General features: G+C 47.8%; 179 protein-coding genes, 3 pseudogenes and 3 riboswitches (1 of these 185 only partly in view). Of the genes and pseudogenes, 68 read left to right on the forward strand and 114 right to left on the reverse strand.

Annotated features, from left to right (window positions below; genetic code table 11):
* Together H1230_RS30435 and H1230_RS30440 are read left to right on the forward strand one after the other, a co-directional pair.
* A protein-coding gene (locus H1230_RS30435; RefSeq protein ID WP_239713494.1) for a ribonucleoside-diphosphate reductase subunit alpha crosses the window boundary here: on the forward strand, window positions 1-1,009 show its 3' end. Its footprint begins 1,325 nt before the window's first position; 1,009 of the gene's 2,334 nt are visible here — the last part of the coding sequence; its start codon lies beyond the left edge, outside the window; it ends in the stop codon at window positions 1,007-1,009.
* A 233-nt stretch (window positions 1,010-1,242) separates the two neighbouring features.
* Window positions 1,243-2,274, forward strand: coding sequence for a ribonucleotide-diphosphate reductase subunit beta (locus H1230_RS30440; RefSeq protein WP_239713495.1), 1,032 nt, complete (start codon window positions 1,243-1,245; stop codon window positions 2,272-2,274).
* A 244-nt stretch (window positions 2,275-2,518) separates the two neighbouring features.
* On the opposite strand, the gene ssuE is transcribed toward H1230_RS30440, so the two are convergent.
* Window positions 2,519-3,082: an NADPH-dependent FMN reductase gene (ssuE, locus tag H1230_RS30445; RefSeq protein WP_239713496.1), complete on the reverse strand. Its 564-nt coding sequence runs from the start codon at window positions 3,080-3,082 to the stop codon at window positions 2,519-2,521.
* 431 nt (window positions 3,083-3,513) lie between these two features.
* Between ssuE and serS the strand changes: the two genes are divergently transcribed.
* The 4 genes and pseudogenes from serS to H1230_RS30465 all read left to right on the forward strand — a co-directional run bounded on the left by serS (window position 3,514) and on the right by H1230_RS30465 (window position 7,687).
* Entirely contained in the window at window positions 3,514-4,797 is a 1,284-nt protein-coding gene (gene serS, locus H1230_RS30450) for a serine--tRNA ligase (RefSeq protein WP_239713497.1), read from the forward strand.
* Window positions 4,798-4,983: 186 nt separating this feature from the next.
* Window positions 4,984-5,199, forward strand: a pseudogene (locus tag H1230_RS30455) (zinc-binding alcohol dehydrogenase family protein); the annotation flags it as partial.
* 293 nt (window positions 5,200-5,492) lie between these two features.
* Entirely contained in the window at window positions 5,493-6,398 is a 906-nt protein-coding gene (locus H1230_RS30460; RefSeq protein ID WP_239713498.1) for an ArsR/SmtB family transcription factor, read from the forward strand.
* 17 nt (window positions 6,399-6,415) lie between these two features.
* Window positions 6,416-7,687, forward strand: a complete 1,272-nt coding sequence (locus H1230_RS30465; RefSeq protein ID WP_239713499.1) for an MFS transporter — start codon at window positions 6,416-6,418, stop codon at window positions 7,685-7,687.
* A gap of 38 nt (window positions 7,688-7,725) precedes the next feature.
* On the opposite strand, the gene H1230_RS30470 is transcribed toward H1230_RS30465, so the two are convergent.
* The 11 genes from H1230_RS30470 to H1230_RS30520 form a co-directional block, all read right to left on the reverse strand.
* Window positions 7,726-8,763, reverse strand: a complete 1,038-nt coding sequence (locus H1230_RS30470) for a DUF1835 domain-containing protein (RefSeq protein WP_239713500.1) — start codon at window positions 8,761-8,763, stop codon at window positions 7,726-7,728.
* Between the two features lie 518 nt (window positions 8,764-9,281).
* Window positions 9,282-10,085, reverse strand: a complete 804-nt coding sequence (locus H1230_RS30475; RefSeq protein WP_239713501.1) for an AAC(3) family N-acetyltransferase — start codon at window positions 10,083-10,085, stop codon at window positions 9,282-9,284.
* Window positions 10,086-10,190: 105 nt separating this feature from the next.
* Complete coding sequence (locus H1230_RS30480) at window positions 10,191-11,768, reverse strand: response regulator (protein ID WP_239713502.1); 1,578 nt, start codon at window positions 11,766-11,768, stop codon at window positions 10,191-10,193.
* A complete protein-coding gene (locus H1230_RS30485) occupies window positions 11,765-13,663 on the reverse strand; it encodes a cache domain-containing sensor histidine kinase (RefSeq protein ID WP_239713504.1) in 1,899 nt (632 codons plus the stop codon). Before H1230_RS30485 ends, H1230_RS30480 begins: the two co-directional genes overlap by 4 nt.
* Before the next feature lie 100 nt (window positions 13,664-13,763).
* Window positions 13,764-15,446 (reverse strand): type 2 periplasmic-binding domain-containing protein, encoded by a 1,683-nt coding sequence (locus H1230_RS30490; RefSeq protein WP_239713505.1) that lies wholly within the window; start codon window positions 15,444-15,446, stop codon window positions 13,764-13,766.
* 105 nt (window positions 15,447-15,551) lie between these two features.
* Window positions 15,552-16,442 carry a carbohydrate ABC transporter permease gene (locus H1230_RS30495; protein WP_239713506.1) on the reverse strand — a complete coding sequence of 297 codons (891 nt, stop codon included), beginning with the start codon at window positions 16,440-16,442 and terminating at the stop codon, window positions 15,552-15,554.
* Window positions 16,443-16,460: 18 nt separating this feature from the next.
* Window positions 16,461-17,417: an ABC transporter permease gene (locus H1230_RS30500; RefSeq protein ID WP_239717651.1), complete on the reverse strand. Its 957-nt coding sequence runs from the start codon at window positions 17,415-17,417 to the stop codon at window positions 16,461-16,463.
* A gap of 216 nt (window positions 17,418-17,633) precedes the next feature.
* Complete coding sequence (locus H1230_RS30505; RefSeq protein WP_239713508.1) at window positions 17,634-20,876, reverse strand: cellobiose phosphorylase; 3,243 nt, start codon at window positions 20,874-20,876, stop codon at window positions 17,634-17,636.
* A gap of 22 nt (window positions 20,877-20,898) precedes the next feature.
* On the reverse strand, window positions 20,899-22,239 hold the full coding sequence (locus H1230_RS30510; protein ID WP_239713509.1) for a glycoside hydrolase family 30 protein: 1,341 nt from the start codon (window positions 22,237-22,239) through the stop codon (window positions 20,899-20,901).
* 427 nt (window positions 22,240-22,666) lie between these two features.
* Complete coding sequence (locus H1230_RS30515) at window positions 22,667-23,686, reverse strand: LacI family DNA-binding transcriptional regulator (protein WP_239713510.1); 1,020 nt, start codon at window positions 23,684-23,686, stop codon at window positions 22,667-22,669.
* A 48-nt stretch (window positions 23,687-23,734) separates the two neighbouring features.
* A complete protein-coding gene (locus H1230_RS30520; RefSeq protein ID WP_239713511.1) occupies window positions 23,735-24,217 on the reverse strand; it encodes a hypothetical protein in 483 nt (160 codons plus the stop codon).
* 363 nt (window positions 24,218-24,580) lie between these two features.
* Here H1230_RS30520 and H1230_RS30525 point away from each other — a divergent pair, with 363 nt between their 5' ends.
* Window positions 24,581-25,372: an HNH endonuclease gene (locus tag H1230_RS30525; RefSeq protein WP_239713512.1), complete on the forward strand. Its 792-nt coding sequence runs from the start codon at window positions 24,581-24,583 to the stop codon at window positions 25,370-25,372.
* 168 nt (window positions 25,373-25,540) lie between these two features.
* Here the strand turns inward: H1230_RS30525 and H1230_RS30530 are convergent, their stop codons facing one another.
* The gene (locus H1230_RS30530) at window positions 25,541-25,735 is read right to left on the reverse strand and encodes a YwbE family protein (RefSeq protein WP_154120900.1); all 195 of its coding nucleotides are present in this window, start codon (window positions 25,733-25,735) and stop codon (window positions 25,541-25,543) included.
* 96 nt (window positions 25,736-25,831) lie between these two features.
* Between H1230_RS30530 and H1230_RS30535 the strand changes: the two genes are divergently transcribed.
* A complete protein-coding gene (locus H1230_RS30535) occupies window positions 25,832-26,134 on the forward strand; it encodes a hypothetical protein (protein WP_154120899.1) in 303 nt (100 codons plus the stop codon).
* A gap of 5 nt (window positions 26,135-26,139) precedes the next feature.
* Here H1230_RS30535 and sdaAA read toward each other — a convergent pair whose 3' ends face one another.
* From sdaAA to H1230_RS30560, 5 genes are all read right to left on the reverse strand, one after another.
* Complete coding sequence (gene sdaAA, locus H1230_RS30540; RefSeq protein WP_239713513.1) at window positions 26,140-27,018, reverse strand: L-serine ammonia-lyase, iron-sulfur-dependent, subunit alpha; 879 nt, start codon at window positions 27,016-27,018, stop codon at window positions 26,140-26,142.
* Entirely contained in the window at window positions 27,015-27,725 is a 711-nt protein-coding gene (sdaAB, locus tag H1230_RS30545; protein ID WP_239713514.1) for an L-serine ammonia-lyase, iron-sulfur-dependent subunit beta, read from the reverse strand. Before sdaAB ends, sdaAA begins: the two co-directional genes overlap by 4 nt.
* Before the next feature lie 158 nt (window positions 27,726-27,883).
* Window positions 27,884-28,306, reverse strand: coding sequence for a GNAT family N-acetyltransferase (locus H1230_RS30550; RefSeq protein ID WP_239713515.1), 423 nt, complete (start codon window positions 28,304-28,306; stop codon window positions 27,884-27,886).
* Between the two features lie 16 nt (window positions 28,307-28,322).
* Window positions 28,323-28,907: a DUF4269 domain-containing protein gene (locus H1230_RS30555; protein ID WP_239713516.1), complete on the reverse strand. Its 585-nt coding sequence runs from the start codon at window positions 28,905-28,907 to the stop codon at window positions 28,323-28,325.
* A gap of 219 nt (window positions 28,908-29,126) precedes the next feature.
* Window positions 29,127-29,330, reverse strand: coding sequence for a hypothetical protein (locus H1230_RS30560; protein WP_239713517.1), 204 nt, complete (start codon window positions 29,328-29,330; stop codon window positions 29,127-29,129).
* 356 nt (window positions 29,331-29,686) lie between these two features.
* Between H1230_RS30560 and H1230_RS30565 the strand changes: the two genes are divergently transcribed.
* Window positions 29,687-30,142, forward strand: coding sequence for a hypothetical protein (locus tag H1230_RS30565; RefSeq protein WP_239713518.1), 456 nt, complete (start codon window positions 29,687-29,689; stop codon window positions 30,140-30,142).
* Window positions 30,143-30,150: 8 nt separating this feature from the next.
* On the opposite strand, the gene H1230_RS30570 is transcribed toward H1230_RS30565, so the two are convergent.
* The 3 genes from H1230_RS30570 to H1230_RS30580 all read right to left on the reverse strand — a co-directional run bounded on the left by H1230_RS30570 (window position 30,151) and on the right by H1230_RS30580 (window position 33,376).
* Window positions 30,151-31,908 (reverse strand): NAD(P)H-hydrate dehydratase, encoded by a 1,758-nt coding sequence (locus H1230_RS30570; RefSeq protein WP_239713519.1) that lies wholly within the window; start codon window positions 31,906-31,908, stop codon window positions 30,151-30,153.
* Between the two features lie 289 nt (window positions 31,909-32,197).
* Window positions 32,198-32,830: an NAD(P)-dependent oxidoreductase gene (locus H1230_RS30575; RefSeq protein ID WP_239713520.1), complete on the reverse strand. Its 633-nt coding sequence runs from the start codon at window positions 32,828-32,830 to the stop codon at window positions 32,198-32,200.
* A gap of 141 nt (window positions 32,831-32,971) precedes the next feature.
* Window positions 32,972-33,376 carry a GNAT family N-acetyltransferase gene (locus H1230_RS30580; protein ID WP_239713522.1) on the reverse strand — a complete coding sequence of 135 codons (405 nt, stop codon included), beginning with the start codon at window positions 33,374-33,376 and terminating at the stop codon, window positions 32,972-32,974.
* Window positions 33,377-33,587: 211 nt separating this feature from the next.
* Here H1230_RS30580 and H1230_RS30585 point away from each other — a divergent pair, with 211 nt between their 5' ends.
* Window positions 33,588-33,896 carry a hypothetical protein gene (locus H1230_RS30585; protein WP_239713523.1) on the forward strand — a complete coding sequence of 103 codons (309 nt, stop codon included), beginning with the start codon at window positions 33,588-33,590 and terminating at the stop codon, window positions 33,894-33,896.
* 101 nt (window positions 33,897-33,997) lie between these two features.
* On the opposite strand, the gene H1230_RS30590 is transcribed toward H1230_RS30585, so the two are convergent.
* The 4 genes from H1230_RS30590 to H1230_RS30605 all read right to left on the reverse strand — a co-directional run bounded on the left by H1230_RS30590 (window position 33,998) and on the right by H1230_RS30605 (window position 37,298).
* Window positions 33,998-34,237 carry a YezD family protein gene (locus H1230_RS30590; RefSeq protein WP_154120888.1) on the reverse strand — a complete coding sequence of 80 codons (240 nt, stop codon included), beginning with the start codon at window positions 34,235-34,237 and terminating at the stop codon, window positions 33,998-34,000.
* Between the two features lie 107 nt (window positions 34,238-34,344).
* Complete coding sequence (gene cysW / locus H1230_RS30595; protein WP_239713524.1) at window positions 34,345-35,208, reverse strand: sulfate ABC transporter permease subunit CysW; 864 nt, start codon at window positions 35,206-35,208, stop codon at window positions 34,345-34,347.
* Between the two features lie 98 nt (window positions 35,209-35,306).
* Window positions 35,307-36,146: a sulfate ABC transporter permease subunit CysT gene (cysT, locus tag H1230_RS30600; RefSeq protein WP_239713525.1), complete on the reverse strand. Its 840-nt coding sequence runs from the start codon at window positions 36,144-36,146 to the stop codon at window positions 35,307-35,309.
* Window positions 36,147-36,185: 39 nt separating this feature from the next.
* Window positions 36,186-37,298, reverse strand: coding sequence for a sulfate ABC transporter substrate-binding protein (locus H1230_RS30605; RefSeq protein WP_239713526.1), 1,113 nt, complete (start codon window positions 37,296-37,298; stop codon window positions 36,186-36,188).
* A gap of 406 nt (window positions 37,299-37,704) precedes the next feature.
* Here H1230_RS30605 and H1230_RS30610 point away from each other — a divergent pair, with 406 nt between their 5' ends.
* On the forward strand, window positions 37,705-39,999 hold the full coding sequence (locus tag H1230_RS30610; protein WP_239713527.1) for an alpha/beta hydrolase family protein: 2,295 nt from the start codon (window positions 37,705-37,707) through the stop codon (window positions 39,997-39,999).
* A 96-nt stretch (window positions 40,000-40,095) separates the two neighbouring features.
* Here H1230_RS30610 and H1230_RS30615 read toward each other — a convergent pair whose 3' ends face one another.
* The gene (locus H1230_RS30615; protein WP_239713528.1) at window positions 40,096-41,145 is read right to left on the reverse strand and encodes a lactonase family protein; all 1,050 of its coding nucleotides are present in this window, start codon (window positions 41,143-41,145) and stop codon (window positions 40,096-40,098) included.
* 266 nt (window positions 41,146-41,411) lie between these two features.
* Between H1230_RS30615 and H1230_RS30620 the strand changes: the two genes are divergently transcribed.
* The 3 genes from H1230_RS30620 to H1230_RS30630 all read left to right on the forward strand — a co-directional run bounded on the left by H1230_RS30620 (window position 41,412) and on the right by H1230_RS30630 (window position 43,649).
* Complete coding sequence (locus H1230_RS30620) at window positions 41,412-41,672, forward strand: GlsB/YeaQ/YmgE family stress response membrane protein (RefSeq protein WP_239713529.1); 261 nt, start codon at window positions 41,412-41,414, stop codon at window positions 41,670-41,672.
* A gap of 183 nt (window positions 41,673-41,855) precedes the next feature.
* Window positions 41,856-42,362, forward strand: coding sequence for a CcdC family protein (locus tag H1230_RS30625; RefSeq protein ID WP_239713530.1), 507 nt, complete (start codon window positions 41,856-41,858; stop codon window positions 42,360-42,362).
* Between the two features lie 330 nt (window positions 42,363-42,692).
* Window positions 42,693-43,649, forward strand: coding sequence for an L-lactate dehydrogenase (locus tag H1230_RS30630; RefSeq protein WP_239713531.1), 957 nt, complete (start codon window positions 42,693-42,695; stop codon window positions 43,647-43,649).
* 185 nt (window positions 43,650-43,834) lie between these two features.
* Here the strand turns inward: H1230_RS30630 and H1230_RS30635 are convergent, their stop codons facing one another.
* Window positions 43,835-45,862, reverse strand: a complete 2,028-nt coding sequence (locus H1230_RS30635; protein ID WP_239713532.1) for a methyl-accepting chemotaxis protein — start codon at window positions 45,860-45,862, stop codon at window positions 43,835-43,837.
* 195 nt (window positions 45,863-46,057) lie between these two features.
* Complete coding sequence (locus H1230_RS30640; RefSeq protein ID WP_239717653.1) at window positions 46,058-48,295, reverse strand: heavy metal translocating P-type ATPase; 2,238 nt, start codon at window positions 48,293-48,295, stop codon at window positions 46,058-46,060.
* Between the two features lie 362 nt (window positions 48,296-48,657).
* Here H1230_RS30640 and H1230_RS30645 point away from each other — a divergent pair, with 362 nt between their 5' ends.
* The 4 genes and pseudogenes from H1230_RS30645 to H1230_RS30660 all read left to right on the forward strand — a co-directional run bounded on the left by H1230_RS30645 (window position 48,658) and on the right by H1230_RS30660 (window position 51,072).
* Window positions 48,658-49,635, forward strand: coding sequence for a cation diffusion facilitator family transporter (locus tag H1230_RS30645; RefSeq protein WP_239713533.1), 978 nt, complete (start codon window positions 48,658-48,660; stop codon window positions 49,633-49,635).
* 82 nt (window positions 49,636-49,717) lie between these two features.
* Window positions 49,718-50,479, forward strand: a complete 762-nt coding sequence (locus tag H1230_RS30650) for a CPBP family intramembrane glutamic endopeptidase (protein ID WP_239713534.1) — start codon at window positions 49,718-49,720, stop codon at window positions 50,477-50,479.
* A gap of 156 nt (window positions 50,480-50,635) precedes the next feature.
* Window positions 50,636-50,695: pseudogene (locus tag H1230_RS31565) on the forward strand (MerR family transcriptional regulator); the annotation flags it as partial.
* Window positions 50,696-50,871: 176 nt separating this feature from the next.
* Entirely contained in the window at window positions 50,872-51,072 is a 201-nt protein-coding gene (locus tag H1230_RS30660) for a TipAS antibiotic-recognition domain-containing protein (RefSeq protein WP_275591273.1), read from the forward strand.
* 62 nt (window positions 51,073-51,134) lie between these two features.
* On the opposite strand, the gene H1230_RS30665 is transcribed toward H1230_RS30660, so the two are convergent.
* From H1230_RS30665 to H1230_RS30705, 9 genes are all read right to left on the reverse strand, one after another.
* Window positions 51,135-51,590, reverse strand: coding sequence for an AraC family transcriptional regulator (locus H1230_RS30665; RefSeq protein WP_239713537.1), 456 nt, complete (start codon window positions 51,588-51,590; stop codon window positions 51,135-51,137).
* Between the two features lie 731 nt (window positions 51,591-52,321).
* The gene (locus H1230_RS30670) at window positions 52,322-52,687 is read right to left on the reverse strand and encodes an ArsR/SmtB family transcription factor (RefSeq protein WP_239713538.1); all 366 of its coding nucleotides are present in this window, start codon (window positions 52,685-52,687) and stop codon (window positions 52,322-52,324) included.
* A gap of 131 nt (window positions 52,688-52,818) precedes the next feature.
* Window positions 52,819-53,553, reverse strand: coding sequence for an ABC transporter permease (locus H1230_RS30675; RefSeq protein ID WP_239713539.1), 735 nt, complete (start codon window positions 53,551-53,553; stop codon window positions 52,819-52,821).
* 2 nt (window positions 53,554-53,555) lie between these two features.
* Window positions 53,556-54,272 (reverse strand): ABC transporter permease, encoded by a 717-nt coding sequence (locus H1230_RS30680; RefSeq protein ID WP_239717656.1) that lies wholly within the window; start codon window positions 54,270-54,272, stop codon window positions 53,556-53,558.
* Window positions 54,272-55,183, reverse strand: coding sequence for an ABC transporter ATP-binding protein (locus tag H1230_RS30685; protein WP_239713540.1), 912 nt, complete (start codon window positions 55,181-55,183; stop codon window positions 54,272-54,274). Before H1230_RS30685 ends, H1230_RS30680 begins: the two co-directional genes overlap by 1 nt.
* Window positions 55,184-55,253: 70 nt before the next feature.
* Complete coding sequence (locus H1230_RS30690; protein WP_239713542.1) at window positions 55,254-56,678, reverse strand: sensor histidine kinase; 1,425 nt, start codon at window positions 56,676-56,678, stop codon at window positions 55,254-55,256.
* Window positions 56,675-57,349: a response regulator transcription factor gene (locus H1230_RS30695; RefSeq protein ID WP_239713544.1), complete on the reverse strand. Its 675-nt coding sequence runs from the start codon at window positions 57,347-57,349 to the stop codon at window positions 56,675-56,677. The genes H1230_RS30690 and H1230_RS30695 overlap by 4 nt, the downstream gene beginning before the upstream one ends.
* A gap of 96 nt (window positions 57,350-57,445) precedes the next feature.
* Entirely contained in the window at window positions 57,446-58,483 is a 1,038-nt protein-coding gene (locus H1230_RS30700; protein ID WP_239713545.1) for an EAL domain-containing protein, read from the reverse strand.
* Window positions 58,484-58,673: 190 nt separating this feature from the next.
* Window positions 58,674-59,114: a pyridoxamine 5'-phosphate oxidase family protein gene (locus H1230_RS30705; RefSeq protein ID WP_239713547.1), complete on the reverse strand. Its 441-nt coding sequence runs from the start codon at window positions 59,112-59,114 to the stop codon at window positions 58,674-58,676.
* A gap of 158 nt (window positions 59,115-59,272) precedes the next feature.
* Here H1230_RS30705 and H1230_RS30710 point away from each other — a divergent pair, with 158 nt between their 5' ends.
* On the forward strand, window positions 59,273-60,460 hold the full coding sequence (locus H1230_RS30710; protein ID WP_239713548.1) for an MFS transporter: 1,188 nt from the start codon (window positions 59,273-59,275) through the stop codon (window positions 60,458-60,460).
* A gap of 40 nt (window positions 60,461-60,500) precedes the next feature.
* Entirely contained in the window at window positions 60,501-61,955 is a 1,455-nt protein-coding gene (locus H1230_RS30715; protein WP_239713549.1) for a hypothetical protein, read from the forward strand.
* An 18-nt stretch (window positions 61,956-61,973) separates the two neighbouring features.
* Here the strand turns inward: H1230_RS30715 and H1230_RS30720 are convergent, their stop codons facing one another.
* On the reverse strand, window positions 61,974-62,333 hold the full coding sequence (locus tag H1230_RS30720) for an Hpt domain-containing protein (RefSeq protein ID WP_239713550.1): 360 nt from the start codon (window positions 62,331-62,333) through the stop codon (window positions 61,974-61,976).
* Between the two features lie 162 nt (window positions 62,334-62,495).
* Window positions 62,496-62,607, forward strand: a riboswitch (TPP riboswitch).
* Window positions 62,608-62,733: 126 nt separating this feature from the next.
* On the opposite strand from H1230_RS30720, the gene H1230_RS30725 reads away from it, so the two are divergent.
* From H1230_RS30725 to H1230_RS30745, 5 genes are all read left to right on the forward strand, one after another.
* Window positions 62,734-63,801: an ABC transporter substrate-binding protein gene (locus tag H1230_RS30725; RefSeq protein WP_239713552.1), complete on the forward strand. Its 1,068-nt coding sequence runs from the start codon at window positions 62,734-62,736 to the stop codon at window positions 63,799-63,801.
* Window positions 63,802-63,838: 37 nt separating this feature from the next.
* Window positions 63,839-64,132, forward strand: coding sequence for a thiamine-binding protein (locus tag H1230_RS30730; protein ID WP_239713553.1), 294 nt, complete (start codon window positions 63,839-63,841; stop codon window positions 64,130-64,132).
* Complete coding sequence (locus tag H1230_RS30735) at window positions 64,129-64,890, forward strand: ABC transporter permease (RefSeq protein WP_239713554.1); 762 nt, start codon at window positions 64,129-64,131, stop codon at window positions 64,888-64,890. The genes H1230_RS30730 and H1230_RS30735 overlap by 4 nt, the downstream gene beginning before the upstream one ends.
* A 17-nt stretch (window positions 64,891-64,907) precedes the next feature.
* Window positions 64,908-65,699, forward strand: coding sequence for an ABC transporter ATP-binding protein (locus tag H1230_RS30740; protein ID WP_239713555.1), 792 nt, complete (start codon window positions 64,908-64,910; stop codon window positions 65,697-65,699).
* A gap of 159 nt (window positions 65,700-65,858) precedes the next feature.
* Window positions 65,859-66,668, forward strand: a complete 810-nt coding sequence (locus H1230_RS30745) for a hypothetical protein (RefSeq protein ID WP_239713556.1) — start codon at window positions 65,859-65,861, stop codon at window positions 66,666-66,668.
* On the opposite strand, the gene H1230_RS30750 is transcribed toward H1230_RS30745, so the two are convergent.
* On the reverse strand, window positions 66,651-68,009 hold the full coding sequence (locus H1230_RS30750) for an IS4 family transposase (protein WP_239711655.1): 1,359 nt from the start codon (window positions 68,007-68,009) through the stop codon (window positions 66,651-66,653). The genes H1230_RS30745 and H1230_RS30750 overlap by 18 nt on opposite strands.
* A gap of 316 nt (window positions 68,010-68,325) precedes the next feature.
* On the opposite strand from H1230_RS30750, the gene H1230_RS30755 reads away from it, so the two are divergent.
* The 3 genes from H1230_RS30755 (at window position 68,326) to H1230_RS30765 (ending at window position 72,468) form a co-directional block, all read left to right on the forward strand.
* Complete coding sequence (locus H1230_RS30755) at window positions 68,326-70,764, forward strand: S-layer homology domain-containing protein (RefSeq protein WP_275591274.1); 2,439 nt, start codon at window positions 68,326-68,328, stop codon at window positions 70,762-70,764.
* Between the two features lie 229 nt (window positions 70,765-70,993).
* Window positions 70,994-71,488: an RNA polymerase sigma factor gene (locus tag H1230_RS30760; RefSeq protein ID WP_239713559.1), complete on the forward strand. Its 495-nt coding sequence runs from the start codon at window positions 70,994-70,996 to the stop codon at window positions 71,486-71,488.
* Window positions 71,485-72,468: a hypothetical protein gene (locus H1230_RS30765; protein WP_239713560.1), complete on the forward strand. Its 984-nt coding sequence runs from the start codon at window positions 71,485-71,487 to the stop codon at window positions 72,466-72,468. Before H1230_RS30760 ends, H1230_RS30765 begins: the two co-directional genes overlap by 4 nt.
* Window positions 72,469-72,533: 65 nt before the next feature.
* Here H1230_RS30765 and H1230_RS30770 read toward each other — a convergent pair whose 3' ends face one another.
* The 6 genes from H1230_RS30770 to H1230_RS30795 all read right to left on the reverse strand — a co-directional run bounded on the left by H1230_RS30770 (window position 72,534) and on the right by H1230_RS30795 (window position 78,330).
* A complete protein-coding gene (locus H1230_RS30770) occupies window positions 72,534-74,519 on the reverse strand; it encodes a GTP-binding protein (RefSeq protein WP_239713561.1) in 1,986 nt (661 codons plus the stop codon).
* 33 nt (window positions 74,520-74,552) lie between these two features.
* Window positions 74,553-74,819, reverse strand: coding sequence for a ChbG/HpnK family deacetylase (locus H1230_RS30775; RefSeq protein ID WP_239713562.1), 267 nt, complete (start codon window positions 74,817-74,819; stop codon window positions 74,553-74,555).
* A gap of 99 nt (window positions 74,820-74,918) precedes the next feature.
* Window positions 74,919-75,521: a response regulator transcription factor gene (locus tag H1230_RS30780; RefSeq protein ID WP_239713563.1), complete on the reverse strand. Its 603-nt coding sequence runs from the start codon at window positions 75,519-75,521 to the stop codon at window positions 74,919-74,921.
* Window positions 75,518-76,675, reverse strand: coding sequence for a sensor histidine kinase (locus H1230_RS30785; protein WP_239713564.1), 1,158 nt, complete (start codon window positions 76,673-76,675; stop codon window positions 75,518-75,520). The genes H1230_RS30780 and H1230_RS30785 overlap by 4 nt, the downstream gene beginning before the upstream one ends.
* A gap of 6 nt (window positions 76,676-76,681) precedes the next feature.
* Window positions 76,682-77,419, reverse strand: coding sequence for an ABC transporter permease (locus H1230_RS30790; RefSeq protein ID WP_239713565.1), 738 nt, complete (start codon window positions 77,417-77,419; stop codon window positions 76,682-76,684).
* A complete protein-coding gene (locus H1230_RS30795; protein WP_239713566.1) occupies window positions 77,416-78,330 on the reverse strand; it encodes an ABC transporter ATP-binding protein in 915 nt (304 codons plus the stop codon). The genes H1230_RS30790 and H1230_RS30795 overlap by 4 nt, the downstream gene beginning before the upstream one ends.
* A gap of 210 nt (window positions 78,331-78,540) precedes the next feature.
* Here H1230_RS30795 and H1230_RS30800 point away from each other — a divergent pair, with 210 nt between their 5' ends.
* Window positions 78,541-79,554: a LacI family DNA-binding transcriptional regulator gene (locus tag H1230_RS30800; protein ID WP_239713567.1), complete on the forward strand. Its 1,014-nt coding sequence runs from the start codon at window positions 78,541-78,543 to the stop codon at window positions 79,552-79,554.
* A 194-nt stretch (window positions 79,555-79,748) separates the two neighbouring features.
* On the forward strand, window positions 79,749-81,245 hold the full coding sequence (locus tag H1230_RS30805) for a glycoside hydrolase family 30 protein (RefSeq protein ID WP_239713568.1): 1,497 nt from the start codon (window positions 79,749-79,751) through the stop codon (window positions 81,243-81,245).
* Between the two features lie 112 nt (window positions 81,246-81,357).
* Here H1230_RS30805 and nfsA read toward each other — a convergent pair whose 3' ends face one another.
* The 4 genes from nfsA to H1230_RS30825 form a co-directional block, all read right to left on the reverse strand.
* Window positions 81,358-82,104, reverse strand: a complete 747-nt coding sequence (gene nfsA, locus H1230_RS30810) for an oxygen-insensitive NADPH nitroreductase (RefSeq protein ID WP_275591049.1) — start codon at window positions 82,102-82,104, stop codon at window positions 81,358-81,360.
* A gap of 22 nt (window positions 82,105-82,126) precedes the next feature.
* Complete coding sequence (locus H1230_RS30815) at window positions 82,127-84,583, reverse strand: heavy metal translocating P-type ATPase (protein ID WP_239713569.1); 2,457 nt, start codon at window positions 84,581-84,583, stop codon at window positions 82,127-82,129.
* Between the two features lie 116 nt (window positions 84,584-84,699).
* On the reverse strand, window positions 84,700-84,900 hold the full coding sequence (locus H1230_RS30820) for a copper ion binding protein (RefSeq protein ID WP_154120951.1): 201 nt from the start codon (window positions 84,898-84,900) through the stop codon (window positions 84,700-84,702).
* A gap of 10 nt (window positions 84,901-84,910) precedes the next feature.
* Entirely contained in the window at window positions 84,911-85,246 is a 336-nt protein-coding gene (locus tag H1230_RS30825) for a metal-sensitive transcriptional regulator (RefSeq protein WP_239713570.1), read from the reverse strand.
* 178 nt (window positions 85,247-85,424) lie between these two features.
* Between H1230_RS30825 and H1230_RS30830 the strand changes: the two genes are divergently transcribed.
* From H1230_RS30830 to H1230_RS30875, 10 genes are all read left to right on the forward strand, one after another.
* On the forward strand, window positions 85,425-86,012 hold the full coding sequence (locus H1230_RS30830) for a DUF5317 domain-containing protein (protein ID WP_239713572.1): 588 nt from the start codon (window positions 85,425-85,427) through the stop codon (window positions 86,010-86,012).
* Window positions 86,013-86,270: 258 nt separating this feature from the next.
* Complete coding sequence (locus H1230_RS30835; protein WP_239713574.1) at window positions 86,271-88,109, forward strand: bifunctional diguanylate cyclase/phosphohydrolase; 1,839 nt, start codon at window positions 86,271-86,273, stop codon at window positions 88,107-88,109.
* A gap of 306 nt (window positions 88,110-88,415) precedes the next feature.
* Window positions 88,416-89,936, forward strand: a complete 1,521-nt coding sequence (locus H1230_RS30840; RefSeq protein WP_275591050.1) for an MDR family MFS transporter — start codon at window positions 88,416-88,418, stop codon at window positions 89,934-89,936.
* A 6-nt stretch (window positions 89,937-89,942) separates the two neighbouring features.
* On the forward strand, window positions 89,943-90,509 hold the full coding sequence (locus tag H1230_RS30845; RefSeq protein ID WP_239713575.1) for a PadR family transcriptional regulator: 567 nt from the start codon (window positions 89,943-89,945) through the stop codon (window positions 90,507-90,509).
* A gap of 120 nt (window positions 90,510-90,629) precedes the next feature.
* Entirely contained in the window at window positions 90,630-91,607 is a 978-nt protein-coding gene (locus H1230_RS30850; protein ID WP_275591051.1) for an aldo/keto reductase, read from the forward strand.
* A 402-nt stretch (window positions 91,608-92,009) separates the two neighbouring features.
* Window positions 92,010-93,206 carry a hypothetical protein gene (locus tag H1230_RS30855; RefSeq protein WP_239713577.1) on the forward strand — a complete coding sequence of 399 codons (1,197 nt, stop codon included), beginning with the start codon at window positions 92,010-92,012 and terminating at the stop codon, window positions 93,204-93,206.
* 3 nt (window positions 93,207-93,209) lie between these two features.
* Window positions 93,210-93,797: a signal peptidase I SipW gene (gene sipW, locus H1230_RS30860; protein ID WP_239713579.1), complete on the forward strand. Its 588-nt coding sequence runs from the start codon at window positions 93,210-93,212 to the stop codon at window positions 93,795-93,797.
* A gap of 93 nt (window positions 93,798-93,890) precedes the next feature.
* Window positions 93,891-94,487 carry a TasA family protein gene (locus tag H1230_RS30865; RefSeq protein ID WP_239713580.1) on the forward strand — a complete coding sequence of 199 codons (597 nt, stop codon included), beginning with the start codon at window positions 93,891-93,893 and terminating at the stop codon, window positions 94,485-94,487.
* Between the two features lie 58 nt (window positions 94,488-94,545).
* Window positions 94,546-95,139: a TasA family protein gene (locus H1230_RS30870; protein WP_239713582.1), complete on the forward strand. Its 594-nt coding sequence runs from the start codon at window positions 94,546-94,548 to the stop codon at window positions 95,137-95,139.
* Between the two features lie 177 nt (window positions 95,140-95,316).
* Complete coding sequence (locus H1230_RS30875; RefSeq protein WP_239717664.1) at window positions 95,317-95,646, forward strand: helix-turn-helix domain-containing protein; 330 nt, start codon at window positions 95,317-95,319, stop codon at window positions 95,644-95,646.
* Between the two features lie 110 nt (window positions 95,647-95,756).
* Here the strand turns inward: H1230_RS30875 and H1230_RS30880 are convergent, their stop codons facing one another.
* Window positions 95,757-95,912 (reverse strand): anti-repressor SinI family protein, encoded by a 156-nt coding sequence (locus H1230_RS30880; RefSeq protein WP_239713583.1) that lies wholly within the window; start codon window positions 95,910-95,912, stop codon window positions 95,757-95,759.
* A gap of 27 nt (window positions 95,913-95,939) precedes the next feature.
* Window positions 95,940-96,024, reverse strand: a riboswitch (cyclic di-GMP riboswitch).
* A 396-nt stretch (window positions 96,025-96,420) separates the two neighbouring features.
* Between H1230_RS30880 and H1230_RS30885 the strand changes: the two genes are divergently transcribed.
* The 5 genes from H1230_RS30885 (at window position 96,421) to H1230_RS30905 (ending at window position 103,401) form a co-directional block, all read left to right on the forward strand.
* Complete coding sequence (locus tag H1230_RS30885) at window positions 96,421-99,294, forward strand: 2-oxoglutarate dehydrogenase E1 component (protein WP_239713584.1); 2,874 nt, start codon at window positions 96,421-96,423, stop codon at window positions 99,292-99,294.
* Window positions 99,295-99,347: 53 nt separating this feature from the next.
* Window positions 99,348-100,643: a 2-oxoglutarate dehydrogenase complex dihydrolipoyllysine-residue succinyltransferase gene (gene odhB / locus H1230_RS30890; RefSeq protein WP_239713586.1), complete on the forward strand. Its 1,296-nt coding sequence runs from the start codon at window positions 99,348-99,350 to the stop codon at window positions 100,641-100,643.
* A 424-nt stretch (window positions 100,644-101,067) separates the two neighbouring features.
* A complete protein-coding gene (locus tag H1230_RS30895) occupies window positions 101,068-101,796 on the forward strand; it encodes an SDR family oxidoreductase (protein WP_239713587.1) in 729 nt (242 codons plus the stop codon).
* Between the two features lie 26 nt (window positions 101,797-101,822).
* Window positions 101,823-102,251 (forward strand): MerR family transcriptional regulator, encoded by a 429-nt coding sequence (locus H1230_RS30900; RefSeq protein ID WP_239713588.1) that lies wholly within the window; start codon window positions 101,823-101,825, stop codon window positions 102,249-102,251.
* Window positions 102,252-102,423: 172 nt separating this feature from the next.
* Window positions 102,424-103,401: an aldo/keto reductase gene (locus tag H1230_RS30905; RefSeq protein WP_239713589.1), complete on the forward strand. Its 978-nt coding sequence runs from the start codon at window positions 102,424-102,426 to the stop codon at window positions 103,399-103,401.
* 364 nt (window positions 103,402-103,765) lie between these two features.
* Here the strand turns inward: H1230_RS30905 and H1230_RS30910 are convergent.
* The 3 genes and pseudogenes from H1230_RS30910 to H1230_RS30920 form a co-directional block, all read right to left on the reverse strand.
* Window positions 103,766-105,015, reverse strand: a pseudogene (locus tag H1230_RS30910) (L-lactate MFS transporter).
* A 150-nt stretch (window positions 105,016-105,165) separates the two neighbouring features.
* Window positions 105,166-105,894, reverse strand: a complete 729-nt coding sequence (locus H1230_RS30915; RefSeq protein ID WP_239713590.1) for a LytR/AlgR family response regulator transcription factor — start codon at window positions 105,892-105,894, stop codon at window positions 105,166-105,168.
* Window positions 105,891-107,552, reverse strand: coding sequence for a sensor histidine kinase (locus H1230_RS30920; protein WP_239713591.1), 1,662 nt, complete (start codon window positions 107,550-107,552; stop codon window positions 105,891-105,893). Before H1230_RS30920 ends, H1230_RS30915 begins: the two co-directional genes overlap by 4 nt.
* A 333-nt stretch (window positions 107,553-107,885) precedes the next feature.
* Here H1230_RS30920 and H1230_RS30925 point away from each other — a divergent pair, with 333 nt between their 5' ends.
* Window positions 107,886-108,464, forward strand: coding sequence for a nucleotidyltransferase family protein (locus H1230_RS30925; RefSeq protein ID WP_239713593.1), 579 nt, complete (start codon window positions 107,886-107,888; stop codon window positions 108,462-108,464).
* A gap of 110 nt (window positions 108,465-108,574) precedes the next feature.
* On the opposite strand, the gene H1230_RS30930 is transcribed toward H1230_RS30925, so the two are convergent.
* Together H1230_RS30930 and H1230_RS30935 are read right to left on the reverse strand one after the other, a co-directional pair.
* A complete protein-coding gene (locus H1230_RS30930) occupies window positions 108,575-110,092 on the reverse strand; it encodes a methyl-accepting chemotaxis protein (protein ID WP_239713594.1) in 1,518 nt (505 codons plus the stop codon).
* A 74-nt stretch (window positions 110,093-110,166) separates the two neighbouring features.
* Window positions 110,167-111,600 (reverse strand): NAD(P)/FAD-dependent oxidoreductase, encoded by a 1,434-nt coding sequence (locus H1230_RS30935; RefSeq protein WP_239717666.1) that lies wholly within the window; start codon window positions 111,598-111,600, stop codon window positions 110,167-110,169.
* 70 nt (window positions 111,601-111,670) lie between these two features.
* A riboswitch (purine riboswitch) is annotated at window positions 111,671-111,770 on the reverse strand.
* Window positions 111,771-111,980: 210 nt separating this feature from the next.
* On the opposite strand from H1230_RS30935, the gene H1230_RS30940 reads away from it, so the two are divergent.
* A complete protein-coding gene (locus H1230_RS30940) occupies window positions 111,981-113,075 on the forward strand; it encodes a GGDEF domain-containing protein (RefSeq protein WP_239713596.1) in 1,095 nt (364 codons plus the stop codon).
* 174 nt (window positions 113,076-113,249) lie between these two features.
* Here the strand turns inward: H1230_RS30940 and H1230_RS30945 are convergent, their stop codons facing one another.
* Entirely contained in the window at window positions 113,250-116,378 is a 3,129-nt protein-coding gene (locus H1230_RS30945) for an EAL domain-containing protein (RefSeq protein WP_239713598.1), read from the reverse strand.
* A 271-nt stretch (window positions 116,379-116,649) separates the two neighbouring features.
* Between H1230_RS30945 and H1230_RS30950 the strand changes: the two genes are divergently transcribed.
* Window positions 116,650-116,793, forward strand: coding sequence for a hypothetical protein (locus tag H1230_RS30950; protein ID WP_239713600.1), 144 nt, complete (start codon window positions 116,650-116,652; stop codon window positions 116,791-116,793).
* A 169-nt stretch (window positions 116,794-116,962) separates the two neighbouring features.
* The gene (locus H1230_RS30955) at window positions 116,963-119,311 is read left to right on the forward strand and encodes a TPM domain-containing protein (RefSeq protein WP_239713602.1); all 2,349 of its coding nucleotides are present in this window, start codon (window positions 116,963-116,965) and stop codon (window positions 119,309-119,311) included.
* A gap of 4 nt (window positions 119,312-119,315) precedes the next feature.
* Here H1230_RS30955 and H1230_RS30960 read toward each other — a convergent pair whose 3' ends face one another.
* Window positions 119,316-120,188 carry a LysR family transcriptional regulator gene (locus H1230_RS30960; protein ID WP_239713603.1) on the reverse strand — a complete coding sequence of 291 codons (873 nt, stop codon included), beginning with the start codon at window positions 120,186-120,188 and terminating at the stop codon, window positions 119,316-119,318.
* Window positions 120,189-120,309: 121 nt separating this feature from the next.
* On the opposite strand from H1230_RS30960, the gene H1230_RS30965 reads away from it, so the two are divergent.
* Window positions 120,310-120,759, forward strand: a complete 450-nt coding sequence (locus H1230_RS30965; protein ID WP_239713604.1) for a rhodanese-like domain-containing protein — start codon at window positions 120,310-120,312, stop codon at window positions 120,757-120,759.
* 125 nt (window positions 120,760-120,884) lie between these two features.
* Here H1230_RS30965 and H1230_RS30970 read toward each other — a convergent pair whose 3' ends face one another.
* The 26 genes from H1230_RS30970 to H1230_RS31095 form a co-directional block, all read right to left on the reverse strand.
* A complete protein-coding gene (locus H1230_RS30970; RefSeq protein WP_239713605.1) occupies window positions 120,885-121,673 on the reverse strand; it encodes a formate/nitrite transporter family protein in 789 nt (262 codons plus the stop codon).
* Window positions 121,674-121,985: 312 nt separating this feature from the next.
* Window positions 121,986-124,439, reverse strand: a complete 2,454-nt coding sequence (locus tag H1230_RS30975) for an S-layer homology domain-containing protein (RefSeq protein WP_239713606.1) — start codon at window positions 124,437-124,439, stop codon at window positions 121,986-121,988.
* 188 nt (window positions 124,440-124,627) lie between these two features.
* Window positions 124,628-125,728 (reverse strand): toxic anion resistance protein, encoded by a 1,101-nt coding sequence (locus H1230_RS30980; protein ID WP_239713607.1) that lies wholly within the window; start codon window positions 125,726-125,728, stop codon window positions 124,628-124,630.
* Window positions 125,729-125,740: 12 nt separating this feature from the next.
* Window positions 125,741-126,427, reverse strand: coding sequence for a hypothetical protein (locus tag H1230_RS30985; protein WP_239713608.1), 687 nt, complete (start codon window positions 126,425-126,427; stop codon window positions 125,741-125,743).
* Between the two features lie 55 nt (window positions 126,428-126,482).
* Window positions 126,483-127,538 (reverse strand): ATP-grasp domain-containing protein, encoded by a 1,056-nt coding sequence (locus tag H1230_RS30990; RefSeq protein WP_239713609.1) that lies wholly within the window; start codon window positions 127,536-127,538, stop codon window positions 126,483-126,485.
* Window positions 127,535-128,368, reverse strand: coding sequence for an HAD family hydrolase (locus H1230_RS30995; RefSeq protein WP_239713610.1), 834 nt, complete (start codon window positions 128,366-128,368; stop codon window positions 127,535-127,537). The genes H1230_RS30990 and H1230_RS30995 overlap by 4 nt, the downstream gene beginning before the upstream one ends.
* A complete protein-coding gene (locus H1230_RS31000) occupies window positions 128,365-129,516 on the reverse strand; it encodes a cysteine protease StiP family protein (protein ID WP_239713612.1) in 1,152 nt (383 codons plus the stop codon). The genes H1230_RS30995 and H1230_RS31000 overlap by 4 nt, the downstream gene beginning before the upstream one ends.
* Window positions 129,513-130,808, reverse strand: a complete 1,296-nt coding sequence (locus H1230_RS31005) for a phosphoribosyltransferase family protein (RefSeq protein ID WP_239717668.1) — start codon at window positions 130,806-130,808, stop codon at window positions 129,513-129,515. Before H1230_RS31005 ends, H1230_RS31000 begins: the two co-directional genes overlap by 4 nt.
* 76 nt (window positions 130,809-130,884) lie before the next feature.
* On the reverse strand, window positions 130,885-132,096 hold the full coding sequence (locus H1230_RS31010) for an HpcH/HpaI aldolase/citrate lyase family protein (RefSeq protein WP_239713614.1): 1,212 nt from the start codon (window positions 132,094-132,096) through the stop codon (window positions 130,885-130,887).
* A gap of 181 nt (window positions 132,097-132,277) precedes the next feature.
* Window positions 132,278-133,018 (reverse strand): TerC family protein, encoded by a 741-nt coding sequence (locus H1230_RS31015; protein WP_239713615.1) that lies wholly within the window; start codon window positions 133,016-133,018, stop codon window positions 132,278-132,280.
* A 28-nt stretch (window positions 133,019-133,046) separates the two neighbouring features.
* Window positions 133,047-134,342, reverse strand: a complete 1,296-nt coding sequence (locus tag H1230_RS31020) for a TerD family protein (protein ID WP_239713617.1) — start codon at window positions 134,340-134,342, stop codon at window positions 133,047-133,049.
* 131 nt (window positions 134,343-134,473) lie between these two features.
* Window positions 134,474-135,055 carry a TerD family protein gene (locus H1230_RS31025; protein ID WP_239713619.1) on the reverse strand — a complete coding sequence of 194 codons (582 nt, stop codon included), beginning with the start codon at window positions 135,053-135,055 and terminating at the stop codon, window positions 134,474-134,476.
* A gap of 51 nt (window positions 135,056-135,106) precedes the next feature.
* Window positions 135,107-135,682, reverse strand: coding sequence for a TerD family protein (locus tag H1230_RS31030; RefSeq protein ID WP_239713620.1), 576 nt, complete (start codon window positions 135,680-135,682; stop codon window positions 135,107-135,109).
* A gap of 29 nt (window positions 135,683-135,711) precedes the next feature.
* Window positions 135,712-136,308, reverse strand: a complete 597-nt coding sequence (locus H1230_RS31035) for a TerD family protein (RefSeq protein ID WP_239713622.1) — start codon at window positions 136,306-136,308, stop codon at window positions 135,712-135,714.
* A gap of 121 nt (window positions 136,309-136,429) precedes the next feature.
* Window positions 136,430-136,876 carry a tellurite resistance TerB family protein gene (locus H1230_RS31040; RefSeq protein WP_239713624.1) on the reverse strand — a complete coding sequence of 149 codons (447 nt, stop codon included), beginning with the start codon at window positions 136,874-136,876 and terminating at the stop codon, window positions 136,430-136,432.
* Window positions 136,877-137,029: 153 nt separating this feature from the next.
* On the reverse strand, window positions 137,030-137,752 hold the full coding sequence (locus tag H1230_RS31045; RefSeq protein ID WP_239717670.1) for an amino acid ABC transporter ATP-binding protein: 723 nt from the start codon (window positions 137,750-137,752) through the stop codon (window positions 137,030-137,032).
* 16 nt (window positions 137,753-137,768) lie between these two features.
* Window positions 137,769-138,416, reverse strand: a complete 648-nt coding sequence (locus H1230_RS31050) for an amino acid ABC transporter permease (protein WP_239713625.1) — start codon at window positions 138,414-138,416, stop codon at window positions 137,769-137,771.
* Window positions 138,417-138,533: 117 nt separating this feature from the next.
* Complete coding sequence (locus H1230_RS31055; protein ID WP_239713626.1) at window positions 138,534-139,352, reverse strand: transporter substrate-binding domain-containing protein; 819 nt, start codon at window positions 139,350-139,352, stop codon at window positions 138,534-138,536.
* Window positions 139,353-139,476: 124 nt separating this feature from the next.
* Window positions 139,477-140,241, reverse strand: coding sequence for an SDR family NAD(P)-dependent oxidoreductase (locus tag H1230_RS31060; protein ID WP_239713627.1), 765 nt, complete (start codon window positions 140,239-140,241; stop codon window positions 139,477-139,479).
* Between the two features lie 125 nt (window positions 140,242-140,366).
* Window positions 140,367-141,242: an N-carbamoylputrescine amidase gene (aguB, locus tag H1230_RS31065; protein ID WP_239713628.1), complete on the reverse strand. Its 876-nt coding sequence runs from the start codon at window positions 141,240-141,242 to the stop codon at window positions 140,367-140,369.
* 61 nt (window positions 141,243-141,303) lie between these two features.
* Window positions 141,304-142,332: an agmatine deiminase family protein gene (locus H1230_RS31070; RefSeq protein ID WP_239713629.1), complete on the reverse strand. Its 1,029-nt coding sequence runs from the start codon at window positions 142,330-142,332 to the stop codon at window positions 141,304-141,306.
* A 105-nt stretch (window positions 142,333-142,437) separates the two neighbouring features.
* Window positions 142,438-142,989 (reverse strand): phosphodiesterase, encoded by a 552-nt coding sequence (yfcE, locus tag H1230_RS31075; RefSeq protein ID WP_239713630.1) that lies wholly within the window; start codon window positions 142,987-142,989, stop codon window positions 142,438-142,440.
* 111 nt (window positions 142,990-143,100) lie between these two features.
* Complete coding sequence (locus H1230_RS31080; RefSeq protein WP_239713631.1) at window positions 143,101-144,585, reverse strand: glutamate synthase subunit beta; 1,485 nt, start codon at window positions 144,583-144,585, stop codon at window positions 143,101-143,103.
* 750 nt (window positions 144,586-145,335) lie between these two features.
* A complete protein-coding gene (gene pulA / locus H1230_RS31085) occupies window positions 145,336-147,288 on the reverse strand; it encodes a type I pullulanase (RefSeq protein ID WP_239713632.1) in 1,953 nt (650 codons plus the stop codon).
* Between the two features lie 75 nt (window positions 147,289-147,363).
* Window positions 147,364-147,993 (reverse strand): C39 family peptidase, encoded by a 630-nt coding sequence (locus H1230_RS31090; protein ID WP_239713633.1) that lies wholly within the window; start codon window positions 147,991-147,993, stop codon window positions 147,364-147,366.
* Window positions 147,990-151,088 carry a PAS domain-containing hybrid sensor histidine kinase/response regulator gene (locus H1230_RS31095; protein ID WP_239713634.1) on the reverse strand — a complete coding sequence of 1,033 codons (3,099 nt, stop codon included), beginning with the start codon at window positions 151,086-151,088 and terminating at the stop codon, window positions 147,990-147,992. Before H1230_RS31095 ends, H1230_RS31090 begins: the two co-directional genes overlap by 4 nt.
* Window positions 151,089-151,382: 294 nt before the next feature.
* Here H1230_RS31095 and H1230_RS31100 point away from each other — a divergent pair, with 294 nt between their 5' ends.
* On the forward strand, window positions 151,383-152,204 hold the full coding sequence (locus H1230_RS31100) for a hypothetical protein (protein WP_239713635.1): 822 nt from the start codon (window positions 151,383-151,385) through the stop codon (window positions 152,202-152,204).
* Window positions 152,205-152,206: 2 nt separating this feature from the next.
* On the opposite strand, the gene H1230_RS31105 is transcribed toward H1230_RS31100, so the two are convergent.
* The gene (locus H1230_RS31105; protein WP_481857104.1) at window positions 152,207-152,980 is read right to left on the reverse strand and encodes a YheC/YheD family protein; all 774 of its coding nucleotides are present in this window, start codon (window positions 152,978-152,980) and stop codon (window positions 152,207-152,209) included.
* A 175-nt stretch (window positions 152,981-153,155) separates the two neighbouring features.
* Here H1230_RS31105 and H1230_RS31110 point away from each other — a divergent pair, with 175 nt between their 5' ends.
* Window positions 153,156-154,271, forward strand: coding sequence for a glycosyltransferase family 4 protein (locus tag H1230_RS31110; RefSeq protein ID WP_239713637.1), 1,116 nt, complete (start codon window positions 153,156-153,158; stop codon window positions 154,269-154,271).
* A gap of 189 nt (window positions 154,272-154,460) precedes the next feature.
* Complete coding sequence (locus tag H1230_RS31115) at window positions 154,461-154,787, forward strand: P-II family nitrogen regulator (RefSeq protein WP_154120807.1); 327 nt, start codon at window positions 154,461-154,463, stop codon at window positions 154,785-154,787.
* A 124-nt stretch (window positions 154,788-154,911) separates the two neighbouring features.
* Here the strand turns inward: H1230_RS31115 and H1230_RS31120 are convergent, their stop codons facing one another.
* Entirely contained in the window at window positions 154,912-156,153 is a 1,242-nt protein-coding gene (locus tag H1230_RS31120) for a DUF445 domain-containing protein (protein WP_239713638.1), read from the reverse strand.
* Between the two features lie 154 nt (window positions 156,154-156,307).
* On the opposite strand from H1230_RS31120, the gene H1230_RS31125 reads away from it, so the two are divergent.
* A complete protein-coding gene (locus H1230_RS31125; RefSeq protein ID WP_239713639.1) occupies window positions 156,308-157,171 on the forward strand; it encodes a Cof-type HAD-IIB family hydrolase in 864 nt (287 codons plus the stop codon).
* A 95-nt stretch (window positions 157,172-157,266) separates the two neighbouring features.
* Here the strand turns inward: H1230_RS31125 and hxlB are convergent, their stop codons facing one another.
* From hxlB to H1230_RS31165, 8 genes are all read right to left on the reverse strand, one after another.
* Entirely contained in the window at window positions 157,267-157,815 is a 549-nt protein-coding gene (hxlB, locus tag H1230_RS31130) for a 6-phospho-3-hexuloisomerase (RefSeq protein ID WP_239713640.1), read from the reverse strand.
* A complete protein-coding gene (hxlA, locus tag H1230_RS31135; RefSeq protein WP_239713641.1) occupies window positions 157,808-158,473 on the reverse strand; it encodes a 3-hexulose-6-phosphate synthase in 666 nt (221 codons plus the stop codon). Before hxlA ends, hxlB begins: the two co-directional genes overlap by 8 nt.
* Entirely contained in the window at window positions 158,470-159,771 is a 1,302-nt protein-coding gene (locus H1230_RS31140) for an MFS transporter (RefSeq protein ID WP_239713642.1), read from the reverse strand. Before H1230_RS31140 ends, hxlA begins: the two co-directional genes overlap by 4 nt.
* Before the next feature lie 2 nt (window positions 159,772-159,773).
* Window positions 159,774-160,733, reverse strand: a complete 960-nt coding sequence (locus tag H1230_RS31145; protein WP_239713643.1) for a sugar kinase — start codon at window positions 160,731-160,733, stop codon at window positions 159,774-159,776.
* The gene (locus H1230_RS31150; RefSeq protein WP_239713644.1) at window positions 160,724-161,500 is read right to left on the reverse strand and encodes a sugar phosphate isomerase/epimerase family protein; all 777 of its coding nucleotides are present in this window, start codon (window positions 161,498-161,500) and stop codon (window positions 160,724-160,726) included. The genes H1230_RS31145 and H1230_RS31150 overlap by 10 nt, the downstream gene beginning before the upstream one ends.
* Window positions 161,501-161,767: 267 nt before the next feature.
* On the reverse strand, window positions 161,768-162,793 hold the full coding sequence (locus H1230_RS31155; protein WP_239713645.1) for a LacI family DNA-binding transcriptional regulator: 1,026 nt from the start codon (window positions 162,791-162,793) through the stop codon (window positions 161,768-161,770).
* Between the two features lie 113 nt (window positions 162,794-162,906).
* Window positions 162,907-164,262, reverse strand: a complete 1,356-nt coding sequence (locus tag H1230_RS31160) for a sugar phosphate nucleotidyltransferase (RefSeq protein WP_239713646.1) — start codon at window positions 164,260-164,262, stop codon at window positions 162,907-162,909.
* Between the two features lie 85 nt (window positions 164,263-164,347).
* The gene (locus H1230_RS31165) at window positions 164,348-165,133 is read right to left on the reverse strand and encodes a DUF6492 family protein (protein ID WP_239713647.1); all 786 of its coding nucleotides are present in this window, start codon (window positions 165,131-165,133) and stop codon (window positions 164,348-164,350) included.
* 244 nt (window positions 165,134-165,377) lie between these two features.
* On the opposite strand from H1230_RS31165, the gene H1230_RS31170 reads away from it, so the two are divergent.
* The 4 genes from H1230_RS31170 to H1230_RS31185 all read left to right on the forward strand — a co-directional run bounded on the left by H1230_RS31170 (window position 165,378) and on the right by H1230_RS31185 (window position 169,216).
* Window positions 165,378-165,824, forward strand: coding sequence for a hypothetical protein (locus H1230_RS31170; protein ID WP_239713648.1), 447 nt, complete (start codon window positions 165,378-165,380; stop codon window positions 165,822-165,824).
* A gap of 34 nt (window positions 165,825-165,858) precedes the next feature.
* Entirely contained in the window at window positions 165,859-166,290 is a 432-nt protein-coding gene (locus H1230_RS31175) for an exosporium protein C (RefSeq protein ID WP_239713649.1), read from the forward strand.
* A gap of 21 nt (window positions 166,291-166,311) precedes the next feature.
* Entirely contained in the window at window positions 166,312-166,770 is a 459-nt protein-coding gene (locus H1230_RS31180) for an exosporium protein C (RefSeq protein WP_239713650.1), read from the forward strand.
* 148 nt (window positions 166,771-166,918) lie between these two features.
* Window positions 166,919-169,216, forward strand: coding sequence for a UvrD-helicase domain-containing protein (locus H1230_RS31185; protein ID WP_239713651.1), 2,298 nt, complete (start codon window positions 166,919-166,921; stop codon window positions 169,214-169,216).
* Between the two features lie 100 nt (window positions 169,217-169,316).
* On the opposite strand, the gene H1230_RS31190 is transcribed toward H1230_RS31185, so the two are convergent.
* From H1230_RS31190 to H1230_RS31200, 3 genes are all read right to left on the reverse strand, one after another.
* Window positions 169,317-169,922 (reverse strand): 50S ribosomal protein L25, encoded by a 606-nt coding sequence (locus H1230_RS31190; protein ID WP_239713652.1) that lies wholly within the window; start codon window positions 169,920-169,922, stop codon window positions 169,317-169,319.
* A gap of 84 nt (window positions 169,923-170,006) precedes the next feature.
* A complete protein-coding gene (locus H1230_RS31195; RefSeq protein ID WP_239713653.1) occupies window positions 170,007-170,951 on the reverse strand; it encodes a DUF1861 family protein in 945 nt (314 codons plus the stop codon).
* Window positions 170,917-171,216, reverse strand: coding sequence for a helix-turn-helix domain-containing protein (locus H1230_RS31200; protein ID WP_239713654.1), 300 nt, complete (start codon window positions 171,214-171,216; stop codon window positions 170,917-170,919). Before H1230_RS31200 ends, H1230_RS31195 begins: the two co-directional genes overlap by 35 nt.
* Window positions 171,217-171,420: 204 nt before the next feature.
* On the opposite strand from H1230_RS31200, the gene H1230_RS31205 reads away from it, so the two are divergent.
* Genes H1230_RS31205 through H1230_RS31215 form a run of 3 tightly spaced genes read left to right on the forward strand, consistent with a single transcriptional unit; the run spans window position 171,421 to window position 174,783 of the window.
* Complete coding sequence (locus H1230_RS31205; protein WP_239713655.1) at window positions 171,421-172,605, forward strand: glycosyltransferase family 4 protein; 1,185 nt, start codon at window positions 171,421-171,423, stop codon at window positions 172,603-172,605.
* On the forward strand, window positions 172,605-173,711 hold the full coding sequence (locus H1230_RS31210) for a glycosyltransferase (RefSeq protein WP_239713656.1): 1,107 nt from the start codon (window positions 172,605-172,607) through the stop codon (window positions 173,709-173,711). Before H1230_RS31205 ends, H1230_RS31210 begins: the two co-directional genes overlap by 1 nt.
* Entirely contained in the window at window positions 173,704-174,783 is a 1,080-nt protein-coding gene (locus H1230_RS31215; protein ID WP_239713657.1) for a mannose-1-phosphate guanylyltransferase, read from the forward strand. Before H1230_RS31210 ends, H1230_RS31215 begins: the two co-directional genes overlap by 8 nt.
* A 55-nt stretch (window positions 174,784-174,838) precedes the next feature.
* Here H1230_RS31215 and H1230_RS31220 read toward each other — a convergent pair whose 3' ends face one another.
* From H1230_RS31220 to H1230_RS31290, 15 genes are all read right to left on the reverse strand, one after another.
* Window positions 174,839-175,075, reverse strand: coding sequence for a DUF6953 family protein (locus H1230_RS31220; RefSeq protein ID WP_154120796.1), 237 nt, complete (start codon window positions 175,073-175,075; stop codon window positions 174,839-174,841).
* A gap of 121 nt (window positions 175,076-175,196) precedes the next feature.
* A complete protein-coding gene (locus H1230_RS31225; RefSeq protein ID WP_239713658.1) occupies window positions 175,197-175,514 on the reverse strand; it encodes a hypothetical protein in 318 nt (105 codons plus the stop codon).
* A gap of 118 nt (window positions 175,515-175,632) precedes the next feature.
* Window positions 175,633-176,505 carry an alkaline phosphatase family protein gene (locus H1230_RS31230; RefSeq protein ID WP_239713659.1) on the reverse strand — a complete coding sequence of 291 codons (873 nt, stop codon included), beginning with the start codon at window positions 176,503-176,505 and terminating at the stop codon, window positions 175,633-175,635.
* A gap of 34 nt (window positions 176,506-176,539) precedes the next feature.
* Window positions 176,540-177,583 carry an ABC transporter ATP-binding protein gene (locus H1230_RS31235; protein ID WP_239713660.1) on the reverse strand — a complete coding sequence of 348 codons (1,044 nt, stop codon included), beginning with the start codon at window positions 177,581-177,583 and terminating at the stop codon, window positions 176,540-176,542.
* On the reverse strand, window positions 177,580-178,383 hold the full coding sequence (locus H1230_RS31240) for an ABC transporter permease (protein WP_239713661.1): 804 nt from the start codon (window positions 178,381-178,383) through the stop codon (window positions 177,580-177,582). The genes H1230_RS31235 and H1230_RS31240 overlap by 4 nt, the downstream gene beginning before the upstream one ends.
* Before the next feature lie 2 nt (window positions 178,384-178,385).
* Window positions 178,386-179,306, reverse strand: a complete 921-nt coding sequence (locus H1230_RS31245; RefSeq protein ID WP_239713662.1) for an ABC transporter permease — start codon at window positions 179,304-179,306, stop codon at window positions 178,386-178,388.
* Window positions 179,307-179,404: 98 nt separating this feature from the next.
* The gene (locus tag H1230_RS31250) at window positions 179,405-180,517 is read right to left on the reverse strand and encodes an ABC transporter substrate-binding protein (protein WP_239713663.1); all 1,113 of its coding nucleotides are present in this window, start codon (window positions 180,515-180,517) and stop codon (window positions 179,405-179,407) included.
* Between the two features lie 202 nt (window positions 180,518-180,719).
* A complete protein-coding gene (locus H1230_RS31255; RefSeq protein WP_239717672.1) occupies window positions 180,720-181,496 on the reverse strand; it encodes an ABC transporter permease in 777 nt (258 codons plus the stop codon).
* Between the two features lie 12 nt (window positions 181,497-181,508).
* Window positions 181,509-182,291: an ABC transporter ATP-binding protein gene (locus tag H1230_RS31260; RefSeq protein WP_239713664.1), complete on the reverse strand. Its 783-nt coding sequence runs from the start codon at window positions 182,289-182,291 to the stop codon at window positions 181,509-181,511.
* 62 nt (window positions 182,292-182,353) lie between these two features.
* A complete protein-coding gene (locus tag H1230_RS31265) occupies window positions 182,354-183,382 on the reverse strand; it encodes an ABC transporter substrate-binding protein (protein WP_239713665.1) in 1,029 nt (342 codons plus the stop codon).
* Window positions 183,383-183,411: 29 nt separating this feature from the next.
* Entirely contained in the window at window positions 183,412-184,866 is a 1,455-nt protein-coding gene (locus tag H1230_RS31270) for an aryl-sulfate sulfotransferase (RefSeq protein ID WP_239713666.1), read from the reverse strand.
* Between the two features lie 22 nt (window positions 184,867-184,888).
* Entirely contained in the window at window positions 184,889-185,434 is a 546-nt protein-coding gene (locus tag H1230_RS31275; RefSeq protein WP_239713667.1) for a MarR family winged helix-turn-helix transcriptional regulator, read from the reverse strand.
* Between the two features lie 241 nt (window positions 185,435-185,675).
* Complete coding sequence (locus H1230_RS31280; RefSeq protein ID WP_239713668.1) at window positions 185,676-186,791, reverse strand: hypothetical protein; 1,116 nt, start codon at window positions 186,789-186,791, stop codon at window positions 185,676-185,678.
* A gap of 155 nt (window positions 186,792-186,946) precedes the next feature.
* Complete coding sequence (locus tag H1230_RS31285; RefSeq protein WP_239713669.1) at window positions 186,947-188,413, reverse strand: sensor histidine kinase; 1,467 nt, start codon at window positions 188,411-188,413, stop codon at window positions 186,947-186,949.
* The gene (locus H1230_RS31290) at window positions 188,410-189,108 is read right to left on the reverse strand and encodes a response regulator transcription factor (RefSeq protein ID WP_239713670.1); all 699 of its coding nucleotides are present in this window, start codon (window positions 189,106-189,108) and stop codon (window positions 188,410-188,412) included. Before H1230_RS31290 ends, H1230_RS31285 begins: the two co-directional genes overlap by 4 nt.
* A gap of 209 nt (window positions 189,109-189,317) precedes the next feature.
* Here H1230_RS31290 and H1230_RS31295 point away from each other — a divergent pair, with 209 nt between their 5' ends.
* Entirely contained in the window at window positions 189,318-189,707 is a 390-nt protein-coding gene (locus H1230_RS31295; RefSeq protein WP_239713671.1) for a hypothetical protein, read from the forward strand.
* Window positions 189,708-189,812: 105 nt separating this feature from the next.
* Here H1230_RS31295 and H1230_RS31300 read toward each other — a convergent pair whose 3' ends face one another.
* Entirely contained in the window at window positions 189,813-190,835 is a 1,023-nt protein-coding gene (locus tag H1230_RS31300; protein WP_239713672.1) for an AI-2E family transporter, read from the reverse strand.
* Between the two features lie 207 nt (window positions 190,836-191,042).
* Here H1230_RS31300 and H1230_RS31305 point away from each other — a divergent pair, with 207 nt between their 5' ends.
* Together H1230_RS31305 and H1230_RS31310 are read left to right on the forward strand one after the other, a co-directional pair.
* Window positions 191,043-191,888: an SDR family oxidoreductase gene (locus H1230_RS31305; RefSeq protein WP_239713673.1), complete on the forward strand. Its 846-nt coding sequence runs from the start codon at window positions 191,043-191,045 to the stop codon at window positions 191,886-191,888.
* Window positions 191,889-192,050: 162 nt separating this feature from the next.
* Window positions 192,051-192,827 (forward strand): hypothetical protein, encoded by a 777-nt coding sequence (locus H1230_RS31310; RefSeq protein WP_239713674.1) that lies wholly within the window; start codon window positions 192,051-192,053, stop codon window positions 192,825-192,827.
* A gap of 14 nt (window positions 192,828-192,841) precedes the next feature.
* On the opposite strand, the gene H1230_RS31315 is transcribed toward H1230_RS31310, so the two are convergent.
* Window positions 192,842-193,663: an MBL fold metallo-hydrolase gene (locus tag H1230_RS31315; protein WP_239713675.1), complete on the reverse strand. Its 822-nt coding sequence runs from the start codon at window positions 193,661-193,663 to the stop codon at window positions 192,842-192,844.
* Window positions 193,664-193,686: 23 nt separating this feature from the next.
* Entirely contained in the window at window positions 193,687-194,280 is a 594-nt protein-coding gene (locus tag H1230_RS31320; RefSeq protein ID WP_239713676.1) for a GbsR/MarR family transcriptional regulator, read from the reverse strand.
* Window positions 194,281-194,483: 203 nt separating this feature from the next.
* On the opposite strand from H1230_RS31320, the gene H1230_RS31325 reads away from it, so the two are divergent.
* From H1230_RS31325 to H1230_RS31340, 4 genes are all read left to right on the forward strand, one after another.
* Window positions 194,484-195,365: a carbohydrate ABC transporter permease gene (locus H1230_RS31325; protein ID WP_239713677.1), complete on the forward strand. Its 882-nt coding sequence runs from the start codon at window positions 194,484-194,486 to the stop codon at window positions 195,363-195,365.
* A 24-nt stretch (window positions 195,366-195,389) separates the two neighbouring features.
* Window positions 195,390-196,232 carry a carbohydrate ABC transporter permease gene (locus tag H1230_RS31330; protein WP_239713678.1) on the forward strand — a complete coding sequence of 281 codons (843 nt, stop codon included), beginning with the start codon at window positions 195,390-195,392 and terminating at the stop codon, window positions 196,230-196,232.
* A 49-nt stretch (window positions 196,233-196,281) separates the two neighbouring features.
* A complete protein-coding gene (locus H1230_RS31335; protein WP_239717674.1) occupies window positions 196,282-197,625 on the forward strand; it encodes an ABC transporter substrate-binding protein in 1,344 nt (447 codons plus the stop codon).
* A 12-nt stretch (window positions 197,626-197,637) separates the two neighbouring features.
* Window positions 197,638-198,406, forward strand: a 769-nt coding sequence (locus H1230_RS31340; RefSeq protein WP_239713679.1) for an HAD family hydrolase, incomplete at its 3' end; no start/stop codon positions are given.

The following is a 198,406-nucleotide window of genomic DNA, read 5'->3' on the forward strand; positions in this document are numbered from 1 at the left end:
CAACCGTGCCAATCCGAACCGCAATCAGGGTATGGTCTTCTCCTCCAACCTGTGTACAGAAATTATGCAGAATCAGTCAGCTACAGTCATCGAAAGTGAAGAGCTTGTCACCAAAGACGGCCAGACCCGGATCGTCATCTCCAAGATCCCTGGTGACTTTGTCGTCTGCAACCTGAATTCCATCCATTTGGCCCGGGCGATTCCGGCTGGAGTGCTGGAAAGACTGGTGCCGATTCAAGTCCGCATGCTCGACAACGTCATCGACATTAACAATATTGAAGTGCTGCAGGCGCAATATACGAACAGTCAATACCGTGCTGTCGGTCTCGGCACCTTTGGCCTGCATCATCTGCTGGCCCTGAAGGGTATACGCTGGGAATCTGAAGAAGCCGTCGAATATAACAATCATCTGTATGAGCATATCAACTATCTGCTGGTCCGTTCGAGCATGGAGCTGGCCCGTGAGAAGGGCCGTTATGCGAAGTTCGCTGGTTCCGATTGGGAAACGGGGGCCTACTTCACTTCACGTGGCTACATTAGCGGCGAACAGGAAGGCAAGTATGTAACTACTGAACAATGGCGGGAGCTGCAGCAGGAAGTAGCCACAGACGGCGTTCGCAACGCTTGGCTGTTCGCCATTGCTCCCAATGGCTCCACTTCAATCATTGCTGGCTCCACCGCCAGCATCGATCCGCTGTATGAGCTGCTCTCCTACGAGGAGAAAACAACCTACAAGATCGCCAACCCTGCACCGGATCTGTCTGAGAAGACGATCTGGTACTACAAAACAGCGTTTATGATTGACCAGAACTGGTCGATCCGCATGGCCTCGGCGCGTCAGCGCCACGTCGATCAAGGACAAAGTTTCAACATTTATGTGCGTCCCGACATTAAGGCTACCGAGTTCTTGGAGCTGCATCTGAATGCTTGGAAGGGCGGCTTGAAATCCACTTATTATGTGCGGAGTCGGGCTTTGACGATAGAAGAGTGTGATTCTTGCGCTAGCTAAACTGTTCCAACTTTAAAATCCGGCGCTTTGGCCGTCACTGCGAGGAATGTTTGGGCTTTCGGTCGCTGTTGTCTCCAGATTTTCTGATTTAAGCCGCTATTAGCGGTAAAAATCCGGAGACAAAGGCGATCGCTACGCTCCTACAGCTCCAAACTTCCCCTCCGTGACTCCAGCTCTATATTTTAAAGAAAATACACAAATCAACCGCGCAAGAATATAAGGAGTGAGCAGAAATGCAACTGCAAAAAATATTTAATACCGAAGCACCCAACCAAAGTACACGCATCATCGACGGCGAATGCTCAGGGATATTGAACTGGAATGATATCCGCATGCCGCATATGTATAAGCTGTACAAGGTGCTGCTGCTGAACCACTGGATCGCGGATGAGATTCCGATGTCCAAGGATGCCCAGCAGTTTCCGCTGCTGGATGCGGAAGAGCAACGCGTGTTCAAGATTAATATCTCACTGTTAGCTGTACTGGATTCGATGCAGACGATGTTCGTCGGCGATGTGAAGCGTTATTTTACCGACTCTTCCCTGGAAGCTATCTCAGCCATCATTGGGCAGCAGGAAGTGGTGCATAACCAATCCTATTCCTATGTCCTGTCCTCGATCGTATCGGATAGCGAGCAGAAGGAGATTTTTGAATATTGGAAAAAAGATCCGGTGCTCTTGGAGCGCAATCAGTTCATCTCCGATATTTATCAGGAGTTCCGTGACAATCCGACCCGACAGACCTTTTTCCATGCGCTGGTGGCTGATCTTATTCTGGAGGGAATCTTTTTCTACAGCACCTTTGCCTTCTTCTATAATCTGGCCCGTGACCAAAAAATGATGTCCACCAGCCAGATGATCTCTTATATTCAGCGTGACGAGAACCAGCATTGCTACTTTTTTGCCGAGGTATTCAAGCAGTTGCTTGTCGATTGCCCGGAACTGAACACTAAAGAGAACATGGATTATGTCTACCGGACTATCGACCGTGCGGTCGAACTGGAAACCAACTGGGGCCACTATACGCTCACCAATGTGCGCGGCATTGATATGAACGAGCTCAGCGACTACATCAAATATACGGCGAACAAACGCCTGACGCTGATGGGTATGGAAAAAGCTTATACCGGTGTGGACGTCAATTGCATGCCGTGGATCAAGCCTTTCTCGGACGATGCGCTGAACTCCACCAAAACCGACTTCTTCGAAGCCAAGTCCCGCAACTACGGTAAGGTGGGCGAAGATAACGGGTTCGACGATTTGTAAGAGCTGGACTAATCTCATAACCTGTTCAAAAAAAGAGGCCATTCTCTACGCTTAGCGTGGGAATGACCTCTTTTTGCTGTCGTGCTGTCGGATGAGAAAGCGTGGATTAACAATTTGACTGCAAAAAGTACAATAGAATAGTTCTATTTTCTCGCAAAAAGACATAACGCTGAATTCTGTTGTACAAAATACATTAGAATGGTTTGAGAACCCCACACTCTATCCATTATCGCAGATTACGGATTCAGAGTTGCTTAGCCTGCACCTTACGCGCCACCTTATGGTTGGTTTCTTCAGCAAGCTCTTCCAGCACCTCGTTCAGACGCAGCTTCAATTCTTCCACTAGCTCGACTTCACCTTGATCGTTCCGGACAGCCTGTGAATCCACTGCATATACGCCGCTCAAAATATGACGCGCGCCCAGCACGGACAACACCGGCTTCAGCGCGTAATCAATGGAGAGAAGATGAGCTAAGCTGCCGCCCATGAAGAGAGGAAGCACGATTTTGCCGGCCAGTCCTTTTTGCGGCACCAGATCGAGGAAGGTCTTCAGCACACCTGTATAGGACGCTTTATAAACGGGGCTGACCACGATTACCGCATCTGCTTCGGCCACAAGACCATTTGCTTTGACGATCGACTCGCTCTCAAACTTGGTATGAATTAAATCCTCTGCTGGCAGCTCTGCGACATTAATGCGCTCTACCTCAAAGCCGCGCTGTCTTAAGCTGGCCTCCGCATATTCGATGACTGCATTGATGCGTGACACCAGGGATGGCGTTCCGTTAATGACTACAATTTTGGCCACTTCTACACCTCTTCCGTCCGGTTAACAGTCAACGCTGTTAATTCCGACTAAAATACTTTAAATTAGTTATAATCCTAACAAAAGAAGCTCATTATTGTCAAACTAACCTTTGCTGATAAAGGTTAGTGGGTGCTTATGATTATCGTGCGCCTGCCCCTTGCACTTGCCACTTTCTTGCGCTATACTAAGCAACAATATTACATCCCGATCAAGCCAATGAACGGCATCCAACCGTGAGGCGTCTGCGACCGGAGCAGCTGCTCCCTAAGTTTACCGGGTTTCGCCCGTTATAGCGATGACCAAAGAGGATCGATTTCATGCGTAGTTTATGCGAAATCGGTCAACCTGGGTGGCACCGCGAGCTGACGCTCCTCGTCCCATGGATGAGGGCGTTTTTTGCATTTTTTTAAGACAAAAGGAGCGAAACGCGGATGCTGGACATGAACTGGATCAGGGACAATGAGGAAATCGTTAGAAAGACGGCGAAGTGGAAACAGGTGGATTTCCCGCTGGATGAGCTGCTGGAATGGGATGACAAACGGCGGAAGCTGCGCCAGGAAACGGAAGAACACAGAGCTGCGCGGAATGGGCTGACCAAAGAGGTTGAATTGTACCTGCGGCAGGGTGAGGCTACAGCGGGCGAGGCCGCGAAAGAACAGGTGCGGGAGATTAACCGCCGTTTAGACATACTGGAGGTTCATCTGGCCGCGGCGGACAGCCGAGTTGCCGAGCTGCTGCTGCTGGCGCCTAATCCGATATCGCCGGATACCCCCATCGGCCGCGATGATAGCGAGAATGTGGAGCTGCGGCAGCAAGGAGCAGTCCCGGAATTTGGCTTCGCGCCGCGCGACCATGTAACCTTGGGCGAGCTGCACGATATCATCGATATTCCGCGCGGCGTCAAGGCAGGTGGCCCCCGCAGCTATGTCCTCAAGGGAGCCGGCCTTTACCTGCACCTCGCCGTGCAGCGGCTGGCGTTGGATGTACTGGCAGCACGCGGTTTCAGCGTGATGGATGTACCGGTGATCGTCCGCCCAGAATCGCTGGTGCGGACAGGTTTTTTCCCTGGAGGGATGGACCAGACCTATGAGCTGAATGGGGAGAACCGCTGGCTGGCCGGAACGTCGGAGGTTTCGCTGGTCTCGCTGTATAGCGATGAGATCGTCGAACTCGAAGAACCACTGCGGCTGGCCGGGATGTCGGCTTGCTTCCGCCGTGAAGTTGGCTCAGCGGGACGGGATGTCCGCGGATTGTACCGTGTACATCAGTTCTCGAAGATCGAGCAGGTGGTCTTATGCCGAAATGATACGTCAGTGTCGGAGAATATCCTGCAGGAAATTCTGGCCAACGCCGAGCATATTTTGCAACTGCTGGAGCTACCTTACCGAGTCGTGGCCGTCTGTAGTGGAGACATGTCGCTAAAGACACATAAGCAATACGATATCGAAACCTGGATGCCGAGCAGAGGGGCGTACGGGGAGACTCATTCGGCCTCGAACCTGCTGGACTTTCAAGCCCGCCGTTCGAACATTCGTTACCGCGATGCCGACGGGCGGCTGCAATACTGCCACACCCTGAATAATACCGCAGTGGCTACACCAAGGATTCTGATCCCGCTGCTGGAGAATCATCAGTTGGAGGATGGCACCCTCTATATTCCCCAGGCTTTGCGCAAATATATGGATGGCAAAGAACGGCTAGAGCTTCCGAAATAACAACTGAAACCACCTCTACTCACCCCAAATCATTCTAATATACGCGTGGCTAGGACGGCTAATTAGCCGTCTTTTTTCTTGTTAATCATCCTTCAATGTTCTATGAACCTATAAGCTAAAAGTACGGCAATTCGCTAGATTAGCGTCGTATTTTGACTAATTCAAGGCATTTTTCAGGAAAAATTCACACTGGACTTTGCACGCGCAGCAGCGTTACCGCTAACCGCTATAACCGCTTGGGAGGCGCTGTTTGAACGTCTGGGGATTTCTCTGAACATCTCGGAGAACGCCAATAAAGAAATTTTGATTATCGGTGCTGCCAGAGGTGTAGGTTCAATTGCCATCCAATTGGCTAAATATGCCGGGCTAACGGTTATCGGTACGGCTTCACGTCCGGAATCAACGCAGTTACCCTGCGTAAGGCGCATGCTCTGCTTGAATCCGGCCGTACGGTAGGCAAGGTTGTTGTGGAAAAATTCTGATCTTTTCAGAAATAGATATATCCATTGGAGTGGAATATAACCGGTATTCGTTACGGAAGCCTAGAGCCTCCGCATCGATGCCGGTTATTTCTTTTACAGCCTTCAGAATGATTTATGTTGATTAATGAGAATTGTTCTATTATAATCGAATTATAAATAAGTTCTATAAGTATAGAACAAATTGTACCACTGAAAAAGAAAGGTGACCCCAAGATGAATTATAAAGTGGAAGTAGATTTCGCCCCCATTTATGAATGTGTGACCAGCCTGACCTTATTTCTAAGCAAACAGAACCATAATGCCATGGATGCGGGCAAGCTCTGGGTCCGGGAGGTTCAGGATAAATTCCCACCTGCTGGACTTCAAAAACTGCGGGAAGCCGGGAAGATACTCGATGACTTCAACCTATTCCCATATATCTGGATCTGCACAGAGGAGCGTTCCGTTAGCGGATTTCTAGATTGGCTAGACACTTTATCCTCCGGTCAGTTGTATGAGATCGCCGCCCGTTTTGTACAATCCGTTCCAACAAATCTTACTGATCTGCGAAACCTGGCATCGGAAGTCCTGCGGGAATGGGACGCGCGCTATTTCAAAGATATTAATTCCGCAATTCTCACAGGCCTTCATCGGGAAGCCGAGTTCAGACGGTCTGTACTGAATGATACCAATGATATGGAAGTCTACGAGCAGGCGACCGAGGGCATGCGGCTTTACCCTACTGACCACCTAAAGCAAGTCATTATTATCCCTCAATATCATGCCCGTCCCTTGGTTACGACTTCACAATATGATGAATTTGTGTTTACCAGCTACTCCTGCGATGTCCTCCCACCAGAAGCGGGACGTCCCGCTCCTAGTCTGCTGCGGCTTACACGGGCTCTTTCAGATGAGACGCGTCTGTACATTCTTCGTTTGCTCACGGGAAAGCAAATGAACTTTACGGAGATCGTAAGAAACGTGGGGATATCCAAAAGCACGATTCATTACCATCTTATCGCGCTGCGTGCAGCTGGGCTTGTGATCGTGCATTCTAAAGGCAAAAGTACAGAATACAGCCTGCGGCTAGAGGCGCTGGATGGACTTCCTCATCGGATTGGATCTTATCTGAAGAGTTAAATAAGGAGAGGAATTTTGTGCTGAAACGGGGATATTATAGTCTGCTGGTTACGATTTCTCTGAGCTCCTTCGGGGATGCTTTTGGCCTGCTTGCCATGGAATGGCTGGTTTATGATCTAACCGGCTCCAAGCTCGCAATGGGGACACTAGCTCTCAGCTCTGGTATCCCCGAGCTACTCCTGCGCCTGCTCGGTTCACCGCTGTCCGACCGGTTAAACCGCGGTCGCCTTATGGCCTGCCTGGCCGCAGTACGCCTGCTGGCCTTGGCGCTTCCACTGATCATGGGTCTCACTGGGCACTTGCAGCTGTGGCATTTATTCCTCGCCGCAGCACTAAGTGGAGCCTGTTCGGCCTTGTTCATGCCAACGGCAATGGCCGTAATTCCCGGTGTTGCTGACGGTCAGAAGCTGATCCGTGCTTTTGCCATCATCGACGGCTGCAAGAATGCTGCCGCCCTGCTGGGTCCCGCTTTAGCTGGCGCTATGACAGCTGCTAGCGGAGCACTGCCTGCGCTCGGCATCAATGCTGTCTGTTACACAATTGCCATCGCCACCCTGCTGCGCTTACCGAAAACTCAGAAGCCTTCCAATGTTCAGGCCACCTTCTCTATAGCTGCTTACGTGCGGGAAATCGGCGAAGGCTTCTCCTTCTATAAGCAATTCCCGGCGATGTTAGCTATTATGGGAATGGTGTCCATTAGTAATATGAGCTCTGTTGCGATGTGGACGATGATGGTTCCTTATGTCCGAGAGGTGTTGCACCGGGATGCCGTGGCTATGGGAACTTTAACGACAGCCTCTGCATTTGGCGCTTTAGTTGGACTCGGCGTTATTTCTTGGGTGGGCGAAATCAAGCGGAGACGGACCGCTATGTTATGCAGTCTTGCGGCAATCGGTCTCTTCAATGCACTGCTGGGACTGATCCCGAGCTTCCCGCTTGTGCTAATTGCACTATTTGCTGCCGGAGTCGCCTCACCCTTCTTCGGTTCACTAAGCTCTTCATTGCATGGAAGGCTCGTTCCCGGAAATCTGCAGGGACGTGTCAACTCGATCCGTTTTCTGATCGGTGGTGGTCTACAGCCTATCGGTGCTTTTGTAGGCGGAGCGATAGCCCAGCTCTACAGTGTACCGGTTCTGTTTGTGGTCATGGGCCTCCTGCCCGTTGTTTGCTCAGGAGTAGCCCTGTTTCTTCCCAGTCTGAGAGAGTTGAATGGCGATCTTTCCTCCTTGGAAGCCAGGAATCGGCTAAACAGCGGTATGCCTGCACGAATAGGTGATGTCTCCGTTTAAGCCATCACTTATTTGTTTCTCTTAGGAGAAATTTGATATCACAGAATCCGAACTGAATACTGATTCATTGTGCTTGGCAGCCCTTTGAATGTCAGAATACCATCACTGATTAAAGTCCAAATCCTGTACTCAATAAATGGGTACCCGACAAGTTGATGTGAGTTCTCAATTACAGCGCTCACTACACTCCCTGCCTTGATAAACCCATCTTGGGCCTCTTCCTCTTGGAGTTTAGTTACCGCTGCTAAGATGATACCGTCCAGTTCATTCTCTTCTCGGCCCTTGATCTCTTCATCCTGCCATAAACGCAGCATATGCCCCTGACTTGATATCTCTAACCATTCCGATTCATAACACTGCCTCTGATCAGCATCCAAAGGCATAACATCATGGCATCTTTTTACAATCTCTCTATAAATGTCTTTTTCAATCATACTCTGCGCATAAGCCGTTAATTTCTCTTGCGTGTACGTCGGGATTTCCAAACAGACCTTCGATACATTCACAACACTAACCGGCTGCTTCCGTTCCTTCAGAAGATACAGTACAAAACGCAGGCCCATCTGGTCATGGGCGTTATCACCGCACCAGATGGTAACGGACTTTCGTTCCGAAATCTTCGCAATCGTTTCTATCATGCTCCCGATTTGATGCTGCTGGTTAATAAAGCTATCGAATTTATGATCAGAAAACCGTTCCATCAGCCATTGCAATCTGCGTTGCTGTCCTTCCGCCTTCTCCAAATGCATAATGGGCCCGATTGAAAATAGGTCGTTAAACGCCAGAACTTTATTCTCTTGTCGCATGCCGATCTCACTAAGTGTTACTTTCAAGGAACCTGCATTGGACAGACTGAACACAATATGGATACCACTTTGAAGTTCTTCGGCTTCAATCCGACGTTTGCGTGCTACTTCCAAATAGTTGTCATACAACTTCATAATTCCATCTGCAAGTATACTCTCTGTGTCGTTTTCTTTGGAAATAGTATGTTCAGTCATATTCAAAATTTCATTAAGAAGCACCTTGATTTCCCATTCCTGAAACTCCTTCAGTTGCTCTTGGAACTCCCCCAATATTCCCCACCTCCATTAAGATCCATACATTGTAGAAACTTCTAACCTCGAGTTAGGAGTGTGCTTCCAACTGCTGTCTGTCTTATGCTTAGGATGTAATATTTTCAGGGAAAGATTACAAAAGTCGTTATCGCTGTGTATCGATCCCTATTTCGCTGTGGTACCGTTCCCCTTTAACTAAACAAGTACCATTTGAAAGTAGGAATAGACTTAACTGCACTCTGTACACTTATTCTGGGGAAATACCAATAAGGTGAGTTTAGCTGTATTTCGTGCAACTAAATCCTGACAAAATTCCGTTTCAGGCCTTCGCCAATAAATATAAGTGTAGAGAATGCAGTTAAAGCGTCCGTTCTCGACAAAAGCGATATTTTAAGTGTACATAGTACAATTATTTTTGTGGGACAGTCTTATGACCAAACAAGACTGTGCTTAACAGGCACGTAAGCAACAGTCCCCCTGATGTTTATCCATTCCGGCCTTATCATTTAGGAATTCCATCCTGACTTAGTTGAGATCTATTCTCTGTTCCGCTCCATCCAGCCTACCGCATAGTCCACAATCTCCCGCTGCGGTATCAACTGGGTCGGGGCAGCAGCTATATGTCCGTATGTAATTAATCCTGTCTCCCCTTGAAACTGCTCTGCAAGCTGCACGAAATCATCGGAATCCCACTCCTGCTCCTTGAACTCTACCCACTGTCTGCTCCCTTCGAGCATCATCGGCGCTCCGGCAACCCCTTCCTTCTTCCCTGCAAAAGAAGCCCGGCATTCCGCCAGATGCAGCGAAGTATTGTTAAGATTACCTACCCCGAGCAGCAGAATCCTTCCATCCAGCTCATAGATACGAGCCAGCGGTGAGTCTTCACCGAGGGAGTGATCAAGTCCATGACCATTGATAATCTCATCCCTATATTTGCCCCAAGCCGCAAAGGAACTGAGCGGATGGCTGCTGCGTTGCACGCCTTTTTGCTTACGAAAACAGTCCGGAATAACGCCCATTCCTCTCAAAAGTGTCAAGTCCGGATCATAGACAGGCATCTGCTCACGAATACTCTGCCACCACTCTTGGGGTACCGGAGGATTACTCCAGCCTGCCGGATCAGACAGATCCCCGGAGTGGGTCGGCATAACTAATGTCCCCTCTTCACCCAATACCTCTTCAAGGGCAAGAATAACAGCGACAGGTCCGCCTGCCACCCATTCACCCAATGATTTGAAGGAAGAATGCACCAAAAGCGTCATCCCCGCTTGTACTCCAAGTCGCCGGAAATCTTCTGCTAATGTTTGCACTGTGATTAATTTCCCTTGAACCTCTTCCATCCTTACATTCCTCCAGCCTATTTTTCTGTAAATCCTAGTGCTATTATATAACATGGAGAGATTGGACTCATTACTAGAGAAGCGGGATCTAGGAGTACAGAATACTCATTTATCCTCTTGGAGAGAATATCTACCCAGCAAGGCCTTCGCTCTATATTCACCGGGGGATATACCCTCTAGCTCCTTAAATACACGGGCAAAGTGCTTACTGCTCTCAAAGCCGACTGCCGCAGAGACCTCCTCCAGCTTGCTGAGGCTTTCAGACAATAGCGTTTTGGCATGGCTGATGCGGACCTTTTTTAGATACAAGACAAAGTTCTCCCCCGTATAAGCCTTGAATGCTTCACTGAAATAGGAATAATTCAGAGAGACATGATTACTGACCATAGCCATATTAATCGAACGGGAAAAGTTCGCTTCTATATATTTTAGCGCTTCATTCATATCAGCATGCTCCGTGTGAGCAGATCTGAGACGTATGATATAGTCGTTCACACTGGTAAGTAAATGCTCTAGTGAACGATAATAGTCGTGAAAATGGCGGAAATTGTACATGTTGCCAACCATCCGATACAGCTTCAGTACCTCTACAGACGCTTCTCCATGAACGCGGAACACTTCATCAAGCACCCGCTCATTGATTTTCCGGCCCACCATCTCCAGGTAGGACAAATCCAATTGCTTGAGCTGCTCAGTCTGAAAAATAACCATCAGCAGTCCTTTCATTTCCTTCTCCCGGTCCGTGCCCAGCATATTAAGCAGTTTACGCAATTCCTCCTCCGGAGCCAAGGGATTCACTCGTCCTTCGCTGATATTCGAGAAATCTATAACATTCGCTTGCGGATATAGAAAGGTATATTGCAGCGCCCGGCAGGCTTCTTTGTAGCAGAGACGAATGTCAGAATACGACCGGCCTTCCCTGCTGATTCCTATTAACAGTCCCTTTAGCTCCCGGGTTTCCGCCTGCTTCGACAGATCCTCAAAGCACTGTTTGCCACTCCCGATCAGTACCAACTTCCCTTCCCAGTCGGTTAAGATCTCGGTGAATGTCTTTTCAAGCGGCCCTATCAACCGTTCAACCACTCCCTGCACTTCACCCGGTTTCATTCGCGTACCGTCGTTGTAGTGGTAATCCAACACGCCCACCGTAAAAGGCACTGCCAAGCTACACAGTTCCTCCTGTGCTTCACGATCCAACTGCACATCTCCTTGCATTAACAGACCCCGCAACCGTATCGCACGTAACTCCCTGCGAAAATTTTCTGTTTCCTGCTCGAGCTTACGGGCACTGTGCTCTTCTTCATGCCATTCCTCGTTAATGCGCGTCAGTATTCCAAACAGCTCATCACGCCGAATAGGCTTTAACAGATATTCCTTAACGCGATAGCGTATCGCACTTTTAGCATATTCGAAATCATCATACCCACTTAGAATTACAACGGCTGGCCCTTTTCCAGCTCCAGTCTCCGCGGATATCTGTGCCAAAAGTGTAATCCCATCCATCACCGGCATACGGATATCGGTAATCATTATATCCGCCCGTTCCTTCCTGTACAGCTCAAGTGCTTCTGCACCATTACCCGCCGTTTCGATAACATATTGGTCTGGGTATTCCCGCTCTATCATTGTCTTTAGGCCATTGCGGATATTCTTCTCGTCATCTATAATCAGCAGCCTCATCATAGTTGTTTGTCTCCCGTCAAAAGAACTTTTGGCAAGGTCATGAACACTATCGTTCCCCTCCCTACAGCACTCTGTACCTCAAGTCCATATTCTTCTCCATAGAACAGCTGCAGACGTTGATGTACATTTCGCAGCCCAATTCCTCCCGCTCTGCGCGTGTGGCCTCCCGGCTCGGAAGCGCCCTCACTCACTTCCTCTTTGGCATACAGAGCTTCGTGCAAAGCCAATAGCCGTTCCGGTGTAAGTCCGCTGCCATTATCACGTATCGCTATAAAAATATCACCATCCCCTTCCGAAACATCAATTTGGATGGTTCGATTCTCCGCTTCTGCTTGTTCTCCGTACCAGGCGTGCTTCACACTATTCTCAACTATGGGCTGTAGCGACATTTTCAGCACCTCCAGCTCAACATAGGATTGCTCAATATTCAGCATCAGCACAATGGGGTGCTCGAAACGAATGTTCATCACTTCAATATAATTTTCAATATGGCGAATTTCATCTCGCAGCTTTACATACTCACCCGACCATTTGAAATTATAACGCATCATCCCGCCGAGTGAGGTAAGTGCATCTGAGATGGTCCGCTGGTCCTCCATTTCAGCTAACATCTTAATATTTTCCAGTGTATTATACAGAAAATGCGCATCAATTTGATTGTGCAGTGTACGTAGCTCCGCCTCTTTCGACAAGGCTTGCTTGTATACAGCCTGAGCAATCAGCGTATTGATGGTATTCATCAGCTTGGAGAAATGATGCGCCAGCTCGCCGACTTCCCCTCCACCCCGAACAGTGATTCCAGTGTAGGCCTCGCCTCTGCGCACCTTTTTCATCGTTTCCGTCAAGAGACGTAAGTTCTTAAGAATATAGGCATTCAGAATATAGGCAATCGCGGTAACTAATATAATAAACCCGATATTCACTCCAACAATCAGATTGCGCGTATGCGAAATGTCCTTCATCACGCCTTCCATGGATACAACATTGAGCAAATAAGCATTAATTCGCTCCAGTGGCGTGTAAATAAGCAGGAATGATTTCCCGTTCTCCGTATAATTGATATCCCAATTTCCTGACTTCTTGTAGGACTGCAGGCGCTCTGTAATCGCACTGGCCATTTTCCCGTTCGCCTGCAGAAAAGAGTGGTCCGGGCGCGTAAACAGCTGCATTTCCTCATCAACTAGAAACATTTGAGATTGGCTGTCCTGCACTTTGGTATAGGTCTTGGGCGTAAATTTCTCCAGCAGCATATCGACTTGAACCATCCCGATGTGGTTATTCTTTGGAACACTCATTTCACGCAGCAGCGAGACCTTCGGCACTAACTTCGGTGTTTGACCAAAGTAACGCTCCAGCAGATCGCGATCACTATTCAGAAAGGACCATGATTCCTGGCCTTTCAGCTTCAGTGCCTTTTGGTACCAGGGCTCGAAGGCGACACGGCTTTCCCGGAAGATAATCGGTCCAATTTCAAGGACATTACTATTTGAATACAAGCGCAAATGTTCAATGTTCGGATTGTTATATTGAATACGTGTAATATTAACAAATACATTGTTATTAAACTCAAGCAACTCCCCTAAATCCGGCTCCTCCGTATTTGCTAGATACTCATTCACTTGCTTGTCATCAAAAGCCATTTGTGCAGCCCGTTCCATTGCTTCAATCTGATTATTGATATGCAGCTTCTCCATCTGCAGCAGATAGCTGTTCTTGTCAGTGGCATCGCGGACGTAGGTATTATTGATAGCCCTATACGAATAAATGGACACCATTAAACAGGGTCCCAAAATAATGAATATATAAGCGGCGACCAAGCGACTCTGTAATGAACGGCGCCCCCACCAATAAGTGAATGAATCCCATAAAGCTGCTGTACGCTTGCCTGATTCCACGCTGTAAGATTCACCTCACTGTTATACATCTTTATATTTTAAAGACCCAAAGACCCGCGGTCTGCGGGCCTTTGGGCGATCTTATCAGATATAGTTTAGATTACATGCCAAGTTTTTTCTTGTTCTCTTCATATTTAACCTGTTGGAAAGCTTGTAACTTTTCAAGACCCAGATCCTTTTGTTTGTTGATATACTCGGTCCAAATTTTGTCGAACTCCGCATCCGAAGTAGCCATCAGTAGCTTCGGCAGTGTTTTGCTGCGCAGCTCTTTAATTTTAGTTAAGATGATGCCTTCAGGAGAGTTGGCCAATGGATCAATCTGGTCAAATTCAGAGATACTTTGTGTTTTTCCTCTCGTCCAGTCTTCAAGCTGTTTGAAAGGCTCCACCGATTTAGGTGTCCATTGGTCTGTGATATTTGTATTCATCAACATCCAGAAGGTAAAAGATGAGCCGTATTGCTTGTCAAATGCCGAGCGGTCTTTATTCATCAGGTCAAATACTTCTGGTTTAAATTGGTCTTTACCATCGATAGTATCATAGCTGACACCTTTTTCTCCCAGGTAAAGGTCTTTATTACCCTCTTCACTGTTCAAGTAGCTAAGGAACTTAATAGCACGGGCTTTATCCTTGACGTCTTTGGAGATGAGAGTCACTGTCCAGCCCGAAATAGCCGGTCCGTTCAGCGTAGGCGGATCCAGCTTAGAATTAGCGGGGCCATCCACAGCGATATAGATTTTATTCGGGTCTTGCTGATACAGCGTACCTTCCTGTGCTGCAAAGTCAGAACGTTGATACAGCATCGCGAAGTAACGACCTTGAGCAATCTTTTCTTCCATTTGCGGACGTTTGTCGATAAAAATATCCTTGGACAGTAAACCGTCCTGATTAGCTTGGCGCAGGGTCTTCATCCAGCTAACGTATTCAGGGTCTGTTTCACGGTCATACAGCTTGCCGTCTTTTTGTCTTGGAATCGCTAAGAAGTTCTGAATGTATTGTTCCAACGAATCGTTACCGGTTGCGGTAAACTCGTGCAAACCGAGCGGTATGATCGGCTGGCCATTAATATCCGGGAATTTCTCTTTCGCCAGCTTCAGCGCGTTAAGGAATCCTTCGGGTGTCCGCATATCCGGACTGCCAATTGCTTCATACATATCCTTGCGAACGACGAAGGTTTGGTTGGATACATATTTGTCTCCGTATTTCTTGTAGTCGGCCGGAGAAGAAGAGGCGTTAGGATAACCATAAACATTGCCATCCTCTTGAGTATACCATCCAAGCTTGTCGGGATCGGATACTTTGAAGAAATAAGGATCGTATTCATCAGCCAATTTGTTGAGCGGAAGTACGAGATCGCCTTCAATCATTTTCTTAACAGCATCTTCATACCAGCCCAGCGTGATGAAATCGGGCAGCTTGCCAGAAGCGATTAAAGTATTCAACTTTTCATTCTCATTCCCTGCAGGAACGATGAAGTTAATATCAACACCGGTTTTTTTGGTAATATATTTGGAGGTTGGGTCAACCCCCCATTTATTAGGGAACCAAGCGAAATTCAGGTACCAATCAAAGGTGATTGGCGAAGTATCGGATTTCCAGCCCGGCTCATCTGCTGATAACGCAGTGGCGGTCGGCTCTGCTGAAGCAGCCGTATTTGTTGAATTCCCCTTGTTGGCTGTTGTTTCGTTGTTCTTCCCGTTGCTGGAACATCCTGCTGCGGTCAATGTCATAATCAGTGCCAGCATCAGCACCAGCATTTTCCTCGGTTTACGTTTTATGTCCATACTTTCTTACCCCTTTTCTAAAAGTGTTTAATTATAACTTATAACCCCAGGTCCGCTGTAAAACGGCTGGAGGAGTTACCCTGTGAACTGTGCTTTCTTAAGAAATCAACCTTTAATCGAGCCAATCATCATTCCCTTGACGAAATAACGCTGCAGGAACGGATATACGAACACAATCGGCAGCGTAGTGACCACCATTGTGGCCAATTTAATCGACTGTGAGGTTACCGTTTTGGTTAGTGCGCTGCCCTGTACGGCCACCATCATTTGGCTTGAACTGGACTGGGCCACCACCCGGAACAAATAGGTCTGAATGGGCTGCAAATTCTCGTTGTTCATGTAAATCATCCCTGTAAAATAATCATTCCACTGATATACACCATGGAACAGCGCAATAGTAGCAATAACAGGCATGGATACCGGCAATACGATCCGCATGAAAATAGTCCAGTCATTTGCCCCGTCAATATGTGCCGCTTCCTCTAAACCCTCGGGAATCTCCCGAAAGAAGGTCATGAAGATAATGAGGTCGAAAAAGCTGAACATTACCGGAATAATGTAAACCATGAAATTCTCCAGAAGATGGATATCCTTAATCAACAGGTAAGTCGGGATGAGTCCACCGCCAAAGAAGAGCGTAACCGTACCCATCAGAATATAAAACTTGCCGCCAATCAGATCTTTACGGGAAAGTGCATAGGCAACCATCGCTGTAAAAAACACATGCACCAGCACGCCAAGGAGTGTTTTGGCCACGGTGATCCACATCGACTGCATTATGCCGGGACTAATAAGCACCGCCTTGAAATTCTCCAAAGTGAACTCACGCGGCCACCAGTAAATATTGCCTAGCATGGCGTCTTTGCCATCGTTAAAGGCGTTTATCAATACGTACCAAATGGGGTACAGGGTAAGAAAACATACACACAACATAATGAGATTATTAGCTAGATCGAAGAGGGCTTCGCTCTTCGTTTTGCGGTTTAGAGCAAACATGTGCAGGTCCTCCTTGGCCTAAAACAACGATGTGTCGTTGATTTTTTTGGATACTTGGTTGGCAATCAGCAGCAGAATGAGAGCGATAACTGATTTGAACAGTCCGACCGCAGCAGAATAAGAGAAGCGGCCTGATAGAAGTCCTGTATAGTAAACGTAATAGTCAATTACGTTACTGGCGCTGTCATTAAGCGAGTTGCGCAGAACCAGGATTTGGTCGAAGTTGGAGTTCAGCACCCCGCTGACTGAAAGAATAAACAAAATGCTGATCGTTGATTTGATCGCCGGCAGAGTAACGAACCACATCTTCTGGAATCGCCCGGCTCCGTCAATAGTTGCTGCCTCGTACATCTCGGGAGATACACCCGCAATAGCGGCCAGATAGATGATGGCTGACCAGCCCAGCTCTTTCCAAATATCCGAGGTGATAATAATCGTCCAAAAGTACTTCGGCTCGGCCAAATATGAAATAGGCTGATCAATCATATGAAGTGCCAGCAAAATATGGTTAATGATCCCCACATCCGACAGCCATGTAGCAAGTATCCCGCCAAGCACAACCCATGAGAGAAAATGCGGCAAGTACGAGATCGTCTGGATACTTTTCTTAAATCGGATCGAGCGTATCTCATTCAGGAATAGCGCGAATATGATGGGTAGTGGAAATCCGATGACCAGCTTGATTACACTTATACCCAGTGTATTTTTGATGACACTCCCCAAATTATCGTCATCCAGAAACTCTCGGAAATGCGTTAGTCCCACCCAAGGAGCCTCCGAAATCGACTTGACGATGTTGTATTCCTTGAAGGCAATAATAATGCCGTACATCGGAATGTAGTTGAATATAATCATCCAGACTACGCCTAGTAGAGCCATTGTTTGCAGATGCCTTTGGACGACCAGTCTTTTCCACAGCTTACGGTAAGGGCTCACAACTTCTTTCTGAACCGGTGGTATCCCGAGAGGGGCCATCGTGTCCAAGGGTACTGCTGTCATTTCATTTTTTTTGTTTTTCATTACGGTCCTCCAGGCTCCAGTTAAAATCTCTACTTTTTAAAACGCTTACAATCTATGTATTTATCTTATTTGTTTTCACCCAGCACCGTAAGGTTTCATATTTTGGAAAAGGGGCTCCATTTTTCGGATTACAGCACATTCTCCGAAAAATGGAGCCCACAACTTTATGTGTTATGCCAATGCCACTCGAATTTCTGTAATTTCACCGCGCCGCAAAGCCTCGGCATGTTCCCCGCGCAACAGTGCCCCGGAGATATCGATTACCATACCTTCGCGATAGACAAGCTGTAGACTCTTAATGACTGCCCCCTGCTCCCCGAAAGTATCCACTCGCCGTGGATTATAGTAGGTCACTACTGTACTTCCAAGGAAAGTGAAGGAAAGATAGCCTTGCTCATCGAATAGCCATCCCGGCAGTGCCGGTGCCAGCGTCAAGGCAAGTTCTCCATCCACGACCGAAAACACCTTTTTACCCGCCATCATCACTCTCCACATACTGAGAAATTCTGCTGTCGATCCGCTGAGCCTAGCGACGAATCCTCTGCCATGCACACCGGGATCAGGGTTGCCGCCCGTAGCAATAAAGGATGAATTCTCTAGGGTGCTCCGACCATATACAGCAGGGTCCAGGAACGGAACAAGTGAAGTTGTTAATTCTCCATAAAATTCTTCATATAGCCCAGCCTTCAACAGCTCCAGCAAATATTTGTAGGACATATGCAGGAAGTTTGACTCGCGTTCCAGCCAACCTGGAGTAAAAGCTCGCATGCGTCCAATTTCATTAGATTCCCCGTCAAGGCTGACCGAAGTTTGGTACATAGATGTTGTAGGATCATACAGCTCTGTTTTTTTGATGAATTGGTAGACGCTCTTCGCCTGTTCAGGATCTTTCAGCGTCTTTAGCCAGCGTGTTGGACCTTCCAGGAAATAGGGAAGTGCATAGACTTCAAAAGCCTCAACTACAGCCTTAGGCAGGCCATAAGCGCTGATTACTGGATTCCCCTCATAATCCTTCACCGGAAGGAACTGGGTCGCCTCAAAGCGGAAATAGGTCGGAACTAGACCGTTCCCCAATTCAACTGCCTGGCGGATACCCTCATCCAGCTTGGTAAGGAATTTGGTGAGTACTCCCCGGATAAACCGCAGTGAAATTCCAGACTGTAGGCCGCTGATCCCAAACCGAACCGCTTCCCTGTAAGCCTCGCGAGCTGATGCTACAGTATCCCAATAACGGAACTGCGTAAGCTTGTGAGACAGCACGGAAGTGACCGCAAGTTCTACCTGCTCTAAGAATTGAGCCATTTCCACCGGCAGCTCCACGTTTAGTTCCTCATTGTCCCCGTTCTTAAGCACATCCAGCAAAAAGACAACATTCCGCTTCAACTCAAACGTCTCACTCATCCCTGAGCCAAACAGTCCTGGCAGCCCGTTCATGGCATCATTCCAGCCCGGCTTATTCCCTTCCATCTCCACACCTAATCCGTAAGGGTCAAGGGTAGCAAATTTATTGAGTGTTAGAGATAACATTTTCACGAACAGGTTGCTGCGATAAATTGAGCCATATCCGCCGTCCACGCGCAGCCAGTGGGTATCTCCGGCCTTCCGTTTCAGCTTGTGCAGCTTCTCCTCATCCTCCAGCAGCGCCCCATATTGCCGCACTTTGCCGTCGCTGATTACATACTTCTCACTGCGGGGCTGAACATAGGCCGGGCTGTCGTAGAATGCGTAATCCTCGTCCCCGAACAGCAGCTCTTGTCTTTTATCTGGAAAAATATCAAGGTAACCCTCTACCAAATCCAAGTTATAGGTCCAGTGATCTGACCAGAAGCCTTCTCCGAAAGAAGCCTCTATGTTCTGCTGGGACATGGAGAGTATCGACGATAAGAATTCCTCTTCACTCACCTTCAAGGCAATGTTATGGTCGGCAATGTAGTTGATCAACCGACCTGGTGTAAACTTTCCACGACACAGTGTATCTAACCCCTCATTATGACCGGGTGCAACCTCCCCAAGCCATTGACCAAGCTGCTTCTTATGATCGGGTGTCACTTCGAAGCTCGTTCCCTGCACGCTCAGCGGGTTGTAGCCATCCGCCTGAATCAGGCTGTAGAACATTTTGATATTGAAGCTGCCTACTTTCGGATTAAAAAAAACATCATTGCGCCGGTTCTGATTCATGTCCCGAAAATTCCCGTTGCCCTGCGAATAATATTCCGGTGCCAGCGAGAAGAAGTTATAGTCGCGCTCCATATCGCCGTGCTTGCGTGAGTATAGATGGACGACATAACCGTCTTCGCCATTATCGAATATAAAAGGATACCCTCCGCGCAGGAAGTTATCGAGATAAGACTGCCGGCAGTAGGCATCAAATAAGGCCGAGGAAGTGTGGGTAGAAATATCTGCCGTCAACTCCTCAGTGAGGCTGGCAGCTTCCTGAGCCTTGAGGGTAATATATTCGTCCCGGCATAGCTGCTGCGCTTTCCGGTTGATTTTGTCGATATCGTTCACATGTCCGATTAGGGTATTCAGGATCAGAGTGGCACCTGGAGCAAGATTCCGCTCTACACCACTGAACCCACAAGGCACCTTGTTAACCGGATATTGAGGCAGCTTGGCAAGCTCCGATAGCGGCATTTCCGCGAAACGGTCAGGGTAGGCCAGCGATGTATTGCTGCCAAACACCACCTCGAAATCAACGATTGGTGCAAGTTGTTCCCCTTCTCCGGTAAAGGACAAGTAGAAATGGCCATTTGTAATTTCACTGACCTGCGCATCATCATTCGTGCTGGAGCGCAGCTTATAGAACGGAATGCCCTGCTCCAGATTATAGACTTCCATCCAACTGCGCAGCAGGTTGCCGATATCTTTGTAGCCACTATTCTCTACGCCGTAAGGCAGAATTTCCGGCAGACCATCGAGTAGCTCAAATTCTAGCGCTGTGTCATTGATATTCTCAATCTCCACTCTACGTACCAATGCTGCATAGTCATCATTGGGCAGATTGAAATAATGTACAGTCGTCTTTAATCCATGCCCAGCATGAATTTCCTCGATGGTAAGTCCATTAGGCAGAATCGTCATGACTCGCTTGGCTGCGGAATCTGGACGCGCGGATTGAAACGGTTCATAGATTTCCGACTCGCCTTTGATTTTGATAAAAGTCCGGAAGCCGGATAAGGCTACATTCTTATAGGAAATATTGGCCGGAGAGAATTCCATGATCGGCGAGTTCTTATCACGTACCCCGAAGCTGCACACTCCTTGCCCCCGGTTCACATAGAAGGTCCACATCGGAATTCCTTTTAACCCGGCCAGCCCTGGCAGAAAGCTGGCGAACGGCTTACCCTCATGAAATTGTTCCATTACAAATGTTCCCGACTCCTGTTTCCCTGACTCAAAATAATAATTGCTCACGCCTACGCCTCCTTAGAGTTAATTAAAGTGAAATTAAATGCGTTGTGATCGAATGTGCCGCCAGCTCGCAGGTGGCTATTTCTCCGCCCAGACCCAGGGTCACCGTACGTTTAGCTTCGCCTTCATTCATCAGCACTACAGCTATGCTGCCATCCGGATTGCGGAATGCCGTGGATAGAATTCCTTCCACTCCGAACTCAAGTCCGATCCGTACAGCGCCTGGCGCTATATATTTACTGAAATGCCCAATGTAATAATAGGAGCTGTTGTAATGAACCTCGTCGGTTGTCGTATCCGCAATGATCGGCGCATCACAAAGATTCCCCACATGATTGGGTCCTCCAGTCTCATCCAGCACCAGATTCCAGTCCAGATACCCCTCTGTCCATGCATTGAGATCGCCAATCATGTTCCGGCCGTAACGTTCGCCCGTGAACCATTCGCCCAACCGGACTCCGCCCTCCTGACAGCCCTCGGTGAACAGCAGATGCTTATCCGGAAACAAGTCATGCACTTTCTCTACCTTGTCGAATTCCTCGCCGCCATACCAGTGAATGCCGGTTCCCCACACATACTGCGCAGCTTCAGGATCGGATAAGACCACTGAAGCACGTTCGACCATAATATCGCGGTTATGATCCCAGATCACAATGTTCACATCACTAAGGCCCGCCCCGCGCATAACTGGACCGAGATGATTTTTCACAAAATCCCGCTCCTCCTCTGCACTGTAAATACAGGAATCCCAGACCTGAACCGCTGCAGGTTCGTTCTGCACCGAGACCGCCCAGATTGGAACCCCTTCCTTGCCATAAGCTTCGATAAATTTGGTATAATAACGCGCCCAAAGTTCAGCGTATTCCGGCTTCAATGAGCCTCCGTTATTCATTTCACCGTTAGTCTTCATCCATGCCGGTGGACTCCACGGGGAAGCAAGCATCGTAAAGGCTCCACCTTTTACTTCCATGGCATCCTTAATAAGTGGCAACACCCACTTGTAATCATGGGATATATCAAAGCTAGCCAGCTCCGTGTCATCGTCCTGCACATACGTGTAGTTGCCGAGGGCGAAATCACAGCTATGAATATGAACGCGGCCCATGTTATAGCCTAGGCCGTCTACCGGATGAAAGTACCGCTGAATGACTTCAGCCCGTTTCTCCGCGCTCATTCGTGACAAGGTATAGGCCGCCGCTTCCGTAAAAGCACCCCCAAAACCAAGCATTTTCTGAAACTCCACTTCTGGCTTCAGTTCCACATCCGCGGCCTTGCTCCCAGCCCGTACCTTAAAGGCCAAACCTTCCTTTGGACTCAGACGCTCTCCCGTTTCCTTTGCCGTTACTATAGTTTCAACTATTGTCATTTCATCCATCTCCTTAGATTTATTAATTAGGTTGGGAGGATTATTTATTGATTGATTGATTTTAACGTCCATCAAACTGAATCGAAACCGGTTTCGATTTGTTTAAAAAAAAATCACTTCATCCTTCGTACAATTTAGCTGTTAATTATGCCGTTAAATTTCTCGAATCAGCCAATTTTCCCTCTATAACAGCAAATTATGCCGTTATTTTCATCCCATTCTGCCTTACAGACTGCTATCCGCTGAATTAGAGGCAGAAATGCACGCTAATCGATTCAAATGCGATATATACGTCTTGTTAGCAGCATAAATTGACGTTAATTTAATCCCATTTCAGTGAGTGCCTATCGACTTCAGCAAATGCATCAATCAACTCCGTTCTTCATCCTAGATTCCAGCACAGCTCAGCTCCACTTGCCAATGTCTCCTATTCCACGCTTCTCGGAGGAGCACAGGAATCTCTGACAATTAGTTCCACAGGAAGCTTTAACGCTTCCATGCCTTCTTGAACTTTGTCGATGGTAGAGAACAGAAGATCGGCCGCCTGGCTTCCAAGCAGAACCGTATCCTGACGGATTGTCGTCAAAGCAGGTGTGACGTGTCTAGCCAGATCGATATCATCATACCCGATGACTGAGATGTCAGTCGGAACGGAAAGTCCGCTGTCTTTTGCCGCCATAACTGCCCCCAATGCCAACAAGTCACCCGAAGCAAAAACTGCGGTTGGTCGGTCCGGTAGCTGAAGAAGCTCTTTCATCGCGCTATAGCCATTCTCTAGAGAATAATACGGACCAGCCACGATATAAGAGTCGGACACTTCCAAGCCCAGCTGCTTCATTGCAGCCTTATAGCCCCGTTCTCGTTCGCTTCCCGGGAACGTGTTTACCCCTCCAGAAATATGAGCAATCTTGCGATGCCCCAAAGAAGCCAGATGATCTACCGCCAGCACCGCACCAGCCATGTTGTTGGAACATACCGTATGCGACTTTGGAGTCTCAAAATCCAGAATTACTGTAGGGATAGCGCTGTCTAGAAGCTCTTGAAAATACGGGTCCTCATAATCCGACAAGAAGACAACAACCCCATCGACACCCCGAATCCGGCAATTCTCCAAATACCCGCTCTGCTTGCCCCCGACATCCTTGGAGATAAACATTAAGGCATAACCCTTGGAGACGGCTACCTGCTTAAAGCTCTCAATGACGCTGCTGAAAAAAGGATGCCGGATACCGACTCCCGTGCTCTCGATGAACAGTACGCCGATCGTCCATGATTTCTTGGTGGTCAGTGTGCGGGCATGGGAGTTCGGAACATACCCCATTTCCTGAGCTGTCCGGATGATATCCTGGCGCGTCTTCTCCCGCACATCGGAGTAATTATTGAACGCCTTGGATACGGTTGTTGGAGAGTAACCGGTTCTTTTGGCAATATCGTATATAGTGGTCACTCCGATTCACTCCCGTCCAAATGTAAGCCCTTTCTGTTCAAAGCCATTTTAACGTCTTTCCCCACGGCCGTCCAGCACAAAAAATTTTTGCACAGAGGGCAGCAGCGTAATTGCCTGAATCAGCAGGCCTAAGCATGTATAGAAAACATGAACTAGCGATACTGCATTCATCATATAGGTCTGTACCATAATCCAGATAATTTGCCCAAATCCGATATAAAGCGACAAGGCCCATGAGCTGTGCAGCTCTGTAAAAGGATTCAGCCTATCCGCCCATTTCCACTGCGGTCTTTTGATCAGACTGTACAGGATTAACAGAGGCAAGAGACCAAACACAACAAGCAGTAGAATACCTGGGATTAAAAAATCGGGAAATATCGTTCTTTCCAGCACCGAAGATGGCATTCCCATCATTTCACCACTGGGATCAGCCAAAAGGGCCAGTCCCCCGCCTAGCGCACCCACGCCCAAAAAAGCCTGCAGAATATAAAGAAATGTTACAGTAAACGGTCTTTCTTGTCTTTGTACCATTGTGGCAGCCTCATTTCCACATCTCGAATGGGTTTCCTTCTCATAACCATAACATCGCCCTCGTGTTGATTTTACAGGTTTTCCCTCCTGCTGGCCGAGATACATATCACAACCTGATCTACGATACGAACTTTGGGGTATTCGGTGTGAATTACTGCTCTTTGCGCTATACTAAAGTTACAAGATGAAACGGCTTTGCCGTCCTTTTAGGGATGGCACCCGTTTCTTCGAGAAATATAAGGATAAGTTATCGTGTGAAGCATATAAATTCTTATATTTCAATGGAAAAACGGATTGATTTCATCATCCTAAAAAACGAGGAGATAGGAATGACGCAAATAAAGCGTTCTTCCAAAAATACTTATGACGGATACCAATCTACCTTTATCTAAACAGTGTATCTACTGCCAACAGAATAAACCGCTTTCTGAATTCCGCAGGCGTACAGGCAAACGATCCAAAGGCCAGTCACGCCGTGGGGCCTGTCGGGAATGCCGTAAACAGCGGGAAACTGCGGAGACCAAGAATCTACCTCAGATAGCGCCAATCACGCGACTCTCCGATTCCCGATCTCTGTCAGCAGCACCACAACCGATATCCGCAGCCGTTCCAACCCTCCTATCGGCAAAGAGTGCAACGGTTAAAGCCCATCAGCACTCTTTGCCGGAACGCTCCAGAGAAGGGAAGGCACTTCCCCCTTCTTCGGCAGCCAAGGCTAAAGCCCGCACGCGTGGAGCCGAACAACCACGGATTCATCCGCACCTGCGTGGCCCGAAACCGGAGCCGCAGGATACATCGGCTCTGACTCCATCTGCCAAGGGGCTGATTCTGATGCGCGGGCACAGCGATAAGGGTCGCCGGTGGCATCAGGAGATTGATTTCGAGCTTGCAGTTACTTTGGTCAACGAGCGGGCCGCCGTAGTCATCAACCGCCGTACCATCCGCCGAATCTACAGCAATAAGGATTTTCGTGCGATGATATTGACCAGAGACAACTATACCTGTCATTTTTGCGGATTATACGGAGATACTATCGACCACCTGCTGCCACGCGCCAAAGGTGGACATACTACCCCCGAGAACTGCGTCTGTGCCTGCAATCTGTGCAATCAGACCAAGGCTGACCAATATGTAGAGGAATTTATGGGCCGCTAAAGTTATTCCGTGTGACGTCACGGCAAGCATCGAATGTTAATTTATATAGACAATAAGCGCCCTACTCCCAGGCCAATTGATGTTCAAGTGAACACCAGCCTGAAACATAGAGCGCTTCTTTGTATGATTATGAACCTAATATTTTGTTGCGTTATGAATTTACTCAGCCTATCCGGTAATATTCTTCACTCGTCCAACCTGTCCATCCGTCAAGCGCACCTTGATTCCATGCGGATGCCGGGGTGAGTTCGTCAGAATATCCTTAACCGATCCGTGCGTAAGCTTGCCTGTAGGCTGGTCCTGCTTCAATACAATATCCACTTCAAGCCCAGCGCGGATATCCGCTCTTACTTGTCCGTTCATGATGTGATCTCCTTTCGTGTTACCCTTATTATTATATCAAAAGACTGCAAAGAGTTATAATGGAGCCAACTACTATAGATAAGGATGAGGACAGCTATGGCCTTCGGAATTAACAGAGACGAATTAACCCGCTGGAAAAAAGCGGTCTCTGCAGGAGAGATCGCTTTCTTGACTCATTATTGGATTGATCGGCGTTTCCCCGGCATTACTACCGTTACCAAAGTTGGCTGCAGCGACCTGGCCCGGCTGACAAGCTGGTGTGAGCACAATGGGTTACCCGCCAAATATATTCATAATCGCTCACCGTTTCCCCATTTCGATCTGATCGGCCCGCAGCAACCAGAAATTCTCCGGCGCGAAGGGTTATGGGAACAGCTGGAGCGCTTCAAAATGCTCTGATCCAATTACTTCTTGCTGCGTAGGTCCCTCATGATTTTGCGGCCGGTGGGTGTCTGCGCCAAGCCACCCCCTGCTGTCTCGCGGTGTTTCTCCGGCATCGCTGAACCTACCTCCAACATCACTTGGATTACTTCATCAGACGGAATAACACTCCGAACACCGGCTAGCGCCATATCCGCGGCGGCCAATGCGGTCACTGCACCAAATCCGTTTCTAACAATACAAGGAATCTCGACCAGCCCCCCGACCGGATCACAGATAAGACCCAGCGAATTCTTTAGCGCCAGACCCACTGCATGTACTGCTTGTGCAGGTGTTCCGCCGCGCAGTTCGGTCAGTGCACCGGCCGCCATTCCTATGGCTGAACCGACTTCGGCCTGGCAACCACCTTCTGCGCCGGATACAAAAGAATTGTTGGCAATGACATAGCCAATCGCACCAGCGGCGAACAAGCCGGATACCATATAGTCGTCACTCCAACCGAAGCGCTCCTGACAGCTGAGAAACACACCCGGAATAATCCCGCAGGAACCTGCTGTGGGCGTAGCGATAATACGGCCCATTGAGGCATTCACTTCAGATACAGCCAGCGCGTAAGCCATCGCTTGACCCGCTGATCCGCCAAGACACGGCTCATTCGCTGTGTTATATGCACCGACACGCTGAGCATCCATCCCCGTAAGTCCACTGCGTGAAGTGGTATCTTCATGCATGCCCCGATGAACTGCTTCTTTCATCACTCCATAATATTGGCTCATCGTAGCAAATTCCTGTTCACTAGGACGTCCTGATTCTGCACTTTGCTCCTCTAACATCAGGGCTCCGATGCCTAAGCTACGTTTCTCACATAATATAGCCAGCTCACTCAATGTTTGAAAATTCATGTTGTACTTTCCTTCCCTTTCTCTTCCTGTGTACCTTCATTTAGGTTAACCAGCTTTACCGACTTCACAGCAGGTAAAGCCTCTAAATCTTGGATCAGCTCCAGTGTGGCCGATTCATCCAGCTCAAGCACCGTCAAAGCTGCTCCGCTGCGATTTTTCCGATCCAAAGACATATGTCCGATATTAAAATGGCCTCTGCGCATCACATCCGTAACACTGGCCAGAACCCCTAAATAGTCCATATGGTCAATCAGAACCGTTGGATACATGCCCGTGAGCTTCACTCCAAAGCCATTGATATCCACGATCTCAATGTTGCCGCCACCGATCGATATTCCCGTCAGCGTCAACTCACTTCCCGTATCCCGACCGGTCAAATGCAGGCGAACCGTATTGGGATGGGGAAACAATCCGGTTCTCTGCCGAAAGGAAATTTCCATCCCGGCCTCAGCCGCCAGCTCTAAAGAATCGGGCAGCCGAGGGTCATCGGTGGTGAAGTCCAGCAGTCCGCCAGCTATGGCCCGATCTGTACCATGACCCTGATAGGTAGCCGAGAAAGAACCAAAGAACGTCACCTCTGCCACGCTCGGCAGCTCACCCAGTACCTGTCGGGCTGCCCTCCCGATCCGTGCAGCTCCTGCTGTATGCGAACTGGAAGGCCCGACCATTGCCGGACCAATAATTGAAAATACATCTTTAAAACGCATACTCAGGCCTCCCGCGATTAGAATTTGACTCTCCTATTATGCTTTTATATTATACTGCACAAGTTGCTGGACTTCACTGTGACATTCACTGTTATATCATCCATATTAAAATCATGTGGCATATCAGATATTATGGATGAAGCTTGCTGCAGTTACATCTATACACTGGTATCTTGGGAATACAGCTCGATTCCATCTCTGTACTGCCAACCAAGACTTTCCCAGAAGCGGCGCCCCAGCGCATTGCTCTCGATAACCATCAGATGGCATTTGGCAATGCCGTTTACCCGCAGCTTGTCCAGACATCGGGACACCAGTTCACGGCCCACCCCCACTCCCCGACTGTCACTGCTAACCGCAACATGATACATATAACCTCTGCGCCCATCATGTCCACAGAGCGCTGTCCCAGCTAGAGTACCATCCTCATGCACACAGATTTGACTAAAGCCACGATTGCGCTCCAAATAACCTACAATCTCAGCCCGTGAATCCGCTCCACTGAGCCCCATGCCCTCCGTATTCTCCCATAACCTATAGGCCGCCTCATAATCCTCCGCAACCATGTCTCTGTAAATCATTGGTTTTCCTCCACATCTACATATTTGAATATGACCTTTTACATATAGAATCCAGTTCCCCTAGCTCCAGCTCCCCTAACGCCAACAACGCCTCATAGGGATCACCATTCAGACTCAAAAGATGTGCAAAAGCTGGTTCCGTCTTCATACCACCTGATTTCAGCTCAATAATATGTTCGCGGAATTCATTGCCCAGCAGATTTAATATATGTGCTTCGACAATCATATGCAGATAGCCATTCTGCCGCCCCGTACCCTGTGGCTGAGCAAATAATTCTATAGGCCACCCACCTGCTCGGAAGTTAATCTTGCAGCGGGGTATTCCATCGACTAGTCGAGTTACAAGGCAGAAATCATCCATTTGGCCAAAAGAGCGGCGGACTGTCACCGTAAACTCCTCTTGGTCATAGACCTCGCAAATAATATCTAGATCACTACTCTCTACCTGAATTCCCAGCGGTACAGTGCCCACCAGCATCGGTTCATATTCAGCCAGTACATTCATGATATCCAACTGCTGAAGCAGAGTGTAGACCTCCCTTTGCACCGTTGAACCACGCAGCAAATAGGCAAGATTACGCCAATCCCTAATTCCCGACATGCTTACCTCCATTAATTAATAATCCCGAAATATCTACTGTCAGCTTAACGCAGGAGAATATGTATAAGTAATTATAATATAAAATAACAGTCGCGTATGTCCCTCCCAAGAGAATGCAAACTGCCCTCCACCTAGCCAAAAAGGCGAAGTAGAGGGCAGTTACTGTTGTATGGACCACAATATCCAATGATCATTTTATTAGCTATCTTGATATTTGTGTTAAGCCGCCAACGTTGTCTTCACAGGTTCCTTACGTTTGATGAAGAAGGCTAAGACCAGTGTGATAATTGCAGCTCCGGTAGTGACCATCGAAGCAACATTCATCCCATGGATTAAACTCTGCACATCGCTTGTGTGTCCCAAACTCCCTCCGCTATAGGTCGTAATGGTTACAAGCAGAGCAGTCCCGACACTTAGCGACATCCAGAATTTGTTGCTTCCTCTCTGCTGCTTGGATGTCCCTGCTTGTGTTCTTTTTCATTTGGGTGTCTTGGGACATCCGTACTCTCCCCTCTCGTATATTATGTTAGCAGACCAAAGACTCGTTAAATGAATTCGAACCCATACCCTCGAACCCAGGAATTGAAGACATTAGACGCGATAACGGCGCACCCATTTCTGGGCACACGCATAGAAATATACGGAAAGAGGGAACGCAAAGAGGAATACTAGAAACTGATGCCATGTCAACGGAAGGGATATGGTTACAAGCTGAGAACTACCGGATTCATCTCCAGTCCGGCAGTCACACCCACTCTCCTTGGAAAGGACAGCTGCTTATGAACAAAATGAATGACTACGATATCCCGTCTGTCCGGCTAACGGCTGGCTTATATGCCTTAAGTAAATTGGCCTGTGCCGGATTAACCTTTCTGCTCATTTCCCTGCTGCTGCTTGGATTTCCGCAAAGTGGCGGTATCCCGAAGGGCTGGCCTATTTCTTTACCCTATGCCATATATGCCTATGGATTACCGACTGCGCTGGTAGCTGATGCACTACTGCGCATATTGCGCTCCACTTCCCAGATCCTTGCCCTATTCATATATGCTGCTGCCGGGTTTGGTGCAGGTTTCTGGCTGGTCGCAGAGCAGGGAGGGAATTCAATCCTGTGGGGTATTGGCGGGATTGCCGGACTTTTACTGTTCCGGATAGCGCAGCTGGTGGTGGAACGTTACACTCTGCTGCTCCCCATATTCGCGCTGTTCGTGCCGCTGCTATGTCTGCTCCTGCTCTGAGCCATGGGTCAGAGCTCTTCTATAATGTCACCGGCGATTAATGACGCCGGATTATGACGTCGATAAGCAGCTCGCTCTCCAGCCAATCCGTGCAGGTATACACCAAAGGCCGCCGCTTGTGCGGCTTTTAGTCCCTGAGCCAGCAGTCCGGAAATAATGCCTGTCAGCACATCACCCGCTCCGCCAGTACCCATACCTGGATGACCGGTGGTATTTACATAGGCTTGCCCATCTGGAGTCGCAATTACAGTATGCGCTCCCTTTAGGACAAGGATAACGCCGTGCTCCTGCGCGTAGGCCAAAGCGAGGCCGATACGGTCACGCTGAACTTCAACCGTAGACCAGCCAGCGAGCCGAGCCATTTCTCCGGGGTGAGGAGTAAGAATGACTGGCTGCCTCCGGTTATTCCAGCAGCTATAATCCTGCTCAGCTAATATATTCAGAGCATCCGCATCTATAACGAGAGGACAATCCGTCTCCTCCCACAGTGTGCGAAGCCAATCGTTATCTCCCGTAAATCGGCCGAGGCCAGGACCAACGGCCATAACATCTCGCTCTGCACTTAGTTTCAGCAGTTCTGCAGCTGTTCCGGCCTCCCAAGTCCCATCCGGGCTGCTGCCCACTGGCACCAGCATCAGCTCGGGTGCTGCGCCAATCACAAAGGGCAGCAGCTTCTGCGGCAGCGCCCAAGTCACCAGACCGCAGCCGCTACGCAGCGCGGCACGAGCTGACAGCAGTCCGGCACCGCTCATGGGCATTGTGCCCGCCGCCACCAGCACATGCCCATAAGTACCCTTATGGCCTTCGGGCGACCGGCGGCGTGACAGATCCACATCCAGGCGCGTGCGCAGCACTTCCGGTGTCAGCAGGTAGGTCGTCACGCCCGCTTCCCGGGCTAGGGAAGCCGGGATGCCGATCGACCGAACTACCACATGCCCCGCTGCTGCCGCACCGGGGTATTGCAGCAGCCCGCGTTTGAGAAACGCGAGGCATACCGTCACAGACGCATGAATGCACGGCTCATGCGTCTCCCCCGTGTCTGCGTTCAGACCGCTAGGGATGTCCGCAGACACAATGGCTTTGCCGCTGCTATTCGCCGCGGCAATCAGCTCCGCATAGGCGCCGCGCGGGGCACCCGCGGCGCCGGTGCCGAGCAGCGCATCCAGGATGCCGCTGCATACGGCAAAGTCCAGCCTGTCCCGGCCGTATACTACGGCGGACAGGTCCATTGCTGCAGCGGCATCGCGCTGCAGGGCGGCCTCGCCGGTCAGCGACTCCGGCGGCACTGCATAGACCAGCGTGACGGCGATGCCGGACTCGCTGAGGTACCTTGCGGCGGCGAGGCCATCGCCGCCGTTATTGCCTTTGCCGACAAGGATCAGCCAGTGCTCGGCAGCGGCATGATCCAGAGTCAGCGCCTCATCGCCGCTGACCTTAAATCCCTTCAGCGGAGCGTCCGCTCTGCTATAATCGCCCGCTAGACTATGCCCATCTGCTACACCATGCCCGTTCGCTCCACTATACCTGTCTACTCCACTATGCCCGTTAGCTCCACTATGCCCGTTAGCTCCAATATACCTACCCGCTTCGTAGCTCCCAGCCGAAGCGGGTGCTGCGCTTCCTCTCGCCTGCCGCCGGCAGAGGGCGATGATCTCCTCTGCAATGGCCCGGCCAGCGTTCTCCATCAGCGCAATCGCCGGAATTCCCAGCCGCTCAATCGTCTCACGGTCCAATTCCCGCATTTGCTTCGCCGTCACCAAATACATGTAGTTCAGCCCCCTTCTACCATACTCACAACGCCAGCTACTCTATACCTATCGAAACAGCCCGGCAAAACGACAAAACATGCCCTTAGCCGGACTACAGATCCGTTATTCTCTTGAAGATGGCCTAATCGGAAGCAGCGGCGGACAGAGAATCCGCTATTCGTGAATACAGAGCCTTATTTCACAATTTCAGGTGCAATAACGGAATCTCAGTCCGCCCGCAATGAAAGGAGGGCTATTTCAAGAAAGTAACGTCTCCTGTGTCCGTTTACCTACCCAATCCACATCATCAATACGCAACCGTAAATCGGGTACGGCTGAAATTCCCCTCTTCCAGCTCGTCAATCATAGCTACGGCAAAATCCTCAACGCTGATGATACTATCACCGTTATCATCCAGCACGAGCCGGTCCAATCCGATGCGGAAATGTCCTGTTCGCCGCCCTGACTGAATCAAGGCAGCCGGAGTTACATACGTATAGTCGAGCTCCGAGCTTCTATAGATCTCATAGGCATCTGCATGCGCAGCGGCCAGTGGTCTAATCTCCTCAGGAAAATCCGGTGTATCCATGAGCCATTCCCCAGATTCTGTCTTGAGGCTGCCTGCACCGCCAACAATCAGTAGCCTAGCTACTCCCGCCGTTTGCAGACCTTGTACCAGAGAAGCCGCCGCAGTGAGCAGATCCAGCTCCTGCCCTTTTTCCGGCCCGTAAGCGCTAATCACCTCTCCATGCCCGCGGACCGCAGCCGCTACCGAAGCAGGGTCCAATACATCAACCGTTACGACTTGCAGACGCTCATGCTCTATGGATATAGACTCTGGTCTGCGCACCGCTGCTGTCACTTGATGTTTTCTTTTCAACGCCTCCTGTACAATCGCTTTTCCAATCGTTCCTGACGCACCTATCACTACAACATCCATCTTCTACTTCCTCACTTTCTCCGATAAGGCCATACCGCGCCTTTCAATAACCTTTAGTAGCTTCTTGTAAATTCACTCTGCCTTACAGCGATTCCCGATATTCTTCCCTCTATGGCCTTCAATCATTATTTATCCCTTCACCTAACGACGTAGGAACATCCCCTGTGATTGTGGCATAACCGGTACAAACCCATATTGCTCATACAGTTTTGCCGCTTCCCCGTCTGCAATCAAACTTACGTAAGCCTTATCAGGTACCGTATCGAGATATGCAGCAATTTCAAACATAATTGTTTTTCCGAGACCACGTCCTTGGTGGGAGGGGGTTACCGCTATATCCGTTATTTGAAAGAAACATCCCCCGTCCCCAACCACACGCCCCATACCTATAAGTTGATCTTCTTCATATAATGTGACAGCAAAAGAAGAGCGCGGCAATCCGAGCGCAGCTCCCTCCATACTCATTGCACTAAGTCCAGCGTCACGGCGCAGCTTCAAATACTGTTCAATTGAAGGTGCTTCATGGCGGATAATCAGCTTCTCCATCGTCTAGATCCCCCTGCTTCTTTCGCTCTCTTGTGCGATTCAGTGACCCTAACCAATATATACGACAGCGTTCCTCACAACAAGGGTAACCCGTGTACCACAACTTTGAAACGACAGCTCTGTTCCTGCGTATTACAACTTATGAAATAGTGGATATCAACACGGCCTTATCTATCCATTTACAATTATTCTAACAAGGATGGTGAATATAATGTCTCCTTTAGCAAAGCTCCTAAAATGGGGAACTTTCGCGTATGAAGCCTTTTTGGCGCTACCGTTTATCGGTGGGCTCTTTGTAGTCGCTAATGGTTGGACCCCGCTTGGAATTGCCTTTTTACTGCATGCTATTGCTGTTATTGTACTGCTAAGAGAACGTGGACCTTTCATCGGAAATATTCTCGGATTAGTTACTTCAATTATAGCGCTAATTCCTTTCGTTGGCTGGATTATGCACGGCATCACTGCTATTGTGCTGCTGGTAGAAGGTGTCTCCACTTCACGGCGGACCCCGCGCTATTAACAGATCAACACATCAACTTTCACCGAAAAGACCCGTTCCTCAAATTAAATTGAGGTAACGGGTCTTTTTGGGTAAACATTTTATAAGGGCAAAAGTAGCTTCTATCCTCTTCCTACAGAACGGGAATCAGTCCGCCGGCTTCCGGTCTCTCCACTATAACGTGTATTTGCATTTGGGGTTGCATTTGCATTTCCGTTCTCAAAACGTTTGCGTTCCGTTCGCTCCATCTGAACAATCTGCCCTTCATGCACCACTATATGCAATGAGCCGAATTCCATCTCATCCAGAAGTCCTGCAATCCGCTCCAACCATATCTCATCCACCTTAAGCGGTTTAGCCATTCTCCAGCCTCCCTTTCCCCGGGTCGGGATCATCTCCCGCCTAACTAAATTCCCTCATTACCCAGCTGTATACTACGAATTAACTTAGCACGGAATCAAAAGTGCTGTCAATGAGCATTTTTGCGTGAGAGCCAACTTTTAATGATCATCGTCACCAAAGCCAGCAGCAACAGTAATGAAGCTACGGCAAAAGACGCCGAAAATTGATATTCGTTATACAAAATCTCCACATGCAGCGGCAGGGTATTCGTCTCCCCACGGATATGTCCGGATACTACAGACACCGCACCGAATTCACCCATGGCCCGCGCATTACACAGAATAATACCGTACAATAGACCCCATTTAATATTAGGTAAGGTTACCCGGAAAAGGACCTGCCAACCACGTGCACCCAATGTAATGGCTGCTTCCTCTTCCTGTGTGCCCTGATCTTCCATCAGCGGTATAAGCTCGCGCGCTACAAAAGGAAAGGTCACAAAAAGTGTTGCCAATACGATTCCCGGGAGTGCAAACACAATCTTGATATCATGGGCACTCAGCCAGGGACCAAACCATCCGTGTGCGCCGAACACCAGGACAAAGATAAGTCCGCCAATGACTGGCGACACAGCAAAAGGCAGGTCAATCAGAGTGATTAGAAAACCTTTGCCGCGGAACCGAAATTTGGTCACCGCCCAAGCTGCTGTCACCCCAAAAATGGTGTTGAGTGGTACCGTGATCGCTGCAACAAGCAGTGTCAACCGTAGTGCTGACGCGGCATCCGGATCAGTCAGCGCAGCCACATATACGCCCCAGCCTTTTTTCAGTGACTCCGTAAGTACGACGATCAGCGGCAGCGCAATTAGCCAGAACAAGACCAAGCCAGCGGCGGCAATCAGCACCCATTTTACAGCAGAGGATTCCCTCGTCGCGGGCGAAGACACACTCTTCTGCGGCCTCGATATGTTGAGGGGAACTGTACCCGCCATAGTATTCCTCCTAAAAGTTTTGTTAGCATAGACCTCTTGATACTCTTCGCAAAACTACTTCGAAAGCACACGCTTAGTTTTGTAGCATAGACTTCACTTTACCGAGATGTTTTACGAGCCCAACGCTGAAGAGAATTAATAACCAGCAGCATTAGAAAAGAAATCAGAAGCAGGAGCAGCGCCACCGCTGTAGCTCCGGCATAATCGTATTGCTCCAGCTTTGACATGATGAGCAGCGGAGCAATTTCCGTACGCATCGGCATGTTGCCAGAGATAAATACAACGGAGCCAAATTCACCGATGCCACGGGCAAAAGCCAGTGCAAATCCGGTCAGCAGCGGAGGGATCAGCTCCGGCAGCACCACCGAACGAAAGGTCCGTAAGCGGCCTGCACCGAGAGTTGCAGAAGCTTCCTCCATATCTCGGTCCAGATCTTCAAGCACGGGCTGAACCGTTCGCACTACAAACGGAATGCCGATGAACATCAGAGCGAGCGTAATGCCGAGCGGTGTGAACGCCACCTTAAGTCCCAGCGGTTCCAGCCAAGACCCAATCCAGCCGTTGGTAGAGTACAACGCTGTCAGTGAGATACCCGCAACGGCTGTCGGCAGTGCAAATGGAAGATCGATCAGGGCATCGAACAATCTTTTGCCTGGAAACTCATAACGCACCAGCACCCAGGCCAACAGTAAACCCAGAAACGCATCTACAAACGCAGCCGCCGCTGCTGTAGATAAACTGACACGATAGGAAGCCAGAACCCGTGCGTCTGTCGCTACATCCCAGAACTTCACCCAACTGAGGCCCGTCGAATTAAAGAGCAGCGCGGAGAGCGGAATCAGAACAACGAGGCTCAAGTAAAGTACGCTGAAGCCCATCGTAAGTCCAAAACCAGGCAAAACCTTGCGCCGTGCTGCAGTTGTAGTGGTGACATTCATTCCTTATTCATCCTTTCTTGCCTTCGGCTTGCTTGCCGATCAGCTGCCCGGTACATAGATCTTGTCAAAGAGACCGCCATCATTAAAGTGTTTCTCCTGCGTTTCTTTCCATGTTCCGAACTTCTCTGCGAGCGTAAATAACTTGATATCCGGGAACTTATCCTTGTACTGCGCTTTAACACTTTCCAGCGTAGGACGGTAGTAGTTCTCAGCCGCAATTTTTTGCCCTTCTTCAGAATAGAGATATTTCAGATAAGCCTCGGACACCTCACGAGTTCCTCTTTTATCTACTACCTTATCTACTACAGCAACCGGCGGCTCAGCCAGAATACTCTCGGAAGGATTAATAATTTCAAATTTGTCCGGACCCAGTTCTTCTACCGACAGATAAGCTTCATTCTCCCAAGCAATCAGCACGTCGCCAATTCCCCGCTCGACAAAAGTTGTCGTCGATCCTCGTGCACCAGTATCTAGAACAGGAACATGCTTAAACAATTCTTTTACAAACTCCTGTGCCTTGGCCTCGTCATTATTGTTATGATCCAGCGCGTAACCCCACGCTGCCAGGTAATTCCAACGTGCACCGCCCGAGGTCTTTGGATTCGGAGTAATTACCTCTACGCCTTCCTTTAATAGATCCGGCCAGTCCTTGATGCCCTTCGGATTACCTTTACGTACAAGAAATACGATAGTTGAGGTATAGGGTGAGCTATTATGCTCAAATTTATTTTGCCAGCCTTCATTGATAAGACCTGCTCCCTGCAAGGCGTCGATGTCATAACCAAGCGCCAGTGTCACCACATCCGCCTCTAGTCCATCCAACACAGCCCGACTTTGTTTGCCCGATCCGCCATGAGATTGTTTAATGGTCACCTTCTGGCCAGTCTCCTGCTCCCAATGAGCAGCAAATGCCTTGTTATAGCTCTCATATAGTTCGCGGGTAGGATCATAGGAAACGTTAAGCAGTTCTACCGGATCTTTAGCTGGTGCCTTTGTCGCTTCGGCCGTGGCCGCCGCGTTACCTGAATTGGTTGCTGGTGCATCTGTTTCAGCATTTGTATTGCTATTATTATTGCTGCCGCAAGCAGTAAGCCCTACCGTTAACAGTAATGTAAAGCCAATAAGAAGCCCTTTTTTATTCCTTTTCTTCATTTCGAACCACTCCCCCATGTTATTTTAATATTTTCTCTAGCAATACCCCCGGTGAATACAATGTTAAGGTTAATAAAAAAAGAACGGAGGAAGGCCCACTTAGGGTAGGTCAAACCGGTCCCTATTGGACACGTGTCTGCTTAGCCATATTGCGGGCGTTCCTCCGTTCGTACGGTAAGAACATCTTATTTATTATTCCTACCTATTTAGTAGGTTATAAAAATATAATACTGAAACCCCTCTACCCTGTCAAACCTTTTTTTCTTAATGGACATCACTATGGTAAAACACGAGGGTACTCATTCCTGTAAAACCCTCTTGTTATTGAGGCTATAAAGTAATATTATTGCTACATCTTAAGGGGAGTAGAAATTTACCGCGAATGTCAGGGGAGTCTATGATGGGTATGGATTTAGAGTATGGACCTGCATATGGACCTGCGCCTGCTCCGCAGAGGCCACCGCTATACAGGCGCCTATTGGGGGAGATGGGACGAAGAGTCAGAGAAACGTATCGGTATGATACGGCCTTTTGGAGAACAGCACTTTCCGGTCTCTGGGTGATTGGCTTTTTGGCTTTTACGGTCTCCATTCTGGGGATACCCACCGGATTCGGAGTAGCGACCGACATCTTGCTGGCTGCAGGTGCCGGGACCATCGTGCTGGCCATAGCCGGCAATGTTGCAGCTGTTCTGCTGGCATTGACCGGACTGCGTGTTCCACGCTTATTTGCGGGTTTTTTGTTGAGCGATATGGGAACAATTCTACTAATACTATATTACGCTGATTTAGAGATTGAAGCAGCGGCTATCATTGCTGTCCTCGTGACTCTGCTAGGAGGTCTGGGCGGTCTGACGGTGGGTCTTCTGCATAGCGGAAAGGTAGCACGAGGGGTAACGGGAATCATTCTACTAGTAGCGCTGACCTTGTTCCCTCTAACTCTAGTAAACGGGGGACAAGGGAACCCTCTGCAGAAATCAGTGGCTCCAGATGTTATCCCGCTAAGCGCAGCAGATCCCGGTGCACCCGGTGATTATAACTGGCATATGTTCACCTATGCCAGCGGTAAGGATTTACATCGTACAGAATACAGTACAGGCGCAAGTCTTATCTCTTCTGAAGTGGATGCTTCTGCTTATATCAAGGATTGGTCCGAGCTACGGACCTTATTCTGGGGCTTTGGCTATAAGTCACTTCCTCTAAATGCACAGGTCTGGATGCCTGAGGGTGAAGGGCCTTATCCGCTTGTCCTGATGGTGCATGGCAATCATATAATGGAGGATTATTCTGAAGGGGGTTATGCTTATCTGGGCGAGCTGTTGGCAAGCCGTGGTTTCATTGCAGTATCTCTGGACGAGAACTTCTTAAACTATTCCGCCTGGTCCGGTATTCCAGACAATGATTTCAAAGTCCGGACCTGGATGATCCTGAAGCATTTGGAGCAAATCGCAACATTCTCGCAAGAATCCGGCAATCCTTTTTATCAAAAAATCGATTCCGCACAAACCGCTTTACTCGGCCATAGCCGCGGTGGTCAGGCGGTTGCTATGGCTGCAGATGCTGGTCGCTGGTTCAAAAGTGATCCTGTACTTGCCGCAACAGATGCCTTCCATATTACTTCAGTCATCGCTTTGGCTCCTACAGACACGGCGATAGAGGGTCAGCAAGCCCGACTCAATGATGTTAATTACCTGACACTGCAGGGTGCCCGTGATGGGGATGTACATGATTTCTACGGAGACCGGCAATATATTCGTACAACCTATTCACGCAACTCGGATGCTTTTAAGAGCTCTCTCTATATTGCCGATGCTAATCATAGCCAATTTAATAGCGATTGGGGTCTTCGGGATCAGGTACTGCCTGCTGGTCTGTTTCTTAACCGCAGTCAGATTATGGACGGCAAAGACCAGAGGCAGATCGCCAAAGTTTATGTATCCGCCTTTCTGGAGACTACACTGCATGGAAAGAACGAATATCAGGGCTTATTCCATGATTACCGCAGTGGCCTGCAGTGGCTGCCGGAGACCACCTACTATAATCGTTTCCAGAGTGGCGGTTTTCGCTCAATAGTAACCTTTGATGAGGATCGCAACAAAAATACGGCAGGGAATGGAACTGCAGAAGCAACGGGCTTACTCTGGACAGAGGAACTCGCCAAGGACCGTGAATCCAAGAGCAAAGCAACTTACGGTGTCGTGCTGGAGCGCACAGCCAATGAGAGTGAAGATGCCTTTTATCGCATTACCCTTAAGAGTGGGGTAGTCACTGAGCTAAGCTTGGCCGGTGCAGAGGGCTTAAGCTTCTCCCTGGCAAACCACGACGCTGACCGGGTAGAGGATATCCAGGAAACTCCGCTATCTCCGGATGTGGAAATTGAGCTGACAGACGAAAAGGGGAACTCTGCACGAATTCCCTTGAACGAGGTAAGGCAGATTCTACCCCTGCCGCAGACTCAGTTCACCTGGAGTCCTTGGTTAGAAGAACGGATGAGCGATGGCAAATACGGCGATCCCTCCGAGGCGATTTTCCAAACCTATGAATTGCCGTTCGAAGAGTTCCAGAAGGAAGAACCTTCACTAGACCCCGAGAAGCTGACCACCCTCACCTTCTATCTTAAAGAGAAAGGTGACAAGATCATGCTCGATGATATCGGATTCTATACTAGAGGAACTAGTGGAACCGGAACAGCACTAAAGTAAAATGCCAATATTTAAAGGGCCTCCCCTGCCGCGCTAATCCGCAACAGAGGAGGCCCTTTAATATTGTTATATACCCTTAATTATTTGACTCTGTCCTCATACCGCCGTAATGCAGACCGGCGAAGCTATCTCCAGTATATTGCCTGTAGGAATCAATCTGCCTGTGTCAGCATCGATAGTAAACGAGGTGATATTACCGCTATTCTGGTTAGCGGCAAGCAGGACCCCCCCAATGATAGCGAAGTTTCGCGGCGTACGTCCACCTGATTTCTGCCAGTCCGCTACCTCAAGCAAACCAGTGGAAGCATGAATATGAAACAGGACAATGCTATCATGTCCCCGGTTGGAAGCATACAGAAACCGTCCGCACGGTGAAATATGAATGTCGGCGGCAGTATCATTGCTACCCGCACTATAGGATTCTGGAAGCGTGTTGATCTGCTGCAATATTCCCAGTGCTCCAAGCTGCTCATCGCTTTCAAATACAGTGACTGTACTATTCAGCTCATTGATTAGATATACCCATTGTCCCGAAGGGTGAACAGCGAGATGGCGTGGCCCTGAACCAGGTGGCAGGTTCACCTCATGGTGCTTAATCAGTTTGCCTTCTTCAGTCTGGTAGAGCACAATTTGATCTAGACCCAGATCACAGACGAGTATACGCCCACCGCTGCTGTCCGGAATAACGGAATGGGGATGCGGCGCCTCTTGGCGGTCTTGGCGAAGCCCCGAGCCCTGATGTCTAACCTGGTCAGACATGACTTGAAGTGAGCCATCACCATTCAGAGGGAATACATTGACATTTCCCCCCATATAATTGGAGACGAATATGAAATCATCCTTCGGGCTGATAGAAACATAACAAGGAGATCCTCCTTCAGTCCGTTGGCTCCCAAGTGGCGATAATTCTCTGGTGCGAGCATCAATGGAAAAGGCATGAATCTCACCCTCTTCCTGCTCACTAACCGCGTACAATACACTTTTTGTGCTATTTACAGCTAAATATGACGGACTCTCAATACCTGAGATTCCTGCCAGATTTCTAATCTCCCCAGAGATCAAATTCAAAGAGCATAAGAGAAGGGCCTTCTCTCCTTTAGGCTTATAGGTTCCAACATAAAACAACATTTCATCGTAACGTTCCATGACAGCGACTCCTTCTTTAGTAATTAGCAGCCTTTACAGCTTCGAAAAAATATACATCAGAGCACAGCGAAAGGCTGATCTATATTGCCATTATCTGTACATTTTTTCACTATAGCATGTTTGCGTTTGCAATACATCAGTGATTTAAATGATTCATTCTGGGCAAACTATAAAGATGCCTCCAATTTATTACACCTGATTTAAACTATCTACAAGCGGTTAATAGTAAACATCAAAGATAACAATACTTAAGGAGATGAAGTGAAATGAGTTTTTTGTGGATGTTGATTGTTGGTGGAGTCATTGGCTGGTTGGCGGGTCTGATCATGGGCAGAGATATTCCAGGAGGTGTTATCGGTAATATTATTGCCGGTATTCTGGGCTCATGGCTTGGCGGAATGCTGCTGGGAAGCTGGGGACCTAAAGTAAGTGATTTCTACGTGTTCCCATCTCTGGTCGGAGCTATCGTGCTGATCTTTATTGTCAGCCTAATTCTTCGTTCTGTTGGCGGACGCAGCCGTTCATAAACCTGTTATACCTATAATAGCTTGTAAATAATAATGGTAAGAAGCCCGTCAGAGTATGCTCTGACGGGCTTCTTATATGTGATTACCATTCAAGAGCTGTCCGCTACTCGTTCAATGTTTTGCCATCGTGTTTCTGTTATAATAATGAAGCTAGTGACTCAAATCACAGAGAGGTTGTGAAACATGGGCAATATAAACCCCTCGCTTCTACATATTGGCTCCACTTTGGGGGCCGTGTTCATGGCGCTGATGGTTATTGTTATTCGTCTAAAAGCAAGCTCCCGTCCGGTTACCATCCGTAAGATATGGATTCCCCCACTCGGCATGTCGACTGGCTTTGCCATGTTCGTCGTACCTGAAGTAAGGTTTCCCCTATGGTGGGCGGCAATCGCCTTCTTGACCGGCTGGTTCATCTTTGCGTATCCTCTAATTCGCAGTACTATCTTTGAGCAACGAGACGGGCAGATCTTCGCCCAGCGCTCCAAGAGCTTCGCCTTTATTCTGCTCGGGCTGCTTCTAGTCCGCACACTGCTACATGAATTTATCAATCAGTATGTTTCCGTTCCGCAGTCCGGTGGACTCTTCTTCATTCTGGCCTTCGGCATGATTGTCCACTGGAGACTGTTCATGTATAAACGTTATAACGTGCTGGCTCCGCCGGAGACTCGTCTTCCTGAGCCACGGGTATAAATTTTCTGTGAACGAGTTGACCCAGACCCCCTAGCCGATGGCTCTTCATGCAGCCACCGGCTAGCTTCCGTATTCATTCGCCACGCATATTTAGTTCTACTGCTACATACAATGTCTTCACCAGTACTGCGCCATTCCTTAGAACGGACAGATAATCCTTCTCCATCCTTAAAGGTTACAGTTTTTCGAAGCGATGTCAGGTAACTTACGACCGGATACGTTAGAATATAAGCATACTTAACGTCAAGCTCCCAAAACAGGCTTTGCTGAGAACAGCATAGACATGTTGCGTGAGGTTTTGTATAACTTTTAGAGAGTGGGGACAGGCAATTGAAAAGTAAATCAAGAAAAGTGGCGATAGTCGGCTCCGGAATGGTCGGTTCCAGCTGTGCCTATTCCATGGTTAATCAGGCTATTTGCGACGAGATCATGATGATCGACCGCACGTATGACCGGGCCATGGCACAAGCGCTTGACCTCTCGCACTGCATGGATTTCACAGGCACCCGGACGAAGGTATATGCTGGCACCTCTAATGATTGCGCTGGCATGGATGTTGTGATCCTGACCGCAGGTGCAAATCCCAAGCCAGGCCAGACACGGCTTGATGTTCTGGATGACGCTGCAGTGATTACCACAGAAATTATAACCAACATTATGGCTGGCGGCTTTGACGGGATCTTTGTAATCGCCGCTAACCCGGTCGATATTGTCACCTATATGGTATGGAAAATATCTGGACTGCCCCGTCACCGAATTATCGGCACAGGCACCTCTATCGACTCCTCACGCCTAAAGACATTACTGTCTGATGTGTTCTCCATTGATCCCCGCAGCGTTAACGGCTACGCGCTCGGAGAGCACGGTGAATCGCAGTTTGTGGCTTGGTCTCATGTAACGATCGGTGGTAAACCGATTCTGCAGATTATGGAGCAGCACCGCGAGCGCTTCAGCCATCTGGATCTGGAGGATATTGCCCGCAAGACGAAGGATGCCGGGTGGGAGATCTTTACACGCAAGGGTTCTACGCATTTCGGCATTGGCAGTGCACTGGCCTATATCACCCGTTCTATCCTCAATGACGAGCATAAGATCATTGCAGTCTCAGCCATTCTTGATGGCGAGTATGGACTAAGTGAGGTATGTGCTGGGGTGCCCGCTATTATTGGACGCGACGGAATCAAGGAACTGCTAGAACTGAATTTAAGCAGTGAAGAATTCGAGAAATTCAACGCTTCCTGCAGCATCATCCGCACTGGCATTGAGAGCCTACATCTGGAGGATTGAATAGAATATAACTCCTTAACAAGAAGAAACGGCTTCGCCGTCCTTTTAGGGGTGGCATCCGTTTCTTCGAGAAATATAAGGATAAGTTATCGTGTGCAACATATAAATTCTTATATTTAATCAGCAAAAACCTCCGTTCCTGCACGCTATTGTGCAGAACCGGAGGTTTTTTGAGCTTAGATAGATTATTGTCTGAACTTCTCAATCTCGTCCTTCAGCTCAGACATCATATGATTCAATGAATCTGCCGAGGATACAATGTTCTTCATAATTTCTGTCTGCTCCGTGGAAGCGTAGGCTACCGCTTGGGCATTCTCAGCCGAATCCTTGGCGATAGTCAACATATCGGTAACAGAAGCTGTTATTTCTTCTGTCCCTGCAGACATTTCCTCGTTGATAGCTGACACTTCTTGAATCTGTAAGGAAACCTCATGGATAGAAGAGCGGATATGCTCGAAAGCAGCACCTACATTCTTCATTTTATGCATGCCCGCGTCAATTTCAACAATACTTTTCTTCATGGACTGGCCTGCGCTAGTCGTTGAAGATTGAATTCGTGCGATTAGCTCCACAATATTGATTACAGAGATATTCGTCCGTTCAGCCAGCTTCTTCACTTCATTCGCCACTACTCCAAAGCCCCGACCATGCTCGCCCGCCCGGGCGGCTTCAATCGAAGCATTCAAGGACAGCAATCCCGTCTGGTTAGCAATCTCCGAAATGACATCTACAATTTGCCCAACCTGTACGGATTGCTCCGTTAACGCTCCGATTAATTCCGCTGTTTGGTTGGCTGCGGTGATGATAATCGTCATTTGCTGCAGCGTAGATTGAATTTCGAGATAACCGGCATGTACCTCGGAGTTGACTATCTCCGCCTGATCAGATACAGCCACGGATGATTCCGCAATTCTCTGCAAACCAATGGCCATCTCTTCCGTCGCTCTGGCGGATTGCTCAGAACCTTTAAACTGATCTTCCATCCCCTGCGCTACCTCTTGAACAACTGTGGCAATCTCTGCTGAGGTATTAGAAGATAATTGCGCCGACTCCAGCAGCCCTTCCGACGAAGCTGCGACCTGCACCACGGCTGTATCTATCTTGCTGACAATAGCGGATAAAGACTCAATCATATCATTGATATTGTGGCTCATCTGGCCAATCTCATCCTCCGAATGGACCACTACCCTTTCGCTTAATCTGCCCTCGGTTACCTTCTTCATAACGGTTGAGATGGCAACAATAGGCTTAACAATACGATGGGTAAGATAAAGGGAGATAAGGACGATTAGCACTATAATACCCAGTAGAAAGAGGATGACTACTCTTTGAGCGGAAGTAACCTTTGCCGTAATCTCGCTCTTGGGTACTGTTATAAGAAGCTTCCAATCCGTCCCGGCAATCGTCTTAAAATAGGTTATAACTTCCTGCCCGTCTTCACCCTTATAAGTTTGGGAGCCGCTTTCCTGGCTCAGAATGTTTGTGACAGCCTGCTTCATGGCAGCTTCCTTGGCATAATCTGCAAGCTTTTTGCCAATCCGCAACGGATCGGACGATGTATAATATTCGCCCGCGCCTGAGATCACATATCCATATCCGGTTTCAGCTATATGGATGCTCTTGCTCATGTCTGTCAGAATGTCGGGAGTTACCGAAAAGGCTATGCCTCCGGCAAATTGATCGTCTTGGTCAACCATCGGAACGATGATCGGGATTATGTATTTTTTGAGTGGCTCCAGATACGTCATACCTGCAACTACAGGTTTATGCGTTTCTTTGGCTTTTAGAAAATAATCAGCCTTACTGCTGTCAGCCGTCATCTTAATCATATTGCTTAAAAGGCCGCTCCTATTGATGACACTGTAGCCTTCAGATTGGGTATCACTGTCATCCAGCACTTTAATCACGGGAAAGATACTCGCAAGCTTATCCGTATCAAATTCCTTATGCTGAGCAACAAGCTCCTCTACCGCGGAGGTTTTCGTCTGCAGCCATTCGTCAATTCGCGTGGTGTTCATCTCCAAGATTTTCTGCGTCAACTGCTCCGTATCATCTCGTGTAACACCTCCGAAGAAATTCAATAGAAATAACGTAGCTGCGAGCAAGGGAACAATGGCAATAGCAAGAATTACAAGTGACCATTTTGTTCGAATGGATGCCGCCTTTCTTTTCCTTACATTCATTTTCATTTTTCCCCAAACGTTTCCACTCATCCCTTAATCCTCCTACAATAAATGGTTTCCATTTACATATGCTGTAAATACATAATCATATATCGGCAGAAATAGACAAATTCTTTTGCTTTATAAACGAAAAATAAGCCTTTAGACCCAATAAATGGGATTCCAAAGACTTATATCGACAGAAATTGCATATTGATGATAATAAGGAATAGACCCTCTTCAAGCTTATTTCAGTACCTTTAAAGCCCGAACGCTATTAAGCACCGCCAGTATTGTTACACCCACATCCGAGAAGACGGCCTCCCACATGGTGGCAATTCCAAACGCACCCAGAACTAGAAAGACAACTTTAACCCCTAGTGCAAATATAATATTCTGCCAGACGATGGCACGTGTACGCTTGGCAATCCCAATCGCAACAGCTATCTTAGACGGCTCATCGGTCATAATTACAATGTCCGCTGCCTCAATAGCAGCATCTGACCCCAGTCCACCCATGGCAATCCCGATGTCAGCTCTCGCCAGTACAGGGGTATCATTAATGCCGTCTCCTACAAAAACAATCTTTTCCTTAGCTGATTTCTGTCCGTCCAGTCTTTCGATGGCCTCCACTTTATGCTGTGGCAGAAGCTCTGCATGAACTTCATCTACCCCCAGCTGCTTCCCTACCGCTTCCGCCACCGACGCTGCGTCCCCTGTCAGCATGACCGTTCTGCGAATACCCAGCGCTTTAAGTGCCTGAATGGCCCGGAGTGAATCGTCCTTCACCTCATCGGCGATCACCAGATAACCTCCGTACTGCTTATCAATGGCTATATGAACCACCGTTCCACTCTGCTCCGGCACTTTATAGGAGATACCCTCCCGTTCCATCAGCCGTGCATTCCCAGCGAGTACAGCTTTACCTTCCACCGTAACCGCAATCCCATGACCAGAAATTTCGTTATAGTCCAAAATTCCTTCTTTAGCAATATTCTCACCGTAAGCCGCACGAATCGACTCGGCAATCGGATGATTGGAATGGCTCTCCGCATAGGCGGCAACCCGCAGCAGTTCGCTCTCTGACTTACCTTCTACTGGATAAATACCCGTTACATTAAACTGACCTTTAGTCAGCGTCCCCGTCTTATCGAAGACTACAACTTTCACATCATTCAACGCCTCCAGAAAGTTGCTTCCTTTGATGAGAATGCCGCTCTTGGAAGCAGCGCCGATGCCTCCGAAGAACCCGAGCGGGATCGAAACCACCAGTGCACAAGGACAGGAGATCACGAGAAATACCAGTGCACGGTAAATCCAATCCGTGAACGTAGCCCCACTAATAAATAGTGGCGGAAGCGTAGCTAGTAGCAAAGCTGTGATGACTACCACAGGCGTGTAGGCCCGTGCGAACTTGGTAATGAAGTTCTCTGTCTTCGCTTTATTGCTGGAAGCGTTCTGTACCAGCTCCAATATTTTGGAGACGGCCGATTGGCCAAAAGTTTGAGTGACTTCCATGGTGATCACACCGTTGCGGTTGATGAATCCGCTTAATACTGCACTGCCTGGTCCCGCCGAACGCGGCACGGATTCACCAGTAAGCGCCGAAGTATCCATCATGGCACTGCCCTGCAGAATGGTTCCGTCAAGCGGCACCTTCTCACCAGGTTTAACAACGATAATATCTCCGATGCTTACGTCCTCCGGTGAGACCCGCTTCAATTCTTCCCCAATCTTAAGAAAGGCAAATTCAGGGCGGATATCCATCAGTGCCGTGATTGATCTGCGAGATTTGTTAACCGCCAGTCCCTGGAACAGCTCTCCTATCTGGTAAAAGAGCATCACGGCAACACCTTCAGGATATTCACCAATCGCAAAAGCACCGATAGTCGCTACCGCCATCAGGAAATTCTCATCAAACACCTGACCCCGAATGATATTCCGAGCGGCCCGCCAGACTACTTCACCGCCTACAATAAGGTAAGCGGCCAGAAAGATCAGTAGCTCTAGTAATCCGCTAACCTGCAATAGCATTCCGGCAGCAGCCAGAATACCTCCGCCCCCCAGTCGCAGCAGGATGCGGCGGGTGTTTCCTTCCCCATGCTCATGACTGTGACCGTGAGCATCGGAATCAGTATCTGAGTGCTCATGAGTATGACTGTGTCCACCAGCCTCAGGTTGTCCATGTTCATGTCCCTCTACGTGTCCGTGATTGCCGTTAAGTGACGAATTCTGCTTACCCTTAGCTATAATTTCCTGCAGCTTTACATTGGGTTCCAGTGCCTTAACCGTTCTCTCTGCCTCCAACAAGGCTGATTCCATATACGCTTCTTCTGTCTCCATCGTTAACGTCTTCATGGCGAAATTAACAGAACAAGCGGACACTCCCTCAATCTTTTTCACTTTGTCTTCAATCTTCATGGCACAGTTGGCACAATGCAGACCTTCTAGTGTCCATTGACGCTTCACACTGCCTTGGATCATATTCAAATGACTCAGCTCCTCCGGCTAATCTATATATGAGCACTTATTCATATGTTATCTTTAACCATATTATATTCCCTTAAGTTTCGGAGTGTCAATGCATTGTTAAGTGAACTGCCACCTTTTTCCGCTGCAGTGCCTTCTGCCCGCATGGAATTCTGTATTTCATACAACAATATAGCTATAAGCAATTATTAAACAAACATACCGTTATAAAACCATCCCCAGTGGTGAAGTACTGATTATGATGTAGAACCCTCGAGCTACAAATTTCTTTGCTCTGGTGTCTTGATATTTCACTTCATGCTAGTTATTATTAACATATGATCACTTATTCATATATAAAAAGAGGGGTACATATTATGAACAATCATCAGCATAATCAAGCGAGCCAATCGCAAGCCCAGCCGCACAATGAACATGATCATAATCACGATCATCATGGTCATAGCCATTCTGGTCACTCCCATGCGCCCAACAATAAAAAGGGCTTACTTATCGCTTTACTTATCACCGGCGGCATTATGTTTCTCGAATTTTTCGGAGGTCTATTTACCAATAGTTTGGCCCTACTCTCTGATTCTGGTCATATGCTCAGTGATACTGCTTCGCTTGCGCTCAGTCTTGTTGCGATGATATTCGCAGTAAAGCCGCCTTCCCTGAAGAATTCCTACGGATTTTATAGATTTGAGGTTATGGCCGCATTATTTAACGGTGTCACTTTGTTTGTTATTGCCGGATTTATTATGTGGGAGGCTTTTCATCGTTTCTTTGCACCACCTACAGTTGCCAGCGGCTCCATGATGATCATCGCTTCAGTTGGACTGCTTGCCAACCTCGTCAGCGCCTGGATGTTAATGCGAAAAAGTGATGTAAAAGAGAACCTTAATATACGCAGCGCCTATCTGCATATTTTGAGTGATGCCTTAGGTTCGGTTGGCGCTATTATTGCCGGACTGATCATGAGTCTATTCTCTTGGTATGCTGCGGATCCGCTCATTAGTGTTTTGGTCGCGCTGCTTATCTTAAAGGGAGCTTGGGGAGTCATTAAACAGGCTTTTCATATCCTCATGGAAGGAACTCCGAGTGCTGTTAATACCGATCAAGTCAAAGATACGTTAATGCACATTGATGGCGTGATCGATGTTCATGATTTGCATATCTGGACCATCACTTCAGGACTCGATTCTCTTAGCTGCCACCTGCTTATTAAAGACGACATGGACCCTCAGACCGTCCTGCAGCAGGCCGTTACGCTTATGGAGGAAAAGTTCAATATTCAGCATTCCACCATACAAGTTGAGAATTCCCAATTACAGCATAGGGATCTAAAAGTCTAAATCAACCGCTTTACTGTTAGAATCTATTAATTTGGGCATACTGGTAGAAAGAATGCTATTTAAGAGAGGAAGGATCTACAGTATGTCGAAGCCCCGCCATAAAAGTTCTTTTTCACAGAAACGCCCTGTATTAACCGTTGTTATCATTGAGCTGCTGCTGCTCTTGGCCGTAGCTGCCGCCGGAACTTACGCTACACTGCAAGAATTAAGCTACACTGCACCCGTATTGATCTCTTTTATACCCATTGCGCTCGTGTTAATTGTCTACTTTACCGTCAAGCAGAAATGGAGCTATTTCGGCTTCAAATCACTTGGCAGCATTCCTGCAGGCAACTGGATCTATTATGCCCCACTAATTCTCGTTCTGATCACTATTTCGCTTAAGGGCTTCCGCACGATCAGCGTGTCTGAGGTGCTGTTCTTTATCTTTTTCACACTGCTCGTCGGGTTTGTGGAGGAAAGTATCTATCGGGGATTAATTCTGAAGACCTTGTTGGCAAAAGGGGTCAAACCCGCGGTTGTGACTTCTACTATTCTATTCTCGGTCACACATGTGCTGAATGCGATGTCCGGTCAGGATACCGCTCAGACAATTCTTCAAGTCGTATATGCCCTGCTGCTTGGTGCTGTGTTAGCGCTGCTGATGGTGAAGAACGATAATATCGTCCCGTTGATTCTCTTCCACTTCGCACATAACCTGATTCAATTTGTAGGAAATGACAACTCTAGCGCCTTCATCGGATACGATCTGTTTATATTGGGTGTGCTGGCCGTGCAAACCGTTTGGTTGGCCATGTCCTTCAAGAAACCATACGTGTCCTCCCACATAGATCAAGCTAGTTAATACCAAAGGATAGGAACACAGGACATCAAAAAAAACTTTTTTTAGACTTGAACCTTACGTAGCGTAATGAACTATAGTTAATTTACCGGTAAAAAGTTAACGCAAAAGAAGGAAATGATTATGAAACGACAGTGAAAAGTTGGGGAGCTTGCGAAGATAACAGGTTTAACAGTAAGAACTTTGCGATATTTTGATCAGATTGGATTATTTTCTCCTAGAAGTGTCCATTCAAATAACACGATTAAAAGAAGACATTCTTGTTCAACAAAATCTTTTAAATGAGTTGGAGAATGTATCCGTATTATTCCGAAACGAATCAAGCAAAATACTTCAAGAAGAGCAGTTAGACCAAATGAAAAAGCAGTATGAAAGTACCGATGTAGAAACCCTGAATAAAGCAGAGCAAAAGTTCAAATCGGCTCTATGAGAAGATACGCAACTACATGCAACAAGGTATTCCCGCAACAAACAAAGAAGTTCAAAGTTTAGCTAAGCAATGGCAAAATCTTGTGGAAATGTTTGCTCCAAAAAATGATCCTGAATTTATGAAATCAGCAGAAAAATTCCACATTGAGAGGGTGAACTTTTTTTGAGTTCATCCTCTTTTTAATTGTAAGCTATCTTCAATCAAGGAGATCTGCCAGATGACATCAACCTAGATTGGTTTTACAGCTACACATATTTCGCAAAAATCGTTGTGAATCATATCAGTAGTGTATCTTTCAAAAATCGGTTTGTTGTCAATTTGATATCTACTCTTTTGTAAATACGAAAAAATTTCGGGCCACGCTTTTTGGATATCCTTCGCAGTATGTTTAACTTTGTAAATAACATATTCACCAGCAGAAAGTTGACTTTCACAAATTGAATTATCCATTTGATAATCGTTTGAAATGACAATACAAGCATCATATCGACAGTTTTTAGGAAGTGTCGTTTCTGGGTTGTCTTGCGAAATTCCGAGTATTATTGCAGATTCATCTAGTAGATTTTTTTCCTCAGCCCATTTTTTCAACTTTTCCATCGCTTGAATGTTTCCAGGTCCATATGGACCCACTTGTCGCACATAGGCGATACGATATTTTGGAAGAGATTCGACTTTAATTTCCATATCTTCTTTTTTCCTTTCTGTATTATATTTAATACATTTCGAATACTATCATGATATAAAAATATATTCATTTGATTTATCGTTCAACCCATGCCGTTCCCTTTGCGCCGGAGCGTTCTTCACTATTGTCCCAAGTTCTGCTCAGTTTCCTTGGCCTTTGTCAATATGCCCGAGACTCAGCAGGAGATACCTGCCTCTGGGCATGCAAAACAAATAAGGGTAAGCTTGGCTTACCCAAAAACATATAAATCAAGAAGAAACGGCTTCGCCATCCTATACTGACGACAGACGTTTCTCGTAAAAATATAAGGATAAATGGGCCCTTACTTTTATGATAAAGGGAATTTCTCCCTCTAAATTCGTTAAAAACCTCACTTTTTAGGAATTAGAGGGAATAACTCCCTCTAATTCTTAAAAAGTTACTCATTTAAGCCCATATGGATAAATTTAAAGGGGTAATTTCCCTCTAATCTCTAAAATAACCTGAATATAGCATAATTAGGAGGAGAAATTCCCTCTATTTCGATGTGTTGACCTCTGTCATATCCGTTGAAAGTGGCTCTACTACGCGTTTTAACTATTTAGGTTAGGGTCAAGCACTGATGATGACTTTAAGTCGATTAGTGATCGTGTGGAAAATATAAATTCTTATATTCCGCAAAAAAAGAACGCCCCGCGGGCGCTCTCTGTCCTGTCTTATTAGGTTACAGCTAAGTCGGTTTGCTGCTAAGCTACTCGTGGCGGATATGCTCATGCGTCTGCAAAAAGATCTGCTCTACATGCGCATCATTTAACGAGTAATACACGGTCTTCCCTTCTTTGCGGCGCTTCACAATCCGCAGATTCCGCAAATAGCGGAGCTGATGAGATACTGCGGATTGACCCATATCCAGGATCGTAGACAAATCGTGTACGCATAACTCTCGTTGGGATAGAGCGTAGATGAGCCGCACTCTTGTCGGATCACCCAATGCTTTGAACATCTCAGCCATTTTATCCGTTGTCTCCCGTTCAGGCAGGATCAACGAAATAGATTCTGGTTCAAGCTCCGAACCCTTGCATGTCTCATCACATTCTTCTAGTGCTGCTGGCTCCATGCTCTAAGCCCTCCCCTATAGGCTAATCCGGCTCAACCGGCTGCCATAAACATCATGTTCTTTAATTATAGAAAGAACTACTCCGAATGTCCATGGAGAGGGATTATCACTTAAACATAGACCACTACAGCTTACACCGCCTTGCGCCAGAAGGAGAATAGACCTGCCGCCAGAAATACAATCAGACTGCCGAGCACCACGATCATCAAACTATCTAGAGGTAAATTGAAAGCCCCAAATCTGTCTTGTCCATTAGGCGTCATAGCTAACGCGGGCTGTACCCAGGGATAATAAGGCCCATATGTTGCGGAATTTGCGATTAGGATATTGGGTATCGTAAAGCTCACATTCAGTGCCAGCGGCGCGCCAAAGCTGCTCCAGCCTTGAGATACGGCCAGTTGCAAGGCAGCTAGAGGCAGACAGGCAATCCAGCCGCCAAATACGCTGCGCAGCAGGAGCGACCAGGGTACCGGAGTGGTGGCTTCGCGAATCCAACCCATTCCGAGCAAGCACACGAGAAACAGTAACTGTACCACTCCCAACAAAACGATGATCATTACATATTTCGATAAATAGACCTTCGCCCTTGTTACAGGAAGGGAAAGCAGCAGTTTCCACCCTCCATCTTGATGCTCATACCGACAGATCAGCGCTGCGAAAATACCCGAGAGTACTGGCAGAAACAGCAAGCCGTGAATCACAGACATGACAGAGAGCAGCAGCTCCCAAGTGACCTCTTCCCCATCCCGAAAGGATAGCGCACCAGGCAGTATAGCAATTGCCGGACTTAAGATCACAAGCAACCAAATGTACGACTTGGACATCTTCAACCGTTCAGAGGCGCATATTCGCCAAAAGGAACCCATATTCATTCCACATCCTTTCGTGCGAAGTGTACAATACCCGGCAGCAGCACCAAGAGGCCTAGCAGTAAGCCTGCACTGCTGTATAGTATATGATGCGGAGTTCCCCAAGCCAGATACGGCCAAGATAAGGGAACCCATTCCGCGAGGAACATGGCAAACAATGAAGTGAGCGATAGCGTCAGCCCCAGCGCAACCGGAAATGTCTGATTGCGGAAGGATATGGAAAGCCACAGCTGCAGGACAATGACCGGGAGTGCTGCCAGATAAGACAGCAAGCCGATCCGAAACACATCTGCGTACGGAATAAGCTCATGCTTAAAGCCCAAGGCCAATCCAAGGCCCACTGCGCCTGCGGAGAGCAGCAGACAAGAGAAAGCTACAAGCAATAGACAGAGCAGCAGCTTAGCCATAAATACGGATGTGCGGGAGATGGGCAGGGCCAGAAGCTGCTTCCAAGAGCTCGTCTGATGCTCGATATTTGCTATTAGTGAGCAGACTAGCGTACCGCCCAAATAGAGAGCTACTGGCACAAAGTCAGACAGATTACTCAGCAGACCGCCCCATAAATCAGCACTATACTGCTTGGTTAGATAATCATAACGAAGTCCAAAGTTAAGTCCCTGCATAGCGACTAATCCAAGCGGACCGAGAAAGACTAGGAACCATAGTCCCCGGCCGCGAATCTTCATCCAGTCCGCTGACAGCGCCCGCCAGACCATCATGCTTCCCCTCCCCCAATAACCTGCAGGAAGAAATCCTCAAGCGATTGTCTATGCTCCTCCACTCGGTAAATAGAGTGGCCATTCTCGACCAATTCCCTCACCAGCAGTGCTACTCTGGCATCGTCCATGCGGGAGAAGATCAGCTTGTCTTCCCGAAGTGCTCCATCATAGCCACAATGTCCGGCCAAATCTAAAGCCATTGTCGGATCAGATACATGCAGCCGCATTTCCCCTGCTGCCTGCTGCTGTAGATTAGTGATCGTGTCCTGATAGATCAGTTGCCCTTGCCGGATTATCCCTACGGTATCCGCCATTTGTTCAATCTCACTTAGCAGGTGACTGGATACAAGAACAGTAATTCCCTGTTCCAGCGGCAACCGCTTAATCAGGCTGCGAATTTCCTGAATGCCTGAAGGATCCAGGCCATTCGTTGGCTCATCGAGAATTAACAGCTCCGGACTGCCTAATAGTGCTGCAGCTATGCCTAAACGCTGCTTCATACCCAGTGAGAAGCCCTTGACTGCTCGCCTCTCTTCACCTGTTAAGGAGACAATATCCAGCACTTCGGCAATTCGCTGCTTGGATACCCCAAGAATTCGGCGAATAACCTCTAGATTGTCTACAGCGCTCAGATGGCCGTAATAGGACGGCGACTCCACCAGTGATCCTATCTTGCGCAAGATTTGCAGCTTATTCTTACGCAGATCCCGGCCGAATATTTCAACACTGCCCGATGTAGGCGTAATTAGTCCGAGCAGCATACGGATCGTTGTGGTCTTACCCGCTCCGTTCGGCCCCAGAAAACCATAGATTTCTCCCTTGCTAATATTCAAATTCAAATTCTCCACCGCAGCCCGGCCACGGTATTTCTTCCACAAATCCTTGGTTTCTATAACCGTATTCTTCATGTTCTTCACCTCGGTATTCAGCATAACGCTCCAAGGTTAAAACCAAAGTTGCACGAAGTTTAAGTTTTGTTTAAATTTCCTGATGTGGATTAAAGAGCACTATCGAGGTGCCTTGCTGTGTACTTTCCATCGTCCAATCCAGCTCCATAGCTTTAAGCAGCAAATCCACGATAGTAAGCCCGAGGCCTGCACCCTTGGATGTAGAATCACTTCCCAGACCCTGTCCATGATCGGTGATCATAATGACGCGTAACCCTGCACGAACTTCGGTGGAAATCTTCACATAACAACCACTGCGTGCGTGCCGTACGATATTCTGATACAGATTATCTAGAATACGCCGGAACCAGACCACATCGACACTCCAGTACAGCGGTTTGGTTTCAAGGTCAATATCGACCTTAAAGCCTTCCTTCTCCCATAGAGGATACCAGGCTGCGGCACTTTCCCGAAGTAGCCTGAGAATATCTTTGCGCTCGCGATTCAGAATCACCCGTCCACTATTCAGCAGGTTATATGACAGCAGATTCTCAATCAGCACACCAAGATCCGCAATACGCTCATCCATCAGCTTCAGGGACTCTTGACCTTGCGACGTTATCTTCTCCTTGGTCAACACATGTAAGTGGCTGCGGATGATGGTTAGCGGCGTACGAAGATCATGAGACAAATCGGATACAAGCTGCTTGCGCAAGTCCTCTTCTTCCGACTCTCTTCTACGGCTGCTGGCAAGCTCTGCCACCATCGTATTAAAAGCCTCCTCCAAGCGGCCGATTTCATCCGGCTTGCCCGAAGCAATCGCCCCCGGCATTCCATCCGGACCGGTGATGGTCATCGCCGTTTGGAGACGCAGCAGACGTTTGCGTATGCCAATAAAAAAAAGCCAAGAGACTACTGCAAAGGCAATAAACAGCACCAATAACACCAGGCCATACCATATGCTGATGCTCTTCCCCAAGACAACGTTCAATACAGACTCGGGGATCTGCATAACCATGAAACCTTCCCCGGACTCGGCTGTGTCACCCACAAAAGCGACGATGGTCAAAGGCTCACGTTTCATACTCTGTTTCATAAAAGCAATCGCCGTGGCCGTCGTCCAGTGCACCGGTAAGGGGCCTCCAACTTCCTCTACTTCCTGAACTGACTTAGCAGGCCTAAGCGTTAGTCGAGTCATCCCTTGACCATCTACCCAGAACATGGTTGCCCTGCTATACTTCCCGCTCAGTTCATGCAGCCGTTGATCGATAACCTCCGGTGAAGCACCTTGCAGCAGCAGCGCTTCATTATGCCACAACTTCTCCAGCTTCTTAATATTGGAATAGAGTACTGCATCCTTTGGTTGCTCCTCTGCATCCATTCGGTTGAACAAACCATATGCAATAATGGTTAAGGGCAATACTACCGGAAGGAACAGCAACGCAGCTATAATAATCAACAAATAACGTGATAGCAGAGAACTCCGCAGCTTTGAGAAACGTTCTGTCCTCCTCATGCCCTTACCCGGTACCCAATTCCACGCACAGTTTCGATAATCTGTGGCACCGCAGGGTCAAGCTCCAGCTTTTCGCGTAAATAACGAATATGGACCATCAGCGTCTTATCCCCTTCCATATAGGCTTCGCCCCAGACCGCTTCGTAAATCTGCTCTTTGGTCATAATCTGACCGAGATGGCGCAGCAAATAGGAGAAGATCTGGTGCTGCTTGCCAGTAAGCCTAATTTCCTGTCCAGTATCAGCCTGGACCACCCGGTTATCACTCTCGTATACAATAAGATGCTTCAGAGTGAGCGGTTCAGAAACAGCTGTGCCTGCCCGTCTCAACAAGACCTCGATACGGGCAGCCAGTTCATCCGGATGAAAGGGCTTCGTCAAATAATCATCGGCGAACTCCAATCCCTGCAGCTTGTCATCAATGGAGGTCCGAGCAGAGAGCATTAGGATTGGAATCTGGGGATAGGCCCGCTTCAGCCGTTGTCCAACGGTGAATCCGTCCAGTCCAGGCAGCATAACATCGAGAATAACCAACTGGCAGTCTGCTGCCGCTTCTAAAGCTCCCTCCCCGCTTTGCAGCCAACGAACCCCATACTCACGCTCACGCAGATCACTGGATACAACATGGCCGATCTCCCGGTCATCCTCAATATATAGCAGCGCAACACTCATTTAACGTCAATCCTTTCCCACTATATATAAATTAAAAATCCCCGGAAGCAGCGGATATCAAGCTGGTGCTGGGGATGCGATTGTCTGCATATTTTATCAAACACTGTAAATAAAATGAGCGGGTGGCAATTCTTCCGGCTTTCCAAAGAGATAGCCTTGCGCCAAATCTATACCTATATCGCGGCAAAAAAGAAATTCTTCCCGTCGCTCGATGCCTTCAGCCAGCACTTTGGCACCAAATTCAGCCGCTCGGCTCATAATATCCAGGATCGTACTTTGCTTCACAGCGTCTTCATCGCAGTTACTGATTAATTCACGGTCTATTTTTACATAATCCGGTTTCAGGCTGCACATTAACTCTACCGTTGAATAACCCGTACCTACATCATCAAGCGCAACATGCATCCCCTGACGCCGGTACTCGGCAAAAATTGTGTGCAGGTGGGCAATATTCGCTATATTTTCCGTTTCAACAACCTCAAATACGAAATCCTTCGGGTCTTGGTTCAACCTGTCTATCGCCTCAAAGGTATGGGTTAGACAATATTGCGGATTATAAATCGATGAGGGCAAAAAATTTATAAATCGTTTGATTCCCTTCGGTAAAAGCTTCGCGCTGCTCTCAATGGCTGAAACTCGCGCCGCCCGGTCCAGGAAACTATGAAATCCCGTCTGACGGGCAATCTCAAACAGCTCATAGGGCTGAAAATAACTTCCGTTCTGCAGCGGCCGCAGCAGAAACTCGAAACCTACGATCTCTTCGGTAACGTTTACAATGGGCTGTAAATAGCTGCAGAAATCATGATTGGAAATAATATTTATCAAATTATCATGGGAGAATCTAATCTCAAGCTGCTGCAAAGATAACCAGCGTTCGTGAAGACCGACACCCTTTTTACCCGTAATGTAAAGAGCCAAGGACACCGTTAACAGTTGCTGCAATTCACCTAGCAATTTCAACAAGCGCATAAGTTCCTCTAGCGATGTATAAGGAATAATACCCATACTCTTAACTCCCGCTATATCATAACCCGCAGCCTTTATAGCATTAGCAAGAGAGATGGAATAGGGGCGTATTCTTAATTCACCTTGATCTTCCACAGGTTCAATAGCAAAACAATCCTTACAGCTCATAAGATCCCCCCAGCTCAATGGTTCAGAAAATGGTGGGATCATTATAGCACAAGTAGAAACGACTTCGCCGCTCCTTCTAGAAGACGGCATCATTTCAGCGATAAATAGGAGAAAAAGCCATCCGTACACCTCATAGGGTCTCGGATAGCTTTTATTAGGAAAGCCATTATAACTAAAGAACGGAAATACGCTACTTGCCGACAGCTCCAGCAGTCGATTCCCAGACCCCATGCTGTTTATCCTTACCGGCATATTCCATCCGGGTTGGCGTAAGCCTCAGGATCACATAATCAGGATCATCCGGCCCGGTGAACCATTGCTCCAGCTCTTTACTCCACACCTTCGAGCGCAGATCCTCATTCTCCGTGACAGCAACGGTAGCCTCAATCTCCAGCACATCCTTGCTGCCTCCCGCTTCATATCCGAGCAGCAAAAAAGCATGGGGATTATCCTGCAGCTCTTCTACCTTATGCGTCTTGCGGCTGGTAGCCAAATAAATATCCAGTCCTTCATGAAACACCGCCATATAACGCACCTTTGGTTTATTACCGGCTTCGATCGTGCCGAAGGAACCAAATTTATTGTCATCCAGTACCTTGATGATTGTCTGCTCCAGCTCTCTGTTATCCATTGACAGTATAGCTCCCTTCTACTATGTGAATATATGTTTATATATTCACGACCTCATTTTGGGTTTATCATTAATATGGTGCTTACTGTAGTGTACCCGCTGGAAACGTATTGAATCCCGCATCGTTACATAAATCCAACTTGCAAGGAGCTTCATCCGTGAAAAAACTGCTCTGGATCAGCTGTCTCTCTTACTTTGTTATCGGGCTCGCCCATGTGGTGCTCGGCTCTATTCTTCCCGTTCTTCTGGAGCATTATGATCAAAATTATAGTGCCGGGGGCCAACTTATCTTCAGCCAGTTCTCCGGCTTTCTAGCAGGTGTACTGGTCTCACCTTTTCTGAACCGCCGCTTTGGCAAACGTGGAGGCATTCTCATTGCCACCGGGCTGTTGCTGGTTTCCCAAATTTCCTATGCCTTTCTTCCGCCTTGGGGTTGGATGTACGTCATCGCCGTTGCCGCAGGGTTCGGGTTCGGCATGATCGAAGCTGTCATCGGTACCATTATAATCGCCGCCATTACCGAAGGAACTGCCATAGCGATGAGCAGGCTTGAAGTCCTGTTCGGGGTAGGCGCACTGATTATGCCTCTGATCGCTAGTCCGCTCATTGCTGCTGGATGGTGGAGGCTTTCCTTTCTGATTGTTGCGGCATTCTCGTTAATATCGCTTTTCTTCTGGGGAAGCCGCGCAAGCTTTGGGAAGCTGCAAAGCGTACTGGACGACCGCGCTCCCCGCACTCGCCCAACGAAAACGTCCACGCAGTCTTCCCGGGTAGGCAAAAAGCTCCCGTATGTAGGCAAACAGTGGGTGCTGCTCGGTATGTTCATCCTTTTTTTCTTTCTTTATGTAGGTACTGAGATGAGTCTGGTCAATTTCATGCCAGCGATCTTTATCGCCAAACTGGGAATAAGTGAATCTGCGGCGGCCTTGACCGTAACCTTTTTCTGGCTCGCCATGGCCATAGGCAGGCTGTTTGCCGGGGTTATAGCCGAAAAAATCACCTATCGTATGTATGTTCTCGGTAGCTGTTTTATTACCCTACTGCTATTTATTCTGTTTCCCTTCTCAGAGCACCGCATCGCCGCGTTCACTATACTCATACTGCTGGGATTGTTCATGTCTGGCATTTTCTCCATTGCCCTTGTCTTCTCCAGCAAGCTGCTGCCTGGCGCCGAAGAAACGACACCTAGTATCATGATCGCTTCAGGCGGAATTGGTGGAGCTATTCTGCCTCTCTTAACGGGCTGGTCGATGGATCATCTGCAGGTGGCCCAGACTGCAGGCATGCTGGCTGTTTTCGCCGGTTTCCTATTTTTGCTTAGCTTTGCCGCATGGAAAATGGGTTAATATAGAATGTACTTAAATTCTGTATACAAGGGTGGAACGAATGATGGACGAGCTCTCCTCCGAACCTCTATTACATACTGCTCTTCTGCAGTTTATTTTCCCCTTCTCCATCAAGCAGGGCGAAGCTATGGCTCTGATTCATCGGTTAGAGAAGGATGGGTTCACTCGTTTTTTTCTAGATCAGAAAGAGCTGGAGGATGCTTATTACGGAGATGGCTACAAAGTCTCGCATGAAAAAATGGAGCGAAGCTACCTGCCTTTTGCCGCCCACGTCCTGTTCCCGCACGAGAAAGACAAGAATTCCTTCCGCCGCTTCTCACGGGTAAATGCGCTAGACTGCAGACTGGAAATGCCGCAGCAAGCTGTAAATTTCCAGGTCCTCTCGACAGATGTATTTATCTGTCCGTTCCAGCTTGGATTCATCACCGTACGGGTCCGTATTGAAGAGGAGAACATTCCCTTCAGCACCGCATTAGAATTCGCAGACCGCTTTCGGCAATTGGAGAATGTCTCCGTTCCAGATGAATGCACCACTATCCATTGCGGGGACAGAATTTTTAAGCAGACAGAGGATTTTGTCTTCCGAAATCTGGTCGATGGGTTGGAGCCGTTTCTGGACGCCTCCGAGTTAAATGGAGCTTATTTTGAGACATTGCCTTTTTTCGTCGATGAAAGAATGATGGTGCAAGCCTTTTACGGCTTTGGGCGCCAGGAGGATAAGGATGAGCTTAGTGTGGAGCTACGCTATCGCGCCTCCCAGTTGGATGGGCTCGATCTGCACGGCAAACCGTTCATTAGCGCCAGTGATCCCGATTATATTGCAGATTATATCAACAAGCACTGCTATAACCGCTGGGGCCCGGATACCTATTACGTAACGAATGAACAAACCTTTTGCTGTCTGAGCCGGGCTACTCCCGAGATCGCTACCCACTTGGCTAATCAAATGTACGGGGAATACTATTATGGTTTGTTGCTCAGTATTTTTCATAAAATCGTTCTGCTGAAGCTGGCTAATCTGCACTCTCGTCTTAGTATTACACGCGATTATGACGAAATTGAGGATTTAATCTTTTTGATCACCAAGTTCTCGGCCAAATATTATTTTCTAGAACTCATTTCACAATCCCAAGGTCGGGAGATCTTCATCCAGCTGCGTAAAGTATACGGGAATGATGCCTTGTTCGGAGAAGTGAAGCAAACTCTGGATGACCTGTTTCAATACCAGAATAAGTTCCAGGCCAAACGCCGGGATATGCTGCTGATGATCCTAACCGTATTTACAGTAGTCAGTGGCATTTACGGTATGAACCAGGTCATTGAAGATTTGAAGAACCCTATCGACTGGAGCAAAATGCTGCAATACTCCCCTTTTGAGTATTTGGCCCTCTTCCTGACCTGCAGCGGGATTCTCGTCAGTCTTATCCTTACAATTCGAGAGCTGTGGAACGGAAGCAAGAGCCGCCGTAAAAAAAGATTAAGCCATGAGGAGTAAGCGGCCGTCCACAGTTGTTTACAGCAAACTCTGCAACTGGGAGCAAGCTTCCTTATAAGCTGCACTTACTTCAGGCAACAAGGCTGCCGCTGCCGCAAGGTTGTCCTGTCTGGCATGAAGTTCAATTCCAGCGCAGACGGAGGCCAGATACTGTGCCCCAATGCCCAGACTTCCCGATTTCAGGCTGTGAGCAACTCCGGCGCTTTCGGCAAGATCCTTGTTATCGATCGCTTTCTGCAAGGCTTCTATTCTAAGCGGGGTGTCGCTCGTGAACATGTCCAGCAAGGTGCGCAGCAATTCTGGCTCTCCGTCGCCATCCAATTCCTGAATACCGGAAATGGTCTCTTCATCCAGTACCGGTATGTGAGCGTCCGTCATCCTGATTCCTCCTTTCCCTATTCAGTCTCTGTTTGCCATTCTGTTGTTATATTATATCTCATTAGATCACTTCAAGATATTTCAAATTGGTGGAATGCTGCTGGACAATACAGGAGTGTGCGTCTATAATACACCGTAAGAACGTAGCAACACCCGTGAACTTCATAGAATCAGGGGAGCTGGAATTAGGCCGGCTGAGATTGTATCCCACAAGATACTGACCCTTATACCTGATCTGGATAATGCCAGCGTAGGAATAGCCACTAGTTCGGGTCCCAAGTGACCTCTACTATCTTGCGCCAAACCAGCGTCCCGATCATCGGGGCGCTTTTTGTTATGGGATATTTCGGAATCAATATGAAGCCGGGTCTTTCGTTACCAGATAAAGGAGAGAAGAAACATGGGAGTCAAAAAAGTATTAACGATGGGCCTAAGCTGCCTGCTGATCATCGCCATTGCGGGCTGCGGCAGTAATAATGGGAATTCCGGCAACAATAAGGTGAGTACTACCGGAAATAATGAGGCTGCTCCTGAAGCAACTGCTGTTGCCACGGATGCACCGAAAGAGCTTACCAAGCTTAAGATCGCGCTCGACTGGACACCCAATACAAACCATACCGGTCTATATGTGGCCAAAGATCTTGGATATTACGCTGAAGAAGGTCTGGATGTAGAAATTGTGCAGCCCGGTGCGGCTGGTGCCGACACGATGGTAACCTCCGGTGAAGCAGCGTTTGGCATTGGTGCCCAAGAAAGTCTGACTTTAGCTCGTCTGCAAGGAGTGCCGCTCGTGTCTATCGCCGCTATTATCCAGCATAATACTTCCGGATTTGCCGCACCCAAGGACCGCAACATCAAGTCTCCGAAGGATTTTGAAGGCAAAACCTATGGTGGCTGGGGCTCTCCTGCCGAAGAAGCAGCGATGAAAGCGATCATGGACCCGGAAGGCGGGGATGTGAAAAAGGTTAAACTGGTGAACATCGGGGAAGCCGATTTCTTCACCGCCGTGAAACGTGATATTGATTTTGCCTGGATCTTCTATGCCTGGACCGGCATCGAAGCTGAGCTGCGCGGCGAGCCCATCGATATGCTGTACTTGAAGGATTATGCACCGCAATTGGATTATTACACCCCTGTACTAACTACAAGCGAGAAAGAGATTGCCGATCATCCTGAAATAGTGAAGGCATTCCTGAAGGCTACGTCGAAAGGTTATCAATATGCCATTGATAAGCCTGAAGAAGCGGCCGCCATCCTGAGTAAAGCCGTACCGGATCTAGACCCTAAGCTGGTTCTGGCCAGCCAGAAATGGCTCAGCCCGAAATATCAGGATGATGCTACCCGCTGGGGGGAGCAGAAGGCTGAAGTATGGCAGAATTACGCCGACTGGATGTACGGTCTGAAGCTGCTGGATAAGCCACTGGACGTCGCCAGCACATTTACGAATGATTTTCTACCCGCTGAATAGTGATCGATAAATACAAAATAGAAAGGTTGATATAATCATGGCAAATACTCTATTAAGCATTCAGGTGATCCCCAAGACTCCGAATGGTGAGGATTCCATCCCTTATGTAGATACAGCAATTGAGGTTATTCAGAAATCCGGTGTGAAGCATCAGGTAAATCCGCTGGATACGACGATGGAGGGCGAACTTACAGAGCTTCTGGAGGTTGTGCGTCAGATGCATGAGGCCTTGGTCGCGGCAGGCAGTCCCAGCATCATTTCACAGATCAAGATTGCCCATAACCCGAATGGCATCAGCATGGAGAAGCTAACGGAGAAATATCGGCCGTGAGATCGACCTGGAAGCAAATATGGCCGCCCCTTGTGGCGGTCATATTCTTGTTAACGGGATGGCAGCTGGCGGTCTCCCTATTTCATGTCGAAGCCTGGATTCTGCCTAGTCCCACCGACATCATCCGTGAATTCAATGCTAACGCTTCTGGAATCTGGGTCCATACATTGGCTACGCTGCGGCTGACCCTGATCGGCTTTCCGATCGGTACCGCGGTAGGTCTTATCATCGCACTGCTGCTGCACCTGCTGCCTTGGACCAGACGCGCTTTTTATCCGTTGCTGATTCTCAGCCAGAATGTTCCCTCCATTGCGCTTGCTCCGCTGCTTGTCATCTGGTTCGGCTTCGGCCTGCTGCCGAAGATTATCCTAATTACACTAGTCTGCTTCTTCCCAGTAGCTGTGGCTACCATGAGCGGCTTGGCGCAAAGTGATGGGATCATGCTCAATTATATGAAAATGGCTGGCGCCGGCAAGTGGCAGATCTTCACCAAGCTGGAACTGCCTTCTTCGTTGCCATCGCTGTTCTCCGGTGTGAAAATATCCGCTACCTATGCGGTAATGGGCGCGGTTGTCGCCGAATGGATTGGTGCGGACAAGGGCATTGGATACTATATGCTCCTGCAGAAATCAGCCTACCGTACGGACCGGATGTTCGTCGCTATTGTTATTATTGTACTGCTTAGTTTAGTGCTCTTTGCGATCATTGCCTTGCTGGAGAAATGGCTGGTCCGCTGGAAACCGCGCCGTAATTCCTAGAAAGGAGAGTCCCTACAATGTCTGAAACACCCGCACTTGAAGTAAAGGGTATCTCCAAAGCCTACACTCAGCGCCGCCGCGTGACGAGCGTGCTGAATAACGTCTCACTCACGGTCGAGCAGCAGGAATTCGTATCCATCATTGGACCCTCCGGCTGTGGCAAAAGCACCTTGTTCCACATCATCGGAGGTCTGGAGCAGCCAGATGCCGGAACGATAAGCATGAACGGCAGCCTCGTCACCGGACAGCGCGGTGAGATCAGCTATATGCCGCAGCAGCCCGCGCTGTTTCCCTGGCGGACGATCGAGGATAACGTCCTGCTCGCTGGCGAGATCAAAGGCGCGCCGCGGGAGCAGGCGCGCGAAGAAGCCAGGCATTGGCTGGCCAAGGTCGGCCTCGGCGGGTTCGAGCGGGCCTACCCGCACATGCTGTCGGGCGGCATGCAGCAGCGGGCCGCGTTCCTGCGGGCCTTATTGGCCCCGCAGGAACTGATGCTGCTGGACGAACCGTTCAGCGCGCTGGATGCGCTGACGCGCAGCGAAATGCAGCGCTGGCTGCTGGAGCTGTGGGAGGAGAACCGCCGCTCCGTGCTGTTCATTACCCACAACATCGAAGAAGCGCTGCTGCTCTCCAACCGGATCTATGTATTCTCCGGCCGTCCCGGCTCGGTATTGCATACGGTGGATATTCCCTTCCCACGGCCGCGCCGTGAGGAAATCACCGATTCACCGGAGTTCCTGCTGCTGAAGCGGCAGCTCTCGCAGTGGATGCGGGAGGAGCAGGGGAAGAGCGCGACTACAAGGGGATAAAAATATCAAGGACCAGTTAGAACATGGGAGTGTTCGGGCTGGTTCTTTTTCATTTACATTACTTAGAAATATGTGTAATTAATTGTAGAATATTGTCGCAATAAACTCCTTATTATGCAATACTTACGCTGATAGTCGATTCTATAAGGAGGAATGAGTATGAGACGAATATTCACTTGTTTATTATCTTTTTCAATGTGTATTTTATTAGCGCTTCCATTCCTTCCTGCAACTCCTATTTATGCAGCAGCTAATGAGAAAGGACCCATAACTGCTGGGACAAGTCTCGACGCGTATTTATACAATGGAACGCTGTCTGTTTATTATTTGAATCAAGGTGACTGGCTACTTGAAGGCAGCCTCTCCTATGATGAATTTGTCAAAGAACAATCATTATCTATAACCGGGTTAGATACCAGCCAGTCTGTCTCCATTAAGCTCGTCCAGAACGGCGGCGGCAACGCTCAGCTTGATGTCGTAACGTTAGATGGTCAAGCTCCAGTACAGGTCGCAGGAGCGGACGGGAAATCGTTGGCGAAGGTGTCTAAGCAAGATTTGGACTTAATTAACCTTGAAGCAGAGGGGACGGTCATCACCTTTAGCGGGGAAGCAAAGGAAGCAACGCTTACCGTTGCAGCTCGAATCGAAGACAAGGAAATCAGTAAGATCCCCTTTCGCTTTCCGTTAATATCTTCAACTGCGGACGATGCTTTTTACAACTATACCCTTAATTCGCAACGCGGAATGATTACAATGGACGGGAAATTAGATGAAGTGGCAGCCATGCCTCTTTTCAGCAAAGAATGGGCCCAGCCGGCAACAGGTCACCCCAGCAACTATTTATATACCTGGGTGTTCAATGATGATAACTATTTATATGTAACTATGGATGGTACACCGGACAATACCATGGATGATTGGAAGGATTATGCGAAGGTTTATGTTAATACCTCAACTTTCGCAGCATGAAATCGGCAGATAAGCCTTGATGTAGCTGGGCAAAGCAGAGATCCAGTGCTGGAGTTGACTTTTAATCATAGCGGATAGTTTCTTACCGACTTGATTGGCGATTTCGTTCATCAATTCCACCAATTGTTGTAATGCTACGGCCCAGTCCAAGGTACCGACTTCATCGCAAAGCAAATAAAAGAGTCCACCGAGCGTCCGCTGATCCGTGCTTTGTCGATGCTGCCAAGCCAGCAGAATATAGCGGGAAAAGACAATCGTTGTATGGCTAATGAGCAAATCATAGGAGCGGCCTTGAAACTCTTTTTGCAGGCGCAGCAAGGATTTAGCGCATTTGAAAAAGACTTCGATGTCCCAGCGAAGAGCGTAGATTTGAATGACTTCCGGTGCCGTCAGCGTTAGATCCGTCGATAGAATCGCGAGCCACTCGTTTTTCTTGGAGCGATGGCGAACAAAGACCACGACTACTGGAATGCCAGGAACAAGTTCGGTGTGAATCTGACGCAAGAGGTTCCGGTGCTTTCCTTCGACGCGCAAAGCAGCTCGGTAAAGACCTTTAAGATCCACCCGTTGACCGTGAACGAGATATCGCTTGTTGTCGTTTTTCACCATGCCAATCACATGCAGTTTGCGATCTATAATCCGCTGAATCAGGGGGGCATGCGTGAACCAGCTATCCATAAGTACGTAAGCCGCAGAAACCCCGGAAGTAATGGCTCGATCCAGCAGTTCAGAAACCAGATGCGGAGCAGAAAGCAGAGCTTCTTTCCGGCGTTTGTATCCAGAGGATCGCTTGTCGATTCCCGGATGTATGCCGGTGAGTCCAGCCTTCACGGAACTCAGCAAGGCGAAGTCCAAAGGGAGAAACGTATGACCGTCTGACCAGCCCAAGGTGAGCATGCGAAAGCCTTTATAGTAAGCCCCCGTCGCGTGATCCTTAAAGCGAGCCAACAATTCCACAGCTTTGCTCCGATTCCGCTCAAACATGGAATCATCCACAATGAATACGGAGGTCCGCGTGACGGAGGTCAAGGTTTCGACTCGCTGCACAGTGTCACTACTTAGAGAAGACAAGAAACGCCGCCAAGCGAATCCGCTGTGATTGAGAAAGCGATAGACGGCATCTTTGCCAGGAAAGGCTTCACCCTTGGCACTTTCGAGCAGACGAAACCAATTCTTCTGATGAAAGAGCAAGACAAAAACGAGCATGAACAGATGGGAACAGGTATAGCCAAACGTCTTTTTGAACCCGGCATTCCTCAGATGCTTCAGCACACCGAGCTCTTGAAAAGCAGGTCTCATTTCAGGTGGGAGTTGATCTAGGGACGACTTTTGATTTATCATAGAAGGGACACCTCTTCTGTGGTTTAGTGGATCTCGACAATCTCACTTTACCAAACGAAGTGGTGTTTTTCTATGTTGGCAAGATCCTTACTTAAACCGACTCCACCTTAACCCCAGCTTGGGGTCAACTCAATTTTGACTCTGCGAAAGTTGAGTTAATACAGCTACAGGGTTACAAGGATACAAACTCTCGTTATATGAAACCACTTGGGGAAAAGCTTCTTTCGCCTATACAGATCATGCCGTTTATGAGCACAAGGTCTACGAGTTCAAGATCCCTTTAACCGAATTTGCTCTCAGCTCCGCCCCCTTAAGAATTGCTTTTGAATTCTACGGTACCTCGGCTCCTGGAGCAGTGGATGATAGTTATACTACGGCAATGGATACGGTGCTTACCGTACCGGCCCCAGGTGTTTTATCCAATGATTACGGCTATGGAGGAACACGTACGGCTGCCCTAGGATTATTGCCCCTGCATGGAACCGTTGTCCTGCAAGCAGATGGTTCGTTTACTTATACGCCCAACGCTGGTTATGTGGGTACAGATGCTTTTAAATATCAATTTACAGATTCCATTGGTTACGGAGCTTCAAATCAGGCTACGGTCTTGCTCACAGTGACTGGACCCCTGAATAGCCTTATCAGCCCTACAACTGCGGACTTCGACAAGCTGACCGCGGCTCAAGCTGATGTGTCGACAACGATGACGCTTAACGGCAACACTCTCAGCAGTGTTACTAATGGCGGAGTCATACTTGATCCAGTTCTCGACTATATCGTCTCAGGCAACACAGTTACAATCAATAAAAGCTATCTTGCCACGCTGTTGATAGGAGCGACAAGCCTGACCTTCAACTTCAGTGGGGGAGCAACGCAGACGTTGGCGGTTACGATAAGTGACACGACACCCATTGTTTACGGCACTCCCGTATTGCAGGCACCAACAGCAGGCAATGCGCAAGTCAGCCTTGCTTGGAATTCCGTAGATGCTTCGACGGGCTACAAAATTTACAAAAGCGAGACTGCCGGTAACTATGAATCAGAAGTGGCCACCCTCGGCAGTTCAGATACCAGTTACGTTGTAACAGGCTTAACCAATGGTACGACTTATTATTTTATGATGAAGGCGGTTAATCCCGAAGGAGATAGTGCGGCTTCCAATGAAGTTAGCGCTATGCCTAAGACTGTCCCCGGAGCACCAACAAATCTCGTTGCTACAGCGGGAATTGGACAAGCCAGCCTTAGCTTCACTATCCCTTCAACGGATGGAGGAAGTCCGATTACAAGCTATGCAGTTACTTCGTCACCAGATAATATCATAGCTACAGGTTCAACGAACACAATTACAATACCAGGTCTCACCAATGGAACAACCTATACTTTTATAGCTACAGCAATCAATAGCGCCGGTGAGAGTATCGCCTCTGCAGCCTCTAATGCGGTAACACCACAATCACCTTCTAGCGGCAGCAGTAGTAGCGTTACACCACCAGTCAATACGAATAACGGAGTTAACGTGCTTGTGAATGGCAAGGTGGAGAATGCAGGAACGACAGCAACCACTCAAGTAAATAATCAGACGGTAACGACCATTTCCGTGGATTCTAAGAAACTTGAAGCCAAGCTCGCCACAGAAGGACAACAATCCGTCATTATTATTCCATTCCTGACCAAATCCGATGTTGTCATCGGAGAGATCAATGGACAGACTCTCAAGAACATGGAACAAAAACAGGCGATTCTAAAACTCCAAACGGCGAATGCCACCTACAGACTCCCTGTCCAACAGATCAATATTGATGCGATTTCCGCGCAGCTTGGCAAGACTGTAGCCCTTCAAGATATTAAGGTTCAGATCGAAATTGCTACACCATCAGCAGACACCCTGAAGATTGTAGCGGATTCAGCTATTAAAGAGGGATTAACCCTCATGGCCCCTCCCCTCAACTTCGTAGTAAGAGGTGTTTACGGGAATACCACCACTGAAGTGACCAAGTTCAACGCTTATGTAGAAAGAACCATCGCCATGCCTGACGGAGTAGATCCTAACCAAATCACAACAGGGGTTGTCATTGAGCCAGACGGAAGCGTTCGCCACGTACCTACAAAGGTCGTAATCATCGATGGCAAATACTATGCCCAAGTGAATAGCTTGACCAACAGCACGTATTCCATTGTCTGGCATCCTTTGGAGTTCAAAGATGTTTCTCAGCACTGGGCAAAGAATGCTATCAACGACATGGGAGCCAGAATGGTTATGAGCGGCTCTGACAATGATAGGTTTGATCCTGAGCAAGATATCTCACGTGCGGAATTTGTGGGTATCATTGTACGGGGATTAGGATTAAAGCTGGAGAACGGTTCATCTCCATACACGGATGTATTAGCTTCAGCTGAGTATAGCAGTGCGATTGAGACTGCATACACGTATGGCCTGATAAGTGGATTCGCCGATAATACCTTCCGGCCCTTAGAGAAGATGACTCGCGAACAGGCCATGATGATCATGTCTAGAGCGATGAAGATCACAGATTTACAAGAAACTCCTCCATTCAAAACAACCGGAGAATTATGGAGTCCATTTACGGATGCGTTTCTGTCCGCAGACTGGGCGAAGAACAGTATTACGGACTGTCTGCAAGCAGGCATCATTTCCGGTAGAAATGGCATACTGCTTGCTCCAAAGGCGAATATCTCTCGAGCAGAGGTTGCAGCGATGGTTCAACGGCTTTTACAGAAGTCGGGGCTCATTTAGCCTAGTCCTTGATGGATGAAAGGTCCAGAACATAAAAAGAGTGCGATTCTTTAGGAGTTCATCCTGAAATCGCACTCTTTTTTGTGATCTAATTCAATTCATCTAGCAATGTCTTAATTTCCGGAGCGAACTACTGTCTATGGATATGCCCTCACCACATCTTCCCTGGAACAAAATGTGACCAAATGCCGTCATTAAGGGTGTTATAGGTAAAGGAGGGCATAGCCTCATGAAGCGACCCATGACCCGGCCGGGCAATCATGTGATGAAGAGTTACGAAGTCTACGCAGATATGCTGTTCCGAATTGCCCTAGTCCATCTGGGCAGCCGCGAGGATGCCGAAGAAGCCACGCAAGACACTTTCATCAAGCTAATGGAAAAAGCACCCCCGTTCAAGGATGACGAACATCAGAAGGCATGGCTGATCAGGGTAATTACCAATCATTGCAAAAATCTGCTAGGCAGAGGCTGGCGCAAGCGCGTGGTCAGATTGGAGGGCGCAGTGTCGGTTACGACCAACAGCCCCGAGGATTTGGCCATCTTGCAGCTCGTGCTGGCGATGCCGGTGAAGTATAGGACTGTTATTCATCTGTATTATTACGAGGATTATCCTGTTCAGGAGATCAGCAAGATTCTGCAAATCAGCGAGTCTGCCGTGAAGATGAGACTTCAACGGGGGCGGCAGCTGTTAAGACTGGAGCTGGAAGGAGCGGAATCACAGTGAAGGAAGATCAGTTTCGAACAACATACAAGAAAGCGGTGGATTCGATGAAATCGAGCGAAGAAATGAAAAAAGGGTTAGTCAGCAAAATGGAGCGGAAGCGTCCCCGCAAGATGGTCATTATAGCGGCAAGCGTTGTGCTCGCCGCCGGAATCGGTCTGGCCTCACCAAGTATCTGGCAACAGTTGAACGGACCGGCTTCCACGGGACAAGTGGCCCAAGTAAATCCGGACCCCTCCAGCCCGGGCGGAGCAGCTACGGATACTTCGGGCAGTATTGTCATTCCTAAGCTGGAGCTGCCGGATAAGGAATCAGGCGTTAAGGCAGATATGCTCGCCCTGGTCGTATACAAGGGCAATGTCTATACCCAAGCGGCAACCACAATTGACCCGGCTGACGCCGCTGCACTGCGCGGCGAGAAGCTGGGCAAGACGACAAGCGGCATCAACGAATGGACCGGCAAAGAAGATTATATCGAGCTATCCTCCAACATCGGTGAAGCGGATATCTATTCCGTAAACGGATACGACGCTGATTTTCTGATTATGTCTTATACGGAAATCGACGGCCAAATCTTAGCCGAACTATTCGAGCATACGAACGGCATTACTATAAGCAGCGGGGCGGACCTGTTCGGCAAGCTAAATCTGGAAGGCCGAGTCGCTACCGCCCAGTGGGAAAGCTTCGACAGCTGGAACAACGGCAAGCAGCAGTACACGCCGCTCACCAGCAGTGAAGCACTTGAAGGCTTCCTGACTGCACTCCAAGCGGCCAAACCACTAGCAGCGGAACCGCTGACCGAGCAAGGCATTTACGAGAGTGAAGATCGCAAGATCATCTATCTGCAATTGGAAGACAAGGCCCGGGTAGAGCTGACACTATTTGGTCAAGGACTTGTACGTTACGGCAATGCACCGGTATTCTTCGAGGTCGAGTCCGGTGCGTTTCAAACGCTGTGGAACAGCATGAATCCAGCAAAATAAGCGCAATAGTAAGTTTTAGGGCCATCCTTAGCGGGATGGCCCTTTGCTTTGTAGAACGTGTATCATCAAATTTCAGTTGCAGCTGAATAGGGTAAACGACCCAGATGCATCTTTGCCTCCGCCTCATCCCAAGCTACCGTATAGCCATGTCCCTTGGCGCAGAATATCGAAGAGGAACTGTACTGCGGATCGGCGTCCTTCCTGTAGCCCTTTCGATCGATCACCTCTTGTTCGTTATGACAGCGATCATAACCCCCAAACGCGAGATGAATTGTACCTTTTCCATGCGTAAAAGAAGTTAGCTCTGTACTGTAATTCATAAAGGAGGCCACGGGGGCTTTGCCTGAAATGACAGCGTACGTTGCTGTCATTTCAGGCGGATCAAATTGTCCAGCTGCCTGCTGGATATCAGATAACACCCTGCCCATAAAATCGAGTTCCACCTTAATCTTATAGTGATAATAAGGCTCAAGCAGCCTATTCTCCGCCTTCTCCAACCCTTGTCTTAGCGCCCGAAAGGTAGCTTCGCGAAAATCACCGCCATGCGTATGCTCATTATGCGCAGCACCCGTTAACAAGGTAATCTTCATATCCGTAAGCGGCATACCCGCTAATAAACCATGATGGTCTTGCTCATAGAGATGAGTCTCTACTAAATTCTGATTGCCTACGCTCAAATCATTAGCATGACAGGCGTTCACAAAAGTAATTCCGCTGTTTCGCTCCCCCGGCTCCAGACGAAGATGCACCTCTGCATAATGTTTAAGCGGCTCGAAGTGTCCATAGCCATGCACGGTGGAACCAATCGTTTCTTTATATAGAATCTCAGGGCTACCAAAGGATACATCCAATTGAAATCGTTCCTTCACGAGCTGCTCCAGTACTTCCAGTTGAATGAGTCCCATGACGTGGATGTGAATTTCCTGCAGGGCTTCCTCCCAGATGACGTTCAATGACGGGTCCTCCGCGTTTAGCACCTGAAAAGCTTTTAGCACATCCTTCACGTTATAGGTCGCGGCATAAATAATCTTCGACTTCAAGGTCGGCACCATCTCATAGATCAGCTTGTCCGAAAAGCTGCCTAAGCCTTGTCCAGCCTCGGCGGCTGAGAGTCCGGTTACCGCGAACAGATCACCTGCGGATACCTGATCAACCGTATGCGATTTGCTCCCATTATAAATGTACAGCCGCGTAATTTTTTCCGAAATTTGGGCATCTCTACTGGCATAACTTAGTTCATCACGAACCTTAAGCGTACCGCTTAATGCTTTGATAAAAGTCAATCGCACACCACTATTGTCATGGCGAATTTTATAGATGCGCCCACCAAAAGGAGCCTGCTCATCATAATCCACAGTCGTTAACAAGTGCAGCTGCTCTAGAAATTCCGTAACTCCAATATCCTGCAGAGCAGAACCGCTTGCACAAGGGAAGAGCTGATGATCCCGAAACTTAGCCTGCAGCGTCTGCAGCCAGAAGGCTTGGTCTGCCGTTCCCGCCATGTACTTCTCTAACAACTGCTCGTCGCGCTCCGCCATGCTTTCCACCAAGGTTTCCTCAACTTCTCCGCTGCCCAAGCACCCGGTAATCGAACACACATCCTCTGTCAGCTGCATGCGAATCTCCGCGAAGACTCGGTCCACATCCGCGCCAACCCGGTCTGTTTTATTAATAAAAAAGAACGTCGGTACTTTAAGCTTATGCAGCAGTTGCCAGACCGTTTCGGTATGACCCTGGACTCCTTCTACCGCACTAATAATGAGAACGGCATAATCCAGCACCTGGACAGCCCGTTCCATCTCCGGAGAGAAATCGACGTGCCCGGGGGTATCGATCAAATAATAAGTTGAGCCCTTATACGACATGACCGCTTGGTCTGCAAAAACAGTAATCCCTCTTGCCCGTTCTATGTCGTGGCTATCGAGGTGAGCATCCTTATGATCGACTCTGCCCCGCTCCCGAATGCTATGTGTATGATAAAGCAGTTGTTCAGCAAATGTGGTCTTGCCCGCATCCACATGGGCGAACATGCCAATGGTTTTATTATCCATTATGTCTCCTTGATTTCTTTAGACTTGAAAGATTTAGTCGTCTTTGTAAACAGGTTTGTAAAATTGGTTTCCATCACTGGTTAGTGTAAGATGAATCCCAATTTTCGCTGAATTGCTCTGTTTACAAAGTATAGCCGCTTCTTTCGCCTTTGAACACGGGATCATGATGGATGCAGACGTGATAGAATTTTTGGGGAACAGTTCGAATATCGCCTGATTTGTTGAATGTGCAATACCAAGATCATCTGCATGAATGATTACAAGTCGGTCGTTTGGACAAAATCCCAAAGCTTCGTTCATGTATTTTCCTCCCACCTTTTAATAACCTAACAGATTCATAGAAAAAAAGGGGCGCAAACACCTATTCGTGTTTGCGTCCCTTTCTCCGCCCAACCTCTCTCAAACCCAGCCCTTCTCCTCCGCCAGTCGTACCGCCTCAATCCGGCTCTTCACTTCCAGCTTGTTCAGGATCTCCGAAATATAGTTGCGGACAGTTCCGTAGGAAAGATGCAGCGTTCCGGCAATCTGGCCTGCCGTCTGGCCTTGAGCGGCCAGCTTGAGAATTTCCTGCTCCCGTGTCGTCAGCGGATTCTCTTCACGCAAGCTTCCGAAGACCAGTTCGGGCGAGACCTCGCGGTGTCCGTTCATCACTCGACGAATGGAATCCGCTAGCTTGTTTACAGGTTCGTCCTTTAGCAAATACCCCTGTATGCCCGCCTTCACTCCGCGCTCAAAATAACCAGGCCGCGCAAAGGTGGTCAGGATAATAATCTTAGTTGCGCAGCCCTTGCTGTTAAGTATTTCAGCAACATCAAGGCCGCTTTTGAACGGCATTTCAATATCCATGAGGCAGACATCAGGCTCAAGCTGTTCGATTAACGTAAGCGCCTCTGCTCCGTCACCCGCCTGCCCGACAACCTCGATATCATCCTCCATATCGAGGAGTGAAGCCATCGCGCCACGCAGCAGACGCTGGTCCTCGGCGATTATAATTCTTATCACGTTGCTTCCCCGCCCTTTCGTTCCTTGACCACCATCGGAACCACTACCACTAGCTTAGTGCCACCGCCCTCCTCTGAGTTTAGCGACAAAGAGCCGTCGATAAGGGAAAGCCGTTCGGCCATCCCTTTCATGCCATTCCCCTCTTGGTGACCACGAGTTCCACCCTCCGGACAGTGCAGCCCAATCCCATTGTCCTCTATCGTAATCTGCACTTCTCCGAGTGTCTTCCCGATTCCAATCCGGCAGATACTGGCTTCACTGTGTTTCACAATGTTAGTCACCGCTTCTTTGATGCAGAGACTGAGAATATTTTGCGTCAAGTCGGATACGCCCTCCAGAGAGAAATCACCCCCTACCTCCAAGGTAATATCCGCTGTGCGCAGCATCTCTCCAACTTCAGCCAGCTCCTCGACTACTGAAATTGCGCGCATTTCTGAGACCAGCTCCCGCACCTGGCGCAGCGCGGCGCGGGATGTCCGCTGAATCTCCCTCGCTTCGGCCTGCGCACGTGCGGCATCTTTGGTCACAAGCTTTTCAACCAGTTGACTCTTGAGCGTGATCAGCGACAAGGTGTGCCCCAGCGTATCGTGCAGGTCACGGGCAATCCGCATCCGCTCCTCGCGCTTCACCAGTTCTTTAATGACTTCATTGGCTTGATCCAGTTCTTTCTCCAGGTACTGGCGGCGGTTCAGCGAACGCATTCCAAAGGGTAACACTAACATAATCAGGGTAAAAGGCAGCAAGAACAGCCCCTCTGTTCCTTGTAAATCTAAAATAACCCATACTACCAGACTCACCAGCAGAATAGCGAAGCCGGCATAGGCACGATTGAAACGCTTATGGTCGGTATACCAGCCGATGAAATTTGTAGTGAAGAAACCCATATATAAATTATAAGGACTGTAAAAAATACAGAGCACGGCGATCAGCAGCATTTGCAGCCCTAGCCAGTAAGAGAAAGCTCTCCCGCTAACCCAATACAGTTGGCGGTAAGTCACCGCGAACAGCGCTACCATAACATACCCAAGGATCAGCTTGAATCCGCTCTGTCCGTTCAGATTGATTAAGGGCAGAATCAAATAAATTAACCAGATATAAGGGAAGAAACCATACTTCCGTGGGAATATCTGTATCTGGAGCTGAGCGCGTACCATTTTAGATTACACCGCTTCCTGTTTTTTTCGAATATAGACCGATAGTACCATAAACACCACCAGGTAACCGAGTAAAATGAAGACGTTGCTCCAGTGCGGATAAGAACCCCGCACAATCTCCCAAGCCCCAGCCCCGTAGTTGTAGGAAGGCAGCCAGTGGCCGATCCGCTGCATTAGACGCGGTAGAATATCAAATGGCATCCACATGCCTCCTGTTACTGCAAGTCCCATATAGATCAGGTTACTAACGCCACTGGCCGTATCGACCCGTTTCATGAAGCCCACAAGCGTGCCAATCGCCAGAAAAGGCATTGAGCCCGCCAACACCCACAGTCCACTAAGCAGCCACTGACCGGCAGTCAAGGAAACACCGTTGATCAAATAGCCGGCAGCAAAAATACAGATTACCGAGAACAGATGCATCATCGTTTGGCCGAACATTTTGCCGAAGAAATAGACATATCCAGGCAGCGGAGTAATGCGGATAAAAGTAGTCCAGCCTTGGGTCCGTTCCTGCACCAGCCGGATGCCAAGCGTCATAATAGCTGAGCCCATCACACTGAACGTAGCCATGGACATCAGATAATGCGCCCGCCATAAAGAGACATCATCCGGCCCTGAGTTCACCACTCGGGTGAAGATCACGTAGAACATAATCGGCATGAGCAAGGACCAGAATACATAATAAGGATTGCGGGCAATCCGCAGCATCTCCGCTTTACACTGCACTATAATTAGCCTCATCGTCCGGATACCTCCTCTTGATGCATCGTTAATTGTTCAAAAGCCTCATCCAACCGCCCCTGTTCCACACGGACATCCCGTACGGGCAACCCTGCGCCCAAAATCGCCTTCAGCGCCTCGTCCGTATTCTCTGTCGTTACATGGATTCGGCCGTCTTTAACATAACAGCCCTCAATAGCTGCCAACTCCAGCAAATGCCCCCGCAGCTCAGCTTCATCTGCTAAGGGCAGGAAGGATACCGAACGCTTCACAATTCCCGCTTTGATCTCATCCGGGCTTCCGTCCGCAACCAAACTTCCCTGGCTGAATAGCAGAATCCGGTCCGCGATATCCTCAGCTTCCTGCAAATAATGAGTAGTGAACAGAATCGTCTTACCTTGCTCCGCCATTGCACGCACGATCTCCCAGAACCGCCGCCGAGCCGAGATATCTAGTCCAACCGTGGGTTCATCGAAAAAGAGTAGCTCCGGGTCCCCTGCCAAGGCCAGCGCGAATCCCAAACTACGCTTCTGACCGCCAGAAAGCTTCTCGGCATATCGATTAAGATCAGCTGGTGTAAGACCCGTCGCCTTGATTAGTGTCTCTGTATCCATTGGCCGCGGATAGTAGCTGCGGATGAGCGCAATAATCTCCCGGACTTTAAGCCGGTCCATCACGCTTACCTCCTGCAGCATTGCACCCGTTCGCTCGCGGACCTTCTTGTCCTGCGGATGGAGTCCGAATAAGCTTACCGTTCCCTCCGAGGGTTCCAACAAGCCTAGCATCATCGCCAGTGCAGTTGTTTTGCCCGCACCATTCGGCCCCAAAATCGCTGTGATTGAGCCTTTGGCGATAGTAAAGCTAATGTGATCAACAGCTTTTTTGTCTTTGAATATTTTGCTGACGCCGCTCATTTCTATTACATTATCCATGCTGTAACCCCTCCCGTACTCTTCTTTAGCTCTACTGTAAGGATAGTGGAAAAGATGCACGGATATTAGTAAGGTCTGTCATGAATTCAGGGTGACAATTGTCACTCGTTATATTTTCCATTGTTTTCCTATTAAAGATCGGCTACAATAATAAAGAAAATGTAAACGATTACATTGTAGTTGGTATACTGATTACGGGCGGTGAATAAGTTGGATATTAAAATTGTCGATGTGGCCGCACGGGCCGGGGTATCTACAGCCACGGTATCCCGTGTGTTCAACCATAGTACGGGAGTTACGGCAAAAACCAAACAGAGGGTGATGCAGGCCATCGAGGAATTAGGCTACCACCCAAACGCCACGGCCAAGAATCTGCGTTCGCAAAAGACATTAACCATTGCCGTCATCGTCCCCGACATTAATGTCGCTTATTTCACCGAGATCATCAAAGGCATAGAGAATATGGCCTATCTCAAGAACTACAAGCTGCTGATCTGTGATGCCGAGAACCAGAAATCCAAGGAGCTGGACTATCTCAATCTGCTCATGAACCGAACCGTTGACGCGGCCATCCTCATCGCTCCCCTGCTCAGTGACGACGAAATTCGGGGCATCAGCGACCAGGGCTATATTGTAGCTGTCATTGGACGCTATATTGAGCATAAGAGTATCCCCTGCATTTATACTGACAATATCAAGTTCTCGCTGACAGTCATGCGGCATCTCTTCGCTTGCGGTCATCGGGACATTGTCTTTCTCAATGGGTACGCTGAGTCCATGGACAGTGTTGAGCGGCTCGAAGGGTATACGCAGGCGCTTCAGCAGCACGATATCCCTTACCGGCCAGAACTGATTGAATCTGGCAACTTCAATGAACGTGGCGGATACGAGGCGATCCATCGACTACTTGATAAGGGCATAACCTTCAGTGCCGTATTTGCCGCCAATGACGAAATGGCACTAGGGGTCTACAAGGCATGCCGGGAGCACGGACTGTCCATTCCTGAACAGGTTGCAGTTGTCGGCGTCGACAACAATCGAATCAGCGAGTATATCTCCCCGGCGATGAGTACAGTCAATCAACCTAAGTACACCATGGGCATCATGCTTGCCGAAAAATTAATAGACCTGATGAACGACAATGAGTTTGCGGATAGACGGACCTTCAAAGTCAATTCAGAACTGCTGATTCGGGCTTCGTCTAACTTTAAAAGGGAAGTGTAGATCTAGTAGAGATGAGAAGTATAATTCATATTAGCAGCATAGCTTCAGGGTACATGGTTCCATTTGTCGCAAAATGTAATCGATTACATTAAAGGTGGTGTTGCCTGCTGGGACAATGGTTAGCAGCCTCGGTCTTGCATTTGACGTGAAGCAAAGTGAATGTCTAACCCCATTTTGAAAGGAGTTTTAGATTCATGAGAAAAATATTATTCACTGCCCTGATTGCATCTCTAATCACCGTAAGCGGAAGCATTGCGGCGGGGCCGGTCTCGGCCAACGGAGAACAGGCCGAGGTCTGGATTTCCACCTCTGATCCTAACACGGAACCTGCTGTCGGGCTCAGCACCAGTGCTCGTCTGACCCGGATCGGTGATAAATCCTTCAGCACCAGCGCTAGTAGCGCCGATTACACCATTACAGTTAACGAAGGTGTCTCTTATCAGCAGATGGATGGCTTCGGCGTCTCGCTTACCGATGCTTCAACTTGGCTGCTCAACTATAAGCTGAATGCCACTAAACGCGCTGAGGTGATGGAGAAGCTCTTCGGGACTAGCGGCATCGGCCTGAGCGTGCTGCGGCAACCGATGGGCAGCTCGGACTTTGCCTGGTCAGCCTATACGTATGACGACACAGCCGGAGACACGTCGCTCAACCAGTTCACTATAGGCCGCGATTTGTCTTATATCGTGCCTATCGTCAAGGCAGCCATCGCTAAGAATCCGAACATTAAGGTGTTTGCTTCCCCTTGGAGCGCTCCCGCCTGGATGAAATACTCGGGCATACTTAACGGTGGTAAGCTTAAGGCTGAGTACTATCAGACCTACGCCGACTATTTCAAGAAATACATTCAAGCCTATCAGGCACAGGGCATTCCCATCTATGCCGTCACCGTGCAGAATGAACCCAAATATGAAACCAGCGCTTATCCGTCTATGGGGATGAATGAGCAGGATGAGACCGGCTTTATCGGCGATTATCTAGGACCTACACTTAGCAGCGTTGGCATCAATACGAAGATCATCGCTTTTGATCACAACTATCTGGACTGGGGCTTTCCGAACACGGTTGTTCAGAACCTGAAGAACGCCGGCAAAGCCAATTATATTGCTGGCAGCGCCTTCCATCATTACGACAGCGGGGATGGCTCGCAGATGACCTCCATGCACAATGCTCATCCCGACAAGGATGTCTGGTTCACCGAGGGTGGATTCGGGACTTGGAATGATCCACAGAACGGGACTACCCAAGGTTTTGACAACATGATTTCGGAATTTATTAATATTACACGCAACTGGTCCAAATCGATCACTCTGTGGAACGCCGCCCTGGATCAGAAGGATGGTCCCGCACTGCTTGCCGCTAACAATACCAACCGAGGTATGGTCACGATCCAGAACTCCGACAATCGCAACGATAACCCAGAGAATGCGGTCACCTATACCAAGCAATATTATCTGCTCGGCCACTTTAGTAAGTTTGTCGTCCCGGGTGCTTACCGCATTCAGTCCAACAGCAGCAACGATCTGAAGAATGTCGCCTTTAAGAATCCGGATGGCTCCAAGGTTGTTGTCGCCTACAATCCGCAAACCTCGGCTCGAAATGTCAAGATTCAGTGGGGCAGCCAATCATTCGTAGTCAACGTCCCTGCCAAATCAGTGATGACTTATAAATGGTATGGCAATCCGTCTTAAGTACTCTGGAAAGTAATGACTCGCTTCAAACAAAAAGAAACGGGTACCGCCCTTTACGGACGGTACCCGTTTCCTGTAGAGATAGAAGAAGAATTTATAATCAACGTTAATATTACTTTTGCAAGAAGCCCCTCTTCAGTAAAAAATCCTTCATATGCAGTCGGGTCGGCTCTGCCAACCGCTTTGCCATCAAAGCCGACCATGGAGTGCTACTTGTGCCTCCGGTCCGCTCCTGCAAGTAAACCGTAGTCACTTCATCGTAAACCTTGACCTGCTCTACGGTGGTCTCTGCGTTGTAACCGTTACGGTGCAGAACAGCTGGCAATGGAAGCCGTGGACGTAGTCCATTTGTTGCAGCTGGATAACCTACACACATCCCGAACAAAGGATACACCAATTCTGGCAGCCCCAGCAGCTCCGATACCTCAGCAATTCGGTTGCGGATACCTCCGATATACACAATGCCGAGCCCCAGCGATTCCGCCGCAATAGCAGCATTCTGGGCGGCTAGCGCCACATCAACTGTGGCTACGATGAAATTTTCGGTAGAATCCTCATAAGTTGCGGCCCCCTGCACATAGGGATGCGAAACCTCACGCAGACGGTACAGATCAGCACACCAGACCAGAAAAATCGGGCATTGCTCAATATAGGACTGGTTGCCTGCTAAGGCAGCAAGCTTTGTTTGCAAGTCTGCATCCGTTACCGCAATGACACTATAGGCCTGCACATTGCTGGAGGTTGACGCCATCTGACCTGCTCCAATGATGGCAGCAAGCTGCTCCTCACTTACAGGTCTGTCCTGAAATTGGCGCACGGAGGTATGCTTCATTAATAGGGAAATCGTCTCGTTATTCACAACATTCACTCCTCAATTAGGATTACAGCTTCACCCGCTGCAGCCGCAGCGCATTCAGTACAACAGATACAGAGCTGAACGCCATTGCAGCACCAGCGAGCCACGGTGCCAGAAAGCCCAGCGCGGCAATCGGTATCCCAATTGTATTGTAAGCAAGCGCCCAGAACAAATTCTGCTTAATATTGCGCATCGTCTTACGGCTCATTAGAATCGCATCGGGGATGCTTTTCAAATCGCCCCGCATGAGTGTAATATCTGCGGCTTCCATCGCTACATCGGTACCGGTACCGATAGCCATGCCGGTATCAGCCGTTGCCAGAGCAGGCGCGTCATTGATGCCATCGCCAACCATCGCCACCTTAACACCGCCGCGCTGCAGCCTCCGGACTTCCTCTGCCTTGCCTTCAGGCAGGACCTCAGCCAGTACGGTCCGTATTCCGGCTTGGTCTGCAATCGCCTGAGCCGTAATCTTATTGTCTCCGGTAATCATAACTACTTCAATGCCCATTTCATGAAGTGAAGCCACTGCTGCACGCGAGGTCTCTTTAATCGTATCGGCAACGGCGACCACCCCGGCGATTACACCCTCAATCGCCACCAGCATAGCTGTCTTCCCTTCCTGCTCCAGCCCCTTCATGATGGCCACCCACTCCGTAATGTCCACACCGTTCTCTTCCATCATCCGGCGTGTGCCTACACTGATGGCTTGACCGGATACGACAGCCGAAATCCCCCGTCCTGGTACATTATGAAACTGCTCAGCTCCTGGCAGAACCAAACCTCTGTCAGTTGCACCTGCTACAATGGCCTCAGCGAGTGGATGCTCCGAGAGCTTCTCGGCTGCCGCAGCGATGGACAACAGACGATTCTCGCCAATCTCTTTACCCTGGGCTGCAATACCCGTAGTGGTTAACACATCGGTCAATACCGGCTTCCCGTTGGTTACCGTTCCTGTCTTATCCAACACCACAATCTTAATGCCCTGTGCAGCTTCCAGATGCTCTCCGCCCTTAAACAGGATTCCAAGTTCAGCCGCTCGACCGGAACCAGCCATAATTGAGGTTGGTGTAGCCAGTCCAAGCGCACATGGGCAAGCTATTACCAGTACGGCGATCGCTTTCTCCAGAGCATCTGCGAATTGGCCTGGCGCAGCCCAGAAATACCATACAATAAAGGTTACTAAGGCAATTCCGACGACAATCGGTACAAAGATACCTGATATCACATCGGCAATTCGTTGAATCGGTGCTTTAGAGCCTTGAGCTTCCTCTACAACTCTGATGATTTGTGCTAAGGCTGTATCACGGCCTACTTTACGAGCTTTGACCCGCAGCATCCCATTTTTGTTCAGCGTTGCCCCAATCACAGAATCTCCCGGCTTCTTCTCTACTGGGATACTCTCGCCTGTCAGCATGGATTCATCGACAGACGATAATCCCTCCACCACATCACCATCCACAGGTATTTTCGTACCTGGCTTTACCAGTACAATATCACCAATAATAACTTCTTCTATTGGAATGCTAATCTCGGTGCCTTCACGGATCACTAACGCTGTCTTGGCTTGCAGGCCCATCAGGCTTTTGATCGCCTCGGAGGAACGCCCTTTTGCAAGTGCCTCAAACCATTTGCCAAGCAAAATGAGTGTAATCAGAATGGCACTAGTCTCATAGTACATTTCTACCGTATGGTTCATTCCATTCATTCGTAAGGAATCAAAGGTAAGGTATAAGCTATATAAATAAGCTGCCGAAGTACCCAGCACGACCAGCACATCCATATTGGCGCTGCCGTTGCGAAGGGCTTTGTAGGCACCCACATAGAACTGCCAGCCGATAATGAACTGTACGGGTGTGGCCAGAGCAAGCTGGAACCACGGGTTCATTAACAGCTCCGGCGTCGGAATCCAGGACGTAAAGGAGAAATGCCCTGCCATCGCCCATAGTAACGGAAGGGACAACAGTGCAGAAATGATCCATTTATTTCGTTTGCGGAGGATCTCAAGTGCGCGCTGATCAACATTTTCCTTACGGTCTTCTTTAAGGGAAGCTTTGTACCCAATGCTGCTTACCTTCTCCATAATCTCCTGCGTATTAACGTTTCCTGGCGTATACTCCACATGTGCGGTCTCCAGTGCCAAATTAACATTTACTACAGCTATGCCAGGCATACGTCCGAGTACCTTCTCGATTCTTGCCGAACAGGCAGCACAGGTCATGCCCGTGATATCAAAGTCTGCCGACTCTCTAAGCGTGTCGTAGCCAAGATCGCGGATTTTCCCCTCGATTTGCGGCATTCCGGTTACCTGCGGATCGAAGCTCACCGAGGCTTGCTCCAGTGCCAAATTGACATTGGCACGAGTTACTCCCTCCATCCGGGATAGGCCTTTCTCTATCCGCGTTGCACAAGCAGCGCAGGTCATGCCCGTGATCTGCAGGGTTGTTTGTTTTAGATCCAGTACTGCTGTCTTCTCTGTCATCTCCACGCCTCCATATACCCCCAAGGGGTATAATTTTTTCTAAAAGAAAAGGCATTGGAGCCATCCGGGAACCTTTCGGCACCCCCCGCTCCAAGCCTTCCTAATTGTGTTTTATCTCAAACTACGTCATACCCTTGCTCTTCAATAGCTTCTTTAATAGCACTTAAGCTTATCTTGTTCTCATCATATTCAACTGCAACTGTCTTAGCCGGTAGATCTACCTTAGCAGCAGCGCCGAGACCACTCACTGCCTTTTCTACTGAACTGACACAATGCCCGCAGGACATTCCTTCTACATTTAATGTAACGTTTGACATATTCATTCCCTCATTTCATTAATTTATTAACCGTAATCAGCAGCTCGTCGATAACCTCATGCTCCCCGGCTTCGATCCGCTCAATGATGCAGCTCTTCATATGTCCTTCAAGCAACAGCCTTCCGACACTGTTGAGTGCCGCTTGTACTGCTGCAAGCTGATTAAGTACATCATCACAGTAAGTATCTCGTTCAATCATTCCCTTGACCCCACGAATCTGTCCTTCAATCCGATTAAGGCGGGTAGACAATCCGTTCTTGAATTCTACCGAATGATGACTTTTCCGCTCTCCGGGTGTATGACAACCGCTATCGCATGATGCAGGAGACAGCTTATCTTCTTTCAACGTTGTATACCTCCTCATATCATCCCTGCAAAATCAAGCTTATCATACCCCCCATGGGTATGTAAAGAAAATAATTTTTCATAAAAAGAGGGGTTTTTTTATTCGTAGCGAATTTAGAAAGAATGTATAAGACGGAATATTTATACATTGCTCATCTTGAACAAAGGAAGGTACAAGTATGGTTTACGATGGCATCATTCTTGGCTTAATCATTGGATTCTTCCGGGGTGGATTAAAACACGGTCTTGTCCAATTCAGCAACATCCGTCTCAAAGCAGGTTGGATATTCCCCTTTCTCTTGGTATTCCAGTTTTTCATGTATTATATTCAGGAGCGGTCGTCCACTATAGCCGCGGCCAGCGGGTATATTTTCACTGCTGTGTATGCGGTCGGACTGATTTTTTTATGGTTGAACCGGCATAACAAAGGATTCTGGATGATTATGACAGGCGTGTTCCTGAACTTTTTGGTCATGTTTGTCAACGGGGGAAGAATGCCAGTATCCTTAGAAGCTGCATCTGTCTTGGACCCGATTTATCTCCAGATGCTGCAGAGTGGCGATGTGGTAACGAAGCATTTTTTATTAAATTCTTCGACGATCCTGCCCTTTCTGGGTGATATTATTCCTCTGTCCAGCCCTTATCCACGTACCCAGGCCATCAGCATTGGGGATGTAGTGATGAATGTTGGGATCTTCCTGTATATCCTGCAGGTGATGGTGCCGGTTAAACCGAAGCTGAAATCTCAGTCCATTGGTGACAGTTAGACCGCAAACTAATTTAAGGAGGGATTGACTTGAAAAAAAGACTGGAAGGCATCAGCTACTCTCGTATCGCGATTAACGCAATTATCGTAGCTTCCGTAGTTATCTCACTTACTTCGGGTTTTAGAATCGGAGGTCATTAATTTCTCCATACAAAGAAGCAGGCTGCAACAGCCTGCTTCTTTGTAATATCACTATTCATTTATCCCTAAAACCTTTATTATGTACACAGGCACATCTTGTTAGCAAAGAGGGGTAATCATGTCCAAGCTTAAATCGTTTGTAGGCAATATTAATTCAGGCCATATATATGCTCTACTCATCTGTCTTCTAGGATTAGTGCTGTTTGGTTATAGTAACCATTTCGAGTTTTTGCACTATTCCACTCCATCATGGGTCTGGGTATATGCTCTAACAGGAGCCAGTTTAATATTAACCTTTTCCTTAGTACAGCTGCCCCCAGAGGGTAATGAGCTGACCATGGAATCAGCGGTTTATTTAGCCTGTGTTTTTGTATTTGGCGGTTCTTATACTTTGACAATTCTCCTGCTGAACTGTCTTATTTTTTACTTTTTTGATCGCAGTACAAGCTGGTGGAAGCACCTAACCAATTTCTCTATTTACTCCATCATGATCTCCCTTGCTTCCTTTACATTTGACTTGCTTGGAGGACAATCTGGCACACTTGCAAATGAGAAGATCACAGCCTATCTATTGACACTCGCTGTTTATTTTATCGGCAATACACTTCTAGTCGGTCTATATTATTATATTCTGTATAAAGGTACCCTATATGAGACTATAAAGGACATTATAAAAGATTCATTTATTGTTTATTTATGTACACTAGTACTTTCTTTAGTGCTGACTGTGCTCGTCTTTCATAACGGAATATTGGGTCTGGCCCTCTTTTTATGCCTGAGCATACTTTTATGCCAATCCTTCAAAAGACTGTTCGCCATGTACCGCAGCATTGAGGAGCGAGCCAATACGGACCAACGGACAGGATTGTTTAATCATAGCTACTTTGAAGAGATATTGGAACAGGAAATCCAGAAATCGAAGGATTCAGGCACCACGCTATCCCTTGCCATGATTGATCTCGATGACTTCAAGAAATATAATGATCATTTCGGACATCTCCAAGGGGACAAGCTGATCGCTTTTGTCGGTGAGACTCTCCGAAGTGAATCGCTCAAATCAGGCACGATTGCCGCACGTTATGGCGGTGAAGAATTCACGTTGCTTATGCCAGATTACGATAGCCAACAGGCCAGGGCTTACATTGACCTGCTGCGCAAAAAACTGAATAACAGCCACTTTACTGGGGTTGAGATCTTCCCGCTCGGATGTCTGGCCTTCTCCGCAGGGGTTGCTTCCTGCAGCAGCGATATCCATGATAAGTCCCAGCTTGTGGATCAAGCAGATCAGGCACTGTATTATTCTAAGAAACAAGGTAAGAATACGGTACATATCTATGGTGCTCACTCCCCGCTGGAACAGGAAATTGATTTTAGCCAGGACGTGCGCGATATTGAGCAACAGCTGAACCTGTTTATGTATAAAGATATGGAAACCTTTCGCCATTCCAAACGGGTCTTCCGGTACGCGATGGATATCAGTGATCTTCTGGAACTAGACACTCTCTCCAAACGGCAATTTACACTTGGAGCGTTAATTCATGACATCGGTAAGCTGGAGATTCCGTGGGGCATCCTTAATAAGAAAGGTAAGCTTGAGCCTGAGGAATGGGAGATGGTCAAATGGCATGTGACCTGGGGCAAGAAAATGGCACTCACAAATGATAAATACAAAGATTTGGCGCCTTATATCGAGCTGCATCACGAACGATATGATGGTAAAGGTTATCCCTATGGATTCAAGGGTGAAGAGATTCCGTACCTGTGCCGGATGCTGACAGTCATTGATTCTTTTGATGCTATGACTACGGAAAGACCCTACCAACTAACCAAAACAATTGCAGAGGCCATTATTGAGCTACGCGCCTGTGCCGGAAGCCAGTTCGATCCCAAGTTGACGGAACTTTTTATTGGCTATATTGAAGCCAGGGAACCACAGCATAGTGAAATTGTCATCTAATGAGGAGGAAGGAGCCAGTAAGGCTGCTTCCTAATTGCATAGCAAATCCCTTCTAAGCCACGGGTTCCCCGGCGGTTTTTTCTTTAAAATATAAGAAATAATATGCTTCACGCAATAATTTATCCTTGATCTTTCTCGAAGAAACGGGTGCCGTCCATATAAAGGACGGCACCCGTTTCATCTTGTCTCTTCTAAAATAAACTATTGCTACCCTACTCAAATTTGAGTATAATCAAATTCTGCTACTAACAAAAAGGATTTCATGAGACTTATCTCATGAATAATAAGAAAAGGAGCCTGCGAAGCATGCATTCTAAAGAAAGTAACTTAAAGCTCGTAGTTGTCGGCCTGCTGCTTGGTATATTGATGTCCGCTATGGACAATACCATTGTAGCTTCAGCTATGGGCACTATCGTCTCAGACCTTGGCGGGCTGGACAAAATCGTATGGGTCACCTCTGCCTACATGGTAATGGTGATGGCGGGGACTCCCATCTTCGGCAAGCTATCCGATATGTACGGACGCAAGCGTTTCTTCATATTCGGTTTGATCGTCTTTCTGATTGGCTCTGCCTTATGCGGAACCGCGCAGAGTATTACACAGCTCAGTATTTATCGGGCCATTCAAGGTGTCGGCGGCGGCGCACTGATGCCTATAGCCTTTACCATCGCCTTTGATATCTTCCCTGCAGAAAAAAGAGGGAAGCTGATTGGCCTTTTCGGGGCAGTCTTCGGCATCTCCAGTGTACTCGGCCCTCTACTCGGTGCCTATATCACCGAATATGTGGGTTGGCAGTGGGTATTCTATATCAACTTCCCAATCGGGATCGTTGCCTTCATCCTTATCGCCATCTCCTATAAAGAATCCATTGAGCATTCCAAACAACGGATTGATTGGGGCGGTGCTTTCACCCTTGTGGCATCTGTGATCTGCCTCATGTTCGCACTGGAGCTTGGCGGTAACCAATATGCCTGGGATTCCACAGTGATTCTCGGTTTGTTCGCGGGCTTTGCCATATTTCTGCTGGCATTCATATTTATTGAGCGAATTGTGGCTGAACCCATTATCTCATTCGCCATGTTCCGCGAACGGTTATTTGCCACAAGCAGTGTGACCTCCTTATTCTATGGTTCCGCTTTTATCGTAGCCACCATCTATATTCCAATCTTTGTGCAAGGCGTGTTTGGCGGTTCGGCTACCAACTCGGGGCTGATACTGATGCCCATGATGATCGGCACGGTAATCGGCAGCCAAACGGGCGGATTACTAACAACCAAAACAAGTTTCCGCAACATCATGCTGCTGTCTGTTGTCTGTTTTTTAGCGGGTGTCTACAGTCTAAGCACATTAACACCTGATACGTCCCGCCTGCTGCTCAATGCATTCATGCTATTGACCGGTTTTGGTGTAGGCTTCTCCTTCTCCGTGCTAAACATGGCGTCTATTCATAATTTTGGAATGCGCCAACGCGGCTCGGCCACTTCAACAAGTACCTTCATGCGCTCCCTGGGCATGACGCTCGGCATTACCATATTTGGTATCATTCAGCGCAACAGCTTTACAAGTAGTCTAAGCAATGCCTTTGGCGGCAGTGCTCAAGCCGCTTCATTCGGTGATACGCGCGCTGCGTTAACCCCTGAAGCAAGAGCTAAAATTCCAGCTCCGGTACTGGAAAAAATATCAAGTGCGCTGTCCAGCTCGATTGCCCATACCTTTATGTGGGCGCTTGTGCCCGCGGTACTGGGACTCGTCTTCGTACTCTTGATGCCAAAAGACCGTATTACGCTTCCGGCCAAGGCTCCACAAGCCGCTGACGCGAAAAGGTAGCTGACCATGTCTATAAAGCTGGTTATTCTCGGTCTTCTTCTCGAACGGAATATGCATCCCTATGAAATTACGACCGTTATGAAGGAGCGTTCGATGTACGGGATCACGAAGCTTCAGATGGGTTCCCTCTATTATGCCGTGGATAAGCTGGCACAAGAAGGCCACATTGAAGCTGTAGAAATCATCCACAGCAGTGATCGGCCGGCTAAAACGATCTACAGCATTACAGACAAAGGTAAAGCCTTATTCGAGCAGCTTGTTCTGCAGCAGATTAAGAAAAACGATCCCGTCTACCATCCGTTGTTTATGGCTCTGGCGATGTCCCGGTATATTGACCAGAGCAAGGTTGAGAAGCTGCTGGAGGAACTCATCCGTGAATCAGAGCATCAGGTCAATCTGGATTACCAAATGTATGAAGAACATATCCCCCTTGTTCCCCGTTCGGTACTTCATCTTATGTATGGCAGATATGAGCATAGTCTGACCGACCTGAGATGGCTGAAACGCCTCTACGCGGACGTAGTCGCACGCAAGCTGAGTGATATTGGAACACCCCTGCATTTAGAGGCCTAAGGGCCTCTTTTGTTGTTTAATGGGTATCAATTTCGTTTATTATGGAAGCGAGTACCCCACTTCGCTCTAAGGGTGTACAATATTCTCGGATCTGTCATTTCATTATACGGAGGGATACTATTGCTGCGAACGTTACCACTAAACAAGCGGGGAATTCCAGCCAGCCGCTTGGCCTTGGGCTGCATGGGGCTGGGCGGAGGTTGGGATCACGAGCCGATTACTGCCGAGAACATTAAACAAGGACATGAGGCAGTAGATGCGGCTCTGTCTATTGGCATCAACATGTTCGACCATGCCGATATCTATACCCGTGGCAAAGCCGAGAAGGTCTTCGGCCAGATCTTTAAAGAGCGTCCGGGACTGCGCGAGGAAATCATTCTCCAATCCAAATGTGGCATTAAGCTGATGGAGCCAGGTGACAGCTCCAATATGTTCGACTTCTCAGGCGAGCATATTATACGCAGCGTGGATGGAATTCTATCACGCCTAGGAACAGAATATATTGATATCCTGCTGCTGCACCGCCCTGATCCTTTAATGGACCCAGAGGAAGTAGCCGAGGCACTGCACCAGCTTAAGGCAGCCGGGAAGGTACGCCATTTCGGCGTCTCCAATATGAGTGCAGCCCAAATCAAGCTGCTGCAGGCTTACTGTGATGAACCTTTTATCGTGAACCAGCTTCATATGAGTCTGGCCAAAATCAGTTGGATCGATGCTGTCTTAAGCGTCAACCGTGAACAATGGAAAGATATCACTTTTCCGGAAGGGACGATTGAGCATTGCCGTTTGGAAAATATCCAGCTGCAAGCCTGGGGCCCACTCGCCCAAGGAATATTCAGCGGACGAACGCTTGAAGATCAACCGGAGAGTGTCGCGAACACGGCTGCCATGGTCAAAGGCCTTGCCGAGGAAAAAGGAACGACACCCGAAGCCATCGTCCTATCTTGGCTAATGACCCATCCCGCGGCGATCCAACCTGTAATTGGAACGGTAAATCCGCAGCGGATTGTGGCCTGTGCCGATGCACCTAAGCTGGAACTCACCCGCAAGGAATGGTACGACCTGTATGTCAGCTCACGTGGTGAGCGGTTGCCCTAAACTAAATGACTTCCTACTAAGCCGATACACGCTATAACGTGTATCGGCTTTTTTGATATACACCTCTTTCAATAGAGCCTCCACATCCATTTATCAGAATAACAACCGGATATACAAAACGTTCTTTATTAAGAATTAAATATGATAATTAGCGTTATTCGTAGATAATTAGAGTAAATTGAGGATAAACGTTCTTTATAACGCACAAATCGCCCGGATTAACAGTTTTCTTTTTGCTGAAGCAAGTGTATGATTTCATTACGGAATCGTTCTTTATAAAGAACGATAATAACGAATATAAAACCCAAGTTAGAGATGAGAGGAGGAATTCCTCTGTACCCAAGATCAGCAAGGAAAAGGAAAAGAACTAAAAGAATCGGTCTGCGGATTCTGCAATCAGGAATGGCTGTTTCCGTCCTGTTACTGTATACCTCCAATCAGATCGGCAGCACCTATGGTGAGTTCAGCGCTTCTCAAAAGCTCGATAGTTCGATAACGCTATGTACCGTATTCCCCGGTCAAATCGAACAATTATTGTTTGAGGTCAGTGATCATGTAACCAAAATTGCCGAATTAAAGGCATCGCTTGGCAGCTACTCTATGCCACACTTCAAAGAATCTCCGGCAATCGGAGGATTGTCATTAGAAGAGTTGGATAGCGCTGCACAAAACATTACAGAACAAATTTCTGCTGCTAATACCAGCATTAACGCTCTGGAGGGACAGCTAAGCTTCAATGCAGGAATCTGGCAGCAAATCCTGCATGAGGCCAGCCGCACAGCAGAACTAATTACCCAGATTGGAGGCTATATGATCAACCTTGAACCCAACTGTCTGGAAATCCGTGATGCACAGTTCTTCCAGGAGTTTCAGAGCCATGTTAGTCAAAGCGGCGTGTTGTCTGAATCGCTCGTAGATACTTTAGCGGGAATTCTAAGATATTTGACCTCTGTGCATGAAATTGGCAGCTTGATTGCACCCGGAGACCCTTGGGAGATTGCGGGACAACCGAACCGTGAACTCTTCCTCCCGCAGGAGCCTATTATTGCATTCATCAGCAGAGCGTATAGTCCTGAACCCAATGTGTCGACCGAACTGCTATCCACTTACGAACAGTTGAATACTGCACTGGATGCCTCGAAGAGTACACTTTCTTCCAAGCTTATCGTCCTCCAGAATCAGCAAACGCAAATCGCCGATACCAAAGCGATAATGCTGGAGCAAGCCCAAAAGGAAGAAGCTGAACGATTAGAGCTAGAGAAGAAGAAGCAGGATGAGGCGGCGGACAAAGCAAATGAAGAAGCTAAAAAAGCAGCAATAGAGGCGGCCAAAGGCGCTATACAAGCCCCACCTGATCCTGAGGTGATTCCGGTAGAGGAAGCTAATCCCCAGAATAGCGAGATTAGTAAGCCCTCGAATGAAGTGCAAGCCCCTGAGTCCATCATGCCGGAAGCAACTCCAGACAGCAGTAGCATTCCCGAAGAGAGCTTGAAGGAAGAGCCCGCTCAGGTGGAAACACCTAACGAACCTGTAGCCCAGACTCCGTCTGCCACACCGGTACCTCCTTCCGACTCTGATTCTAGCAAAGGCGGCGATTAACAAATGCGTGTCAAAAAAATAATCAGCAGTACCTTGTCCACCCTAATGTTTATGATCTTCGTACTACTGGTAGCAGCAGTAGTAATCTCTAAAGCATCCGGTGGCGAGCCTACCTTCTTCGGCTATCAGATCAAAACCGTGCTTTCCGGCTCCATGGAGCCTGGCATCCATACAGGATCTATTATTGCCCTAAAGCCAGGTGGTGACATGACCCGCTTCCAAAAGGGTGATGTTATTACCTTTATGAGTGCAGAAAATATCCTCATTACCCACCGCATTGTGAACGTTGAGATGAACAAGGCTATTGGTGAAGCCAGCTATACTACTAAAGGGGATCATAATGACGGCGCGGATGGTGCTCCTGTCAGCTCCACAAATGTCGTCGGACAATATACCGGCTTCACTGTACCTTATGTAGGATATGCCATGAATTTTGCAGTATCCAAAGCAGGCAGTGTGCTGCTAATGATCGTTCCAGGTCTGCTGCTCCTTCTGTATGCTCTCTATTCATCCTGGAAAGCAGTCGTCGCGCTGGAGAAAAAAAATGTTGGAGCTTCCGCGTCTGAACCCTTGCCGGATAACCCTTCCTAACCCGATTGTCCCTCCCGTTTACGAAACGTGGAGTACAATATACACCGCTCGAAGACACAAGAGACCAAGAACCTATGAGAGAGGGATGAACAAATGAATATTAAAAAAACATTGGGGTTGGGCGTCGCTTCAGCAGCATTAGGATTGACACTGGTCGGAGGAGGCACTTTCGCTTATTTTAGCGATACTGCTTCGAGCACGGCTGCATTTAACAACGGAACTCTGAGCCTAACTTCTGATCCTTCCGTTATAGTCGATCTCAGCAACCTCAAACCAGGAGATGTAATTACGAGAGATTTCAAGCTCACAAACGACGGATCACTGGACATTCCAAAAGTCTTGCTGAAGACCCTCTCGCTCGTAACGGACACCAAAAGTGATAACGAAGGCCATAATTTGAAAGATGATATTATCGTGACCTTCCTGAACAATAACGACAAAAGACAACCTGAAATTCTCGTGAAATCACTCTCAGCACTAGAAAGCGAAAGTCCTGATCTGGTAGCCAAAGGGATACTCGGCAGTATTTTGGGCGGAGAGAAGTCTGGAATTAGAGCGGGGGACAAAGATACTCTGACCGTACAATTTGCCTTTAGAGAAAATCTCCAGCCACAGAATTATTACCAAGGCGACAAGCTGCAACTGACATGGTCCTTCGAAGCCAGCCAAGGAAAAGGCGTTTATAAATAACTCATATTCAATGATCTTTAGTTACTATTTTACAACAATATAGAGGAGGATTTTTATTATGGGAATCAAGAAAACATTGGGATTAGGCGTAGCATCGGCAGCTTTGGGATTATCGTTAATCGGGGGAGGCACCTTCGCTTACTTCAGCGACACCGCCCAGAGCACAGCAACGTTCGCAGCCGGCACTTTGGATCTCAACACTAATCCAACCGAGATTGTTAACCTCCCAAATCTCAAACCAGGTGACATCGCGGTTCGCAATTTCACCTTGCAGAATAGCGGTTCATTGGATATTAAAGGTCTCAAACTGGTTGCCAATTATACCGTAACTGATGCTAATGGGAATAATTCAACTCAAGATCTGGGTGACCACTTTAAAGTTAAAGTCCTCGATAGCAGCTATGTCAGCGGGAATATCGCGGGCCATGTGATCAGTGAAATCTCACTCAAGTCTTTGAAAGACTTAGGTAACTATGATTTGATAAGCACTGGTGCGCTCCCTAATGGGATCACAAATGGGCAATCCGTCAACTTCAAGGTAGCCTTCGAGTTTGTCGATAACGGGCAGGATCAGAATATTTTCCAAGGTGACGCTCTGGCCCTGACTTGGACATTCAATGCCACACAAGCCATCGGTCCCGAATTGAAATAGTACTGATCTATATCTCTGTAGACTACCGGCAACTCCTAAGCCCAAGAGGCTGGGAATTGCCGGTTTTTCACTCTTTGACCACTCCTAGTTCAGGAACAATCGTCTTTGTCCGTTTTACGGAAATTTGTTATACTATTAACAAAAAGTACGGAGGAGCGTTGTATTGTGCCAGATAATATGGGAGGCCGCATTCACCAGCTCCGACTGGAGAAGAATTTATCCTTATCCGAACTTGCGGACAAGGCCGATGTGGCGAAATCATACTTAAGTAATGTTGAGAGAAATATTCAATCCAACCCCTCCATCCAATTCATTGAAAAAATCGCTGATGCGCTTCAGGTTTCTATTCATGCCCTGCTATATGGCGAGCCCACTGACGCCGAGGAATCCCCTCTGGATTCGGAATGGTTTCGTCTGGTTCAGGAAGCTATGGCCTCAGGGATAAGCAAAAGGGAATTCAAGGAATTTCTGGATTATCAGAAATGGCGCCTGGATCAGAAGGATTGATGAACCTTGTCTGCTTGAGGTTGTATCTATCCAAGCTCTGAACATACAGAAAGAAGCACAACGACATGTCGCTGTGCTTCTTTCTGTATGTAACATTTGTTTATCTAACTCTACTGCATAACACGTAAAGCCTTTTCATCGAAAAACCGACGAATCTCATCAGCCTTGATGCCTGCCTTCTTAGCCGTTAATAACAAATGTACCCATTCTAAATCCAAATCAACTGTCTGCAGTTCTCCGTTTTTCCCCTGGTTGGACTTATCCAAGAAATCTCCTCCTAAGATTTTGCGTCCCCAGGCAGTCCGGCCATCCTAGTATTCCTACCTTAGATCCGAGACTTTGTGCCCCTGCTTTTCAGCAGGTTTACCCTTTACTGGACCCTTTACATGAAAGGATCTGGCTAGAAACTGATTAAGCTGTTATCCGTAACAACATTATGCAATAACATTATATAATAATCCTCAAAAAAAATGTGTCGTTCTCTGGATTATTTTTACTGCGAAATGGGAAAATTATATATCCTATTTTGACGGAACCCTGTCCTAAAATAAAAATCCTAAATATAAAATTGAAAAAGACTAGTTTTGCTGTAGAATTATTGAATACGAGCGAACCATACCGTTTTGCGAACGGATTGGACGAAAGTATGAATTGATTACACGAGCTGAAAGTAGCACAATAGGATGAGGAATGAAACCGCAATCATCGCAGCTCCGATCAACGCCGGCACTAAAGTGACCGGGTGTGGAGTTCATCCGTTAGGAGGATGTATTCATGGCAGTTAAAGAGCCCTATAACGAATCCATTTGGAGTAAGTATTACGGACCCAATTTGGGCTATATCCAAGAAAAATATGAACAGTTTGCGAAAGATCCATTATCAGTAGAAACTAATTACCGCGAGCTTTTTACTATCTCGGGACCCCCTCCCCTGGCACCTGCCACCGAGCAGCCACCACAGGCGGTTATTTCGGGCGATTCCGCATGGCTAAAAAAAGCAGTCAGAGCTTCCAAGCTAATCGCCAATATTCGTATATATGGTCATATGGCCGCTGATATTGACCCGCTCGAACGAGATCATAATGCTATGGAGAAGTGGCTTAACCCTGAAACCTATGAGTTAACCCGCGAGGACCTCATGGCATTGCCTGCCACGCTGATCTGGGAGAATGCGCCCGCAGACGTTCTTACCGGCTGGGACGCCGTTCACCGGATGCGCCAGGTCTATACGCAGACTATTGCTTATGAGTTCGGGCATGTTCACGATGAACGGGAACTGGGTTGGTTGAACCATCAAGCGGAGTCGGCAAGCTCGCCGGCCCCCCTGAACAACACCGAACGCAAGGAACTGCTGAGACGCCTTATTCAAGTAGAGCAATTTGAGACCTTCTTGCATAAAACCTTCGTTGGCCAGAAACGCTTCAGTCTGGAGGGCAATGATGCGCTTGTTCCGATGCTGGACGAAATTGTACGTGCAGCGGCACATGACGGTGCCGAGAACATTCTGATGGGCATGGCCCATCGCGGGCGTCTGAGCGTGCTGGCCCATATTTTGGGCAAGCCTTATGATATTATTTTTTCCGAATTCCACCACTCTCCAAATAAGGAGCTTTTCCCTTCAGAAGGGTCGATGGGTATTAACTATGGCTGGACTGGAGACGTGAAGTATCATCTTGGTGCAGATCGTGCTGTCCGCGAGGGAGAAACCGTCCGTACCCGACTAACACTGGCAAATAACCCGAGTCATTTGGAATTCGTTAATCCTGTCGTTGAAGGCTTTACCCGCGCGGCTCAGGAAGACCGCAGTACACCGGGTCTGCCACAACTTGATACGAACAAAGCCATGGCCGTGCTGATGCATGGAGATGCAGCTTTTCCAGGCGAAGGCATTGTCGCCGAAACGTTGAATATTGGCAAGCTGCAGGGTTATAAGAACGGTGGTACGATCCATATTATCGTCAATAACCGGATTGGCTTTACCACGGAAAGCGAGGACTCTCGGTCCACGCATTACGCCAGCGACCTGGCAAAAGGGTATGAAATTCCAATTGTGCATGTTAATGCCGATGATCCGGAAGCCTGTGTAGCTGCTGTTCGGCTGGCAGGCGCATATCGCAGCATGTTTAAGAAGGATTTTGTTATTGATCTCATCGGCTACCGCCGTCACGGCCACAATGAAATGGATGATCCAGAAACCACTCAGCCTATCGTTTATGGCAAGGTGCGTAATCACCCTACAGTTTACAAGGTATACGCTGATCGGCTGCAGAATGAGAAGATCGTCACTGCTGAAGATGTACAGAATATGAACATCGAAGCAGAAGGTGTATTACAGCAGGCTTATGATAAAATGAAGGAAGGCAAACAGAAGAACGCCGAAGCGAAGACTTCTGTTCCCTTTCCAGTTGATAATTCAAGCTCAAGCACGCGTTCCACAGCCGTAGCACTCAACACGCTGCAGCAGATTAACCAAGAATTATTGAGCGTTCCTGACGGCTTCCAGGTCTATCCAAAGCTGGAGCGGATTCTGCAGCGCCGCAAGGATTCACTGAACGATGGAGAAAAGGTCGACTGGGCTCTAGCTGAGACTTTGGCCTTCGCGACCATTCTGCGAGATGGCACACCCATTCGTCTGAGCGGCCAAGATTCACAGCGCGGCACCTTCGCTCACCGGCATCTGGTGCTGCATGACAGCGAATCGGGAGCACTATACTCCCCACTGCATCAGCTAAGTGAATCCCGTGCCTCCTTTGGTGTGTACAACAGCCCATTGTCAGAAGCCTCGGTGCTTGGCTATGAGTACGGATATAATGTATTCGCACCCGAAACCTTCGTCATCTGGGAAGCGCAATACGGCGATTTCGCCAATGCTGCACAGGTCATTATTGACCAGTTCATTGCTGCCGGTCGTGCCAAATGGACACAGCGCAGCAATCTGGTCATCCTGTTGCCCCATGGCTACGAGGGACAGGGACCAGAGCACTCTAGCGGCAGACTTGAACGCTACTTGCAGTTATCCGCAGAGGAGAACTGGACCGTCGCCAACTTGACCAGCGCCGCCCAATATTTCCACCTCTTGCGGCGCCAAGCAGCATTATGTGGCCAAGGAAATGCCCGCCCACTGGTCGTTATGACACCGAAGAGCCTTATTCGTAATCCGCGCAGCACTTCGTCTGGAACTGAGTTAGCTTCAGGGCAATTCCAGAACGTGCTGCCAGAACCGCTTCTCGGGAAGAAACCTGGTGAAGTGAAGCGTGTGGTTATCTGCAGCGGCAAAGTTGCCGTTGATCTGCAGACCGAACTTGAAGCTTCCAGTAGCCAGGATTGGTCCTGGCTGCACATCCTCCGGCTGGAGCAGCTCTACCCCTTCCCGGAACGGGAGCTTAATGCACATTTCAGCTCCTTTCACTCCCTCCAGGAAATCGTCTGGGTGCAGGAAGAACCCAAAAATATGGGTGCTTGGAGCTATACCGAGCCCCGACTGCGGGCCATTGCTCCAGAGAAGACAACTGTTCAGTATATTGGCCGTCCGGAACGCTCCAGCCCGGCTAGTGGCTACGCGGATGTTCATGCTTTTGAACAGCGGAGAATTGTTAGAGAAGCCCTGAAATTAAATTCACAAGTACAAGCGGCTGTGCCGTCCTCATAAGTAGGACGGTGTCACGATAGCATAATCTATTCTATTTGGGGAGGTAACGGCCTGTGTCAGAAATTAAAGTACCCGATCTGGGTGAGTCCATTTCCGAAGGAACAATCTACAAATGGTTGGTTAAAGAAGGCGATACCGTCGGACAAGGGGATGTACTCGCGGAGCTGGAAACCGACAAGGTCAATCTGGAGATTAGTGCGGAGGAGGATGGCATCCTCACCTCCATCCTCCGGCAAGCTGGCGAGAACGTAGCCGTCGGCGAAGCTATCGGCATTATCGGCAGTGGCGCTGGCGCGGGCAGCAACAGTGCACCGCAGGCCGCTGAGGGCGGCAAGCCTGAAGCGGCACCCGTTAGTAGCGGTGCAGCGGAGATCGTTAGCTCCGCTGTTGCCGCTGCGCCCGAAGCCACGGGAGCGGAAGCTCCTGTGGCCTCGCCGGGCGCACGGAAGCTGGCACGGGAGCGCGGCATCGACCTCGGCGAGGTTAGCGCCCGTGACCCTATCGGCCGGATTGCTCAGGCCGATGTGAATGGACATGGCGCAGCCGGGCCGGTGGCCGCAGCGCCAACCCCTCCGGCGCCGCAAGGCAAGCCGGAGGCTGCGAAGCCCGCCGCGCTTGCGGGCAAAGCGCCGCAGCCGGAGGACGGCAAGGCCGTTGAGCGCAAGCGCATGTCACGCAGACGGCTGACTATCGCCAGCCGTCTGGTGGAAGCGCAGCAGACCGCGGCCATGCTGACCACCTTTAACGAGGTGGATATGACCGCCATCCTCGACATCCGCAAGCGCCGCAAGGATGCTTTTAAAGAAAAGCATGAAGTCGGACTGGGCTTCATGTCCTTTTTCACCAAGGCTGTAATCGGCGCTCTCAAAGCTTATCCGATGCTCAATGCCGAGATTGACGGCGAGGATCTCGTCATCAAGAAGTACTACGACATCGGCATTGCGGTAGCTGCCAAGGAAGGCCTGGTTGTCCCTGTTGTCCGTGACGCAGACCGGCTGAGCTTCCCACAAATCGAACGGCGGATCGGCGAACTCGCCACCAAGGCCCGGGCCAATACGCTCAGTCTCCCTGAAATCCAAGGCGGCACGTTCACCATTACCAATGGCGGTGTGTTCGGTTCTCTTTTATCTACACCTATTCTTAATACACCGCAGGTCGGCATTCTGGGTATGCATAAGATTCAACTGCGCCCGATTGCTCTCGATGAAGAGAGAATGGCTAACCGTCCGATGATGTACATTGCCCTTTCCTACGATCACCGGATCGTTGACGGCTCCGAAGCGGTAAGCTTCCTCGTCAAAGTGAAGGAACTGCTGGAAGATCCGGAAGCCCTGCTGCTGGAAGGCTGACGTAATCCGCAGACATATAAATATTGACTTTATCCCAGGAGACCTTAACCGGTCTCCTTATTACTTTTGGCGTATAAACTATTGTTATTGTTTTATTTGTACCTATCTATTACCGCTGTATCATAATACGCCACCGCGCTCACAGTGACATCTTCACTACTTGTACCATAGACGTTATTTCCAACGGTTATTGAGTCTATTCTTTATCGATCCATGCAGACATTCCTCCTTCTGCCCAGTACTCTTTTATATCAGGCGTTGTCGATGCCGTTGCACCAAAAGCTACACCAAACGAGGGGAATAACGTAATTTCTGTTAATAGAGTGGCTACCTATTTCTTATTGCTTGACTTCGAGTACACTCCAAGTAGTAAATTCAACACAGGTGGCCACCATATTAGAAACTATGAAGAGGGGTAACAACAATGAAACCAGCCAAAACAGTACTGATTACGGGTGCAAACAAAGGAATTGGTTACGAGACTGCGCGGCAACTTGGTGCTTTGGGGTATATAATCTTGATTGGATCGCGGAATGAGGAAAAGGGCCAGGAAGCTGTAGCCGCATTGGAAAAAGAAGATATCAATGCCCACTTTATTCAGCTCGACTTGGCAGAGCAAGCTACCATTGAAGCTGCTGCCAAACAAATTGAACAGCAGTTCTCCAGTCTGGACATCCTAGTGAACAATGCCGGAATATCACTTGGCGCTGGCATAACCCCCAGCCAGTTTAAGCTTTCTGATCTGCGGGAGACGTATGAGACGAACTTTTTCGGCACGATTGCTGTAATTCAAGCCATGCTGCCCCTGCTCCAGCAATCTCCAGCTGGTAGAATCGTCAATCTATCGAGCGGTCTTGGCTCATTAACCTATAATAGTGACCCTGAACACGAATTTTCCCGTTTTAACTTACTCGCCTATAACAGCTCCAAAACAGCATTGAACGCAGCCACGATTATATTTGCCAAAGAATTCAAAGATTCGCCACTCAAAATCAATGCTGCAGACCCCGGCTATACAGCCACCGATTTGAATGGATTTAGAGGCCTTCGTTCAGTTCAGCAAGGAGCCGGGATTGTCGTTCGCCTTGCCACATTAGAGGAAGATGGGCCGACAGGAGGATTTTTTGATGAGAATGGCGAAGTCCCTTGGTAACAGCTACATCTAAGGAGGACGCTATCATGCAGGAAATTCCGGAGATCGTAAACTCTATTAAACAGGCCGCAGAAATAACTGGTTTATCGGAAGATACCATTCGTTATTATGAACGGATTGGACTCCTGCCCTATGCTGAACGAAAGGCAAATGGTCACAGGCATTATACCAAATACCAGATCCAAGGCATTCTCTTCATCCTGCGGTTGAAGGCAACAGGCATGACTATTGAAGAAATGAAACGTTACCTTGAGCTTTCTGAGCAAGGGATAACTGCTCTGCCGCAAAGGTACTCCCTACTCGAAGCACATCATGATCATATTGGGCGTGAAATCGCCAAATTACAGGAAACCCAGAAGATTATTGAATATAAGCTAAAGAACTTTCGCAAGCTTACTGAAGCACCAAATTTGAGCGACCCAAATTGTGATCCATATCGCACCTTGGAGCAGTAATATGAATAAGTTTATCTGTAGCCTGAAAGAACAGCACTTTAACTCAAAGTGCTTCTCTTTCGGGTTTTTCGCTGATTAAGATCTATCATTCAAGGGTAATTTATTAAGATGTGCATCAAGAAAATGGTTATTATCTAAATTATTGGAAAATTCGAATTAAAGGCGGCATACAATGAAATATGTTAACTTGGGACGTACAGGCTTGAAGGTAAGTCAGCTTTGCTTGGGAACAATGAATTTTGGGCAAAGCACAGATGAAAAAGAAGCCTTTCGGATCATGGATGCCGCACTGGATGCGGGTGTTAATTTTTTTGATACAGCGAACGGCTATGGTGGCGAGAAGCGCGGGCATACCGAAGAAATTATTGGAAAATGGTTCGCCAAAGGCGGCAACAGACGGGAACGTGTCGTTCTGGCCACCAAAGTATATGGCGATATGCAAGACCCTAACGATGGACCCAATTCGGAGAGTGGACTCTCTGCTTATAAGATCCGACGACATCTCGAAGGTTCTTTGCGAAGATTGAAGACCGACCATATCGAACTCTACCAAATGCACCATGTGGATCTAAGCGTGAGCTGGGACGAGCTATGGGAAGTTTTTCAATCCTTTGTGCAAAAAGGAACTGTCGATTATATCGGCTCCAGCAACTTTGCTGGCTGGCACCTTACACTGGCACAAGCCGAAGCTAAAGCACGCAATCTGCTGGGACTCGTCTCCGAACAACATAAATACAGCTTACTATGTCGAGAACCGGAGCTTGAAGTATTGCCGGCGGCCAAACATCATGGAATTGGGGTTGTAGCCTGGAGCCCGCTTGCTGGCGGCCTTCTAGGTGAGAATGCACTTAATCCGCAAAAAGGCTCCCGATCTGCTCAGGAAACCCAAGCGATCGAGGCCAGACGACCACAATTAGAGCGATTCGCTTCTCTTTGTTCCGATCTAGGTGAGACCCAATCCAATGTGGCCTTGGCCTGGTTGTTGGCGAACCCGGCGATGACTGCACCGATCATCGGTCCAAGAACCCAGGAGCAGCTTGTGAATTCACTGCGAGCTGTTGAGATCGTCTTAACCGAGGCAACAATGGTTGAGCTAAGTAATATTTTCCCGGGACCCGGCAAACCGGCACCTGAGGCTTACGCCTGGTAACCGTGAATTAACACAAATTCAAGCCGGGAAGTTAGACTTTCGAGGAAATAGGTAAAACCCTTAATCCCGCATGTTTTTGCTACAGCGACCTGAAATTGTCCGAATCTAGGAGTGTTATTTATATTAACAGCATTTTATGCTGCTAAATCGCTGGATTTAGGCATAATCCGTTAATTAGATACTACAATTCGACCTAATTATGGAGTTCGTCAAGCGCTATTCCCCCTCGAATGGGTAAGAAAATATAAGCTTTGCGAATACTAAAAGGGGCATCCTTCAGCCATTAACATGGCCTGTGGGATGTCCCTTTTTGCTGTGTTCTCTTTATTCTCTCTATTTCATCAATCAGCCAACATCTATATGGTTAAGCCGTCTGCCCATAAGGCTTCAGGCTGACTCCCTTTTCTTCCTTCTGCTTGTGCCTTGGTGCTTTTAGGGAAACCGCAATCAGGCAGGCCAGCAGGCATAAGCAGCCAATGACGATAAAGGTAGGCTTGAACCCGCCCAAGAAAGCAGCGATGAACGAACCAGACAAGGCCCCAATCCCAAAACCCTGATACACAATGCCATAGTTCTTATTGTGATTCTTTAGGCCGAAATAGTCACTGACAATCGCCGGAAACACCGTAATGTTCCCCCGAAGCAGAAAGCAATCGCGGCTACACAAGTGAAGAAGAGACCATAGCTCAAGGTTGCGAAGCTAAGCGTCAGCATCGCAATAGCCGTGACGGCAAGCGAAGCGCCGACCAGCTTCAAGCGGCTCATTTTATCCGATAATGCTCCAAGAATCAGACGTCCAGCCGTATTGAAGATAGCGATCATGGCTACTGCATTTGCTGCCGTCTGTACATCCAACCCGGCCAGCTTCACGCCGATATCTTTGACGATCCCGATCAAGTACAAGCCGCTCATACAAGCGGTGAAGAAAATAACAAACAGTAGATAAGCTTCCTTCGTACGCAGCATTTCCTTGACCGTATAGTCCTTTTGCACAGTCGGTATACTGGAGGCAGCAACGGTCGAAGTAGTTTGTGCTGCTGGTATCGGAGCTTCTCTGACCAGCAGTGAGCCGATGACAATCATCACCATAACGATTATTCCCCAATACAGGAATGTACTCGACACACCCACCGACTCGATCAGACTGCCATTTATATATTTAAAGATCAGGCTTCCTGTTCCATAAGCACCTACGGATACACCGGAGATTAACCCTTTATGCTTCGGAAACCATTTAATGAGATTGGATAGCGTAGTAATGTAAGCTGTACCGTCTGCAAACCCCACAACTACGCCTGCCAACAGGTAGAACATCGGAAGGGAGCTAGCCTGAGAACTGAGAATTAAACCAAGTCCAAGCATAATCCCTGCAGCAGCGGTCAGTCTGCGGAGGCCAAACCGATCCTGCAGTTTACCAGCGAACAAGGTGGCAAAGGCTAACGCAAAGCTAGTGACGGAAAAAATTATAGAAACAGAGCTAAGCTCCCATCCAAATTTGGTTACAAGATGTGCATTAAACAAACTCCATGTGTAGATCGTACCTAGCCCCATTTGCATAATTACTGTACCCAGCACAATAAGCCAGCGTTTCGGGATTTTAGTATCCCTAGTCATTGCCTTAGCCATTGCCGTACTCATGATCCATTCCCTCTTTCTCATCCGTTTGCTGCTGCTAGCATTTCTTTTATAACTTTATTCTAGCGAAACGCAGCAGTCTTGAGAGAAATCTGGAATGAGATGACGGAAATGCAGCATGAACTGCTCCTAGAGACGCATAATCTGCCTGAATTCCTTGACTCGGCTACGGCTGACCGGCACTTCAAAGTCCAAATCATGCAGCCGCAGCAGATAGGTATTGTTGAACCAGGGAATAATCTCTTTAATCTTGGACAGATTGACGATATAGGAACGGTGACAGCGGAAGAAACGATCCTGCGGCAGTCGGCTATGAAAATCACTGATGCTCAGAGCCATAGTATACTCTTCACTTTTGGTGATGACACTTGTGGTCTTCTCCTGGGCGGAAGCGTAATAAATATGATCGGCATCGACAACAAAGATCTTTTCGTCCTTCCACAGATTCACCTTGTCGCTGAGCGGGCTATGTCCTTCTTCCATTGGGTGGCTGCGGGCGGCATAGACTCCCTCCAGCTTGTGCAGCATCGCTTTGATCCGCAGCTCACTATAGGGCTTAAGAATATAGTCAAAGGCTTCAATCTCGAAAGCCTCGGCGGCATGCTCCTTGTAAGCGGTGATGAACACGATATAGGGTTTCACCGCGAACTTGCTAATATTCTGAGCCAGCAGCACGCCGTCGATGGAGGGAATATTGATATCCAGAAAAAGCACATCCACCTCTTCTGTCTGCAGATATTTGAGGGCATCCAGCCCGTCCTCAAACTGGGCGGCAATCTTGATGCCGCTATGCGCCTCTATCAGGAAGGCCAGCTCCTGGCGGGCCAACACTTCATCCTCTACGATTATCGCTCTCATCGGCTCTCCTTTTTAACATCGAAATAGATGTCCGTCCCTTTATCTAACCTGTGGATCGTAAGTCCTATTCCATAGATCAACTTCACCCGCTGGTGTACATTAAACAGTCCTATCTTATTCTCCGGCATATTGCCGCTATAAACCTTCTCTATGGTCTCCTGACTAATGCCAGCTCCGGTATCCTTAATGCCGACCCGCACGGTATCGCCTTGATCTTTTACCGAAATCGTAACGACACCCGTTCCCTTCTCCTTGAGGATTCCATGGATGATCGCATTCTCTACCAGCGGCTGAATGATCAGGCTGGGAATACGCACCTGCACCTCGTCAATCTCATACAACACGGTAAGTCGGTCGCCGAAGCGTGCTTTTTCAATCTCCACATATTGCCGAACCTGCTGCAGCTCCCGCTTGATATCAATGAATTCATCCGTCAGCTCCAGATTGTATCTCATATACCCTGATAAATTCACGATCAACTCTCGCGCCTTATCGGGGTCAATCCGGATGGACGAGATAATCGCATTCAGTGCATTGAACAGAAAATGTGGATTGATGCTCGTCTGCAACGCCTTCAGCTCCGCTTTATTAGCCATTTCCTTAATGCCCTCCACCCGTGATACTTCCATCAATGTAGAGATGATCTGCGACAAGCCAACCGCCATCGCCTGAAGTGAATACGTGATTTTGTGAGCTTTGGTGTAATAAATCTTCAGCGCTCCCGTCACTTCTCCCTTCTCCGTAAGAGGGATAATGATCAGCGATTTGATCTGCGAATGAAGATAATCCGTATCGTCGTTGCGGATCGTAATCTCTCCACTGGACAACGTCTCCTTGGTTTCGTCGCTAATAATCTCGTTGGTCGTGGCATAATACTCTTCTCCAACACCCACATAAGCAAGAATCAAGCGTGTATCCGTAATCGCTACCGCATCTGCACCGATGTCCTCTTTAATAATCTGGCAGATGGTACGCAGCGACTGTGGATTGATGGTGCGAAAATAGGGCAGTGTCTTGTTGGCAATATCGAGCGCCAGCTTGGATTGTTTGGCGGCTATCCGCTCTTTCTCCCCCTCCACGCTCTGCACGAGCATAACGATCATGCCGACACTAAGCTGGCTTATAATCATTGGAAAAGCGATCTTGGACACAATATCCACGCCCAGCGACGTAGGATTAGCCATTACCAAGATTAGCACCATCGTTAACGCCTCACAGCCCATCCCAGCCAGAATACCCGCGATCCAGCGACGTTCACTAGAGACGCGGCGGTAAATCATCCCCGAAACCACACCGGCTGTAATACTCGTGATCAGACAAGGCACAGAGGTGACCCCTCCGATATCAATCAGAAAACGGTGCAGCCCTGAAATGATACCCGTAATGAGTCCTACCCATGGACCGAACAGTATCCCCCCAGCCATGATGGCGATGATCCGCACATTAACGAGCGAGCCTTCGACATTGATTCCGCTATACGTCCCGAAGATGGCAAAGGCGCTGAAAATTACCGAACCTATTACAAGCTCCTGCGGAGTGTAGGCCCCTTTTTGAAAAATTTCCTTAAATCGCGGCAGACGCGTCAGCACAAATAGACACATCAACAGCAAAGCAGCTCTTTCGAACAGCTGCAGCAGAATCGTAAACGTATATTGCATGGTCACGGCCTCCAAAGGGACAATCTATCGGTTCATTATAAGGATAGTTTCTGTTGTTGTCCATGTTTCCCAATCTCTGGATTTCTGTTACAATAAGAACATATATTCTCATCATACTGAGAGGATTTGAACGAATGGAAACCGCCCATTTGGTTAGTGTAGTTCATGTTTTCCTTATTAGAGGTAACGAACTGTTACTTCTTAAACTTTTTCGTTACAGAACATTGGTCAGGTGAAATAAGGAATGCCGAGCCGCATAAATGCGCTGATTGGAATTTGGTTTTCTAGTCATGGTTGGAACCCATAGATTGTTAATCGTATAGGAGGTTAATTGTGCAGATACATACCGAGGAAGACATCATTCAGCTGGTTAAGGCAGACCCTTGGATGATGGAGATATTAGCAGCTGCCAAGAGCTTGCAGTTACCGGATTGGTGGGTGTGTGCCGGTTTCGTACGCGCCAAGATCTGGGATGTATTACACGGCTTTGAGCAAAGAACAGCTTTGCCGGATGTGGATGTCATCTACTTCGATAGTACTAACCTTCAGGAAGCTGAAGAAAAGAAACTGGAAGCACGACTAAGAAGCATCAATCCTGCTATCCCCTGGTCCGTCAAAAATGAAGCAAGGATGCATGTTGTCAATAATCTGTCGCCTTATACCTCAGCCATAGATGCGATTTCCAAGTTTCCCGAAACCGCCACAGCGCTGGGGCTATCTCTGGATGAACAGGACAGAATCCTATTAACTGCACCACATGGCATCCAGGATGTTATTAATCTGATCCTTCGGCCAACGCCTCACTTTATAGAACATACAGAATTAATACCTATTTATGAAATGCGGCTTGTAAGTAAGAATTGGAAATCCATATGGACGGGACTGGATATCTCTTCTAACAGTCAGGATTAATGATCTCTGCACACGCAATAGAAGCGGCTAGCCTGTCCTTTGAGGGACGGCCGCCGCTTCCGCGAGAAATAACATTTTATAAATGAACGCTTGAACGCTGATGACTAGTCCTAGACTGCTATATCTATGCCGACCACGCCCACGATCTCTCCCTGGCGATTCCTGATCGCCCGCGATAGAGTGATGCAGGAGCGCTTGGTAATCGCTGAAACATAAGGCTTCGAGACAAATTCGCCTGCATCCATCGCTCCACTCCACCATTCCCGCCGTTTGGCGTTCAACAGACCTGCCGCAGGTTCAGAGTAAATAAAGGTGCCATCCGTACGATTTGACCAGATCGCCTGCACATCAGGCGCTTTTTGGATGCATGCAGCCAGAACACCGCCATGACTTGCTGGGTCCGGTATGTACAGCTCGTCTTTAACCGAAATATTTTCGAGCAGACTCTGCATTTCCTGCAATTTCTCGGCATATGGACTGAGCTCAATTTCTTCTCTGCCAGCAATGCTGTTAACCGATTGCTGTAGGAATTGCGACTCGGCAAGTAGATTGGCGCTGATATCATTCAACTGACCGATCTGTGTGCGCTGCCGTGTCACCTGCTCCAGGGTCTGATCAACATTAGCAATCGTCTCATTTACGATAGCTACCGCCATACGCAGCTCGGAAGTGATCTCCCCGATCAGCGTGCTCTGCTGAGAAGCTGCAGCGACTGTATCAACGACGACGGTCCCTACCTCTTCAACTCTTGCGGCTATATCATCCAGTCGCAGCTTCACCGTACCTACCTCATTCACCCCGCGGTCCACAGCGACCTGCTCTTTTGTAACTGAATCCAGCACCTGCCTAACCCCATTATTAATATCCAGGAGAAGGCCTGAGGAGCGGTCTACGGAAGCCTTGCTCTGATCAGCCAGCTGCCGAATCCGACCAGCAACTACAGCAAATCCTCGCCCTTGCTCCCCCGCACGTGCCGCTTCAATGGAAGCATTTAAGGCCAGTAAGGCGGTTTCGTTAACAATCCCAACGATAAGCGAATTGATTTCCTCTACCATAGCAATATGTTGGCTTAAGGTTGTGAATTTGGTCAACATATCCCCGCTCTGCTCTTTCAGCTCCTCCATCACAGCATCCGTGATTTTCAAAGAATCCAGCATCTCGGCCATGCCCTGACGCGTGCCGTGCATATTTGCTCCCAGCCTGCCGGTCAGCTCCCCGATATGAGATGTGACTGCTGCCACTCCGCCCATAGTCTCAAAAGCACCCTCTATATTCGTCTTAGCATCGTAGCTGCGTATCCGCAGGTCTGTCTCATAAGCGTGTGAATAATCTGCCGTCTGCTGCAATTCCTCTGTATGTCGGCTGATTTCCTCAAGGGCTCCATACAGTCGATCCGTGGTCACTACAATCTCATTACTCAGCAGATTAACCTTATCTCTAGCATCCTCCAACAGTGCGTCCTTACGTAATCCACTGCGATAAATATTCCACGAAATCAGTCCCAGTAAGATCATCAAGCACACGAACACAATCTTATGTACCCAGAACATCTCAATCCACACACTGTACAGACCTATAAGCAGTAATAGAACGACTAACAAACCTAAGTTTCGGCGATTCCGTATCATTTACACCCACTCCACTCTGCTGATGTTATGTATCCTAACATTATATCAGCAGAGATTGTGAAAAGAAATACTTTCTATTCCATACGCTCCATCATCGCCCGGGCAATCCACACTCCGGCCGCCCCAGCCTGCGCCAAACCACGGGTGATCCCTGCTCCATCCCCACCGCAGTACAGGCCGGCGATTTCTGTCTCAAATTTCTCCGTTAGCTTCGGCCGGGCTGAATAAAATTTCGCTTCCACTCCATAGAACAAAGTGTGCTCAGAGGCGATACCCGGTGTTACTTTTTCCAGCGCCTCTACCATTTCAATCAGACTTTTCATCGTATTGTACGGCAGCACCAGCCCGAGGTCGCCCGGCACGGCCTCTTTCAGTGTCGGCTCTAGGAACCCTTCACTGATCCGCGTTTCTGTCGAGCGCCGTCCGCGCAGAATATCTCCGTACTTCTGCACAATCACCCCGCCATTGGATAAATCATTAGCTCTTTTGCAGATCTCCCGGGCGTACTCATTCGGTTTATCAAAAGGCTCTGTAAAGGTATGCGAGACCAGCAATGCAAAGTTAGTATTCTTAGAGCCGAGTGCTGGATCTTTAAAAGAGTGTCCATTCGCTGCCATAACTCCACTGTGATTCTCCACAACAACATGTCCAGAAGGATTGCTGCAAAAGGTACGCACTCGGGTGCCCACAGAAGTATTGAAGATGAACTTCCCTTCATACAGATGCTCATTGATCTCCCGCATGACCACATCGGAGGTTTCTACTCGCACGCCAACATCCACCTGGTTATTGTACATTTTGAGGCGACGTTTCTTCAGGATCTCCGTCAGCCAAGCTGAGCCGTCACGGCCCGGTGCAATCATCACCAGAGCAGCTTCATGGGTATCGCCATTCTTGAACGTTATGCCCGTAATGCGTTGCGCACCTTGTTCCTTGACAGTGTTAATATCTTGAACCTCTGTCTTAAATACCATCTCAATGCGTGTCTTTAAATATTCATATATAGATTTAAGAATCTCCAGATTCTGTTCTGTGCCAAGATGACGTACCTGCGCACGCAGCAGCTTTAATCCAGCAGCATAACCCCGCTGCTCAATACTACGGATACTTTCAGTGGTAGGATCAGTAATATTCTGTGTAGCTCCATGTTCTAGGTTCACATCGTCAACATAACGGATCAGCTCCAGCACCTTGGATGGAGGTAAATAATCCGTCATCCAGCCACCGAACTCGGTTGTGATATTAAATTTGCCGTCGCTGTAAGCTCCTGCTCCCCCAAAGCCGGCAGTGATAGAGCAGGCTGGCATACAGCCAGCAAATTCCTTGCGGCCTGAGGCGGGTGGACACAGCTTGATTTTCTCCTCCAGAATAGGACAATTGCGGCGATAGATATCATGACCCTTGTCCACAAGCAACACCTTTAAGTGCGGCGCCTTACGCGTCAGCTCATAGCAAGCAAAAATCCCAGCCGGACCTGCACCAACTACTATCACATCGTATTTACTCATCATATCCTCCTAAAAGTTCTGCTAGTTTCCTAAATAGAACAACAAAAAAATCCCGACTATTTCATAGGTATGCAAAAAGCATCCTATTCGTAGCAAGGAATTTACGGTTCCCTGTAGAAACCCCCAAACCTTATCATTGAGGATATACGAACAGCTTATTTATTTTATGAGCCAATAGAAATTTTATAGAAAATAAACGAATGTGTCAAGTTAATATCCTCTTAATAATTCGTATTTATATTACATATCCATGAAATATACTATGAACAATCTAGTAACAGGAGCCAAATCCGAACATTATCATCATTACACCTCTTGGAAGGAACTAGTGGACTTTTGTCGAATATATTATTATCACCACCGGAAAAGAGGAACACCTAATGTTTACCCTTCCGCAAACTCCTCGCCAGAACTATTGGAACCGTATGCTCCTCAATGCGCTTTGGATCGTACTTTTAGTATATTTAGCGAGTCAAATTTTCGTTATCCTTTCCATGTGGAACACCAGGCCTCAACTCTCGACCGGAAATTATTTTTTCCTCCATGTACTGGTTCCAGTTGTTATTATATTTATTCTGAACTTAATTCTGGAATATATATATAAACGCAAACCTCAATTCACCGAGCTTTCAATTACCATCGCCAGTCATCTGTTCGCGATCCTGATTATCATGTATATCAGTCCTGAAATTCATGTGCAACCACTTATTATGCTGCTTCCGCTGCTTGTCTCTATGATTTATTTAAAAGCTAGCTATTTGCTGGCTTCTACAGCCGTTTGCCTGTTCTATATCATTCTATTGTTTCTTACCACATCAACCTATGACTATACCTTGCGTGTTGATAACATCATTATAGCTATTATTTTTGCCGGAACTTCACTGGCTGGATTCGGCGTCATTGGCCGCGGTCAAGACCTTATACAATCGTTGAAGACTTCAGTGAAATCAGAACAAGATCTGCGGATTCAGAACATCATTATGGATCGTCTGTCCAAGATCGATCCGCTCACCGATCTGTACAATCATAAAACCTTTCATGAATATTTAGGTTGGCTAATTGAACACCAGCAGAACAATCCATTTCCAATGCAGTTGGGGATTATGGATATTGATGATTTTAAACAGGTAAATGATTTGTACGGGCACCGTATTGGAGATATTGTCCTTAAGCAAGTGGCAGCAATTGTGTTGAAGGAGGTTGGAACTGACGACTTCGCCGCCCGTTATGGCGGAGAAGAATTCGCAATTATTCTGACCGCCAAGACGCTGGAAGAATCCTATGAGATTATGGAGCGTATACGGACGGGTATCGCAGGGATGTTCATAAGTGAAATGGAAGGCAAAACGGTGACAGTGAGCATCGGGATGCATGACTTAGCAGGTACGGATTCCAAGAACTCCATCTTCCAAAAAACGGATGATGCCCTTTACGAAGCGAAGCGGACGGGGAAGAACAAAATAGTGCTTGTCTAAAAAGGCTCAACACTGAGTGCTTGATATTAACCTGAAATAGTCAAAACGCGCATAAAGCAACTTCCAATCGGAGTAACTGAGGTGAGTTCGTCGTGTGAAACCTATACATTCTTATCTTTTAATAAGAACGAGCCTCGGAGTTCTCTCCGAGGCCCGTTTTTTACTAACTTGTGTCTATACCCCGTAGCACTTCTCCGGTATGAGAAAGGGTTCTAGTTGACTTACTGGTACTGCTCTACTTATCAGGTAGCCTTGTATCTTATCGCAACCGGCTTCTTTAAGGAAAGCCAGTTGGCTGACATCTTCTACACCCTCCGCCACGACCTCTAGTCCCATGGTATGACCCAACTGTACAATAGTCTGGACGAAAGATTGACTATAAGCTTTGTCTGCTAATGAATCAATAAAGGTCTTGTCCATTTTGAGCGTGGAAATAGGTAGTTGCTGTAAATAGCTGAGCGAAGAATAGCCAGTCCCGAAATCATCCAAAGCGATCCGGATACCGCGCGATTTCAGGAATTCCAGCTTGCTGACAATGCTGTCGAAGGATTCCATAAAGATCGACTCGGTGATTTCAAGTTCGAGGCAGTTTGGCATCAGGCCACTAACGGCCAGACTATCCAGCACAATATCGGTGAAATCATCCTGCAGCATCTGAATAACAGAAATGTTTACCGAAATTTTATAGTGGCTGCCTACCCTGTCGTGAATGCCCTTCATCACGTGGCAGGCTTCTCTAAGCACCCATTCCCCAATGTACACAATTAATCTGGAATCTTCGGCTATTTTAATAAATGAAAGAGGCGAGACAAAACCCAGTTCCGGGCTGTTCCAGCGGATTAACGCTTCAAAGCCGGAGATTAACCCGGTCTCGATATCTACCTGAGGCTGGTAATACAGCTCAAATTCATTATCATTCATCGCGCTTCGCAAATGTTTTTCAATATTCATGCGCTCATTAAAAGCAGTATGCATCGACTTATCGTAGACTACATATCTGCCCTTACCCTCTTCTTTGGCACGGTACATGGCTACATCGGCATTCTTCAGGATTTCTTCTGTAGTTTCACCGTCTTCCGGATAAAATGAAATGCCAATGCTGACAGTGACATACAAGTTACTTTCTCCGACCAGAAATGACTTTCTGAAAGCTCTCATAATATTCTCTGCCAATGTGAACACGGCTTCAGGGTTCTCCTCATCTTTGAGGAAAATCACGAATTCATCGCCACCCAAGCGCGACAGCACATCACCTTCACTAACAACAGACTGCAATCTTTCGCTCGCTTTACGGATCAGAATGTCTCCAAATTTATGCCCCAATGTATCGTTAATGTATTTGAAATTGTCAGTATCCACGAACAGCAGCGCTGCCGTACCTCCTGGACGTCGAAAGAAATTCTCCATGGACTCCAGCAAGGATACACGGTTAGGCAGATTGCTCAAAGAGTCCACATAAGCCAAGCGGTGCATATTCTTCTGATTCTCCAGCAGCATATCATATTGTCCCACCAGCTCCTGCTGGGTTGCCGTAAGCTGCTCATACGTAGCTTCAAGCTCCTGATAGCTGTTGTTCAGCTTGAACTCTACCTGTTTGCGTTTACTGATATCAATCAATGAACCAATAAATAAAAGGATTTTGTCCCTTGGATCAACGATCGCTTTACCCCTAACCTCAAACCATATAAATTTGTTATCCTTGGTACGCATCCGGTATTCGGTCTCATAAATAGGAGTAAGGCCAGTAAGATGTTCCTGCCTTGCTTTACGGGAGGACTCTTGGTCATCTGGGTGAATAACACTAAGCACCCCTCCCTCGAACGAATTGATCTCTTCCTCACTGTAACCCATAACCTCATACCAACGATCCGACAGGATATAGTGCCCATCCTCCCAATCAAGTTCCCACATATATGCGCCTGAGCCCTCCGATGCCAGACGAAAGCGACGTTCACTGATCCGCAGCTTGTCAAATTGATCGTGCAGCTCCACTTCCGTCGCTGCCAGCTCTTCATAAGTGGATTCCAGTTCCTGATAGCTCCGCTGAAGCTCAAGCTCATTTCTCTTGCGCTCATCAATATCCAATCCTACCAATACAAAGATCTTCGCTGTCTGCTTATCTAGTCCTTCGATTACGGTGGTCCGGATAGAGTAGTGCCGTGCTGCAGGAGCGTTATTTGGAAGCTTAAGCTCGACATTATTAACATAATCCTGCTGAATCGCACGATTCAGCAGTTGCCTGAGCTCAGCAGGACTACCTTCCAGACCTGCGATATCATCTATACTTTTACCTAGTACATCTTTCTCTCGTAAACCCGTCATTTTCTCCGCATACTCGTTGAAGCGAACAGTCTTTTTATCTGCCTGGACCGCCCAGATCATACTTTCGGTATGATTTATTACATCTTCAAAAAATTGCTGTTCAGAGTGAATGACCCTCCGCAAATGAGTAATATACATTTTTAATAAGACTACCCCAAATACCAATAAACAAAATCCAATGACTGCCCCAGATATAATGCGGCTACGTATCAAAGATTTATAATAATCAGAATGTTTCAAGAAATACTGCTGGTACAATTCTTCAAAAGCTCCAGAACGCTGTAGGCGCTCCAGCCGGGCATTAATATAAGAAACCAGCTCCGGCGAGGACTTATTGAGCCCATATGCAAAATCCCTCGGGTATAGATCACTCAGTTCACGTACAATGTTACCGGTTAATCCCTTATCCACAATCAGATAATCAACCACATCCTGATTCTCGAATAAAAGGTCAATCTCCCCGTTGTCCAGTGCCTTCAGGGCATCCGGAACGGTTGCGTATTCTATGTATTGCTTAATTCCCGCCTTGCTGCGCAGTACACTTTCCGTGTACTGATCTTTGCCTACACCAATCTTATAATTACCTAAAGTGCTCAGGCTCACTTCACTTTTGAATACTTTGCTATGTCTCGCGTAGACGGAAATATAAGTTCTTAGTACAGGCTTTGAGAATAATACCTGCTGTTTTCTTTCATCGGTAACAGCCATAAGTCCGGTTGTATCAATATCTCCCTGAATCAACCGCTTTTGCACATCGCCCCATTTACCTGTACTATAGTGGAGCATATAATCCTGTTTCTCAAAAATCATACTGGTCAGATCAACATCAAAACCGGTTAAATATCCATTTTGTATATATTTGTATGGCGGATAATCCAATTCTGCCTGGTACCTAATATCCTCTTTTTGGGCGTGAGCGGCAACAGGAGGCGCAAGTACAAGCAGAAGACTAATCAGAAGCAAGAGTTTACACCGCTTCATCGCAAATTCCCCTTTTTTCCAAAAATTCAGATATCAATATTCACACCAATCCTGTATTCGACAAAAAATGGTAAGGTTCCTGCTAGTTTTTCCTTTTCTTCAATATAAAATGTGCAAATCCACCGCTTTTCACTTGTATTTAAAATTGTAACAATTTCAAAGTAAGATCCTTTATTTTTATATTGCTTTTTACCTGTAATATGTGGATAATAGCTATAACGGTTGATAATGATTATCATTATTAGATTGATTAGAAGGAGACTGAACACCCATGAACATAGCCACTACCCGGACTGCATTGCAGGTTGACGATTATCTGGATCTGCTCAATCTTGCCGTTAAAGTTGGAGATTTGAAATGGCAAAAAGAGATCAAATCCAGATTGCAGTACATTTTATGTCTGCAACTCAGATAATAACTATATACATGACCGCATTCTCCTTCACGGGGGATGCGGTTTTTTGTTGTCTAACAAAGGCTTTTGGGCAAAGGGGCTTAGCCACAGGCAAGTATTGTTTAATGATATAGTATAATTAGCTGCATAATATATTGAAATAAAGACTTAAAGATCGGAGCGTGTCGGCTTGAAGAAATATATAGCGTTGTTCCTATTGCTAAACCTGTTATGGATACCTGGTGTATATGCTATTGGTGCTCCTACTCAGCAAGGATTAGTTACAGATGAAGCCGGACTGTTCAGTACAGCAGAAGTTGCTTCTATTGAAAAGATGGCTACCACGGATCTCTTTACATTTCACTTGCTAACTGTGGATTCCTTAAACGGGACAGCTTCAAATGAATATGCAAGTGATGTCTATGATGCATGGGGACTTTCCACACGAGATATTCTCTTATTGATCTCTGCTGGCGATCAGAAGATTGAACTCCACTTTGATAATCCGGGACTTCAAACCTCGGTGAACTCCTGGTCGCAACGTCAGGGTGGGAGCACTGGAAGCGCAGCTATTACCGAGCTGCTCGATACTTATTTCATTCCTTATGCCAAAGATGGCGATTTCGCCGGGGGAGTATCTTCCTTAATAAAAGCTATACCTTCTATCGTCAGTTCCCCGGATACTGGCTCTGCTAGTGGAAGCCAAGGAAGCAGCAACGCTGTTGGCAGCTCGGACAGTGGCACAGCGACTGGTAGTACAGCAGGTACTGTGAACAGCGGTACTACAGCCCCTGTGAATAACAGCTCTTCTGGCCTGTCCATGCTCACTCTTACAGCTATTGCAATCGGTGGCGTACTACTGCTGCTTGTGTTATTCGTAGTACTGACTGGACTGCGTCGCCGTAAGCAGCTCAGTGAACAGCAGGAGAAACTCTCTGATTTACTTGTACGGGCTAGCCAAGCTTTAGAAACACTGAAGCCATTCCAGGGAATTGTTCAGGGCAAAACAGGAGAAATGGTTGAGGCGATCTCTAAACGACTATCTGACCAACTCATTCAGATCTCCGCACTCCAGAGCAAAGGCAAGGACTCCCTCCCTTCCCTGTATCAGCTCTCTGCCCTAAAGGCAGCGCGGGAGCAGCTTCAGCAGACCGAGCTTTCTTTCCAATCAGCGATTGAAGCGGAAGAAAAGAATATCGCTGTCATTAGCGAAGCTGACCGCAACGTCAAGCAGCGTATCACTGAGCTGAAAAAGGATGCGCCCGAGATTGACGAACAACTGCAGAGTACGGTTAAGGAAACTGGCTTTGCACTTCAAGAGATTATAGAAGATATTAAGGAACTTACAGAGGAGACGGCTAAGGCTGATCAATTAGAGCTCTTCGATCCAATTGCTGCACAGGAAGTTACTGAGGATGCACAGGAACTGCAAGAGAAGATTGAGCGGGATCTTCAGGATGTGGATACCTACGAAGATAAGGTGAATGAATTCCCCGGGGTTTTGTCGGCTGCCCGTACCAAAATCGCCGGGATCATTGAACAACATTCATTACAGAATATGAAGGTGAAATCTTATGACTCTCTGGAGCTGGCCAATGCAGAGGCTACTGCACTAGAGGAACCTCTGCGCAGCGGTGACATGGATGAAGTGCGGAAGATTGCTGCCCGCCTTGATTCCTTTCTGAATGAAGCCATTGCTATGACGGAACGACAGGCACTTCTACGGCAGAATAACCGTAGGGACCTGGAAACTGTCCGCAGCCATTGGAGCCAACTGAAGCAGCAAAGAGATGGGCTGCAGAGTCGAATTGCCGAGGCTCGAGATTATTTTGTAGAACAGCATATAACCAGTTTAGAAGAGGTGTTGGAGGAATGGAGCAGACGGCTGCGTGAAGGTGCCACTGAAGTGCCGCAGCTTGAGACTTGGACCAGTGATGAGCGCGGCGAATATGATAAAGCACGCAGTGGACTGGACCAACTGCTGTCCATGCAGGATGAGGCCGGACAACAGTTTACCAATCTCACGAGAAGTTTGGAGGAGCTTCAGGAACGACTGAATAAAGTCACACGACTCTTTTCAGAGGGACAAATCCGCGTGGATACGGCACAACAGATGCTTCACAGCCGGGGCTTGACTTCAAGAACCCGCTTCCAGCTATCCCTTCTGCCGGAATATGCTGAACTGGAGCAGAGATTGTCTGCCCGTCCGGCTAATCTAGATGAGCTGGAGGCCCTTAGTCAGTCTTTTACTGTGCAGATCGATTCCTTTGTAGATGAAGTAAGCAGGCTTGTCCGGCAACAAGAGGAAGAGGAACGTCAAGCTCAGCTAGCCCTGATGAGAGAAAGACAACGTAAAGAACAAGCCCGTAAACGTATGTCCTCCGGTCCGCCTTCTTCTGGCGGGTTTGGAGGCGGTGGGGGGCGTTCTTCTGGCGGTTCTTCCTGGGGTGGAAGCAGTGGACGTTCTTCCGGTGGCTCCTCCTGGGGTGGAGGCGGCGGTAAATCAGGCGGACGTTCTTCCGGCGGCTCCAAGTGGTAAGCCCCTATAGCTCCTGCATTTGCTTAATAAAATCATTATACGCCGGTGGAAGCACGCGATCCTTACGGTATATAAGCTGAATATAGAATCCTTTTGTGTCACCGACGATGGGAATCGCACTGATTGAGCCCTGTCGTCTTTCTTCCTCAATCGCATAGCCGGGCAGGAACGCTGTTCCCCATTGATGCTTCACCGCCTGTTTTATCCCCTCCAGATTCCCAAATTCCATGTCAATTCTGGGGGATATGCCAGCTTGCTTCAGTTCATCCAGCAAATACCTTCTATAGGTGCAGGTATCTTCTGTAAGAATAAGCGGCTCCCCGGCAAGCTGTGTAAGGGATAGTTCAGGCTGATGTGCCAAAGGATGCTCAGGGTGTGTAATAATAAATAATTGCTCCTGCCGCAGCACTAGTGATTCCAGCTCCTCCGATACATAACGTGTATCGAAGATCAAACCAAAGTCAGCAGATTTCTCTTTTACAGCTGTGATGATCTCAACCTCCGATCCAGGCTGAACACGCAGCTGAATACCGGGATATTGCTCTCTATAACGATGTAGGCGATGAGGCAAAAAATAGGCAGCCAAGGTCTCAATCGCACTGATCGTAAGTATACCTTTGCTCCCGCCGGAGATAATCTCCTTCACTTCTTCATTTAGAGCCAGCATTTGCCGGGCATAGGGCAACAGGCTTTTGCCAGCAAAAGTAGGCGTCATTCCTCTGCCCACCCGCTCCAGAAGTACAGCCCCATATACCTCCTCCAGCTTGGCAATCTGCGCTGTTATACTGGACTGCGCATAACCCAACTTCTCCGCCGCCCGTGTATAGCTACCACAGGTTACCACTTCGCAAAAGGTCCGCAAATAGGTCAATTCCATCGCTGCTTCTCCTATCTATATATCAATAATTTCGATATTTATCATCCATTACTATAGATAACTGTAATTCTAAACATAGTATACAATAAATTTAAGAACTCATAGCTATAGGAGGTTCACAATGAATATCAAACCTAAAACGCAAGTGCTCAGTACACCGGCTGCCCGACCTGAAGATGCAGTAGAATATTTCAAAGCTAAAGGTCGATATGAGACCGATATTGCCGATGTTGCATTTGATCTAAGAAAGGGTATCCCCGGATTCACCATCGTAGATGTTCGTGATGCAAGGTCTTATGAGGAGGCTCACCTGCCTGGCGCACTATCCCTTCCCTCTGGACAGCTTACCCCCTCCAGCCCCGCATTGCCTGAAGGGGAAGTTCTAGTGCTCTATTGCTGGGGGCCAGCCTGCAACGGCGCAAGCAAAGCTGCTGCAAGACTTGCCGCATCAGGCTATCAGGTTAAAGAGATGCTTGGCGGTATTGAATATTGGCGTAAAGAGGGCGGCACCTTGGAAGGCACACTTGGTGAGAAGGCCCCTATGTATTGGAACATGCGGTCACTGGCTTGATAGTCTCTTATTCTCAATAATCGGGAGATAAATCGTATGGGTGGTGCCATACAAAAGAACTCCGCCCCCTAACAGGGACGGAGCCATTGATTGTGAGTATTAACAGATACACTCTGTTCTTCCGCTTAATGCTGCTCATCATCCAAAAAGGGCTTATTCACATAGTAGTACATAACCCCCATCAAGACACCGCCGCCAATTAGATTCCCCAACGTTACAGGCACAAGATTGTGCACTACACCACTCCACGATATGGTTCCGGGATGATCAAGCACCAGCGCGATAGCGAAGGTACACATGTTTGCAATACTATGCTCATACCCGGAGATAAAGAAGCAGAATACAAACAAGACCATCGCAAACATCTTAGCTCCGTCGCCTTTCATTGACATCGGAACGAAAAAAGCCAGGCAAACGAGCCAGTTACAAAGAATAGCGCGGAAGAACAACTGTATCGTAGGAGCCTCCATCTTATGGGCCACCACATTGAGCAAAAATCCATTTACATTGGAGTCGTAAAACAGCCCTGTTAAATAGATCAGCAGCGCAAAGGCAGCCGCACCGAGAATGTTTCCGATATAACTAATTACCCACATCCGAACGACTTCGGTCCATTGCATCTTGCGCCTTAAAGCGGCATAAGTGAAATAAAACGTATCTCCGGTAAACAAATCACCGCCGCCGTAGGAAATCAGAATAATGGCTGCACCAAACGTAATCGCAGCCATCGGATAAGTCATCGGCGATTGCTCCATATAGAAGAAGTTGCCTGTCTTGAACGCTACAATTACACCGAATCCGATAAACATACTGGCTAGCATGGCCCTGGCAATATAGCGGAATACGCTTTGCCGATAAATCTTCTGTTTCTTGAGCGCCAATCGTTCTACCTGCAGCAATGCCTCGTTCTCCATGTGGCCTCCGCTCCAAATTTAGTATTTTCAACGAGTGAGCTATGGGTCAGCTCTTGGGTTATTATACCCAATACACCGTTGGAAATTGCTTGAACCACGAAGAGTTGGAGAACTCCATTTAAATTTGAAATACTTGCGTTAGGAGCTGTCATCATTCAGTTCTGCAATAGCTTCCGCTTTCTCACTGCTGGCTACGATGATAAGCACAAGTATCAAGCATCCTAGAATCATATGCCTATCCTCACCTTCTCCACATGTAGTCTTGTGACAACTTATGTGTGAAAGTGAGGATTTATGATTGTTCTACCTCTATTAGTCCTTCAGGGTACCCTTGTAATAACTGATTGCTTTATAATCCTTGTCATAAAAAATAACGATATATTCCTCAGGCTGTCCATTTAATGCTTCATCGTACGTAAAATGCATTTGGTAAAATGGATAGCTGCCTGCTGGGGTGAAACCCTGCTGTTGCTTTACTACATTTTCAGGAGAAAAAATTTGATTTTGTCCAAATGTTGATTTCGCTGTAGTTGTAAAATATAACACCTCTGGATGAGTATGCAAATAATCCTGGAAGGCAACATAATCAGCACGTCCTCCATTATTATAATCACGTACTATACCTACACCATCCGAGACTTGAACAGCCGAACCATCCCATATGGGCGTCAAAATGGAGAAGTCAATCTTTTGCGGAGTTGTCGTATATCGTACAGGCTGATTATCCTTATCGTAATATACAACAGTCACATAATAGTTGCCCACTTTATTAGGTACTGGGAAATCCACTAACCTGGAGTATGGGATTCGCCCGTATTCACTCGGTACCTGGATGTCCGCTAACGTGATCGGGCTCTCGGTAATGTAACAAGATAAGCTTGCAACCTGATTTTCTAAGGTCACTGGGAAATTCAATGAATTAAGGCGTAAAACTGTTCCGTTAAATTGCTGATACTCCTTGGAAACACTGGCAGCAACCAATGAGAGACTCTCCAGCAGAGGTCCCGAACGCTTGCTGCTCTCCAGCGTGCTTACTGCATTCTCAAGTGTTGTTAATTGCTGCGGATTGATGTTCGCCTGAAGAGATACACCGAGCGCCACATAAGCTCTTAATGCTCTAACGGTAGTATCCTCTTGCTCTAATCCTGTGAAGCTTGAAATTTCAGAGATTTTCTTCTCAGCGGCATCCACTTTCAATTCATCGCTTAGCTGGGTTCTACCTTCGTAGTAACTGATTGCCTTTAGGTTGGAATCATAGAATACTATGGTATATTCTGCTTCGTTGTATGTCTCAAAGTTTTGCAGGGATTCATATGCCAATGGAATATGATCAGAGACTAATTCAGCAGGATAATTACTTCCAACAACACGGACGAGATCCTCTGTGTATATATGGTATGAGCCTGACAGAATATCATTCACATCACGATTAAGGTCCTCATCCATTAGGTACTTTGGAGTAATTGTATAGTAAGCCGCCTCATGCTGTCCTGCCATGGCACCCGTGACATCCACAACATCGGTATAATGGGCACCACCATTAATTGGACCATTATAGATTTTCTTTTCTTGTGTAATAGTAACCCCGCTATCCAACTTCACGAAATTACTTCCTTGTTCAATAACAGCAGGCTGTAGATTCATCGCTTGAGTGTAATATCCGATCATTTCACTTTCATAGTTTCTAAGTACGACTGTTACATATTTGTCTCCACCTGTGCCTATATAAGTGGCTGGGATTGACAGGTTGGGGTAAGTTCTAATAGAGTAACCGGGTAGATGTGTAACTGCTGTTAAATTATGAAATTCCCATCTGAGATCTCTGGAATTAATCGGTGTGGAAGTAACATAATAAGAAAGTGTAACGTTAGCGTTAAGCACAGACTCCGGAACTGCGCTATAGTCAAACTTCAAATAAACGGAATTTGTAACCGAAACCATGGGAAGAGCAGTAATATTTATATCTAACACCGGTATTTGACTTACTGGCATAGTCGGTTCGGGAGTGGCGGTTGGTGTCGCGATGATTCCACCACCTCCGCCTCCACCGCCTCCACCGCCTCCCCCAACTGCTGCTGTTGTCGCTGTAGGTGTCGGTGTGGCACTAGCTGTAGGTGAGGTGGTTGGGATAGGTGAAGCTGTAGGCACCGCTGCCTGCGATTGGGCTGCTGCTGAATCAATTAAGGTCAATGATTCAGCACGGGTCATTGCCTGCACAGGTGCAAACGTTCCATTTGGGTATCCTTTTAGGATTCCTGCCTTAACTGCCGCTGCGACACTACTCTTACCCCAAACGGCAATTTCCCCCGCATCGCTGAACGCATGCAGAACTTCTATATCGCCTTCCTCCAGCTTCAGCAGCTTACTTATAATAACTGCTGCTTCCTGCCGGTTTATGGGGGAATTCGGGCGAATCTCGTTGTTGTAGCCTTGGATATAACCCGCTGCAATCGCCTTCGCCACCTCGTTATAAACCCAACTGGTAGAGGAAACGTCAGAAAAGCTAACTTTTGCTACATCCGAGAAATTAAAGGACCGATTGATTAAAGCCATAAACTCCGCTCTGGTAATCGTTTGGTTAGGCTTCACTGACCCGTCTTCAAAACCTTTCAGCTTACCGCTATCCAGCCAACTTTCAATGGCCTTTTGTGCCCAGTGGCCTTCGTAATCCTTAGTGCTTTGAGCCGCCGCTGTTCCCCCCATCGAACTCAGCAACATACTTACTCCCAATACACTTGCCAACATTCCCTGCCACTTCCTGCCCATCTGTGTTCCTCCCCGGTATGTAATCCTTTTTACTAGATAATAAGTATAATCCAGTAAATCATTACCATAATATCTCATATGAAATCTTTAGTAAATCGGAAAAATTAAATAGAGAATAAAACAAAAAACCTGCTAAGTAATTTCAACAGGTTTGGTGACGGAATATAAAGTTGTGCAAATAGAATCTCTTAGTTCAGGAAATTGCTCAGTTGATTATCCGTGGCACCTTGCTTCAATGCCTCTGGCTGCGGGGCTTCGTTAATCCCTAAACGATTGCTTAGCTGCGTATTGATCGTTGTCATCTTGGACGTATAATCCTGACAGCTCTCAATAATGCGACGATTGGACTGTTCAGAAGTATCCAGGGCACTAAGCAAATCGCCAATGGCTTGATTGACGGCCTCCAAAGACATGGATGGCTTGGAGAGCAGCTCCGTTGTTTTTTCTGTAGTGGTGCGGAGCAGACGTGCATTTTCTTTGAACTGATCCTCAATCGTCTTATTCGTGGCTTCAACAGCAGAAATAACGTTCTCTTGGTCAGCCAGCGACATCGCAATCATTGCCGATACAGTAATCAGATTAGAGGTTTTATCAATCGCATTGTTTACGGAATCAATCAGCTTGTCGTTATTATCATTGATGATATCTGTGGCCGCAATCGCTTGATTGTAGAGCAGAATCATCTCAGTCATCGACTGGATACGCACCATTACTTTACGTAGACCACGCTCCAGATACGTTTTACGCAGCTCATTTTCCGGCTTGGCAATCTCCAGCTCGAACATCTCTTTTAGCTTATTGCCAAAAGAAATTTTAGTCTGCAGGTTGTAAATTTCCTCCATGGAGCTGCGTTTAAGCTGCCGCATGTTAACGATACTCTCTTCTAGATTATCTCTGCCATCCCGCAGACCCGTAATAATAGCATCAATGTTGGTGCGGACAGATTGATATTTGTATACATAGTTTTTGAGCGGACTCTTGCGCAGAATTTTACCGAATAAGCTTACATTTTTACTTTGCTGCAGATTCTCACATTCATTGCGCAGCTTCATAATCATGTTTGGTACTTCGACACGCTTGCCGGACATCAATTCATTGACTGGACGATCCAGCAGCTTGAGGGTTTGTCCCGCTTTTTCCTGCGTCTTTACTCCAAGCTTACCGATCTCATCCATCAAAGAATCCAGGGTAACCGTATCCGTCTTGGCTACCTTCTCAATCAGCTGAGAAGCCTCCTGGACTACCTTCTGCTCGTCCTCTTTTTTCAATTGGATCAACTGCGTGGACATGGGTTTCCCTCCTTATAATTCGGAACTGCTATATCGCTGATGAATCAGTTCCGCCTTCGTCTGAAGTTCCATCAGGTCTTTATGCTCGATCGTCGACGCAATATCCGATATTTTGGTATCGACATCTTTCAGACCGTTCAGCAGCATTCTCCGATTCTTTATTTTTGCTTCGCCGCCAAGCCGTAAGAACGGATTGATAACACCATTCAGATCCTTTAGTATCAATCTACGGACCGTATGATTAATCTCGCCATTACCCAGCTCCTGCAGCAGTGGAATTACACGTTGAAGCCGGGCGAACAGTGCCAGCGACTTCTCGACAATTTCATTGTCCAACGTATTCTGCTGTCCTTCGGAAATAATCATATCCTCCAGAATACTGAGGTATTCGACCACCGGAGCGAACTCCGGTCCAATCTTGAAATCAGAGTGCCCCTTAACGCCGGACAAGTGACCCACTGGTGCCGCATTTCCAGCAGCTGGATTGCTTATCTCTGGAGTGCGCGCAGCCGGTGCTGGAGCGATGGATACCAACTCAGGTCCTGCCGGCAGAACCTCTGCTGGCAGGTTAGTTCTAGAGCGCCTGCCCCCCAGAATACCATATGTTGCACCGGCAACCGGGAGCAGCAAGGAGAGCAGTTCTGGCAGAAAAGCGCTCGTCAATACAGCAACTGCATAACCGATACCGGTATACAGCAATATTTTCGACTTAGAATAAATGGTTCTCACCTCTTGTGAGTGTGTTTGATGATGCTTAATTCACGGTGTCATGAACAGCTGATTCACCGTTTATTCTCATAATTAATGGTTGTTCCACATGGCTGGCCAATACATTGTCTGCGAATCCAGCAGGTTGAACCTCGCCGCCGAGCGCACTTTTGACCGCCAGGTAAGGGAAATTAATGCCAGACAGACAGGAAATATGCAAACCTCCGGACATGCGGGGGTTGATCTCAAGCAGCTTGGGCGTTGCCCCACTGTACTTCATTTGAATATTGAAATTAAAAGGTATTTTATAGGTTTCCGCTACGCGGGAAGCAATCAGCTCGAGCTCCGGTATATGCTCCATCAATCGCAGACGCCCACCCGCCTTGCGGCGTGGCACAGCTGCTAAAAGTTTACCATTCTCATCCGCCAGACAATCTATACTATATTCATAACCCTCCAGCAGCTCCATCACCATCAGATCAGGGAAGAAAGTCTCACTGGAAAGAATACGATAAGCCTCATCAAAAGAAATCAACGGTGTCACATGCCCGAATAACTCCTGCAGAGGACTGCGGTCATTGTCAATAATCCGGAAGCCTAAGCCGCCTTCTGTTTCAGTAGGTTTAAAGCAGACACGATGGCCTTTAGCTACAAGATCCTGATAGGCAACTTTAAATTGCTCTACCGTACGAACCACATGATAATCGGGGATGATCATAATGCCTTTGTCTGTAACACTTTCATAGAACTTGCCCTTATCCATAATGGTCTCCAGCAGATCAAGATCTCGACAGACCAGAACCTTCGTGCCAATGGCATCAAACATAGGGGCATGTAAGGCGATATCCAGCATATGCAGTCGTGGAATAAAAATATCGATCTCATTACGGCGACAAAAATCAACACAGAATTGAACGTACTCGATTCCTTTCAGGGCCGGTTCGGTTCCAGCAACGTCAGCGCCTTGCAGTGACATATGCTGGGGATCGGGGTGGGTAGCGAATATTTGGAACGGGATGCCGTCCTCGTTATTCCGGATGAGATTCATGTAATGAAAAGCCACGGAAAACCAGCGATTGAAATATATATTTACCTTTTTCATTGTGGCCCAACTCCCAATGCTGTTAAATTATTATAAATATTGCTTACATACTGCAAAATCTCATCTCCGGCAAATACACCCGAGCGCTCCGTAAAGCGATACTTTGATTCTACAAGACCACTCTGCTGTTCCGCAAATATTTCTCCATGACAAGGTGCGATACAATAGTCGGCGCTATCCAACAGTCCTTTATCCAACAAGGAGTCTCCTGAAGCCACCATCGGCTCCGAATGGACCGTGCGCCGCACATGAATAATGGCATCGCTTTTGTTCACAGCCACTGGCACAACATACAGCTTACGCCCTTGTAAGGAGATTTTCCAGCCCAGGCCATACAGCCGTTCTGCCAGATGGGTAATCTCATCCATAGGCAGCAGATCACGATGCACAACAAAGGTGTAGAATAACTCATCGCAATACCGCTCGCTAATCATCCATTCTTCACGCACGACAGACCGGACAAGCACCTCAACCTCCTCTGCCTTAGCAGAGCCACGCTCTACCAGCCTGCCTACAGAGGCTCTCCAGTCCTTGTCAATCACACCGCGGTGCAGAATATTCCCACCGTTACTCGTAATCGCATAATCCGGGATTATGGTTTCCTGAAACAGGTTAATCCGCTTATATTGCTGAATTGTACGCGTAGTAACTGGCATGAAAATAATACTTGAGGTGAGCTTCTTCAACTGGTCCAGCGTTTGCTGGGAAATGTATGAAACCGTTCTTCCCTCAATGATCTCGGCTGGAACCAGACCTGGCGAATCCTCAGGAACACCGATCGCACTGAGGGAGTAGATTAACGTACGGTCCAGATCACTGGCGTAGATCATTCACTCTCTCCCTTCAGCGGTTTAATAATCCCGCAGCAGGAATACGTTAGTCCCGGAAACACCTCAACAGGTACGCCCCGATCCTCGGCCAGCAGCAGTATATGCCGCAGATTCGGGTTATCCATAGTATCGACAAGAATTTTCCAAGGTACTCTGCGCAGCAGCACCCGAGTTGTCTCACCTACTCCGGGTTTAACCAGATTAATATCAGCTATACCGAAGGTTTCCTGAATACTCTTAATATCACGAAGGCCCGCCCAGGTAATGTCTGGTGGAGACTTCAGCATCAGGCTGGCAATCTGCAGAGCCTCTTCTGTGACTGAAGGGAAATATGGACAAATCGCCTCAATAAAAACATTGGATAAATCCGTGTCCAGCCATTCTTTATAAAATTTCGCCCCATGAAATTCTTCGGGTCCGATCAGATCATCACGCAGCACTGTGCGGCTCATCAAACCCGATACCGTAGAGTTCAAGCAGGCGCTTGGAATTAGGTAATCTTCTCTCGTCCCAAAGGTCCCAGAGCAATTCCCGGGATCGGCCAGCACGGCCAGATCATCATTCAAGCGAATGCCATATTTCTTATCGAGGCTGTTGCAAGCTTCAATTAATACCTGACGAATGGCTCCTTTTCCTGTCCAGCCATCGATAAACTGCAGGTCAGCATCCAGTCCATGCTGTTGCAGCATGTAGAGGATTGCATTCTCATCAATACCTTTACCTCGGATAATAGAGATGCTATAATGCGGCAGATCTCTTCCGTATCGCTCCGCTATATAACGCTTAATCAGTACACCTATCGGCGTTCCCGCTCTAGCCAAAGAGACGAGGACACAGTTAGGTTTCCTCTGAGCAACAATCATCTCGGAAACAACGGCTACAGCCAGTGCGACTTTCTCCGCTGATTGCTGCAGCGTCTCATGAAATAATTCAATATATTGCTCTGTTGGCTGATATTCAACGGGAAGCATTTCGGAATAATGTGTACCGGATTGAATCGCTTCCTCCCGTTCTGCTGTAGCTCGCTCCAGTGTAACCGCGCTAAGATCCTTTAATAGAAAGGTAACATCTGACGCAGGATAGCTGCCCAAGGGAACCGGTGAGGTTATTCTTCTGTTCAAAATCTCTTCTGTGCCTGTTCCCTTCATCTCGCTACATCCTCCACTTCTGAATCTTTCGGGCTTAACACAATAAGATGTACTTTATGGCCTGCCAGCTTCTTCAAGATATCCGTCATCGGCTCTATTCGCTGCCTTGGAACATCACGCTCAATTAGCACGAATATATCGTCATACTGACCAGGATCAACATTATAAATAAAGTTGGTAATTTCCGGGTCTCCTGCAGATGGATAAGCTTCAGCGCTGTGCACACCATAATCGGATCTGCGCTCAGGATGAATTGGACTGCGAGTAGACGATTGATAAGAGACACCCTCGCCCATTTCGGCGGCGATCCGCATCGGCAGATACATAAACTCACCCACACCCATGATCATTGCCCGTGGACCTTCACGCAACTCACGCAGCTGAGCTGCAATCCTGCTTACACCCTGATCAATCTCTTTATTATTAGGTGACTCCAATCCGAAGCGCCCACTGTTTTTCACATAAGGAGATTTATTGATCTCTCCATAGGAATCTCTAGAGCTCACCGGCAGTCGCTCCAAGCTATCCTGCACATAAGTAGTCACAACTGGAGCATCAGTTGAAGGCGCCGTGTCCTGGTCTCCTCCAGCCCTTAGAAGAGGTACCCCCGTCACTTCTATACTGCCCTGGAGCAAGCATAACGAAGTGATGCGGATCCCCAGCTCCTGCTCTAAATCATTATAAGTCTGAACGTTCTTCCCAGTCCTCCAATCAAGAATGGAAGCAACTACATATTCCTGCCGTGGGAACTTGGAGTGGATATCACGGATCGTATTGATTGCTGTATTTCCGGTAGTAATCTCATCATCAACCAATATAATCGGCTCGGTTCCTGATAATAACCCTGGGTTTAGGGCATAACATAAATGAGCTACCGCATGAGAGTGCTCTTCTTCAAAACTCACAACCGACTCCAGCTCAGGAATGTCTTCACGAGTAGTATGAATATATGATGCACCAGCGGCAAACATGTTGAACATACTATGACCTAGTGCCGTTGCTGTCTCGGCAAAGCCGATAAAGACAACCGGATGAGGTAGAATTAACCGTGCAGATAATAAATCATGGTAAGCTTCCTCAGCTTGGTCCGGATGAATCAGCCCGTGTACTGCTTTGTTCAGCAGCTCCTCCATCTGTCCCGCATCTGCTGTGTCTTTGTTCATCTCCTGATACAACAACAGCCCCAAAGCAGCTCCACTTAACAGCGGAGTAAACGGATTTACAGGGATATGCTTGCCTAGCACCTTGCTGACGAACAAAAAGGAGCGCTTCTTGTTAATTCGTGCCGCCATGGAGAATAATGAATCTAGCGGCATATTAAAGGGGTTGGACGTTTCAGTTACAGTAACCTGCAGGTTCTCGACAATATTATACGTGTGTGTATTCGTTCTCGGGCAATAACCCGACAAAATGCTGTTGTTCATGTAACACCCCGTATATTTGAGATCGTAGTAAAATACGTTTTGCCCAATTCAAGTGCGGCTTAATTTCATTCATCTTATTATAGTATTGGCTCTTGAACACTCCACGGCTGCCATCATTGCTCTCTACGATACTTAGGGCGTCAACATATTCCTCGTGCATGACTGTGTACATCGCCTGAACAGGTCTGAGGTGAGAAGGATGTATAATCGTTTTGCCTATAATCCCATTTTCTTTATCCAAAATCACTTCACGAATGAGTCCGTCTATGGCACTGGAAATATAGCTGTTGCGCATCACACGCCCTTCACTCTTACCATACGTATCCTCAAACGGGGTCTGACGCAACTGCGGACGGAGCACCCGGTGTCCTTTATTCGTGAAATACTCCCAAACCGGTCCCGAGATGACATAGCCCTCTTCCACCCGACCAAATATATTAATAATATCCGACATGCAGTCCCGGATAGGGGTCAGATCATAGATACTAATATCCGGACTACGACGCAATCCGAACAGACTGGAGAAATCCGTAGCGCCAATTCTGACGTTCAGCACATAATCACGGTAGTCACCTAGCAAATCACGGATGGCCAACAAGCTCTCCAACCGACTCTCCCGATAAATTATAGGAGCACTTTCCAGAATAGGCATCCCATAGAGTACTGGAGCCGAATAGCTGCGTGAGCTATTGTAATCGGCAATCGCTTCAAAATATTCCACACCATTCTCTGCTGTAAACTTAGGAAAAACGAAACCGGTCAAGATCGAAATTAAAGAACCCAGCCGGAAAATCAGCTGTTGTAATTGATATGGATTGCGTACACGAATAAAAAGGAGTGGAAGACTGTTATCCCCATCCGTATTGTTCTCTGCATATGCGGCCAGAAAAGCAAGATGTCGGACGATAGATTGCTCGGCGTGATCAACCTCGCCATCTCCAATAGCATCCTCAAGATCAATAATTACGGTTACCAGACCGGAGCTCTTAAGCTTCAGAATATCTTCAGCAACACTGACACGGGTAGCAGGCATATAAAGGGCTGCTCCAACAGCATTGGCCAGCAGTTCCTTGCGAGTATTATTATCAAATGTTATAGGCAGAGAGTGAAATAAAGATGTTTCTTGCTCTTGTGTCAGGTAATCGAAGTATCTCAAGGCCCTTCCCCCTTATAGTTTTGCGACGCAAAACAAGCGCAGACTCTCTTCATAGAGAGTTGCAGAACCGACTATGCCGTCCTCTCGGGGACGGCATCCGGCTCTCTCAATTACAAGCAAAGGCCTACGCTATAAATATACGATTAACTCGAGAGGAATCTCCTCTGTAAAAATCCCCCTATTACGCTTCCTTATCGGCCGCTCTTTTCTTCTTTCTGGAGCTGTAGAGAATGGTTCCTACGAAGACAGCAATCAGAATGGCGAAGAATGCAACTTGCGGCAATTCGTATCCGAAAGCACCTGCAAGCATCTTACCGGCAATAATCGCAATAAGCAGGAATGCAGCCTGCTCTAGTTCAGGGAATCGTTCAATGAGCCGCAAGAACAGCTGAGCTACGCCACGCATCATCAGCACACCCAGAACGCCACCCATGAAGAGCACCCAGACCTGGTTACTCAATCCAAACGCCGCAATTACACTGTCAATACTGAAAGCAATATCCATAAGTTCAACAAGCAGTACAGTTTTCCAAAAAGAGGTGCCTTTGTTCTTAATTTCTTCTTCGCTACCACCCTTAAATAATCCTTTATAAGCGATATAAAAGAGGTACAGCGCACCCAGAACCTTAACCAAAGTGAATCCAATAAGATAAGTTCCTAATCCAATAGCAATAAATCTGAATAAATAAGCCCCTAATATCCCGTAAAAGAGTGCCTTCTTCTGTTGATCTTTTGGCAGGTGCTTGACCATAACCGCAAGTACAAGCGCATTATCCGCAGAAAGCAAACCCTCCAGCAATACCAAACTTCCGATAATACCCCAACTGACCGGGTCAGAAAGCGTATTGACAACATCGCTCCATGAGAAAAAATGCCCGTAATTCTCACTAATGCTACTAAAAAAATTAATGAACCAGTCCATTACAATTCGCGCCCCCGGTTATATAAGTTTATTTACTGCCTGCTACCCAGCGCAGCCCCCACCTGTATGCCTGATCCATCTCCCGATGGCCGCTGAAATATTGCACAAGCCTTTCGATACTGAACGTTTCATTACTCACATTCTGGAATAGGGCAATTGCACACATCCCTTTGTGATTGTTATGCTCGTCCATATGCACAATAATGTCCGGCCCTCCACTCTGTTTAATAGTAACAATACCATCAGCTTCCAACCAGTTGGTAACACCTTTATAAATAAATGCAAAGATAAGAATCCGTTCAATTTCTGCAATCTTAGTACCGTTAATACGCAGATTCTCACCAGTTGTTACGGTTCCTGTGCGATCATCGCCATCGAGAAAGACGTAAGGAGGCTGGCTCAATGAACCAAATGAGTTACCCAGCGCTTGAACTACTCCCTTACTACCGTTCTTTAGCTCATATAAACATGCGAGGTCCAAATCCACCCCATTCTTGCGGCTAAATAGGCCTCCACCTTGCTTCTGATTCCAGTTCAGGTTGATCAAGACTTCACCGAGACCACCAGCTGATTTCTTCAGGTTGATGGAATCGCCTTTTTTCTTCAGCTCGATCTTCTTCAGATTGAGATTCACTACCGGAGCTGGAGGAAACTCCTCTTGCCTCACGGGCAAAGGAGCCGCTAAGATTCGTGGTGGAATCTGTGGCTTAGGTTCTGGAATAGGCTCCGGTAATTTGTGTATAACCTCAGGCTGCGGAGCAGGGAGGGCTGGCTCATCAGCAACCTCTATTCCAAAGTTGCTACATAACTCCTTCAGTCCACCAGCAAAACCTGCTGCAATGGAGTTGAACTTCCACTCAGTGTTGTATCTATATAATTCTCCTACCACAACGGCCGTTTCCACAGAGAAATGATTTCCAAGGTCACATCGGAGGATTTCCGAACCCGTCACCTGATTCAGAATACGAAAATAAGCCTCTTGGACTTGCCCAAAACTTTGACCCCTCTTCTCCCCATCATAGATCGTAGTCGTAAAGGCGATCTTTATAATATCGGAAGGAATCTTATCCAGTTCAACTTCAAATTGCTTGAGCCCGCTCGCAGCAGGCACGTCCTTATATCTGATATAAGGTGTGTATGGATTATTATAGAAAATTAAATCATCATCGTTTCTCACTTTACCTTGCGCCCCAAGCAGAAAAGCAGAGGTATCTATCTCTAACGTCGCTGGCGATTTCCAGCCGATCTCTACGGTTAGATGGTTAATTCCTGGGTTTCCTTTGGTTAGTTCAGCCTTTTGTCCTTTGACAACTTCAATGCTCATTCTTACGCCACCTTTATGAATGGAGTAATTAAAGGAGCCCTACAAAGTTTGAGACTTCATCCAAACTCATTGCGGGACTCCAAAATTTTTAGAAAAAGGGCAGAGTCGGTAAAGACCCCGCCCAAAGATTGCTATTGCGCGTCCAATCCGTAGTTCTTGGTTAATGCACCCAGACCGCCGGCAAAACCACTGCCAATCGCCTGGAACTTCCAATCCGCACCATTGCGATAAAATTCGCAGAATACAACGGCCGTTTCCGTTGAGAAATCTTCACCCAAATCAAAACGCATGACCTCACGGTCGGATGAAGCATCCACGACACGCACGAAGGCATTGGAGACTTGTCCAAAGTTCTGCGCACGTGCGGCATAATCATAGATCGTTACCGTTATACCAATGCGTTGAATGTGAGCTGGAACTTTGCCGAAATCAACAATGATCTGCTCGTCATCCCCGTCACCTTCACCTGTACGGTTATCTCCCGTATGAGTCAAGGAACCTGCACCGCCGGTCGGATTGTTGTAGAATACAAAATCATCGGGGCCCTTGGCTTTGCCGTCCTCATGCAACAGAAACGCTGAAGCATCCAGATCAAAATCCTGACCACCGCTATATTTGTTCGTATCCCAGCCCAATCCTACTACTACCTTCGTCAGACCCGGATTGGTCTTGGTAAGATCAATCCGCTGTCCTTTGGAAAGACTGATCGTCACTGGCGAAACCTTCTTTCATGAGTATATTTACAGGTTTAAGCAATTACAGAATTAATTCAAGCCGTAATCACGGGTCAAGCCGGACAAACCGTCTTTATAGCCGCTGCCGATTGCATTGAACTTCCATTCAGCACCGTTACGATAAAGTTCACCGACAACCACACCTGTCTCAACGGAGAAATCTTCGCCCAGATCAAAGCGGATCAATTCTTCACTGTTCGCATCATTTACGATACGTACATAAGAACGGGAGACTTGTCCGAAATTTTGGCTTCTTGCTTCTGCTTCATAGATTGTAATGGTAAAAGCAACTTTTTCTACGTCGGCTGGGATGTTCAAAAGATCCACTTGAACCTGTTCATCGTCACCATCACCTTCACCAGTGCGATTATCGCCAGTATGGACAACGGAAGCGTTCTCGTTCTGCTTATTATTGAAGAAGATAAAATTAGTCTCTTTATCCACTTTTCCGCCAGCATTTGTTAAGAATACAGAAACATCCAAGTCGAAATCTTTACCGCCATCATATTTATTAGTGTCCCAGCCCAAGCCTACCGTAATTTTGGAAAGACCCGGATTCGTTTTCGTTAAGTCAATCTTTTGACCTTTAGATAAATTAATTGCCATGTGTACAGACCTCTCTTCTTCAATTTGAATTAGATATAACGTTCTGCCAATTGACTGATATGTGCTGCGTGACTGCCTTCACCGATTGCGGCAAACTTCCATTCTCCGCCATTGCGATAAAGCTCCCCGCAAATTAATGCCGTAAAGCCTGTGTAATTGTCCGACAGATTGAACTTAATCAGTTCATTGTTACCAGCAGAATTAATTACCCGAATATAAGCTGATTTGATCATCCCAAAGTCCTGTTTGCGGTTCACTGCATCATAAATGTTAACAACAACTACAATCTTATGAACATCTGCAGGAACAGCGCTCAAATTAACTGTAATTTGCTCGTCGTCGCCATCGCCTTCACCTGTTAGGTTGTCCCCTGAGTGAATAACCGAATTACAAGGACTTTGCTTGTTTGAGAAATATATCAAATTGCCTTTCTTCGTTAACTTGCCATCTTCGCTCAGCAGCAGTGCCGATGCGTCGCAATCAATGTTCGCCTGCTTCTTGACACCGAAGAAGCCCCGCGCCGGCTCAGCAGGGTCCCAACCCAAACCTACGATCACATTGGAAAGTCCTGCATTACCTTTTGTCAGATCAATCTTCTGACCTTTTACCAGATTAATTCCAGCCAAATTCACATACCTCCATCTCCGAAAAGAATCACAACCTGTAAGTCTAACTCTTGGGTGTTATACCAGTGATACGATAGAGAAGCAATTATGTTTCAAGCGATTTCCAGATACATACCTTTTATTATAGGCTGAATTCGCCTGGGTTTAATCCTAATACACTGCAAATATTTCGCACTACCGCTTTCTCATGCTCATCAAAGTCACCATCAGCTGCTCCAATGGCAGAACATACTCCCACGATAACACGTCCCACTTCTGGTTTGCTGCTAAATTTAGAGATACTCTTCAGCGCCTCTTGCTTGCCGATTTCTGGAGAGAAATCAAAGTTACTGACGTAGAAGTTGAATTGATTAATAACTTCTTTCATGTCAAATACCTTCAATTCATTGCTTATGTTCATATATCCAGCCATTTTGTTCTTCTCAGCTTCCGTAATCTTACCGTCAGCAGCAGCAACTAGTGCGCAACCCGCAACCACCGCATTCATGAAATCCTTATTTTTGAATTTCTTAACTTGATCCGACAGTCCGTTTTTCGTTGTGTTTAACCAATTTTTAAATGTGCTCATCGTATTCTCCTTCTATCACTATGATTTATGATAATAAAAGATATCCCAGAGCCTCCTCTCCGCATATCCGATAAATGTTAACATATGGGTTCCATTCATGCTTACTACTCTAATATACCCGATTAAATCACAATATTCTACTTTCCCAGAATTCTACAGTACTTTAGAAAGAAAGGCCTGGGTACGTTCCTGCGCCGGATTCCCAAACAATTGCTCCGGGCTACCTTCCTCTACTATAATTCCCTGTTCCATAAAAAGAACCCGGTCCCCAACCTCGCGTGCAAAGCCCATCTCATGTGTAACCACAATCATCGTCATGCCTTCACGGGCCAGATCTTTCATCACCGCCAGCACCTCACCGACCATCTCCGGGTCCAGTGCAGAAGTTGGCTCATCAAACAGCATAATCTTAGGCTCCATAGCGAGCGCCCGCGCAATGGCTACACGCTGCGCCTGACCGCCGGATAAGGACGCCGGATACATCTCCGCCTTCTCGCTTAAGCCTACTTTTTGCAGCAGTTGCAGCGCCTTTTCCCGTGCTTTCTCCGGAGACCATTTACGAACCTGAATCGGCGCAAGCATGATGTTCTCGATAACTTTCTTATGCGGAAACAGGTTAAATTGCTGGAACACCATCCCGAGCTCTGTGCGAATATCGTTAATCTTGGTGCTCTTGTCCATCAAAGAAATACCTTCGATAATAATCTCTCCGCTCTGCGGCTGTTCCAGCAAATTCAGACAACGCAGGAAGGTGGATTTCCCCGAACCGGATGGTCCGATGACCACTACAACCTCTTGGCTATAAATATCAACGTTAATATCGGTCAGCACCGTATTCGCTCCGAACGATTTATGTAAATGCTTTACTGAGATAATAGGTTCCATAGGATGCTTACACCCTCCGTTCGAGATAATTCAGCAGCTTGCTGAGGGAATAGGTAAGAATGAAATAGATTAAGGCGGCGGTCAAATACGGCTCCCAGATCCGCAAATATTGACCTTTCATAGTGTTGCTCCAATACATAATTTCCGGTGCGGCTACAATAGCCATAAGCGAGGAGTCCTTCACCAATACGATAAATTCATTCCCAAAAGCTGGAACCATCCGTTTGATAGCCTGTGGAAGAATGATAAACCGCATCGCCTGCCTGCTACTCATACCCAGTGAAATGGCCGCTTCCTTCTGCCCCCGATCAATAGACTGAATACCCGCCCGAAAAATTTCAGCAGAATAGGCAGCGGAGTTTAGCGAAAGAGCTACAACCCCAGAAATAAGAGCATTAGTCTTGCCGTAAATAGGAGGTACCACGCCGAAATGGACAATCAGAATCTGCACATAAAGCGGTGTCCCGCGGAAGAAGTTAATATATAAATGAAAGGGCCAGCGAAAATACCAGCGTGGCGCCATTTTTCCGAAGCCAATGCCTAGTCCGAGAATGGAACCAATCAGTATAGAAACGATAGAGAAGCCGATCGTCAGCATTGTTCCTCTAAATAGAACTGGCAAATAATGAATAATGATATCAAATTTGAAATCCATAGTACTCTTCCCTTCTCTTCTACTTAAATATCTGTTGCTTTACATATAGGCTCTTCTATTTCAAAAAAAGAAGCATGCGCAATAGCTATCATTACGCATGCTTGGTTATTTCTTGGCTTACTGCGCTTTTAGAAGGTTGTCCATGTTAGGCTCTTCGCCGAACCATGTTTTGTAGATTTCTGCGTATTTCCCATTCTCCAGGACCTTCTTGATCGCTGGGTCAAGTTTAGCCTTCCATTCACTGCCTTTAGGATACAGAATGCCATAATACTCTGATCCAAAATTCTTAGTATCTACAATACCTACCAGCTTCTGATCGGGATTATTCTTCATGTATTCGCGTACGATTGCGATATCCGCTACAACTGCATCGGCACCGCCGCCGTTCAATTCCATTAGTGCTACCGCATTGCTGTCAAAACGTTTCAGATTAGTGTTGTCTACACCCATAATGCCGCTCATCAGATCATCAGCCGTAGTAGCTCCCTGAATAGCCACGACCTTATCCTTCAGGTCAAGCGCACTCTTAATGTCGCTGCCTTCTTTAACCATGATCATATTCGTGGATTCAAAATAAGGAATGGAATAGTCATAGGTTTCCTTGCGTTCATCCGTAATTGAGACTGAGGATAATCCAGCTTGATACTCCGTACCCTGCTTCACGCTTGTAAGCATCGTATCCCAGCCTGTATTCTTCACTTCGTAATCGATACCCGCTTCCTTCATTACCGCAGCGATAAAATCGATATCGAAGCCTTTGATGGTGTCTGTATCCATATATTCCATTGGCGCATAACTAGCATCGCTAGCAAACATAATCTTCTCTGCCGCATTACTTCCACCTGCAGATTTGTCATTATTGGAGCTACAACCCACCATTGCTACTACTAAAAATGCTACTAAAGCTGACATCGCCCATTTTTTTCTACTCTTCATGCTCCAATCCCCCTACTTATTTGTAAATAACTTAAGGAGATTTTAACAGATTAAAGTGATGGTGACAATTAACTTTTCCTCAATGTGTCATGTTATATGACATAATATCAATGGATTGTAACATTTATTGTGCAGTCCAGCCTCCATCTACCAATAGTGTGGTCCCCGTAACCATGTTACCCGCAGAGGAGGCGAGATAAATAACAGCACCGGCGACATCCTGTATTTCAGCTACCCGATTGGCAGGAATCCGGTTAACTACGTCGCTATAGTATTTCGGGTCGTCCAAGCGCTCAGCAGTACCCGGTGTATAAGTAAACGTAGGGGCGACCGCATTGACATTCACTCCGTGACGAGACCATTCCAGTGCCAGAACACGGGTCAGCTGATTCACGCCACCCTTGGACGCACAATAAACGGCGTGGTCGATGATGCCGACAACACTGGCTTGAGAGCTGATGTTCACAATTCTCCCATTCCCTTGCTCAAGCATGATTTTTCCGGCGGCCTGGCAGCAAAAGAACAACCCTTTCAGGTTCACATCCATCATGCTGTCCCAATCCTCTTCTGTTACATCTACCGCCGCATGATTTGCCCCAAGGCCTGCATTATTGACCAAAATATCAATATGGCCAAAGGCTGCCTTCACTTCGTTCATGACGGTGCCAATTTGTGCTGTATCCGTAACGTCCAGTTGACGAATCTCTGCTTCTCCACCTTCCGCGCGGATTTCCTCTGCTACAAGCTCCAGCTTTTGCACGCTGCGCGCTGTAAGAATAACCTTCGCACCTGCATGTGCGAGTGCTTTAGCCAAACCTTGCCCTAAACCCATGCTTGCCCCTGTGATCACTACTATTTTTCCATTCAAATCAAAAGTTGGATACATCATCAATTCCTCCTCGGATATGATCGTTCGGTTATATAAATAAACCATTTCGCAAAAAACGGGCACAGTCAAGAGATCGTTAGCATCCTTGGCCGTACCCGTTATTCTATACAATACTAGATATTAAATTAAAAGGTTAAGTCTCCATCATAGGAAGAAATCAGTCTGTACAGCTCTGGCCGACGGTCGCGGAAAATCCCCCACTCAAGCCGTCCAACCTCCAATGCATCGAGATCAAATTCGCTCACTAGCACCGTCTGTTCATCACGTCCAGCCTCAACAATCTTATTGCCCTGAGGACCTGCAATGAATGATGATCCATAGAAATTAATGCTGGAGTCCTCATCCATTTCCTCGCCGATCCGATTGGAAGCAATGACAGGTATCAGGTTGGCGGCCGCATGGCCCAGCATGCAGGTCTGCCAGTGATCCTTGGAATCAATGGAACCGTCCTGCGGCTCTGAACCGATAGCTGTAGGATAGAATAGGATTTCTGCGCCCATCAGGCTCATGACCCTAGCCGCCTCTGGATACCATTGATCCCAGCAGACGCCGACACCAATCTTCGCATAGCGGGTATTCCACACCTTAAATCCAGTATCTCCCGGATTGAAATAGAACTTCTCTTCATAACCTGGGCCATCAGGAATGTGGCTCTTGCGGTATTTGCCGAGCACTGTTCCGTCCGCATCGATTACAGCCAGCGAGTTATAACGGGCATAATTCTTCTTCTCATAAAAACTGATGGGCAGCACCACCTGCAGCTCTTTGGCTATTGCTTTGAAATGGTTGACCGCTTTGTTCTGCTCAAGCTCCGTCGCATAGGCATAATAATCCGCTTTCTCCTTCTGGCAGAAATAGGGGGTCTCGAACAGCTCCTGCAGCAAAATAATCTGCGCTCCCTGGGCCGCTGCTTCTCTGACCAATATTTCGGCCTTGCTGATATTCTCATCTATGTTGCTGGAACAGCTCATTTGTGTCGCAGCTACTTTTACTTTTCTCACGGGTACTGTCCTCCTTATAAATAGATGTCCGCTCTATAACTTGTCTAATCGATTACCTCGATTATATAGAGACTGGCATTTGCTGTGTGGTGCAGTGTACGTTGCCGCCTTCGGTAATGACCGCCATTCCATTTACTGTACGAATTCTACGGTCTGGGAACAGTTCAGTAAGCACTTGCTCGGCGAGTCTATCCGTTTCTGCTGCTGTTCCGCCGAACACCGGCAAAATTATACCGCCGTTCACAAAGTAAAAGTTCAAATAGCTGAGCGTCAGCCGGCCCTCCTCGCCATCCACGCGGGGCGGCTGCTGAATCTTAATAATCTCCAGCTTCCGGCCTTGGGCATCGATGGCATTCTCCAAAATACGCACATTCTCCGCTGTGATCTCATAGTTCTCGTCCTGAGGATCCTCACAGAACTGAATAATGACTTTACCTGGTGCAGCAAAACAAGCAATATTGTCGACATGTCCATCGGTTTCATCCCCGCTTAACCCGCGTTTCAGCCAGATGATGGATTCTGTCCCTGTATATTTCATTACATAATTCTCAATATCTCCCCGTCCCAGTTCAGGGTTGCGGTTGACGTTAAGCAAGCATTCTTCAGTTGTTAATAATGTTCCTTCTCCATCCGTATGGATAGAGCCACCTTCCATTACAAGCGGCGCATCAAAACGGGTCACTTTCAGCTGCTCCAGAATCTGCGGGGCTACCTTATCGTCCAGATCCCAAGGCGCATATTTACCACCCCAGGCATTAAACTTCCAGTTCACTCCAGCAAGTTTACCTTCTTTATTCACTACAAAAGTAGGTCCATTATCACGCAGCCAAGCATCGCTATGCTCAATAGGGAGCAACGTTACATTTGTTCCACCGACTAGAGACTTTACTCTTTCCAATTCGTCTGGATTCACAAGCACTGTTACCGGTTCGAACTCTGCCATAGCCGCTATGATATCAGCGTAACCTTGGCATACAGAGACGTGGTTGTCCGGGAAACACATGGAGGCCTGCACAGGCCAGGAAATAAAAGTACGCTGGTGTTTGGCCCATTCTGCGGGCATTGTATAGTTCAAATCTTTAGGATACATTCGTTAGCTACCTTTACTGTTATATTTGAAGCCAGCTTGCCTTAAAGCTCCTTACCCATCATACAATAATATGTTGAAGGGCTCAATTCCTTGTGAAGATGCTGATTAAAACGTAATATTTCTAATCGTATTGCCTGCAAAATCCTTAACTATGAATTCCCCATTCTGCAGGACCGCATAAGAATTTGGATTGTTCTCTTTAGGGAGAGAGATTGAACCCGGATTGAGGACAAATATCCCTTCTTTAACTTCCGCCACTGGTACATGGGTATGCCCTTGGATAAAGATATCCTTCTCCGAAAGCTGAGGCAAATGCTCCATACTAAAGCCATGCCCGTGCGTAGCATAAATTCGTCTGCCTTCATGCAGAATTAATACATAATCGCCCATCATCGGGAATTGCAGCAGCATCTGGTCCACCTCAGCATCACAATTGCCGCGCACAGCGACGATGGTCCGGTGATTGGCGTTATAATCGTTCAGTCTGCTGGCCACACCCTGCGGGTCATAACCATCGGGCAGCGGATTCCTTGGTCCATGATATAAAAAGTCTCCTAATATAACGAGGCAGTCCGGCTGCTCCTCGGCAACTTGTTCCAACGCTCGTTCCAACCAAAATAACGATCCATGAATATCAGAAATAAACATCAGCTTCATCGTGCATTCTCCCCTTTTCAAATTTACTGCTATCTTAGCTTCGAACGTTCCTATAACGCAAAGCGGACGCCCCTCTGGGCGCCCCTGTTCTTCTGAATACTACTTCTATACTTACGGCAAATTCGATGATCCCATGAGGAAGCGATCTACTTCACGAGCAGCCTGACGGCCTTCGTTAATTGCCCACACAACAAGGCTTTGTCCGCGGCGCATGTCGCCTGCAGCAAATACTGCTTCCACATTCGTAGCTTGTGCTCCGAATTCCGCCTTGGCGTTAGAGCGCTCATCACGTTCTACTCCAAGCTGTCCCAGCACAGTTTCTTCAGGACCTGTAAAACCCAAAGCCAGCAGCACCAGCTGTGCCTTAAGGACTTCCTCACTGCCCGGAACTTCAACCGGGACGATTCGGCCCTGTTCATTACGAGTCCATTCAATACGTACAGTATGCAGCTCCTGCACCTGTCCCCCATCATTGCCGACAAAGCGTTTCGTCGAAACAAGATAACGGCGCGGGTCCTCCTTATATAACGAAGCCGCCTCTTCCTGACCATAATCAACTTTCAGTACCTTCGGCCATTCTGGCCAAGGATTGCCAGCCTGACGCGTTAATGGAGACTGTGGCATAATCTCTAGTTGGGTCACGCTGCGACAGCCGTGCCGGATCGAGGTGGCTACACAGTCCGTACCCGTATCACCGCCGCCGATGACCACTACATCCTTGCCTGCCGCCGACAGATACTCCCCATCCGCTAGATTGGAATCCAGCAGACTTTTAGTATTCAACGTCAGGAATTCCATCGCCTGATGAATGCCTGCCAGCTCACGTCCTTCTATAGGGAGGTCGCGGGCCTGCGTAGATCCACCGCACAGGACCACTGCATCATGCTCATCCTTCAGCTGTGTTGCGGAAATATCCACTCCGATCTCTGTGCGGGTTACGAAGATGACACCTTCAGCTGCAAGCAGATCGACCCGGCGCTGCACCGTTTTCTTATCAAGCTTCATATTTGGAATCCCGTAGGTCAGCAGACCACCAATACGATCTGCTCGTTCATACACGGTTACGCTATGTCCAGCCTTGTTGAGCTGGGCCGCACAGGCAAGACCTGCCGGACCCGAGCCTACTACAGCTATTTTTTTGCCCGTACGAGTCAACGGAGGCTCAGGAACAATCCAGCCCTCTGCGAAACCTTTATCTACAATCGCTTTTTCGATGGATTTTATCGTTACAGGATTGCCATTAAGCCCTACAGTACACGCGCCTTCACAAGGAGCTGGACATACACGTCCTGTAAATTCCGGAAAGTTATTAGTCTTGTGCAGACGCTTCAGCGCAACCTCCCAGTTGCCACGGTATACCATATCATTCCATTCCGGAATCAGGTTATGCACGGGACAGCCAGAGGCCATGCCTGACAGAATACGTCCCACATGACAAAACGGTGTGCCACAATCCATGCAGCGAGCGCCTTGCTCCTGTAGCTTCTCTTCATCCATCTTCACCGAAAATTCATTCCAATTCTTAATTCGCTCCAGAGGCTCACACTCTGAAGGCGTTTGCCGTTGATATTCCAAAAATCCTGTTGCTTTACCCATACCTGTCATCCTCCGAGTCTATCTGATTGGCCGCCGAATAAGTAAGACGGCATTCTTGTCCTAATTCGGCTCCAAAAGACAATTACTCTCTGTTGCCGACTATCATTCTGTCACTGTAAAGCAGCGAAGTGGGGAGCTGCGACAAAACAACTGTTGCCTGCAGTACAACCCCCCAGCAAGGGTTAATAAGGGGAATAAATGCTTTTATATTAACACCGAATTTCCTGCCCGAACATGAGTAATGTCACCTTTTACACCAAAACATCGGGGTTACACGTGAATATAGAAGTGACAGCAAGCGCTGTTCTCTTTTAAGTGCAGTATACAATATTCAGACGTAGTCAAGGAAGGGTTATCTTTATATAATCAGAGAGGTGCAAATATTAAATGAAAAAAATTGGTTTTTCTACTCGCTACATGTAGTATCGTAGGGGCTATCACTGCTCCAATTGTGCCAAGCATATCATACAGTACCAAAGAACCTGTTGTCATAATAAACCCCACACGATCTTGGAATCGGAAGCTAATGAATAACCTGATGACACTTAAATAAGAGGCGTTCCTGGAGTGATCCAGGAACGCCTTTTTTGCGAGTTGCAAGCAGTCTGGAGTTGCACTAATAGCGCTGCTCCTTTTTTTGTTCCCGCAGATAATCTGAAACCCTATGTATTGCAACTTCATTCTAAAATATTACATATATAAGGCATTTTGCCAATAGGGTTATAGATTAAAGCCTGGATGAAACTATGGCTACCCGGCCAAAACGATCATCCCAATACCGGAGGTTGCAACTTTACCTCCGTCCAGCTTCTGCACCAGCTCTTTACCGAACAATATCTTCCATTCACCCAACTGCGGCAAATCCAGTATAGTCAGGTCAGGGTTGGCATTATAGAGAACATATAAGGATTGCGCGGGGTCGCCTCCAGCATGGTTCCGAAGTGTATAAGCTACCGCACCAGCAGGTGCCTTCTCAAATATTAGATGCTTGCGAATATCTTCAGCATTGCGCAGGCGGAAAGCCGGATGGTCTTTACGCAGCGAAATCAACTGCTTCATATAGGCGACATCCTCCTCATGAGCAGCGCATTGTACCCAATCCATACAGTTGAGCTCGGCTGAAGATTTGAAGCTGTTCTCCACACCTTTTTTGGTACGCATAAATTCTTGACCGGCATGGAGAAAAGGAATTCCCTGGCTCGTCAATACCATGGCAGAAGCAAGCCTATGCATGGCGCGCCGCTGTTCCTCTGTCTGTCCTTGGCTGGATAATACAATCTTATCCCAGAGAGTATGATTGTCATGACACTCCACATAGTTCACACATTGTTGTGGCTCATCAGCAAATTGGCCAATTTCTTGACTGTGAACAATACCTCCGGCGATTCCCGTCTTCACGGCCTGCTCCAAGCCAGACTTCCCGCCGATAAAGCCGGGCTGATCATACAGAAACAGATTTCCTTTAATCGCATCCCGAAAGCCATCATTAAAATGTCCGATTCCGGGCAGCTGGTCCGCATTAGTCTGATTTGCAAGCTGCTCCATCGGCAACTCGGTCTCCATAATCCAGCCTTCGCCGATCGTTAGAAGCGACGGATTGACTTCGTCCAGCCGGCGCCGGATTTCTTTCATTGTGCCAATATCCATAAGTCCCATCAGATCAAAGCGAAAACCATCAATATGATACTCCTTGGCCCAATAAAGCACAGATTCTACGATAAAACGGGACATCATCACATGTTCGGTAGCGGTATCGTTACCACAACCACTGCCGTTCGAGAGACTCCCATCCCGCTTATAGCGCAAATAATAACCAGGCACCAGCTTCGTGAAATGGATAAGGTAGCCATCATAAACATGGTTATAGACGACATCCATAATGACGCGTAAACCCCGATCATGCAAGGCCTGAACCATTGTTTTGAGCTCCTGAATCCGTAGGCCTGGAACATAAGGATCCGTCGCATAAGAGCCCTCGGGAGCATTATAATTCAACGGATCATATCCCCAGTTGTAGTGAGGCTCATCCAGCTTGGTTTCATCAACACTTTCTGTTGCATAATCGAAAATAGGCAGTAGTTGTACATGGGTAACTCCGAGATCAGCAATATGATCCAGACCTGTGAGAATTCCTTCAGGCCCACGGGTACCCTCTTCAGCCAAACCGAGATATTGCCCTTTATGGACAATGCCACTTGCCGGATGTATGGACAAATCACGCAGATGAAGCTCATAAATAATGGCATCTACCACGTTATCCAGAGGTGGCTTATCTTCAGTCCACCGCTGCGGGTCCGTCTTGCACAGATCTATAATGACGCCACGATCCCCATTCACTCCGACGGCACGCACATATGGATCAACCGCTTCGTTCCATTTATCACCGATACGCACACGATATGTATAATACTTGCCCTCTAAATCACCGTCAACCGTCAGTCTCCAAGCCCCGCGAACGTCACGGATCATAGGAACTGTATGTGCCTGTTCTACCTTCCACGAATCATACATTGCGACCTCTGCTTCCTGTGCAGTTGGTGCCCATAAACAGAATACGGATTGTGCTTTTGAATAGGTCACACCAAGATCTTCCCCGTCATAACTGAACAAGGTGTCAAAATCCTGATCGAATACCGAAATACCGCCAGTAGCCGCTGGGTCACCGAAATAAATCTTTTCTTTCATTTCCTTTTGTACAGACAAAGAAACCTCTCTCCTTTACCCTTTATTAACTGAAATTATAATAGGATTTTATCTTTAGTGCAAACGTTTGAACTGTTATTCTTCCTTCGGTTCACTAGCTTCTATGATATTCAGAGCTACCATCGTAATGATGCCCTTATTCGGAGAAAAGAGCATGCGCCGTTCTTTACTGGGGGCAAAGCCACCATCTTTATACTTGATACCATTATCAAGAACAATGAGGATAGGAGTCGCGCCATCCGCAAACGTCTCATATCCTATTCCGAGCACCCAATGGTAAGCATAAGCATATCTCCCTCTCCAGCGAAAAGTGAACCACTTGTCGAATTTGATAGCTACCGGCCGCTCCGCATCGATTTCCGCTATATATCTGTTGATATCCTTGAAGGTCGTTAGCGAAAGTTGGTACCGTGCCTCCGTTTCAGAAGAAGCTCCTATGTAGTCTTTGATTCCTCTTATAAAGCTGCGCACGCTCATTCCCCAAGGGGTTCCCCCATGATGACTGTACATGTGATTAATATGCTCCACTTTGGAATAAAAATGATTTTCCCCGCCAATAAAATGCTTCCCCTGACGAGTACTCCAATATTCCATTAATGCGGCCATCGTTGCTGGCCCGCAAGCCGAGGCGGGTGAAGCCACACCGGGTTCCCATTGCGTGTAAGGTTCTACTGTCAGCTTATGATGGGACTGTCCCGGCTTCATATGGATATCTTCTCCCATCGCTGCTGTAATATCCGTTCAATCTCTGAGGCAAGAAAGGGCTTACTGATAAAATCCTGCATCCCTACTGCCAGACATTTCTCATGATCTTCACTTCTAGCATATGCTGTCACTGCGACGATTATGGGCTGGCGTTCCTGTGGAACACGATCCCTGATTAGGGCGGCCGCCGTAAGTCCGCTCATTAACGGCATCTGCAGATCCATAAACACAAGGTCATATGGCACTAGCAGCACTGCTTGCAGTGCTTGTTCCCCATTCTCCACCAAATCTGCCTGATACCCCCACTTCTGCAGTATCGTCAGGAGTAGCTTTTGATTAATTGGATGATCCTCAGCGATTAGAATCCGCAACGGGCCATATTTGGCTGCAGGCGAGAGAAGGCTTTCTTTAACGGCTACTTCTGCTGTAGCAGTTACCTCTTCGAAGCAATCCTCATAGTCACTTTCAGCATGTACTGGCAATAAGAAGTAAAAGTTCGAGCCTTTACCTTCCCTGCTCTCCACTCCAATCGCTCCACCCATAAGCTCCACGAGCTTTTTGCAGATGGCAAGCCCTAAACCTGTTCCACCATACTTACGGTTAAGCGACGGATGCAACTGCGAGAAAGATTGAAACAACAGATTCTGCTTCTCAGCTGGAATACCGATTCCCGTATCTCTGACATTAAACTTCAAAGCCTGTTTCTTCATGTAGGGCCAAGGCTCTCTTTCTACGTGAATGCAAACGTTGCCCTGCTCTGTAAATTTAACTGCATTGCTAACGAGATTGAGCAGCACTTGGCGTATCCGTGCTGAATCCCCCATAATCAGTGGGGGAACGTCAGCAGCAACGGTGCAGGTTAGCTGAATATTCTTCTCTAGGGCTTTCGCCGAGAATAATTCGGTTACACTTTCCAATACCGCTTGCAGACCCACCTGTTCGTGCACAATCGTCATTTTACCGGCTTCAATTTTACTGAAATCCAGAACCTCATTCAGAATATACAGCAATGAATTACTGCTCTGACTAATGATATCCATATACCCACGCTGTTCTTCATCTAGTTCCGTATCTGCCAGCAGATCTGTCATACCCATAATCCCGTTCATTGGTGTCCGCAGCTCATGGCTCATAATGGCCAGAAAATCAGATTTAGCTTGATCGGCCTTCTCCGCAGATTCCTTTGCTCGGATAATTTCTTTCTCGTCCGTTATATCGCGGAAGACTACAACTGCACCAATACGCTCTCCTTTATCAAACAGCGGGGTAACCTGACACTCAGCAAGAAAGCTAGCGCCATCTTTTCGCCACAGAACAGCATCCTTACTCTGATAATATTTTCCATACTGGATGGCCTGCATAAGCGGCGAATCCTCCGGACGGTAATGGATACCGTTAGGTGTTGTCTGTTGAATATGCTTCAAATAGAGATGGCCCATAATTTCCTCATAATCGAAGTCCAGCATGTTCGCTCCCGCCGGATTGATAAACGTCACCCTCCCCTCAATATCGAGACCGAATATGCCCTCTGATACTGCGTTTAAGATCAGCGTATAATCATTGCCCAGCTTTTCAATTTGTTCAGTATATCGTCTGAGCTCTGTAATATCTCGGGAAATTCCATATACGCCAACAACCTGCCCGTCCACAATAATCGGAATATTGATAGTGTTAATTTCCACAGAATGACCATCTTTATGAATGAGGGTGAGATCGTAGCTTTGCGGATGCCCTTGTGCCGCCAGTGTAAAATGATGCAGGGTCTTGGTCATGTCCTTCTCATGCACAATAGGACCAAAATACTTACCGATCAGTTCATCCAGAGAATACCCGGTTAACTTCTCCAGGTTAGCATTCGCCGTTAGATAGTTCCCTTGTAAATTCATAGAGTACACAGCCGAGGGATTATACTCGAATAACGATTTATAACGCTGCTCATTCTCCTGAAGTCTCGACTCGAATTGCTTATGCTCTGTAATATCACGGGCGACAGCAATAATCTCGACGATATTTCCATCGTCATCATAGATAAAACGGCTGTTCGTCTCCAACCAGACATAGGTGCCGTTCTTGCGGCGATAACGGAAGGATATAGGCAGAATAAATCCCGATTGTTGGCTGTGTTCCATGAATTTGATCAGCATAGCCAAGTCATCCGGGTGAAGGTACGTATAAGCGCTAGTTCCCAGCATTTCCTCTGGCTCATAACCAAGCAGCGCACGACTAGCGGGAGAGCAGTACAAAAAAAGGCTATCCTCAATAGCAATTCGTGAGATTAAATCCAGCGAATTCTCCGACATTAATCTAAAATTACGTTCACTCTCCCGCAACTGCTGCTCCATCTGCTGGCGCTCTGACACGTGACGGCCGATGCCCATAATACGGGTAATCTCATGATTCCTGTCCCTGATAACATGAAAAGAAATCTCCATCCATATATAGTGGCCTTCCTTGTGACGAAGACGGCGGATGAAGGTGTCGTTCGACAAAATAATAGCAGAATGCTTCATTTCTTCAACGTCTTCAGGGTGGTAATATTCCAACCGGCTCGTTCCGATCATCTCCTCTGGGGAGTATCCAAGCAGAGAGAGGCTAGAAGGAGATATAAAGCTAAAGGTCCCATCAGGCAGAGTAAACGAAATGATATTTTGATCATCTTTTATATATAAATCGTACAGGTCACGGCTATCCACCGTTAACTGATCGGCAATTTTGCGATCTGTAATATCCTGGGCGTACACCATTATATTTGTGAAAGCTTGTCCCGCTTCAAGTAATGAGAAGGTAAGTAAAAGCCATACCGGACGTCCTGCCAGATTAATAAAACGTTGTTCCTTTATAGTGTTAGCACCAGGGGAACGCAGCAGATCATCCATTACCTCTTTAAGAGTGAGTCCTCCCTGCTGACCTGGCTGATTATTTTCCCAGCAGAAAACAGTGCCCGCAAGAATTGCGGATTCCGTATACCCGATTATATTGCAAAATGCAGGATTAACCTTGACCCATCTACCTTCCGATGTCAGTACAGCCATTCCCACCGGAGACTTCATGAATGCTTGATCCAGAATGCTATCGTTCTCTGCCAAGTTATCCACTTCTACCAGGCCTCCTTCAGGCGCGATCTACTTATTACTTAAGCAATCTCTTCAACTCTTCATTATCTTAACCCAGTATACGTTAAGAGAAACAAGGAAATAAATGTGCAAATGCTCTATTAAAGCTCAACAATCAAAATTATAAATATTGACGATTATACAAGGTCACATTATAGTTATAAGCAATATATTATTCGTGACCTGTTACGCTGGAAGCACCCGTAACAAAGGCTTTTCGCCTTTGCTGCGGGTGCTTTTTTTGTTGCGATGATATAAATGAAGGGGAGGATAAAAATGATTAAATTTAAGACTATTACGATGGTATTGCTGTCAATTCTGCTCATGCTGATATCCTCGGTAGGAGTTCTAGCTTCTTCATCCAGCATTGAATTAACACCTTCTATTAAAGCGGCCTTTGATCTGACTGCGGCAAGTGCGGAGAGCTCTGTAAGGGTCAAGTTAAACGGACTCTACAGCGATTTATCCATGCTAAAGGTACAATATGACAGCCGGGAGGAGCAAATCCGTATGCTGCACTATAATAACGAGCAGGCTTTGATTGTCGTTCGTCAGCATATCAAGGAGATTGATTCCTCCAAAGTGAACGGGCTGGAAGCAACTGTAAGCACTACAAAGCAGCGCTATCAGCCTTTGTTTGATCAATACAGTGCACTTAGCCGCCGCATTACCATTGCCAAGAGCCTCAAGGACAAAACCTTAAATGCCGTACTGAGCGCTCAAGGAGATGCCATGAAGATCCTAGTTCAGCTAGCTCGTGAAGACATTCGTGGCAAACAAGCGCAGCTAAAGGTAGCCAAAGATGCCCGCACTAAAAAAATAACCGCCGCTCGTAAAACCTTAAGCGGTATTGAAAGTCCTCAAACGTCGATCAAGTCTCAAAAAAGTATTGTCACCTCGCTAAATAAACGTCTTTCCGCAGACTGGAGTGATTTTAAAGCCGCCATTCGCAAGCAAAGTCCTACGCTAACCTCACAGTCTCTATCCTCACTCTTGTCCGGTTATCGGCAGATCTCAGCAAGCAAACAAAAAATCATCGAATTGGAGCAAAGGGTTACTGTTATCATTTCAACTACAAGTAAGCAAATTGGCTTATAGAATTAAGACTTCTTATTCTGCGCTCGTCGGTAAGACATTACTTTGCGGTACATGCTCTTATCGGCCAGCTGATTGAAGATGTACGGGTCAGGATTGGTATTCACTTCAATAATCCAGGGAGTCATAGAGCGGTCCAATCCCACATCGACACCAATTTGCTTAAAGCCCGGGAATTTCTTGTGATAGAACCGTCCGGTATCGCGTCCAAGCTTAGCCAGATTTCGCAGCACTGCATCCTGCTGTGCAGAACTTAAATGGGGAGCTAACAACTTCTCCACGGCAGTGGGTTTACCTCCACTGTGATAGTTAGTGACAATCTTACCCCTCTGAGCTACTCTACCGATCAGACCCGTCGTTTCCCATTTACCACGCGGACTGAGCTGGACCATTACACGAATATCAAAGCGCTGGCCTCCGTGCTTCAGTAGAGCAATTCCTCGTTGGATCAGGTAGCTGCGTCCATGGGTTGATTTCTTTAACGACCGATAGAAGTCTTCAAAGCCTCCAAAATTCTTAATCTTGGTACCGCTCTGATACTTGTAAGCTGTCCCGCCCTGATCTCTAGTCTGTTCAACTCTCATTACTCCATTGCCATAGGTACCACATTCCGGCTTAACGTAGACCATTCCGTATTTCAGCAGCATATTTCTTAAATTAGTCTTAGTGAATCTTGTGGTCTCCGGAATCAACGGTGAAATTTCCGAGCTTTGCATCAATACCTTGGTCTTAATCCATTTACTCATTACTCCTGACTTTGGCTTTGTTCCCAATTGCACTCTCTCCTGTCCCTCAATAAGTGTCTCGACCTCAGTAACCCTTAGTATTTTATGCGTCCGCTGCACTAATGGAATGAGGTGTTCGCCTGCTCCGCGCTCGGAACTGTATCTTCTGCCTAAGAAGCCGCATATGGTGGTAATTGAGAGGGTAACTGAGATCAAGGAGGCATGAGGCATGCATATTTGTATCATTGCTCCGGAGCAGTTCCCGGTTCCTGGAGACGGTTCAGTCGAAATCTGCATTTGGGCAATTGCCAGACTACTTGCCCACCAGCATAGAGTTACTATTGTAAGCCGGAGAACGCCGGGACTTCCTGACTCTAATGAGCAGGAGCGAGTAAGCATCATCCGCTTACCTGCGGACAGCCTCTCCCACTATCTCACAGCGGTGCTGAACTACATTCAGGGTGAGCGGTTCGATGTGATTCAGGTAGATAATCGCCCGTTGCTGATGGCTGCTGTTAAGAAACAGCTGCCCCATACTCCTGTGCTGTTATTTCTGCATTCTTTAACCTTTGTACCGCCTACAGCAACAATCGCCGGGAACCTCAGCAAAGCCGATCTGGTTATTGCCAACAGCCACTCGTTACAGCAAAGGCTGGCCCGCCGTTTCCCCCGTTTGAATCCGAAGATCAGCATTGTCCCTCTGGGAGTTGACCTGTCCCGATTCGTACCGACACAAGCTGCGGAGAAGCTGCGATTGCGCAGGCTGTATCAGCTTCCACCTGGTTTTGCAGTATTGTTCGTTGGTCGGGTGATTCCCCGCAAGGGCGTCCCCGTGCTAATTCGGGCTATGCAGCGCCTGAATTCACGCCTGCCTGCTCATCTCATCATCGCTGGCAAGGGGAAAGCGCCCTACATCCGGCAGTTGAAGCTATTGGCCCGGCGGCTGGGTGTATCGGTTTCTTTTCTCGGAAACGTAGCCCATGAGGAGATCCACGGCCTATATCAAGCCGCCGATTGTTTCGTCTGTCCCTCCCAAAGACACGAATCCTTCGGTCTGGTTAATGTGGAGGCAATGGCTACTGGACTTCCTGTCGTTGCCTCGAGCAATGGCGGGATTAAGGAGATTATCATCTCTGGGCATAACGGTTACTTGGTAAAACGCTACCGTGAGTCTCTACCTTTTGCCAGATGTTTGCTGCGCATAGGCCGCAATCCCAAGCTGGCAGCAAAGATTGGAGCACAGGGCCGGATGGATGCGCTGCAGACCTTCGAGTGGAAGCATACAGCTGCACGGCTGGAGATCTTGTACTTGTCTCTTTTGCCGCAATCGCAGAGCTTGTCTTAACGCTTTACCGCAGCTATGCGACACTCTGTAACATTGAATTTGTGACGTTATTCACATGATTCAACAACCAGAAAATTTATACTGATATTGTAAGCGTTGCCATTAAGCGCATCTACTCATTTATACTTACACCTATGAAATTGGCAACCCCTATACACATATTCTTCGCTGTAGAAAGGGTGCATCATTATGTTAATGATCAAAGCAATCGTAAGACCCGAGAAAGCCGATGAGGTCATGGCTGAGTTAATGCTTGCTGGCTTTCCATCCATCAGTAAGATGGATTTACTGGGTCGCGGGAAACAAAAGGGGATTCAAGTCGGAGACAATCACTATAATCAAATCTCCAAGAAACTGCTGATCATTGTCATTCAGGATGATGAGAAAGAGGATGTACTTAGTATTATTATGAGAACTGCGAAAACCGGAGACCATGGCTCCTTCGGAGACGGTAAAATATTCGTATTGCCTGTACATGAGGCCTATACCATTAGCAATGGTAAAAATCAGCTGTAGGTCGAATCAAAACATAAATTTCGCGAAAAAAAGGCAACAAAGCTGTACAGGGAACGGATATTAACCGCCCCAGGTACAATTTTGTTGCCTTAATTATATTCTCCATTATTATATTAATCCTGCATCAGAACAGTTGGACTACCGTAAGAACAAGACCTACGACAAAACCGCATAAGGCTCCGTTAACACGAATCCACTGCAAATCCTTGCCCACTTTATCCTCCAGCATGTTCACCAGACTAGCATCATCCATACTATCCAGGTTCTCCTTGACCAATAGGCCAAGCCGGAAATGGTTAGCCTCTACGAAGCTGATCAACGAAGCACGAATTCGCTCTTCCCAGCTTTGAATCCACTGTTCTTCCTTGCTGATACGGCGTACAAGCATGGCATAAAGGCCGAATAGCTTACGTCCACCAACTGTCTGGTCTGCTTCCACAATGCCGACTGCCTTGTCGCGGATTTGTTCCAATTGCGTTTGCAGAAAGCCAGTGACAGCTTCGCTTTGCAGCTCGTTCAATGCCCATTCCTTTATTGAGGCCAGCTTTGTCTCATCGCTCACAAGCTGGAATAGCGCCACTCGGATTTCACGGATGACCTCCTCGCGGTATGGACTGTCCTCCTCACGGAAATCACGAATAGCGGATTGCAGCATCCCTTGCAGCATTCCACCCAGCATATCGTCATCCGTAAATCCGACAAAAGCCTGAAAAGCCATCCCCTTAAATCCGCCAAGCTTCACCTCAGACAGCTTCTCACTAGCAAGCTTGCCTAACATAGCCTTCGTTTCTGGACGTTCCGTCCACGTGGATACTCCCGCCAATGCATAATCGAGGACTGCTACATCTTTGCCATCGTTCATTAATTTAGTCGTAATCTTATCTGCGAATATTCCCAGCTCTGCTTCACGAATGTATTCTGCGGCTGCGGATTGAATATAAGGCACAGCCTTATCTAACGGAAGGCGAAGCACAAACTCGCCAAGCTGTTGCAGTAGTTCAGCTCTCGCCTTCTTTCTGCTGAAAAACTTTGTCAGTAGTTTGGAACCAAGCGACACTATACGAATCTTACGCAGCTTGTTCTCAATACTCTCTTTATTCAGCAGCTCATTCTCCATGGCGGAGATCAGCGACTGAATGATTTTATCCCGGTTCTTGAGCAGCAGAGAAGTATGCGGAATAGGCAAGCCCAGTGGATGGCGGAATAGCGCCGTGACCGCGAACCAATCGGCAATCCCCCCCACCAAACCGGCTTCAAAGCCACCTCTGAGTAGGATAACAGCCAGATTTTCCGGCAAAAAAAGTGTGATTAGAAAGCCAATCGCCATAATGGCGAGTGAAGTCGTGGCTAAATTTCTGGATTTCATGATTATTCCCCCTTACGGTATGACAACTTCCAACAAACATTGTACCACGAGTGAACTCCATTCTGAAAATGTGGCAATTAATGATAAGATACAAGAATACTTTTAATGCCCTTGAAGGGGGACAACTTTCACACGACAAGGAGATACCAACATCATGCTGATTGCTTTGGATATGGATGGAACACTACTGAACGAGAAAGGTAATATCAGCCCCGGTAATCGTGAGGCGATCCTGCAAGCTCAGAAGCTGGGCCATATTGTGGTTATCGCTACGGGACGCTCTTACATGGATGCGGAGCGACAGCTGCGGCTGGTCGATCTGGAATGCCCTGTAATTAGTCTGAACGGGGCAGTCATTACAATGCCTGACAAGACGCTGGTGGCGAGCAAGCCGCTTAACAAGGAAGATATCATTCCTGCTCTGCGCTGGATGAACGAAATTCCGGAATTGTATTATGAGGTCTACACAGAGGATACCGTTTATGCGGAGCTGAACAAGCGAGTAAAGCTGGAGAAATTAGCGGCGCTCAGTGATGAGGAAGTACCGGAGGAGGTTAGCTGGCTGCTGAAAGCCATGATCGACCAGCAGTTTCAACAGGCTTCCGTAACCTACGTGGAGAACATGGAGGAAGTGTGGAGTAAAGATGAGAATGTCATTTATAAAGCACTGGCTTTCTCTCTGAACCGTGAGCTGCTGAAGGAAGCCTCTACTCGATTTGCCGCGATTCCCGGAATGATTATTACAGCATCACATGTAAATAATATTGAGATCAATCATAAGGACGCCAACAAAGGCTCCGGTGTAGCCCAGCTGGCTGCACATTACGGCATCCCCCTGGGTCATGTTGCAGTTATGGGCGACAGCTATAATGATCTGCCAATGTTCGAGATGGCCGCCTACAGAATTGCCATGGCTAATGCGGCACAGATTCTTAAGGATACTGCCGAATATGTCACTCTCAGTAACGAGGAGGATGGAGTAGCCGTCGGTCTTCAATATCTTTTTAATCAGAAATAAAGCTGTCCAGACGTCCAACTACTCTGTGCAGCAAAAAGACTGGAAGTCTATGCTTCCAGTCTTTTTGCTCTGAGGTGAATGGGGTAGTCTATTGCCTATTCCATATTGCTATGTTGCTTGAGCGCCATAGCATTATCAATTTGGCTCAGCTTGGCAAAAGACAGGCACACGCTGTCCAGTACAAGGTGAACGCACTGGTCGAACAGGGAACCTAACGGCTGTATGCTCGGCTGTTCTCCTTCCCGGCGGTGCTTCGTCGCCGCCGGAATGAGAATCAGCCGGGAAGCACATTTGCCCAAGGGAGACTCTCTGTTGGTCGTCAGAGCAATGATGAAAGCGCCTATTTCCTGTGCCTTCTGCGCCGTCCAGACGACACTTTGCGTTGTGCCAGAACCGGAGACAGCCACCAGAATATCATTCCCTGATAGGGATGGGGTGATCGTCTCACCGATCACATATACAGTTGCTCCAAGATGCATCATCCGCATAGCGAATGACTTAGCCATCAGCCCCGAGCGGCCCTCACCAATTACAAAGATCCGTTTATCTCCAAGCAATTGAAATGCGGTCTCCTCTGCTGCTGACTCCTCAAAGCGCCCCAGCACCTCGGAAATTTCGGACAGAATTTCTTTCAGCTTACTCATCTTTGTACACCCTCTCCTGTTCTTCAATCCATGCTTTAATTGCCCGAGCTGCCTGCGCTGGGTCCGAAGCCTTCGTAATCGCTGAGCCAACTATAAGTACGGCTGGCCGCAGTGGCCACAGCTCTGGCAGTGATTCCAGCGTAATCCCACCGGCGGCGGCCATTTGCAGACGCACCATTGTATCAGATAGACTCGTTAGCTCTGCACCGTTGCTCGCAGCAACCTGCCGAGATTCTTCAACCTCCTGCTGATCCTTGCTAATATGCAGGCAGTGAATCGCCTGAGTGTACTCTGACAGCTCCCGCTGCTGCTTCGGTGAAGTATGCAGCAGATCGATCATCGTTTGCCTGCCGAACCGTTCAGCAGTCTCTACACATAGCTTGACCGTAACCGGTGGTGCGGCACCCATTACAGTCGCTACATCGGCTCCCGCCTTGAAGCAGAGTTCAAATTCGTATTTGGCGTTATCAAAGGTCTTCATATCGGCCACAATTACCTTTTGCGGAAATTCACGCCGCATAGCTTCCACCGAAGCCATGCCGTACTCCTTGATAAGCGAGGTGCCCACTTCGATCCAATCGATGTAAGGCTCTGTGCACCGAGCCATTGCCACCGCTTCTGTTATACTCATCCGATCTAGCGCAAGCTGGATATTCATTGCGTAGACACCTCCAGCTTAGCTTTCTCCGCCCGCTCCTTTCGTGAAGAATTTACCATCATCGTAAGAATCGCTGACAGCAATAGCGAACCCGCCATGAAAATGTAGGAAGCTCCAAAACCACCCGTGGAGCCGTTAAGATAACCAACAATATAGGAACCTACAAAGGAGCCGAGTGCTCCCATACTGTTGATCAATGCTGTCGCACCGCCAGAGACGTTTCGAGGCAGAATTTCTGGAATAATCGCGAAGAATGGACCATAAGGTGCGTACATTGCACCACCAGCGATAATCAGCAGCACGAACGAGATCCAGAAATGATCCGCGCCAAGCAGGTATGAGGCATAGAAGGCAATGGCTGCGACCAGCAGGAACGGCCAGACGAAGGCTTTACGCTTCAGTGTCTTGTCGGAGAAATAGGAGACGCTCAGCATCGCGATCACCGCCAGCACATAAGGAACCGCCGTTAGCCAGCCAGTCGCAATCATATCCATGTTCGGTGCGGCCTTAATAATCGAAGGCAACCACATGACGAAGCCGTAGAGCCCAATGCTCCAGAAAAAATACTGCAAACACAGCTTGATAACAAGAGGCGACCTGAACGCTTCTCCATAATTCTTCACCGGCTTGAGTCCTTGCTGCTCCTCCTGGAGTGCATCTGCCAGGGCCTTCTTTTCGCTTCCATTCATCCATTTTGCATCCGACGGTTTGTCATTAACCAGTCTCCACCAGAAGAACGCCCAAATAATCGGCGGCACACCTTCGAGAATAAACATCCATCTCCAGCCCACAGAGGAGACCAGATAGCCGGAAACGACCGACATCCACATTACTGTTACAGGATTGCCAAGAATCAGGAAGGTATTGGCCCGTGAGCGCTCCTTTTTGGTAAACCAGTGGCTGAGGAAGACGAGCATCGCAGGCATGACAGCGCTCTCTACAACACCAAGACTGAAACGGATAACAATCAGATAATGAACGCTATGAATGATGCCTGTCGCAGCAGCAAGAAATCCCCAGAGAATCAGCGACCAAAAAATCAGCTTCTTGGCGCTCTTGTTCTCGGCATAGTGTGCCCCAGGCACCTGAAAGAAGAAGTACCCTAGGAAAAATAGCGCTCCCAGCAGCGATGACATTGACGCAGAGATTTGCAAATCCTTAGCCATCCCGGATGCTGCACCGAAGCTGTAATTGGCACGATCCAGATAAGCAAGGCTGTACGTAATGAATACAATGGGAATCAGCCGCAACCAGCGTGTTGCAGATAAGCCAGTCTTGTTCGTCTTATTCGTCTTCATTGTCATTTCGCTCCCATCAATTGATCTTGAAGATAACGTTCCAATTCAACAAAGGTTGGATAACCCTCATGATCTCCCGCTGACTGCACGGCCAAGGCTCCGATCGCATTCCCCCGCTGTACGGCCTGCTCAATATTCAGCCCTTCCAGCAATCCGCTGATCAAGCCGACGGCAAAGCCGTCACCTGCGCCTACCGTATCTATTACTCGCTCCACTTTAAAGCCAGTAACGGTTCCTTCATCCTCACGCGTACGGTAGTAGGCACCTTCCGGTCCCAGCTTGACGACAACAAGCGAAGCACCACGTTCCAGATAAAAAGCTGCGATATGTTCCGGATCGCTGGAGCCAGTCAGAATCTCACCCTCCTCTATTCCCGGCAGTACCCAATCTGCCCTAACGGCCAGATCGTTGATCACCGTTACCATTTCGGTACGCGAGGACCAGAGCGAAGGCCGCAGGTTAGGATCAAAAGAAATCGTCCGTCCCGCTGTTCTCATACAGTTCAGCGCAGCATTTGTGAATTCTCTCGTTCCTGCATTCAGCGCTGCTGGAATTCCCGTCAGATGCAGATGACGGAAGCTGGTAAAATAGCCTGGGTCAACATCTCCACCTGCCAGCGTGCTCGCCGCCGACCCTTTGCGGAAATACTGCACCTGCGGATCGCCCGCCAGCACCCTTGATTTCAGTTGAAATCCTGTCGGATGGACTGCATCATCGGTTACTCCAGCAATATCAACCTTCTCGGCAAGCAGCGATTCACGAATGTATTCCCCGAAGACATCTACGCCCACTTTGCTAACCCAGCCTGCCGTTAGTCCCAAACGAGAAAAGCCAATCGCTGTATTCAGTTCCGCACCGGCCAAGCCACGACTGAAAGCCCCAATGTCCTTTAACTCTCCCGGCCTGTCAGCAGCGAACATAACCATGGCTTCGCCAAACGTGACCACATCTCTCAAGTGCATAGTATCTCTCCTCTCTCGCGCAGCAGATTGACATAATAGTTCAAGCGTTCTCCTGGCGGCAGTGTGAATTCAATAGCGCGGGGAACCTCGTCAGGCAGCAGCTTCAGCAGCTTTCGCCATGGTGCATCTTTCTCTGGTGGCAGAGGAAGAGTTATGCAGGTTCCAGTCGACGAATCGACATGTTTGCAATGAATATAGGCGACATAAGGAGCCAGCATCTCCGCAGCGGCAAAGGCATCTTCGCCACAGTATGCCCAGTTGCCTGTATCAAACGTCAACTTCACCCCGGGGAGACCGTACCTCGTAACCGCTTCGAAAAAAAACAACAGGTTCTCCGCCTTACCGCCGTAAGGCGTCTGGTCGTTCTCGATCAGGAGAGTGAACTGCCCAGCCTGCAGACGGTGATCTTCAAGCAGCTGTTTCAACCGCTCCACCTGCTCCAGCTTACACTCCCTGTTGAAATGCCCCAGCGATACCTTTAGCATTTCCGGCCTTAACATTTGCGCTTCCTTAAGCGCTTTCAATAATCCAACTTCGTTAAGTTCCCCTGTGGTTTTCCACAATTCTATTGGAACGGAGTATACACTGTGCAGACGCTCGCGTTCAACGGCTTCCCGACAGGCTATAAGCGGAAGTTCTCCTGGTGGGAATAGCTCACGCCGGAACTCCAGCCCATCACCGCCGCTGCTACGGACCGTAGCAGCCAGATTATGCTGTTCGCTAACTCCTGCTCCAAACACCGAAGCCGGAATATAAATCATACTCATTGAAAATCCCCCTTACTTTTGAATTACAAGCAAATCACCGGAAAATTCCGAAAGAAGAAAATTTATCTTGCATCTTGTAAAACGATTTAGTAAATCGGTTTACTTATGTTTGATTGTATTATACTCCCCACCTCTTTTCTTTTCAAGCCTTTATTGTAAAGCGCTCTCATTTCGGATTAAATTGCTCTATCGCAAAAAAAAACCGCCCCTCCCAAGCTAGCGGGAAGAGTGGCTGTATAGGGTTTAGCTATCAAATCTACTGTACGATTAAGTGCCTGAGTTATGCAGGATAAGCTCAGAAGACTCACGTATGGCAAGCTCACATGGAAAAACAAGTTCGGTAGGCTCCAAGTCCTCGGCCTCTGAACGGATGCGCCTGAGGATGAGTTCTGCTGCTTTTCGGCCCATTTCCAGGGATGGCTGGTTAATCGTCGTTAAGGTCGGAGTGAGCAAGTGGGCGAAAGGGATATTATCGAAGGCGACCAGTGCCAAATCGTCCGGCACTCGCATCCCCTGCTCTTTAACAACAGCCAGTATTTCCAGTAGGACCAGGTCATTACCGGCAATTAATGCTGTTGGTGCCTCAGCCCCGGTAAACAGCTCACGGAACCGGTCCTTCAGGCTGGAAATCTCTGCATTAATAATCATTCGCTCACTATATCCCAGTCCAAGATCGTCCATGGCCTTCCGATAGCCTTCGGTACGCTCCACCCGCGAACTGATCGTCAACGGAGCGGTAGCAATAGCGATTTGCCGGTGTCCCTGCTCCGCTAGATGAGCTACCGCAGCGTATATAGACTCCCGATTATTGACAACAATAGTGTCGGCCTTAACGCCTTCCACCCGGCGGTCCATGAACAGAATAGGATACTTATGCTTAGCGAGCTTAGCATATAATGCAGTGTTCTTCCCTGTAGGGAGCAGAATGATTCCATCGACCTGCTTGGCCTGCAGCATTTCGGCGTATTTCTGCTCCTTGCCACCATCCTCGTCGCTGTTGCAGAGAATGACGTTGATATCCTGCTCCTGACAGTAGTCCTCAATGCCACGGCAGATTTCAGTCGATAGCTGGTGCATTATATTGGCTACAATGACACCCACTGTCGACGTGCGCTTCTGCTTAAGACTGCGAGCCAGTACATTGGGCTGATAGTCAAGCTCCTCGATCGCTTGCTCGATTTTGCTCCGGGTATCTGTTCCCATATGCTGATACCGCTTGCTTAAATATTGAGATACGGTGCTTTTAGATACACCGGCTTTTTCCGCAACATCAGAAATTGTTACTTTGACCATTGTCCCTTACTCCCATCGCTCTTACGTCCAAGCTGTCATTATATTCACTATAAATGGCTTCTTCACAGTTGTCTAATGACAGCATGACTTACGAGATCAAATAGAAGGGACTCCTACCCCTCCCAGTTGTCTGAAATCCGCACAATATCCTCCGTGGCAGAAGTGCCGGGAGAGGAGGCGATTTCTACAACAATTAATTCCAGGTGTGTCGTTGCCCGCAGGAGATGTCTTGCCCCAGCAGGTACTGTAATCATCTCTCCGACGGTAGCTGGATGAACCATCCCTTCTATGATGTATTCCCCACTCCCGGAAAGCACAGACCACATTTCTTGCGTGTGTGGGTGAAGGTGGTAGCTCGTATGCCTTCCGGACAGCAGCGCGACTTTGGAGGTCGTAATCTCCGTACCTTCGGCTGTACGGGTGCAATCCAGTATGCGGGAGCAGCCCCAGCGCTTCTCTTCGATCATCGGCCGCATCACCTGGCCTTCCAATTCCTCCTTAATCCGTTTCGCCTGCTCTTTGCCAGCAACCAGAATGCCGTCGGGGCCCGCAGCCACGATCAGGCCTGGTGCACCGATGACATGCACCGGGATTGAGAGCTCATTGACCAGATGTGTGTCCTCTGAATCCGCCGATATCGTTCCTAAACCCGTCACTTCCCCAGGCAAAAAAGGCGTTAGTGCATCCCAGCTGCCGATATCCGCCCACTGCCCAGTGTAGGGAATGACAACGGCACTTTCCGTTTTCTCCAGCACCTCACGATCGAAGCTTCGCTCCGGCAGCAGATTATAGTGTTCCAACAGCTCTTGATACACAGTCGTGAGACCTCTGTCTTCCAGACAGGTGAGCAAGAACTGCAGGGAACAGGAGAATACCCCGCAGTTCCAAAGCCCTCCTTGGGAGATGAGATATTCGGCCCTAGCTTCATCCGGCTTCTCGGAGAACTGCGCAACCTGTAAATATTCAGCACTACTTGAGGTACCTCTGGGTAGTATATATCCGAATTGTGTGGAGGGAAGTTGCGGCGTGGCTCCAAGCAGCGCCAGGTCTGCTCCTGATTCGGCCAGCACCTCGGGAAACCGCTGGAGCCGTTTAAAGAACGAGGCTTCAACATAAGAATCCACCGGAATCACAGCTACGATCTCCTCTGGCCGAATCTTCCGAACGGAATGCAAATAACTTGCCGCCAGAGCAACAGCCGTGAACGTTCCCCGTTTCAGCGGTTCGGCCAATACCGGAATATCCCCACCTACAGACTTCCGGGTAATTTCGACCTGGCTGCGATGGGTCACAATACAGCTTGAAGCAAGCAACTCCGCCTCCGCCAGCCCTCTGCATACCCGCTCAATCATGGATTCCACCCCACCGCCCGCTTTGGGTAGAAGTTTCAGAAAAGCCTTAGATCTGACCTCGTTCGACAACGGCCACAGCCTTTTGCCCGATCCACCGGACAAGAGTACAACCTGCAAGCCCAACACCCCCTTCCGTACATGATAGATTCACCGCTTTGGCCTAATACGACATCCTCGGCGACCTCATCTTCATCCGAACTCTTTACTTCGGCGTTCTCACGTAACCCTTGCGTTTATGAAAAGAAAGTGATCTGTACTTCTCCGCCAGCTTGTTCCGCTGCGCCTTGGAGAGCTGTCCTGCATTCATGTGGAGCCCCTTATTGAGGGCCTTCCGGATTGCCATTCCGCTACGGTCAGTGGAATACAGGTAATTGCCATAGGTCTCAAATTCAGAGAAGGCAAATTGCTTCGAACGGTCCATGCTGTGCAGGATCGCCGAATACCAAGGCATATGATGTTTTGCTTCAATTTCCTTTTTCATCCGGGCCAGCTTGGTGCGCTCAAATAACATATAGTGGGTGACAAAAGAGGATTTCGCTGCCACCTTACGGCCCATCAGCTTTCTATAGGTCACGAAATACTGGGGCTGGCTCCAATTGCGGCTGTAAAAAAGTGTCTTCCCCTTCGCACGGAACCGGTGCGGGGCAATTAGAACTGTATCGGCATCAATGACGAGAAAATAGTCAGCCGTACACAGCTTGTCGCCGTTTAGCTTCAGCAATTGTTGAAACAGCCAGCCTGAACGCTCCCAGGTCCGGGAACGGTAGTGGATATCTTTTTTGGTCAGCGGCAGAACCGAATTCTCATTAATAAATGTGCAGCCCTTGGTTTGACAAAAATCCAGGATTCGCTGCTGTTTGGGAGCGACAATCAGAATACGGCCGATTGGATGCTTAACCTGTGCTCGGACAGCGTCAATAACATAGGGAAGTGTAGCCAAATCCTTCTCAATTGCCGGGATCAGCACATCTATAGTGGGCAAAGACATACGTTCATCTCATCTCCAGATTAATGAATTTGCTTTATAGATATGAGCCGGCAGGGCAAAAGGCATGGGCCTTCACAAAAAGATCGCAGATAGCAACAACGTCTCTATTCATAAATCTTAAATAGCCATTATTAAAAAAAGGCACTAAAAGTATCTAGCAAACTAGGAAAGTATACATAGAATTATTAATCTTCTTGAATACACTATTCTAGCAACACAATAAAAAAAGAAGGAGAGGATGAACATGACAATTAGTATCCTGAATTATGCCGCCAGCGTACCCGATGGCTTTTCCGGTGGGGTCCCGCCAGTCACGATTCCACAGGTTCCCACACAGCTTCAAGTTGCTGATCTAGGGGTATTCATTCCGCAGTTGACACCCGCGGCTAACGGGCGCGTTCTGTTGTCTGCTGATGTCGGCGTTCAGAACATTGGTCCTACATTCAACAATGCTCTGCAGTTTCACATCTATCGGGATGGGCAAGAAATCTTCAACACGCAGCTAGGTACACAAACTGTAGGAGCGTTAAGTAATTACTTTTATAACATTAGCTTCAGCACCATTGATGAGGAGGTACCGCCAGGCTTTCACGTATATTTGTTGAATGTCTCCGCTATTATTTCTGTTGTGGCACTATCAACGGTCCAGGTTGTTGGACCGGTTACGTTCAGCGGATTAACCATTTCGTAGACCACTATTCTATTATCCTAAAGGAGTGAGCATTATGGCTGTATCATTACTGGCAGCAGGCACCATTGTACCTTCGGCTACAGCAGCAGGAACACTACCCATCACAGTACCTTTGACACCTCTATTCGTGCAATTGGCAGCAGTATCTGTATTAATACCTCCAGGAAGCCCGTCTAATAACCGGGTTGAGCTGAATGCAACCATCGGGATTGCGGCTACATTAAATATTCCGCAAGTTCTCTTCCGCATATTCCGTGACGGAATCCTTATCTTCACTTCCCAACAAGGGCTTCAAAATGCAGCCGAACAATTTTATTGCGTGCGCTTGATTACGGCTGACTTCAACGTTCCTGTGGGTGGTCACATTTATACTTTAACCGTAGAACGACTGGCACTTAACGATCCCGCAACTGTCGCCGGCCCTATTACCTTAAGTGCGCTGGCTTTTGGACCTGTTCCCAATTAATAACAAGGAGGCTATATAGCTATGAGCACTTATAATTTACTTGATTACAAAGCAAGTGTACCCAGCAACGCAAAAGGCGGCACAGCTCCAGTGATACTTCCAGTGAGTCCAGGAATCCTACTGGCCGACCTTGGCATCTTCATCGTTCCACCCGTTCCTGCAATCAATCGTGTAGAGTTGAAAGGCACATTAGGCTTGCAAGGAATCAGCGGCAATCCTATCGTCACCTTGCGGATTTTCCGCTTGGATAACAATGTCGCTCCGGGGATTCAAATTTTCACCAAGGTCTTAAACGTGGAAGCTGCAGCGTTAACGGAAATGTTCTATACTGCCTCTTTCAGTACGATTGACTTCAACGTGCCCGCTACGACTGGCTTTGTCGTATACAGACTGACTGGTGAGATTGCGGCTGCAGGCAATACGGCTAATGTCGTCGGACCCATCACGTTTACCGGTTTAGCTATAGGTATTACGCCTTAGTCAAAGCAGCAGAACCGCCTTCTTAAGATAAGGGGCGGTTACATACATCCATTTATAAAAATCTCAAATTTGTGCATCCATCCAGCGGGGATGGTATATTGTAGATTGGCTAATGGATCAACACAAGAAATTATTGAAGGTGAATGCATTGAACAAACTGTTATTTCATAATATCCCTCCGGGCGCGACCGGAGAACAAATACCCAAAGCAAAGATAGCCTCCGCCCAGACCAGTAGAGAACTGGTTCAGCCGGAGGAGAACGATTCGGCATATTTCCGCAGGCTGGAGGAGGGTGGAATTCTGCTGAACCTCCCGCAAATTACCGCCGTAAGGCACGATAAGGGACCGCTGCTGACACTAGCCGGGGCTGGCTCTGGCAAAACGTCGGTTCTGATCTGCCGAACCGGTTATTTGCTGTCTGTACGCGGCATCCATGCTAGCCAACTGCTGCTGCTGACTTTCTCCAGCAAGGCCGCGGCAGAAATGCGTGAACGCATAGCCTTGCTGCCTGGGGTGAGCGCAGACGACGCTGCCCGGCTGCAGGCTCGCACGTTCCACTCTTTTTTCCTGTATTTCCTGCGCAGACAGGGCTTGCAGCAGGAGATTTTCCACGAGACGCGCCGCCAGCATATTTTGCTGAAGCAGATTATGCGTGAGCTGGGTCTGCCTAAGGACGCTTATCCACCGGAAACCCTCTTGGCACTGCTCTCCTCCTTCAAGATGAATATGGGCAAGCTTGCGGATTTGCCGGAAGGCACAACGGCTGAGCAAGAGATGAAAGCCATTCTGACAATCTATGAACAATGGAAAATAGATCATTTCAAGATCGACTTCGATGATGTTCTCTTAATCGCCTACCAGATGTTGCGGGAGCGGCCAGGGTTATTGCAGGAATTGCAGCAGCGCTATCAGTACGTCATGGTCGATGAATTTCAGGATACGAACGCCCTGCAATACGAGCTGGTCAAGATGATCTCGCATCCGCAGCATAATCTGATGGTCGTCGGAGACGATGATCAGACCATCTATTCCTTCAACGGCGCACGCAGCGAGTTTATTCTGGAGTTTGAGCAGCTTTATCCGGGGGCAAGAGTGATTACGCTGGATATCAATTACCGCTCCAGTCCCGCTATTGTTGGGCTGGGCAACGGAATTATCCGGCATAACAAGCGGCGGCGTTCCAAAACCCTGCAATCAGCCAAGCTTAGCGGCAATCAGCCTCAATACATGCGTCCGCAAACTGCAGACGAAGAGGCCGAGCAAATGGTCGAGCATATTCTGGGCGAAGTAGAGAGCGGTAAACGAGAGTATAGTGATTTCGCTATGCTGTACCGGGCATCAAGCAGTAACCGGGCTATTCTGGAACTGCTGCTCCTGCGCGATATTCCTTATATCGATTATGGTGCAAGCCAATTATTGTACGAGCACTGGCTGATTTCGCCGGTGGTGGACCATTTGCGGCTTTCGGTGAACCGGCGTGACTTTGCCGCAATCGAGAATATCTTGCCAACCTTATATATGAACCGTGAAAAAGGCATGGAGCACATCCGCCGGATGGAGACTGTACAGCCGAAGCAAGGACCCATGATCCATCTGTTATCAATGCCTGGTATGGAGGATTTCAAAGGCGTCAAGCTCAGAGAAAGGCTCGATCTCATCCGGAACCTGCAAGAATTCACACCCGTGCAAGCCATCCGGCAGATCCGTTCCCAATTCTACGATTATTTCATCGAGGCCAATGGGCGCTCTCAGGCGACACTACACAGAGAGACTCTAAAAGAAATGCTGGACGAGCTGGAAGCCTCGGCGGAGCGCTTCGACAGCATAACCGCATTCCTTGATTTCATTGCCAATGTTACGGAGCGAAATGAACATAACCGCCTACCTGGAGCAAGCGAGCAGGGTAACCGGATTGCGCTGATGACGATTCATAAGTCTAAGGGGCTAGAGTTTCCGGTTGTCTTCCTGATTGGAGCCTCTGAGGGTATTCTTCCGCATAGCTCTGCACTGGAAGGCGATCGTTTGAAGGATCGGAAGAAAGCGGGTGGAAGCAGCGGAGCAATCAATATGGGGGCACTGGAGGAAGAACGCAGACTTGCATATGTAGCCGTTACGAGGGCTCGGGAGGAGCTATTTATCAGCTCCCCTGCACAGCATCGAGGCAAAAAAGCCGAAGTCTCCCGCTTTATGCTATCGGCTTTCCGTTCTGCTGCTGCATCCGAAGCACCTGCTTACGGAAGTAGACCTGTAACAACAAGAACATTGCCAGCCAGCAGAACCTTAGCGGTAAGAACCCATACGGTTCCTGTATGGAAATGTACCGGTAAGACCTGCCCGGGCTGGACGCGTGTGAAAGCAGGTGGGGCTGAGGATCATTTATCCGTAAAGCCCTGCCCGCTCTGCAGCTCTTCTATGGAGAAGGACAGCCGAGTCGTCCCGGTATAACCTAAAAACCCCTTACAGCAACAGTGCGAAGATTCATGAATCTCGAATCTAAACACTTGCTGCGGTAAGGGGTTTTAGCTAATGCTGTATAGTTTTGATATTAGGCCGGTGTTACTACTTCTGCTACTGGTGCTGCTGCTACTTCTTCTTCAACTTCTTCTTGTACCAGTTTGATCTGAATGATAACTGTAGTAGGATCAGTCAATACTTCAATGCCGTCTACGAAAACAAGATCGGAAACGAGCAGTTGTTCGCCGACTTCAAGACCACTAATGTCAACTTCCATCGAAGTTGGCAGTACATCAGGCATACAACGAACTTGTACTTCATAAATTTCTACCTGTTGAACTCCACCTGATTTCAAACCAACTGGTTCTCCAGAGAAATGAAGAGTAACATTACTGTCCATGCTAACGGACATGTTCACATATTGAAAGTCGATATGCACTAATTTACCTGTGAAAGTATCTTTTTCAATATGCTGAACAATGATCGGCATCACTTTAGCATCAGATACCTTGCCCTCTAGAATCGCACGTGGATTCTTTTTCAGCATAGTAAGCATTTCTTTTTCATTAACTTCCAAAGTAAGCGTATCTTTACCTACACCATATAATACAGCCGGAATACGTCCTTCTTTTCTAGCTAGTTTCATTTCGGACTTTGTTCCAGCGACACGTTCATTTAATTGGATTAATTTACTCATTTTATAGTTCCCGCTCTCTTTGACCATAAATTCTTGTCAATCTAATTATAACATGACCATAGAATCTAGTCAAATCAGCCGTTCTCAAGCTTCATATTCGCAAAAAGGGTCGGGGATCTCAATTTGGTAAGCCTCCGCATCACTAACTCCCACAGAAAGTACTGCCCGGCCATTACCAGACCGTATCAGTCCACCGCTAAAAACAACATCGTTCAGGTCTGGCCGTTTGCCGGGACCGATGGGAAAGTCACTTCTTGTAGCAATAATCTTAATCGGCGTAGTCTCGAAGGTTTCAGGATTCAGCGAAAAAACCATGGAATAATAATGTTTTTTTGCACTATGATCAAGACAGGCTATATGGCCCAGAACGCCTATATGGCCATTGCTCAATAAATGGGCTTCGTTCGCCCCTCCCCACTCTTCTGACACAAATTGATCTTGCAGCACCTCTGCTTCAATAAAGGTCTGCTCATTTAATTCTTCCAGCGAAGGAATAATCGTAAATCCGATCTGCCCTCTTCCACCCCGTTCACCTTGCGGTCTTGTAAATACCCCTACTCGGCCATCCCCAAGCTCGATTAGGCGAATATCTTTCATCGTACCAGGACCGGAGGAAAAATGATTTAACGAATCTATATCAAATCCACGATAGAATTGAGTGACCCATGAAACAATCTTATCAGGAACATCGACATCCGTAATGACTTCGACTCCACCTACAATTAATTCATCCTTAATGATGGTCATGCATGGATCCTGCAGGTTGTATGTATGTGTATGTATACGTGGACTCCAAACTTCATCCTCACAGGTGAAAAAGAAGACTTGGGAGAACTCACTATTTCGTTCCTCTACTCTTCCCAGCAGCACTTCCTCCCCGTTATATTGAAACGGAGCTGTTATATTATATACATCCCGATTTCCAACCCCGGAGAAGGTTAACTTCTTCACCGTCGTTACACGCAGGTTCGCAAAAAATGTATCCAAAAGCTGCTCACAGGTTGCGGGCTTCAGTAGATTCGTTGTCATTTCCGTCCTCCTGACGATCATTCGATTCCTCTATTGTACAATCACTATCTTCATCCGCCTCGACTCTAATGAGTTCCCCTGGCTGAACATCAAAATATAAACAAAGCTTCAGCAGCAAATCACGGGGGTACTGTACCATCTCATTTTTATACATCCGACGCACGGAATCGAAGTGATAATTAACATCTTTTGCAAGCTTTCTTATGGATAGTTTTGGATCATGATTCAACATGACCTCATTCAGTTTACTCTTTATTACTGGCATACTTGCACCTCCAACATCAATATATATATAGAATACAGGAGAGTCAATGAAATTGACAAGAAAAAACGGTCATGATATAGTAACAAAAGGAAAACAATTGCATTTTTAACAATAATTTTAAATAAAAAAATTTCTCTGGAAAATAAAGTCCTCTTTATTTTCTTTTTTTTCTCCAAAAAATGGATTCATAGGGAGGCTCTTTGAATGGATAACATAAATCGCAATCGAAATATCGTTTTTTTGGGCACGAGTCTGCCAAGAGAATGTGGCATTGCAACGTTCACACAAGATTTATTAGATCAATTTGCACAGATTAAGGGCTTCAACAAACCTCGTATTATTGCTATTAATAACAATAATGCTTCTTACCAATATGGGGAACAGGTCCTTAGAGAGATTGACCAGGAAAATCAGTCAGATTATACAGAAACAGCCCATTATCTTAACTCTTCAAATGTTGATCTGCTTGTAATCCAGCATGAATTCGGTATTTATGGGGGCGAAAGCGGAGAATATTTAATTCCTTTCGTCGAGAAACTTCGGATTCCCTATATCGCCATTTTTCATACCGTGTTGACAAAACCATCTGTCAAACAACGCTTTATCATCAATCGGGTTGCGGAACTGGCTGTTAAAGTTGTAACGATGGCGCAGTCTACCGTCAAGGACTTGACCTCTATTTATGGAATTGACACCCAAAAAATTGCCTTTATTCATCATGGGGTGCCTTATGTCCAAAGCGAATCCAGAGCAAAACTCAAAGAACAATACGGCTTTGCAGACCGAAAAATATTGTCCACCTTTGGCTTTTTAAGTCCTGGCAAGGGAATTGAGTACGGCATAGAGGCTATGCGCGGAGTAGTTAGTCAGCATCCGGAGGCTCTTTACATCATTTGGGGAAAAACACATCCGGTAGTTAAACTAGAAACAGGCGAGGTATACAGACAAAAGCTGTTGGATCTCGTGGAAGAATGTGATCTACAACATAACGTTCTCTTCGTCGACAAGCTGTTGACGCAAGAAGAAGTCATTCATTCGCTTGTAATGTCAGATATCTATATGACTCCCTATTTAGGTAAAGATCAGGCCGTTAGTGGTACTTTGGCATATGGAGTAGGTTATGGACGAGTCATTATCTCCACTCCTTATCGATATGCCGAGGAAATGCTCGCCGAAGGTAGGGGATTGCTGGCACAATTTCATGATTCCATTTCCCTAGAAGCTTGTATCCTACAATTACTAAATAACCCTGATATGGTGAAGGAAATGGAAGCCCGTACGCTGGAACTGGGAAAAACGATGATGTGGAGCGAAATTGCCAAAACCTATGCTGCTCTGTTTCAGGAAAAAATCGCAATCTCCGAGTTAGCCAATAGGAGCGTGATTTAATGGAAACCCCAACGATTCAACAGTTCAAATCTGATTACCTATACAGAATAACCGATGATACTGGGATTTTTCAGCATACGAAGTTTGGTGTTGCTGACCGTTCCAAGGGCTACACCACAGATGATAATGCGCGGGCTCTAATCGCAGCCGTTCTTTTATACAGTCGTACGAAAGATTCAGCGGCGCTGGACCTGATTCATACTTATATTTCTTTCATCCATCACGCGCAGAATACAGCTGGGAACTTCAGAAATTTCATGGATTATAACCGTTCCTTTATGGAGGATAGTGGCTCTGAGGATTGCCAAGGACGCACATTATGGGCGCTAGGCTTCGCCCTCTCGCATGCGGACTCCCTGCCTGATAATTTAATGAATACCTGTCGTTACTTGATCAACCAAGCCTTACCGCATCTTGAGGCGCTTGTCTCTCCTCGCGCTGGTGCCTATGCACTTGTAGGCCTAAGTTATTTAATAGAGACGCCTGATGCTTTAAGTTACGCTTTTCCATACCATCACAATACAAATACAGCGGAAGAACAAGCCTTCCTGCCCAAAGCATTTATCCTCAGCCTAATCGAGAATATTGCTGTCCGTCTACACGAATCCTACAGCCGCAACAAAGGGAAGGGTTGGAATTGGTTCGAAGACAGCCTTACGTACGGAAATTCGATGCTGCCTTGGGCTCTGTTAAAGGCCTTCCGCATTTCCGGCAACGTTCAATTGAAGGACACTGCCAAGGAAAGCTTGGACTTTCTAGCATCGCAGACCTTTTCTATAGAAGGATATTATAAGCCGATTGGCAGCCATGGCTGGTTGCTGAGAGCTGGAGAAGCTGCTCCATATGACGAACAGCCGATTGAAGCCTGCGAAATGCTGCTTGCTTGCCAAGAAGCCGCTATTGTTCTCCAAGACCCTGCTTACCTGAAGCAAGCTCAGTTATGCTACCAATGGTATTTAGGACATAACTCTTTGAATATTTCTCTGATTGATCCGCAAACCGGGGCTTGTTATGACGGCATCCATTCGACAGGATTGAACCTTAATCAAGGTTCGGAAAGTATCATTTCCTACTCTATTGCCCATTTGGTGATGCATCATGAATAGATTCGCTACCATCCTAGCTGGCGGGGGCGGAACACGCTTCTGGCCGCTGTCCAGACAAGAGACACCGAAGCAGCTGCTGAATATCAGCGGCAACGATATTATGTTAAATGATACGATCGAACGCTTCAAAGGGATTATTCCTCAGGAGAATACGGTTATCGTGACAAATCGTTCTCAGGCCGTATTAATGGAAAGTATCATGCATAGCAGTGTGTCCAGAAAAAACATACTGATCGAACCTGTGGCGCGAAACACGGCAGCAAGCATCCTTTTTGCGGCATTGTCCATTGATAAAGCACACGGTGACTCTTTAATGGTCGTCTTGCCTTCTGATCATTATATAACTGATGAAGATCAATTCCGGATGACGTTGGACGAAGCCTGCACGGTTGCCATGGAGTCAGACAAAATTGTAACGATCGGGATTAAGCCTACTTTCCCTTCTACAGGATACGGCTATATTGCCTTTGATAAAGAGCCACTTTCTACGAATCCTGTCGCCATCTATGAGGTTGCGGAATTTGTGGAGAAACCAAGCTTCAAGAAAGCGCAGGGTTATCTCTCATCAGGCAATTTTTTATGGAATAGCGGGATCTTCATTTGGAAAACATCTGTTGTGATCGATAATTTCAAGCGTTACCTGCCTCGTCTCTATAAGACTATGCTGCCAATCAGGGATTGTTTGGGTACCGAACAGGAAGAAGAAGTGCTTAACCAGATTTATCCGACGCTGCAAAGCATTTCAATTGATTATGGCATCCTGGAACGCTCTGATGATGTCGTTGTGCTGTCCGGTCAATTTGGCTGGAATGATATCGGCAGTTGGGATGCACTGGGGGCAATCTTCCCTCCGGATGAAGCAGGCAACATTATCAAAGCGAATCATGTGGGCATCGACACACACAATTCCATCATCTACGGCAACGGCCGGCTGATTACAACCTTTGGCGTTGATGGCTTTATTATTGCGGACACCGAGGATGCACTCTTAATCTGTCCCAAAGATAAGGCGCAGTCTGTGAAGGAGATCGTCGATTTGCTGAAGGAACGTGGAATGACCGAATATATTTAGTTATATAGACGCAAAAAAAAACAGATCATCGCGGTTACGCTAATGATCTGTTTTGTTACGTCCAGGCCCACAGAAACCCATCCCGGTCCCAAGCAATCTTACCGCCATGCAGCTTGCGGAAAACCTTCTTCACATCTTTGGAAAGCGAAGCATTGCCATTCTCATTCACAAATACAAATTGCTCCCCGAAATTCTCCTTAACATATTCAATCGCAGCCGTCTGATACAAAGTGCCGGTAAAGCGAATCTCCTTAACCATCCATTCCGCTACTTCTTGTGCTGTTACTTCCATTACGGTATGTCTCCTTTTATTGCGCTCTAAAATGTTTCCTCATTATAACATGAATACAGCCCGATTCGGAAAATGACCGAATCGGGCTGTATTGTAATCTACCTCGGACTATAGCTAGTCCTTAGGCCTGATATGTATTATTTCTTGCTTGACGAGGCTTCTGTGCTGCAGTTACCATAAGCAGAATTCCAGTGATTAAATGCAGGATCCAACCTACAAATGGAATCCAAGCCAGCAACGACGTTATAATCCCCAATACTGAACCGTAAAATGGCTCTTTATTCTTCGAGGATAAGATCAAAGTTACTACATGTAGGATAAACGTTAATCCTAGTACGGTATATCCACTACCAATTACAATGGCGGCTCCAAGAAGCGGAATTGCCAATATAATTTCTAACGAACCTGTAAGCCATTTTAGAGCTCTTGAGCTACTCACAAACAAACCCCCTAAATAGGTAATATATACTAAAGATTATACAAAATCATCTTGGGTTTAGATATACATTTTTTCGTATTTAGACATAATATTTGTACATCTCCCAGCCCATTTCGACCTATAATTGCACCGCCTCATCTTCCTCCTTACGTGACACTACGGGTACAAAAGGAGGCAAACCCTCCTTGCTCATCGCGGCCGCAGGCTCCAGACCCAGACAGTGGCACATTAGCGGAGCGAGCCGCAGCTGAGGCAGCGCCTGCACCTCTTTTTCCAGTGACAGCACACCGTCCCCAAACGTATATAATGGCACATGCCGCTCTGCAGGAGTAACTCCTCCGTGATAACCGCTCGAGGTCATTCCATGATCTGCCGTGACCAGAATCTTATAGCCCTGCTCCATCCAGAGCGGTAATACAGTCGCAAGCAAACCGTCTACTTTCCGTACGGAATATTCATATTCCTTGCTCTCCCCGCCATAATGATGTCCGGCATCATCAATATTCATAGAGTGGATGTACAGAAAATGCGGATCAAACGCTTGCCGTAAATACTCGGCATCTGCAAACACATGGCTGTCCGGGTATTGATCCTCAAAATAAAAGCTGCCATGCTGTATCGGCTTAAGTACATTGTGCTGATGACGATCCGTAAACGGGTTAAACGGTGCAGAACTGTACAACTCACTGACCCAATGATAAGCAGCCGCGGCTGTGCGCAGATTGGCAGCAACGGCCAAATGGAAGACGCTCTGTTCATGGCTCAGCCTGACGATATGATTCGCCGTGATGCCGTTCTTCGCCACTGGTGTGCCTGTTAATAGCACTTCATAAAGAGGGCGTGACAGGCTGGGCAATTCCGACTGGACTTTATAACATGATAATATCCCCTGCTCCACGAGATGCTCCATATAGCCCATATATTTACGGGCCGCGTCATATCTGAGTCCGTCCAATACTACAACGATGAGCTTGTTCGTTATTTCGGTCATTGTTGTCCTGCCTCCTCTACTATATTTAATATATTTATGCGCCTTCTCGTTCCAGATGCAGCAACTGTGAAGGGTCCAGTACCAAGGTAACGTGATCTTGTTCTCCTATCCGCAGAAAGCGCCCGTCATTCAGAGCATCGACAGTCAACATAATGCCTGCTGTATCGACTGTATAACGAATAATATTGCCCAATACAGACACCGAATGAATGGTTCCACTCACCAGAACTTTGCCGTCTGCAACATCCAAGGAGCCTTCACCCTCTAGAAGCAGGGAGACTGCTTCTGGACGAATGGCAAAGCTTTCGGAGTTACTCTCCACTCCGTGGAACAACGCCATGATTTCGCTTCGGCTCAACACATTATAGCTGCCCATGAAGCGGGCGACGAACTCCGTACGTGGCGCTGTATACAGCCCCTCCGGTGAGCCATCCTGAACAATCCGTCCGCCATTCATAATGCAGATCCGATCAGAGAGAATGAGCGCTTCTTCCTGATCATGGGTGACAAATACCGTCGTCATGTTCAGCCTCTTCTGGATATCGCGAATTTCCGTCCGCAGGTTCTTGCGGATCTTGGCATCCAATGCGCTTAACGGCTCATCGAGCAGCAGTACCTTAGGCTGGACTGCCAGCGAGCGGGCCAGTGCGACACGCTGCTGCTGCCCGCCCGAAAGCGACTGTGGATAATCATCACGTTTGGCTTCCAGATCGACCATGGCCAGCAGTTCTTCGCAGCGGTTGCGACGTGCGACCTTGGATAACCCGCGCATTTTCATCCCGTACTCAATATTCTGGCTCACACTCAGATTGGGAAACAGTGCATAAGATTGGAACACCATTCCTACCTCTCTGTTGCGGGGAGGAAGCTTCGCCAAATCCTTGTTCTCCAGGATAATCCTGCCCCCATCAAGCTCCGTAAGGCCTGCAATACAGCGGAGCAGCGTACTTTTTCCGCAGCCGGAAGGCCCGAGCAGCGTCACTAACTCCCCTTCACGGATCTCCAAATCCACATCGTCCAGTACACATGAATTCCCGAACATTTTGCGCACACCCTGCAGCTTCAAATAATCCTTCATCCCTGTACCCCTCCCCCCATTTTTTTGCCAAGCTTCATCAGTACTGTCGACAGAACTAGAATAAATACAAAATAGGAGATGGCAATCGCACTCGCTAAATGCCCGCTTTCTCCAACACGCTGATATAAATACACTTGGATAGTCTTAATATGACCACCGACCAGCATGTTCGTGAGCACAAATTCACCAAACAAGACGGAGAACGATAACAATGTCGAGACGATAACCCCCGGCCAAATATTAGGCAGAATTACATTTACAAAAGCCGTTCTACGGCGGGCGCCCAGCAGTTCAGCAGCATTCAGCAGCTCTACGGCAGAAACGGTTAACAGACTGTTGCGAATGCCTTGATACATATAGGGGAGAATGACTACAAAATAAGCACCGATCAGCAGATAGGCCGTTCCGGCAATATTCAGCGGCCCCGAGGAGTAAGTACGAATAAGCCCAACTGCGGCTACTACGCCCGGCACGGCATAGGGCAGAACAACAATGCCCTTCATAAAACTCTCCCAGCGCGGAAAATAGAGGGTGATTACAAAGACAGCTGGCAGCATCACGGCAAGACTTAGCGCCACACTGATAAAGCATAGATAGAGCGATGTCCACAGCGCCTCCAGAAAGCGGATATCCTTGAACATCTCACTGAACCAATTCAGCGTCCAGCTCTTAGGCAGCAAGCTATTTTGCCAATCCTGTGCAAAGGCATACAGGCCGGTCGCGAGCAGGGGAAGCAATAAATAAACCATCAGCAGCAGCATAAAAGTACGCGGTGCGAAGCCCGCTTTTCGTGTGTTCATGGTTACATCTCCTCTCTGGCCGCAGGTCTGAGGCGCTGCGCAACATTGCCTTTGGGCTGCGGTTTTCGGAGCGGTCCACTGCTGCCGAATCGCTGTGCGCGCCGAAGCATCCGGTGATTGAGATACACAGCCAGCAAGGTTGTTAACGCAAGCAGTACAGCCAGCGTACTGCCCATCTGCGGCTGAGTGACGACATCACCGGCGACCAGTGATCCAATTCTTACGGCGAGCAAGTTATAATTGCCGCCAACTAGAGCATACGCCGTCGCATAAGCGCCCATCGCATTGGCGAACAGAATGCCAAGTGTGCCGAAGATGGCCGGAGACAGAATCGGCAGGCCAATGGTTTTCCAGAACTGCCAGGGTCCTGCACCCAGCAAGGAGGCAGCCTCCCTCCACTGCTCTCTAATCCCATAAAACGATGGATACAGGAGCAACAGCGCTAATGGAACCTGAAAATATACATAGACCAATATCAGGCCCGACCAGCTGTACAGGTTGAAATCCGAGAACACGCTCCAGCCCCACTGTTTGAACAACAGCGTAAACACACCATTATTCCCCAGCAAAATAATATAGGCGAAGGCTAGCGGAACTCCGGCGAAATTCGAGGTCATATTGGACAGCATCAATAGCCGATCACGCACAGCTGGAGTAAAACGGGTGATGCAATAGGCACATACCAGCCCAATCACTATTCCGAGCAGGCTGGAGGAGATGGAGATCAGCAGGCTGTTCTTGATCGCTTGCATATAATAGGCACTCTGCAGCGCATGCAAATAATTCCCCAGCGTAAAACCTGTTCCGTCCTCGTTGCGAAAGCTGCCTGTCAGCATGGACAATATAGGGACAAGCTGAAACGCCAGCACCATCAGTGCGAAGGGGAGTAGTGCTAGAATCACGCCGCGTTTTCTCAGTTTCATCTTGGTTTCGCTCCTTACATGGAAATAAAAAGCGGGCGCTTCATCGCATACCTGACGAAGGCGCCCCAATATTTACAATTCACTGCATTTAGAAATAACTAGTTCAAGTGGACAAGTACACGTTCCTGCCACAGCTGCGGAATGCTCTTGGCTGTTTTTTCCCAAGCCTTATAATCGCTGACAGGTTTAGCGTTGACATATTCATCTGCTGGCAGCAGCTTAGCCGCCACATCGTCCGGCAGAATGACACTATCACGGATAGGTCGGGCATATCCTTTAGCCAGATTAATCTGTCCGGCATCGCTGAGGATATATTCCCGGGTTAGCTTAGCCGCATTAGGATGCGGAGCCCATTTGTTGATGATCGTTGCATAACCACTCACAACACTGCCTTCCTTTGGAATAGCAACGTTGAAACCATCCTTGTTGATCTGGTCTCTGTAGTTCAGCGCGTTGAAATCCCATAACAGCGTTACTTCAACTTCACCCTTCTCAATGTTGGCAGGCGAAGCTTCGGCATTGGAGAGACGACCCTTTTTAGCTAAATCCTCGAAAAAGGCAATTCCCGGTTCAATGTTTGATTCATCGCCACCAAAGGCAATCGCTGCAGCCAACACGGCCATCTGAGCTTGTGCAGCTTTGGTAACATCGCCAACAATAATTTTGTAGTTGCCGTTCTTCAGATCTTCCCAGCTCTTAGGTGGATCAGCGACAAGTTTAGTGTTCGTTAAAAAGGCAATGGTTCCTTGATATCCGACAATCCATTGTCCATCCTTGTCCTTCGCCCAAGCTGGAATCTCGTCCCAGTAAGAGGTTTTGTAAGGTTGTGTTACCCCTTTATCTACCGCAACAGGGCCAAAAGCGATCCCAACATCGCCGATATCTGCAGTCGGTTTATCTTTTTCTGCATCGAACTTGGCAACTTCTTCTGCGCTCGACATATCTGTATCTGCATGTGTAACTCCATATTTCCCAGTAATATCAGTCCATGTATCTTTCCAATTGGCCCAAGTATCCGGCATACCTACACTGACCACGCTGCCTTCTTTCTTGGCTGCAGCTTCAAGCTCAGGCAGGCTTAACTCTTTAACCCCCGAATTTCCGTTCGTGTTATCAGCATTGGCTTCCGAATTTGCACAAGCAGCAAGCAACAGGACGAGCAAGGACAGCATTAAACCCAGCAACCATTGTTTCTTGATCCCTTTTTTCATGATTTCCCTTTCACTCCTATTTCTTTATTTGCGGGCTTCTCTCTATTCCAAGCTGTTCTCTACCCTCTTGCAGTATAGAGGTCTACTATTTCCTTGGCATTAAGCCAGATAGGAACATTTGTAAATAAATAGGCTTGGCAAGTAAAGAGATAGACGCACAAAAAAACTGCCCATAAGGACAGTTAGAGTTGCATTTCGCTTGCTACCTTCTTCTCGCTCCCACACTGACCACGCCATATCTGTACAGCACCCGCTTGCCGAACCAGCCGAACAGCCGATCGGTAAAAAAGCCCATAAAACCAAGGCAGAACAGGCCTACAAAGATCCAATCGGTGCGGAAGAACAACCGCGAGTTCCAGATCAGATAACCCACGCCTTCATTGGAAGCGATCATCTCCGCGCCGATAATAGCCATGTAGGAGGTACCCATCGCCAGCCGTACACCTGTGAAAATATAAGGTATGGTGGCCGGAACGATCACATGCAACAGGATTTGCCACTCATTGGCCCCCATGCTGCGGGCGGAGCGGATTTTGTCTTCCTCCACTGACATTACGCCTGTTAAAGTATTCAGCACCACGATAAAAAAGGTCGCGTACATAATCAGCGCAATCTTCGACTGCTCCCCGATCCCGAACCAGACCAGAAACAGCGTGATGAAGGCAATGGGTGGAATAAAGCGGATAAAGTTCAGGAACGGCTCGGCAAAGATACGGATCAGATTTACCTTTCCAATAATAAGCCCCACCGGAATGGCGACCAGACTGCCCAGAACCCAGCCTATCAGTACTCGGTAAAAGCTTATGCCAATATATTGCAGCAAGGTACCATCCTCCAGCAGTTCTTGCCCACCCTTCAGGGTACTCCAGGGTCCAGGAATGACATCTACACCGTAGATAACAGCTCCGAGCTGCCAAATGCCAAGGACGGCAATCCACAATAAAGATACGGAAACCCATTTCTTCTCTATCCATTTCATCATATATCCCACCTAATCCTGTTCTTCGAAATGTTGCTGAATCTGGTTGTATAGCGAGTAGAACTCTGGTGAGGCTACATCCCGCGGATAGGTCAGCGTGTTCTCATAAATGTCGGTGATATTGGAGGAAGGCCCTACAGACATAATGCCAATACGCTCTCCCAACAGCAGGGCCTCCTGAATATCATGGGTCACAAAAATGACCGTATTATGCGTCTCCCGCCAAATATTCACCAGCTCTTTCTGCATCGTTCGGCGGGTCATCGCGTCCAGCGCTCCAAACGGTTCATCCATCAGCAGAATAGCCGGCTCATTCGCCAGCACCCGTGCCAGCTGGACGCGTTGCTTCATGCCTCCCGACAGCTCTTTCGGGAACTTTTCTTCATGCCCGTTCAACCCTACAAGTGCGATATACCGGTCTGAGATATTACGCCGCTCCGTTCTCGCGGTCTTCTTCATCCGCAGACCAAACTCCACATTCTCCCGAACAGTCAGCCAAGGAAACAAAGAAGAATCTGCCTGCTGAAAAACAACCGCCCTATCTCTGCCCGGCTTATTCACTTCAACATTATCCACCCGTAGGTTGCCGCCAGATTTGGAGACAAAACCGGCGATCATATTCAGCAACGTCGATTTCCCGCAGCCACTTGGGCCCAGCAGCACGAAGAATTCTCCGCCTTTAATAACAAGGTTTACGTCCTTAATAATGTAATGAAGCTCTCCGGCTGCTGGCTCACTGTAGCTTTTGCGGAGCTGCTCGATATGAATCGTATTCTGCTTGGCAGGTAAAGACATGTTAAGACACCTCCCGAAAGTTTTGTGAGCATAGACATCTTAGTATAGCTTCGTACCCCAAGCTATTTCTCGTACGTAACTGCCTCCGGCAAAGCCTGCTTCAACGGCTCCAGACTCAGCTTACTGCCGAGATCAAAATCCTTGGCGATGATGCCGGTGTCGACCATATATTTCTTCTGATTGGCCAGACTGTCATAAGCAGCCTGCGTAAACCCAACGATCCAAGGGTTCGTCGGTAGATCCTTCAAGGTATTCTCCTTCGGCTGCTTCACTTCTTTGAACATAATGTCGGCAACCTCATCCGGATTGGCCTGGGCATAGACTGAAGCCTCGTTAACGGCTGCCAGAAAATTGGCGATTCCTTCAGGATTCTGCTTCGCAAAATCATTGGATGTCACAATCCCCATACCCAGACGTACCGTCGTCTTAGACATATCCGTAAGCTCATGCACACCTTTAAGAGCATTCAGCTTATCATTAAGCGCAGAACCACTAAACCAAGCTGCATCCACATCGCCTTGCTTCAATGCAATATAAGCTTCATCAAAAGCTCCTTGTCCCGTCAAGGTCACATCACCAAGGGCAATATGGTTCTCCTTCAAGTATTCATCCCACAGGTAAGGCAAAAATGTGCCCCGCATAAAGCTTAAGTTCTTGCCCTTCAAATCCTCCGGCTGCTGAATGGTATCGCTAACGAACAATTTCCACGTTGCAGCTGCTGCATCTGTTGCCAGACCTGCGGAGGCGATAATGGAATAATCCCCTTTGGCTACGGCGTTCAGCACTGGGAAATCCGCACCGAAAGCAACATCCACTTGTTTAATGAATAGTGCATTTACACCTTCCGCCGGTGTACCAAAGTTCACTATCTCGGCATCGATACCATGCTTGGCAAAAATCCCTTTATCCACAGCCACACGGAACGTCGTATTTGTATTGATATCAGCAATTTTGATCTTTAAAGTCACTGGCTTGTCGCCCGTTGTTCCTTCAGACGCCGCGGCGTCTCCTTTGGAGCTGCAGCCTGACAAGAGTAGGACTAGTGATAGGGATAAGAGCAGAAAACCTGAACCAAACCATGATTTTTTCAAGTGTACGCACCTCTTCATAATAGAATAGTCTACTTGGCTGTCCGGCTGCTGCTCTCATCCGTAGTAGCTACGCAAGCAGCGCCATCCATGAACGGCAGTGTAGTTGCAACGCTCACTATAGAATCTGAGCCTTTTGGCGCTGCCCCCGGTACTCGGTAGCTAGTTACATCTATCGGCTCGATAGCTATTTCCTCCGGCTTGTTAAGCTGTGGTACCCATTCATACGGCACACGATAGGAACGATAGACCATATTCGTATTTCTCCGGTCGGTATATGGCGATATATATTCCCAGACCAGCTCATGCTCGGGCGTAACTTCAAATAGTCGGCCATTAGATCCCTCCGTAATGAGCGTGTTGCCATTAGGCAGGCGTTGGGCAGAGCTGATATAAGGACTGTAGAATTTATAAGAATCGGTCGGAACAGAGAACCCAGCTTCGGCTGCGGTATACTGCCATTCGATTTCCAGCGTCACTGGATTAATCTCCAGAATCCGCGAATGGTCGCGGAGCGCATTCTTTTGCCCAATAGGTGAGGATGGATTGGGAAGGCCATAACCACCCCAGCCGCCGTTATCGAATACAAGCAAATTACCTGCTCCTGGCAAGCCCTGCGGAATAATGTGCGCGTGATGCTGGCCGATAATCCAGTCAATATGCTTCACTTCCGGTAGGGAATAGTCCGGTCCAAGTCTCCAGACGATGGCACCGCTGCTCTTTTCTGTAATGGCGATGATATTGGCTTCCCGAGCATCCCAGATAATGTTATCCGGATGGAAACGTTGGTCGCCTGCGTCATAAAATTTATTCGGCCCCACATAAGAAGCCGAGTTGATATGCAGCCAATCACCTACCCCGCCGCCGAGATCTCCGAAGGACCGCGTGTTCGGATCACGAAACAGCACATTTTTGGCAGCTTCATCAAAGCCCAGCTCGGCAAAATGGTCACTGGCGGCCCACTCCCAAACTATCTTCCCTTCCCAATCCACCTCTATAATTGTGTCGTCCAGCAGCTGTTTGTCAGAGATTTCGTGGTTATAGAGGTTCTTGTGAGCCAGGATAAGGGTCTTGCCACTAGCGACTTTCGGCTCAAGCCCTGGTGCGTAGTAACCTACCGGATTGCCTTCCCGCTGATAATCATGATGCTGGCGTGCATACCATAGTGGCTCATAACCTGGGTCCTCGATATGCTCGTAGCTGTTAAATTTCCAGATGATATTGCCGTCCCAATCGACCTGCACCAGATCTACATTATCCTGAATGCCGAACTTGGGATCTCGTCTGCCTGTACTTCCAAGCACATAACCACCCGGGAGTATTTTAGCAGGAAAGCCGATCAGCCCTTTCCACAAATGCACCTCTTTGCCGTTCATGTCGATCAAGACGACACCTTCATCCCCTGCCTGATATACGGTGTACCCGCTCCAAGCCTTACCCGTGTTATATAGTGTTGCTCCTGTTGGATAAACGGTTGAATGTCCCATTGATTCATGTCTCCTCTGCTTGTTAGTAGCTTAGATAATTACTCTTCTTCGTGTTTCTCTGCGGCTTCTGTTCAGGAGCTGACGGGACGGGAGTTTCAGCATTCTGCTGCGCCAGTTCCAGAAGAGCATCCGCGAAGCCCTCCAGATTGCTGATGATCCGCTCATAGAAGCGGCTTTGCAGAGCCAGTTCTTCCTCCGTAAAACCCGCGAACAGAAGCGTAATACATCGGGCCCCGATGTTGCCGTTACGTTCATACATTTCCCGGCCCTTATCCGTAATGTCCAGTAATACCGTTCTGCGGTCATCCTCTTTGCGCCTGCGCACCGTATATCCGCCTGCCTCCAGCTTGTCGCTTAATGCGGTGATGGCACCAGAGGTGAAATCCAACTGCTCCGCCAAAGAGCCAAGCTTCTGCTCACCCTCACGGATGATTTTGTGCAGAATCAGCATCCCCGGCAATGTTATCCCCTCCACCGAAACCCGATCCCGTTCCTTCACAAATCTTCGAACCATTTTGCGAAACAGCCAATCGGCCTGCTCCAGCTGCTCCCAGTGCTTCTCGCTCATCTATTCCTCCGCATTTCCGCCCCTGTTCGAACACAAAAAGACTCCCGGCACCAGATCCTCTCTTAGGAAAAGTGCGGGAGCCTTTGGCTGTCCAATCGGCTCAACATATTATTTTACTGTTCATTTAATTAGTGGTGAAGTATTTGTGCTATCATATACCCCTTTATTCACACCTGTCAAGTATGTTTTAATGAAACAATATAAAAGACACCCGCGAAGGATGTCTGCTGCTATATCTTTCCTAAGATAACGTAATCACGTACGCCATAAACTGATAGGCATTGTCCTTGAGGACCGATGTAGAGGTCAATAGTTTCTTGCCCGAAGGGCTCCAGCGCAGCTTGTCTGAGGCCTGCATATCGTTGGAAATCGGGGTTTGCTCTCCTGTCTCTACTTCGGTGATGAACAACCCGTTCTCATTTCCATTCTCGGAAGTGGTAGTATAGGCTATCTTACTGCCGTCGGGTGACCAGCTTGTGCCGAATACTTGCGTGCCAGAAGCCAGTGTGGAAAGTTCATTGCCTGCGGTATCGCAGAGGAACAGCGTCATTTCCGTAGGTGCAGTCCGCTTCACCAGCGCCAGCTTGGCACCATCCGGTGAGGGAATGGCCCACATGACCTCTTTTGTAAGCACCACTGATTGTTTGGTTTCCGTATCATAGGCGATCAGTTGGCTGTCCTCATGGGCAATGTAATAAATGATCGAACCCGCCTGCACCACATTATGCACATAACCCACTCCGGTCTTGACTGCAATCTCACTATTACCGCTCACATCAACTCTAACAATATTACCTTCCATATTCGGAAAAATAACATGCTCATTGTCCGCCCATTCGCCCTCCGTGGTCATGAATTCCGCATCACCCGTCTTTACAGACACGCCAGTCTCCATATCCATAATATAGCCGATACCCGTAGCCTCATACACCTCTTTATAGAATACATGCTTCTTGTCAGGTGACAGCAACGCGAAACCAAGGCTCTTCTCGCCTTCCTTCAGCGGTGTTTCCTTGCCGGAGGCCAAGTCACGCAGATAGAAATTATGCGGATAACGCTGCTGACCCTCAACGGTGACCGGGGTCTGTTCTTTGTTTTCTTTGTCCACAACCAGCATGTCCTCACTAACCCAATCCATTCCCCGCACGCCCTCCAACTTATCGATGCTCGTAAGTTTGAGCTTCGTATAAACGGACTCGGTAGTGTTATCCATCACGGTGATCTTTTTCCCCGACTGCTCAATGATCTTCCGAGCTTCAGTCTCTCCCGTGCCGCAAGCAGCAATGGACAGCAAGCTAAGCGTACTAAGCAGAATTAGCACGGTTGTGCCGAGCTTACTGTTGATGATCTTCTGCATGAATGATGTCCCCCTCGAAATCACATTGTCCACCACTGCTTCGGAAGCTGAATCCTTGCTCCAAGTATACTAGAGGAGTATTTCCAAACCGTCACAGGATGTTTCCAAGTTGTAAACTTTGATGTTAATTCAAACATTAAGCTCCATTCGAGACCTCAGGATATAGCCGGAAAAGACAGCTGGAACGTCGAGCCTTCCCCTTCCGTCTCTAAGAGAGCAATACTCCCATTCTGCTTCTCCACCAAATTGCGCACTAGTGACAGGCCTAGCCCCGTACCCCCGGATTGTCTGGAACGATCCCGGTTGACCGTGTAGAAGGGTTCGAATATTTTGTCCCTTGCTTCCTCGGGAATACCAATGCCAGAGTCTCGAATGGTCAGCCATACCCGGCCTTCCCTCGTTTCACAATGAATATGAATCGTCCCTTCCGGGACATTGTATTTGATCGCATTATCCAGCAGATTGATAAAAATATGCATAAAGCTTTCTCGATCAATCCAGATATGAGCGGGCTCCACATCAAGGGTAATAATCAGCCCGTAACGCTCCGCCTTGCCGCTCATACGGCCGCAAATATCACGCAGGGCTTCCGACACTTCCAGCAGCTCTGCCTGTGATTCAAAATCATATTTCTCCAGCGCAGTTAGCTCTAGCACCTTCTCAACCATTTCGTACAGTCGCTGTGTTTCTTTAGCAATGTTGACCTTGGCATCCAGCAGCAGCTTGGGATCATCATCATACATATTAAGCAGATCCACATAGGCCTTAATGGCGGTCAGGGGTGTTTTGAATTCATGGCTGATGTTGCCGATATACTGCTTCTGCTGCTGCTCCAGCGCCTGCAGCTTATTCACAGCCAACTGTAATTTACGCTGCTCCTCATCCTTGGCAGCGATGTTGCTCTCAATTTCCTTACTCATGAAGTAGATGCCTTCAGCCAGCTCTCCCAGTTCATCCTTACGCCGAAAAGGAGGGGCTGCGATATAATCGGCACGGCGAATATCCTCCGCTGCTTTCTTAAGTCGTCTAATCGCTGCGGCCGCCCGATTGAAATACAGATAGCCGAGAATGAAGCTGAAGACCAGCACGGCTATCCCCGTACTTAGGAATAAATTCTGCAATGTTCGCTGAAAGCTTTGGGAGCTCTTCAGTGAATATTGTAATTGTACTACCCCCATCTGCTCCTCAGGCCCCTGCAGCGGAGCTAAGTATAGAAGTGATTCCCCAACACTCTCATAAGCAATTTTATTCTGCAGCGCATAGGCCAGCACTGCCTTCACATCCGGAGTGCTGGGCCTTGGATTGCCTTGAACCGAGGAACCCACGAGCAGCCCCTTAGCATTATAAAGTGTCACCTCAAGTCCGGTGAATCCAGCCAGTTCTACCGCCAGCTCACGGCCCCGCTGCTGCATGAACGCCTGCGGCTCCAGGCGCGCACCTGTATAAAAAGTCTGCTTCACCCGCAGATTGACGGTTTTGACATGCTGGGCCAGATACCCTTCCGTCTGGGTCAGCTGATTCCGCTCCACTCCGCGCAGAACGACATAGCTTAACACACTTACAGCTAGAATCAGCAGTACCGCCAGAAACAGGCTGAATTTCAGTTTAATACTCACTCTCATGAATAACTCCTCGCCTCCGGTACAGCTTTGTATCCAATACCATAAACGGTTTGCAGTATATTTTGGTACGGATCACCCAGTTTTTTACGCAGACGCTGCATATGGATATCCACCGTACGTGTGCCTCCTGCATAATCCATATCCCATACCTGCTCCAACAGTTCATCCCGCATATACACACGTTGGGGATGGGACAACAAGAGTAGCAGAAGATCGAACTCCTTTGGGGTTAATTCCAGCAACGTTTCGCCAAGCTGAGCCGTCCGATGATCCGGGTGAACCCGCAACTCACCATATTGAATAAGCTCTGTCTTGACCTCGCCCGTATTCTTATCCAGTCTGCGCAGCAGCGCCTTTACGCGGGCCAGCAGCTCGCGGATTTCGAATGGCTTAGTCATATAATCATCCGCGCCAAGCTCCAGACCGACGATTTTATCGACAATATCATTCTTAACGGTGAGCAAAATAATTCCAATGTCGTCCCGATGCTCCAGCTTCCGGCAGACATCGTAGCCGCTCATCTTGGGCATCATCACATCCAGTACAATGACGTTCGGATGAAAAGTCAACGCCTTGCTAAGTGCCTCTTCTCCGTCACCGGCCGTATCCACTTCATATCCTTCACGCCGGAGTGCATAAGCAATCGCGCTTACGATACCTGGCTCATCATCGACTACTAGTACCTTTTTATTCATCAGTGGTTCACCTTTTCACTTGGGATTTAGGTTGTATCCTCTTGAGTGTAGTATAGCGTTGTTTGTGTATCAGACCAAAGAATTGAATCTTTAGGTTATTTTAAAGTACGCTTAAGGTTGCTATCAGGTTGTTCCTTTAGAATGAATTTTAGCAAGAGATCTACAACACATCCATTGACGGTATTTCAAAATAAGAAAAGAGGATTTAAATGAATATAAAACGCGTGATGGTTGTCGGAACCATGGTTGTTGCCATGTCCTTCGGAGGGATTAACTGGAACAAAACCACAGTAAATGCAAGCCCGGTCGCCAAATGGTCAACAACAGGTGTTGCAGATAAAGATGAATTTTTGGAGGGCCTCAAACAAGTGTCAGACGAAGAGTTATATGAAGCTTTATATGATGGCAAGTCACTGCATGATATTGCCGCAGACAATGATGGAAATATTGGAAGCGTGATTAATCTGCAGATTTCTCAGCTCACCAAGCAGCTCGATTTGCGACTAGCTAAAGGAAATATTACAGCACAGCAATATACCGCACACAAAGCAGAATTGAGAGAGATCGTGACCCAGAGCACCCTTACCACCTTTGGCTAATAGAGATACATATTACAGTCAGCCCCTATAGAATACCAAAAACCCCGGCCATATACGGCTGGGGTTTTTGGTATTCTTTTATATTCATAAAAAGGGGGGGTCGCCTTATTGCTTCTCTCTGCTGATCTCCAAAATATCGAGAAAGAAGACAAAAATCGGGATGCCAAGAATAAGGCCCCAAACCCCTATATAATGCTCGGAGAACAGCAGTACGATAAAGGTGTAGAACATCGGCAGATTCATCTTGGAGGACATCAGCTTCGGATTCAGAAAATAACCTTCAATGACATGCAGCACTGCAATCAGCGCCATTATATAAATCATCATGGACAGCCCGCCAATATTATAACCGATGATACACAACGGGATCAGTGAGATCACAAAGCCGACAACCGGAATTAAGCTGAGCAGAAATATCATAATAGACAGTGCAAAGAGGTAGGGAAACGGGACGAAAAAGAAGCCTAGTACCCACAGTCCGATAACCGTAAAGCACGTATTGAACAACGCAATAAGAATCTGCGCTTCAATCACCTTGCCGAAGGACGAGATGAATTTTTTGCCAAAGTACTCCAACTCTACATAGAACCACGAAATCTTGCTTTCTCTCAGGCGGGAGGTGAAGCTGACAATCCGATTCTTCTCTAGGATGAACACAAGGCTCAGAATGGTTGCTAATACGAAGGTTGTGCCCCAGTTGCTTATCTTCAGCACATATTCTATGCCCTGATTCATATAGGATTGATAGTTCAAATCCTTCAGCATATTGAATATATACTGAGTAATATCGTTCTTTGGAAGATCTTCAGGGGTTAAATTGCTCAGGAAATTGGTTAATTGCTTAATTTGCGTGTACACCTTAGGCAGGTATTTAACCAGAGCCAATACGATCATGCTGATCAGCGCAAGGTATAAAATGATAATAATTACCTTGCTGTTCACCTTGACGTATCTACTGATCCGCTTGCTCAGCAAGACCTGAAAACTGTTCATTACATAAGCAATCAAAAATGTCAGCAACACCAGATTCAGCATATCTCTAATACTGTACAACAGCAGCGCAATTAGTCCCAAAATCAAAAAACGCCGGACTGTTAAATTCGCGAAGTAACGCTTGAATACTTCCATTGTCCCTCTCCATTCGCTTACATCTAGACATTAATTATAGTCTACAATAATGAAAACACTTATAGCAACTCAAGTCATGCTAATCCTGCGAAAATTTATGTTATTTGTCAGTTTCGCAGAGAAAATCCCGCTTTATTTAGAGTAAGACTGGCTTCATGCTATAATATGGGAAATATTTATGAAAAAACTATCGGAGGGTATACCATTATGAGTAAAAATAAAATCATGTGCATCACCGGCGCGTCGTCCGGAATTGGCTTGGCAACGGCTTTATCCTTTTCGCGCCAAGGCTGGACCGTCTATGCCGGAACACGTCATTTAGCACGTGAGCAACAGCAGTACGGGGAGGAAAATAATCTTCATTGGGTAGAGCTGGAGGTTACGAAACCGGAGAGCATTAAACTTGTTATCGATCGTATTGAGCTTGAACATGGAACACTGGATGTGCTGTTCTGCAATGCCGGATTTGGGTACCTTAGATCACTGGGACAAGCACCTGTAGAGGACATTCAACGTGTCTTCGATACTAATGTTTATGGAGTAATGCATACTATTCAAGCGGCACTGCCTCTTATGCGCCAAACCGGATATGGGCATATTATCGCCACATCCAGCGTAGGCGGTTTGGTCGGTCAACCGATGAATGAGATCTATTGCGCCAGCAAGTTCGCACTTGAGGGTTTACTGGAAAGTCTGGCTACCTATTACAAGCCATTGTTCAATATTGACGTTACTTTACTTGAACCAGGGGCAATTGCCACCGAGTTCAACAAAACTGTTCTGGGCCATGTCGCCAGCACTGGTGGGATTCTAGATGATGAGTATAAACCTATTCTGGATGCTTATACGGCGACGTTTCTTAAACGAAACGTTGAACCACAGACGTCCGAGTCCGTTGCCGACGTGATGTGGGAATTAGTGCACATGGAGAACAAGCCGCTGCGTATACGCACATCCGAGCGGGCGGAGCAATTTGTAGCCCATAAAGTAAGCACAGACCCCACTGGTCTGGAAGGCGTGCTGAGCACCCGCAAGATTCAGCTGAATCTGTAAATATCCATCCCTATATATATCCTCAAACCGCTCATTGAGCGGTTTTTTTCCTGTCGCATCAAGGATGCTCAAATTGTTTCTTCTTGTTCTCCCCTCAAGAGGGTGTCATTAGAATGCCTCTATGAATAGGCTATATAATCAAATCTATACAGGAGGCTATACATGACCACTGGAAATGAATATTCGAACAGCCAAGCTCGGCAGCCAGCTTATCCATATAATCGTCAACCCGCTAACTTCCCTTACTCTCATTACTTCCATCTCAACCGCTCGTTTAATCAAGTCGAAAGAACCCAAATTGCGAATGGTTATGTAAATGGAAATATAGGCCAGGGACAAGGAATTAGCTTGGAGACAGGCGGAGAACTGGGTGGTAAACACGGCCTCGGCCTGAACGCCGATGGGCATTTAGCCCCCAATAGTGTGGGTGCTCATGCAAATGGCCACTTAGGCGCCAAGTATGGAATCAACGCACAGGGCGGGGCTGATGTAAACAGCAGTCAAGGGGCCGGATTTAATGGTGAAGCGCAGGTCGGCGGCAAGTACGGCCTCGGCGCGAGCGCCGACGGTCACTTAGGCATGAACCAAGGGGTTGGCTTCAACACCGGTGCGCAGCTTGGCGGTGAGTACGGTCTTGGCGCTCAGGCTAAGGCCCAATTGGGCGGCGGCCAAGGGGCTGGTATTAACACTGGTGCACACCTCGGGGGTGAACAGGGGCTCGGGGCTAATGTGGATGGGCACTTGGGATTCAAACAAGGGGTCGGCTTCAACACCGGTGCACACCTCGGGGGTGAACAGGGGCTCGGCGCTCAGGCTAAGGCCCAATTGGGCGGCGGCCAAGGAGTTGGCTTTGGAATCGGCGGCCATCTAGGAGGTCATGACGGACATCTAAACGTTAATTTGGGCAGTAAGAATAAAAAAGAGAATGCTTCGGAATAACTGAATCTTGAGCTCTATGGGGTTTGCTCATTCTGGAACAACAACTGATTGCTCTGGTGAAACTTTGTCATATTGCGGGGAAAAGCACAGCCTGCGATCAGTTGGTCGATGTTCCCTTGTACACCGGACGCCACTGCCACTCGCATATTCATAATATAATTCAAGCCTGCATCGCGTCGTCTTCTAAGCTCATTTAAGCTACCCGTCGTCTCTCCATGCCCTGGGACCATCAAGGTAATGGGATGACGGGCAATTATGGGTTCAACCTTATGTAGAGTTTCCTCATATGAGATAATGCTGTCCTCAATATAAGGGAACTCTACATCTGACAAATAATCACCGGCGATGAACAAGCCAAGCGGCTCGATTAGAGTAAACATTCCATCGTTATTATGCCCCCGAGAACTGTACCCCGTCAGTCTTATATCTCCAAAAATCATTATTTGACCGTCTGCCTCCATAACATGATCCACTACTGGATAGGTTATTACATAAGGTCTTCTGAGATAGTAACTATCATCGAACTCACGAATTTGCTCCAGAATACTCTCTTGCTCTGCCATGCTTTTGTCAGCGAATGCTCTGCTTGCAATAACCTCTGCCTCCGGGAAAGCGCCATAGCTGATAATATGATCAAAGTCAGAGTGTGTAAATAAGAGTAGAAGCTTTCTTTCGGCACGAATTCCCTCTACATACTGGCGGATCTCCTCCACTTCACGGGGAAGCCAGCAGGGATCGGCAACTAGCACATAATCCGAAGTTTCTACAACGAGTGAATTCGTCTCATACAGATCACTCTGAAATAACGCAATGGACCCAGCCTTCCACTTCAACATCCTAAATCCCCTCGCTTTCACTGCTATTCTGAGCTTGATTTAAACCCGCTTGCTGGGAAATTTGCAAAATACTCGCCTTCCTGAAGCCCATCCACAAACTGCTGCAACCAATTGTAATACTTTACTGCATGCTGCAGTTTATCTAAATCCCTCAGACAATATTGCCGTTCTTCTTCTGGGGTGTCCGCCGCGCTGGTTAGTTCCTCGAGCTCCGGCATAACGGAACCGAGCGCCTCCTTCATCACATCAATCTCCCGCTGCAACTTCAACGTGAAGAAATTCTTGAAGGTCTGGAAGAAATCCGTCTCCGCAACGTACAGATCCTTTCGCTCCCGTTTCTCATCAAGCTTGGTAACCATCTTGGAGGACATCAACGAACGGACGCCATAGCTCATATTGCTTTTGCTCATATTCATGACTTTCTTCATTTCCTCGAGTGTCATCGGCTTATCCTCAAAAAACATAATTCCATAGAGCTGCCCGAACGAATAGTTCGCTCCATATAAGTCCATCGTCTGGGCAATGGCATCAATCATTGGACGCAGCAACTGCTCTCGTGGAGATAAATCCGCATTCTCTTCGCCAAAGGCGGCCTGTTTCAATCGTTGCACCTTCATTTCACTTAGTCTCTATCTTCTACTTTACACAGTGTACAAGCTTGTGCACCCTATTCTGAAAATTTTACACAATCTCTTATCACTGTTTACGTCCTGTTGACCACATCACTGGCGGATGAGTGTACAATTTTTTTTGTACAGATGAGCTTTCCTCAGAATTATACCGCAAAACACAAAAGATGGAATGGGGTATCCAAGAAAAAATGACACGTTCGAAATTTATAGGCGGTTTGAAGCCTGTGCTCTTTACACTGCCGGCGATGATTCCGTTCGTTGTATTTTGGCTGGCGCCATTATTGTATGTTTTTTATCTCAGCTTTACGGAATGGGACTTCATGAGCCCGGAGAAAACCTTTGTGGGCCTAACCAATTATGTGGATCTTTTCAGCAACCAAGCCTTTTACAAAGCGCTTAGAGTAACTGTGCTGTTCTGTGCAGGGAGTGTACTGCCGGTCATTCTGATCGGATTGGGTTTAGCCCTTCTCATGAATAGCAAACTTAAAGGCGCTGCCCTCTATCAGGTGTTGTTATTCTCGCCTTGGGTCACCCCAACGGTTGCCGTCTCCATCGTCTGGTCCTGGATCTATGAACCTGACGTAGGCCTAGCCAATACCGTGCTTTCCTTTCTGGGTCTGGAGAAAATCGGCTGGCTGCATGATCCGAACTGGGCCCTTGTGGGTGTACTTATCGTGACGATCTGGAAATCGGTTGGTTGGGCGATGATTTTCTATCTGGTTGCGCTGCGCAATGTACCTACGGACCTGCTGGAAGCAGCCGGACTTGATGGAGCGAGTCCTTTTTACAAATTCATCCGTATCACATTGCCGCTAATCTCACCCACTACGCTATTTCTGTTCATTGTGCAGATCATAGGGGCGCTTCAGGCTTACGATCAGATTAACGTGCTTACTCAAGGAGGGCCTTCCGGCTCCACGCGCACCCTGCTCTATATGTATTATCAATCCGCCTTCGAGTCATTCCAAATCGGGGAGGCTTCTACCGTCGCCATGGTCTTAGTGTTCATCTGCATGCTGCTGTCTGTAATTTCGCTTGGAGTCAGCAAACGGACCACCCACTATCAGTAAAATTTACGTAAAGGAGGTCTTGGAATGAGTACGATCATTCGAATCGGCAGACTGTCCCGCCATTTGTTTTTTGCTGTAATTGCACTCTTGATGGCCTTCCCCTTCTATTGGATGGTCACCAGCGCACTGAAAACAAATGATGAAATCTGGCAGTCCCCGCCTACACTTTGGCCGAAAGTCCCGCTGTGGGGCAACTTCGCTGAAGCCTGGCATGAGGCGCCGTTCTTCAGATATATGGGCAACAGCATCTTCGTCGCCGTCTCCATCGTGCTGCTCCAGATCATCAATTCCGGCATGATGGCTTACGCACTTACACACATGAAATTCCGCTTAAAAGGGTTGTTTGCGGGCGTAATTATGTTTGGCTATATGGTTCCGGCTACCGCGGTCTACTTGCCCGGTTATCTCGTCCTGTCGGAGCTGCATCTGCTGGACTCGTATGCCGGATTGATCCTATCTAACTGCGTAAGTGTATTCTCCATTTTTCTGATCAGACAAGCTTTCCTGCAGGTTCCGCATGAGATGGTAGAAGCCGGAGAAGTGGATGGATCCTCCCATTTGCGGATTCTATGGACCATTATTGTACCGATTACGCGTTCTTCCTTCGCTGTGCTGGCCCTGATCACCTTCATTGACCAGTACAACAACTATTTCTGGCCGATGCTGATCACGAAGGACCCGAACCTGCAACTGGTGTCTGCCGGACTGCGTAGCTTTTTCGTTGAAGGAGGTGCATACGGATTGAAATGGCCGCTAATCATGGCCGCCAGCGCCTTTACCATCGCCCCTCTGCTGCTTGTGTTTCTGCTGGCCCAGAAAACCATTATGGGAAGTGTCAATATGACCGCCGGATCAAGCAAAGGGTGAGCTTACAGATATACGGGATAACAATATATGAATAATGAGGAGAATGATGATGAACGTAGTGAAGAGATTGTCTGCTATGTCTTTAATTGCCGGTTTTACGGTATTGACCGCTTGCGGTGGGAATTCCGCTACTAATGTTACAGCAGCAAATGGAGCATCAACAGCACCTTCTGCTTCAGCAGCTCCGACACAAAGCGCACCCGTAACTATTGAGTTCTGGTATGGACTCGGCGGCAAGCTTGGTGAGAATATGAATGCGCTCATCCAGAAATTCAACGCTTCCCAGCAGGAAGTTATTGTAAAAGGCATTGTGCAAGCCGACTATACCGAAACCGAGCAGAAGCTGCAGGCAGCGATTGCTACAGGACAAGTCCCTGCTGCCGTGCTCTCCTCTAATGTGGACTGGGCCCGCAAGGGCTATTTTGCTTCGATAGACGAGCTTATCGCTCTGCAGCCGGATTTCAATAAAGATGATTTTGTCCAGACCTTTATGAATCAAGGGCAGGTGGATGGCAAGCAATATTTCCTCCCGATGTACGGAACCACACAGATTATGTACTACCGCAAGGACGCTTTTGAGAAGAGTGGCATAGATCCAAGTACGTTGAAGACCTGGGAAGATCTGGCCGCTGCCGCTGAGAAAATGACCGTTAAAGACGGTGGAAAAACAACGTTCTTCGGCTGGGAACCGATGTGGGGCTCCGGCAATATGATCGATGCAACACTTAGCAAAGGCGGCCACATTCTTAGCGAGGATGGCAAAAAAGTGCTGATCGACTCCCCCGAGTGGATCGAGACCTGGGATCTGTTCCGCAAGTGGATTCACGAAGATAAGACAATGCAGATTCATTCCGGCGGACAAGGCTGGGAATATTGGTACAAGACGATTGATGACGTAATGAAAGGACAGGCCGCAGGCTACATTGGTTCCAGTGGAGATCAGGGAGATCTGGACTTCAGCATCGTATCCGCGATGGAACAACCGGGCTGGGCCGGGGTTGGCGAAGGAAAGCCGGTAGCTCAAGCTATCATGGCTGGTATCCCATCCAAGGCAAGCGATGCTGAGAAGCAAGCAGCCATGAAATGGCTGACTTACTTCACGAATTCGGAGAATACTGCTTTCTGGTCCATTAATACTGGTTATATTTCCGTCCGCCAATCTGCACTGCAAGACCCTGCATTCGTCTCTTTCAGCGAGAGCAATCCGCAGATCAAGATTCCACTGATGCAGGCAGCGCACGGTTCCGAGCCTTTCCAGGACCCTACTGGCGGCAAGATCAATGATGCCCTGACAATCGCAGCAGACAAGGTGCAGATCGAGAATATTCCAGCAGCGGAAGCCCTGAAGGAAGCCCAGGCAACAGCACAGGCAGCATTAGACAAATTGAAATAAAGGCGGTCGCTTATGTCGGAACTTATTACACCACGTGGAACTTGCTCTGTATCCGCCATCCTGTTCGACAAGGACGGGACCCTGCTCCAGTTCGTCTCTCTCTGGGGACGCTGGGGTGAACGTTTCTTAGGCAAATTCGCTGAAATCATGGAGCAAAAGGGACTCGGAGAGCTCCCTAAAGCACTGATTCCGTCCTTATTAGGGACCCTCCATGACGCACAGGGAAAAATTACCGATTATGATCGCAATGGTCCGTTAGCCATGGGCACGATGGATGATCTCTACGCGATCTTATCCTGGCAAGCCTACTTGCAGGGATTATCCTGGGCGGAGTCTCTAGAACTTGTCCATCTCTGCAGACAAGTGGCAGACGCCATGCTGGAACAGCAGCGGCCGGTTCTGCCTCTGCCCGGTCTGCAGCGTTTTCTGGACGATTGTGTTAGCCAGGGGATACCGCTCGCAGTCGTAACCGCGGATGAAACCGCAGCGGCGGAGAAACACCTGCAGTGGCTCGGCATACGGCAATATTTCGCAGAGGTCATTGGCACAGACCTGGTGGAGCGCGGGAAGCCGTTTCCGGATATGGTCCAGCTGGCCTGCGAAAGGCTTGGAGTTGATCCTTCCCAAGTCGCAGTGATCGGAGACACTAACGGGGATATGCGCATGGCCAAGGCGGCGGGTGCCGCACTGGCCATTGGGCTAACAGGTACCCATAGCGATTCTGCACCACTCAGCATTCTCGCTGACGCGGATATCATCGTGCAATCTTATGCTGAGCTGC

Origin of the sequence: Paenibacillus sp. 19GGS1-52 (assembly GCF_022369515.1) — a bacterium.
Taxonomy (GTDB): domain Bacteria; phylum Bacillota; class Bacilli; order Paenibacillales; family Paenibacillaceae; genus Paenibacillus_AQ.

What these genes read in the sequence shown, in the direction of transcription:
- H1230_RS31285 (WP_239713669.1), bottom strand. Translation starts at nt 188,413, where the DNA reads ATGAGAGTGAGTATTAAACTGAAATTCAGCCTGTTTCTGGCGGTACTG.
- H1230_RS30535 (WP_154120899.1), top strand. Translation starts at nt 25,832, where the DNA reads ATGGCCTTCGGAATTAACAGAGACGAATTAACCCGCTGGAAAAAAGCG.
- H1230_RS31305 (WP_239713673.1), top strand. Translation starts at nt 191,043, where the DNA reads ATGAGTAAAAATAAAATCATGTGCATCACCGGCGCGTCGTCCGGAATT.
- H1230_RS30845 (WP_239713575.1), top strand. Translation starts at nt 89,943, where the DNA reads ATGTCTATAAAGCTGGTTATTCTCGGTCTTCTTCTCGAACGGAATATG.
- H1230_RS31055 (WP_239713626.1), bottom strand. Translation starts at nt 139,352, where the DNA reads ATGAAGAGTAGAAAAAAATGGGCGATGTCAGCTTTAGTAGCATTTTTA.
- H1230_RS30895 (WP_239713587.1), top strand. Translation starts at nt 101,068, where the DNA reads ATGAAACCAGCCAAAACAGTACTGATTACGGGTGCAAACAAAGGAATT.
- H1230_RS30560 (WP_239713517.1), bottom strand. Translation starts at nt 29,330, where the DNA reads ATGTCGCTAAGTGTCGGGACTGCTCTGCTTGTAACCATTACGACCTAT.
- H1230_RS31200 (WP_239713654.1), bottom strand. Translation starts at nt 171,216, where the DNA reads ATGCCAGTAATAAAGAGTAAACTGAATGAGGTCATGTTGAATCATGAT.
- H1230_RS30490 (WP_239713505.1), bottom strand. Translation starts at nt 15,446, where the DNA reads ATGGACATAAAACGTAAACCGAGGAAAATGCTGGTGCTGATGCTGGCA.
- H1230_RS31220 (WP_154120796.1), bottom strand. Translation starts at nt 175,075, where the DNA reads ATGGAAGTAACAGCACAAGAAGTAGCGGAATGGATGGTTAAGGAGATT.
- H1230_RS31040 (WP_239713624.1), bottom strand. Translation starts at nt 136,876, where the DNA reads ATGAGCACATTTAAAAATTGGTTAAACACAACGAAAAACGGACTGTCG.
- H1230_RS30670 (WP_239713538.1), bottom strand. Translation starts at nt 52,687, where the DNA reads ATGGAGCCAGCAGCACTAGAAGAATGTGATGAGACATGCAAGGGTTCG.
- H1230_RS30830 (WP_239713572.1), top strand. Translation starts at nt 85,425, where the DNA reads ATGGTTTACGATGGCATCATTCTTGGCTTAATCATTGGATTCTTCCGG.
- H1230_RS30480 (WP_239713502.1), bottom strand. Translation starts at nt 11,768, where the DNA reads ATGATGAGGCTGCTGATTATAGATGACGAGAAGAATATCCGCAATGGC.
- H1230_RS30530 (WP_154120900.1), bottom strand. Translation starts at nt 25,735, where the DNA reads ATGAACGGACAAGTAAGAGCGGATATCCGCGCTGGGCTTGAAGTGGAT.
- H1230_RS30620 (WP_239713529.1), top strand. Translation starts at nt 41,412, where the DNA reads ATGAGTTTTTTGTGGATGTTGATTGTTGGTGGAGTCATTGGCTGGTTG.
- sdaAA (WP_239713513.1), bottom strand. Translation starts at nt 27,018, where the DNA reads ATGAATTTTCAAACATTGAGTGAGCTGGCTATATTATGTGAGAAACGT.
- H1230_RS31245 (WP_239713662.1), bottom strand. Translation starts at nt 179,306, where the DNA reads ATGAAACTGAGAAAACGCGGCGTGATTCTAGCACTACTCCCCTTCGCA.
- H1230_RS31315 (WP_239713675.1), bottom strand. Translation starts at nt 193,663, where the DNA reads ATGTTGAAGTGGAAGGCTGGGTCCATTGCGTTATTTCAGAGTGATCTG.
- sdaAB (WP_239713514.1), bottom strand. Translation starts at nt 27,725, where the DNA reads ATGCGTTTTAAAGATGTATTTTCAATTATTGGTCCGGCAATGGTCGGG.
- H1230_RS31165 (WP_239713647.1), bottom strand. Translation starts at nt 165,133, where the DNA reads ATGTCTTTGCCCACTATAGATGTGCTGATCCCGGCAATTGAGAAGGAT.
- H1230_RS31020 (WP_239713617.1), bottom strand. Translation starts at nt 134,342, where the DNA reads ATGAGCATTGAAGTTGTCAAAGGACAAAAGGCTGAACTAACCAAAGGA.
- H1230_RS30940 (WP_239713596.1), top strand. Translation starts at nt 111,981, where the DNA reads ATGTTTACCCTTCCGCAAACTCCTCGCCAGAACTATTGGAACCGTATG.
- H1230_RS30885 (WP_239713584.1), top strand. Translation starts at nt 96,421, where the DNA reads ATGGCAGTTAAAGAGCCCTATAACGAATCCATTTGGAGTAAGTATTAC.
- H1230_RS30575 (WP_239713520.1), bottom strand. Translation starts at nt 32,830, where the DNA reads ATGGATGTTGTAGTGATAGGTGCGTCAGGAACGATTGGAAAAGCGATT.
- H1230_RS31210 (WP_239713656.1), top strand. Translation starts at nt 172,605, where the DNA reads ATGGAAACCCCAACGATTCAACAGTTCAAATCTGATTACCTATACAGA.
- H1230_RS30790 (WP_239713565.1), bottom strand. Translation starts at nt 77,419, where the DNA reads ATGAGGCTAATTATAGTGCAGTGTAAAGCGGAGATGCTGCGGATTGCC.
- H1230_RS30745 (WP_239713556.1), top strand. Translation starts at nt 65,859, where the DNA reads ATGAGACGAATATTCACTTGTTTATTATCTTTTTCAATGTGTATTTTA.
- H1230_RS31110 (WP_239713637.1), top strand. Translation starts at nt 153,156, where the DNA reads ATGCATATTTGTATCATTGCTCCGGAGCAGTTCCCGGTTCCTGGAGAC.
- H1230_RS31330 (WP_239713678.1), top strand. Translation starts at nt 195,390, where the DNA reads ATGAGTACGATCATTCGAATCGGCAGACTGTCCCGCCATTTGTTTTTT.
- serS (WP_239713497.1), top strand. Translation starts at nt 3,514, where the DNA reads ATGCTGGACATGAACTGGATCAGGGACAATGAGGAAATCGTTAGAAAG.
- H1230_RS31000 (WP_239713612.1), bottom strand. Translation starts at nt 129,516, where the DNA reads ATGAAGGGAACAGGCACAGAAGAGATTTTGAACAGAAGAATAACCTCA.
- H1230_RS30865 (WP_239713580.1), top strand. Translation starts at nt 93,891, where the DNA reads ATGAATATTAAAAAAACATTGGGGTTGGGCGTCGCTTCAGCAGCATTA.
- H1230_RS30870 (WP_239713582.1), top strand. Translation starts at nt 94,546, where the DNA reads ATGGGAATCAAGAAAACATTGGGATTAGGCGTAGCATCGGCAGCTTTG.
- H1230_RS30715 (WP_239713549.1), top strand. Translation starts at nt 60,501, where the DNA reads ATGATGGACGAGCTCTCCTCCGAACCTCTATTACATACTGCTCTTCTG.
- H1230_RS31060 (WP_239713627.1), bottom strand. Translation starts at nt 140,241, where the DNA reads ATGATGTATCCAACTTTTGATTTGAATGGAAAAATAGTAGTGATCACA.
- H1230_RS30960 (WP_239713603.1), bottom strand. Translation starts at nt 120,188, where the DNA reads ATGGAATTGACCTATTTGCGGACCTTTTGCGAAGTGGTAACCTGTGGT.
- H1230_RS31250 (WP_239713663.1), bottom strand. Translation starts at nt 180,517, where the DNA reads ATGAAAAAAGGGATCAAGAAACAATGGTTGCTGGGTTTAATGCTGTCC.
- H1230_RS31120 (WP_239713638.1), bottom strand. Translation starts at nt 156,153, where the DNA reads ATGAAATCCAGAAATTTAGCCACGACTTCACTCGCCATTATGGCGATT.
- H1230_RS31310 (WP_239713674.1), top strand. Translation starts at nt 192,051, where the DNA reads ATGACCACTGGAAATGAATATTCGAACAGCCAAGCTCGGCAGCCAGCT.
- cysT (WP_239713525.1), bottom strand. Translation starts at nt 36,146, where the DNA reads ATGAATGTCACCACTACAACTGCAGCACGGCGCAAGGTTTTGCCTGGT.
- H1230_RS31090 (WP_239713633.1), bottom strand. Translation starts at nt 147,993, where the DNA reads ATGAAGCCGGGACAGTCCCATCATAAGCTGACAGTAGAACCTTACACG.
- H1230_RS30840 (WP_275591050.1), top strand. Translation starts at nt 88,416, where the DNA reads ATGCATTCTAAAGAAAGTAACTTAAAGCTCGTAGTTGTCGGCCTGCTG.
- H1230_RS30980 (WP_239713607.1), bottom strand. Translation starts at nt 125,728, where the DNA reads ATGTCCACGCAGTTGATCCAATTGAAAAAAGAGGACGAGCAGAAGGTA.
- H1230_RS30970 (WP_239713605.1), bottom strand. Translation starts at nt 121,673, where the DNA reads ATGGAGAACGAGGCATTGCTGCAGGTAGAACGATTGGCGCTCAAGAAA.
- H1230_RS31260 (WP_239713664.1), bottom strand. Translation starts at nt 182,291, where the DNA reads ATGTCTTTACCTGCCAAGCAGAATACGATTCATATCGAGCAGCTCCGC.
- H1230_RS30770 (WP_239713561.1), bottom strand. Translation starts at nt 74,519, where the DNA reads ATGGATAATAAAACCATTGGCATGTTCGCCCATGTGGATGCGGGCAAG.
- H1230_RS31270 (WP_239713666.1), bottom strand. Translation starts at nt 184,866, where the DNA reads ATGGGACATTCAACCGTTTATCCAACAGGAGCAACACTATATAACACG.
- H1230_RS30495 (WP_239713506.1), bottom strand. Translation starts at nt 16,442, where the DNA reads ATGTTTGCTCTAAACCGCAAAACGAAGAGCGAAGCCCTCTTCGATCTA.
- H1230_RS30760 (WP_239713559.1), top strand. Translation starts at nt 70,994, where the DNA reads ATGAAGCGACCCATGACCCGGCCGGGCAATCATGTGATGAAGAGTTAC.
- H1230_RS30475 (WP_239713501.1), bottom strand. Translation starts at nt 10,085, where the DNA reads ATGGAAGAGGTTCAAGGGAAATTAATCACAGTGCAAACATTAGCAGAA.
- H1230_RS30815 (WP_239713569.1), bottom strand. Translation starts at nt 84,583, where the DNA reads ATGACAGAGAAGACAGCAGTACTGGATCTAAAACAAACAACCCTGCAG.
- H1230_RS30900 (WP_239713588.1), top strand. Translation starts at nt 101,823, where the DNA reads ATGCAGGAAATTCCGGAGATCGTAAACTCTATTAAACAGGCCGCAGAA.
- yfcE (WP_239713630.1), bottom strand. Translation starts at nt 142,989, where the DNA reads ATGAAGCTGATGTTTATTTCTGATATTCATGGATCGTTATTTTGGTTG.
- H1230_RS31115 (WP_154120807.1), top strand. Translation starts at nt 154,461, where the DNA reads ATGTTAATGATCAAAGCAATCGTAAGACCCGAGAAAGCCGATGAGGTC.
- H1230_RS31205 (WP_239713655.1), top strand. Translation starts at nt 171,421, where the DNA reads ATGGATAACATAAATCGCAATCGAAATATCGTTTTTTTGGGCACGAGT.
- H1230_RS30440 (WP_239713495.1), top strand. Translation starts at nt 1,243, where the DNA reads ATGCAACTGCAAAAAATATTTAATACCGAAGCACCCAACCAAAGTACA.
- H1230_RS30750 (WP_239711655.1), bottom strand. Translation starts at nt 68,009, where the DNA reads ATGATAAATCAAAAGTCGTCCCTAGATCAACTCCCACCTGAAATGAGA.
- H1230_RS31320 (WP_239713676.1), bottom strand. Translation starts at nt 194,280, where the DNA reads ATGAAGGTGCAACGATTGAAACAGGCCGCCTTTGGCGAAGAGAATGCG.
- H1230_RS30580 (WP_239713522.1), bottom strand. Translation starts at nt 33,376, where the DNA reads ATGGAGAAGCTGATTATCCGCCATGAAGCACCTTCAATTGAACAGTAT.
- cysW (WP_239713524.1), bottom strand. Translation starts at nt 35,208, where the DNA reads ATGGCGGGTACAGTTCCCCTCAACATATCGAGGCCGCAGAAGAGTGTG.
- H1230_RS30565 (WP_239713518.1), top strand. Translation starts at nt 29,687, where the DNA reads ATGAACAAAATGAATGACTACGATATCCCGTCTGTCCGGCTAACGGCT.
- H1230_RS30555 (WP_239713516.1), bottom strand. Translation starts at nt 28,907, where the DNA reads ATGTCGGGAATTAGGGATTGGCGTAATCTTGCCTATTTGCTGCGTGGT.
- H1230_RS31295 (WP_239713671.1), top strand. Translation starts at nt 189,318, where the DNA reads ATGAATATAAAACGCGTGATGGTTGTCGGAACCATGGTTGTTGCCATG.
- H1230_RS31005 (WP_239717668.1), bottom strand. Translation starts at nt 130,808, where the DNA reads ATGGCGGCACGAATTAACAAGAAGCGCTCCTTTTTGTTCGTCAGCAAG.
- H1230_RS31015 (WP_239713615.1), bottom strand. Translation starts at nt 133,018, where the DNA reads ATGGACTGGTTCATTAATTTTTTTAGTAGCATTAGTGAGAATTACGGG.
- H1230_RS31335 (WP_239717674.1), top strand. Translation starts at nt 196,282, where the DNA reads ATGAACGTAGTGAAGAGATTGTCTGCTATGTCTTTAATTGCCGGTTTT.
- hxlB (WP_239713640.1), bottom strand. Translation starts at nt 157,815, where the DNA reads ATGAGTAAGCTGAAAGAAATTCTGTCCGAAATTTCCGAGGTGCTGGGG.
- H1230_RS31255 (WP_239717672.1), bottom strand. Translation starts at nt 181,496, where the DNA reads ATGAAATGGATAGAGAAGAAATGGGTTTCCGTATCTTTATTGTGGATT.
- H1230_RS31215 (WP_239713657.1), top strand. Translation starts at nt 173,704, where the DNA reads ATGAATAGATTCGCTACCATCCTAGCTGGCGGGGGCGGAACACGCTTC.
- hxlA (WP_239713641.1), bottom strand. Translation starts at nt 158,473, where the DNA reads ATGAATATCCAGCTTGCGCTAGATCGGATGAGTATAACAGAAGCGGTG.
- H1230_RS30805 (WP_239713568.1), top strand. Translation starts at nt 79,749, where the DNA reads ATGAGAAAAATATTATTCACTGCCCTGATTGCATCTCTAATCACCGTA.
- H1230_RS30615 (WP_239713528.1), bottom strand. Translation starts at nt 41,145, where the DNA reads ATGGAACGTTACGATGAAATGTTGTTTTATGTTGGAACCTATAAGCCT.
- H1230_RS30915 (WP_239713590.1), bottom strand. Translation starts at nt 105,894, where the DNA reads ATGAGAGCGATAATCGTAGAGGATGAAGTGTTGGCCCGCCAGGAGCTG.
- H1230_RS30775 (WP_239713562.1), bottom strand. Translation starts at nt 74,819, where the DNA reads ATGAACGAAGCTTTGGGATTTTGTCCAAACGACCGACTTGTAATCATT.
- H1230_RS30510 (WP_239713509.1), bottom strand. Translation starts at nt 22,239, where the DNA reads ATGACAATAGTTGAAACTATAGTAACGGCAAAGGAAACGGGAGAGCGT.
- H1230_RS31100 (WP_239713635.1), top strand. Translation starts at nt 151,383, where the DNA reads ATGATTAAATTTAAGACTATTACGATGGTATTGCTGTCAATTCTGCTC.
- H1230_RS31300 (WP_239713672.1), bottom strand. Translation starts at nt 190,835, where the DNA reads ATGGAAGTATTCAAGCGTTACTTCGCGAATTTAACAGTCCGGCGTTTT.
- H1230_RS30820 (WP_154120951.1), bottom strand. Translation starts at nt 84,900, where the DNA reads ATGTCAAACGTTACATTAAATGTAGAAGGAATGTCCTGCGGGCATTGT.
- H1230_RS30740 (WP_239713555.1), top strand. Translation starts at nt 64,908, where the DNA reads ATGTCTGAAACACCCGCACTTGAAGTAAAGGGTATCTCCAAAGCCTAC.
- H1230_RS30990 (WP_239713609.1), bottom strand. Translation starts at nt 127,538, where the DNA reads ATGAAAAAGGTAAATATATATTTCAATCGCTGGTTTTCCGTGGCTTTT.
- H1230_RS30875 (WP_239717664.1), top strand. Translation starts at nt 95,317, where the DNA reads ATGGGAGGCCGCATTCACCAGCTCCGACTGGAGAAGAATTTATCCTTA.
- H1230_RS30720 (WP_239713550.1), bottom strand. Translation starts at nt 62,333, where the DNA reads ATGACGGACGCTCACATACCGGTACTGGATGAAGAGACCATTTCCGGT.
- H1230_RS31150 (WP_239713644.1), bottom strand. Translation starts at nt 161,500, where the DNA reads ATGAGTATGATTTATATTCCGGCTTCGGTGTTTGGAGCAGGAGTTAGC.
- H1230_RS31280 (WP_239713668.1), bottom strand. Translation starts at nt 186,791, where the DNA reads ATGCAGAAGATCATCAACAGTAAGCTCGGCACAACCGTGCTAATTCTG.
- H1230_RS30975 (WP_239713606.1), bottom strand. Translation starts at nt 124,439, where the DNA reads ATGGGCAGGAAGTGGCAGGGAATGTTGGCAAGTGTATTGGGAGTAAGT.
- H1230_RS30795 (WP_239713566.1), bottom strand. Translation starts at nt 78,330, where the DNA reads ATGGATAATGTAATAGAAATGAGCGGCGTCAGCAAAATATTCAAAGAC.
- H1230_RS30650 (WP_239713534.1), top strand. Translation starts at nt 49,718, where the DNA reads ATGTCGAAGCCCCGCCATAAAAGTTCTTTTTCACAGAAACGCCCTGTA.
- H1230_RS31140 (WP_239713642.1), bottom strand. Translation starts at nt 159,771, where the DNA reads ATGAAGACGAATAAGACGAACAAGACTGGCTTATCTGCAACACGCTGG.
- H1230_RS30550 (WP_239713515.1), bottom strand. Translation starts at nt 28,306, where the DNA reads ATGATTTACAGAGACATGGTTGCGGAGGATTATGAGGCGGCCTATAGG.
- H1230_RS30945 (WP_239713598.1), bottom strand. Translation starts at nt 116,378, where the DNA reads ATGAAGCGGTGTAAACTCTTGCTTCTGATTAGTCTTCTGCTTGTACTT.
- H1230_RS31190 (WP_239713652.1), bottom strand. Translation starts at nt 169,922, where the DNA reads ATGAGTAAATTAATCCAATTAAATGAACGTGTCGCTGGAACAAAGTCC.
- H1230_RS30730 (WP_239713553.1), top strand. Translation starts at nt 63,839, where the DNA reads ATGGCAAATACTCTATTAAGCATTCAGGTGATCCCCAAGACTCCGAAT.
- H1230_RS31240 (WP_239713661.1), bottom strand. Translation starts at nt 178,383, where the DNA reads ATGAACACACGAAAAGCGGGCTTCGCACCGCGTACTTTTATGCTGCTG.
- H1230_RS30610 (WP_239713527.1), top strand. Translation starts at nt 37,705, where the DNA reads ATGGATTTAGAGTATGGACCTGCATATGGACCTGCGCCTGCTCCGCAG.
- H1230_RS30460 (WP_239713498.1), top strand. Translation starts at nt 5,493, where the DNA reads ATGAATTATAAAGTGGAAGTAGATTTCGCCCCCATTTATGAATGTGTG.
- H1230_RS30500 (WP_239717651.1), bottom strand. Translation starts at nt 17,417, where the DNA reads ATGGCCCCTCTCGGGATACCACCGGTTCAGAAAGAAGTTGTGAGCCCT.
- H1230_RS31180 (WP_239713650.1), top strand. Translation starts at nt 166,312, where the DNA reads ATGAGCACTTATAATTTACTTGATTACAAAGCAAGTGTACCCAGCAAC.
- H1230_RS31325 (WP_239713677.1), top strand. Translation starts at nt 194,484, where the DNA reads ATGACACGTTCGAAATTTATAGGCGGTTTGAAGCCTGTGCTCTTTACA.
- H1230_RS31175 (WP_239713649.1), top strand. Translation starts at nt 165,859, where the DNA reads ATGGCTGTATCATTACTGGCAGCAGGCACCATTGTACCTTCGGCTACA.
- H1230_RS30690 (WP_239713542.1), bottom strand. Translation starts at nt 56,678, where the DNA reads ATGAGGAGGACAGAACGTTTCTCAAAGCTGCGGAGTTCTCTGCTATCA.
- H1230_RS31155 (WP_239713645.1), bottom strand. Translation starts at nt 162,793, where the DNA reads ATGGTCAAAGTAACAATTTCTGATGTTGCGGAAAAAGCCGGTGTATCT.
- H1230_RS30705 (WP_239713547.1), bottom strand. Translation starts at nt 59,114, where the DNA reads ATGGATAACAGAGAGCTGGAGCAGACAATCATCAAGGTACTGGATGAC.
- H1230_RS30645 (WP_239713533.1), top strand. Translation starts at nt 48,658, where the DNA reads ATGAACAATCATCAGCATAATCAAGCGAGCCAATCGCAAGCCCAGCCG.
- H1230_RS30675 (WP_239713539.1), bottom strand. Translation starts at nt 53,553, where the DNA reads ATGGGTTCCTTTTGGCGAATATGCGCCTCTGAACGGTTGAAGATGTCC.
- H1230_RS30785 (WP_239713564.1), bottom strand. Translation starts at nt 76,675, where the DNA reads ATGGTACGCGCTCAGCTCCAGATACAGATATTCCCACGGAAGTATGGT.
- H1230_RS31050 (WP_239713625.1), bottom strand. Translation starts at nt 138,416, where the DNA reads ATGGATTTCAAATTTGATATCATTATTCATTATTTGCCAGTTCTATTT.
- H1230_RS31230 (WP_239713659.1), bottom strand. Translation starts at nt 176,505, where the DNA reads ATGACCGAAATAACGAACAAGCTCATCGTTGTAGTATTGGACGGACTC.
- H1230_RS30835 (WP_239713574.1), top strand. Translation starts at nt 86,271, where the DNA reads ATGTCCAAGCTTAAATCGTTTGTAGGCAATATTAATTCAGGCCATATA.
- H1230_RS30700 (WP_239713545.1), bottom strand. Translation starts at nt 58,483, where the DNA reads ATGAGCTGTAAGGATTGTTTTGCTATTGAACCTGTGGAAGATCAAGGT.
- H1230_RS30920 (WP_239713591.1), bottom strand. Translation starts at nt 107,552, where the DNA reads ATGCAATATACGTTTACGATTCTGCTGCAGCTGTTCGAAAGAGCTGCT.
- H1230_RS30520 (WP_239713511.1), bottom strand. Translation starts at nt 24,217, where the DNA reads ATGGTACAAAGACAAGAAAGACCGTTTACTGTAACATTTCTTTATATT.
- H1230_RS30965 (WP_239713604.1), top strand. Translation starts at nt 120,310, where the DNA reads ATGAATATCAAACCTAAAACGCAAGTGCTCAGTACACCGGCTGCCCGA.
- H1230_RS30995 (WP_239713610.1), bottom strand. Translation starts at nt 128,368, where the DNA reads ATGATCTACGCCAGTGATCTGGACCGTACGTTAATCTACTCCCTCAGT.
- H1230_RS30950 (WP_239713600.1), top strand. Translation starts at nt 116,650, where the DNA reads ATGAACATAGCCACTACCCGGACTGCATTGCAGGTTGACGATTATCTG.
- H1230_RS30665 (WP_239713537.1), bottom strand. Translation starts at nt 51,590, where the DNA reads ATGGAAATTAAAGTCGAATCTCTTCCAAAATATCGTATCGCCTATGTG.
- H1230_RS31195 (WP_239713653.1), bottom strand. Translation starts at nt 170,951, where the DNA reads ATGACAACGAATCTACTGAAGCCCGCAACCTGTGAGCAGCTTTTGGAT.
- H1230_RS30635 (WP_239713532.1), bottom strand. Translation starts at nt 45,862, where the DNA reads ATGAGTGGAAACGTTTGGGGAAAAATGAAAATGAATGTAAGGAAAAGA.
- H1230_RS30725 (WP_239713552.1), top strand. Translation starts at nt 62,734, where the DNA reads ATGGGAGTCAAAAAAGTATTAACGATGGGCCTAAGCTGCCTGCTGATC.
- H1230_RS31070 (WP_239713629.1), bottom strand. Translation starts at nt 142,332, where the DNA reads ATGTATCCTAAAGATTTGAACTATACAATGCCCGCAGAATGGGCCAAA.
- H1230_RS31030 (WP_239713620.1), bottom strand. Translation starts at nt 135,682, where the DNA reads ATGGCAATTAATTTATCTAAAGGTCAAAAGATTGACTTAACGAAAACG.
- H1230_RS31235 (WP_239713660.1), bottom strand. Translation starts at nt 177,583, where the DNA reads ATGAAGGATTATTTGAAGCTGCAGGGTGTGCGCAAAATGTTCGGGAAT.
- H1230_RS31275 (WP_239713667.1), bottom strand. Translation starts at nt 185,434, where the DNA reads ATGAGCGAGAAGCACTGGGAGCAGCTGGAGCAGGCCGATTGGCTGTTT.
- H1230_RS30590 (WP_154120888.1), bottom strand. Translation starts at nt 34,237, where the DNA reads ATGGCTAAACCGCTTAAGGTGGATGAGATATGGTTGGAGCGGATTGCA.
- H1230_RS30855 (WP_239713577.1), top strand. Translation starts at nt 92,010, where the DNA reads ATGGCTGTTTCCGTCCTGTTACTGTATACCTCCAATCAGATCGGCAGC.
- H1230_RS30935 (WP_239717666.1), bottom strand. Translation starts at nt 111,600, where the DNA reads ATGAGTAAATACGATGTGATAGTAGTTGGTGCAGGTCCGGCTGGGATT.
- H1230_RS30680 (WP_239717656.1), bottom strand. Translation starts at nt 54,272, where the DNA reads ATGGTCTGGCGGGCGCTGTCAGCGGACTGGATGAAGATTCGCGGCCGG.
- H1230_RS30695 (WP_239713544.1), bottom strand. Translation starts at nt 57,349, where the DNA reads ATGAGTGTTGCGCTGCTATATATTGAGGATGACCGGGAGATCGGCCAT.
- H1230_RS30605 (WP_239713526.1), bottom strand. Translation starts at nt 37,298, where the DNA reads ATGAAGAAAAGGAATAAAAAAGGGCTTCTTATTGGCTTTACATTACTG.
- H1230_RS30625 (WP_239713530.1), top strand. Translation starts at nt 41,856, where the DNA reads ATGGGCAATATAAACCCCTCGCTTCTACATATTGGCTCCACTTTGGGG.
- H1230_RS31145 (WP_239713643.1), bottom strand. Translation starts at nt 160,733, where the DNA reads ATGCACTTGAGAGATGTGGTCACGTTTGGCGAAGCCATGGTTATGTTC.
- H1230_RS31080 (WP_239713631.1), bottom strand. Translation starts at nt 144,585, where the DNA reads ATGGGTAAAGCAACAGGATTTTTGGAATATCAACGGCAAACGCCTTCA.
- H1230_RS30640 (WP_239717653.1), bottom strand. Translation starts at nt 48,295, where the DNA reads ATGATCCAAGGCAGTGTGAAGCGTCAATGGACACTAGAAGGTCTGCAT.
- H1230_RS31170 (WP_239713648.1), top strand. Translation starts at nt 165,378, where the DNA reads ATGACAATTAGTATCCTGAATTATGCCGCCAGCGTACCCGATGGCTTT.
- H1230_RS31290 (WP_239713670.1), bottom strand. Translation starts at nt 189,108, where the DNA reads ATGAATAAAAAGGTACTAGTAGTCGATGATGAGCCAGGTATCGTAAGC.
- H1230_RS30585 (WP_239713523.1), top strand. Translation starts at nt 33,588, where the DNA reads ATGTCTCCTTTAGCAAAGCTCCTAAAATGGGGAACTTTCGCGTATGAA.
- H1230_RS31125 (WP_239713639.1), top strand. Translation starts at nt 156,308, where the DNA reads ATGCTGATTGCTTTGGATATGGATGGAACACTACTGAACGAGAAAGGT.
- H1230_RS30525 (WP_239713512.1), top strand. Translation starts at nt 24,581, where the DNA reads ATGACGGATACCAATCTACCTTTATCTAAACAGTGTATCTACTGCCAA.
- H1230_RS30905 (WP_239713589.1), top strand. Translation starts at nt 102,424, where the DNA reads ATGAAATATGTTAACTTGGGACGTACAGGCTTGAAGGTAAGTCAGCTT.
- H1230_RS30570 (WP_239713519.1), bottom strand. Translation starts at nt 31,908, where the DNA reads ATGTATTTGGTGACGGCGAAGCAAATGCGGGAATTGGACCGTGAGACG.
- H1230_RS30930 (WP_239713594.1), bottom strand. Translation starts at nt 110,092, where the DNA reads ATGATACGGAATCGCCGAAACTTAGGTTTGTTAGTCGTTCTATTACTG.
- H1230_RS30685 (WP_239713540.1), bottom strand. Translation starts at nt 55,183, where the DNA reads ATGAAGAATACGGTTATAGAAACCAAGGATTTGTGGAAGAAATACCGT.
- sipW (WP_239713579.1), top strand. Translation starts at nt 93,210, where the DNA reads ATGCGTGTCAAAAAAATAATCAGCAGTACCTTGTCCACCCTAATGTTT.